Source organism: Paenisporosarcina sp. OV554 (assembly GCF_003058165.1).
Lineage (GTDB): Bacteria > Bacillota > Bacilli > Bacillales_A > Planococcaceae > Paenisporosarcina.
The window spans coordinates 1-215927 of record NZ_QBUC01000004.1; the positions used below are offsets into that span (position 1 = coordinate 1).

187 protein-coding genes, 1 tRNA gene, 4 pseudogenes, 4 riboswitches and 2 other annotated features are annotated in these 215927 nt (G+C 37.7%); of the genes and pseudogenes, 33 read left to right on the plus strand and 159 right to left on the minus strand.

The window, feature by feature from the left end; genetic code table 11:
- Positions 1 to 11: 11 nt before the first annotated feature.
- Positions 12 to 92, plus strand: a complete 81-nt coding sequence (locus C8K15_RS20680; protein ID WP_255421032.1) for an ATP-binding protein — start codon at positions 12 to 14, stop codon at positions 90 to 92.
- Between the two features lie 948 nt (positions 93 to 1040).
- Here the strand turns inward: C8K15_RS20680 and C8K15_RS04735 are convergent.
- From C8K15_RS04735 to C8K15_RS04790, 12 genes are all read right to left on the minus strand, one after another.
- Positions 1041 to 2006, minus strand: a complete 966-nt coding sequence (locus tag C8K15_RS04735) for a tyrosine-type recombinase/integrase (protein WP_108585288.1) — start codon at positions 2004 to 2006, stop codon at positions 1041 to 1043.
- 118 nt (positions 2007 to 2124) lie between these two features.
- Positions 2125 to 2198 (minus strand) — tRNA-Arg (locus tag C8K15_RS04740).
- Positions 2199 to 2270: 72 nt separating this feature from the next.
- On the minus strand, positions 2271 to 2780 hold the full coding sequence (locus C8K15_RS04745; protein ID WP_108585289.1) for a metallophosphoesterase family protein: 510 nt from the start codon (positions 2778 to 2780) through the stop codon (positions 2271 to 2273).
- A gap of 12 nt (positions 2781 to 2792) precedes the next feature.
- Positions 2793 to 3389, minus strand: a complete 597-nt coding sequence (locus tag C8K15_RS04750) for an XTP/dITP diphosphatase (RefSeq protein WP_108585290.1) — start codon at positions 3387 to 3389, stop codon at positions 2793 to 2795.
- On the minus strand, positions 3386 to 4144 hold the full coding sequence (gene rph, locus C8K15_RS04755; RefSeq protein WP_108585291.1) for a ribonuclease PH: 759 nt from the start codon (positions 4142 to 4144) through the stop codon (positions 3386 to 3388). Before rph ends, C8K15_RS04750 begins: the two co-directional genes overlap by 4 nt.
- Positions 4145 to 4246: 102 nt before the next feature.
- Entirely contained in the window at positions 4247 to 5044 is a 798-nt protein-coding gene (gene racE / locus C8K15_RS04760) for a glutamate racemase (protein ID WP_108585292.1), read from the minus strand.
- A gap of 10 nt (positions 5045 to 5054) precedes the next feature.
- Positions 5055 to 5510, minus strand: a complete 456-nt coding sequence (locus C8K15_RS04765; RefSeq protein WP_108585457.1) for a MarR family winged helix-turn-helix transcriptional regulator — start codon at positions 5508 to 5510, stop codon at positions 5055 to 5057.
- Positions 5511 to 5586: 76 nt separating this feature from the next.
- Positions 5587 to 5811: a helix-turn-helix domain-containing protein gene (locus tag C8K15_RS04770; RefSeq protein ID WP_024534303.1), complete on the minus strand. Its 225-nt coding sequence runs from the start codon at positions 5809 to 5811 to the stop codon at positions 5587 to 5589.
- 62 nt (positions 5812 to 5873) lie between these two features.
- Positions 5874 to 6320 (minus strand): acyl-CoA thioesterase, encoded by a 447-nt coding sequence (locus tag C8K15_RS04775; protein WP_108585293.1) that lies wholly within the window; start codon positions 6318 to 6320, stop codon positions 5874 to 5876.
- 538 nt (positions 6321 to 6858) lie between these two features.
- On the minus strand, positions 6859 to 7632 hold the full coding sequence (gene sdhB, locus C8K15_RS04780) for a succinate dehydrogenase iron-sulfur subunit (RefSeq protein WP_108585294.1): 774 nt from the start codon (positions 7630 to 7632) through the stop codon (positions 6859 to 6861).
- Between the two features lie 5 nt (positions 7633 to 7637).
- Complete coding sequence (sdhA, locus tag C8K15_RS04785) at positions 7638 to 9392, minus strand: succinate dehydrogenase flavoprotein subunit (RefSeq protein ID WP_108585295.1); 1755 nt, start codon at positions 9390 to 9392, stop codon at positions 7638 to 7640.
- 51 nt (positions 9393 to 9443) lie between these two features.
- A complete protein-coding gene (locus C8K15_RS04790) occupies positions 9444 to 10055 on the minus strand; it encodes a succinate dehydrogenase cytochrome b558 subunit (protein WP_108585296.1) in 612 nt (203 codons plus the stop codon).
- 275 nt (positions 10056 to 10330) lie between these two features.
- Here C8K15_RS04790 and C8K15_RS04795 point away from each other — a divergent pair, with 275 nt between their 5' ends.
- Positions 10331 to 10744, plus strand: a complete 414-nt coding sequence (locus C8K15_RS04795; RefSeq protein ID WP_108585297.1) for a YslB family protein — start codon at positions 10331 to 10333, stop codon at positions 10742 to 10744.
- A gap of 315 nt (positions 10745 to 11059) precedes the next feature.
- On the opposite strand, the gene C8K15_RS04800 is transcribed toward C8K15_RS04795, so the two are convergent.
- The 14 genes from C8K15_RS04800 to zapA all read right to left on the minus strand — a co-directional run bounded on the left by C8K15_RS04800 (position 11060) and on the right by zapA (position 26327).
- Positions 11060 to 11431: a DnaJ family domain-containing protein gene (locus C8K15_RS04800; protein WP_108585298.1), complete on the minus strand. Its 372-nt coding sequence runs from the start codon at positions 11429 to 11431 to the stop codon at positions 11060 to 11062.
- 56 nt (positions 11432 to 11487) lie between these two features.
- On the minus strand, positions 11488 to 12711 hold the full coding sequence (locus tag C8K15_RS04805) for an aspartate kinase (RefSeq protein WP_108585299.1): 1224 nt from the start codon (positions 12709 to 12711) through the stop codon (positions 11488 to 11490).
- A 103-nt stretch (positions 12712 to 12814) separates the two neighbouring features.
- Positions 12815 to 12995: riboswitch (Lysine riboswitch) on the minus strand.
- A gap of 75 nt (positions 12996 to 13070) precedes the next feature.
- The gene (uvrC, locus tag C8K15_RS04810; protein WP_108585300.1) at positions 13071 to 14861 is read right to left on the minus strand and encodes an excinuclease ABC subunit UvrC; all 1791 of its coding nucleotides are present in this window, start codon (positions 14859 to 14861) and stop codon (positions 13071 to 13073) included.
- A gap of 87 nt (positions 14862 to 14948) precedes the next feature.
- On the minus strand, positions 14949 to 15263 hold the full coding sequence (gene trxA, locus C8K15_RS04815; protein WP_108585301.1) for a thioredoxin: 315 nt from the start codon (positions 15261 to 15263) through the stop codon (positions 14949 to 14951).
- A 192-nt stretch (positions 15264 to 15455) separates the two neighbouring features.
- Positions 15456 to 16430 carry an electron transfer flavoprotein subunit alpha/FixB family protein gene (locus C8K15_RS04820; RefSeq protein WP_108585302.1) on the minus strand — a complete coding sequence of 325 codons (975 nt, stop codon included), beginning with the start codon at positions 16428 to 16430 and terminating at the stop codon, positions 15456 to 15458.
- Positions 16431 to 16467: 37 nt separating this feature from the next.
- Positions 16468 to 17241, minus strand: a complete 774-nt coding sequence (locus tag C8K15_RS04825; protein WP_108585303.1) for an electron transfer flavoprotein subunit beta/FixA family protein — start codon at positions 17239 to 17241, stop codon at positions 16468 to 16470.
- A 25-nt stretch (positions 17242 to 17266) separates the two neighbouring features.
- Complete coding sequence (locus C8K15_RS04830; RefSeq protein WP_108585304.1) at positions 17267 to 18040, minus strand: enoyl-CoA hydratase; 774 nt, start codon at positions 18038 to 18040, stop codon at positions 17267 to 17269.
- Positions 18041 to 18058: 18 nt separating this feature from the next.
- The gene (locus C8K15_RS04835) at positions 18059 to 18640 is read right to left on the minus strand and encodes a fatty acid metabolism transcriptional regulator FadR (protein WP_108585305.1); all 582 of its coding nucleotides are present in this window, start codon (positions 18638 to 18640) and stop codon (positions 18059 to 18061) included.
- Between the two features lie 88 nt (positions 18641 to 18728).
- On the minus strand, positions 18729 to 20426 hold the full coding sequence (locus tag C8K15_RS04840; RefSeq protein WP_108585306.1) for a long-chain-fatty-acid--CoA ligase: 1698 nt from the start codon (positions 20424 to 20426) through the stop codon (positions 18729 to 18731).
- A 217-nt stretch (positions 20427 to 20643) separates the two neighbouring features.
- Positions 20644 to 21057, minus strand: a complete 414-nt coding sequence (locus C8K15_RS04845) for a DUF350 domain-containing protein (protein ID WP_108585307.1) — start codon at positions 21055 to 21057, stop codon at positions 20644 to 20646.
- A 97-nt stretch (positions 21058 to 21154) separates the two neighbouring features.
- Positions 21155 to 23518 carry an endonuclease MutS2 gene (locus C8K15_RS04850; protein WP_108585308.1) on the minus strand — a complete coding sequence of 788 codons (2364 nt, stop codon included), beginning with the start codon at positions 23516 to 23518 and terminating at the stop codon, positions 21155 to 21157.
- Between the two features lie 32 nt (positions 23519 to 23550).
- The gene (polX, locus tag C8K15_RS04855; RefSeq protein WP_108585309.1) at positions 23551 to 25254 is read right to left on the minus strand and encodes a DNA polymerase/3'-5' exonuclease PolX; all 1704 of its coding nucleotides are present in this window, start codon (positions 25252 to 25254) and stop codon (positions 23551 to 23553) included.
- Positions 25255 to 25522: 268 nt separating this feature from the next.
- Positions 25523 to 26062: a CvpA family protein gene (locus tag C8K15_RS04860; protein WP_108585310.1), complete on the minus strand. Its 540-nt coding sequence runs from the start codon at positions 26060 to 26062 to the stop codon at positions 25523 to 25525.
- Between the two features lie 4 nt (positions 26063 to 26066).
- A complete protein-coding gene (gene zapA / locus C8K15_RS04865; RefSeq protein WP_108585311.1) occupies positions 26067 to 26327 on the minus strand; it encodes a cell division protein ZapA in 261 nt (86 codons plus the stop codon).
- A gap of 89 nt (positions 26328 to 26416) precedes the next feature.
- Between zapA and rnhC the strand changes: the two genes are divergently transcribed.
- Positions 26417 to 27352, plus strand: coding sequence for a ribonuclease HIII (gene rnhC / locus C8K15_RS04870; RefSeq protein WP_108585312.1), 936 nt, complete (start codon positions 26417 to 26419; stop codon positions 27350 to 27352).
- 444 nt (positions 27353 to 27796) lie between these two features.
- On the opposite strand, the gene pheT is transcribed toward rnhC, so the two are convergent.
- The 3 genes from pheT to C8K15_RS04885 all read right to left on the minus strand — a co-directional run bounded on the left by pheT (position 27797) and on the right by C8K15_RS04885 (position 32356).
- Positions 27797 to 30208, minus strand: coding sequence for a phenylalanine--tRNA ligase subunit beta (gene pheT, locus C8K15_RS04875; protein ID WP_108585313.1), 2412 nt, complete (start codon positions 30206 to 30208; stop codon positions 27797 to 27799).
- A gap of 12 nt (positions 30209 to 30220) precedes the next feature.
- Positions 30221 to 31258: a phenylalanine--tRNA ligase subunit alpha gene (gene pheS / locus C8K15_RS04880; RefSeq protein WP_108585314.1), complete on the minus strand. Its 1038-nt coding sequence runs from the start codon at positions 31256 to 31258 to the stop codon at positions 30221 to 30223.
- Between the two features lie 43 nt (positions 31259 to 31301).
- Positions 31302 to 31536: a binding site (T-box leader), on the minus strand.
- Positions 31537 to 31579: 43 nt separating this feature from the next.
- Entirely contained in the window at positions 31580 to 32356 is a 777-nt protein-coding gene (locus C8K15_RS04885; RefSeq protein ID WP_108585315.1) for a TrmH family RNA methyltransferase, read from the minus strand.
- Between the two features lie 94 nt (positions 32357 to 32450).
- Between C8K15_RS04885 and sspI the strand changes: the two genes are divergently transcribed.
- On the plus strand, positions 32451 to 32660 hold the full coding sequence (gene sspI, locus C8K15_RS04890) for a small acid-soluble spore protein SspI (RefSeq protein WP_024534275.1): 210 nt from the start codon (positions 32451 to 32453) through the stop codon (positions 32658 to 32660).
- A 35-nt stretch (positions 32661 to 32695) separates the two neighbouring features.
- Here sspI and C8K15_RS04895 read toward each other — a convergent pair whose 3' ends face one another.
- From C8K15_RS04895 to C8K15_RS04975, 17 genes and pseudogenes are all read right to left on the minus strand, one after another.
- Positions 32696 to 33139, minus strand: a complete 444-nt coding sequence (locus C8K15_RS04895; protein WP_108585316.1) for a small multi-drug export protein — start codon at positions 33137 to 33139, stop codon at positions 32696 to 32698.
- Positions 33139 to 33639 (minus strand): hypothetical protein, encoded by a 501-nt coding sequence (locus C8K15_RS04900; RefSeq protein WP_108585317.1) that lies wholly within the window; start codon positions 33637 to 33639, stop codon positions 33139 to 33141. The genes C8K15_RS04895 and C8K15_RS04900 overlap by 1 nt, the downstream gene beginning before the upstream one ends.
- A complete protein-coding gene (locus C8K15_RS04905; protein ID WP_108585318.1) occupies positions 33636 to 33845 on the minus strand; it encodes a helix-turn-helix transcriptional regulator in 210 nt (69 codons plus the stop codon). Before C8K15_RS04905 ends, C8K15_RS04900 begins: the two co-directional genes overlap by 4 nt.
- Positions 33846 to 34060: 215 nt before the next feature.
- A pseudogene (locus C8K15_RS04910) lies at positions 34061 to 34210 on the minus strand (IS5/IS1182 family transposase); the annotation flags it as partial.
- A 322-nt stretch (positions 34211 to 34532) separates the two neighbouring features.
- Complete coding sequence (locus C8K15_RS04915) at positions 34533 to 35096, minus strand: serine/threonine-protein kinase (protein ID WP_233260379.1); 564 nt, start codon at positions 35094 to 35096, stop codon at positions 34533 to 34535.
- A gap of 346 nt (positions 35097 to 35442) precedes the next feature.
- Positions 35443 to 36456 (minus strand): aminoglycoside phosphotransferase family protein, encoded by a 1014-nt coding sequence (locus tag C8K15_RS04920; RefSeq protein ID WP_158268255.1) that lies wholly within the window; start codon positions 36454 to 36456, stop codon positions 35443 to 35445.
- Positions 36457 to 36543: 87 nt separating this feature from the next.
- On the minus strand, positions 36544 to 37722 hold the full coding sequence (locus C8K15_RS04925) for a carboxylate--amine ligase (RefSeq protein WP_108585321.1): 1179 nt from the start codon (positions 37720 to 37722) through the stop codon (positions 36544 to 36546).
- Positions 37723 to 39060 carry a glycosyltransferase family 4 protein gene (locus C8K15_RS04930; protein WP_108585322.1) on the minus strand — a complete coding sequence of 446 codons (1338 nt, stop codon included), beginning with the start codon at positions 39058 to 39060 and terminating at the stop codon, positions 37723 to 37725.
- Positions 39057 to 39713 (minus strand): PIG-L deacetylase family protein, encoded by a 657-nt coding sequence (locus C8K15_RS04935; protein ID WP_108585323.1) that lies wholly within the window; start codon positions 39711 to 39713, stop codon positions 39057 to 39059. Before C8K15_RS04935 ends, C8K15_RS04930 begins: the two co-directional genes overlap by 4 nt.
- Positions 39714 to 40255: 542 nt before the next feature.
- Complete coding sequence (gene argF, locus C8K15_RS04940; protein ID WP_108585324.1) at positions 40256 to 41221, minus strand: ornithine carbamoyltransferase; 966 nt, start codon at positions 41219 to 41221, stop codon at positions 40256 to 40258.
- A 261-nt stretch (positions 41222 to 41482) separates the two neighbouring features.
- Complete coding sequence (locus C8K15_RS20205; RefSeq protein ID WP_158268256.1) at positions 41483 to 42202, minus strand: hypothetical protein; 720 nt, start codon at positions 42200 to 42202, stop codon at positions 41483 to 41485.
- A gap of 911 nt (positions 42203 to 43113) precedes the next feature.
- Entirely contained in the window at positions 43114 to 43851 is a 738-nt protein-coding gene (locus C8K15_RS04950; RefSeq protein ID WP_108585326.1) for a CsxC family protein, read from the minus strand.
- 1225 nt (positions 43852 to 45076) lie between these two features.
- The gene (locus C8K15_RS04955; RefSeq protein ID WP_108585327.1) at positions 45077 to 46774 is read right to left on the minus strand and encodes a BC_2427 family protein; all 1698 of its coding nucleotides are present in this window, start codon (positions 46772 to 46774) and stop codon (positions 45077 to 45079) included.
- Between the two features lie 902 nt (positions 46775 to 47676).
- Entirely contained in the window at positions 47677 to 48417 is a 741-nt protein-coding gene (locus tag C8K15_RS04960; RefSeq protein ID WP_108585328.1) for a CsxC family protein, read from the minus strand.
- 600 nt (positions 48418 to 49017) lie between these two features.
- On the minus strand, positions 49018 to 49755 hold the full coding sequence (locus tag C8K15_RS04965) for a CsxC family protein (RefSeq protein WP_108585329.1): 738 nt from the start codon (positions 49753 to 49755) through the stop codon (positions 49018 to 49020).
- Between the two features lie 299 nt (positions 49756 to 50054).
- Positions 50055 to 51143: a M42 family metallopeptidase gene (locus C8K15_RS04970; protein WP_108585330.1), complete on the minus strand. Its 1089-nt coding sequence runs from the start codon at positions 51141 to 51143 to the stop codon at positions 50055 to 50057.
- A gap of 71 nt (positions 51144 to 51214) precedes the next feature.
- Complete coding sequence (locus C8K15_RS04975; protein WP_108585331.1) at positions 51215 to 51700, minus strand: dUTP diphosphatase; 486 nt, start codon at positions 51698 to 51700, stop codon at positions 51215 to 51217.
- Positions 51701 to 51799: 99 nt separating this feature from the next.
- Here C8K15_RS04975 and C8K15_RS04980 point away from each other — a divergent pair, with 99 nt between their 5' ends.
- A complete protein-coding gene (locus C8K15_RS04980) occupies positions 51800 to 52183 on the plus strand; it encodes a sigma-w pathway protein ysdB (protein ID WP_199224062.1) in 384 nt (127 codons plus the stop codon).
- 481 nt (positions 52184 to 52664) lie between these two features.
- Here the strand turns inward: C8K15_RS04980 and C8K15_RS04985 are convergent, their stop codons facing one another.
- From C8K15_RS04985 to citZ, 22 genes are all read right to left on the minus strand, one after another.
- Complete coding sequence (locus tag C8K15_RS04985) at positions 52665 to 52946, minus strand: DUF1294 domain-containing protein (RefSeq protein ID WP_108585332.1); 282 nt, start codon at positions 52944 to 52946, stop codon at positions 52665 to 52667.
- A gap of 113 nt (positions 52947 to 53059) precedes the next feature.
- Entirely contained in the window at positions 53060 to 53419 is a 360-nt protein-coding gene (gene rplT, locus C8K15_RS04990; RefSeq protein WP_108585333.1) for a 50S ribosomal protein L20, read from the minus strand.
- A 45-nt stretch (positions 53420 to 53464) separates the two neighbouring features.
- Positions 53465 to 53665, minus strand: coding sequence for a 50S ribosomal protein L35 (rpmI, locus tag C8K15_RS04995; protein WP_108585334.1), 201 nt, complete (start codon positions 53663 to 53665; stop codon positions 53465 to 53467).
- A 29-nt stretch (positions 53666 to 53694) separates the two neighbouring features.
- Positions 53695 to 54201, minus strand: coding sequence for a translation initiation factor IF-3 (gene infC, locus C8K15_RS05000; protein WP_024534253.1), 507 nt, complete (start codon positions 54199 to 54201; stop codon positions 53695 to 53697).
- Between the two features lie 316 nt (positions 54202 to 54517).
- A complete protein-coding gene (thrS, locus tag C8K15_RS05005; RefSeq protein ID WP_108585335.1) occupies positions 54518 to 56440 on the minus strand; it encodes a threonine--tRNA ligase in 1923 nt (640 codons plus the stop codon).
- Positions 56441 to 56828: 388 nt separating this feature from the next.
- A complete protein-coding gene (locus C8K15_RS05010) occupies positions 56829 to 57572 on the minus strand; it encodes an ABC transporter ATP-binding protein (RefSeq protein WP_108585336.1) in 744 nt (247 codons plus the stop codon).
- 1 nt (position 57573) lies between these two features.
- Positions 57574 to 59205, minus strand: coding sequence for an ABC transporter permease (locus C8K15_RS05015; RefSeq protein WP_108585337.1), 1632 nt, complete (start codon positions 59203 to 59205; stop codon positions 57574 to 57576).
- 71 nt (positions 59206 to 59276) lie between these two features.
- Positions 59277 to 60365: a Fe(3+) ABC transporter substrate-binding protein gene (locus tag C8K15_RS05020; protein WP_108585338.1), complete on the minus strand. Its 1089-nt coding sequence runs from the start codon at positions 60363 to 60365 to the stop codon at positions 59277 to 59279.
- A gap of 370 nt (positions 60366 to 60735) precedes the next feature.
- Entirely contained in the window at positions 60736 to 61677 is a 942-nt protein-coding gene (gene dnaI, locus C8K15_RS05025) for a primosomal protein DnaI (RefSeq protein ID WP_108585339.1), read from the minus strand.
- Entirely contained in the window at positions 61661 to 63058 is a 1398-nt protein-coding gene (locus tag C8K15_RS05030) for a replication initiation and membrane attachment family protein (RefSeq protein WP_108585340.1), read from the minus strand. Before C8K15_RS05030 ends, dnaI begins: the two co-directional genes overlap by 17 nt.
- Before the next feature lie 18 nt (positions 63059 to 63076).
- Positions 63077 to 63544 carry a transcriptional regulator NrdR gene (gene nrdR / locus C8K15_RS05035; RefSeq protein ID WP_108585341.1) on the minus strand — a complete coding sequence of 156 codons (468 nt, stop codon included), beginning with the start codon at positions 63542 to 63544 and terminating at the stop codon, positions 63077 to 63079.
- A 118-nt stretch (positions 63545 to 63662) separates the two neighbouring features.
- Positions 63663 to 64046: an adenosylmethionine decarboxylase gene (gene speD / locus C8K15_RS05040; RefSeq protein ID WP_108585342.1), complete on the minus strand. Its 384-nt coding sequence runs from the start codon at positions 64044 to 64046 to the stop codon at positions 63663 to 63665.
- Between the two features lie 215 nt (positions 64047 to 64261).
- Entirely contained in the window at positions 64262 to 65284 is a 1023-nt protein-coding gene (locus tag C8K15_RS05045) for a glyceraldehyde-3-phosphate dehydrogenase (RefSeq protein WP_108585343.1), read from the minus strand.
- A 126-nt stretch (positions 65285 to 65410) separates the two neighbouring features.
- Complete coding sequence (gene coaE / locus C8K15_RS05050) at positions 65411 to 66001, minus strand: dephospho-CoA kinase (RefSeq protein ID WP_108585344.1); 591 nt, start codon at positions 65999 to 66001, stop codon at positions 65411 to 65413.
- Positions 66002 to 66016: 15 nt separating this feature from the next.
- Positions 66017 to 66889: a bifunctional DNA-formamidopyrimidine glycosylase/DNA-(apurinic or apyrimidinic site) lyase gene (gene mutM / locus C8K15_RS05055; RefSeq protein WP_108585345.1), complete on the minus strand. Its 873-nt coding sequence runs from the start codon at positions 66887 to 66889 to the stop codon at positions 66017 to 66019.
- A 12-nt stretch (positions 66890 to 66901) separates the two neighbouring features.
- The gene (gene polA / locus C8K15_RS05060) at positions 66902 to 69526 is read right to left on the minus strand and encodes a DNA polymerase I (protein WP_108585346.1); all 2625 of its coding nucleotides are present in this window, start codon (positions 69524 to 69526) and stop codon (positions 66902 to 66904) included.
- 641 nt (positions 69527 to 70167) lie between these two features.
- On the minus strand, positions 70168 to 71712 hold the full coding sequence (gene pnpS, locus C8K15_RS05065) for a two-component system histidine kinase PnpS (RefSeq protein WP_108585347.1): 1545 nt from the start codon (positions 71710 to 71712) through the stop codon (positions 70168 to 70170).
- Positions 71709 to 72419: a response regulator transcription factor gene (locus C8K15_RS05070; protein WP_108585348.1), complete on the minus strand. Its 711-nt coding sequence runs from the start codon at positions 72417 to 72419 to the stop codon at positions 71709 to 71711. Before C8K15_RS05070 ends, pnpS begins: the two co-directional genes overlap by 4 nt.
- Positions 72420 to 72472: 53 nt before the next feature.
- A complete protein-coding gene (locus C8K15_RS05075; protein WP_108585349.1) occupies positions 72473 to 72949 on the minus strand; it encodes a MaoC/PaaZ C-terminal domain-containing protein in 477 nt (158 codons plus the stop codon).
- Positions 72950 to 73257: 308 nt separating this feature from the next.
- Entirely contained in the window at positions 73258 to 74196 is a 939-nt protein-coding gene (mdh, locus tag C8K15_RS05080) for a malate dehydrogenase (RefSeq protein ID WP_108585350.1), read from the minus strand.
- Positions 74197 to 74273: 77 nt separating this feature from the next.
- The gene (gene icd, locus C8K15_RS05085; protein WP_108585351.1) at positions 74274 to 75542 is read right to left on the minus strand and encodes an NADP-dependent isocitrate dehydrogenase; all 1269 of its coding nucleotides are present in this window, start codon (positions 75540 to 75542) and stop codon (positions 74274 to 74276) included.
- 132 nt (positions 75543 to 75674) lie between these two features.
- Positions 75675 to 76790, minus strand: a complete 1116-nt coding sequence (citZ, locus tag C8K15_RS05090) for a citrate synthase (RefSeq protein WP_108585352.1) — start codon at positions 76788 to 76790, stop codon at positions 75675 to 75677.
- Between the two features lie 262 nt (positions 76791 to 77052).
- On the opposite strand from citZ, the gene C8K15_RS05095 reads away from it, so the two are divergent.
- On the plus strand, positions 77053 to 78012 hold the full coding sequence (locus C8K15_RS05095; protein ID WP_108585353.1) for an AI-2E family transporter: 960 nt from the start codon (positions 77053 to 77055) through the stop codon (positions 78010 to 78012).
- On the opposite strand, the gene C8K15_RS05100 is transcribed toward C8K15_RS05095, so the two are convergent.
- The 8 genes from C8K15_RS05100 to C8K15_RS05135 all read right to left on the minus strand — a co-directional run bounded on the left by C8K15_RS05100 (position 77999) and on the right by C8K15_RS05135 (position 87936).
- The gene (locus C8K15_RS05100; protein WP_108585354.1) at positions 77999 to 78382 is read right to left on the minus strand and encodes an FxsA family protein; all 384 of its coding nucleotides are present in this window, start codon (positions 78380 to 78382) and stop codon (positions 77999 to 78001) included. The genes C8K15_RS05095 and C8K15_RS05100 overlap by 14 nt on opposite strands.
- A gap of 96 nt (positions 78383 to 78478) precedes the next feature.
- Positions 78479 to 80239 (minus strand): pyruvate kinase, encoded by a 1761-nt coding sequence (pyk, locus tag C8K15_RS05105; protein ID WP_108585355.1) that lies wholly within the window; start codon positions 80237 to 80239, stop codon positions 78479 to 78481.
- Between the two features lie 19 nt (positions 80240 to 80258).
- Positions 80259 to 81218, minus strand: a complete 960-nt coding sequence (pfkA, locus tag C8K15_RS05110) for a 6-phosphofructokinase (RefSeq protein WP_108585356.1) — start codon at positions 81216 to 81218, stop codon at positions 80259 to 80261.
- 93 nt (positions 81219 to 81311) lie between these two features.
- Positions 81312 to 82265, minus strand: coding sequence for an acetyl-CoA carboxylase carboxyl transferase subunit alpha (gene accA, locus C8K15_RS05115; RefSeq protein WP_108585357.1), 954 nt, complete (start codon positions 82263 to 82265; stop codon positions 81312 to 81314).
- Positions 82258 to 83127: an acetyl-CoA carboxylase, carboxyltransferase subunit beta gene (accD, locus tag C8K15_RS05120; protein ID WP_108585358.1), complete on the minus strand. Its 870-nt coding sequence runs from the start codon at positions 83125 to 83127 to the stop codon at positions 82258 to 82260. The genes accA and accD overlap by 8 nt, the downstream gene beginning before the upstream one ends.
- On the minus strand, positions 83124 to 83771 hold the full coding sequence (locus C8K15_RS05125) for a FadR/GntR family transcriptional regulator (protein WP_108585359.1): 648 nt from the start codon (positions 83769 to 83771) through the stop codon (positions 83124 to 83126). Before C8K15_RS05125 ends, accD begins: the two co-directional genes overlap by 4 nt.
- Positions 83772 to 83884: 113 nt before the next feature.
- On the minus strand, positions 83885 to 86977 hold the full coding sequence (gene dnaE / locus C8K15_RS05130) for a DNA polymerase III subunit alpha (RefSeq protein WP_108585360.1): 3093 nt from the start codon (positions 86975 to 86977) through the stop codon (positions 83885 to 83887).
- Between the two features lie 23 nt (positions 86978 to 87000).
- Positions 87001 to 87936: a DHH family phosphoesterase gene (locus C8K15_RS05135; protein ID WP_108585361.1), complete on the minus strand. Its 936-nt coding sequence runs from the start codon at positions 87934 to 87936 to the stop codon at positions 87001 to 87003.
- Positions 87937 to 88031: 95 nt separating this feature from the next.
- Here C8K15_RS05135 and C8K15_RS05140 point away from each other — a divergent pair, with 95 nt between their 5' ends.
- On the plus strand, positions 88032 to 88340 hold the full coding sequence (locus C8K15_RS05140) for a YtpI family protein (protein WP_108585362.1): 309 nt from the start codon (positions 88032 to 88034) through the stop codon (positions 88338 to 88340).
- 25 nt (positions 88341 to 88365) lie between these two features.
- Here the strand turns inward: C8K15_RS05140 and C8K15_RS05145 are convergent, their stop codons facing one another.
- A complete protein-coding gene (locus C8K15_RS05145) occupies positions 88366 to 89673 on the minus strand; it encodes a DRTGG domain-containing protein (RefSeq protein ID WP_108585363.1) in 1308 nt (435 codons plus the stop codon).
- A 112-nt stretch (positions 89674 to 89785) separates the two neighbouring features.
- Positions 89786 to 90466, minus strand: coding sequence for a metal-dependent hydrolase (locus C8K15_RS05150; RefSeq protein WP_108585364.1), 681 nt, complete (start codon positions 90464 to 90466; stop codon positions 89786 to 89788).
- A gap of 105 nt (positions 90467 to 90571) precedes the next feature.
- Between C8K15_RS05150 and C8K15_RS05155 the strand changes: the two genes are divergently transcribed.
- On the plus strand, positions 90572 to 91672 hold the full coding sequence (locus tag C8K15_RS05155; RefSeq protein WP_108585365.1) for a M24 family metallopeptidase: 1101 nt from the start codon (positions 90572 to 90574) through the stop codon (positions 91670 to 91672).
- A gap of 468 nt (positions 91673 to 92140) precedes the next feature.
- Here C8K15_RS05155 and ald read toward each other — a convergent pair whose 3' ends face one another.
- Entirely contained in the window at positions 92141 to 93256 is a 1116-nt protein-coding gene (gene ald, locus C8K15_RS05160; RefSeq protein WP_108585366.1) for an alanine dehydrogenase, read from the minus strand.
- A 164-nt stretch (positions 93257 to 93420) separates the two neighbouring features.
- Here ald and C8K15_RS05165 point away from each other — a divergent pair, with 164 nt between their 5' ends.
- The 3 genes from C8K15_RS05165 to C8K15_RS05175 all read left to right on the plus strand — a co-directional run bounded on the left by C8K15_RS05165 (position 93421) and on the right by C8K15_RS05175 (position 95720).
- Complete coding sequence (locus C8K15_RS05165; RefSeq protein WP_108585367.1) at positions 93421 to 94728, plus strand: purine-cytosine permease family protein; 1308 nt, start codon at positions 93421 to 93423, stop codon at positions 94726 to 94728.
- 94 nt (positions 94729 to 94822) lie between these two features.
- Positions 94823 to 95272 carry a universal stress protein gene (locus tag C8K15_RS05170; RefSeq protein WP_108585368.1) on the plus strand — a complete coding sequence of 150 codons (450 nt, stop codon included), beginning with the start codon at positions 94823 to 94825 and terminating at the stop codon, positions 95270 to 95272.
- Positions 95273 to 95342: 70 nt separating this feature from the next.
- Complete coding sequence (locus C8K15_RS05175; RefSeq protein WP_108585369.1) at positions 95343 to 95720, plus strand: hypothetical protein; 378 nt, start codon at positions 95343 to 95345, stop codon at positions 95718 to 95720.
- Positions 95721 to 95799: 79 nt separating this feature from the next.
- On the opposite strand, the gene C8K15_RS05180 is transcribed toward C8K15_RS05175, so the two are convergent.
- The 17 genes from C8K15_RS05180 to sppA all read right to left on the minus strand — a co-directional run bounded on the left by C8K15_RS05180 (position 95800) and on the right by sppA (position 113329).
- Entirely contained in the window at positions 95800 to 96687 is an 888-nt protein-coding gene (locus tag C8K15_RS05180; protein ID WP_108585370.1) for an ROK family protein, read from the minus strand.
- A gap of 17 nt (positions 96688 to 96704) precedes the next feature.
- Positions 96705 to 97745, minus strand: coding sequence for an SIS domain-containing protein (locus tag C8K15_RS05185; protein ID WP_233260380.1), 1041 nt, complete (start codon positions 97743 to 97745; stop codon positions 96705 to 96707).
- On the minus strand, positions 97735 to 98673 hold the full coding sequence (locus C8K15_RS05190; RefSeq protein WP_108585371.1) for a 1-phosphofructokinase family hexose kinase: 939 nt from the start codon (positions 98671 to 98673) through the stop codon (positions 97735 to 97737). Before C8K15_RS05190 ends, C8K15_RS05185 begins: the two co-directional genes overlap by 11 nt.
- Positions 98670 to 99512: a class II fructose-bisphosphate aldolase gene (locus C8K15_RS05195; protein ID WP_108585372.1), complete on the minus strand. Its 843-nt coding sequence runs from the start codon at positions 99510 to 99512 to the stop codon at positions 98670 to 98672. Before C8K15_RS05195 ends, C8K15_RS05190 begins: the two co-directional genes overlap by 4 nt.
- 74 nt (positions 99513 to 99586) lie before the next feature.
- Positions 99587 to 100318: a GntR family transcriptional regulator gene (locus C8K15_RS05200; RefSeq protein WP_108585373.1), complete on the minus strand. Its 732-nt coding sequence runs from the start codon at positions 100316 to 100318 to the stop codon at positions 99587 to 99589.
- A 64-nt stretch (positions 100319 to 100382) separates the two neighbouring features.
- Positions 100383 to 101561, minus strand: coding sequence for an N-acetylglucosamine-6-phosphate deacetylase (nagA, locus tag C8K15_RS05205; protein ID WP_233260381.1), 1179 nt, complete (start codon positions 101559 to 101561; stop codon positions 100383 to 100385).
- 11 nt (positions 101562 to 101572) lie between these two features.
- The gene (locus C8K15_RS05210) at positions 101573 to 102256 is read right to left on the minus strand and encodes a YesL family protein (RefSeq protein WP_108585375.1); all 684 of its coding nucleotides are present in this window, start codon (positions 102254 to 102256) and stop codon (positions 101573 to 101575) included.
- A gap of 65 nt (positions 102257 to 102321) precedes the next feature.
- A complete protein-coding gene (locus C8K15_RS05215) occupies positions 102322 to 103938 on the minus strand; it encodes an extracellular solute-binding protein (protein ID WP_108585376.1) in 1617 nt (538 codons plus the stop codon).
- 17 nt (positions 103939 to 103955) lie between these two features.
- Positions 103956 to 104834 carry a carbohydrate ABC transporter permease gene (locus C8K15_RS05220; protein ID WP_108585377.1) on the minus strand — a complete coding sequence of 293 codons (879 nt, stop codon included), beginning with the start codon at positions 104832 to 104834 and terminating at the stop codon, positions 103956 to 103958.
- 13 nt (positions 104835 to 104847) lie between these two features.
- The gene (locus C8K15_RS05225; RefSeq protein WP_108585460.1) at positions 104848 to 105840 is read right to left on the minus strand and encodes an ABC transporter permease; all 993 of its coding nucleotides are present in this window, start codon (positions 105838 to 105840) and stop codon (positions 104848 to 104850) included.
- A 37-nt stretch (positions 105841 to 105877) separates the two neighbouring features.
- Positions 105878 to 107029 carry a Gfo/Idh/MocA family protein gene (locus tag C8K15_RS05230; RefSeq protein WP_108585461.1) on the minus strand — a complete coding sequence of 384 codons (1152 nt, stop codon included), beginning with the start codon at positions 107027 to 107029 and terminating at the stop codon, positions 105878 to 105880.
- Positions 107030 to 107133: 104 nt separating this feature from the next.
- Entirely contained in the window at positions 107134 to 108156 is a 1023-nt protein-coding gene (locus tag C8K15_RS05235; RefSeq protein WP_108585378.1) for a LacI family DNA-binding transcriptional regulator, read from the minus strand.
- Between the two features lie 618 nt (positions 108157 to 108774).
- Complete coding sequence (locus C8K15_RS05240) at positions 108775 to 109980, minus strand: acetate kinase (protein ID WP_108585379.1); 1206 nt, start codon at positions 109978 to 109980, stop codon at positions 108775 to 108777.
- 63 nt (positions 109981 to 110043) lie between these two features.
- Positions 110044 to 110973, minus strand: coding sequence for a class I SAM-dependent methyltransferase (locus C8K15_RS05245; protein WP_108585380.1), 930 nt, complete (start codon positions 110971 to 110973; stop codon positions 110044 to 110046).
- A 107-nt stretch (positions 110974 to 111080) separates the two neighbouring features.
- On the minus strand, positions 111081 to 111587 hold the full coding sequence (gene tpx, locus C8K15_RS05250) for a thiol peroxidase (RefSeq protein WP_108585381.1): 507 nt from the start codon (positions 111585 to 111587) through the stop codon (positions 111081 to 111083).
- Positions 111588 to 111732: 145 nt separating this feature from the next.
- Positions 111733 to 112302 (minus strand): RDD family protein, encoded by a 570-nt coding sequence (locus C8K15_RS05255; RefSeq protein ID WP_108585382.1) that lies wholly within the window; start codon positions 112300 to 112302, stop codon positions 111733 to 111735.
- A 13-nt stretch (positions 112303 to 112315) separates the two neighbouring features.
- Positions 112316 to 113329 (minus strand): signal peptide peptidase SppA, encoded by a 1014-nt coding sequence (gene sppA / locus C8K15_RS05260; protein ID WP_108585383.1) that lies wholly within the window; start codon positions 113327 to 113329, stop codon positions 112316 to 112318.
- Between the two features lie 107 nt (positions 113330 to 113436).
- On the opposite strand from sppA, the gene C8K15_RS05265 reads away from it, so the two are divergent.
- Positions 113437 to 114237: an NAD kinase gene (locus C8K15_RS05265; protein WP_108585384.1), complete on the plus strand. Its 801-nt coding sequence runs from the start codon at positions 113437 to 113439 to the stop codon at positions 114235 to 114237.
- 431 nt (positions 114238 to 114668) lie between these two features.
- Here the strand turns inward: C8K15_RS05265 and rarD are convergent, their stop codons facing one another.
- From rarD to ezrA, 6 genes are all read right to left on the minus strand, one after another.
- A complete protein-coding gene (gene rarD / locus C8K15_RS05270; RefSeq protein ID WP_108585385.1) occupies positions 114669 to 115583 on the minus strand; it encodes an EamA family transporter RarD in 915 nt (304 codons plus the stop codon).
- 124 nt (positions 115584 to 115707) lie between these two features.
- On the minus strand, positions 115708 to 117279 hold the full coding sequence (mbcS, locus tag C8K15_RS05275; RefSeq protein WP_108585386.1) for an acyl-CoA synthetase MbcS: 1572 nt from the start codon (positions 117277 to 117279) through the stop codon (positions 115708 to 115710).
- Positions 117280 to 117428: 149 nt separating this feature from the next.
- Entirely contained in the window at positions 117429 to 117632 is a 204-nt protein-coding gene (locus tag C8K15_RS05280) for an alpha/beta-type small acid-soluble spore protein (protein WP_108585387.1), read from the minus strand.
- An 86-nt stretch (positions 117633 to 117718) separates the two neighbouring features.
- A complete protein-coding gene (thiI, locus tag C8K15_RS05285; RefSeq protein ID WP_108585388.1) occupies positions 117719 to 118921 on the minus strand; it encodes a tRNA uracil 4-sulfurtransferase ThiI in 1203 nt (400 codons plus the stop codon).
- 6 nt (positions 118922 to 118927) lie between these two features.
- Positions 118928 to 120061 carry a cysteine desulfurase family protein gene (locus C8K15_RS05290; protein WP_108585389.1) on the minus strand — a complete coding sequence of 378 codons (1134 nt, stop codon included), beginning with the start codon at positions 120059 to 120061 and terminating at the stop codon, positions 118928 to 118930.
- 64 nt (positions 120062 to 120125) lie between these two features.
- On the minus strand, positions 120126 to 121826 hold the full coding sequence (gene ezrA / locus C8K15_RS05295; RefSeq protein ID WP_108585390.1) for a septation ring formation regulator EzrA: 1701 nt from the start codon (positions 121824 to 121826) through the stop codon (positions 120126 to 120128).
- 146 nt (positions 121827 to 121972) lie between these two features.
- Between ezrA and hisJ the strand changes: the two genes are divergently transcribed.
- Both hisJ and C8K15_RS05305 read left to right on the plus strand, forming a co-directional pair.
- Entirely contained in the window at positions 121973 to 122767 is a 795-nt protein-coding gene (hisJ, locus tag C8K15_RS05300; RefSeq protein ID WP_108585391.1) for a histidinol-phosphatase HisJ, read from the plus strand.
- A 69-nt stretch (positions 122768 to 122836) separates the two neighbouring features.
- Positions 122837 to 123316, plus strand: coding sequence for a GAF domain-containing protein (locus C8K15_RS05305; protein ID WP_108585392.1), 480 nt, complete (start codon positions 122837 to 122839; stop codon positions 123314 to 123316).
- Positions 123317 to 123357: 41 nt separating this feature from the next.
- On the opposite strand, the gene megL is transcribed toward C8K15_RS05305, so the two are convergent.
- Positions 123358 to 124569, minus strand: coding sequence for a methionine gamma-lyase (gene megL / locus C8K15_RS05310; protein ID WP_108585393.1), 1212 nt, complete (start codon positions 124567 to 124569; stop codon positions 123358 to 123360).
- Between the two features lie 344 nt (positions 124570 to 124913).
- Between megL and rpsD the strand changes: the two genes are divergently transcribed.
- Positions 124914 to 125516: a 30S ribosomal protein S4 gene (gene rpsD, locus C8K15_RS05315; protein ID WP_108585394.1), complete on the plus strand. Its 603-nt coding sequence runs from the start codon at positions 124914 to 124916 to the stop codon at positions 125514 to 125516.
- 405 nt (positions 125517 to 125921) lie between these two features.
- Here the strand turns inward: rpsD and C8K15_RS20685 are convergent, their stop codons facing one another.
- The 4 genes from C8K15_RS20685 to C8K15_RS05325 form a co-directional block, all read right to left on the minus strand.
- Complete coding sequence (locus C8K15_RS20685; RefSeq protein ID WP_233260384.1) at positions 125922 to 126209, minus strand: site-specific integrase; 288 nt, start codon at positions 126207 to 126209, stop codon at positions 125922 to 125924.
- Positions 126210 to 126307: 98 nt separating this feature from the next.
- A complete protein-coding gene (locus C8K15_RS20545; protein WP_199224063.1) occupies positions 126308 to 126475 on the minus strand; it encodes a hypothetical protein in 168 nt (55 codons plus the stop codon).
- Between the two features lie 185 nt (positions 126476 to 126660).
- The gene (locus C8K15_RS20215) at positions 126661 to 126834 is read right to left on the minus strand and encodes a hypothetical protein (RefSeq protein WP_158268258.1); all 174 of its coding nucleotides are present in this window, start codon (positions 126832 to 126834) and stop codon (positions 126661 to 126663) included.
- 159 nt (positions 126835 to 126993) lie between these two features.
- On the minus strand, positions 126994 to 128214 hold the full coding sequence (locus C8K15_RS05325; protein WP_108585395.1) for a helix-turn-helix domain-containing protein: 1221 nt from the start codon (positions 128212 to 128214) through the stop codon (positions 126994 to 126996).
- 343 nt (positions 128215 to 128557) lie between these two features.
- Here C8K15_RS05325 and C8K15_RS05330 point away from each other — a divergent pair, with 343 nt between their 5' ends.
- Entirely contained in the window at positions 128558 to 129472 is a 915-nt protein-coding gene (locus C8K15_RS05330; protein ID WP_108585396.1) for a LysR family transcriptional regulator, read from the plus strand.
- 377 nt (positions 129473 to 129849) lie between these two features.
- Here C8K15_RS05330 and C8K15_RS05335 read toward each other — a convergent pair whose 3' ends face one another.
- The 5 genes from C8K15_RS05335 to C8K15_RS05355 all read right to left on the minus strand — a co-directional run bounded on the left by C8K15_RS05335 (position 129850) and on the right by C8K15_RS05355 (position 146531).
- Positions 129850 to 130089 carry an S-layer homology domain-containing protein gene (locus tag C8K15_RS05335; protein WP_108585397.1) on the minus strand — a complete coding sequence of 80 codons (240 nt, stop codon included), beginning with the start codon at positions 130087 to 130089 and terminating at the stop codon, positions 129850 to 129852.
- Between the two features lie 30 nt (positions 130090 to 130119).
- Positions 130120 to 133500 carry a S8 family serine peptidase gene (locus C8K15_RS05340; protein WP_233260390.1) on the minus strand — a complete coding sequence of 1127 codons (3381 nt, stop codon included), beginning with the start codon at positions 133498 to 133500 and terminating at the stop codon, positions 130120 to 130122.
- 538 nt (positions 133501 to 134038) lie between these two features.
- Entirely contained in the window at positions 134039 to 142060 is an 8022-nt protein-coding gene (locus tag C8K15_RS05345) for a S8 family serine peptidase (protein WP_158268259.1), read from the minus strand.
- An 888-nt stretch (positions 142061 to 142948) separates the two neighbouring features.
- Positions 142949 to 145957, minus strand: coding sequence for a S8 family serine peptidase (locus C8K15_RS05350; protein ID WP_108585400.1), 3009 nt, complete (start codon positions 145955 to 145957; stop codon positions 142949 to 142951).
- On the minus strand, positions 145851 to 146531 hold the full coding sequence (locus C8K15_RS05355; protein WP_108585401.1) for a S8 family peptidase: 681 nt from the start codon (positions 146529 to 146531) through the stop codon (positions 145851 to 145853). Before C8K15_RS05355 ends, C8K15_RS05350 begins: the two co-directional genes overlap by 107 nt.
- Positions 146532 to 146883: 352 nt before the next feature.
- On the opposite strand from C8K15_RS05355, the pseudogene C8K15_RS21315 reads away from it, so the two are divergent.
- A pseudogene (locus tag C8K15_RS21315) lies at positions 146884 to 147182 on the plus strand (ATP-binding protein).
- A gap of 335 nt (positions 147183 to 147517) precedes the next feature.
- Here the strand turns inward: C8K15_RS21315 and C8K15_RS05365 are convergent.
- On the minus strand, positions 147518 to 147781 hold the full coding sequence (locus C8K15_RS05365) for a hypothetical protein (protein ID WP_108585402.1): 264 nt from the start codon (positions 147779 to 147781) through the stop codon (positions 147518 to 147520).
- A gap of 264 nt (positions 147782 to 148045) precedes the next feature.
- Here C8K15_RS05365 and C8K15_RS05370 point away from each other — a divergent pair, with 264 nt between their 5' ends.
- Positions 148046 to 148723, plus strand: coding sequence for a response regulator transcription factor (locus C8K15_RS05370; RefSeq protein WP_108585403.1), 678 nt, complete (start codon positions 148046 to 148048; stop codon positions 148721 to 148723).
- Complete coding sequence (locus C8K15_RS05375) at positions 148713 to 150185, plus strand: sensor histidine kinase (RefSeq protein ID WP_233260385.1); 1473 nt, start codon at positions 148713 to 148715, stop codon at positions 150183 to 150185. The genes C8K15_RS05370 and C8K15_RS05375 overlap by 11 nt, the downstream gene beginning before the upstream one ends.
- 912 nt (positions 150186 to 151097) lie before the next feature.
- On the opposite strand, the gene C8K15_RS05380 is transcribed toward C8K15_RS05375, so the two are convergent.
- The 14 genes from C8K15_RS05380 to C8K15_RS21320 all read right to left on the minus strand — a co-directional run bounded on the left by C8K15_RS05380 (position 151098) and on the right by C8K15_RS21320 (position 165553).
- Positions 151098 to 151820 carry an anti-sigma factor gene (locus C8K15_RS05380; RefSeq protein WP_108585404.1) on the minus strand — a complete coding sequence of 241 codons (723 nt, stop codon included), beginning with the start codon at positions 151818 to 151820 and terminating at the stop codon, positions 151098 to 151100.
- Positions 151821 to 152375, minus strand: a complete 555-nt coding sequence (locus C8K15_RS05385; RefSeq protein WP_108585405.1) for an RNA polymerase sigma factor — start codon at positions 152373 to 152375, stop codon at positions 151821 to 151823. It abuts the gene before it with no gap.
- Between the two features lie 81 nt (positions 152376 to 152456).
- The gene (locus C8K15_RS05390; protein ID WP_108585406.1) at positions 152457 to 152930 is read right to left on the minus strand and encodes a COG4315 family predicted lipoprotein; all 474 of its coding nucleotides are present in this window, start codon (positions 152928 to 152930) and stop codon (positions 152457 to 152459) included.
- Positions 152931 to 152952: 22 nt separating this feature from the next.
- On the minus strand, positions 152953 to 153729 hold the full coding sequence (locus tag C8K15_RS05395; protein WP_255421028.1) for an extracellular solute-binding protein: 777 nt from the start codon (positions 153727 to 153729) through the stop codon (positions 152953 to 152955).
- 721 nt (positions 153730 to 154450) lie between these two features.
- Positions 154451 to 155125, minus strand: coding sequence for an ABC transporter ATP-binding protein (locus C8K15_RS05405; RefSeq protein WP_108585409.1), 675 nt, complete (start codon positions 155123 to 155125; stop codon positions 154451 to 154453).
- 1 nt (position 155126) lies between these two features.
- Entirely contained in the window at positions 155127 to 156161 is a 1035-nt protein-coding gene (locus C8K15_RS05410; RefSeq protein WP_108585410.1) for an ABC transporter permease, read from the minus strand.
- Positions 156162 to 156836: 675 nt separating this feature from the next.
- Positions 156837 to 158708 carry a bifunctional homocysteine S-methyltransferase/methylenetetrahydrofolate reductase gene (locus C8K15_RS05415; RefSeq protein WP_108585411.1) on the minus strand — a complete coding sequence of 624 codons (1872 nt, stop codon included), beginning with the start codon at positions 158706 to 158708 and terminating at the stop codon, positions 156837 to 156839.
- The gene (gene metC, locus C8K15_RS05420; RefSeq protein WP_108585412.1) at positions 158705 to 159898 is read right to left on the minus strand and encodes a cystathionine beta-lyase; all 1194 of its coding nucleotides are present in this window, start codon (positions 159896 to 159898) and stop codon (positions 158705 to 158707) included. Before metC ends, C8K15_RS05415 begins: the two co-directional genes overlap by 4 nt.
- Positions 159898 to 161010, minus strand: a complete 1113-nt coding sequence (locus tag C8K15_RS05425) for a methionine biosynthesis PLP-dependent protein (protein ID WP_108585413.1) — start codon at positions 161008 to 161010, stop codon at positions 159898 to 159900. Before C8K15_RS05425 ends, metC begins: the two co-directional genes overlap by 1 nt.
- A 269-nt stretch (positions 161011 to 161279) precedes the next feature.
- Complete coding sequence (locus tag C8K15_RS05430; RefSeq protein WP_108585414.1) at positions 161280 to 161435, minus strand: YezD family protein; 156 nt, start codon at positions 161433 to 161435, stop codon at positions 161280 to 161282.
- A 232-nt stretch (positions 161436 to 161667) separates the two neighbouring features.
- Complete coding sequence (gene metE, locus C8K15_RS05435) at positions 161668 to 163968, minus strand: 5-methyltetrahydropteroyltriglutamate--homocysteine S-methyltransferase (protein WP_108585415.1); 2301 nt, start codon at positions 163966 to 163968, stop codon at positions 161668 to 161670.
- Between the two features lie 147 nt (positions 163969 to 164115).
- Positions 164116 to 164221: riboswitch (SAM riboswitch) on the minus strand.
- Between the two features lie 213 nt (positions 164222 to 164434).
- A riboswitch (SAM riboswitch) is annotated at positions 164435 to 164541 on the minus strand.
- A 385-nt stretch (positions 164542 to 164926) separates the two neighbouring features.
- Entirely contained in the window at positions 164927 to 165109 is a 183-nt protein-coding gene (locus C8K15_RS05440; RefSeq protein ID WP_108585416.1) for a recombinase family protein, read from the minus strand.
- Positions 165110 to 165178: 69 nt separating this feature from the next.
- Positions 165179 to 165325, minus strand: coding sequence for a hypothetical protein (locus tag C8K15_RS20220; RefSeq protein WP_158268261.1), 147 nt, complete (start codon positions 165323 to 165325; stop codon positions 165179 to 165181).
- Positions 165326 to 165394: 69 nt separating this feature from the next.
- Positions 165395 to 165553, minus strand: coding sequence for a hypothetical protein (locus tag C8K15_RS21320; protein WP_158268262.1), 159 nt, complete (start codon positions 165551 to 165553; stop codon positions 165395 to 165397).
- A 388-nt stretch (positions 165554 to 165941) separates the two neighbouring features.
- Between C8K15_RS21320 and C8K15_RS05455 the strand changes: the two genes are divergently transcribed.
- Positions 165942 to 166349, plus strand: coding sequence for a hypothetical protein (locus C8K15_RS05455; protein ID WP_108585417.1), 408 nt, complete (start codon positions 165942 to 165944; stop codon positions 166347 to 166349).
- A 146-nt stretch (positions 166350 to 166495) separates the two neighbouring features.
- A complete protein-coding gene (locus C8K15_RS05460) occupies positions 166496 to 166681 on the plus strand; it encodes a hypothetical protein (protein WP_108585418.1) in 186 nt (61 codons plus the stop codon).
- A gap of 324 nt (positions 166682 to 167005) precedes the next feature.
- Here C8K15_RS05460 and C8K15_RS05465 read toward each other — a convergent pair whose 3' ends face one another.
- The 5 genes from C8K15_RS05465 to C8K15_RS05485 all read right to left on the minus strand — a co-directional run bounded on the left by C8K15_RS05465 (position 167006) and on the right by C8K15_RS05485 (position 171985).
- Positions 167006 to 167167 carry an aspartyl-phosphate phosphatase Spo0E family protein gene (locus C8K15_RS05465; protein WP_108585463.1) on the minus strand — a complete coding sequence of 54 codons (162 nt, stop codon included), beginning with the start codon at positions 167165 to 167167 and terminating at the stop codon, positions 167006 to 167008.
- 499 nt (positions 167168 to 167666) lie between these two features.
- Complete coding sequence (locus tag C8K15_RS05470) at positions 167667 to 168749, minus strand: hypothetical protein (protein WP_108585419.1); 1083 nt, start codon at positions 168747 to 168749, stop codon at positions 167667 to 167669.
- 104 nt (positions 168750 to 168853) lie between these two features.
- Entirely contained in the window at positions 168854 to 169552 is a 699-nt protein-coding gene (locus C8K15_RS05475; RefSeq protein WP_108585420.1) for an ankyrin repeat domain-containing protein, read from the minus strand.
- Positions 169553 to 169853: 301 nt separating this feature from the next.
- Positions 169854 to 170540, minus strand: a complete 687-nt coding sequence (locus C8K15_RS05480) for a response regulator transcription factor (protein WP_108585421.1) — start codon at positions 170538 to 170540, stop codon at positions 169854 to 169856.
- Positions 170537 to 171985 (minus strand): sensor histidine kinase, encoded by a 1449-nt coding sequence (locus C8K15_RS05485; protein WP_108585422.1) that lies wholly within the window; start codon positions 171983 to 171985, stop codon positions 170537 to 170539. Before C8K15_RS05485 ends, C8K15_RS05480 begins: the two co-directional genes overlap by 4 nt.
- A gap of 1041 nt (positions 171986 to 173026) precedes the next feature.
- Between C8K15_RS05485 and C8K15_RS20560 the strand changes: the two genes are divergently transcribed.
- A complete protein-coding gene (locus C8K15_RS20560) occupies positions 173027 to 173194 on the plus strand; it encodes a hypothetical protein (RefSeq protein WP_199224065.1) in 168 nt (55 codons plus the stop codon).
- Between the two features lie 537 nt (positions 173195 to 173731).
- Here C8K15_RS20560 and C8K15_RS05490 read toward each other — a convergent pair.
- From C8K15_RS05490 to C8K15_RS20230, 4 genes and pseudogenes are all read right to left on the minus strand, one after another.
- Positions 173732 to 174907 carry an acyl-CoA dehydrogenase family protein gene (locus tag C8K15_RS05490; RefSeq protein WP_369973708.1) on the minus strand — a complete coding sequence of 392 codons (1176 nt, stop codon included), beginning with the start codon at positions 174905 to 174907 and terminating at the stop codon, positions 173732 to 173734.
- 112 nt (positions 174908 to 175019) lie between these two features.
- A riboswitch (SAM riboswitch) is annotated at positions 175020 to 175123 on the minus strand.
- Between the two features lie 120 nt (positions 175124 to 175243).
- A pseudogene (locus tag C8K15_RS20700) lies at positions 175244 to 175619 on the minus strand (DNA polymerase Y subunit UmuC family protein); the annotation flags it as partial.
- Positions 175620 to 175863: 244 nt separating this feature from the next.
- Positions 175864 to 176634, minus strand: a complete 771-nt coding sequence (locus C8K15_RS05495; protein WP_108585424.1) for a sugar phosphate isomerase/epimerase family protein — start codon at positions 176632 to 176634, stop codon at positions 175864 to 175866.
- Between the two features lie 452 nt (positions 176635 to 177086).
- Positions 177087 to 177260, minus strand: coding sequence for a hypothetical protein (locus C8K15_RS20230; RefSeq protein WP_158268263.1), 174 nt, complete (start codon positions 177258 to 177260; stop codon positions 177087 to 177089).
- Between the two features lie 594 nt (positions 177261 to 177854).
- Between C8K15_RS20230 and C8K15_RS05500 the strand changes: the two genes are divergently transcribed.
- The gene (locus C8K15_RS05500; RefSeq protein ID WP_108585425.1) at positions 177855 to 179525 is read left to right on the plus strand and encodes a M4 family metallopeptidase; all 1671 of its coding nucleotides are present in this window, start codon (positions 177855 to 177857) and stop codon (positions 179523 to 179525) included.
- A 546-nt stretch (positions 179526 to 180071) separates the two neighbouring features.
- On the opposite strand, the gene C8K15_RS05505 is transcribed toward C8K15_RS05500, so the two are convergent.
- On the minus strand, positions 180072 to 180575 hold the full coding sequence (locus C8K15_RS05505) for a DinB family protein (RefSeq protein ID WP_108585426.1): 504 nt from the start codon (positions 180573 to 180575) through the stop codon (positions 180072 to 180074).
- A gap of 530 nt (positions 180576 to 181105) precedes the next feature.
- Between C8K15_RS05505 and C8K15_RS05510 the strand changes: the two genes are divergently transcribed.
- On the plus strand, positions 181106 to 181921 hold the full coding sequence (locus tag C8K15_RS05510; RefSeq protein WP_108585427.1) for a cobalamin-binding protein: 816 nt from the start codon (positions 181106 to 181108) through the stop codon (positions 181919 to 181921).
- Positions 181922 to 181980: 59 nt separating this feature from the next.
- Here the strand turns inward: C8K15_RS05510 and tyrS are convergent, their stop codons facing one another.
- Positions 181981 to 183246, minus strand: coding sequence for a tyrosine--tRNA ligase (tyrS, locus tag C8K15_RS05515; protein WP_108585428.1), 1266 nt, complete (start codon positions 183244 to 183246; stop codon positions 181981 to 181983).
- A gap of 191 nt (positions 183247 to 183437) precedes the next feature.
- Positions 183438 to 183637: a binding site (T-box leader), on the minus strand.
- Between the two features lie 108 nt (positions 183638 to 183745).
- Here tyrS and C8K15_RS05520 point away from each other — a divergent pair.
- Complete coding sequence (locus C8K15_RS05520; protein ID WP_108585429.1) at positions 183746 to 186664, plus strand: transglycosylase domain-containing protein; 2919 nt, start codon at positions 183746 to 183748, stop codon at positions 186662 to 186664.
- 116 nt (positions 186665 to 186780) lie between these two features.
- Here the strand turns inward: C8K15_RS05520 and acsA are convergent, their stop codons facing one another.
- Entirely contained in the window at positions 186781 to 188499 is a 1719-nt protein-coding gene (acsA, locus tag C8K15_RS05525; protein ID WP_108585430.1) for an acetate--CoA ligase, read from the minus strand.
- Positions 188500 to 188671: 172 nt separating this feature from the next.
- Here acsA and C8K15_RS05530 point away from each other — a divergent pair, with 172 nt between their 5' ends.
- The 3 genes from C8K15_RS05530 to C8K15_RS05540 are packed head-to-tail and all read left to right on the plus strand — an operon-like array spanning position 188672 to position 191123.
- Entirely contained in the window at positions 188672 to 189304 is a 633-nt protein-coding gene (locus C8K15_RS05530; protein WP_108585431.1) for a GNAT family N-acetyltransferase, read from the plus strand.
- Positions 189305 to 189324: 20 nt separating this feature from the next.
- Positions 189325 to 189972, plus strand: a complete 648-nt coding sequence (locus tag C8K15_RS05535; RefSeq protein ID WP_108585432.1) for an acetoin utilization AcuB family protein — start codon at positions 189325 to 189327, stop codon at positions 189970 to 189972.
- A complete protein-coding gene (locus C8K15_RS05540; RefSeq protein ID WP_108585433.1) occupies positions 189942 to 191123 on the plus strand; it encodes an acetoin utilization protein AcuC in 1182 nt (393 codons plus the stop codon). The genes C8K15_RS05535 and C8K15_RS05540 overlap by 31 nt, the downstream gene beginning before the upstream one ends.
- A 566-nt stretch (positions 191124 to 191689) precedes the next feature.
- On the opposite strand, the gene ccpA is transcribed toward C8K15_RS05540, so the two are convergent.
- The 12 genes from ccpA to C8K15_RS05600 all read right to left on the minus strand — a co-directional run bounded on the left by ccpA (position 191690) and on the right by C8K15_RS05600 (position 203673).
- Entirely contained in the window at positions 191690 to 192688 is a 999-nt protein-coding gene (gene ccpA / locus C8K15_RS05545; RefSeq protein WP_108585434.1) for a catabolite control protein A, read from the minus strand.
- A 121-nt stretch (positions 192689 to 192809) separates the two neighbouring features.
- Positions 192810 to 193895: a bifunctional 3-deoxy-7-phosphoheptulonate synthase/chorismate mutase gene (locus tag C8K15_RS05550; protein WP_108585435.1), complete on the minus strand. Its 1086-nt coding sequence runs from the start codon at positions 193893 to 193895 to the stop codon at positions 192810 to 192812.
- Between the two features lie 268 nt (positions 193896 to 194163).
- Entirely contained in the window at positions 194164 to 194730 is a 567-nt protein-coding gene (locus tag C8K15_RS05555) for a YtxH domain-containing protein (protein ID WP_108585436.1), read from the minus strand.
- Positions 194731 to 194767: 37 nt separating this feature from the next.
- Entirely contained in the window at positions 194768 to 195229 is a 462-nt protein-coding gene (locus tag C8K15_RS05560) for a DUF948 domain-containing protein (protein WP_108585437.1), read from the minus strand.
- Between the two features lie 164 nt (positions 195230 to 195393).
- A complete protein-coding gene (murC, locus tag C8K15_RS05565; RefSeq protein WP_108585438.1) occupies positions 195394 to 196689 on the minus strand; it encodes a UDP-N-acetylmuramate--L-alanine ligase in 1296 nt (431 codons plus the stop codon).
- Positions 196690 to 196816: 127 nt separating this feature from the next.
- Positions 196817 to 199159, minus strand: coding sequence for a DNA translocase FtsK (locus C8K15_RS05570; protein ID WP_233260386.1), 2343 nt, complete (start codon positions 199157 to 199159; stop codon positions 196817 to 196819).
- A 127-nt stretch (positions 199160 to 199286) separates the two neighbouring features.
- Positions 199287 to 199892 carry a YtpR family tRNA-binding protein gene (gene ytpR / locus C8K15_RS05575; protein WP_108585439.1) on the minus strand — a complete coding sequence of 202 codons (606 nt, stop codon included), beginning with the start codon at positions 199890 to 199892 and terminating at the stop codon, positions 199287 to 199289.
- Positions 199892 to 200704, minus strand: a complete 813-nt coding sequence (locus C8K15_RS05580) for a DUF1444 family protein (RefSeq protein WP_233260387.1) — start codon at positions 200702 to 200704, stop codon at positions 199892 to 199894. The genes ytpR and C8K15_RS05580 overlap by 1 nt, the downstream gene beginning before the upstream one ends.
- A gap of 120 nt (positions 200705 to 200824) precedes the next feature.
- Positions 200825 to 201139, minus strand: coding sequence for a thioredoxin family protein (locus tag C8K15_RS05585; protein WP_108585441.1), 315 nt, complete (start codon positions 201137 to 201139; stop codon positions 200825 to 200827).
- Positions 201140 to 201152: 13 nt separating this feature from the next.
- Complete coding sequence (locus C8K15_RS05590) at positions 201153 to 201671, minus strand: hypothetical protein (RefSeq protein ID WP_108585442.1); 519 nt, start codon at positions 201669 to 201671, stop codon at positions 201153 to 201155.
- Between the two features lie 65 nt (positions 201672 to 201736).
- Positions 201737 to 202267 (minus strand): DUF84 family protein, encoded by a 531-nt coding sequence (locus tag C8K15_RS05595; RefSeq protein WP_108585443.1) that lies wholly within the window; start codon positions 202265 to 202267, stop codon positions 201737 to 201739.
- Between the two features lie 332 nt (positions 202268 to 202599).
- Entirely contained in the window at positions 202600 to 203673 is a 1074-nt protein-coding gene (locus tag C8K15_RS05600) for a M42 family metallopeptidase (protein WP_108585444.1), read from the minus strand.
- Between the two features lie 168 nt (positions 203674 to 203841).
- Here C8K15_RS05600 and C8K15_RS05605 point away from each other — a divergent pair, with 168 nt between their 5' ends.
- Positions 203842 to 204156 (plus strand): PepSY domain-containing protein, encoded by a 315-nt coding sequence (locus tag C8K15_RS05605; RefSeq protein WP_108585445.1) that lies wholly within the window; start codon positions 203842 to 203844, stop codon positions 204154 to 204156.
- A 566-nt stretch (positions 204157 to 204722) separates the two neighbouring features.
- Here the strand turns inward: C8K15_RS05605 and C8K15_RS05615 are convergent.
- The 6 genes from C8K15_RS05615 to C8K15_RS20100 form a co-directional block, all read right to left on the minus strand.
- Positions 204723 to 204896, minus strand: coding sequence for a carboxymuconolactone decarboxylase family protein (locus tag C8K15_RS05615; RefSeq protein ID WP_199224066.1), 174 nt, complete (start codon positions 204894 to 204896; stop codon positions 204723 to 204725).
- A gap of 65 nt (positions 204897 to 204961) precedes the next feature.
- The gene (locus C8K15_RS05620; protein ID WP_108585446.1) at positions 204962 to 205711 is read right to left on the minus strand and encodes an ABC transporter permease; all 750 of its coding nucleotides are present in this window, start codon (positions 205709 to 205711) and stop codon (positions 204962 to 204964) included.
- Positions 205712 to 206473, minus strand: coding sequence for an ABC transporter ATP-binding protein (locus C8K15_RS05625; RefSeq protein WP_108585447.1), 762 nt, complete (start codon positions 206471 to 206473; stop codon positions 205712 to 205714).
- A gap of 126 nt (positions 206474 to 206599) precedes the next feature.
- Positions 206600 to 206953, minus strand: coding sequence for a DUF1048 domain-containing protein (locus C8K15_RS05630; protein ID WP_108585448.1), 354 nt, complete (start codon positions 206951 to 206953; stop codon positions 206600 to 206602).
- Positions 206954 to 207025: 72 nt separating this feature from the next.
- Positions 207026 to 207346 carry a PadR family transcriptional regulator gene (locus C8K15_RS05635; RefSeq protein WP_108585449.1) on the minus strand — a complete coding sequence of 107 codons (321 nt, stop codon included), beginning with the start codon at positions 207344 to 207346 and terminating at the stop codon, positions 207026 to 207028.
- Between the two features lie 1776 nt (positions 207347 to 209122).
- On the minus strand, positions 209123 to 211954 hold the full coding sequence (locus C8K15_RS20100; protein ID WP_146173638.1) for an Ig-like domain-containing protein: 2832 nt from the start codon (positions 211952 to 211954) through the stop codon (positions 209123 to 209125).
- 701 nt (positions 211955 to 212655) lie between these two features.
- Between C8K15_RS20100 and C8K15_RS05660 the strand changes: the two genes are divergently transcribed.
- Both C8K15_RS05660 and C8K15_RS05665 read left to right on the plus strand, forming a co-directional pair.
- Positions 212656 to 212874 carry a hypothetical protein gene (locus C8K15_RS05660; protein ID WP_108585453.1) on the plus strand — a complete coding sequence of 73 codons (219 nt, stop codon included), beginning with the start codon at positions 212656 to 212658 and terminating at the stop codon, positions 212872 to 212874.
- Positions 212875 to 212907: 33 nt separating this feature from the next.
- Positions 212908 to 213420 (plus strand): annotated as a pseudogene (locus C8K15_RS05665) (VanZ family protein); the annotation flags it as partial.
- A gap of 401 nt (positions 213421 to 213821) precedes the next feature.
- Here the strand turns inward: C8K15_RS05665 and C8K15_RS20235 are convergent.
- Positions 213822 to 213968: a hypothetical protein gene (locus tag C8K15_RS20235; RefSeq protein ID WP_369973709.1), complete on the minus strand. Its 147-nt coding sequence runs from the start codon at positions 213966 to 213968 to the stop codon at positions 213822 to 213824.
- Positions 213969 to 214111: 143 nt separating this feature from the next.
- Here C8K15_RS20235 and C8K15_RS21325 point away from each other — a divergent pair, with 143 nt between their 5' ends.
- Positions 214112 to 214174 (plus strand): hypothetical protein, encoded by a 63-nt coding sequence (locus C8K15_RS21325; protein WP_369973710.1) that lies wholly within the window; start codon positions 214112 to 214114, stop codon positions 214172 to 214174.
- An 89-nt stretch (positions 214175 to 214263) separates the two neighbouring features.
- On the opposite strand, the gene C8K15_RS05670 is transcribed toward C8K15_RS21325, so the two are convergent.
- On the minus strand, positions 214264 to 214983 hold the full coding sequence (locus tag C8K15_RS05670; protein WP_108585455.1) for a spore coat protein: 720 nt from the start codon (positions 214981 to 214983) through the stop codon (positions 214264 to 214266).
- A gap of 219 nt (positions 214984 to 215202) precedes the next feature.
- Here C8K15_RS05670 and C8K15_RS05675 point away from each other — a divergent pair, with 219 nt between their 5' ends.
- On the plus strand, positions 215203 to 215694 hold the full coding sequence (locus C8K15_RS05675) for a hypothetical protein (protein ID WP_108585456.1): 492 nt from the start codon (positions 215203 to 215205) through the stop codon (positions 215692 to 215694).
- The last annotated feature ends 233 nt before the right edge of the window (positions 215695 to 215927 follow it).

Consider the following 215927-nt stretch of genomic DNA (forward strand, 5'->3'; position numbering starts at 1 on the left):
TGTTAGATCGAATAACACATAAGGCTAATATTATCGATATGAATGGCGAGAGCTATCGCCTCAAAGAGACCTTTGAATCTCAATCGATCTAAGTAAAGGGTGGTCAACTTTTACGTGAGCGACATGGTCAACTTTTGGGTTGACGTTTACAAATATGAATAAATGTATAAGTCGAACGTATTTTATTCAGCTATATTAATTACCTAATAAATGAAATTCCAGTTGATAGTATGGATAGAGTTGCTACAATTCATCTTTCAATTAATTAAATAACCAAAAAGGGAATCTACTAATAATTATTGTAGTTCCCTTTTTATTTATTTCTTCATATTTGCTTGCATTATTTCGGTACTTTTCTCAACATGAAGCCAGAATTGAGGACAACGGCTTGGTGCAAAAATGACTGCCTACATTTCAGATACAAAAAAGAATCTGAAACATAGACAGCCATTGCAATATGATTTGTTTACATGAATCCTTCATTTGAGGTATCCGTTATGTATGCCCTTGTTAAATGTGATTCTCTCAAATCAACACACCTACTACACTACTATTGCCCCCATGAGTTCATACAATTCGATTTAAAGCCTTTTGCGTTATATCGTTAATACATATCCATCTATAGTGGAACTCTGTAAAATCATACTCTGTGATGTGTTCTGCGTTGCCTTAACAACTCAATTCGTCCACTCCTAGCCTTTTATGGTCGCTAACACCATTCACACTCAAAGCGAAACAAGGAACGCTTATATAGAGTGCTAGACGTTTGTTTGCAAAGGGAACGTCATAACCGGTCAAGTTTAGTTTTAATTCGTGTTACTAGGTTTCCACGAACGAGTTTTTGCTAAAAAAGGCAATAGCAAACTAGACCTTTGACATTTCAGCTTTTTTTGAAGTAAAATGAAGGCTATCAAACTCATATTTAATTTGGTTTAAATTTTCTCAGGATTTAAACGGTATATATGTATGGGTACATTTTTCACAAAGTCACCTATTCAAGTAGGTGGCTTTTTCTTTTGTCACTTAATGCATTGCTAACACTAAAGATAATCTCTTAATTTATCCGCTATATCTGTTAATTCGGTATGTAGGTATTTAGTAGTCACAGATAAATCGTTATGTCCCAGTGCCTTTGAAACTAACAGCAAATCATTGGATTTTGCATATAAGTTTTTTGCAAATCCACGTCTCAACGCATGCGGATTTATATTATTGATTCCATACTTCAATGTGTATTTCCTAAGTTGCTTTTGAATCGAATTAGACGTAATGGAATTTGTTGTTGGCTTTCCTTTAATCGTAATAAATAAATTATTATTATCTTCTTTGTATTCACCTCTAATCAAACCGTTTTGTTTTATCATAATTTGTAATAGATAAGCCACTTGTTCATCTATCGGTAAAATTAAACCTTTATGATTTTTCATTACTTCTCCATCAAGTTGTAATCTTTGCTTAACAAAGTCAACGTGCTGTTCCTTCATACGTGCAATTGTTCCAATCCGTAATCCACTACGATACATCAATAAAATAGCTGTAGCATTTCTTAAATCAATGAACTTTGTATAGTCGAGAACAGATAATAGTAAATTCACATCATCATCTGTTGCCCCTACCTTTATTTCTGTATCTACTTTGATATTTACTGACCTCCAAAACCTATTAGCAAGCCATCCATTATCAAAACAACGTCCTAGAAATGCTTTAAAACACTTTAAACGAGTTAATTTAGTCATATTAGCAACGTTCATCTGTGCCAGCCACGAATATATAATGTCACTCGTTATATCTACCAAGTACTCAACTTTAGTATCTCTAGTAAAGTAGTGAACAATTGTACGGTAATCGTATAACGTTCTTTCACGACAACCACCGACTTCAAGTTGCTTTAAAACGACTGTCAATGCTTGTTCAATTTGTAAGTCATTACGTTTCTCTGGCTGTTTTCTTACTGCGAATAGCGGTTGTTCAATTTGGATATCAAATATCCCCTTCTTTTTGGACAAAGAAAAAAGCACCTCCACCTACAATTCTTTAGTACAGAAACTCGACTGACCGAGTACTGTAATATTGAATCATAAGCGAAAGTGCTTATTTCTCTAATTATAACGCCATAAAACTTTACGTCCCAGGAGGGATTCGAACCCCCGACCGACGCCTTAGAAGGGCGTTGCTCTATCCAGCTGAGCTACTGAGACTTGTGAAATTCAGTTCGTTTCAGAACTGAAGGACAATACTTATTATAGAAATGATACCACCTAATGTCAACATTATTTTTCAGTAAACGAAAACTTTTTTTGTTCGAGTTCTTTATGCTCATTTGAAAAGAACGTTACAACCCACTTTGCAGATAACTTTTCAATGATTGCATAGCTTTTTTCTTTGCGTCCTCTTGGCAATTCCAAGCTGCCTGGATTGACGAAAAGAATACCATCTATTAGTTCTGCCCCTAATAAATGAGAATGCCCGAAGAGAACCATATCGGCTCCGACTTCTTGGGCTCGGTAACTAAGTGGCATCATGGTGGATTTCACTTGCCATAAGTGACCGTGTGTCATTAAAACTTTTACTCCGTTAACTTCGGTGAAAACTTCAGCAGGAAAAGATGAATCCCAGTCACAATTGCCACCTACGACGAAAGCATCTTGTAGCGATTCATGTTGTTTGTCGAGTTCACTGTCTCCGCAATGAAAGACAGCATCTACAGTACTTACTGCATGCCTGACTTGATCAATTGAAACCGTTTCTCCATGTGTGTCACTCATCACTACAATACGCATCCACTCGCCACCTTATCTCAACAAGTTTGGTAATTCTTCTTCGATTTTCTTAATCGCGTTTCCACGATGAGAAATAGCCGCTTTTTCTTTAGGTTGTAACTCCGCCATCATTTTCCCTAGAGCTGGTACATAGAAAATCGGATCGTAGCCAAAGCCATTTATTCCTTTTCGATCATGTGCAATGACGCCTTCGCACGTACCAAAGGCAGTTTTAGTTTCCATGTTTGGTCCAGCTAAAGCAATGGCACAACAGAAACGAGCTGTACGTTTATTGTCATCTACATGTGCAAGTTCGGTCAACACTTTTTCTATATTGGCCTCATCACTTTTATCCAATCCTGCATACCTTGCAGAATAGACCCCTGGCGCGCCGTCTAAAGCGTCGATTTCAAGACCGCTATCATCTGCAATGACAAATGTTTGTAAGTGTTCTGCAAGCGCCTCCGCTTTTAAAATCGCGTTTTCTGCAAACGTCGTCCCTGTTTCTTCAACGTCCATATCTTGCGCCACATCATGAAGTGTCAAAACTTCAAAACCGTATGGATTGAAAATGGCTTCAAAGTCTTTTGCTTTGCCTTTATTCTTAGTTGCGATAATTACTTGTTTCATGATAATACACCTGAATTTCCACCGATTCTCTCAGCAATTTCGCCGAGCACTTCTTTTTGAATCGACACTAGTTGTTGAATTCCTTCATCACCTAGATCAAGGAGTTCGTTTAATTGTTTTCTTGTAAACGTAGCTTCTTCACCAGTACCTTGTAATTCAACAAATTGGCCAGAACCTGTTTGAATAATATTCATATCCACGTTAGCAGAAGAATCTTCTACGTAGTTTAAATCCAAGATAGCACCTAGATGCTCATCAATACCTACGCTCGTAGCAGCTAAGAAATCAGTGACAGGGAAAATCGGCAGTTGTTTTTCATCTTGCAATTTTGCAATAGCCATAGTCATAGCAACAAACGCTCCTGTAATAGAAGCTGTGCGTGTACCCCCATCTGCTTGGATGACATCACAATCAATCCACAATGTGCGTTCGCCCAAAGCTTCTAAATTTACTACCGCTCGCAATGCTCGTCCAATAAGGCGTTGAATTTCCATCGTACGCCCACCGATTTTGCCTTTTGATGCTTCACGTTGTGTTCGAGAACCAGTTGCTCGAGGTAACATAGAATACTCTGCTGTAATCCATCCTTTACCTTGCCCGCGTAAGAAATGTGGTACACGTTCTTCGATTGTTGCCGTACAAATTACTTTTGTTTGCCCGACTGTTATCAACACAGAACCTTCTGGGTGTACCAAGTAATCCTTCTCAATTGTTACTGGTCTTAGTTCTTTTATATTTCGTCCATCATGTCTCATATATATTAACTGCCTCCTCGTATACGTTCGCGCACTTATCGTATCACATTTTCTGTAAACGAATCAAAACCCGAAGATTCCTTTTTCAAGGAATTCCGGGTTTTATTTAAACGATATTTGTTCAATCATTGGATTCGATATTTCAAGCCATTTGCTAATTGTGCTTTTAAACATGGGAATAGAACCAGTTGTGAAGAAAATGTGAGAGTTCGTATTCTCATCTTTCCTTTGCAAATTAAAATAGTTTAGAATCTCTTCAACATCATCAGCCGTTTCTTCAGCAGACGATAAAACCGTAACATCCGGACCAACCGCTTGTTCTATATGATTTTGTAATAACGGGTAATGCGTACACCCTAAAATTAACGTATCAAAAGATTCTTTAAGCAATGGTTCGAGTGTTTTGTTTACTAAATCTTTTGCAAAGTCACCTTCATATTCGCCACTTTCAACAAGCGGAACAAATGAAGGACACGCTAGCGGTACGATATGACACGACGATGATAATGATTTCAAAGCTTGCTCGTAAGCTCCACTTTGAATCGTACCTGACGTGCCCAATATGCATACTTCTGACCGTTTTGTTGCTTTTATAGCTGCTCTCGCTCCCGGAAAAATAACGCCTACAACTGGGAACGGGCATTTTTTTTGTAATGATTCGAGTGCGACTGCTGTAGCAGTATTACATGCCACAACGAGCATTTTTATAGAATGAGCCTTTAATTCTTCTGCCATCTGCCAAGTAAATTTCCGCACTTCACTTGCTGAACGCGGGCCATATGGACATCTCGCTGTATCTCCAATGTAGAGAAATTGCTCATTGGGCAACCGTCGCATGAGTTCTTTGACAACTGTTAAGCCGCCAACACCCGAATCGATCACTCCGATAGGTGCATTCACGAGACTCGCCTCAATCCTCTTTCATTTCTACATGAAGTTTTTGTAATAACATCGATAATTGTTGTACTTCTGGCGCATCAAAATCAGACAAAATGTCTTGCAAATAATTTTGACGTTTTTGAATCACTTCTTCAATGACACGTTCGCCTTCTTTTAATAGATGAATGCGAACTACACGTCGATCTTGTTCATCACGAACACGCATAACAAGTTGATTTTTTTCCATACGATCTACTAAATCAGTTGTCGTACTGAATGCTAAATACATTTTGGTTGAAAGATCACCAATCGTCATATCACCATGTTCAAACAGCCATTGTAGTGCGATAAATTGAGGTGGTGTTACTGTATAATTGCTTAAAATTTTGCGTCCTTTTTGCTTGATGATACCTGCTATATATCTTAGTTCTTTTTCTAAAAAAGCTACTTGTTCTCGATCATGTTCTTTAGAAATTTGCTCCGTCATTTGCAACTTCCACTCCCTGAATACATTTACTTGTATATTCATTGTGACGTCTTTAGTGGAAATTGGCAAGACCTACTCAGTCGAGTGCTAGTTCGCCCAGTCGTAAAAGTTCTAAGATTGCTTGTGATCTACCTGATACGCCTAACTTTTGGATGGTATTCGAGATGTGATTTCTCACCGTTTTTTCACTGATCTTTAGTTGAATAGAAATATCTTTCGTTGAATAATCACGCACTAACAATTGAAAAATCTCTCGTTCTCGTCCTGTTAATAATGAACGATGATGTGCTCTTTCTGACAAAATACGCCCCTCCTATCCACTCTTCCTTGTAACGTATGTAAAAAGAGTAGTGGCGGTGACGGCTATTTGGGTAGGAATAATGATTTTTCTTCTTCTTTCCAGGGGGAACCTTTTCCAGTGGCTTTATAAATTTGCACAACAGAACCTCTACCTGTGAAAACTGTGTCTCCTTTTTCGTTAGTCGCATGGTAATGAATGTCGACCGACGAATTGCCAATAGATGCAGCCTTTACATGAATTTGAAGCTTTTCATCAAAGAAAACTTGCTTCACATAATCACATTGGAGATCTGCAACAACTGGGATAGTATGCCCTTTCGGATCAAGCCAATCGTTCATTAAACCGATGTGTTTAAAATACTCAATTCTCGCAAATTCAAAATAAGAAAAATTATATGTATTGTTCAAATGACCATACATATCCGTGTCACTAAAACGAACTTGAACAGGAACTGAAAAATGGAATCCGCTTGCCCATTGTTGTGGATCTTGAATATAATCTGCACGCATAATTGTGAGCCCCTTTGATTAAAATAATAAAATGAATGAAGATTCATTGTTATTGTAACAAAGTTTCTTTAGAAGTGAAAAGGATTTAGTGGAACGGAGTTAGAGTGCATGAAGTTGTAGTAGAAACATAACATTTGGATTTATTTCAAAAGAATACTAGAGGTTTTAAGTCAAATCCAGATCTTCTGTTGCGCTTTTATGTGGTATTGTCGCAACTTTTTAGATTATTGTCGCAACTTCTTGAGTTATCGTCGCAACTTTTCTTGTTTTCGTCGCAACTATCCAATTTTCTCCTAATTTCACATTTTTCTCGAAACAAAAAACAGCCTCCCGCAAGTGCGAGAGGCTGCCTAATTTCTCGTCGTAACTTTTTGTGTTATTGTCGCAACTTTTTAGATTATCGTCGCAAATTCTTGAGCTATCGTCTCAACTTTTCTTGTTATCGTCGCAACTATCCAATTTTCTCCTAATTCCACATTTTTCTCGAAACAAAAACAGCCTCCCGCAAGTGCGAGAGACTGCCTAATTAGAACTCTTCTTAGTCAACCATGTGGTCGCTTCCGAAGAAGTTTTTGAACATTTGAACAGATGTATCACGGTTTAGTGCTGCGATTGATGTTGTCAAAGGAATACCTTTTGGACATGCAACTACACAGTTTTGTGAGTTACCACAGTTAGCTAGTCCACCATCACCCATGATGGCATTTAGACGCTCGTCTCTATTCATGGCACCAGTTGGATGGGCATTCATAAGACGTACTTGTGATAACGGTGCTGGACCCATGAAATCTGAACCTGTGTTTACGTTTGGACAAGCTTCCAAACAAACACCACAAGTCATACATTTAGATAGTTCATATGCCCATTGACGTTTACGTTCAGGCATACGTGGTCCATCGCCTAGATCATAAGATCCATCAATTGGAACCCAAGCTTTAACTTTTTTCAATGAATCAAACATACGAGTACGATCAACGATTAAGTCGCGTACAACTGGGAATGTTTTCATTGGTTCTAAGCGAATAGGTTGCTCCAATTTGTCAACTAGAGCTGTACATGATTGACGTGGACGGCCATTGATGACCATCGAACATGCGCCACATACTTCTTCCAAACAGTTCATATCCCAGTTTACAGGTGTTGTGTGTTTACCATCTGTATTTACTGGATTACGACGAATTTCCATTAATCCAGAAATAACGTTCATATTTGGACGATATTCTAACTCGAATTTTTCCCAATAGGGTGTAGAATCCGTTGTATCTTGACGAAGGATCTCAAAAACGACGGTGTTAGTTGCTGTTGCGTTCATGATTATTAATCCCCTTTCGATGAATAGTCACGTTTACGTGGTGGAATTAATGAAACATCTATTTCTTCATAATGAATGACTGGCGCTCCAGTAGCTGGATCAAAATTCGCCATAGTTGTTTTCATAAATTGCTCATCATCTCGTTCTGGGAAATCCGGCTTGTAGTGAGCACCACGACTTTCATTACGTAACAATGCACCTTGAGTAATAACGCGAGCTAAGTATAGCATATTTTTCAATTGACGCGCGAAAGTAGCACCTTGATTGGACCACTTTTGAGTGTCATTAATGTTGATATTATTAAATCGCTCAAGAAGTTCTTGAATTTTTTCATCAGTTTTTTGTAAACGGTCGTTATAACGAACAACTGTTACGTTATCCGTCATCCATTCGCCAAGCTCTTTATGCAAGACGTATGCGTTCTCTGTACCGTCAAGAGACATGATTTCATCCCATTTTTGTTGCTCTGAAGCTGTATGTGCATCAAAAATTGTTGATGGCATATCTTCAGCGTGAGTTTTTAACCCACTCATATATTTAACTGCGTTCGGACCTGCGACCATTCCACCATAAATAGCAGAAAGTAATGAGTTTGCTCCAAGTCGGTTTGCTCCATGTTGAGAGTAATCACACTCACCTGCAGCAAATAAACCAGGAATAGTTGTCATTTGATCGTAGTCAACCCATAGTCCACCCATTGAGTAATGGACTGCTGGGAAGATTTTCATCGGAAGTTTACGAGGATCTTCACCAGTGAATTTCTCATAAATTTCAATGATTCCGCCAAGTTTAATATCCAACTCTTTCGGGTCTTTGTGAGAAAGATCCAAGAATACCATGTTTTCGCCGTTAACACCAAGCTTTTGGTTAACACACACATCAAAGATTTCGCGTGTTGCGATATCACGAGGTACCAAGTTCCCGTAACCAGGATATTTTTCTTCTAGGAAGTACCAAGGTTTACCGTCTTTATATGTCCAAATACGTCCACCTTCACCACGAGCTGATTCTGACATTAAACGAAGCTTGTCATCTCCAGGAATCGCTGTAGGGTGAATTTGAATGAATTCACCATTTGCGTATGATGCACCTTGTTGATAAACGATGGAAGCCGCAGAACCTGTATTGATTATAGAGTTCGTTGATTTTCCGAAAATAATACCAGGACCACCTGTTGCCATGATGACAGCGTCACCACGGAAAGGACGGATTTCCATAGTTTTCAAGTCTTGAGCCATGATTCCGCGACATACGCCGTCGTCATCTAATATCGCACCTAGGAATTCCCAGTTTTCGTATTTCGTTACAAGACCGTCAACTTCGTAGCGACGTACTTGTTCATCAAGTGCATAAAGCAATTGTTGACCAGTTGTAGCGCCCGCGAAAGCTGTACGATGGAACATTGTTCCCCCGAAACGACGGAAATCTAATAACCCTTCAGGTGTACGGTTGAACATAACACCCATGCGATCGAATAAGCGAATGATACCAGGTGCTGCTTCTGCCAATGCTTTTACTGGTGGTTGGTTTGCAAGGAAATCCCCACCGTATACTGTATCATCAAAGTGATTGTCAGTTGAATCGCCTTCACCTTTTGTATTTAATGCTCCGTTAATTCCGCCCTGTGCACACACTGAGTGTGAGCGTTTAACAGGAACTAATGAGAATAATTCTACTGTTGTTCCTTCTTCTGCTGCTTTCATTGTTGCCATTAAACCAGCTAGACCACCGCCGACAACAATCAATTTACTTTTTGCCATGATTCTTCTCACTCCTCTTTTTAATAGTAATCAAGCAATTTCAGAAACTTATTACACGAATGCAAGAAGTGCACGAACGCCGATTACTGTCAATGCTAAGAAGATACCCATCGTCACGTAAGTTGAAATTCGTTGTGACCTAGGTGATTGAGTGATACCCCAGCTTACCAAGAATGACCAAATACCGTTAGCTAAATGGAATGTTGCAGATACAACACCAACCACGTAGAATACAAACATTAATGGATTTGCTAAAATATCAGCCATCATGTCAAAGTTAACTTCATCAGCACCAATTGCTTTTTGGAATCTTGTCTCAAATATATGCCATGCAATAAACACGACAAGAATAACTCCTGTTACACGTTGTAAAAGAAACATCCAGTTACGGAACGTGCCATAACGCTGTGTGTTACTTTTTGCTGTAAAAGATATGTACACACCATAGAATGCATGGAACATTAAAGGAATGTAGATGACAAACCATTCCAAAAATAATACGAATGGTAAACTTTCCATAAAGTGCGAAGCTTTGTTAAATGCCTCAGGTCCCTGCGTAGCAAAATGGTTAATAACCAAATGCTGTGCCACGAACAAACCTATTGGAATAATTCCAAGTAGAGAATGCAACCGGCGTAAATAAAATTCATTATCTTTCGACAAGACTGTTACCCCCCTCATTACTTCAAAATAGACAGACAAATTTAGACCCTCGTATGAAACGAAAGCAACATTGACTGCATATCTCATCATGGTACAATATTATGACATGTTTATTGTACTCCCATCATAAGGGAGCGTCAAGACAAGGTAGCCTACTACATATGACATTAAAATGCAGGATAATTCTCGATTTCTCATCTTTTTCCTACCTTGTACATGAATAATTCTTAGATTAATAAAGTTAAACGTGAATTTAGTTAGAAAGCGGGATTTATATGACATTGACAGATACAAAAACAGTACCAGCTTTTGGATATGAATTAATTAGAGATCATGTACTTTCGACAATTTTAGGCAAGCATGAAGATGATATTTTATATTGGTCAGGAAAAGAATTAGCACGCAAGTTTCAGATGTTTTCAATGGAGGAAGTATCTTCCTTTTTTGAAGAAGCCGGCTGGGGTGTGTTAACTCTTGATAGTCTTTCAAAGGATGAAGCATTTTATACACTAACTGGCGAACCAGATGCACTTCAAATCGACAAGCGTTGTTTTCGCCTAGAAGCTGGCTTTTTGGCGCAACAGCAACAAAAGTTAGGTGGCTACTTGACAGAATGCTTCGAGGAAAAATTTATAAAGAAAAACATCATCCACTTTCATATAAAATCGGATTTAAAAGAAAAGATTTAGTAGAACCAGCCAGCATGCACCTTTTGGGTGCATGCTGGTTTTTTTGAGGGGGAATTGATGGATTCCTACGTCGATGCGATTTTTTCCTACGTGAACCCTCATTTTTCCTACGTCAATGCTCAAATCTCCTACGTCAACTCACTTTTTTCCTACGTCACGCCTCTTTTTTCAGACTTCAACGCCATTTTTTCAGACGTCACACTTCATTTTTCAGACGTCAACGCCAAAAAGTGCGACTGAGCAACCGCTCAGTTGCGCTTTTTGGTCGAAATACAAAAAAAGCTGGCGTCACTTCAGAAGTGACTACCAGCTTTTTTAATCCCATTTAAATCTATCGCTCATTTCAGATTGATATTGCTTAAAAGCACTACTATTTGTTTGAATCCCTTTTTTCGATAACATTCGGTTCATTTGTGTCAGTTTTTGATTGTATTGTTGTTCCAATTCGGTTTTTTCCTTACCTAAGGCTTTTTTCATTTGATGTTGCAAATCGCTCATTTCTTCTTTTATGAATTGAGCTTCTGCGTCATGTCCTGAATTTTTCAAGATGCGCATGACCATTCGAATATCTTCCGGGTAATGAGCAAATTCATCTGGTGGTAAAGGTTTTCCCGCTCCAGGCAAATTGTCAAACTGTCCCTCACGCTGTGCTTTTTTGATTAAATCCTCCACTAGATGCCAGTTCATTTCTCACACTACCTCTCATGATTATGAATATATTCCCATTATATCATGAAACTTCCTTACACTCGAACTGCAGTTAATTCATATTCATCATGCAATGCATTGGCCGCTTTTAGCATTTCACTTTCAGGGACAACAACCGAAACTTTAATTTCTGATGTACTTACCATTTTCACAGGAATTCCTTCAATGCGCAGACGATCGAACATTTGAGCAGCTACACCAGGATTAGATACCATGCCTGATCCAACGATTGAAACTTTGGCTAAACCTACTTCGTAATTCATAGATTGGTAACCAAGATCAGCTTTATTACTTTCCAAAACTTGTACCGCTTCAGCAAAATCTTCTTTTTTAATAGAAAATGACACACTTGGTTGTATGCCTTCCATGATACTTTGTACAATAATGTCAACGTTCACATGATGTTTAGCTAGTGTGGTGAAAATTTTTGCGAGAGAGCCGTTAAATGGCACTTTATATGCTACCGTCATACGAACAATCTCCGGTTCAAATGCAACACCGCGCACAATTAGGTTTTTCTCCAATGTGGGTTCCTCCAATAATATCGTCCCTGTTTCTTCGGTTAAGCTAGATCGAACACTAAGTGGCATGGAATAATTCTTGGCAAATTCGACTGCACGTGGATGTAATACACCCGCACCTAAATTGGCAAGCTCTAGCATTTCATCATATGCTAGTTCCTGTAATTTTCGAGCACCTTCCACGTAACGTGGATCTGATGTATAAATACCATCGACATCCGTGTAAATATCACATTGGTCCGCCTGAATGGCTGCGGCTATTGCAACAGCCGTTGTATCAGAACCTCCACGTCCGAGCGTTGTAATTTCACCGAATGCGTCCATGCCTTGAAACCCAGCAACCACTACCACCTGTCCAGAGGTCAAAGCTTGTTCAATGCGAATGGTATCAATGTGCTCGATTCGAGCATTACGATGAACCGATTCTGTTCCAATTCCTGCTTGCCAGCCAGTGAATGACACCGCATCTTGCCCCATATGTTGAAGTGCCATCGTAAGTAAGGAAATCGTCACTTGTTCTCCAGTTGATAGCAACATATCCATTTCACGTTTTGAAGGCTCTGCTGATAAATCTTGTGCTAAACGCATTAATTCATCAGTCGTTTTGCCCATTGCTGAGACGACCACAACAATTTCATGCCCTTTTGCAGTTTCACCTATGATGCGCTTTGCGACGTTTCGAATGCGTTCTGTGTTGCCAACTGATGTTCCTCCAAATTTCATGACCAAACGACTCAATGTAAACTCTCCCTTATTTCCAAAGAAGCTAAAAAAGACAGCCTATCCACGAGTGATCGTGAAAAGCTGTCTCCATGCATGACCGTTCTTAAAGAAACGTCCATGTGAAGATAGCCCTCCAGAATCCAATTAGATTCTGACAATCCTGCATTTATTCAATGCAAAACCAGTGCGACATTAGACAGTTAATATCGTACTTCGGCGAATTTCCCTTTCAAAAGCAGTCAACGGATCTGTTCATCCTCATGCAAGTTACTGATGATTTTCGCACCTCTATCACCACTTTTTCAATGATTGTTCAAACATACTTTGAACTTTCATTAGTGATTCAATTTCAGTGAGTCAACAATATCATAAGATTACTCTTTTGACAATGACTCATTTTTAAAGTATTCAGACATGGATTCAGCAATTTGCAAAGGCAACCCTGATCCTTTTAATTCATCAACTGATGCTTCTTTAATACGTTTTACAGAGCCAAAATGTTTAAGTAACATTTTTTTGCGTTTAGGACCTATTCCTTCAAATCCATCTAAAGCCGAAGCTATGGTTTGCTTGCCTCGTTGTTGTCGATGGAAAGTAATCGCAAATCGATGCACTTCATCTTGAATACGTTGCAGTAAATAAAAACCTTCGCTCGTTCGTTTTAAGGGGATGATTTGAGGTGGTTCTCCATATAACAAAGAAGATGTTTGGTGTTTCGCATCTTTCGCAAGGCCGGCAATCGGAATGGATAAACCTAGTTCATCTTCAATAATTTCTCGAGCGCTTTCCATTTGCCCTTTCCCTCCATCAATGACAATTAAATCTGGAAGAGGTAGATGGTCATTTAACACACGTGTATATCGACGTCGAATAACTTCTCGCATCGCCCCGTAGTCATCATGTCGTGCTGCAGTTTTTGTTTTGTATTTACGATAATCTTTTCTGTTCGGTTTGCCATCAATAAATGAAACCATTGCTGAAACTGCATCGGCTCCATAAATATGAGAGTTGTCAAATGCTTCAATTCGAAGCGGCGGTGCAATGTTCATGGCTATACCTAATTCTTCTACAGCGCCAATTGTTCGTTGTTCTTGGCGGTCAATAAGCTGGAATTTCTCGCGTATGGCAATTTCGGCATTTTTAGTCGCTAATTCAATCATTTGCTTTTTCTTTCCACGACTTGGAGAAGCCACTTTGATTTCAAGCAATTGCTTAGCTAATTCTAAATCAACTGAAAGCGGCAACAATACTTCCTTAGGTTTTATATGATGAGGTTGATCATAAAACTGACCTAAAAATGTTAAAAATTCATCATCAGGATCTTGGATTAACGGGAATACCGATACATCTCGTTCTATTAGTTTACCCTGTCGCACAAAGAAAACTTGAACACACATCCAACCTTTATCAATGGCAAAGCCAAAAATATCACGATCCGTAAAGTCGTTCGTCGTCATTTTTTGTTTTTCCATGACTGTTTCTATATGTGTGATTTGATCACGGTATTCTTTTGCTCTTTCAAATTCCAAATTCTCGGCCGCTGATGACATTTTTTCTGTTAGTTCTTGTTTGACTTGCTGATAACCACCATTTAAAAAACGTGTAATTTCATCAATAATCTCCCGATATGCATCTTGCTCAATAGGCTTTACACAAGGTGCTAAACACTGGCCTAAATGATAGTACAAACAAACCCGGTCTGGTAATGTCGGGCATTTTCGCAGTGGGTATAAACGATCAAGTAGTTTTTTGGTTTCACTAGCGGCATACGCATTAGGGTAAGGCCCAAAGTATTTTCCTTTGTCCTTTTTAACTTGTCGTGTCGTAATCAATTTCGGATGTTTTTCACCAGTTATTTTAATATATGGATACGTTTTATCATCTTTTAACATGATGTTATATTTCGGATCATGTTTTTTGATTAAATTTAACTCTAAAATGAGCGCTTCAATGTCTGATGATGTCACGATATATTCGAAGTCTACGATTTCATTGACGAGACGTTGTGTTTTCCCGTCATGACTACCCGTGAAATACGAGCGCACACGGTTTTTCAATACTTTTGCTTTACCAACATAAATAATCGTATCCTGTCTGTCTTTCATTAAATAAACACCAGGATGGTCTGGTAAAATTGCGCATTTCTGTTGTATTAATTCATTCATACTTGTCATCACCTGTTGAAAAAAACCGGGTGCCCATGGGTACCCGGTTTTTAATATTATTTTACTATTACTTATAATACTGTTTAATTAAGAGTGTTTGTTTACAAGTTCTACTAATGCTTCTTTCGGGTTAAATCCAACTACTTTATCAACTGGTTGCCCGTCTTTGAATAGTACTAATGTTGGAATCGACATAATGCCAAAGTTGCTAGCAGTTTCTTGGTTAACATCAACGTCTACTTTTACGATTTTTACTGTTTCGCTCATTTCAGCATCTAATTCTTCTAAAACTGGAGCGATCATTTTACATGGTCCACACCAAGGTGCCCAGAAATCAACTAATACTAAACCATCTGAAATTTCACTTGAAAAACTTTGATCCGTTCCGTGTACAATTGCCATAATAAATTTCCTCCTTCAAATACAAACTCTAAACGTAGTATAGCATCTTGAATTTAACGCTACTACTTTTTTGCTCATCATCAAAACATCTAATAGTACTAGTTTCATTTTCTTTATATTGATTTCCCAAATAAAGAAAATAAATCTTAAAAAACTCCGCAAGTTTTTCACTTCACGGAGTTTTATGTAAAATTAATTAGCTTTTAGTTTTTTGAATTCTTCCGTCAACATTGGAATGACTTCGAATAAGTCTCCAACGATTCCGTAATCAGCCACTTTGAAAATACTTGCTTCAGGATCTTTGTTGATCGCTACGATAATTTTCGAGTTCGACATACCCGCTAAATGTTGGATAGCACCAGAAATACCTGCTGCAATGTACAAGTCAGGTGTTACAACTTTACCTGTTTGTCCAATTTGAAGTGAATAATCACAGTAGTCAGCGTCACATGCACCACGAGATGCTCCAACTGCGCCGCCTAATACTCTGGCTAATTCTTTTAATGGTTCAAAACCATCTTCACTCTTCACGCCACGACCACCAGCAACAATGACTTTCGCTTCTGATAAATCGACGCCTTCAGTTGATTTACGAACAACTTCTTTAATAATGGTACGAAGGTTCGTAATTTCAACAGAGACAGCTGAAACGTCACCAGAACGGCTAGAATCGTGTGCTAATGGATCGATGTTGTTTGGACGAATTGTTACAAAATCAATACCTTCTTTGATTTTCACTTTTTCAAACGCTTTACCTGAGAAGATAGGACGAACGAAAACAACATCTGCCCCTTCACCTTCGATAGCAGTTACATCAGAAATAAGACCTGATTTTAATTTACTTGCTACTTTAGGTGATAAATCTTTCCCAAGAGCTGTGTGTCCGAAAACAAATGCGTCTGGTTGCTCACTTTGAACTACTGCCATAATTGCTTGGCTGAAGCCGTCAGAAGTATATGTTTTTAAATGTGGATGTTCAACAGTTACCACACGGTCTGCTCCATAATGAATCATTTCAGTTGCAAGAGATTGTACAGAGTCTCCTAAAAGAACAGCTACAATTTCTCCACCGCTTGAAATTTTCTTCGCTGCAGCGATTGCTTCAAAAGATACATTACGTAAAGCGCCTTCACGTGCTTCACCTAATACGATTACTTTTTTTGTCATGATGTGTTTCCCTCCAATTACAAATCTATAGATAAAATTAAATCACTTTTGCTTCTGTACGAAGTAATTGTACTAATTCTTGTACTTGGTTTGATAGATCGCCTTGTAACACTCGACCCGCTTCTTTTTTCGGAGGCATGTAAATTTCGATCGTCTCCGTTTTAGCTTCAACATCATCTTCATCGATATCTAAATCATCTAATTCAACTTCTTCTAACGGTTTCTTTTTCGCTTTCATAATCCCCGGTAATGAAGGATAACGTGGTTCATTCAAACCTTGTTGTGCAGTAACTAAAAGTGGTAATGAAGTTTCAATGACTTCAGAATCGCCTTCTACATCACGAACAATATGAACTTGAGTTCCGTTAATTTCTAATTTAGTAATAGTAGTTACATAGTTGATGTCTAGTAAGTCAGCAACACGTGGTCCAACTTGTCCAGATCCACCATCGATTGCAACGTTCCCAGCTAAAATCAAGTCTGCGTTTTTATCTTTAAGATAATCAGCTAAAATTTGAGCAGCTGTAAATTGATCCACTTCATCTAAATCATCTTCAGTATTAATAAGAACAGCTTTGTCAGCGCCCATTGCAAGTGCGGTACGAAGTTGCTTTTCAGCTTCTTCTCCACCCATTGTCAATACAGTCACTTCACCGCCGTGAGCTTCACGAACTCGGATTGCTTCTTCGATTGCATATTCATCGTAAGGATTAATGATGAATTCTGCGCCGTCTTCTTGGATCTTGCCACCTGAAACGACAATTTTTTCTTCTGTATCAAATGTACGTTTTACCAACACATAAATATTCATGTTGCAAACCTCCCAATACTAGTGATTATTTTCCTTTAAACAATGGTTCGCGTTTTTCAATAAAAGCAGAAATCCCTTCTTGCGCGTCTTCAGAAATGAAAACGGTTCCAAAAGATTGTGCTTCTGCTTTCACACCTTCATTATACGCATAAGTCTTCGCGTATTGTAGCATTTCAATCGCAGCTTTCATTGCAACTGGGCTCTTTTTAGCTATTTTAGTAGCAAGTTCCATTGTTTTCGCAAGTAATTCTTCTTCTGCATATGCACGGTTTGCTAGTCCCCATTTAACGGCTTCTAATCCGCTAATTGGTTCGCTAGTTAACAGCATTTCTGCTGCTTTAGGCATACCCACTAAACGAGGTAGACGCTGAGTTCCAGCAAAACCAGGAATCAAGCCAAGCTGTAATTCAGGCAATCCTAGTTTAGCATTTTCAGATACGATACGCATGTGACAACTCATGGCAAGTTCAAGACCACCGCCAAGAGCAGCACCATGAATCGAAGCGATGAAAGGTTTAGAGAATCGTTCTAGACGTTCAAAAATTTCTTGGCCGCTAGCAGCTAAAGCTGAAAATTCTTCTCCAGTTTTAATTTGAGTAAATTCTTTAATGTCTGCACCCGCTGAGAAGAAACGACCCTCACCGTGCAATACGATAACACGAACACTATCATCATTCTCAACAGCATCCATTAATTCATTAACTTCGACAATAAGAGCGCGTGATAATGCATTTGCTGGTGGTCGATTAATCGTTACTTTCGCAACGTGATCTTCTACAGTCCAACTTAAAAATTCCATAGACGTCCATCCTTTCACTTATGCTTTCATACCACCGAGTAATAATTTATGAACTTTAGGAGCTAATTTCATTAAATCATACTTCTGTTCATTCATTACCCAAGTAGTGATCGTCTCATCAATTGTACCAAAGACCATGTGTCTCGCAAGACGAATATCCAATTCTTCACTAAATTCACCATTTTCAATACCTTCAATCAAGATATCATCTAGTAACATAAGATACTCTTTTAACACTTCATTAATTTTTAAACGAATTTCTTTATTAGATTGGCGTAATTCTAACTGAGTAACGATAGCTAAATGGTGATCTGTCGCTAGCACACGAAAATGATTTTCCACCATTTTCAATAGTTTGTCTGACGAATTTGTACCATCCTTAATAATGGTTTGTAAATTATCAACGAATAGCCCCATTTTTTCTTGGAAGACAGATATTAAAATATCTTCTTTGTTTTTAAAATACAAATAAATGGTTCCGTCAGCGACGCCTGCCTGTTTTGCGATTTTGGAAACTTGTGCTTGGTGATACCCATTTTCCGCAATCACGACTACGGCTGCATCGATTATTTGTTTAAACTTCGGTTTGTCTCGTTTCAAAGATATCACCACCCAAAAAATGAAATTGTGAATGAATGTTCATTCACAATTTCATCTTAGACTGAAGAACTACTGTTGTCAAGAGATGTTACGACGTAGCACTGGCTTCTTTATTTTTTTCCTTTTCTTCTTCTACTAATGAACGACGCAGGATTTTCCCTACCGCTGTTTTTGGTAACTCTTTTCTAAATTCATAGATTCGTGGAACTTTAAAGGATGCTAAGTGTTCCCTGCAGAATGTGTTTAACTCTTCTTCAGTAATTTGTTCATTTTCTTTTAAAACAATATAAGCTTTTACGGTTTCTCCACGATAAGCATCTGGAACACCTACAGCTACACATTCTTGAATAGACGGATGTTCATACAATACTTCTTCGATTTCACGAGGATAAATATTGTATCCTCCCGCTATAATCATATCTTTCTTACGATCAACTACATAGAAATAACCTTTATCATCCATATACCCTAAGTCACCAGTCAATAACCAACCATCTCGCATTGTATGTGCAGTGTCTTCCGGACGATTCCAATAACCTTTCATAATTTGCGGACCACGAACACAAATCTCGCCAATTTCACCTACTGGCATTGGCTCTGTAGAATCTACTTGGAAAATAGCTGCATCAGTATCTGGCCATGGAACTCCAACTGATCCTTTAATTCGGTCATTCGCCCAAACAAAGTTAGCATGCGTAACAGGTGAAGACTCAGTTAATCCATAGCCTTCTACTAATTTACCACCTGTAACTTGTTCAAACTTTTCCTGAACTTCAACTGGTAATGGAGCGGAACCGCTTAAACAAGCTACAATTGATGATAAATCATACTTCGCAATATCTGGGTGATTCAATAATCCAATATAAATGGTTGGAGCACCTGGGAACAAAGTTGGTTTTTGTTTATCAATCGTTTTCAAAGCTGTTTCAACATCAAACTTAGGTAATAATACCATGCGGTTTCCAAGCATGACAGATAAAATTAACACGGTCGTCATACCGTAAACATGGAAGAATGGTAAAATCCCTAAAATTGTCCCCTCACCTTTTTTACTCTTATATAGCCAAGAATCACACATCGTTGCATTTGAAATTAAATTTTTATGTGACAACATGACACCTTTAGGGAATCCAGTGGTCCCCCCCGTATATTGTAAAATCGCCACATCTTCTTCGAAATCAAAAGGCACCTCAATTTTTTCAACTTTCCCTACCTTCATAACTTCTGGGAATAAGTGATTCATTCCACGATGTTCGACTTTAACCGTAAATCCATATTGTTTCTTTTGAACAAATGGATAAATTTTGTTTTTCGGGAACGGTAAGTAATCTTTAATGCCTGTAATAATAATGTTTTCTAACTCTGTTTCTTTTATTACCTTTGTTATTCGAGGGTACAAGATATCGAGTGATAAAATAGCTTTTGCACCAGAGTCTTTCATTTGGTAAGCAATTTCACGTTCCGTATACAGCGGGTTGGTTTGAACCACAATTGCCCCTGCATACAAAATCCCATAATAGCCTATTGCATTTTGAGGGCAGTTCGGCAACATAATCGCAACACGATCACCTTTTTGGATTCCTAGATTTTGTAAATAGCTAGCAAACTTTAGAGAAGATTCATAGAGTTCTCGATATGTGACATCCTTCCCAAGAAAATGAATGGCCACTTTTTCCGGATAATTTTGAAAAGCGCGTGTCAAATATTCCTGAACTGGAATTGCTTCATATGACAGTGTATGCGGAATTTCTGGTGGATATTGCGCCAACCATGGTTTTGTAGTCATTTTATGTTTCCCCCTTTTTATAATCGTTTGAATATTCCTATTCTTTATTATAGGGAATCATGTATCCGCTTTCAATTTTTATTAAAAAAAGCATGGGACATTTTACACACCCCATGCGACTTTAGTCATTTTCCATATAAAAAGATGATGCCTACAATGAAAAAACCGATACAAACCACAAGTAATACTTTTGCTAATTTTTCCACTACTACCACTCCTATGAAATACTTGCACCGATAACAAATGACAATCCAACAGAAATGGATAGAGAAATGAATCCGACAGAGCGATTATCATTTTCAATCTCACGATCAATATTGAATTTTGGTGTTAAAAATTCAAATAAGAAATACGCAACGATGAGTAAAGCGAAACCGTATAAACCCCACCCTATCATTTCAGAGAGTGAATTATGATTTTCGATGGAATAGCGAAAAATATTCGCTACACCGAAAATTTTACCACCAGTAGCCATTGCTACTGCAACATTTCCTTTTTGAATCTCTTGCCAGTTATTATACTTCGTAACGATTTCAAACAATATCATTGTTAAAATCAAACATAATACGACGACACTAAAATACCCAGCTGTTTCTACTAAGGGATGCTGCCAAAAATTCAGACTTAACATATGTTTACTCCTTCAAGCGTTTCTAGTTTTTACGGATGAAACGCGATTTGGTTTCAAATACCTGAAAGCCAAATATATTACGCTGGAACTGAGCCGATTATTTTAATTCAACGATGGTAACACCGTGTCCGCCTTCTCCTGCTTCACCAAATCGATAATTTTTTACACGCGAATGATTTTTCAAGAATTGTTGAATACCTTGTCTCAGTGCACCTGTTCCTTTGCCGTGAATAATCGATACTTGATGATAACTAGATAAAACGGCATCATCAATGTATTTCTCAGCTCTGAGAATGGCATCTTCAAATCGTTCTCCACGCAAATCCAGTTCTAATTTTACGTAAGTATCTCGACCTTTAACATGGGACATAGCAACTGTTTCTTTTTGTTTCTCTGGTTTGAGATACTCTAAGTCATTTTCCGCTACTTTCATTTTCAAAATCCCGATTTGAACGCTCCATTCGTTGTTTGAAACTTTATCAAGTAAGATTCCTTTTTGACCATAACTCAAGACTTTCACTTCATCACCCTTAGTTAGGGTCATTTGGCGTGCTTTGATTTGTTGTTGCTTCTTCAATACGGTATTTTCCGGTGTTGCTTTTTCTAAGCGTTTACGAACATCGATTAATTCGTGGTCTTTAATTACGTGTTGAGCATTTTTTTGCATCGCTCGAAGTTCTGCAATTATGCCTTCTGCTTCTCTTTTTGCTTCGTCCACAATTTTACGAGCTTTATCTTTAGCCTTTTGTTCGACCTTTTCTTTTTGATCTTCAAAGTGTTGTAATTGAGCAGACAAATCCGCTTTAATCTTCTCTGATTCAAGTCGTAATATACTCGATTGTTCCGCATCTTTTTCAGATTGTTTGCGACTGACTTCAAGCGAAGCAATCATTGATTCCACTTCGTGACGGTCTGTGCCTGTAAATGATTGAGCATGGGTAATAATATGTTTTGGCAATCCAAGTCGTTTTGAAATTTCAAAAGCATTACTACGTCCAGGGACACCAATTAATAATTTGTAGGTTGGACTTAATGTTTCAACATCGAACTCCACACTAGCATTCGCTACACCAGGTCGGTTATAGCCGTAAGCTTTTAATTCTGGATAGTGAGTCGTTGCCATGACAAGCGCACCTCGACCATGAACTTCATCCAACAATGAAATGGCAAGCGCTGCTCCTTCTTGGGGGTCTGTACCTGCTCCAAGTTCATCAAATAGCACAAGGCTGCGTTCATCGAACTTTGATAAAATATCAACAATATTGACCATATGAGACGAGAATGTACTTAAGCTTTGTTCAATAGATTGCTCATCTCCGATATCCGCGAAAATCTGATCAAATACCGCCACTTCAGAACCATCTAATACGGGAATAGGAATACCAGCTTGCGCCATTAATGTGCATAATCCAACCGTTTTAAGCGTAACTGTTTTACCGCCTGTATTTGGTCCTGTAATGACGATTGCTGTAATATCATCACCAAATTCAATGGTATTCGCAACTGCCTCTTCAATATTCAATAATGGATGGCGGGCTTTCACTAAACGTATGATACTTTTATCGTTGACTGTTGGTTTCGTACATTTATGTTCTTGACCATATTTTGCTTTGGCTAAAATAACATCTATTTCACCTAATATTTGAACGAGACCAAATAAATCATGTGCTACAGCTTGTACTTCCAGTGATAAGGCCAATAATATACGCTCGATCTCTTCTTGTTCTTTCATTTTGAGTCGTCGAATTTCATTGTTCGCTTGCACGACTGCGTCGGGTTCGATAAATAACGTTTGTCCAGAAGAGGACTGATCATGTACGATTCCGCCATAGTTTCCACGGTACTCTTGTTTTACTGGAATAACGAATCGATCATTTCGTATCGTAATAATGGAATCGGATAACATTTTCGATGCATTTTTCCCACGTGTATAGCTTTCTAATTTTTCACGTACACGGCTTTCTTGAGACCGTAATTGCTGACGAATCGTTCGTAGTTGGGTACTTGCACTATCTAAAACTGCACCATTATCATCAATACACGCAATGATTTCATGTTCAAGAGCCGTTAAGATGGGGAGTGCTTGTTTTCGTTCAATAAAGTAAGGGATTTTTATATCTTCCGATACTTCTACTGCTTCGAGAAATTGACGTAATATGCGACTAGCACGAATGGTACTCGCTATTTCCATTAGTTCAGTCGGACTTAACATCCCGCCTATTTGTGCGCGTTTTGCATGTCCTCGCACATCAAATATGCCGCCCATTGGCACATTGCCACGTACGCGTAAGAGATCTAGACCTTCATCCATTTCATCTAACAACCGCTTAACTTCCTCTAATACGATGGAAGGTTCAAGTAAATCTAATTGGGCTCGACCAAGTGAGGATGTACAAAAATTCGCAACTTGTTCTCTCACTTTATCAAATTCGAGTGTTTTCAATGCTCGTTTCGTTATCATTCAAAACACCTCCTTAATTTCTTTAGTGAATTTTAATCGTTTAAATACTTCTTCAATTTATCGTAAGACCATGTATTTACAATCAAGTCTTTTTTTAACCATGCTTTTTGTGCATATTTCACGCCGATATCCATAAATCTTAACTGGTCTATAGCATGCGCATCTGTATTGATAGCAATCGGTACTTGTAAGTTTTGAGCTTCAATTAAATATTCAGTAGCTAAATCTAGTCGATGCGGGTTGGCATTTAATTCTAAAATTTTGCCATATTCAGCAGCCCATTTGATTAATTGTGAAACGTCTGGATTATAGCCGTTACGTTTTCCAATTATACGTCCGGTTGGATGGGCAATCATATCGACATGTTTGTTTTTCATAGCCGTAAATAATCGTTCCATAATTTTTTCTTGTGGTTGGCTAAAACTTGAATGAATCGATGCAATAACAAAATCAAGTTCAGCAAGAAGGTCATCATCAAAATCTAGTGAGCCATCCGGTAATATATCCATTTCGGTACCCGCCAAAATGTGAATCGATGGATACTCCTTTTGAATTTTGCGAATTTCATTAATTTGTTCGCGTAAACGTTCTGCAGATAAACCATTTGCTACGCGCAAATAATGTGAGTGATCTGTAATGGCCATATGAGTGTACCCTTTTGCCAAACATGCTTCAACCATTTCACGCAAGGTATGAGCACCGTCTGAATGGGTGGTATGCATATGTAAATCGGCTTTTATAGATTCCCTATTGATAAGATCTTTTAATTCATCTTGACGGTTAAATTCTTTGGAATCTTCACGCACAGCGGGTGGAAAATAAGGAAGTCCAAAATGCGCGAAGAAATCATGTTCCGTCTCAAATGTTTGATTTGAGCCATCTTCTTGCTCCACTCCATACTCACTGATTTTCTTTCCTTCAGCTTTAGCTATCTGACGGAGCTTGACGTTATGATCTTTTGATCCAGTGAAATGATGAAGAGCTGTTACGTAAGCTGCAGGTTCAACTAGTCGAAAATCGACATCAATCATTTCTTCAAGATCAATCGTAACTGAAACTTTTGTGTCGCCAGCTGCAATAATTTCAGTAACGGGCAACTCTTTTAATAGAGCTTCTCTTACTGTAACAATATCTGTGGTTGCGATGATGAAATCAAGGTCTTTACTTGTTTCCTTCACTCGGCGAAAACTACCTGCCACTGAAAACTTGTCAATATGTGTGATTTTATTTAAGATAGCTTCGATAAATAACACTGCCGTCTCTAAGCGCCAAATAGGTAATCTATCTGGTCTTGATTCAAACTGGTCCAATTCTTTCAAGATTTTCACTTGTGTTTTTTCACCAAAACCTGCTAGTGACTGAATTTCCCCATCAACACAAGCTTGTTTTAAAGACTCTACTGAATCGACTCCGAGTTCTTGATATAACTTCGCTATTTTCTTTCCACCAAGACCTGGAAGTTTTAATAGTGGTAACAGTCCACTTGGCACAGATGCTTCTAATGCCTGTAATTCTGAAGACTTTCCCGTTTCTTTCAATTCATCAATAACAGCAGCAGTACCTTTTCCAATGCCTTTTAATTTCGTAACATCGTCGATTTCAGAAAAGCTTCTTGCATCAAGTTCGAGTGCTTGTGCCGCTTTACGGAAAGCAGAAACTTTAAATGGGTTTTCTCCTTTTAATTCCATATATAAAGCAATTTTCTCTAAAGTTCGGATAACCACTTTTTTATTCATATCTATTCCTCCAGTCTTTAAAACCCTGTTCAAAAAGGAGCATTAAAAGAGCCGAGTAGGTCGAGGCGGCGTAGCCTTCGAGCACCGCAGCGTATGGTTTTGATACGTGAGGAGCGGAGAAGCAAGCCAACGATTAAGGTATACAGCCTAAATTCGCCACTTTCCGTGGCAACGGCTGCATGACCTGCCTTCTGCAGGCCTCAGCTATTTTAAGCGGACTTTTTGAACATCCTCTTTAAAAAAACTCCTCTCGGGATGAGAGAAGTCATCATTCAGTATAGATGTACCACCAATTTTTAACCGTCTCTGATATAAAAGGAGTTTTTGTAAGCATAGACTCAGCTAAATTAGAGTTTTCGATTAAGCTCTGGAAAGGTTCGATTGGCAATAACGCCACTACATAAATTAATATGAATAAGAAAACATAAAATTCAATGAATCCTAAAATAGCTCCAGTGATTTTACTGATAAACCCTAAAATTGGCAAGTATGATAGGAAGTCGAACATGGATGCTACTAGTTGTAACGCGAATTTCACAACAAAAAAGATAAGTGCAAACGCGATTAATTGATAAAATGTTTGATCCAAATCAAGTTTATCGATTGCGAATGTAAGCCTTGAACTCGAGTCTACTGTAGGATATGGAATCCATAACACAAATTTCTCTGCGAGTGGTTTATAATACGTGTAGGCGACTACAAGCGCAATGATAAAACCAGTCATATGTATCAACTGAACGATTAATCCTCGTTTAGCACCTACGAATAATCCTATAAATAATACAAGTAAAATAATAATATCTAACATTTATTCAGCCCTTTAACCTTTTGATTTCTTCTTCTAGTTGCTCGACTTGTTCTATTAATTTAACATTTTCGTGAACGGTATTGATCGCAGTAAGAACTGCTAGTTTTGCACTATCTAATGAGGGATTGTGCGAATTAATTTCTCGCATTTTATCATCAACCATTGAGGCTACTAGACGCATATGACCGCTCGTTTCGGAACCGAGCATTTTATACGTTTGCCCATAAATGTCTACTGAAACTCGTATTTTATGTTGCTCTGACAAAGGGTACCCTCCTCATCAAAATCCTACTATATATCATACCATGAAATAGATAGACTTGGGAATACACACCATTAGAAAGGAAAGTGATTATGTCAAACGAAGTACTATTACTAACAACTACTCAAATAAAAAACGTGATGTCTTATTATGCAACAAGCAAAATTGAGCGCAATGCTCCAGGAGTTATATTTGCAGCAAAACTATCAGATACTTCAATTACTGCTTATAAATCGGGAAAAGTTTTGTTTCAAGGTGGAGGCGCTACAAGAGAAGCGATGCGCTGGGGTACGACTCAAGAAAAAACAGCTAAAAAAATCAGTTCAGCAAAAGGCGATACATTGCCTGAAGGCTTTGCGTTGAAATCAGTGCTTGGTTCGGACGAAACTGGAACTGGTGACTTTTTTGGTCCCATGACCGTCGCAGCTTGTTATGTTCCTGCCGATAAAGTAGAGCTTATTCAATTTTTAGGTGTAAAGGACTCGAAAATGCTAACCGACGATTTGATGCGCAAAATTGCTCCTGATTTAAAAAAATCCTTAACCTATAGCATTTTAATTCTTGGCAATGAAAAATATAACACTGTGCAAGCAAAGGGTTGGTCACAAGGGAAAATAAAAGCCTTGTTGCATAATCAAGCATTGAAACATGTGCTCACTAAAATAGCTCCTGAAAAACCAGAGTTCATTTTAATCGACCAATTTGCCGAACGTGGTATTTACTACAACCATGTGAAAGCAGAAAAGGAAATCATTCGTGAAAATGTCTTGTTTTCAACTAAAGCTGAGCAACTTCATGTCTCGGTTGCTGCGGCTTCGATTTTAGCTCGCGTCGCATTTTTGGAAGAGATGGATAAGCTTAGCCTAAAAACAGGATTTACGATCCCAAAAGGAGCAAGCTCTAAAGTAGACGAAATTGCTGCGAAAATATTATTAGATAAAGGTGAAGAAGAGTTAAAATCCATAACGAAATGGCATTTTGCAAATAGCCAAAAAGCGATGGCTTTAGCCCAAAAGAAAAAAAGATAGCTGGTTGTATGGGGGGTATCAAGTTGTTTAAAAAACTTTTTATCATACTGATCCTTATTTCATTCATCACTTTTCTTCTTGTTGGAAAATATAATAAGTCCGATAATAACCACCTGATTAATCTCAAATAAATAAACAAAAAGAGCTATTTCTAATCACAATCACGTGAAAAGAATCAGCTCTTTTTTATCCTCGAAGTTTGACGTCACCCTATCAAAAACTTCCATATATATACTTTTACAACGTGAATGCTCATAATTACAACGAGACCATCCATTTTTACAACGTCAGCCTCAATAATTACAACGTGAACCCTGTTTATTACAACTGAGCCATCGCTCAATTTAGTCATTCTTCTTTATCATCATTAAAAAAGAAGAGATTGGACGTAAAAAGTGCCAGGCACTTTTTTCACGTCCACCTCTTCATTTTATTTTCTTTCAGTTATCCTCGAAGTTGTACGTTTCCTTGCTCTTCTAGTGCTTTTAACACTTTCGAATGAGCTTTCACGACTTCTTCATCAGTTAATGTACGTTCTGGATCTTCGTAAGTTAAAGAGAATGCGACCGATTTTTGACCTGGCTCCATTTTCTCACCTTCGTATAAATCAAAGACACGTACATCTTTCAATAACTTACCACCCGCACTGCGAATGATTTTTTCTAGTTCTCCAGCCGCTTTCGCTCGTTCCGCAACTAACGCAATATCGCGTGAGATAGATGGGAAACGTGGTACTGGTGTGTACAATAATGGTTCTAAAGTGAAAGTTAGTAATTTCGCCAAGTTCAGTTCCATCACATATGTTTCTTTTAAATCACGTTTCTTCTGTTCGGTTGGATGCAATTGCCCCACTATACCAATCATTTTGTCGGCTAATTTAATTGTAGCTGTTCTACCAGGATGTAAACCGTCCATTTGCGCTTGCTCAAATGACATATGTTTATCTAATCCTATTTTCGCAAACAAGCCTTCAATGATTCCTTTTAACACAAAGAAATCTACTGTTTTGCGTTCACCTTGCCAACTATGATCAAGCCATTTCCCTGTCATTACTGCAGCAACATGTTCTTCTTCATGAGGAAGTCCTTCTGAAGTTTCACCTAAGAATACTGAACCCGTTTCGAACATCGTTACAGCATCCGCTTTACGTGCAATGTTATATGTCGCAGCTTCAAGTAAATGTGGAATTAACGATTGACGTAATGTACTACGGTCTTCACTCATAGGCATTAATAATTGTGTCACCGGTGCAGCTTCTAGTGCAAAGCTCTGCGCAAGTTCTTTAGATGTTAATGAATACGTAATAGCTTGTTGCAATCCAGCACCTTCCAAGTAGTTTCGAACAATTCGTCGTTGTGCTTGGTAAGGAGTTAAGCCACCCGGAGTCGATTCCCCTTTAGGCAGTGTTATTGGAATTTCGTCATATCCATATATACGAGCAATTTCTTCTACAATGTCTTCTTCAATTTGAATATCTTGACGACGTGTAGGTGCTTTAATGTAAAGCAAACCATTTGCTGCTTCGAATTCGAATTTCAAACGACTTAATATAGACGTCATATCTTCTAAGGAAATTTTCATGCCTAAACGATTATTAATGAAATCTGGAGATACAACCACTTCTTTTTGTGATTTATCCAGTTCGTCTACTACTACACTTCCTTGTAGGATTTCTCCTCCAGCAAGTTCAGCAATTAGTTGAGCAGCACGTTCTGCAGCTGCTTCCACACGGTTTGGATCCACGCCTTTTTCAAAACGCGAACTCGCATCACTGCGTAAATTGTGATCTTTAGACGTTTGGCGAACAGAAGCGGGCTTGAAGTATGCTGACTCAATAACGATAGTTGTCGTGCCTTCATGAACTTCAGAATTTGCTCCACCCATCACTCCAGCAATCGCAACCGCTTCTTGACCATTAGTAATGACTAATTGATGTGATGCTAATTCACGTTCTTGCGTATCTAATGTAGTAATTTTCTCACCTTGACGAGCAGCTCGCACAACGATTTCTCCTGTTTGCAAACGATCATAATCAAAGGCATGAAGCGGTTGACCATATTCCATTAATACATAGTTCGTTACATCCACTACATTATTATGAGGACGTACTCCAGCAGCCATTAAACGTTGCTGTAACCATAATGGAGATTCACCAATTTTTACATTTTTCACGACTTTAGCGATATATAGTGGGTTTGCATCCATGTCTTCCACACGAAGTTTCAAGACATTTTCAGCAGATTCTGATGATGTTGAATACGTAATTTCAGGATACTTCATATCTTCCGAAAGAATTGCACCTACTTCATATGCTACGCCTAACATACTCATCGCATCTGCTCTATTAGGTGTTAAACCAAGTTCGAGCACTGTGTCATGTAAACCAAGAACTTCAAGTGCATCAGCACCCGCTTGTGTATCCACTGGTAATACGTAAATTCCTTCTGCATAAGCTTTAGGTACAAGTTTCCCTTCAATTGCTAGTTCTTGAAGTGAACAGATCATACCGTTTGATTCTTCTCCGCGAAGCTTCGCTTTTTTAATTTTCATTCCACCAGGTAAAACAGCACCTGGACGGGCAACGATCACTTTTTGACCTTTTGCAATGTTTGGAGCACCACAAATAATTTGAGTTACTTCTTCCCCAACATCGACTTGGCAAATAGATAACTTGTCTGCTTCAGGATGTTTTTCGCATTCTAAAACATGACCCACTACAACATTTGTCATTCCATGTGAACGATCGATAACTGCGTCCACTTCAATCCCAGAACGAGTAATTTTTTCAGCGAGTTCCGCAGGATCTAACCCTTTTGTATCTATATAATCAGCTAACCATTTAGTTGAAACTAACATGTGATCTCCTCCTTACACTTCAGTCCGGTGAAATTGCGAAACGAATCGCACGTCATTCGTATAGAAATGACGAATGTCTTCCACTCCGTATTTCAACATCGCAATGCGCTCTGGTCCCATACCGAATGCAAATCCAGACAGACGTTTTGAATCGTACCCTGCCATTTCTAAGACATTTGGATGCACCATACCGGCACCTAAAATTTCAAGCCAACCTGTTTTTTTACAAACGTTACAGCCGCTACCGCCACATTTGAAACATGAAATATCCATTTCAACAGAAGGCTCTGTGAATGGGAAGAAACTTGGACGCAAACGTATTTCACGATCATCGCCAAACATTTTCTTCGCAAATACAGACAATGTTCCTTTTAAGTCACTCATATTAATGTTCTCGCCAATTACTAGACCTTCGATTTGAGTGAATTGGTGTGAATGTGTCGCATCATCGCTATCACGTCGATACACTTTACCTGGACAAATAATCTTGATTGGCTCTCCACCTTTTGCTTCCATTGTGCGAGCTTGAACTGGAGATGTGTGTGTACGAAGTAAAATATCTTCAGAAATATAGAATGAATCTTGCATATCTCTTGCTGGATGACCTTTCGGCAAGTTCAATGCTTCAAAGTTATAGTAATCTTTTTCAACTTCAGGACCTTCAGCAATTTCGTATCCCATGCTGATAAACAAGTCTTCAATTTCTTCTACCACACGTGTTAATGGATGGTGATTTCCAGTTTTTGCTGGACGACCTGGTAATGTTACATCGATTGATTCATTTTCAAGTTGTTGTTGAATTGCCGCGTCTTCTAGTAAAACTAAACGCTCATCCAAAACTGACGTTACTTCTTCACGAACTACGTTTACAAGTGCACCCATTTTAGGACGTTCTTCAGCAGGTAGTTTACCCATTCCTTTTAACAGATCCGTAATCGGTCCTTTTTTACCTAAATAGGCAACTCGAACATCTTGTAGTTCTTTCACGTTTGAAGCGGCTTCTATTTTGCCGATTGCTTCTTGTTTTAATTGTTGTAATTGTTCTTGCATGTGTATATCCTCCCTCTAAAAAAATAAAAAACCCCGCCCCTGAAAAAGGGACGAGGAACTATTTCGCGGTACCACCCTGATTACTACGCTGACTTTCCAGACGTAATCACTTCATTGAATTAACGGCTCTTCACCGGCACATCTTTACAGCAATCGCTGGTCCTGATGGCAACTAACGGGGTGAACTTCGATGAATCTTCTATATTTGCACTTTCAGTCTGGGTGCAAACTTCCTAGATAAAAGGGTTTCATGTACTCTTCCCGGTCACAGTTTTTAACGTATCAAATTACTATCTAGTATACGCGGAATTCAAATTTTCATCAAGATTCATTTTCTATAGGGATTAATGTATACAGAAGAATCCCAGTAGCGACTGCTACATTTAAAGATTCGGCTTGTCCGTGTAATGGGATTTTCAAATTCATATCAGTTTGAACGAGAAGTTCTGGTGACAATCCACTTCCTTCATTACCCATAATTAAAGCAAATTGCGACTGTGGCTCCACATGCTTATATGTAACCGCATCGTCTAATGAAGTACCATAGACAGGTATTCCTTTCCCTCTGAACGTTTGTAGCCATTCCGATAAATCACCTTTTACGATTGGGATATGAAAATGAGACCCTTGACCAGAACGCACTGTTTTCGGATTATAAGCATCTGCTGAACCTTTCCCTAAAATAACTGCATCAAGTCCAGCCGCATCCGCAGTACGAATCATGGTTCCGACATTGCCTGGATCTTGGACTGCATCTATCATCAAGACATTCGTCCAATTTTGCTGCTCATTTTGAGTAGATTTAGGTTGAATACAATGTGCATAAATGCCTTGTGAATATTCAGTTTCAGCAATTTCTTTTGCAATTTCCATCGTTACTTCTACCATACTAACATCTTCAAGATTCCAGTCTGAAGGAATCTTCATCCCTTCTCTAACAATAAGTGTCAGAACCCAAGAAGGATCTTTCAAAGCTTCTTCTACTAAATGGAAACCTTCTACTAAAAATTCTCCTGATTTGTCTCGGTCTTTTCGAACAGTAACAAGTTTTTTCCAATGTTTCACTTGAGCGTTTTGTGAGGATTCAATGCGTTTCATTTGTATTTGTACCACCTTTTTCTTTAAGTGTAACAAATTCATGTATAAGTGGCGAGGACAGCGGACAAAATGAGAGGTGTGAGGAGGCGAGATTATGAACTTTCAAATTCGAGATGCTATTACGGCCAACATGATTGGTAACGATGCTTCACAAATTCGTGACGTAGTAGAGGATGCAATTAAACGTGGAGAAGAACACTTACTCCCAGGACTTGGTGTGTTTTTTGAAAAATGGTGGCAGACCGCTCCAGAACCTGAAAAAGAATCAGTACTAAAACACTTAGAACAGTCATTTCAAGGATAAAAAAAGTCTCCGTATCATTCGGAGACTTTTTCCTTTTATATATCTTGCAAAAAGAAATCAAACCCAAGAGCCGTTAAAACACCGAACACTAAAGTCCATAAAGCGATACTAATGGTTAACCAAATTGTTGTCCATTTTTTTTTAGCCCCTAAAGTCATGCCAATAAATGCCGCAATATGGGTGCCGATTAAGATTGGTCCGAGCAAAGCAAGTCCCGGTAAACCATATTTACTCCAAATTTTCTTCGCACGTTCAGAACGTTTAGATGCCGACTTTCTTTTTACTTCTCGACGTTTCAGCCACCACACTTTAAATTTATCAAACCCAATGATAAGAAGTAGAACGGTCAATAAATTTCCTGTGAACGCCATAACCATCACCCAAAATGGGGATAATCCCGCAACAATCCCTATAGGTATGACCGCTAGTTCAAGCCAAGGAATGGCAGACCCTAAAAAAATTAAAAAGTATTCCCACATCACTCTTCTTCCTCCCCTAGATGTTTCCTTATTTCTAAGTAGTAAATTAAGTACTGCATTAAGGCTAGAAACAGAATTCCTAAAATCATCCAAAATCTAGGTAAGTCAAAAACCATGTACATCACTGCGAGTAATGGGAGAGCCCACACGAAAAATGTATACACTTTTTGCGCTGCTCTTCTTGTGATGTGCGTCATACCCTCATCTTGTTCTAAATATTCTAAAGGTCTAATTTGCCACATCGATATTTTTTGATCTGGGTTTTGTTTATTATGGTTAGAGATTTTTCTTGTGAATATAAGGATTGAAATAAATGAAATGAAAAGTGCTCCAAATAAGAAAATTGACTCTATCGGATTAAACTCTAAAGAATAACTAAATCCTTGTGAATTTTGGTTGAGCTCTGTTGAGACTCCAGTGATACTAAATGCCATAAAACCAAACAATACGATAAACGCCATTTGCCATAATGGGTATTGCACTCGAAAATCTTTCTTCATATTGATTTCTCCCCCTCTAGCCAAAATAATTCATCCACTGTTATTTCAAACTCTCTTGCAATTTTCAAAGACAAAGTAATCGATGGAGAAAATTCGCCTTTTTCGATAAAACCAATAGTTTGCCTTGTTACCCCAACTCGTTCAGCTAACTGACCTTGCGAAAATCCAAATCGTGCACGTAGTTCTTTTACTCGATTTTGGAGCATTTCACTCTTCACTCCTTCATGTTAAGTATTATATTCTTATTGTATACTATTATTAACATAATGTGAATAATACTATACATTTTAATGGAAAATTTTTTCAAAAAAGCGAGGCCACTGAAAAACTTGCTTTAAAAAACTCTTAAGTAGGTCAGATTAGAAAAAAAGGCGAGATTTCGTTCGATTTGAACGAAATCTCGCCTTTTTCTTGTGTATTTTTATTTTGATTCCTTTATAAATGTCATAAATCTTTTGAGATTCACTGCAAATATGGCCATGGCTCCTTGCATTTGCATACCAAATAGCCCCCCGTATGAGGCAACATCATATCCGTGTCTGTGTTTCAATTCACTGACCTTTGTTTCAATTTATTATACAAAAGAATAGCCACCCTTTCTCGATAAATCGAGAAAGGGTGGCTTAGTTAATATAAGAGTACTTTTTCAGAGACCTCAAAAAACAGACCAGTCTAACTTGAAAAGAATCTGTATTGAAACACTTGGAACAATCCTTCCAAGCATAAGAATAGAGGCTGACCAAAAAGTTCTAGAAAATTAACTGAGGGTTGCCTCTTTTTCGTGCTGAAAAAATCTCTTGAGAATTCATATTAATACAATCTTAATACACAAGGTTTTGTGAAAATATATGGCTTTGTTTTTATTACAAGCTCATAAAGTCGTTGCGCTGAAGTCAATCAATAATGTTTTTCCATTCGTTATAAAGGGTTGGACTAAGATTCTTTACATGTAGCATGAACTCTTCTAAATAACCTTTCTTTTCTATTCCTTCTAAAAATTTAGTAGGGTTGGATCTAACCGAGCCGAATGCCCTCTTAAGGTCGATCACTCTTATTTCCATATCTTCATTAAATAAAATATGACGAACCTCTGTATCGCATCTCTCAAATCCTACTTTTTTCAATTCATCCAGCATAGCAAGAATTTTTTCCACTATTGGTTCAGGCAATTGCTTCTCTTTTTTTAAATACTGTGGGAGAGAAAGTCCTTTTACATACTCCATGATTATATAGTTTGTTCCATCCTCATAAAGTCGGGGAATAACTGGGGAAGATTGTCCCACTTGCAGTGCCTTAAGTTCCAATGCTTTTGTTTGTACCTTTTCAAAAATTTTAATGCAACGCTCAGATGTCAATTGAAAGACCGATCCATCTGCTCCCTTCCCAATCAACTTGTATTCTTTTAAATCTTTAATACTGATAGTCCCTTTAGCTATTATTGCATTATATTCATTCAATACGATAACACTCCCCTTATTTGCGCTTTTTTCATTTTCGATGTTTTCCCTAAAATATCTCTATTTACTTTCTTTAATTGTTTTATCATAATTAAAAAATTACACTTAACCCGTTAAGCAATTCATGAGATGGTTACCAATGGACTTGAGGAAGAACAGCATCTTTTTTTTTGCAAAAAAATGATCAATGATGACTGTCTCATGTCCGCATTAGATGTATAACTCATGCATGGTAACGAATAAATCTGGCTCTCCAGTAACAAGTATTTTGATGGTAACTTACCACCCTTTTGAATTCTTATTTAAAATCTCCTCTTACACTTGATTTCTATTCTTTTCGGATGTATTAATATAATCCGAGTTCTATCCCCCAAGTCATAGTTTTCTCCAAATATCTTTCTAGAAGTATACTTTTTTCTCCCCTTAACACTCTGCGCAAGTGATTAAGCAGCCTTTTCTCTAAGGTTCTCTGTAAATAAGTCATTTTCAAAAGCTGTAGTGTATCCGTCTGAAATGTAATACCATGCTTTTTCATTTCCTGGGTATATAAATGTGTACAATGCTTTCGTATGTCCTCTGCATCTTTTTGCCAATCTTTGCGAAAATCGATTAATATTTCTACAAGGACTACAAGATCAAACCATCCAGGAGCATATTTTGCAGACTCCCAATCAACAAATCGAATCCTCCAGTCTTGATTCTCACTTGCATTTTGACAACTAATATTATGAAAATGGAGATCTCCGTGTATGAGGCTCTGCCCGCTTTCCAACATTTCAGGGAAGAATATGGGGCCTTTTTGTAAAATATGTTGAATGACTTTATAGCTAGGTTCCACCAATCCCCTTAAACTAGGGTCCTTCATTGCCAGATCGAGGTATTCCTTTGTTTTTTCAATATGGCTACTTCTTTCTAAAGCCATCGACCTTGAATCATAATAGGGGAGCCAAGCATCGAAAATGTCACCATGCTGCATTATGCGATTATCGAATGTTGTAGCATGAAATTTCGCCAAGGTTGGAATGATGTTATCAAAGTGTTTTGGGGCAAGTTTAATTTGTCCGCGTAATGGTTTTACATACTCAATAAACATCCAGATTTCTACGGCGTTTACATTCGGCTCAATCCAATATACTTGCGGCATAAATTCAAACAAAGCTTTATTGGCTTTTTGATACATATTCATTTCCACTGTATGATTTTCTTTCAATGGTGGTTTGTAAATTTTTAGTACAATCGGAATGGATTCCATTCCATCAGTGACCACCAATTTCCATATACTTGTTTTTTCACGTGAATTTTTGAGGCACTCTACTTGCGTTTCTACTAATTCAACGTTTTTACCGAGTACCTTTTTCAACTCATCATTCCAACTAAAATGCCTCCATTGTCGTATAATCTCGTCTTTACTGCTCAAAGGAAAGTTCACTCCTTTTCAAATAGATTTTTAACGTCTTACCCATAAATTCCGTAGGTGGGAAACAAAACTTCGTATAAACGGAAGTGGATCATCCCAAGAAAAAAGAGCTTCTACTTTTTTTCCTGATAGGCCCTTGATCCATTTGCCGATTGTCATCTCTCCATTTCTTCGTTTTTGAAGAAATGAAATAAAATCACGGACGAGATAAACCCATTTGATTCCTTCTCGTTGACTTGTGACTGGTAAAGGATTTTGACCAGTTAGTGACAAATAGTACAAGTAGGCTAAATCAACACCGCATGCGATTGATAACCTTTGCGTCAGTCCAATTCTTGAGTTAATTTCAATAAACTTTAACTGTCCATCCCTTTGATCCCGTTTGAATTCTGTAATAGCTAACCCTTTAAAGTGTAGTTCTGAGAGGAAAGATACAGCCTTTTGGATCACTTCTTCATCTCTTATACTTAGGACCATAGCAGAGGAGCCAAAGTCAGGGGGAAATTGATGGATTTTTTGGTTCATATATATCCCAATCAAATTCATCTGTTCATCAAAAAACGTTTTGACCGAATAAATGCATGTCTCGTCTCCGGGAATGATTTCTTGTAGCATCAGTTCGCCGTATGGCAGATAAAAGAGGTACTTTTCCCGCAATTGGGATGCTTCCTCTACCAAGATCGCTTTTTTATACAGCCGGTGACTGATCCGTTTACGGAAGTCGGAAGAATAGACAGGTTTTAAAATACAGGGGAAGGTAACTTCATTGATGATTTGTTCAAGCTGCTGCGCATCGTGTATAGCGAAGATTTTGGGACATGGTACGTTATGTTTAACCGCCAATTCATATGTTAATTTTTTATCTAATACTGCTTCAACTAGTGAGTGTTCTGGTAATAAGAACTGATAATATCGATATAATATGGTTCTATGTTTGGATATAAAATGAACAAAGTCATCAGACCCTGCATAGAGTACCGGTTTCTCGCCAAACTTTTTCCCCAAATCGGTAAGAAAATGAAACAATTCCTTTTCTTCAGAAACGGGATTAGGACAAATACCACAAGTGGCATGGCGGGTTTTACCGATTTCATATTTCCCTTTTATATCGTATGCATAAACGGTAATTCCTTTTTTTCTCAAACTTCGAACGATACCGATCCCTGTTGCACTTAAATCAAGGACAACAGCTGGAATTTCATGTTGCATCTATTCCTCCTCCTTGGTATTAAGGGATTGATATATTTCTTCTATTTTCTTTATCATGCTCGTACTGGTCAAATGCATTTCCGCGAAAGTCCCTGCATTTTTGGCCAAGGCTTCTCTTAATGCCGAATCGCTTAGTAGAAGTGATAATTTTTCTGCTAGCTGTTGCGAGTTCCCTGGTTCAGCAATTAAGCCTGAATGGTAATCCTGAATGATTTCTGGAATACCACCTTGATTCGTTGTAATAATAGCCTTGTTCGCAAACATCGCCTCGATGATCGCGATCGGTAACGTGTCGCTCGTGGTTGGCAGAACAAAAATATCAGACTGACTTAACAATTCAGATATATCGTTTCTTACCCCTAAAAAAGAGACGTTGCTTAATTGTAACGCTTGAACTTGATCCTCAAGCTCTTCTCTCATCTCTCCATCACCAACAATCCAAACATCAACATTATTTAATTTACTTTTTATTAAAGCAAGAGCTTCTAACAAGTATTTGTGACCTTTACGAGGGCGAAGACGTGAAATACACGTAATGACAGTTTTATTTTCTGTCGTTGTTAATGTTCTTTGTTTGTTTATCGATTTAAAATCAATACCAGTATAAACAGTCGTCATTTTGTTATCCTTAGCTCCTAATTTTTTTAGCATGGGACGAAAGGCTTCACACAGGGTAATTATGTGATCTGAACTTTCAACGGCTTTTTGATCCAATGCTAAAAAGTAAGCCTCTTCTACAGATTCTTGTTCAATCAAATTAAAATCAAGTTTTCGTTGAGTCATAAACCCATGAGGAGTAAAGAGTAGCGGCTTTTGATAAGATTGGTTTATTCTACCTAATATATTGGCTGTAAATCGATCCTGTGCGTGGAAAATATCATATTTCTCTAAATTCATGTTCCTTAACTTCATTTCGTAATGAGATAGACGTTTGTTTTCCTTTACTATTTTGTCACTGTAATAACCATATCGATTAATATAAAATTGTTTAGTTTCCTTTACTATTTTCTTTTGATAATCCTTACCTATATCCTTTGGAAATAGGTTGGGAGCAATAATATCAACAATATGCCCCAACTCCTCCAATCCAACTTTTAGTGCAGTTATATAATTTTGAAGTCCCCCTACAGCAGGATAATTCCAATATGTCGTAATTAAAATCCGTAGATTTCTCCGTTCTGAGCTATCAATGGACTGTTTCTTGATATTGCACTTGTTCTTTTTCTCTTTCCTCTTTTTTTCTTTTGAGGATTGAGTCATACCATAGTATTGGTCTGTTGCAGAGACCAAATAAGGATATGGAACTGGCAAAGAGGAATGATCGTACTTATCTGTCATTTCCATACCCTCCTTATGATTTCAAAGGCTTCTGCGTATTCAACTCCAACGGTCATGCCGCGTACTTGGGCTAAATGCTCCACTCCTTTATATGATCGCGGATGAGGAAATGGTTTCATCTCTACATCATAGAACTGAAGTGACTCGAGTTTTATCTCGATTGTCTCTGTAATATCGACATAATAATTAGGTTTAAAGGCCTTATCATTCGTATGTTGGCTCCACTCACTGGAAGAAACTGTTTCGAAACAAAGGAGTTCAATTGGCTTTTTTCCTGGTAGCGGGCGGGCTGCAGTTAACACGGCTTGAAACAGAATTTGATGGTCCATGTTAATGTCGCCATAGTGATGGGTAAAAATCATATAAGGTTCATACTTTGCTATTAAAGCTTCAATCTCTTTATTGATAACATGTAATGGAAATGTCTCCAATAATAGATTCGGGTATTCCAAAAAAATAACTTCTTCTATACCTAAGTGTTTATTTGCCATTAAGATGGCCTGCTTCATGTGTCCCTCCTCTTCCTTCCGTCCTTTAGCGAAAATAACGGTGATAACTTTATTTCCATTATTAATTAATTTCTTTAACGTTCCACCGCTACCAAGGAGCTCATCGTCGGGATGTGCTGCAATTACTAACACATTTTTTTTCAAATTTTTCACCTCTTAACTTTTTAATAATTTACTAGACTCTTGTTATGTATATGAAGTTTAATGCTTTTAAGGATAGACAAAAGCGGAGAATGGTGAAAATGAAGAGGAATGAGTGAATAAAATAGAGTAAGAGATAATAAAAACGATATAAATTGGTTAGCCCAAGACAGAATACGGTTTTTTAGGATGCGGTCAGCGGGAAAGTCATAAAAGCATGATCCATGTGGGATTATGCTTTTTACTTTTGTACATACATAAAATTGTGAAAGTTCCGATCTTTGAAGGCAGAAGTAACAGTTAGCTTTACGCCAGCGTGTCTTCGACGAAGTGGAATATGCGAACGAGTGTTATAGCTTCAATTCACATAATTAAAAAGGTCAAGTGTGAGTTGTACACGTATGGAAAAGTATGATGAAGTTTTTTTGGAAGTGATTGTTATCATATGAGGGCTTGTCTTTCTCTATTGAATTCATGAATGGAAATAAAACAAAGCCATCAAACACAAAAAAAGTTCCTGAAAGGTTAATCAGGAACTTTCTCTGTTAGGCAAGGATAGAAGCAAGGATGGCTTTTTGTGCATGTAAGCGATTTTCAGCTTGTTGAAATACGGCTGAATGTTGGCCATCGATGATTGATGTTGCCACTTCCTCTTCACGATGCGCAGGTAGACAGTGTAGAAATAAATAGTTCGACTTTGCATGTTGAACGAGTTCTTCATTTATTTGATACCTTTCGAACGCTTGAAGTCTCGCAGCGGTTTCTTCTTCTTGACCCATGCTTGTCCACACATCTGTGTAAATGACATCAGCGTTTTTAACCGCTTCTATTGGATTGGTAGTCGTCATTATTGTCGATCCATTCGAAGCTGCTAGTTGTTGAGCTTTCGCTAAAATGTTGCTGTCTATTTCAAACCCTGTTGGTGAGGCGATAGATACGTCTACTCCGAGATGAGCACAGGCTATGATAAGAGAATGTGCTACATTGTTGCCATCGCCTACGTATGCTAACTTTTGACCTGGTAAATTGCCTTTGACTTCATGAATAGTTAATAAATCGGCTAATGCTTGGCATGGATGATAAAGATCTGTTAAACCATTGATAACGGGAATAGTTGCTGAATAAGCCAACTCTTCGACCATTTTGTGTGAATTAGCACGAATCATTATGCCATCTAAATAACCTGATAATACTTTTCCTGTATCTGAAATAGGTTCACCACGACCAATCTGCAAATCTCTTGCATGCATATACATTGCATGGCCGCCTAATTGATTCATCCCTACTTCAAATGAAATACGTGTACGAGTGGAATGTTTTTCGAAAATGAGACCAACCGTTTTACCTAAGAGCAATGGTGGATGCACGCCATTTTTGGCTAAACTCTTCAATTGAACTGCTAAATCTAGCAGACCTTTTACTTCTTCGGACGAATAATCAAACCAAGTTAATAAGTCTTTTCCTCTCACACTCTTAACTACTTCAAGATTCACGTATTCTAATAACTTCATAAATATTCACCCCTATTTATAATTATGTATTCCTTATTATAAATATGCATAGTTATAAATGCAAGTGAATTTTTATTAATTTAATTAATAAAGTAAAGCGTCCTATATTTGATAAGACGCTTTTTCTCTTTTTCTTGAAATAGTAATGATTACACCCTTCATAAAGCTATTAACGTAATTAGCCTCCATAACAATCATTCATTATATAAAGCTTTACTTCAACTGTATAAGTTACATCACAAATATCATTCATCGCCACTTCTATGTGTACCAGCATGAATCTTTACCAAATCCAACAATATCGTCTAACCTAATACAGTATTTTTGAAATTCTTCGAGTAAAATGTCACTTGAATTACTGAATACCTTTACTGGTTCGAATATTATATAATTTATCTTTGGAACCAATATTACACAATCCTTTTTCACATCTTGAATTGTTCCTTCAGTATACGTTGCATCGTTTGTAAAGATGACCACACGTCTACCGATGAAGTCATCTAACTTTTCGCGAATCCAACAATTGCAATCATTCTCTTTACATTTCTTTTCATGACAGTCATCTTTCCATTTCTCGTCGTGACATTTACATTTCTTTTCATGACAGTCATCTTTCCATTTCTCGTCGTGACATTTACATTTCTTTTCGTGACAGTCATCTTTCCATTTCTTTTCATGACAATCATCTTTCCATTTCACTTCATTACAGTTCCATTTCTTTTTATGAGAATCATCTTTCCATTTCTCGTCGTAACAATTCCATTTCTTTTTGCGGCAGTCATCTTTCCACTTCTCGTCGTGACAGTTCCATTTCTTTTTGTGGCAGTCGTCTTTCCATTCTGTTTTAATCTCTACTTCAGAACACTTGGAACATTTACATCCTTCTCTTTTTTCCCATTTTTTATCTGGACATTCTTTTTTACAACACTTGGAGCATTTACATCCTTCTCTTTTCCCACAATTTTTTGGGTAAAATCGCATTTTTGATTGCACCTCCTTTCGCTCGGATTTTAGTAAACTCAACTTTTTTGATCCACTCAATCCGTAATTTCCCTTATATCTATAGCATATTAAGTGATAGAAAAAGACTCTAGGCAGACTGAAGTTTAATAGCTTTTTTATACTATTAATTTTTTCCTTTATTTATAGAAGCATATTCTTCTTGCCAAGCTTTAAATTTGCATTTTTTAGGGAATTTCTTACCACTTCTTATTTGATAAATGTATTTTTGGGTCATTTTCTTAATTGTTTAAACTCGATGGATTTCCACTTCATGGATCCAGTCATAGTCATATCCATTATCAATAAAAAAAGCAGGCTTATTTGCCTGCATTCCCTGTTTCTTATTCACTTGATTTACCGAGTTTGCCCCACACACAGCACGAGAGATGTAACTGGAAAATTCAAATTCTAGAATAACCATACAATCATTTGCCCGCTTTTATTACTTAAGTTATTGTGAACCTTCTCCTCACCATATTGTTCAGCATATAGCTTATAGATTTCTTGAAAAAACATTTTTGCTCCTCTGGATGCTTTAAAACGATTTGTCTAAAGTCACAAGTAATTCATTGATCACGAAAGCATTTTCCCGGCTTTTCCTTGTGTTTTCTTTGGGTATCAATAATTTTCATCCACGGATGAGCATATGTATCATTATTTTTACAAACAACATTTATGTAACTTAATGAAATTCCAATTCTTTAATGGTATTTCAAAAGATACTTCATTTTTCCGCAAAATAGTAAACCCCTATCGTGGACTAGATAGGGGTTTATAAAGTGGGACTATAATTATAATTCCTCATTGCGAGGTGATATTTGTAGCATTTCTCGTTAATGTTTGCTTAGCATTTTTTAAAAAGATTTGCTTGTGGTAAACCTAGTGGGTTTTTAACAATCGCCTAAAGATTGAATTCGTACTTGTCGCGTTTGTAATACTTTTAGTTTAAGTTCAAGTACAATTTTTTCACGTAGAGTATCAAACGTGTTACCCGCATTTACAGCATGTGGAGAAAAATCAAGTTCAAAGAAATTTGCACTAATTAACTCACAATATGGTTGCTCATTATAAAAAACACTATTTTCAAAGAAGTATTTATCTTGGCGTGGCGAGTCACCGGTTTTCGGATCTAAAAATCGAGATCTACTTCCTGAAGATCCACCTAAAATTGGGTAAATAAGAAAATCGTTACCCTTAAGGTCTGCGAATCCAGAAAATGGAACAGTTGCAATTCGATCCCGAATTACTCCATTACAATCATCAGTAGAATATTCAATATCTTTGCGAATAAATCCTTCTACAAATAATTTAGCTCTTTTTACTGTAAAGACGCCTGGACATACTTCTTTCCCAAATTCACAAGGTACTAATTTACATTGTGTTAGAAATACATCTTTTGACACTCGTTTAATTTCAACTGCTGGTGGATTAAGCGGAATATTTGCTTCCACAACAATTGAAAGTGTGGTCTCAGCTAATACAGCTGGAACTTTAATAACCGGTTGAGTATCCTTGCGAAGGACGCAAGGTTTTGCTTTTTCATCATGTAAAGGTACTTGATTTATTCCCTCTACTGGACAAGGCATCATAATGGGATCCGAAGAATTTGTATTGTTATTTTGATTCATCCTTTTCACCTCCTATCATTCTTTAAAAATTTTTTCACATTACCTTCTGTAAATTGTCAATTTAAGTCGAACATTTAGATGGTTCATGAATACTCTAAAGGCATAGTTATAGTTACGCAGAATGAATTTCAAAAGAACCTTCTTCAACATGCCTTCACTACTTTGTAACCTATTGAGCAGCACTTTTAATTATCTATTGTTCGATTTAATATAATAATCTACATTTTCAATATATGTTTCAGATGACATTAGTGTATATGCATATATAATAGGTATTTCAATATTTTTTTGTTTTGATGCAGAAAGATTTCTTAAGAGATGTGGAATGTTAGGTCTTAATCAAATAAACGATCCAGTTATTTACCATCTAAATAAAACAGATTTAAGGTAAAGTACCTTAAATCTGCTATTTTTGGTTCAAAAGGTCCACACTACATTTTTTATTTATAAAATGAAGTTTTCAGTCAACAACCTTGCCTACAGACGCAGCTCTCACCTGTTTATTATCTAAAAATAAACATTAAAAGAGCTAATAAAAAACTACCCTTGAGTTCTGATTAGCTAGGGTGGATTAACGTCACATCCAGCAGATTACCTTTTTAGCAATCTCCAAATTAATAAACCCGTTGGCTTTGTTGCGCCAACGGGTTTTTTAGTCTACTGATTAATTTTCACAATCATCAAGGCGTTAATTAGCAGTCCTAAAAGTTGTTTTATTTCTCCAAAAGCACCTCATTACCTTCGATGGGATTGACGTGATGAAACATTTGATGCCTTCCTATAATGAATGTGCATTAGAAAAAATGCAAGTAGAGAAAGGTACCGTTGTAACGAACGATTTACAGTGCTTTGAGCGAGCGTGAAGGAGAGAATAATACGATGGAGCCATAACGCTTATAACGCTATCTGTTGGAGTGCTAAAGGGTGTGTCTGTAACTTGTTACATCTAAGTATTGATACACTTAATGGTTTTTTGATAGCAAAGAAACGCAACAAATTAGTAAAATCGAAAGATGGTTACCCTTATTTCTTATAGGTCTCAATTTCTGTGAAAACAGGATAGTCCAAGGAATGGTGTTAACATGCTAGTATACTTTATTATCGTAAAGATATGCTCACAAGACCGCGGGCAATCGTCCAAATCTGGCCAATGGCAGTCCGTTGAATCATAATAAAAACATCACACGTCCCACCCCTCCTTGAGGTGCCCCTATATATCATTTTGTCACATTGTAACTTTTTGTACTTGAAGCAATTGAACCATTAAATCTACAACAATTTTTTGATGGAGTGGATGAAATAAAGTTTTCAACTCCTTTGGCTTGGTTTTTTCATCTTCATTACGAACGGCAAAATATTCAATGTTTTGATAGATATATCCTTCTATAAATAGTTTTCCGTTTAATGCCTTAGATGCCTCATCAGCTGTCGAATGAGTGAAACCAGCAGGTACAAACTTGCAATTTGTCAATACCACTTCTTTAGAAATTTCTTTTACTTTATAGATTTTTTCTTCAAATAAAACATCTTTCTCCAAACAGATTTCAATGTTATATTCTCCTAATACTACTGGAACTCTGATATTTAAGGACTCATGAGAAGGACATGTTTTATTTTCCCTTGTTTTCTTAGAACGTGAATCATGAATCGGAAACACAGCTGATTGATAATAATCATTTTTCTTTTTCGTATTCGTCCGATAAACATGATCAGGGTCAGTTAAAAATATGATTTCATGTGATTTAAAGCCAATCAATAGACAATATGGTTGTTCATGATAATAAGTTATAGTATCAATTAGTTTTGTATCTAATTTTGGAATTTGTTTGTTGTTAGGGTCAAGAAATTTAAATGTATCTTGAATCGTACTGCCAAAGATAGGAAGATGAAGGAAATTATCAATTTCTGCAAAAGTAGAAATTGGGATTTTTATAGTCATTGAGCGTACTCCTGCATATCTGTGACACTCATTAGCATCATTTTTATTAAGTTTAATTACATTATCTTCAGAAGCATCCCTTCTAGCAATATCTTCCACTGGCAGATGTTTCTCAAGCCGAGATGCTATCTCGCTTTTAAAAGCAGCATCCAATTGGTGATCAGACTCAAACTCAGATGATGCCTCCTGTTCTGACATTTGTTTCATTTGGACATCAAAATTAGATGCTACCTCGAGTTTTAACACATCATTTATTTGGAGGTTATGCTCAGGGGAAGTAGCAGAAATTGTACTACTGAAAATTGGGGGATAAAGGAAATTATGAATTTTTTCGAAAGTTGAAAATGGAATTTTTATAGTCCTTGAACGTACTCCACCATGTTTATTAAGCTCATCAGCATAAGCGTTTTCATATCTATCATCATGTCCATCATATGTGATATCTGTGTGGTCTTCGCTGATACTGTTTGCTTCGAATAAAATATTCTTTCTAGAGAGATTACATTTTTTGCGGAATTTGGACCTTTTTTTCCTTTTGGATATTTCCCCCATATTTTCTTTTTCGACTGTGTCAACAGAGCATGACTTAATATCTGATTCGTAGATATCATTTCTGTATTCTCTACTTCTTCTACGAAGACGACATTTTTTTCGTAATTTGGGCCTTTTTTTCCTTTTATGAGTTTTACTTAAATCATTTATTTCGAATATGTCAAAAGAGCCTGGTTTAGTACTTGATTCGCAAATATCTTCTCTGTTTTCTGCACTCTCTTCAAGTATATGCGGAAAATCAGAAGTAACAGAAAACGTATATACGTCTTTTTCTTTATAATTCATTTTCTGCATATCTTTATAATTAATCCATGGAATTGTGTCTTTCTGGTTTTTATGTTGATAATCGGGAGCAACAGAAAATGTAAATACGTCTTTTTGTTTGAAATTTACTCCCTGCATATCTTCATAGTTGATCCGTGGTGTTGTCATTATACCCTCCTTACCTACACGAATTGTTCCTTTATTTTTATTTAATGAGTTTTCTCAGCTTTTGTTACTCCGACTTTCGACTGTTTTTTGAAAATAACCCATCAAAAGCTTCTTTTTCATGCACGAAGACGTTGATTTAACAATGTTTGTATTTCTGGAATTCAAATGTATTGCCCAAAAACAAACTTATATATTTTTTATTAAAGACGTCTAACCCGAAAAAGAGATGAAATATGTATTTGTTGAATCCAATCGATAAAAAGATTCTAGACAACTGATCCTAATGCAATAAAGAGCACTCACATTTCTAAAACCCGAATGGAAAAAATTGGCTGCCGTAATGGAAGAGCGATTAGTGATTCAAATTACTCTGTTTGAAGATGAAAAAGAATCACTGTGGCTACCGAACATGTCATGACTCAATCTTCTTATAAGCAAAAAGAGTTCTTGTGATTTTACACCTACTTAACAAGCTCTTGGCGGGAGCAGGGGTTGTTAAGTGTCTCATGACATTTGAAAAATCCTTCCAAGCCGCCTATATGTAAACTAAATGGAACATCTCTTCTTCACTCGTAATTCCAATAGATACTTCGTTTTTTCACAATATAGATAACCCCTATCGGCTAGATAGGGGTTTTTATTGAATGAAAATAATGATAATTAAAACGTATGAGAGGTATCACTAATATTTTGAAAAATACCCCCATTAGGGGATTGGGATATTAGGACTTACAATTGTGTTGTATGTGAAAAAGGTATATTCCAATGAATTGTATTAAATAAGCAAATAATTCATTTACTTTTCCTTTTTTAAAAGGAAAACAGATACAATTCAAAGCATTCACATTGATGTTTGCTTAGCGGTTTTTTAAAGATTTGCTGGAGGTAAACCTATGAGGATTTTAACAGTCGCCTAGAGAATCAACCCGAACTTGTTGTAATTGCAATAGTTTTAGAGTAAGGTCAAGTACAATTTTTTCGCGTAGAGTATCAAACGTGTTACCCGCACTTACAGCTTGTGGAGAAAAATCAAGTTCAAAGAAATTTGCACTAATTAACTCACAATATGGTTGCTCATTATAAAAAACACTATTTTCAAAGAAGTATTTATCTTGGCGTGGCGAGTCACCGGTTTTCGGATCAATAAATCGAGATCTACTTCCTGAAGATTCTCCTAAAATAGGATAAAGGAGAAAATCATCACCCTTGAGGTCTACAAAACCAGAGAATGGAACAGTAGCAATTCGATCACGAATTACTCCATTACAATCCGCTACAGCATATTCAATATCTTTGCGAATAAATCCTTCAATAAATAATTTGGCTCTTTTTACGGTAAAGACACCTGGGCATATTTCCTTACCAAAGTCACTAGGTACAAGTTCACATTGCGTTAAAAATACATCTTTTGATACTCTTTTAATTTCGACTGCTGGTGGATCAAGCGGAATATTTGCTTCTACCACGATTTGCATGGTGGTCTCTGCTAACACAGTTGGAACTTTAATAACTGGTTTAGAATCCTTGTGTAGGACACATGGTTTTACTTTTTCATCTTTTAAAGGTACATTTGTCGTTGCCTCTACCGGACAAGGAATAACAACTGGAGCATCCGTATATCTTGTTTTGTTATTTTGAGTCATCAAATTCGTCTCCTTTCATTCTTTCAATTTTTTTCATTACATTCTTCAAATTGTTAACTCAAATCGAACGGTTAATGGGAACACTCCTTTAGTTTATAAGCTTTAACTACTGTGTAACCTATTGAGCTCTTTTTAATATCTATTGTTTGACTTAATATAATAATCTACATTGTTAAAGTATGTTGCAAAAGGTATTCATGTATATGCGTATATAATAGGTATATTACTAATATTTGGTTCTGATGCAGAAAGCAATCTTAAGGGAAATTCTTAGGTCATATTAATAGGCGAAAGTTCCATTTTTTTGCTATGGATTATCTTCCTATCCTACTACTGCCTTTTGTGGTAACCTCCTATTTATTAATCCGTTGGCGTTATTGTGCCGATGATTCATTAATTTAGTCTCCCTGTATGTATATTAATTAGAATTACTCTTATTCACTCGTAGTACCCTAAGATACTTCATTTTTCCACAATATAGAAAACCCCTATCGGTTGGTTAGATAGGGGTTTATAGAGGACCATTCTTGTTGAAGTTAACTTAGCGTATTGTTTTTCCAATTAGCTAACAGTACTCTTATTAGGAATTTAAACTTTAGCCTAGTGTCCTAAAGAATCAACTTTCACTTGTCGTATTTGTAAAACTTTTAGAGTAAGGTCTACTACAATTTTTTCTTGTAGGCTTCTAAACGTTTCACCCGCACGAACTGGATGTGGAGAAAAATCGAGTTCAAAGAAATTAGCACTAATTAACTCGCAATATGGTTGCTCATTATAAAAAACGCTATTTTCAAAGAAGTATTTATCCTGGCGGGGAATATCACCATTTTTCGGATCAATAAATCGAGATCTACTGCTATCTGAGGATCCACCTAAAATTGGGAAAATCAGAAAATCATCACCCTTGAGGTCTGCGAAACCAGAAAATGGAACAGTAGCAATTCGATCACGAATAACTCCATTACAATCCGCAGTAGCATATTCAATATCTTTGCGAATAAATCCTTCAATAAATAATTTCGCTCTTGTTACTTTTCGGACACCTGGGCATTTATCATCGCTAAATTTTACAGGTACAAGTTTACATTGCGTTAGAAATACATCTTTTAACACTCTTTTAATTTCTACTGCTGGTGGATCAAGTGGAATATTTGCTTCTACCACGATTTGAATGGTGGTCTCTGCTAATACAACTGGAATTTTAATTATCGGCTTAGAATCTTTGTGAAGGACACAAGGTTTTGCTTTTTCATCTTTTAATGGTATTAGTGTCGTTGCCTCTACCGGACAAGGAATAATTGGACAATCCCCATTATCTGTACCATCTTGTTGACTCATAAAAATCTCCTCCATTTATTCTTTCTCATTACTTTTTTAAAATATGTTGTCTAAGACATAAATGTCTGAGCGTATATAATAGGCATATCAATATTTATTTTTTTAATACAGAAAACTTTTTCTATAAAAGTTGTTGTATTAGGTCTTTAACATGCATGGAGATCCGTGCAAAAATTATTTCAGGGGTATTGTTATTTGTGAATTTGCCATCGTCCTTAACCAGTTGGAGTACGATTCTGAGTATTAAAGAAAAAACAAATTAAAAAAAGCACCGCCAAAGCGATGCTTTACTGAAGCATTTATTCAAAAATAATTTGGTTAACCGTGTCTCGATCTAGTTTTTTGATCACTGCAACAATTAATTTCACAGCATTTTCGTAATCATCACGATGTAAAATTCCTGCATGAGAGTGAATATAGCGTGTGGCAATACCGATTGCTAAAGAAGGAACTCCATTCGCTGTTAAATGAATTGCACCAGCATCTGTTCCACCGCCAGGAATTGATTCAAACTGGAAAGGAATATCGTTTTCTTTTGCTGTGTCGACGACTAAATCACGAAGTCCTTTATGAGAAACCATAGATGCATCAAACAAAACGATTTGAGGACCCGCACCCATTTTACTTGTTGATTCCTTTGCCGTGATTCCTGGAGTATCTCCAGCAATACCGACATCAACTGCGAAACCGATGTCTGGTTTGATTTTTGTAGCAGCGGTACGTGCACCACGTAATCCAACTTCTTCTTGAGCTGCTCCAACACCATAAACGATATTTGGATGCTTCTCATCTTTTAACGCTTTTAATACATCAATTGCAATAGCACAGCCAATGCGGTTATCCCATGCTTTTGCAAGAAGTAATTTGTCATTGTTCATGACAGTAAATTCGAAATATGGAGTTACCATATCTCCTGGTGAAACGCCCCACTCCATTGCTTCTTCTTTTGTAGAAGCACCGATATCAATAAACATATCTTTAATGTCCACTGGCTTTTTACGCGCTTCTGGTGAAAGAATATGAGGTGGTTTAGACCCAATGACACCTATAATTGATTCACCCTTACGTGTAACGATGGTAACTCGTTGTGCTAGCATTACTTGTGACCACCAGCCTCCAACTGTTTGGAACTTTAGGAACCCTTTAGAGTCAATTTGTGTAATCATGAAGCCAACTTCATCTAGATGTCCAGCAACCATAATTTTCGGTCCATTAGCATCTCCGACTTTTTCAGCGATTAAGCTTCCTAAGTTGTCCGTATCCATACGGTCAGCAAATGGCTCTATGTATTTTCGCATTACATCGCGAGCTTCACGTTCATTACCAGGTATCGCCTTCGCATCTGTCAATTCTTTTAGCATAGTTAATGTAGAATCAAGCTTTGTCATTATTTCGTCCTCCTAAATATAAACTACAAAGTTTATTATAATGTAAACGTCTTCAATATTCAAAATATTCTTCAATAACCAGAACGTTGACGCTCATAATTTTTTTCATTTTTATCAAGATATGCTTTAATAATTTGTTCATGTGTAAAGCCAAGATTTGATGCCACTGCTCCATATCTTCTCCATACTTCTTCGTAATTAGCCATCGTTGGATTTTGCAAAAATTGATTTATCGACGCCTGGGTATGTATAAATAACAACGTAAGTGACTCATCCTCAAAATGTAGTGGCCAATTTTGCAAGCCGTCTAACTCCTTTTCAATACCAAGAGATAATAAAAAGTGAATCGAATCGACATACTCTTCTAAAATGACTTCTTTCTCAGATGGCCCTTTTGAGCTCCAAAATTTAAAGCAACGTGTTTCATTTGCTAACTCCGCTAGTTCAACAAGTAGTGCAAGACCTTTTTCAAGAAACACATCATGTGAAATGTTTTTTTCAGTTTGAATATATGTATCAAGAGATTTTTGCATATCAAAAAGGGATTGTAATTTCATATTAAATTGCCTCCAGTATAAAAATTTCATAATTCTTGAAACCAATGAACACGGTTATCCGTATACTATAATAACATGTCTGCCCGAGGGGGGTTCATAATGATAGTTATATTAATTCGATTTTTGATTCTCGCTCTTCTTGTTTACATATTTTATCGCGGATTCGCTTATTTACTGGATCCCAAACGAAAATTGGATGATGCATACGGGAAGGGTTCATACTATTTTTATGATGATGTGAAAAACGCACGGAAGAATTTTTTCATTTCTTATAAAGGAGCATTATTCGAGGGAGAGAAATATTTAGGTACAACTGATAATGCTTTTGAAGTTGTCTCAATCTTTGTGTGGGCTAAAGACACCATGAAATTACAAGGCTTCACACGGGATGATTTCTTATTTCTTGAAAAAGAAATTTTGATGAACTACCCTGTCGCAGACATTGGCTGGAAAAACCCAATTGAACAATTGATGAAAAAATAAATAATCCCCTTACCCGACATAGAAACTGTGTCGGGTTTTTCTATTTTGTCTATGAGCGGATTCGTGTCGACTATGCGCGCAAAAGACATGGCTATGCGCGGTTCTCTGCCGGCTATGAGCGGTTTAACCACACAGGGACATCCAACAACGGTGGATGTCCTTAACAAATTAGCTTTTTTAGTTTTCGATATCTATGTGATGAATTTTTCTATGAGCGGATTCGTGTCGACTATGCGCGCAAAAGACATAGCTACGCGCGAATCTTTGTCGACTATGAGCGGTTCTCTGTCGACTATAAGCGGTTTAACCACACAGGGACATCCAACAACGGTGGATGTCCTTAACAAATTAGCTTTTCTAGTTTTCGATATCTATGCGTGGTTCTCTCAATTCAACACGCGAATCGAAAAAAGCCTGGCTCATCAAAGGAACTGGACATTTTTAAATCCACTTCACGTTAAGACTCCAGGCATTCATATCATTACATATCTTTTAATAAGGGTGTTGCCCAAATCAATAACGCAACATGTGCGATGGCTAATAAGGTAAATCCGATGCGAAATGACATATGTTTTGTTTTATGACGGAAGGTAATCATCCCGAGGTAAGCACCCACGCCTCCTCCAAGAATTGCGAGTTTCCATAATGTACGTTCTGGTACTCTGCGATTGTTTGCTTTAGCTGCAGATTTGTCATGTCCCATTGTAAAGAATGCGACGATTGACATGACAACAAAAAAGCCAATGAAAATGATATGTATCATATAAACTTCCTCCTAAGAAAATCATAATATGATTATACTATTAAACGTCTATCCCTAAAAAGATCCGTAAAAAAAGGCTGATGGATTATCCATCAGCCTTTAAGTGTTCGAAATTAGTTGTTCATTGATTTTTTAGCAGCATCTGCTAATTGAGTGAATGATGCTGGATCTGTAACAGCTAATTCAGCTAACATTTTACGGTTAACTTCGATATTAGCTAATTTCAATCCGTGCATTAAACGGCTGTAAGAAAGACCATTCATACGTGCTGCCGCGTTGATACGAGTAATCCATAATCTACGGAAGTTACGTTTTTTGTTACGACGGTCACGGTATGCATACATACCTGATTTCATAACTGCTTGGTTTGCTACTTTATATAATAATTTCTTAGCGCCATAATAACCTTTTGCTAATTTTAAGACTTTATTACGACGTCTTTTAGTGACTGGTGTGCTTTTTACGCGTGGCATAATAATTACCTCCTGCTATTATTTCGAACAATTAAATTTCGAGTATTATTTCATGTAAGCGATTAGTGATTTGATACGTTTGTAATCTCCAGATGAAACAAGTCCACCTTTACGTAGTTTACGTTTAGCTTTAGTTGACTTGTTTGCGAATAAGTGACTGCGATATGCACTTGCACGTCTTAGTTTTCCAGAGCCAGTCTTTTTAAAACGCTTCGCTGCTCCGCGGTGAGTTTTCATTTTTGGCATGTCGAATTCCTCCTAAACTGTCGTCAATCTTACTTTTTCTCGTTCTTCGGTTGAAGAATCAAGAACATGCTGCGGCCTTCCATTTTCGGTTTTTGTTCAACCGTGGCTACCTCAGTACAAGCTTCTGCAAAGCGATCTAATACGCGTTGGCCGATTTCTTTGTGCGTAATTGCACGACCTTTAAAACGAATAGAAGCTTTGACTTTGTCGCCTTTTTCAAGGAACTTGATCGCATTACGAAGTTTCGTTTGGAAATCATGTTCATCGATTGTTGGGCTCAAACGAACCTCTTTTAATACGATAATCTTTTGATTTTTACGAGTTTCGCGATCTTTCTTTTGATTCTCAAACTTGAATTTACCATAGTCCATGATACGAGCAACTGGTGGCTTGGCTTGAGGGGCCACAAGGACAAGATCCAAATTAACGTTAGCGGCAATTTCAAGCGCTTCGAAACGTGTTTTAACTCCTAATTGTTCACCGTTTTGGTCGATAATTCGAAGTTCACGTGCGCGAATACCATCATTTACATACATGTCTTTGCTAATAGTAATCCACCTCCAGATAGTGTCGCGAATACATGGTTTGGGCATATTGCTTATTGAAGACTTTCAATAAATCAGTTACGCCGTTCCGACCAATAAAAAAACGAGCGGGCATTTACAAAAGTAAATGTCCGCCCGCCGATATATGCAAGTACATTACAGTACGTTACGTTTAATCGTGTGTCGACCTGTCAACTACTTCTAGTGTCAATCAGGTGAGAAGCGGGCAGCCTCTACTTATACCACAAACTTTGTATTCATTAACCTTAATAACTTTATCATGTCCATATTAAACTGTCAACCACTATTAGTTAATTTCTTGTTGAATGCGTGATAGGAATTCGTCAAATGAAATACTTTCAGAGTTTTGTTCTCCGTATTTACGAACGTTGACAAAACCACTTTCCATTTCTTTGTCGCCGATTACAAGCATGTACGGGATTTTTTGCATTTGGGCTTCTCGAATTTTATACCCCAGTTTTTCTTCTCGATCATCCATTTCGATACGCAAACCACCAGCTTGTAGTTTTCCGATGATATCTTTTGCATAATCAAAATGTACTTCGTTTGAAACCGGAATAACCTGAACTTGAACAGGCGCTAACCACGTTGGGAAAGCTCCTTTGTATTCTTCAATTAGGAAGGCTACAAAACGTTCCATAGTTGATACGACTCCACGATGGATTACGACTGGGCGATGTTGTTTTCCATCTTCTCCGATGTACGACAGATCAAATTTTTCAGGCAATAAAAAGTCGAGTTGTACAGTTGATAATGTTTCTTCTTTACCAATTGCAGTTTTGACCATAACATCCAATTTAGGACCATAGAACGCCGCTTCACCTTCAGCTTCGAAGTAATCTAGACCAAGTTCATCCATTGCTTCTTTAAGCATACTTTGTGCTTTGTTCCACATATTTTCATCATCATAATACTTTTCTTTATCTTCTGGATCACGATAAGACAAACGGTATGAATACTCATTAATGTCAAAGTCTTTATAAACATCAATAACTAATTGAACGACACGTTTAAACTCGTCTTTAATTTGATCCGGACGAACGAAAATGTGTGCATCATTTAATGTCATCCCACGAACTCGTTGAAGTCCAGATAATGCCCCGGACATTTCATAACGGTGCATTGTACCAAGCTCAGCAATACGCATAGGTAAGTTACGGTATGAATGGATGCCATTTTTGAAAATCATCATATGATGCGGGCAGTTCATTGGTCGTAAAACTAGATCTTCATTATCCATACTCATGACCGGGAACATATCGTCTTGGTAGTGATCCCAGTGACCGCTAGTTTTGTACAATTCCACGCTACCCATTATTGGAGTATAGACATGGTCATAACCAAGTTTCACTTCTTTATCGACGATATATCGTTCGATGATACGACGAATTGTTGCGCCTTTTGGTAACCACATTGGAAGGCCTTGCCCAACTTTTTGTGAGTTCATGAATAAATTGAGTTCCTTACCGATTTTACGGTGGTCACGTTCCTTTGCTTCTTCAAGCATTTGTAAATGTGCTGCTAGGTCTTCTTTAGTGAAGAATGCAGTTCCGTAAATACGTTGCAACATTTTATTGTCGCTGTTCCCGCGCCAGTATGCACCAGCGATACTCAATAATTTAAATTCTTTTAACTTACCTGTCGAAGGCACGTGTACTCCACGGCATAAGTCGAAAAAGTCACCTTGTTCATAAATAGATACTTGATCATCTTCAGCAATAGCTTCCAATAACTCAACTTTATATTCATCTTCTTTAAACTTATCAAATGCTTCAGAACGAGACACATTATGACGAACTATATCTATATTTTCATTAATGATTTTTTTCATTTCTTTTTCAATAACTAACAAATCTTCTTTTGTGATTGGTTCTGGTGAATCGATGTCGTAGTAGAATCCATTTTCAATAACTGGACCAACCCCTAATTTAACATCTTTAAATATGCGTTTAACAGCTTGGGCTAATAAATGAGCTGTACTATGACGTAACACTTCTAATGCTTCGTCTGATCCAGGCATAACAATGGCAATTTCTCCATCTTGTTCAAGTGGAGCTTTTAAGTCGACAAGTTGGTTATCTAATTTACCAGCCAATGCTTTTTTACGAAGTCCTGGACTAATTGATGCTGCTACGTCTTCAGTTGTTGTGCCTTTTGGAAACTCCTTTATCGCACCATCTGGAAACTTCAGTTGAATTGTCTCTGACATGTTGAACACTCCCTTTTTAGATGTAGTTCAAAAAATATTGAACCCTCAGTTTTACCATTTATTAAAAAAATGAACACAAAAAACCCCGTCCTATGAAAGGGACGAGGTTTGAGTTCGTGGTTCCACCCTTCTTCCTTCTCTTCAGTCCAGGACTAAAAAGATGAAGCTTTGAGCCGGCTAACGGGCCGTTACCGTCAACAGTTACATTAATTCGTTCACTGTTGCTGCTCCGAGGTGGTAAAAAGACTATCGTACTTAAGAAGCTTCCAGCCATGGCTTCTCTCTCTAAAAAGTCGTACAGACTATCGTTGTCCTCTTCTTGGCATTTCATTATTCTTATGTTGACATTCTACTCTTGCATGAAATTAAATGCAACAGAAAATTGAAATTAAACAGACATTAATTCACGTTCTTCGATCATAGGTGTTACTTGTGGGACCGGATGTGGATGAATACCAATCAAGTCACAAGGTCGTCCGATTAAGTCAATGCACCCATCCTTCAATTTAACAATACGATCGGCTAAAGCATGAGCATCATTTTCATCATGGGTAACGAAGATAGAAGTAATGTTTGCTTTCTTCAGGATTTCACGTAAGTCTTTGCGGATTTTCACTTGTAGTTCGGCATCCAGATTACTGAAAGGTTCATCAAGTAAAATTAAATGTGGATTCGGCGCAATTGCACGTGCTATAGCGACACGTTGCTGTTGACCACCACTTAGCTGGTGGGGATAGCGTTTTTCATAATCTTGAAGTTCAACTAATTCCAAAACTTCTTGGAGTCGTTTTTTCTTGTCTGATTTTTTCAATTGAAATAACCCAAACAGAATATTTTCTCCAACCGTCATGTGTGGAAATAATGCATAGTCCTGAAATACCATGCCAATTCCTCGTTTTTCTGGTTGTAAAAATGTATTGCCATCAAATAACACTTCATCTTGTATCGTTAAGGAACCTTCTGTTGGTTTTTCAAGCCCAGCAAGAAGGCGTAAAATTGTACTTTTCCCGCTACCACTTCTGCCTAATATTGAAATCACTTCCCCTTTTTCAATATTCATTGAAAACTGGTCAAGTGCTGGTTTTCCTGTATTTGGATATGAGAAACAAACATTTTGAATGGAAATAAACATGTCAATCCGGCTCCTTTTCAAGAAACTTATAGAAAACAACAATGGCAAGGGCACTAATACCGACAATTAATAACGAAGCTTGTGAAGCTTCCATAATTTTTTCATCACTTGCATATTGGAATGCTTTTGTAGAAAGAGTATCAAAATTAAACGGACGTAATATTAATGTTAACGGTATTTCTTTTAAGATATCAATGAAGACTAATATAAATCCGCTAATAATGGCACCTTTTAACATCGGAACATCAACTTTGAAAAATGTTTTCGTCACGCCTACACCTAAAAGTCTTGAAGCGTCACGGAAGTCAGTTCCTATTTTATCGTATCCAGATTCAATGGAATTATAACCTATCGCAAAGAATCTTATTATGTATGCAGAAATTAACATAATTAAACTTACACTTAATACCAGTGTTGTTGTAATACCTATCATTTGATACAAGGGTACTAAAAAGCGATCCAATGCGATGAATGCAGTGACAACGGCCACAGCTATTACCGCTCCTGGTATAGAATAACCAAGTATTGAAAGCTTGGGCAATAATTTCGCCACTTTCCCTTGTACCAAACGACTAAAGTTACCAACGATTAACGCGAAAATGATTATTGCTGTTGCACTTATTCCAGCAACTAAAACTGAATTTTTCACATAGGTTAAAAATTCATCCATCGGAATTGTTCCAAACGTTAAAATCATCCAATCAATCAATTGAGCGATTGGAATAAAGAAACCTAAGCTCAAAATCATCAATCCATAAGTAGTTACGAGTCCTGCTTTCCATCCTTTTAGCTGAATAAGTGGTAGAGGTCGCACTTTTGTTGTGGAGTAGCTGTATTGACGTCTTCCACGTAATACTTTTTCAATAACTAAAATGAAGATGACAAACCCCATTAGGGATGCGGCAAGCTTAATTGATGATTCAATATCACCTAGTCCAAACCAAGTTTGAAAAATCGCCGTCGTAAATGTTTGAATGCCGAAATATTTGACGACACCATAATCATTTAAGACTTCAAGCACAACTAAACTTGCACCACCAATAATGGATACTCTTGAAATCGGAATAACGACCTGGAAAAATGTACGCCAAGGACCTTTCCCTAACATACGAGCACTTTCAATGAGAGAAGCTGATTGTTGTGACAAGAAAACACGTGTAATTGTATAAACATACGGATATAAAAACATCGTATAAATAAATATTGCACCAGGCAAATTCATGATATCAAAATGGGCTGGATTCAGGACCATATCAAATTGATCTCTCAGTGTTGTTTGAATAACACCCGTGTAGTTAACAATTCCATGATATGTATAAGCTCCGATAAACGGTGGAATTGATAAAGGCAAAATCAATGCCCATTTTAAGAAGCCGCGTAAAGGAAATTGATACTGAGTGATAAGCCACGCTAAACTTAATCCAATAGAGATTGTTAATATAGCAGTTGCACTAATTAGAATGAGAGACGTTCGTATAAAAGACCCTAGAACAAATTCTTTCATATGTACCCAGTTTTCATTGGATGGCGAAAAAATTCCCGTAACTATCGTTATGTTCGGCAAAAACAATAGAATCATAATGATTGCAGCTGATACTGTCCACCCATTTACATTTGCCAGTCTTCTTTGCACGTTTCAAACACCTCTTCTAATCCCAAGAAATCCCTTGTCACGAGTACTCGTAACAAGGGCATTTATATTATTTATTTCCAACCAACTTCATTAAAGATTAATATTGATTTTGCATTGTTATCTCCAAGAACAGATAATGAAATATCTTGTTCTTTAAATTCGCCCCATGATTTAAGTAATTCAGTTGCTTCAACTGATTCATTTACTGGGTACTCATAGTTTGCTTCTGCAAATGTACCTTGAGCTTCTGGAGCTGATAAGAACTCAAGAAGTTTAATTGCATTGTCTTTGTTCTTAGATGTTTTCACTACTCCAGCACCACTTACGTTCACATGTGTACCAGTTGTGTCTTGGTTCGGGAAGAAAATGCCTAAGCCTTCAGCCACTTTTACTTCTTCTGGATCTTCAGAATTTAACATTTGACCAAAGTAGTACGTATTCATGATTGCTACGTCACCAACACCCGCGGCAATTGCTTTTGCTTGGTCTCTGTCTCCACCTTCTGGATCACGTGCAAAGTTTGATACAAGACCTGCAGCCCACTCTTTAGCTTTGTCTTCTCCGTTAATTTCGATGAAAGATGCTAACAAAGATTGATTATACACGTTTTCAGACCCACGAATCAAGACGCGACCTTTCCACTGGTCTTCTGTTAGTGCTTCATACGTTGATAACTCTTCAGGTTTTACTGTTTCTTTATTGTAGATAATGACACGAGCACGTTTTGTTAAACCGTACCACATTTGATCTTTATCTTGGAAGTTAGCTGGAACTTGTTCGTCTAATTTGTCACTTGAGACAGCTTGCAATAACCCGTCATCTTTAGCACGGTATAAACGCCCTGCATCAGCAGTAAGGAATAAATCTGCTTCAGTAGCATCGCCTTCACGTTTAATACGTTCAAGTAATTCATCTGCTTCACCTTTAATGACGTTAACTTTAATGCCTGTTTCTTCTTCGAATTTTGCATAAAGCTCATCGTCTACATCATAATGACGTGCCGTATATAGGTTTACTTCTTTGCTTTCGTTTGTTTCTGTTGTTTCTTTTGTTTCTTTTGACTCCTTGTTCGATGTGGTCTTATTGGTTGTTGTATCGTTGCCACAAGCTGATAAAACAAGTAGGGCAAAAGCTAAAACTAGAAATAATGCCTTTTTCACTGGATGTCTCTCCCTTTGATATGTATTAAATCGTAACTGAAAACGATTCTCAATCTCAATTATAAATGTGTTGTCGATATTGTCAATGATTCTTTGTTCCATTGTTTATATTCGTACTATTCGGAATAATTAAAGTGCATACTATACTTAGTTTCATATTTGAATCTAGTGATGTGAAGAGCTCTTTAAGTTTATTGTTGCTCAATTTGATTTAATCCTATTCAAGATGCATTTATTCCCGCTAACAGAGGTTTTGTTCCCGTTCACAACCCTTTATTCCTTTTCAACAGAGTTTTATTCCCTTTCGCCCATTTTCTCCCACAAAAAAACAACCAGACTGCAATCGTCTGGTTGTTTTTTATGTTACCTCTTATCCATCTCTTCTGTTTTTCCCACTTAAACGCATTGGTATGGTTATCGAACGGATTCTTTCCATAATACGAGCGGCTTTAACAAGCTCCCGCTCCCCTTTTCCGGAATAAGCTAAGTGTTCTTCTAATCCATCATAATCAAAATTCGAAGTGATAAACGTAGGTAAATTCTCAGCCATTCGATAATGCAGTACCGTACCCAAAATTTCATCTCGAGTCCAAGTTGATAATGTTTCTGCTCCCAAATCATCAAGCATAAGAACAGGAGCTTTTTTAACATAATCGACTTTCTCTTGAAGTGATTGATCTTGGATAGCGTGTTTCATCTCGCGTAAAAATTCCGGGACATAAACGAGAACAGTTTTAATTTTTTGTTCAGCGAGCTCATTAGCTAGCGCACCTAATACATAGGATTTGCCGACTCCAAACTCTCCATAAATATAAAATCCTTTTGAAGGCAATTGTCCTGTTGTTTTAAGTTCTTCCATAAATGTGCTGGCAGCTGTTCCTAGATTAACTCGAGTATTGTGATCATAAGTAACAGTAGCAAGTCTTGCTTTCAACACATCTTTTGGCATGTGCATACTTGAAATCATTGCAGACACTTCACGACGCTCGTCCTCAACAATTTTTTGTCGACATCTGGCATAGTCAAGATCAATTAATCCACGAATAATTGTTAATTGAGGAACATAGCCCTTCATGATGTTTTCGCAGTTAGCTACGTTTTCGCATGTTTCACAATCATGATTTTGTGTTGTATACTCATATAATTTCCCGAGACCACGGTCAACCATCCCTTTGTTCACAACTTCTGCATTTTCTGCTAGAAATGCTTGAACTCCACGATTTTCTAGAATCTCTGATTTCATTTTTTCATATCGCTCTGTAAATGCATCTGCATTAACGACACGCTTTAAAGTATCACTTATTGGTTCCACTAGTTTTCGCCTGCCCCTCTTTTACACCGAGTTTCTCAAGCAACTGTTGTTTTTTTGTTTCCCAATCTTCGGTTACTTCATTCTCAACTGATTGTTTAGTTGAGCGAGTTTCTTTCGCTTTGTAAAACCACTCAGGCACTTTCTCATCACGCACATTTTTGCGTTTGTAAGGTGTTGCTGTCTTCGCTGAATTTTGCCAATCCAGATATTGATCATGTTCTTTCCTAGATATCTCTATGGCCTGTTCAGCCGTTTGAATGTTTTCACGTTGCCAATGAGCTGCGATTTTGTGCACGTAATTCTTATTTAGTTTCATCTTGGCGCGAATTAATACGAATTGCAATAACACGTTGACGACTGCAGGTGGAAAACTATATTTAAAAATAAGCTCGTTGGCTAAGTCAACTTCCACTGGCATCGGTTCTTTACCATTAGATAAGTCACGCAACACTTCTAGAGGTGGTGTATCTTCTAAATATTTTATTAAGGATTGGTCTTTTGATAGCACTAAATTTTGTGTTTCGACTTTATTTTGTTGAGGTAGCTTTTGAGTAAGTCTAGGTGGCTTTGAAGAAATCGAAAGCTTGTAATAATCAGCTGCTGTTTTTTTCAATCGTTCTTCTGTAACACGGTTTTGATCATCTATAGCCATCATTAATACTTTTTGCATATCAATAGCATTTAATGAATACAAAAAAGCCACTTTCGCAATTAACTCTTTTACCGATAAAGTAAGAACACTTGAAGGAATCATTACCTCAGATAATCCAGATTTTAATAAATCGAAATCAAAATCCATTGAATAAAATGGTAATTTATTCGGTCGACTTGGTTGTTCCATTTGGTCTGGATCAAACACATGTCCTAGTTTTGTATAATCATGATTACTTTTAAAGACGTCTTGTAAATCTCTTGAGACGTTTTCAAAGCCGCTTTGTTGAGCTTGTTTTTTCACAAATCTTTCTCTGACACGTATATACGCTTTTTCATGTATTACGCTATATAAGGAAGTTGCCAAAATCGGCTCGCTGAAAAACGAAGCGGCATCCAGCGGAGCAACTACTTCATATATAAACATGCGTTTGTCATGATCATCTTTTTTCCATGTTTTCATTAAACCAATCGCTTCGAGAGCTACACGTGCATCAAATATTTTTTTTAATGACATGTTTAAGACATCCATTAAATAATAATGTGATAATTGTTCCGAAATATGGCTCTCGGATTCTGCCCACAAAGTGCAGTATAGACTCATAGCATCAGAGCCAATGATTGGTTTGTACAACATTGTGACGAGTTGACGATCTGTATCAGCAAGTGGATAAGGCATTTGGATGATGAAGCTATCTACTGGTTGAAGTTCTTTAAATAAAAGTTGCATACAACATCCTGTTCCTTTCTACTTGTTTTCTGGATTTCTCTTTAATAAGTCTTTTAGTTCGTCAATAAACACATTGATGTCTTTAAATTGACGGTAAACTGACGCAAAACGTACATAAGCCACTTCATCAATTTTCGCTAACCGGTCCATGACCATTTCGCCTACATCTTCTGACTTCACTTCTGAGTTTCCTATGCGACGCAACTCTTTTTCAATTGAGAATACGACTCCCTCAAGCATATCAAGAGATACAGGACGCTTTTCACATGCACGAATAAGACCACGTATTACTTTCTCATGGCTAAACTCTTCTCGTGATCCATCTTTTTTAACTAGAATTAATGGCATTTCTTCTACTTTTTCAAATGTTGTAAAGCGAAATCCACAATCCTCACATTCTCTTCTTCTGCGTATTGCTTTATTGTCGTCAACTGGTCTAGAATCCACGACTCGTGTTCCGTTATATTGGCAAGCTGGACATCTCATATTTTAATCTCCTGGGTTAAGGCTTTCGTTAATGTTCTTATTATAACAAATATTATTCATAAAAATCGAAAAAGCAGAGGAATATCGTCCTCTGCTTACTCATTTAACAGTTTATGTGTTATGCATGTGCTGTTACGAGAGGTTTGCTCGCTGTAACAGGACCCATACCGCGTGGAATTTCTGTCATTTCACGAGTCTGTGATCCAAGTGCATCAGCAATATATTTAGCAGCAATTGTTGGATCTAAATCGCCACATGTATATACATCAATACTTGCGTAACCGTGTTCTGGGAAGCTGTGAATCGTTAAGTGTGATTCAGAAATAATCACGACTCCACTTACACCTTGTGGTGCAAATTTGTGGAATGCTACTTCACGTACTTCTGCTCCTGATTTAAGTGCTGCTTCAACAAATGTTCGTTCGATGAAATTCACATCGTTTAATTTGTCAAATTCGCACTCCCAAAGTTCTGCGATAACATGACGCCCCATTGTTTCCATGGTTCGTTTCCCCCTTTGATAAGTTATTATTTTTTGATGAATCATCAAAGTAGACTACCACGGGGGAAAGTTAGTCCAGAGAGGTCCTAACCCTTTAAGCAGTCAGTGTATATTTTAAAAGTACACGATTCACATTATATGATGTATTCAACAACATTGCAATAGATTACGAAAAAAATCCTTCCTGCTGTTAAAATAGCAGGAAGGATTCTTATTTATACGATTACTCTATCCTTTAGAGCTGCTCCAACTTTTTTCGTTAAATCAATTACACGAGCTGAATAACCCCATTCATTGTCATACCAAGCAAGGACTTTAACTTTACGTGATCCGATGACCATTGTCGTTAATCCATCCACAATTGCAGAGTGTGGATCAGAATTGAAATCAATAGATACAAGCGGTTCAGTTGTAAATCCAAGAATCCCTTTCATAGCACCTTTAGAAGCTTCAATAAATGCAGCGTTTACTTCTTCAACTGTTACATCTGTTTGAAGATCCACTACAAGATCAACTAGTGAAACATTAGGTGTTGGCACACGGAGTGAAAGACCGTGAAGTTTACCTTTTAACTCAGGTAACACTAATGACAGCGCTTTCGCAGCACCCGTAGATGTTGGAATTATTGATTGTGCACAAGCTCGTGCACGTCGTAAATCTTTATGTGGGTTATCAAGATTCTTTTGATCATTCGTATACGCATGTACAGTTGTCATAAGACCATTTTCAATACCAAATGTATCATTCAATACTTTTGCTACTGGAGCTAGACAATTCGTCGTACAACTTGCATTAGATATGACGTCATGTTTTTCAATATTCAATTGATCTTCATTTACACCCATTACAATTGTTATGTCTTCATTTTTTCCAGGTGCACTCAAAATTACTTTTTTAGCCCCTGCTTGTAAATGCAATGCTGCTTTTTCACGTTCATTAAATTTCCCAGTTGCTTCAATAACAATATCAATGTTCATTTCTTTCCAAGGCAACTTCAATGGATCGCGGTCACTTACCAATTGCACTCGTTTACCATTTACGATTAATGCATTTTTTTCAACTATAACATCAGCGGAAAACGTCCCGTGATTTGTGTCATACTTAATCAAATGTGCTAATGTTTCTGGTGGATATGTAGCATTAATTGCCACTACATTTATATCATTTTGAAGAATAGCTTGACGAAAAACCATACGACCTATGCGGCCAAAACCATTAATAGCGATAGAAGCTGGCATTAAAAATCCTCCTACAAGTATGTTCTACTTTTAGTCTTTATTCTTAAATTAGTATAACACATTTTAAATTAAGATAAACCTAAAGTTGGCAATATAGAAATGTTCTATTTTTCAGAAAGCGGGACATTATATGTCCCACTCAGTCAATATTCGTTCTAATTGTTCCTTTGATTGTTCAATAGTGCCGTTATTATAAATGACCGCATCGGCACCTTTTTCTTTTTCGGAAATTGGTAATTGAGACTGAATTCTTGCAGTTGCTTCGTCTTTAGAAAGAGAATTCCGATTCATTAATCGTTGCAATTGCATTTCTTCGGTTACAGATACTACTAGTATTTTATCAACGAAATGTTGCAGTCTACTCTCAAAAAGGAGAGGGATATCCATAATCAAGGTTTTCTGACCGCTTTTCAAATGTTCATCACGCTGGCGAAACATTTCGCTTCGAATTGCTGGATGCATCAAGTCGTTTAATTGTTTTCTTTTTGCTGGATCGTTAAAAATCAGTTTACCCAGAGCTTCCCGATTTAATGTGCCATCTTTATTTATTACGGAAGATCCAAATTCACGCTCAATTTCTTGTAAATTTGATGTGCCTGGTTCTACGACTAATCGAGCTACTAAGTCAGCATCGATTATCGGATATCCTTTATCTTTTAACATGGCTGAAATCGTGCTTTTACCACTCGCAATACTTCCCGTTAATCCTATAATCATTGTATGTTCACCCTCTTATCGTTGACATGAAGGACAGTACCAAGAGTTTCGTCCTCCTAGCACTCGTTGTTTTGTAGGGACTAAGCAATGTGGACATTGTTTCTTGCCGTACATTTGTAATCTATGTTGCATACTGCCCGCTTCACCATTGATGTTGCGATAATCTGATATTGAGCTCCCACCAACCAAAATACTTTCATTTAATACAACGACTACTGTTTCAAAAAGTTCAGAAAGTCTTTTTTGACTTATACGATTTACTTTTCTCGCTGGATGAATATGCATTCGAAATAATGCTTCGGTAGCATAAATATTGCCACATCCAGAAATAACTTGCCCGTCCATAATCACTTCTTTTATAGACTTGTTTTGGTATTTAACAAGCTTAGTCAAGTCTAGAAAATGGTCTATTGCCGAGTAATCGAACGGTTCGGGAGCCATTAGTAATAATGGAGGGAATTGTTCTTCTGATTCAAGTAAACGCATTTCGCCGAACCTGCGAATATCTGCATATACCAACAACATGCCGTCATTTAGTTTAAATATCACATGAATATGTTTTCTGAATTTCTCTTCTGAAATTTCATGCGTTTCGTGAACATAGAACCACGCCCCAGACATTCCTAGATGATTCACTAATAACTTACTCTGGTGATTTTTCTCTAAATGAAAATAGATATACTTTGATCTTCTTACTATTTGAATAATTTTTGCATCTGCTAGTTCTTGCTGAAAATCAGCAAGCTCGGTTCCTTTGATGATTGCTTGTTTCCCCGCCTTACGGGACACTTCTAAGACTTGTGAAAGAGTGACTTCTTCAATGGTTTTTCCAGTCACTACAGGTTTAAGAGCATTTACGACTCCCTCGACTTCTGGTAATTCAGGCATTTTTTTGCCCCCTTACTTCGTATCGTACCAAGTTAGACCATACGCATAATCCACTTTGAGTGGAACTTTTAATTCAATCGCATGTTCCATCACTTCAGGTACGATTTTTTCTAATATCGCAATTTCTTCTGGAGGTGCTTCAAAAATCAATTCATCATGTACTTGAAGTAGCATAGTTGCTTGTAAATTTTCCTTCTCTAAACGAGCAGCCATATCAATCATGGCTTTCTTTATAATATCCGCGGCACTCCCTTGAATAGGTGTATTCATTGCCGTCCGTTCAGCGAAACCTCGCAAATTAAAGTTTGAACTTGTAATATCAGGCAAGTATCTTCTTCTATTTAAAATCGTCGTAACAAATCCTGATTTCTTAGCATCATGAACGATATCATCCATGTATTGTTTAACACCTGGGAAGCTCTTTAAATAACGATCGATAAATTCAGCAGCTTCCTTACGTGTAATAGATAAGTTTTGTGACAATCCATAATCACTGATTCCATAAACAATTCCGAAGTTTACTGCTTTAGCTGCACGACGCATGTCAGACGTTACAGCATCAGCTTCCACGTGGAAAACATCCATTGCCGTTTTTGTATGAATATCTAAGTCGTTTCGGAAAGCGTCGATTAATTCTTCATCATCTGACATATGTGCTAAAACACGCAGCTCGATTTGAGAATAATCTGCAGCAAATAAAACCCAACCTGGTTGTGAAGGAACAAACGCTTTACGAATTTTGCGTCCTTCTTCTAGTCTCACAGGAATGTTTTGTAAATTTGGATTGGTTGAACTTAAACGTCCTGTTTGTGTGAGAGCTTGTTGATATCTCGTGTGAATCTTACCATCATCTTTATGAATTTCTTTCAATAATCCTTCGATGTACGTAGACTGTAACTTCCCTAATTGACGGAACAACAGAATATGTGAAATCACTTCATGTTTGCCTTCTAATTTTTCTAAAACGTCTGCGGCAGTTGAATAACCTGTCTTCGTTTTTTTCAATGCAGGAAGTCCTAGTTTTTCAAATAAAATGACACCTAGTTGTTTAGGTGAATTAATATTAAAAGTCTCTCCAGCTGCATGATAAATCGTTTGTTCAATCTCCGTTAACTTTCCAGCTAAATCTTCACCAATATCAACAAGAGTTTGACGGTCCACTTTCACACCATCAGACTCCATTTTCCCTAGAATGGTTGCCAATGGTAACTCAAGTTCTTGATAAAGTTCGTATTGTTCATTGTCTTTTAATTTTTGATCCATTACTGCTCTCAAATTCCAAACTGCCATTGCTTTTCTAACAATATGTTCACCTAACTCTGCATCAGATGGAACCGATTTTTTTGCTCCTTTTCCGTATACTTGTTCATTGGTAAATACATCACCGTAACCGAATTCGCGAGATAATACCGCGACATCGTCAGACGTTATTGCTGGATTAACGATATATGCAGCTAGGACAAAATCGAATTCAACTCCATCGAGCAATACATCGTTTCGGTGAAACGCTGCAAGTGATGCTTTTGAATCAACTAATCTTTTCTTCTTACTATCATCGGCTAGCCACGTACGGAATGATTCTGATGCAAATGCATCTTCGACCTTGATGAAATAAGCATGTTTGTCATCAACAAGTGCAATACCTAACATATCAGCAGTATGATATTGTTCATCATATAACTCTAAATGAACAGCCATTTCATCAGACAAATTCTCGTCCGTTATTTCGGTCAACTGAGTAAATGTTATTTCAGACTTTACTTCTTCTACTTGTGCATACGTCGTTTTTTCAAGTAGCGACTTGAAGGCCAACTCTTGCCAAATTTTAATGACTTCTTCCATGTCAGGTCCTTTGTACGATAAATCATCGAGGCCAATTGTAATGGGTGCCTCTGTTTCGATTGTTGCCAGTATTTTACTCATCTTCGCTTGTTCTTCATTGGCTTCTAGTTTCTCTTTCAGTTTTCCTTTTAGCTGATCGATGCCTTCATAAACACCATCAACAGAATGATGTTCCATTAATAGTTTAATCGCTGTTTTTTCTCCGACGCCAGGAACACCTGGAATATTATCTGAAGAATCACCCATCAAGCCTTTCATATCAATAATTTGATTAGGTGTTATCCCATATTTCTCTAGAATATGAGCTGGTGTATATTTCTCCATATCAGTGATGCCTTTACGAGTAATATAAACAGTTGTTGTATCTGAAGAAAGTTGAGTTAAATCCTTATCACCAGAGACAATAATTACTTCTTCTCCCTTTGCTTCAGCCTGTTTACTCAGCGTTCCGATAATATCATCCGCTTCGTACATCGAGAGCTCGTATTGAGGGATCTGATACGCTGTAAGAAGCTTACGTAAGTAAGGAAACTGCTCAGAAAGCTCGGACGGAGTTTTTTGACGTCCACCTTTATACTCCCCAAACGTTGTGTGTCTGAATGTAGTTTTTCCTGCATCAAATGCAACTAGCATATGAGTTGGTTGTTCTTCGTCTATTATTTTTTGTAACATCATAGTAAACCCATAAACAGAATTTGTATGTATTCCGTGTTCATTTGTCAGTAATGGAAGCGCGAAAAATGCTCGATACGCTAAGCTATTCCCATCTAGTAATAAAACTTTGTTTTTGCTCAAAACTTTTCCACTCCTCTATTCGTAAAAAACGTCATCTTCCTTCATATTACCATGTAAGGTAGATGAAAAGAAAATGACGTCCCTTGCTATGACTAACTTCATTAAGATTTGAACGGATGAGCTAGAGACCACTTGCAGAAATCTTCAGCATAAAGCTCGAATTTGCGGTGAGCGATCGCTCAGTTGGAATTTTCGGGGTCCAAGTTGGAAAAATTGCGCTGCAAGTTGGAATCGATACATCATTGCCTTAAGAAAAAGCCTGAACCATAGAGCTGGTCAATTGCTTGGTGTATTCCTGTTGCACATTGGTTTAAATAATAGGGTCTGTTAAACGATTCTTTCGTTTATCGTACATTTGCGCTTGCAGCACGTTCCGTATGAGCCAACACGAATGAAAACCACATACTTCTGTGGCTCATTCTTCACGCTCTTGCGGGATGTATATCCCCTTTTTTGTTCTTTGACTGTTGATATGTATATTAAAGCGAATTAGTTTTAACAACTTTGATTTCACAGAATTCTTCATGAAAAAAGAGTCCTCAATGAGAACTCTTTTTTCTACTAAATGCGGTTTTAGGGGGTTTCATAAATAGCTTAACAAAGCACTATGAACTTATTATGAAGTACTTGTAAAGAACATGTTAAGATGGTTGTTTTTTAGGAATAAGTATTTTAAATTGAGTCCCGAAACCAGGCTCACTTTCAACAAAAATCCGCCCATGATGCGCATCAATTAAATGTTTGACTATCGCAAGACCCAGACCAGTCCCGCCTGAATTGCGACTTCTCGCACGGTCAATACGGTAAAACCGTTCAAATATTCGTGGAATCTCTTTTTTATCCATACCGATTCCTTCATCACGAATAATGATGATGCCATGAGTATCGCTTTCATGAAGGGACAAATGGACAGACGTGTTTTCTGTAGAATAGGTGATCGCATTTGTTAACAAATTCATGACCACTTGAATGAGACGATTCATGTCTCCGTCAACGATTACATTTCGTTCCATATTCTCGACAAATGTCATATTTTTCTCGTCTAAACTTGGGCTTGTCATTTCTGCTGCACGTACCATGACTTCGCGTAAATTAGTTTCAGAGAACTCTACAGAAAAACCATGTTGCTCGATTTTTGAGAGTTCAAGTAAATCTTCTATTAACATCTGTAATCGATTGCTTTCTTTATTGATTATTTCCAAAAAGCTTAGCAATGTTTTCTCATCATTCATAGCTCCATCAATTAGCGTTTCAGAGAAACCTTTTATCGAAGTAACCGGAGTGCGTAGTTCATGGGATACGTTAGCTACAAAATCTTTTCGAATTTGTTCGAGTCGTATTAAATCTGAAATATCATGCATGACAATCACAATACCTAGCCAGCGACCGTGTTCCCCAATGACTGGTGCTCCGTATACTTCCATATGATGAAGTTCTTGTTGAATGACTAGAGTCAATTGTTTACGAGAAGAAGATTCCATTAAAAACACATAATCAATAAACTTCTTCAGCTCTTCAGGTAACCCCACGCTTTTAAATAATTGGTTTTGCACCTCTTGCAAACTGAAATCAAATTGATCTACAAAAGGTTTATTAACAATGCTAATTTGTCCATCACGGTCAATCATCATTAGTGCACTACCCATGTTTTCAATGAGTGTTTTTAATCGTTCCTTTTCCATTTCACGGACTTTAAACAAATCTTGTAAATTCCGAGCAAGTATATTGATTGAAGTACTAAGTTGTGCGGTACTCAGTGAATCATCTTCATACGCTCGAGCTCTGTAATTACCTTTAGCAAGTTCTATTGCGACCTCTGTAACATTATCAATAGGTTGTGCATAGCGCTTAGTCAGTCGATACGTAAAAACGATGGTAATGACAAATGCAATTAGTAAAACAATCAATAATACTTTCCACAGCTGTAGGCGAACATCATTAAAATCGCTACCCAAATGGTCATTTGAAAGAATGTTCGTAATTTCATCTTTTTGGTCATCGGTTAAGCTGATATTAGATTGCTGGAAAACCAATGAAATTTCATCTGCTTTTTTAACAGCATTTGATCGGACCGATTCTTCCACATATACAGGAAAAAGCTGACTTAATATAATACCTAAGCCAGCTAATATGGAACCCACAACTATTGTAAAGGTCATGACTATTTTTCCTTGAAGCGATTTCATACCACTTTTGGCTCCTCAAATTTGTACCCTATACCTCGAATTGTTTTTATAAAAATCGGTTTCCGACTATTTTCTTCGATTTTTTCCCTGAGATGGCTAATGTGAACATCGACAATTCGTGTATCTCCGGCGAAATCATAGTTCCAAACAGCACTTAGTAGCTGATCACGAGTGAGCACACGGTTTTTATTTTCCATCAAGTACACAAGCAATTCAAATTCTTTCGGAGTAAATTCTAATGATTGATCTCGTAAGAAAACTTCAAAACTATCTGGATATACTCGTAGTGAACCATATTCAAAAGACGAATCTGCATTTAGAGGTACTTCTTCAATTGTGGCTGTAGATCTTCTTAGAACTGCTTTAACACGAGCTGTTACTTCTCTAGGACTAAATGGCTTAGTCATATAATCGTCCGCACCTAATTCGAGTCCTAATACTTTATCAAATTCATCGTCTTTAGCGGTCAACATAATAATAGGTGTATTGATTTTCTGCAGACGCAATGCTTTACAAACTTCCATGCCGTCCATTTTAGGAAGCATCAGGTCAAGGACAATGAGATTAGGTTTACTTTCAAGTACCGCGTTATAGCCTTCCATCCCATCGCTCGCCGTTAGTACAGTGTATCCCGCTTGTTCCAAGTTATATTGAAGCAATGTTACGATTGAACTTTCATCATCTACTACTAGAATTTTCTTTGTCATGTTTTTGCCTCCACAATCGATTTAAAACCCCCATCTTAAACCGAATGATCTATTTAGAAATTATCCATTGATTGAGATGTTAAGTGATTTTCTAAGCGCGGTGGAGTTGAAGTGATTTTCCCTTCGATTACGGTATCTCCAGCTTCGTTGGTTGCATGTACTTCAATTTCTACCAAGTTTTTCTCGACATCAACAGAAATAACTTGTAGCAGGAAATCTATCGTTGCGTAGTGGTACACAGGTTTTGGGAAGGTTAAATGTTGTTCAACAATATGCGAACCCGGTCCTGGTAAATATTTCGAGACGGCTGAGGTCACGATTCCTGTAAGCATGATAGCAGGAACAATTGGTTTTTCATATACAGTTTGAGAGGCAAAATCATGTTGAATATACAATGGGTTGCCATCGTTGGTTAATCCTAAATATAAAAGTAAATCTTTGTCTTCAATTTTCTCTGTTAGTTTCAGCTTTTCTCCCACTGACATATCTTCGACTTTTCGGCCTAGTTTACGTTTCTTTCCGAGTAGCATCAGATGTCCCCCCTTTGTTCATGTTCTACCTTCATAGTATCAATAAGTACAAAAAAAATCGAGCAGGGATTTCCTACTCGATCTCAATTATGTCTGCTTCAAGCACTAAGTGGCAATTTCCGCTTTACTTTTTGTCTAGCTACAAGCGCCAACTCGCACCTCCGCTTCAGAAACTCATTCGAAAACAAGTTTGCGATTCGTTTCTTCCACCGTCGGAGTCGAGCTAAATTGGTACTTTCCGCTTGGGCACACAGAACGTAGGTCATGAAGGCGTTGCGACAGGACGTCGCATCTTTAGCCTTAGAACATTATGCTAGAATGTCCATTACGTTACGTACTGATGCTGCTGACTTGTCTAGCTCAGCTTTTTCAGACTCAGTTAAATCAAGTTCAAAGATTTTTTCAATCCCACCAGCACCTAAAATTGTAGGTACGCCAAGATAAATTCCGTCTAATCCATATTCACCTTCAAGATAAGCGATTGATGGTAATACACGACGTTGATCTTTTAGAATGGCTTCAGCCATTTCAACTAAAGAAGCTGCTGGTGCATAGTAAGCTGATCCGTTACCAAGAAGGTTTACGATTTCAGCTCCACCTTTACGTGTACGATCAACAATTTCAGCTAAGTGTTCTTTTGAAATCAATGTATCCAAAGGAATACCACCTGCGTATGAATAACGTACTAAAGGAACCATGTCGTCACCGTGGCCACCAAGAACAAAACCAGTGATGTCTTTAACAGACAAGTTTAGTTCTTGTGCGACAAATGTACAGAAACGTGCTGAATCAAGAACTCCAGATTGGCCAATTACGCGCTCTTTCGGGAAACCAGATTCTTTGTATACTGTGTAAGACATTGCATCTACTGGATTTGTTAATACAATAATGATTGTATTTGGAGAATGTTTAATGATTTCACCTGTAACGATTTTCATAACTTTTTGGTTTGTTTGAACCAAATCGTCACGGCTCATACCAGGTTTACGTGCAATACCAGCTGTGATGATAACGATGTCCGAGTCTTTCGTATCTTCATAGTTAGAAGTACCAGTAATGTTTGCATCAAATCCTTGTACAGGACCTGCTTCTAACATATCTAGCGCTTTCCCTTTAGTTGGATTTTCCATTTGTGGGATATCAACTAAAACAACGTCCCCTAATTCTTTTTGAGCAAGAAGGAATGCTGTTGTTGCACCTGTAAAACCAGAACCGATTACTGAAATCTTTTTACGTTTCAATGTCATCAGAAAACTCTCCCTTTGTTCATAAGTGAAGAGGGCATAAGCCCTCTTTCTAAACATAGTGTTTTACTTAATGTCGATTAAAGATTTTTGATAAGTTCATCAGCGAACTCAGAACATTTCACTTCAGTAGCGCCATCCATTAAACGAGCGAAATCATAAGTTACAACTTTAGAAGAAATTGTTTTCTCCATAGAGTCCATTACTAATTTAGCTGCTTCGTTCCAGCCAAGGTGTTCAAGCATTAATACACCTGAAAGGATAACAGATGATGGGTTCACTTTATCTAAACCAGCGTATTTAGGAGCTGTACCGTGAGTAGCTTCAAAAATAGCATGTCCAGTTAAATAGTTAATATTTGCTCCTGGTGCAATACCAATACCGCCAACTTGTGCAGCAAGTGCATCAGAAATATAGTCACCGTTCAAGTTCATTGTTGCAACAACATCAAATTCGCTTGGACGAGTTAAAATTTGTTGTAAGAAGATATCAGCAATCGAATCTTTCACTAAAATTTTGCCAGCTGCTAAAGCATCTGCTTGCGCTTTATCTGCAGCTTCTGCACCTTGGTCAGCTTTAATTTGATCATATTGGTTCCATGTGAATGTTTGTTCAGCGAATTCTTGTTCCGCAACTTCATAACCCCAAGTTTTGAAAGCTCCTTCAGTGAACTTCATGATGTTCCCTTTATGAACAAGTGTTAATGACTCGCGACCTTCTTTAATGATGTAAGTAAGTGCAGCACGTACTAAGCGTTTAGTACCTTCTTCTGAGATGGGTTTAATCCCGATACCAGAAGTCTCAGGGAAACGAATGTTTTTAGTACCCATTTCGTTTTGTAAGAATGCGATGATTTTTTTAACTTCGTCACTTCCTGCAGCAAACTCGATTCCAGCATAAATATCTTCAGTGTTTTCACGGAAAATAACCATGTCAGTATCTTCAGGGCGTTTTACTGGTGAAGGAACACCGTCAAAGTAACGTACAGGACGTAAACAAGTGTATAAATCTAATTCTTGACGTAACGCAACGTTTAATGAACGAATACCGCCACCAACTGGTGTAGTAAGAGGGCCTTTAATTGCTATTAAATATTCACGAATTACATCTAAAGTTTCTGTTGGTAACCATTCGCCAGTTTGATCGAATGCTTTTTGACCTGCTAAAACTTCTTTCCAAACGATAGATTTCTCACCGTTGTAAGCTTTGTTAACTGAAGCTTCTAATACACGTGCAGATGCAGCCCAGATATCAGGACCGATACCGTCTCCTTCGATGAAAGGAATGATTGGATTATTTGGTACGTTTAGTGCACCATTTTCAACTGTAATTTTGCCACCGTTTGTCATGAATAATTTCCTCCTATAGGCATAATCATAGGGCATGTACTTTTAACAATGACGTTCAATCAGAATACTATTTCTAGTTTCTTTGAATAAACACTGCTGAAAGTCCAGCCCTACTTATGTTTATTTAAAATTTTAACGCTCGTTTACTGGTACATATTTTTGCATACCAGGTCCGATATATTCTGCACGTGGACGGATTAGACGGTTATTAGAATATTGTTCTAAAATGTGAGCTAACCAGCCTGATACACGTGAAACAGCAAAGATTGGTGTAAATAAATCATGATCGATATTTAGAGAATGGTAGACAGATGCTGAGTAAAAATCAACATTTGGTGGAAGATTTTTCTGTCCTGTTACGATTTCTTCAATTTTAATTGACATTTCGTACCATTTCTCTTCTCCGCGAAGTTTTGTTAATTTTTGAGACATTTCACGAAGGTGTTTTGCACGTGGATCCCCTTTACGGTATACACGGTGACCGAAGCCCATAATTTTTTCTTTGTTTGCTAGTTTTTCGTTGATGTAAGAATCAACATTATCAACTGAACCAATTTCCGTTAACATTTTCATAACTTGCTCGTTTGCTCCGCCGTGAAGGGGACCTTTAAGAGCACCTAGTGCCGCAACTACACCAGAATAAACATCTGATAATGTTGCTACACATACGCGCGCTGTAAATGTTGACGCATTTAATTCATGGTCAGCGTGTAAAACTAATGCTTTGTTGAACGCCTCTTCTTCAATAGCCGCTGGAATTTCACCACTTAACATATATAAGAAGTTCGCTGCATAGCTTAAATCTTTTTTCGGTGCGATAGGTTCTTGTCCTTTACGAACACGAGCAAATGCTGTTACTAAAGTCGACATTTTTGCTTGAAGTTGAATGGCTTTCAAGTAGTTAGCTTCTACAGACATATCTTCTGCATTTTCATCATACAATCCTAGCATAGAAACAGATGTACGAAGAGCTGTCATTGGGTGAACTTTTTCAATTGGATACGTTTTGAAGTGGTTTAATACTTCTTGTGGTACAGCCATGTTATCTGCCAATTGTTGTTTAAGTTCAGCTAATTCTGCTGCCTTTGGAAGGCGTTGATGCCAAAGCAAGTAGATTACTTCTTCAAAACTTGCATGATCTGCTAAGTCATCAATATCATAGCCAACATATGTAAGTGTGTCATCAATGATCGAACTGATTGCTGATTGAGTAGCTACTACTCCTTCTAGACCTTTAGTTGATGTCATGTATATCGCTCCTTCTTCTGTTTGAAATTCATCATGCCACACAAAAAAACGCAGAATGATGGCTCATCTGCTCATATGAACCTTTTATTTATATCGCTTACAATGACATTATAATCAATTTTGACTTAATTGTGAATGAAAACGCTCGAAATTCGAATTTATTTGTAAAAAACATGATATTTTGTCACAAAGCAGAAATATTCTGTCTAAACGACATAAAAAAGATATAGCCCATAAATCACACCTTAATGGAGGTAGAAAAGTGCATGAAAACGTAGCGATTTTTTTAAAGAAATGGATACCAGTAGCTATTATTCTTATTTTAACATGGCTGATTTATCCGGTTACTATCGCCATACTAATTGCATATTTTTTGCATCCCATTGTGTATTGGATACATAAAACTACCCGATTACCTAGATGGTTATCCGTTTTGGTCTTTGAAATCGCCTTATTAGCATCCATCATTTTTGGTGCCACATTGGTTGTAAAAGAACTTTTTGAATTAATATATCCATTGCGTTTTCATTTAGAAGAATTGCAAGTACTTCTTCAAACAAATAGGGTGAATTGGCAATCCGTTATTGAAGCTTTATCGATGGTTAGTGAAAGCGTTCTTAAAAAAATCACTTTATTTATCCAACACCTTCCAGCACAATTCGTCGAGACCTTCGTATTTTTAGTTGCCCTTTTTTTCGCATTGCAAGAGTCATTGAAGTCCCGTACCTGGTTCTTCATCTATTTACCGAGTACTACGCGCAAAACCATAAAGCCATTATTTTTGAAAGCAATGGATCTTTTTGAGAAGTTTACAAAAGTAGAAGTTTTGTTGTTTTTGATGACATTCTTGCAACTTTGCATAGGGTTCAAAGCTCTTCACTTTTCTTCTCCTTTGGGACTTGCGTTTTTGATATCTTTTGCTGATGCCTTGCCGTTTTTAGGGACAGGCATCGTTTTAATCCCGATGGCAGCTTTTTTCGTGTTAACGAAGCAAACAACCCTCGGGATTATTATTATTCTTCTGTATGCATTTATATTATTAACTAGACAATTATTAGAGTCATTTTTATGGGCGAATACTATGCATATTCGTGCGGTTCATGTATTTTTCATTAGCGCATGTTCTTTACTACTGTTTGGTGTTCCAGGCATATTACTTAGTCCATTTTTATTACTGGCAGCAGTCCACTTTAGTCAACATAAATGGTTTACATCACAATGATTTGACCATTTTTCATTTTTGAACGAATCCACTTATAGACCAGGGGCTTAAACAGTTGTCTTGTAGGTGAAAACAAAAATAAGAAACCAAATAAATCTGTAATAAAACCGGGTGATAGCAACAACAAGCCACCAGCAAATATAAATACTGCGTTGACCATGGCATCCCCTGGAGCTTGGAAATTTTTCATCTGAATTTGGACATCACGTATCGCTTTTAACCCTTGTTTTTTTGCTAAATAAGCGCCTAATATTCCTGTTCCAAGGATGATAATGATGGTCGGTAGTAAGCCAAATGTATTTCCAGACCATAGTAAGATACCTATTTCGAGCACAGGAACAACGATAAAGATCAATGCTAACCATTTCATTTCCGACATCTCCTATAAAAATGGCCTCAACAATACTGCGTTGAGGCATTTTGTATTTAACCGTATTTAAAAGTGGAGCATAATTAGAAAAGTTTTTTATAATACGCTTGCATGTCCTTGATAAATTACTCCAGATTCAGCATCCATTGTTACATCTTGACCATTTTTTATTAATATTGTCGCATTTTTCACACCTACTATTACTGGTATACCAAGACTTAATCCTACTACAGCAGCGTGACTAGTTAGCCCGCCTTCTTCAGTGATAAGTCCAGCACATTTTTCAATGGCAGGCATCATTTCACGGTCAGAACCAATCGTTACGATAATTGATCCGGTTGTATCGATATTTTTTAATTGTTCCGCATTGTTTGCGACAACAGTTTGTCCAAAAGCAACCATTTTACCGATACCTTGCCCTTTAGCTGCAATATCACCAATCATGTGAACTTTCATTAAGTTTGTTGTACCTGCTTCACCTACTGGCACACCCGCAGTAATAATAACTAAATCACCATGTTTGACATAGTTATGTTTTAAGCTTTCTTCAACTGAAAGCTCTAATATTTCGTCAGTTGAACCTACTTTAGTGCCAACAATCGGGTACACACCCCAAACTAATGTTAGTTTGCGAGATGGTCTTTCAGTAGATGTGACAGCAATGATTGGAGAACCTTGTCGATATTTCGAAATCATTTTAGCTGTGTGACCACTTTCAGTTGGTGCAATAATTGCTTTAGCTTTTAGATTTATAGACGTATGTGCGACTGCTTGTCCGATCGCATCTGTCATCGTTACTTCTTTAATCTTACTCTTTGCGGAAACAATAGCTCGATAGTCAAGTGCATCTTCTGTACGAATTGCAATTTTAACCATCGTTGTTACAGATTCAACTGGATACATGCCTGCTGCAGTTTCACCAGATAACATAATAGCATCTGTTCCATCAAAGATTGCATTCGCAACATCACTCGCTTCCGCACGTGTAGGACGTGGATTGCGTTGCATAGAATCTAACATTTGTGTCGCAGTAATCACTGGTTTCCCAGCGTCATTACATTTACTAATTAAACTTTTTTGAACTAATGGTACTTCTTCAGCTGGAATTTCTACCCCTAAGTCTCCTCGTGCTACCATTAAACCGTCGGACACCATAATAATAGAATCTATGTTATCGACACCTTCTTGGTTCTCGATTTTCGGGATAATTTGAATATGTCCGCCATTATTATTTTCAAGTAATTCACGAATTTCCATTACATCTTTTGCACGACGAACAAATGACGCGGCTACAAAATCAACATCTTGCTCAATGCCAAATAAAATATCTTGTGCATCTTTTTCAGTAATACCTGGGAGTTGTACAGAAACACCTGGTACATTAACCCCTTTTTTATTTTTTAATGTGCCAGCATTGTAGACAACAGTATGAATTAAACCTGCTTCATGATCTACACTAGAAACACGAAGTTCAATTAATCCATCATCTAATAAAATGACAGACCCTTCTTGAACGTCTTCAATTAATTGACCGTATGAAATAGAGAACATCTCATTGGTCCCCAAAACTTCCGTCATAGAAATAGCTAAAGATTGTCCAGATTCTAACTCTATAGCATCATTTTCCATTTGGTGAGTACGAATTTCTGGACCTTTAGTATCTAAAAGAATACCGACGATTTTTCCGGTTTTTTTAGAAGCTTCACGTATCCGTTTAATTCGTTCCCCATGTTCTTCATGGTTTCCGTGGGAAAAGTTTAAGCGCGCAACATTCATTCCTGATTCGATTAATTGTTCTAGCATTTCTGGTGATTCACTTGCTGGGCCAATTGTACATACGATTTTTGTTTTTCTCATTTTTATATCCTCTCCAACATTAGATGGCTAATTCTTTTGATAGTTTATACATAGTTAAATCCGCTTTATGCTTCCCTTCGAAAGCCTCTGTCATTGAATAGTCTACCACTTGATGATTACGCATGCCAATCGCAAGTCCTCCATGACCTTCCATTAACATCTCAACTGCTCGAGCACCAAATAGGCTAGCCAATACACGGTCGCGGCCTGTTGGCGAACCACCGCGTTGGACATGTCCCAGTACGGAAACTATAGAATCTATATTAGCATGTTCTTTTAATAGTTTTGAGAATTCATTAGCATTCATCACGCCTTCAGACACGATAATAATGCTATGTTTCTTCCCACGCTCATGTCCACTGCGAAGTCGGGTTAATATATCTGGCAAATCGTACGGTTCTTCAGGAATGACAATTGTTTCTGCTCCACCTGCTAAACCTGCCCACAAAGCCAAATCGCCAGCATCGCGTCCCATTACTTCGATGATAAATGTTCGTTCATGAGAAGTAGCTGTGTCCCGAATTTTATCTATTGCATCAATAACCGTATTAAGTGCTGTGTCAAACCCAATTGTGAAATCAGTTCCTGGAATATCATTATCAATTGTTCCTGGTACACCAATGCATGGAAAACCTTTTGCCGTTAAAGCCATAGCCCCACGGTAAGATCCATCTCCACCAATCACTACTAAACCTTCAATCCCATGCTTTTTCATTTGAGCAATGGCTTTTAGTTGACCTTCTTCCGTCTTAAACTCAAGACATCTAGCTGAATGCAACTTGGTACCACCTCGTTGAATAATATCTCCTACAGAACCTAAATCGAGCGGTTCAATTTTTCCATCTATCAGACCTTGGTAGCCATTATAAACACCCATAACTTCTAGGTCGTGATAAATCGCTTTTCTGACTACTGCACGCAAGGCTGCATTCATACCTGGTGCATCTCCACCACTCGTTAAAACACCTATTTTTTTCAATTGAGTGTCCCTCCTTAACCTAATCCTATATTCACATTAACACTTTTGAATACTCATTGTTAGTAAAAAAAAAAGGATGCGACTATCGCATCCTCATTCTGTGAATTCACCGATTGCTCTAAATTTTTCATATCGATCATCCACTAATTCATCTTCACTTAGTTTGCTAAGAGTTGCAATTGAGCGCTCCAATGCTTCTTTTAAATAGATTGCTTGTTGTTTAGAATCTCGATGAGCTCCACCAATTGCTTCTTGTATGACTTCATCGACGATGCCCATTTGTTTTAAATCAGGTGCTGTGATTTTCATGGCTTCAGCTGCTTGTTTAGCAAGTGCTGGATTTTTCCATAATATCGATGCAGCCCCTTCAGGTGAAATTACAGAGTACGTGGAGTTCTCTAACATATGGATATGATTAGCCACACCAAGTGCCAATGCTCCACCACTTCCACCTTCTCCAATAACCACACTAATAACAGGTACTTTTAGTCCAGCCATCTCAAAAAGATTACGGGCAATTGCTTCACTTTGTCCGCGCTCTTCTGCAGCTTTACCAGGATATGCACCTTTCGTATCGATAAAACAAATAATAGGGCGACCAAATTTTTCGGCTTGTTTCATCAATCTTAGTGCTTTTCGATATCCTTCAGGATGGGGCATACCGAAATTGCGTCGAATGTTTTCTTTCGTATCTTTTCCTCGTTGATGACCGATAATCGTAATCGGTAATCCATTAAATGCTGCGATTCCACCAACAATTGCTTCGTCATCCCCATAAGATCGATCCCCGTGAAGTTCAATGAAATCAGTGAACATTTCACGAATGTAGTCAAGTGTAGTGGGACGTTCTGGATGTCTCGCCACTTGAACACGATCCCAAGGTTGCATATTGATATATATATCATTTTCTAGTTTTTCAAGTCGATTTTCTAGATGTTGAATTTCAGTCGATAAATCAACCTCTGCGTTTGAAGTGAAATCTCTTAACTCACTAATTTTATCGCGTAGTTGAACGACTGGCTCTTCAAAAGGAAGTGTTTTAACCATTGATATGAACCCCTTTCGAATGAAGTTTCACAAGAGTCGAGAGTGATTCTTTCATTTTAGAACGATGAACGACTGCATCAAGTTGACCATGAGCTAACAAAAACTCAGCCGTTTGAAAATCTTCTGGAAGTTTTTCACGAACAGTCTGTTCAATGACCCGACGACCAGCAAAGCCAATTAATGCTTTAGGTTCAGCTAAGTTGATATCGCCTAAAGAAGCAAAACTTGCAGACACTCCACCAGTTGTCGGATGCGTCAATATAGAAATAAACAGATTCCCTTTTTCACTATGACGCTTAAGTGCCACACTCGTTTTCGCCATCTGCATTAACGATAGAACACCTTCCTGCATTCGAGCTCCACCACTAGCTGTGAAGATAATAAAAGGTACACCTTGTTTCGTTGCTTCTTCAACAGCACGTGTAATCTTTTCACCAACAACCGAACCCATAGACCCCATGCGAAAGTGGGAATCCATGATTGCCACTACAACTTTACGTCCATTAAGTAATCCACTGCCAGTTAGTACCGCTTCGTTTAACCCTGTTTTTTCACTATCTAATTTAATTTTATCTGTGTACCCAGGAAAATTAAGTGGATTAACGGTCTGCAAATGATCGTCCAAAGAAGCAAACGTACCTTCATCTAAGAATATCGCCACTCGCTCATTAGCTGTCATTTTAAAATGATGATCGCAACCTGGACAAACTTTTTTATTTTCCTTTAAATCTTTTGTTAAACCGATATGTTTACACTCTGGACATTTTGTCATGATGCCTTCAGGAACATCCGTTTTCGATAAATTGTTAGGTATCGTCACATATTTGCTTTTACGGTTTCTTGAAAATATATCTCGAATCATATAATCTCTCTCCCTTGTGATAACCAAGTTATCCACCCCCTATATGAGTGAATTGCGTGTTCAATTTCTCCTGAGATAATAGCATTTAAGAGTTGTTGAATATGTTGGTTTTCGTCTTTTTCTGAATGACCTTGAAAAGGCTCATCTCCGTATTGCTTCAATAAAAACCACATTTTTAATGATAATCGATTATTGGTAGAGATGAGGATTTCGCGAATCAGATCTTCTCTCACTATGCTCTCATCCTCTTGCAATTGCATTAGTAAACTACTCCATACAGGTAGTTGATTTAATGTTGGTGTTCCTGCCACAATTCGGATGGCTTCTTTTTCGTGTATTTCACGTGTTACATGAATATCTCCAACTGTTTTCGTGTCTTGTAAGATAAATGTCGATAAAACTTCAACTAATTTATGGTTACGAAAATCCGTTAAAAACGTTCCTTCGCCACGTTTCGTTTCAATTAAGCCTAACAGCTCTAAACTGCGTAGTGCTTCTCTAACGGTCGATCTTCCTACTTGGAGTCGCTCCGCTAATTCACGTTCAGATGGTATTTTGCCACCCGGTCGAATATTTTCTTTTTCAATAAGAAGACGAAGTTCACGAACGATCTGTAAATACATTTTTGTCGTTTGTTTGGTCATTTCCGTTCCTCAGACTTCCATTTTTTTCAAAGTGGTCTGACCACTCAATGAACCTATCATACAAAAAAATCGTTTGTCATGCAATGGAAAATTAAAAAACAACCCAACAAAGATTAGTTGGGTTGTTTTTTCGACATTGCACGCATATTTTTGACAATGATTTGTGGCTTACCTTGTCTCCACTCAACTATGCCTTCAACTGAGATTACATTTTGTTCTTTAATTAATAGATTGTGATGAGCATAGTCCTTTGGAAACAATGTACACGAAACATCAGAAGTTTCATCCTGGACAGTAACAAATGCCATCGCCTCTCCTTTTTTCGTCCGAATTCTTCGAATCTCTTCAATCATGCCAATAATGACAACTGACCGTCCATTTTGTTCAGCTTTAACATCTTGAATAGCTGTACCTTGGAAATGCAATTCCTTTTTCAGACGCTCTACGGGATGATTTGACATATACAACCCTAAAATTTCTCGTTCAAATTGGAGCTTTATCATCTCAGGCATCTCGGTATTTTTCACATACTTCGGCTTGCCAAAAGATATAACATCTCCATCGAATAAGTCGTTCTCTACATTGGGACGGACGAGTTCTGCGTACTTTACTGCTGCATCAAGAGTTGCTAGTAAAGTGGATCTATGTTGTCCAAAACCATCGAGTGCCCCGGCTTTTATTAAAGGTTCAATTTGCTTTCGAGAAAATTGCTCCGCAGATAAACTCGCTGCTAACTCAAAAATATCTTGCCATATTGGTTTTTGGTATTTACGATTTTCCATTAAGGTTCTTAAAAACACATTAGAAACACCTTTAATAGCCGATAACCCAAAGCGGATCGCGCCGTTTTCTACACGAAATGATAAACCACTTTTGTGTATTGAAGGGGGCAAAAGGGCAATATTATGATGTTTAACTTCTTGTATTAAGCGCATGATTTTTTCCTGATTACCTGTTGCAGAAGTTAGCAACGATGCATAAAAATAGGCAGGGTACTGAACTTTTAAGTATGCCATTTGATATGTAATTAAGCTGTATGCAACTGCATGACTTTTCGGAAAACCATAATCAGCAAATCTAACAATTAAATCGTATACTTCATTTGCTTCCTGCTTCGTAAATTGATTTTGTTGAGCACTTTCAACAAAGTGTTGGCGCTGCTCATCGAGAACTTGTCGATTTTTTTTACTAACCGCGCGTCTTAAAATATCGGACTCACCAAAAGAAAAACCAGCCATTTTCGATGAAATTTGCATGATTTGTTCTTGGTAAACAATTACGCCGTACGTCTCTTTTAAGATAGGTTCAAGCATCGGATGAACATATACCGTTTTTTCTTCACGATGTTTTCGGCGTTTATATGTTGGTATATTGTCCATCGGGCCTGGTCGATACAAAGCATTCACTGCCACGATATCCAGAAAATGAGATGGTTTAATATCACGTAATGCTTGTCTCATACCGTCTGATTCTAATTGGAAGACTCCTGTAGTGTCGCCTTGTTGAAGAAGTTTGAATGTCTCTTCATTATGTAAAGGAATTTTCTCGAACTCTAACCACTTATTTTGATCAAACCAAATCATCGTGCGAATTCTTTCAAGAATAGTTAAGTTTCGCAATCCTAGAAAATCCATTTTCAGCAAACCGCTCTGCTCAACTTCTTTCATTGGCCACTGGGTTAAATACATACCGTCTTGTCCTTCTTCGATTGGTAATAAGTCCACTAATGGAACAGGTGATAAAACGACCCCTGCGGCATGTGTCGAGGCATTCCTAGGTAATCCTTCAAGCTCTTTTACTATGTCAAACCATTTTTGGTGTGTTTTGTCTAGTTCCATCCATTTTTTTATGTGGTGGGAACTATTAACAGCTTCATCAAATGAAATACCCGGTTTATTAGGTAGTTGTTTTGATATCATGTCAAGAACTGAACTATCAAATCCGAATACGCGTGCCACATCTCTCGCTGCTGCTTTAGCGGATAGTGTGCCGAACGTTACGATTTGTGCGACGTGTGAATTTCCATATTTCTTAGCCACGTACTGTATAACTTCATGTCTTCTGTAATCCGCAAAATCGATATCAATATCGGGCATCGAAATACGTTCTGGATTTAAAAAACGTTCAAACAATAACCCGTATTCAAGTGGATCTACATGTGTAATAAATAATGAATACGCGACGAGTGAGCTTGCAGAAGAGCCACGACCAGGGCCAGTTAAAATTTGTTTATTTTTTGCATATTCCATAAAGTCCGCCACTATCAAAAAATAATCTGCATAGCCCATTTGATTAATGACCTTGAGCTCCATTTCCAGACGTTCTTTATACTTGTCAGTCAGTTTTTCTAAGCGTGTATTAAGACCTTCGAGACATTTTTCACGTAAGACGTCCTCTGTAAGGACATTTTCTGGTACTGGGAATTTCGGCATATGTAGTTGGTTCGAAACAAGTTCAACGTGACAGCTCTCGAGACTTCGCTCTGTCTGTTCAAGCCATTCGGGATGATCAGCAAACCATTCAATCCATTGTTCACGCGTAGGTAAATAATGATGTTCATGAAGAGGCTTTTGTCGATTTATGTCGTTTAACTTCACACCATTCGCAATCGCTTGCGCCACTTCATAAGCAAACGCATCTTTAGCAGATACATATTTTGCTTGATGAGTTGCCATCAGTTGGATTTGTCTTTCTTCACAGAGAGTAATGAATTCATTTTCATGACTATCAACTATTCCACCAGGTCGTTCAATTCCACCTAAAATATGTGGACCAAGACTATTTTTCAACGCATCAAGTATAGATTCCTTAGCGTCCAGTGATGATTGTTTTGGCATGCTAACCACAACTAAACAATCTTGTTTATAGGCTTGTAACCACTTTAAGGGAAGTGCCGATAGTGCTTTTACTTCGAGTGCACTACTAATTTTCAATAAGTTTTGATAACCAATATTTGATTTTGCATATATTTGTACGTCCGCACTGTTTTCTTCACTAATTTCAATTCGACAGGCTAGTCCAATAACGGGATGAAGTCCTGCTTTTTTAACTTCCTGATAAAAAGGCAAAACACCATACAAACGTTTATTTGTAATGGCTACAGTTTTCGCTTGTTGATGTTGAAGGAAAGGAATCAATGATTCCAAGCGAATCGTACTATTCAGTAGGTCTGCTGATGTACCTACTTGCGGATAAACTGGATTCATCGTTCCTTCACCCCTTCTTCAACTTACAGACATAATTTTTTCAACTTAGTGATCACTTCATCTGCAGTATCCCACGAATAGATTGATGCTCCGGATGCAAGTGGATGACCTCCACCTCCATATTCCTTAGCCAATTCATTAATAATAGGCCCTTTAGAGCGAAGTCGAACACGAATTTGGTCCTCTTCTTCTATAAACATAATCCATGCTTTAATTCCTTTGACATTGCCAAGAGAGCCAACTAAAAGAGAAGTTTCACTTGCTGTCACTCCGAATTCTTCTAGTGTTTTGAGTGGCAATTTGATATATGCCGCCCCATTATCATCAATAATAAAATGTTGATAAATATGTCCTTGTAGATGCAATAAATTTCTGTCTACTTCATACATGCCGTTAAAAAGTTCTGTGCGATCGAAGTCATATGTAATCAAATCTGCAACAGTTTCGAATGTTTTCTTGCTGGTACTTTGAAACATAAAGCGCCCTGTATCCCCTACGATGCCTGCGAACAAAATCCGCGCAGCTCCATCAGACATTTTCCAGTTTGCACTCGCTTTTCCTTCTTCGAATAATTCATATATCATTTCACTTGCCGAACTTGCTTGTGTGTTCACCCATAATAAGTCCCCGTAAGCATCGTCATTCGGATGATGGTCTATCTTAATGAGGTATGCACCAGTTTTATAACGTTGATCATCAATGCGCTCTGTATTGGCAGTATCCGTAACAATAATGAGCGCCCCTTCGAATTGTTCATCGGTCACTTGATCTGGCTGATCCAGAAAACTGAGCGTTTCCTCATGCTCTCCTGTAACAAAAATTTGTTTATCCGGATAGCTCGCTTGTAAAATCCCTTTTAAGCCAATTGAGGAACCATATGCGTCTGGATCAGGTCGAACATGTCGATGAATGATAATGGTTTCGTATGTAGATATTGTGTCTATGATTTGACGCTTCATGTATTTTTCCTTCCACCTTTCATAATTACGATTCGCAATTCCATGCAAATGTCGATACAATAATGACAGTTTCATTTAATAACAGGAGGTCTACAATGATAAATGCACTATTTGTAGTTTTAATAGTTTTGTCGTTTGTGTTTTATTTTTACTTTAAAACAAAACAATTTCGGAGTGAATTACCTATCGCTAAAAAATGGTATGCGAATCGTTCGTTAATTGCACTTGGAAGTTTATTGTTTTTCTTTGGTATTAACCAATTAACTTTATTCCCATCGACTATAACTTATGTCATTTCAGGTGTGTTAATTCTCATTGGCTTGTACGCGATGGTTTACTACTTCCGTGTCGCAAAACACTATGGCCAATTTGTAGAAGAAGAATTTCGTTTAAACCAAAAGTGATGCTACCTAGCATCACTTTTTTATTTTACCTCTCTAACAATTGGAACATCATCATCGCTTTACCAACCAAAACTTGCCCATTTAACACATCGAATTCCATTTTCACAAACTTCCGGCTCATATCAAGAATATTTGGCCGTACTGTCAATACGCTATCCATCTGCACAGGTTTGATAAAGTAGATGGTCATGTTTTCAGCCACACTGTCTCCACGCTTTTTGTTTTTCAACGCATAATTGCCCACTTCAGCTAAGAGTGTGGTGAATGCGCCATAAGAAATGGCACCAAACTGGTTGGTCATTTGCGGAGTTACTGTGAATTCTATCGTGAGTTCATCTTCCTGCGAAACTTTCATTTGATTTTTGACAATATCATCGATTGTTTCGCCTTGTTGCGGTTGTCGTTGTGCTAATTGAAGAGCCTTCAATACATCTTGACGACTAATGACTCCTTCTAAAATTCCGTTATCATTGACAACAGGCATTAAATCGATGCCTTCCCAAATCATTCGGTGTCCTGCAGTAGCCACACTCGTTTTCATAGTCAATGTAATCGGATTTTTCGTCATTACTTTTTCTATTGAATCACGATGCTCTTTTCCAATCACATCTCTTGCTGTAACGATACCCACCACTTTTTGGTTTCCATCAATGACTGGGAAACCAGCATGCAATGTTTGAACATTTTTTTCATGATAAGCTGAAACGGTTTCGTTGGCACGCAAAAAATCGGTTTCTTGGAAAGGTACATAGATATCTTCAATGAACAATATCTCTTTTTTAATTAACTGATCATAAATTGCACGGTTAATCATTGTCGCAACTGTGAACGTGTCGTAACTTGTCGAAATAATTGGAAGTTCCAACTCATCAGCTACTTTTTTCAAAGATTCTGATGCTTCAAATCCACCAGTTATTAAAACTGCAGCTCCTGCTTTAAGAGCAGTAAAATGGGCTTTCACTCGATTCCCAACGATGAGAAGACTCCCTGCATCTGTATAACGCATCATGTCTTCTAATTGCATAGCTCCGATAACAAATTTGGTTAACGTTTTATGTAAACCACTTTTCCCACCTAGCACCTGACCATCCACAATATTTACAACTTCAGCAAACGTTAGACGTTCGATATTTTCTTTCTTTTTCTTTTCGATTCGAATAGTTCCAACTCGTTCGATTGTGCTCACATATCGTTGAGTTTCAGCCTCTTTAATTGCACGATAGGCTGTCCCTTCACTAACCTGAAGTTCTTTTGCGATTCGTCTAACAGAGATTTTATCTCCAACGGGCAAAGACTCAATATATTGCAATATTTGTTCGTGTTTTGTAACCATTTAATCACCTATTTTCCAAACAATCGTTGTAATGTTAGTGTATCACAAACCATTGGTTTTTATTTACACAAAAATGCACGGAAAGTCTGTAGCTTTCCGTGCATTTCTCTTTTTACAATTCGATTCCAGCACCAGAGCTAAGGAGGTGTACTGTCGCACCTTTAACTAAATCTTTAAAGTCCTGTGGGTTTTGTTTTATTGGAGGGAAAGTATCGTAATGAATTGGCACAACCGCTTGTGGATTCAATAATTCCACTGCGTAAGCTGCATCTTCAATTCCCATTGTAAAGTTATCACCAATTGGCAAGAACGCTAAATCAATTGGATGTCTTTCACCAATTAACTTCATATCACCAAATAACGAAGTATCCCCAGCATGGTAAATGGTTTTGCCCTCTGCCGTAAATAATATTCCTGCAGGCATACCCGTATAGATCATTTCCTTGTCTTCGGTTACATAAGCTGATCCATGAAATGCTTGTGTTAATTTCACTTTTCCAAACTCAAATTCTCTTGCACCACCAATATGCAACGGATGTGTTCTTACTCCTTGCCAAGACAAATACTCTGCAAGCTCAAATGGAGCAACAACCAACGTGTCATTCGCTTTTGCGATTGCTACCGTGTCCCCTACATGATCGTTATGACCATGTGTTAATAAAATCACATCGGGCTTCTCATTGTCAGCTACTAAATCTGTTAATTCATTCCCTGTAATGAATGGATCAATTAATATCGTATACTCTCCCGTTTTTATTTTGACCACGGAATGTCCATGAAAAGTTACATACATTTAGTTCAACCTCCTTTATTTCATACTAATATTTATTCGATATGAATGTCGAATCTCCTGTTTTTTGATATGCTTAAGGGAGAAAGTTGAAAAAGGAGTGTTATTATGACTAAAATCAATCAAATCTCTACATATTTATCCGAAAACAATCTCGACGCAGCGTTTATCACAACTCCAGACAACGTGTTTTACGTATCTGGATTCCGAAGTAATCCCCATGAGCGTTTATTTGGTGTTGTAATTTTTAAAGATGCTGAACCACTTATGATTTGCCCGAAAATGGAAATACCAGATGCTAAAGAAGCTGGATGGTCATTCGATGTTGTTGGTCACCAAGATACAGATCAACCTTGGCAGTTATTAAAAGAAGCTATTGAAAGTAAAGGGGTTAACATTGCTCAACTTGCAATTGAAAAATCACATATGACTGTTGAACGTTTGGAAGCTCTTCAAGAGTTATTCCCACAAGCTTCATTTGCTCGATTAGACGATCAACTGAATTCTATGCGCGTTGTGAAGGATGAAAGTGAATTAGTCATTCTTCGTAAAGCTGCTGAATATGCAGATTATGCGATTGAAGTCGGTGTAAGTGAGATTGCTGAAGGTAAGACTGAACTAGAAATTCTAACAGCTATCGAACTTGCTTTAAAGAAAAAAGGAATCGCTCACATGTCATTTGATACGATGGTGTTGAGTGGACCAAAAACGGCATCCCCTCACGGGAAACCAGGTGACCGCAAAATTCAAAAAGGCGATTTCATTTTATTTGATTTAGGTGTTATCTACAAAGGATATTGTTCTGATATTACGCGTACCGTTTCTTTCGGAGAACCTTCAGATGCTCAAAAAGAAGTATATGAAGCAGTAAGAAAAGCAGAACAAGATGCAGTTGATGCCGTCAAACCTGGAGTACGTGCAATGGATTTAGATAAAATCGCACGTGATGTGATTACACAAGCTGGATACGGTGAATTCTTTACACATCGCTTAGGCCACGGACTTGGTATTTCGGTTCATGAGTTCCCTTCAGTTACAGGTAATAATGAAATGGAATTAATCGAAGGCATGGTCTTTACGATTGAACCAGGAATTTATGATCCAAACATAACGGGTGTTCGCATTGAAGACGACGTGGTTGTTACAAAAAATGGCGTCGAGGTCTTAACGAAGTACCCTAAAGAATTAGTCATCATTCCAAGCGTATAATCCAAAGACCTGATTCACAGAAAATGCGAATCAGGTCTTTCTTTCATTTGTACAATGCGCATGAGAATCAGGAGGGAATTGGATAGTTGCGACGATAATCCGTGAAGTTGAGACAATAACTAGGAAGTTACGACGATAATCCAAGAGGTTACGACGATAACATGAATAGTTGCGACTATAATCCAAAAAGTTACGATGAAACCCCCTCACCATTACTTCTTATTAAATCACAAATCCAAAGACCTGATTCGCAGAAAATGCGAATCAGGTCTTTCTTTCATTTGTGCAATTCTCATGAGAATTAGGAGGAAATTGGATAGTTGCGACGATAATCCAAAAAGTTGAGACAATAACATGAATAGTTGAGCCGAAGATCCAAGAAGTTGCGACGAATCCCCGCCCCATCACTTCGCATTAAAATCACACAAAAAACCCCTTTTCACCAATTGGCGAAAAGGGGTTTTCAAATTAAGCTAAAAGACCTTCAACAGCTACATACGGAAGTCCTTGTGCATCAGCTACCGCTTGATATGTCACGTGTCCTTCTAATGTGTTAATTCCTTTAAGAAGTGCGCTGTTATCTAAGCAAGCTTGTACATATCCTTTGTTTGCAATTTGTACTGCATAAGGAACAGTTACGTTTGTTAAAGCCATAGTAGATGTACGTGGAACAGCTCCAGGCATGTTAGCTACTGCGTAATGAACCACACCATGTTTTTCATATGTTGGGTTATCGTGAGTTGTGATACGATCAGAACTTTCGAAAATACCACCTTGGTCTATAGCAATATCAACTACTACCGATCCAGGTTTCATTGACTTGATCATTTCTTCTGTAATAAGTTTAGGTGCTTTCGCTCCTGGAATTAAGACAGCGCCAATAACAAGATCCGAATCTTTTACAGATTCAGCGATGTTAAATGGATTTGAAATTAATGTTTGCACATCGCGACCAAACAAGTCTTCTAATTGACGAAGACGATCTGGACTTAGATCGATGATTGTAACATCTGCTCCCATTCCAACTGCAACACGAGCAGCGTTTGTTCCTGCAATTCCGCCACCAATAATAGTAACTTTACCGCGAGAAACTCCTGGTACTCCACCAAGTAAAATTCCCATCCCACCGTGGATTTTCTCTAAGAACTGTGCACCAATTTGAGTAGACATACGTCCAGCTACTTCACTCATAGGTGTTAATAACGGCAATGAATTGTTTGGAAGTTGAACGGTTTCGTAAGCAATTCCAACCACTTTATTATCCATTAAAGCTTTTGTTAATTCAGGTTCTGGAGCTAAATGTAAATATGTGAACAAGATTAGACCTTCATGGAAATAACCATATTCAGAAGCAATCGGTTCTTTTACTTTCATGACCATATCAGTTGCCCATGCTTCTTTAGCTGTTGCCACAATTTGTGCACCTGCTGTTTCATATGCTTCATCTGTGAAACCTGAACCTAGTCCTGCTCCTGTTTCGATATAAACATCATGTCCGAAAACTGCTAAGTTAACAACTCCTGCTGGTGTCATAGCAACACGGTTTTCATTGTTTTTAATTTCTTTAGGTACTCCAATTTTCATTTTGAAACCCTCCTGTGTTTTATGTAAGTAAGTCAATTGAGCCGACATAATTAAATTATTGAAAGCAAATCAATTCTATCAGATATAATTGAAAATGGCTTTAAAAATCTTTTTATACAATAATTTTAGATAACTCTGTTAATTGAAAGCTGGGTGAATTACAAATGGCAGGAATGAATAACCGAAATTTCGAGCAATTTGGATTGGAAGCAGTCCCTTCTTCTCTTCAACAATCTACTTGGAAAGAGTATGCAATCATTGCTTTTGCTTTTTCCGTAAATGCTGGAAACTTTCTAGTTCCATCTTTAGCAGTTACTCAAGGACACCTTCCATGGTTACCTGCTTTTACCGCGGTTTGGCTAGGTGCTATATTAGCATTTTTATGTGTATCCGCACTTTCTATCCCTGGTGCTCTTTATGGTCTTCCTGGTCAATACATTTTGCGTGCTTTTGTTGGGTCTTGGCTTGCCACAAAAATCGCATCACCTATCCGTGTGTTAACTTCATTATATTGGTTTAGTGTACAAACAATTGGTGGGACATATATTCTACAATCTGTTGTTTCTAACTTCTTGAACATTCATATTCCGTTTACGCTTTTAGCGGTGTTTACGGCTAGTCTGATGGCTTATTTGGCTCTCGTTGGATACGATGCTGTAAAAAAAGTAACGAGATTATTTTTACCCATATTAATTATTGGACAAAGTCTTATGCTATTTGTCATTTTCACAGAAGTCTCAGTATCGTCAGAAAATTCCTTTCCTAATACAACTTTTGACTGGGGCATATTTTTCTTTTATATGAGTTTAGCATTCGTTCAATTTGTTTCGGGTGTTAGTGCTTCTAGTGATATGACCCGTTATGCTAAATCTGCACGTCAAGGATTCTCTGGTATGTTCCTTGGAAATTCCGCAGGTTATTTAATGACCGCTTTAATAGGAACATTAGTGGCGGCATTTTTCCAATCCACGAATCCTTTCGTTGTGCTTAGTGAAGCGACTACAAATACTTTTATTGGACTTTTCATTACCTTAAGCGGTTTACTTGCCATGATTTCTATCAACATTGGAAATGCATATACTGGAGGATTTAGTTTACTTAATACGTGGCCTTCTCTTGGAAGATTAAGAAGCGCTTTATTATTCGGGATAGTCGGCGTAATCCTAAGTTGTTTTCCAAGCCTTTCTACTGAAGCGGCCTATATTATCTCGATTTTAGGAGCGGGCATTGTTCCATTATCAGCAATCATAGTCGTAGATTACTTATGGAATAAAAAAATGTCTATCTCAGAAGAACTCATGATGAATGTGGTCCTTGGTTCTTATAAAATAAATCTTGCAGCCATTCTTACATTTACCTTTATGAGTATTGCTTACTTAATCATCCCAAAGGAGTTTTCACCGGGAATGCTAATATTTATTGGTAGTTCGATAGTTTATTTTTCGCTTCACAAGTATATAGTCACAAAATAGACCCTAATTGACGGAAATCCTATTGAAAAAGCAGGATTTCCAGCTTGCTTACCGAAATCTATATATATAGAAAAATTTTGAAGGAGGAATTTATATGACACTTTCATACAAACATATTTTAGTTGCGGTAGACGGGTCTAAAGAAGCAGCATGGGCTTTTAAAAAATCCATTGGCGTAGCACAACGTAATGATGCGACATTAAATCTAGTAAACGTGATTGATACACGTTCATTTGCAGCCATTGAAGCTTATGATCGATCAATCGCAGACCGTGCACAAGCGTTTGCTGAAGAATTACTAGGTAATTATAAAAAAGAAGCTGAGGCGGCTGGAGTTACAAAAGTAAATGTGATTGTTGATTATGGTTCTCCTAAAACAATGATTGCTAGAGAAGTTGCTAAGAAAGTAGAAGCTGATCTTATAATTTGTGGTGCTACAGGTTTAAGCACCGTTGAACGTTTTTTAATCGGAAGTGTATCTGGACATATTGTACGTGCGGCTAAATGTGATGTGCTTGTTGTCCGGACAGAAGAACACATTTAACTAAGAAAAGCGTAAGACGCCACTCTAGCACGCCTACGGTTCTAGAAAAAATGAATCGGACTGTTTGCGAATGAGTCACTTAGCAGTACTTATTAAATTTAGCGTAAGACCTGAATATATTTCTGATGATCCTGAAGCTTTAGCTTTATTGTCCGAATCTACAGTAGAAGCAAATGTAAACGTGTCAGAATTAACCGGTTCTGAACTGATGGTTTACTCAACTCCCGATGGTCAACAACATGTAGCGCGCGTTAGTTCCAACGCGCATATCCAAACCGTCAAAAAATTAAACTTGCATTTGACTTGGCTAGGGCTCATTTCTTCGATAATGAAACTGAAAGTCGTAACAGATAGAAAATCCTCGTCCAGTATTTTATCTGGAAGAGGATTTTTTATACTTTCTTTACCGAATCCAAAACATGTTGCACCGTTGCTTTTAGCCGCCTGACAACACCTTCTCGCATTTAATCCACCATTATCAATATCTTGGGTTTCAAATGTGCTCTATTCTTCCGTTTCATTCGTAATCAGTTTGCCATTATTCTTGAAGCTGCTCCGTGCAATCCCGCGCTTTCTTTATATGCACTTGCTTCAATTCGTTCTTCTTTACCTTTTAACAATGGATGATTCAAATACTGTCTAACCTCTTTTCGCACTAGTTCGATGAGTCCCGGATGATTATTGAACACACCCCCCCCAAGGACGATACAATGTGGATCCTCTAAGACGATAATATGATAGATTGCTTTCGCTAATGTACATATAGCTTCGTTGACAATTGGTAAAATGCAATCGTTGCCTTCATAATAAAACTCCATCATTTCTTTTAGTGTCAGGTTTGTGTTCTTCAACAATTTCTTCCCTTGAGCTTCCAGCGAAGGACCAGAAACAAGGGACTCAAGAGAAGTTCGTGGAGTATCTGTCAAATTAAACCCAATTTCTCCTGCCATGCCTGCACCTCTCAAAAACATTCCCTTATATATCGAACAACAGGAAATACCCGTACTGAGTGTTACATAAACAAAAGCCTCCTGAGAGAATTCACGGTTTGTATATTCTCCCCACGCCGCCATATACACGTCATTGTCCACAATAATATTCGATTTAGGAAACTCATTGGCAAGCCTTTCGGTTAATAGGAAATTTCTCCAGGGCAAATTGTTTTGGAAGATTGCAATCCCGTTTTCACTGTCAACAATCCCTGGAATTCCTACTGCGATCCCGTTTATTTCATCAATATGAACAAGCGTATTCATACATAGAGACTTGAATGAATCAATCAGTGACTGGAAGAGTTTCTCTCCGTCATTTTTTTCGCTTCGTATTTCGGCGGCTTGCAATACAGTCCCGTTTGCGCTTAACAGGGCTGTCGCGAGTTTTGTACCACCGACATCAGCAGCCAGAATGTATCCCATTTACACCCCACCTCCGATTATGACAATTTAACAACTTGTGTAAGATTTCGTGGCTTATCTGGATTAAACCCAAGATTCACAGCACGATGATACGCAATTAATTGAAGATATGGAACATATATGGCATGCCGGTTCAGATCACTTATATCATTCGTCAATTCAATTATTTCATCTGCTTTAAATCCTACAGGAACCGGACCGATTGCTAGTACATATCCGCCAAGCCTTTGAATATCTAAAACGAGTTGCTGGTCATAGTTTGCTGTCTCGAGTTGAATGAGCAAAACGACAACTGTCGAACCGTCTACAATTGAAATTGGACCATGCCTAAACTCCAAGCTCGAATAGCTCTCACATTCTGTTTGCGTCATTTCTTTTAATTTTAAAGTCGCTTCTTTCGCTAATCCGTTATATGAACCTGACCCAAGGAAGATAAACCGTTTCTTCGAATAATCTTCAGCTACCTTTTTTGTTAAACCTTCGGATGATAACGCGTTCCTTACCAATTTTGGAACTTTCTTTAGTTCATCCAAGTTTTGACTGGATTCCGCTTGTTTTGCAGCGAACACTTGGAGAGCAAATAGCATATTTGAAAACGATTGAGTCATTACAACACTATTCTCCGAGATATGATCAAGTGCGATCACTTGATCTACCGCTGCTGCCATCGGGGTATCCCCATTACATGTAACCGCTAATGTACGAATATCAGCGTTCCCCTTAAAATGATCGAGGGCAATGAGAATCTCTGAAGTTGTTCCCGATCTTGAAATTCCAACGACAAGGTACTTTTTCCACGGTACAATAGCTGTAGATGTATGAAGGAATAACTCCGATGCAGGCAGTGCTGATGCAAACTGTCCTGTCACCGTTTGATAGTACTTTGCAGCTGAAGCAGCTAGATAAAATGAAGTTCCACAACCCATGAATAACACTTGATCTACAGCTTCGTGTTCAATTTCTAACTCCTTCACAAGCTCATAAGTTTTTTGTAATTGTTCCGCTTGTCCCATGATTTCATTATACGTATGCATACTATTAATACCTCTATCTGTCATTTATTTTTCGAATCGTAATTTGTTCCATGAAAGCTTCCACTTGTTCGAGATCAATAAAACCGATTGCGCTGTACATTGCATTTACTGAACCGCATGCAATAGCCCGCTTATAGGCAACGCTATATACTTCATTGTGAGATAACCCATACAGCAAGCCACCGACGAAGGCATCTCCGCTACCGACCGTATTGACAATATCAATCTGAGGGGCATCTGCTCTGAAACACCCAGATTTATTGACAAAAATCGCTCCTTCTCCAGCCAATGTGAAACAGACATGCTCGATACCGGCATCGACGAAACACCTTCCTACTTTAAACAATTCACTTTCAGTTACAATCGATTTCCCTAGTAGAGCGGCAATTTCATGCTCATTCGGTTTTATCGCAAACGGCTTTGCCTTTATTCCATTTTGTAGCGCATCACCACTTGAATCAAGGATCACCTTCGCACCGTTGTCATTTATAATTCGTATGAGGTCAGCATATGCGGTTTGGGGTACCCCTTTCGGTAAACTACCAGATAACGCAAACCATTTTACGCTTTCTGATTTCTGTCTAGCCCAGTCAAGCATGGAATGCCACTCCGCTTCAGATATGTCCGGACCTCCTTCGAGCAATTCAGTTCCTCCACTTTTGTTCTTATCAAGCACTGTTAAGCAAACGCGACTTTCGCCCTTAACGGAAATGAGATCACTTGCAATCTTGTGTTTCTCCAACAGACTGCGAATTCTAACGCCGTTCAAACCGCCTGCAAAACCACCAACATCAACGTTAGCACCGGAATAGTGGAGAACTTTTGCGACGTTCATACCTTTTCCACCTACGTCTTGTGTAATAGAAGAAACTCGATTTGTCCCCCCGATTTCCATTGATTCAACTTCATAAACTTGGTCGATTGCAGCGTTCAGCGTAATGGATGTAATCATTTTTGCAACATTGCAATCTTCGTTTTAACTAGCTCAATAAGTGCCTCTCTTGCTGGAATGAAATATTTTCTCGGATCACTTTCTTTTGGATTCGCAATTAAATACGCCCTTAATTCCTCTGCGAATAAATCTTTTAGTTCGGTCGAGAAGTTCACTTTTGCTACACCGTAATCCAAAGATTTACGTACACTTTCTTTAGGTACTCCTGAAGCTCCGTGCATTACGAGCGGGAGATTCGACACTGCCTGAATTTTTCCCAGTAAATCGAATTGCAATTTTGGTTCTTTTTTATAATTACCGTGTGCAGTTCCGAATGCAGGAGCAAACGAATCGATGCCGGTCTCCCTTATGAATCGCTCCGCCATCAGCGGATCTGTGAATAGAGCTTGATCCTCCATAGAAACTAAATCATCTTCCACACTTCCAATCGTGCCAAGCTCCGCTTCAACTGGTACACCCAATGAACTGGCGGCATCAGTCACTTTTCGGACCAGTGCAATATTGTCTTCCAATGAAAGCTTAGAACCATCAATCATTACAGACGTATATCCCGCGCTCAAACATTCCGTCACGACTTGAAATGATTCACCATGATCGAGATGCAAAGCGACGGGTATTTTCGCTTGTTCTGCGGCCGCTTTTGCCAACGCAATCATATACGGCATCTCAACATATCTGTATGTACTGGAAGTTGTTTGTAGGATGACCGGCGACCCAATTGCTTCTGCACCAGCGATTATTGCTTTAATAATTTCCAAATTGTGAGCACCAAATGCTCCAATTGCATAGTGGTTCTGGTGTGCATCTTTTAACATTTCTTTCGTTGTGACGAGTGTCATAAAATGACCCCTTTCATTAATGGGTTGTTGGTACAACTTCACTTATTTTAAAACTCATAGAAAAATCTATGAGTTTATACGAGATCTGTGTAAAATCTGCAACGATCTCCACGTACGATTGAAATACAATACTCAACTGGTTGATCGTTCGTGTCATATGCTGTTCGTTCTAAAAGCAAAGCGGGTTTTCCTATTTCCGTTTCGAGAAGCACGCTTTCCCCTTCCCTAATTAAAACCGGTTCGAAAGCTTCTTTTGCCCGAACAACAATCACGTTATAACGTTCATCCAACAAGTCATAAAGGGATGATTTACCTACTTCATACAAAACAGACATGTCTTGAATAACTGACTTCGGCATAAATGACGATTCAAGAATAATCGGTTCATCATTCGCACAACGTAACCTTTTCATCTCAATGACATTTTCACCAGGAGCAAGTTGTAGCCCGATTCTAACGGATTCAGATGGAGTTACTTCTTTTACTTCAAGTACACGGTCAGTGGGATGAAGTCCTTTTTCCCGTAAAACGCGACTAAAACTATAAAATCCGCTTAGTGATTGTTCAAACTTCGGTCTCGAAACGAAAGTACCTTTCCCTTGAACGCGATATAGTGATCCTTCTTGGACCAATTCTTCAATAGCTTTCTTCGCTGTATTTCTACTAACATGAAATATGTCCATCAAACGGTTTTCCGAATCGATTTTATCGCCTGGCTTCCAATCTCCTATTCGGATACGCGCATCCAATCTTTGCTTTAATTGATGATATAACGGAATGACACTTCCTTGATCTAATGGTTTCATAACATTCCATCCTTTATCCTAATTCTCATACTTTCAATATATCACCATTTCAACAAGATTTACACTAATTGAATGCGCCATTACGTTGATAAGCAACAGCTCCTCTGCAAATCGTCAATTCGGGTTGTCCATTCTGAGCGAGGACAACGATATCGGCATCTTTCCCTGCCTCAATCGATCCTTTTCGATTGTATAAACCTAAACGTTTAGCCTGGTTCGTAGAGGTAATTTTTATTTGATCATATATCGAAAGTCCAAGCCACTTCGCAATATTCAATCTTGCATCATTCATCGTCACGATACTTCCCGCCAAAGATCCATTCGAAGATAATGTACATTTCCCCTCAAGAACGTTCACTCGTTGACCGCCTAAATTGTAATCCCCATCAGGCATCCCTTTCGCGCGAATCCCATCAGTAATGACCACAATTCGTTCGGGCCCTTTCATCTTCAAAATAAGTTTCAACAAATCGAGATGAAAATGAATACCATCCGGAATGATTTCTACATAAACTTCGTCATGTAAAAGGGCTGCACCTACAACGCCAGGGTCACGATGGTGTAAGCCTTTCATTCCATTAAACAAATGAGTTGCGTGTGTTACTCCATGACTAATTGCACTGACAGCTACATCATATGAGGCATTCGTATGACCCATCGATGGGAGAACACCTATCTCCTTAAGTTCTGTTAACAACTCAAAATTGTTGTCTAACTCAGGTGCAAACGTAATAATTTTAATCGTTTCTCTGGCCAATTCCTGCCATTCTTTAAACAAAGTAACATTCGGAGGAATGATTTCTTTTTCCGGTTGGGCCCCTTTTTGTTCTTTATTAATAAAAGGTCCTTCCAAATGAACGCCTACCATTTCCGCGACTCCTGCTCCATTACTGTTTCCCATATATTTCGAAAGATTTAATAGCGCTTTACTGATGTGCTTTACCGGATTTGTCATCGTCGTCGCAAGATAAGAAGTTGTCCCTTCCTTTGCAAGCGCTTGTGCAATTCCTTCAAAAGCTTTATGACTCGAGTCCATAAAGTCAAATCCCGCTGCACCATGAACATGAATGTCAATCATTCCCGGGATTACGTATTGTTTCCCAGTACAATCGAATACACTATCTACCTCTCTAAAAGATGGACAATTGGCCATATCTCCAACAGATTCGATTTTTTCTTCTTTAATATGAACATATCCATCGTGCAAGATTGACTTTTCAAGAACGATTGTTGCATTAGTCAAATATAGATTTCTCATGAAGTGCTTCCCTCTCTTATGGATTGAGTCATGATCCCAACTTCCTCTGACTTAAACGTACCATCAGATTCGCCTTTCAGTCTGAAAGTTTGTGAGGACATCCATGTAAGAAAGAAGATTGTTAAGCTTATACCAAAAAACGGAAGAAGCCCTGGTATGAATAAGAAAATTCGGTACAGTCCATAAAGCCCCAAAGCAGAACCAAACACTTGAACTGGGAACGAAATGCTAAGTAGAAGTGATGCTGAAAAATAACGGGACAACGGGAGGTCGTAATGAGCAAACACTTGGAATATATTCATCACCATTACAGCATACAAAATCGTAATCATGACCATAAACGACAACAAAAAGAAGCCGAAAGTTCCGTTCATCGTCAATACAATTCTTAAATTGAGAATGAGAAAATAGCCAATGAAAATCAAAATGACACCAATCTTATTCGAGTTGATAAACTCCGCTTTATACGTCGTCCAATAGTTTCGGATAAGTAATCTTAAATCATCTTGACCATGAAATCTTTTTCGCATGACGACGAATAGCCCTACAGTAGCTGGCGAAATTCCTAAAATAACTAAACCAAGAATTGTAAGACCTATCCACATCAGTTGTAATAACGCTAGCATGGTAACAAATTCAACAAACCAATAAAGCTTTCCTTTCCAGCCATGTAAGTACAATCAAATTACCTCCCTGAAAGGGTAAAACTCATACAAAGAAGTTGTCTTTGTATGAGTTTTTTATTTTACTTCGCTTCTTTCGAGCGATCATATGCCCCTTGAGAAACTTCAAGATACTCTTGTATTCCCATTTTTTCAAGTGTCTCCTTGTAGTCATCCCACTTACTGAAGTCTTGTTTACCTGTAATAAAACCTGCAGTCATTTCATCTATATATGTTTGAACATCTGTCATAATAGCACTGACCTTGTCGGTTTCATCAAGCGTATAGTTCAGCCCTGGAAGAATGTTATCGTCTTTTATGCGATATGGACGAACTTTCTCAGCATTTACAGCAGAATTTTCTTTTCCTTCAGCACCTTGGAAGAATTTTTGTCTAACCATTCCAGGATAATATCCTCCTGGCCAAGTCAAGTATTCACTAATCGCCTGGTCCATATTTAAACCATTCGGATTGTCTGTGATCGTATCTAAATACTTGAAGTTTCCATCTTTATCTTCTTCGTACGTGACATCTTCGAAGCCCATGAAGAACATTTTAGAGCCTTCTTCCCCATAAAAATAATCCATCCAGCGAACCATAGCTTCTGGATTTTTTGCCTTATCTGTCAACACGAACATCCCAAGATTTCCAAGCCCATTCGAAACTGTATTATAAGCACGTTCCCCAGTTGGACCTTCAAGAACCGGTACACCAACATAACCGTCAAGATTCAGTAATTCTGCCGGGTCAATTTCGTTCAGTAAACCAAAATTCCCTTTAGAGGCTTCTGCTGAAAACTCCTGCGGTTGTACCGTGAAAACATCTTTGTTAATTAAATCTTCTGTATAAAGCTTGTTTAAGAATGTAAGTAATTCCTTATATTCATCCGTAGCCGGAACAAATCTAAATTCTTCAGTACCCTCTTTAAAGTCGAGGTTTTTGTTCATTGACCCTTGCTTATTCAAACCATACGTACCGCGCAAATAATCAACGAATTCAACTATGCCGTATCCTCCGCCCCATCCAAGCTCATCTGCTTTTCCATTACCATTCGGATCTTGTTCTTTGAAAGCTTTTAAAACTTCATACAATTCTTCTGGAGTCTCAGGCTCCTTTAGTCCCAATTTTTCCAGCCAGTCTTGTTTAATCCATGGCGTCATTCCTCGGAGTGCTTCAAAGTTCGGGTCATAAAATGTTGGGAAACCATAAATATTCCCATCCGCCATCGTGACTCCTTCTTTCACCGAAGGATAATCTTCTAGAATCTTTTTAAAGTTTGGTGCATATTCATCGATATAGTCATTTAATGGTAGAAAAACACCCTGCTGTCCGTACTTGATTAAATCTGTTTTCGGAAAAGCCGAAGCAAAAAATAGTTCAGGGTAATCTCCAGATGCAAGCATTAAGTTTCTTTTCTCTACTAATCCCTCAATTTGCGTTGTTTTCCAGTTCACTTCAACGTTTGTCAATTTCTCGTACTCTTCCCAGAGCATAAGTTTATTCCAATCTTGTGAGGCGAAGAATTTCGCAGCAAAACCATCCACTTGAATATTTTCTTCAACAATTGGCATGCCGGTTGCTTTTACATTACCGGCATTAACACTTTTTTTAACGGCCCCTTCCTCTTCAGAACAAGCTCCCAAAATACTTGCCGTTAGCAATAGACTTGCTGCAACACCTGAAAAATTCCTTTTCTTCAATACATTCTCCCCCTTGACTATCCTTTTAATGATCCTATCATGACGCCTTTCACGAAAAACCTTTGTAAAAATGGATAGAGCATTAGCATCGGCAAGTTTGCAACAATTAGCACCGCGTATTTCAAACCTTCCACACTAAGTTGTTGCGCTAAAAAGCTTTCCGAAGTTGTTTGAATCATGTCGTCGGTTTGGCCTTTAATAAGAATTTGCCGAAGTATTAACTGTAGCGGAAACTTATCTTGATCCTGCAAATAAATCAATGCCTGGAAGTATGAATTCCAATGGCCAACCGAATAGAAAAGAACCATTACAGCAATGACTGGGAACGATAAAGGAAGGACGATATTCCATAAAATCCTGAAATTTCCACATCCATCAATCATCGCGGATTCCTGCAATTCATGCGGGATGGACTGGAAGAAAGTTCTCATTATAATAATGTTCCAAACCGCAACTGCATTTGGTATCACCATAACCCAGAACGTATTCAGCATCCCAAGATCCCGTATGAGTAAGTACGTTGGGATAAGTCCCCCACTAAAGAAAATTGTAAAGATAATAAATGCCATAATAACTCCGCGACCCTTTAAATCTCTACGGGACAGTGGATATGCTGCTAATATTGTCATGACGACGTTCAACACGGTTCCAAATACCGTATATTTCAACGTGTTCATAAATCCATTGATAATATCCTGATTTTTAAAAACCTTGTCATAAGCATCCAAAGTAAACTCTTTCGGCCATAACCACATCTCACCTGATACAACATATTGCGGGTTACTGAGTGATGCACTGATTACAAATAACAATGGATATATCACCAGCAAGGCAACAATGGTCAGGAACACATAGTTGAATATATTAAACGTTCGATCTGTATTGGAATCTCGCAACTAACCCCACCCCTTACCATAGACTTGTCTCATTCACTTTTTTCGCAATGTGATTGACCATTATTAGCATAAAGAAATTAATTAACGAGTTGAACAGCCCCACTGCAGCAGAGAAACTATATTGCGCTTCCAAAATCCCACTTCTATAAACAAATGTCGAAATTACATCAGACGACGACATATTCAAGGCATTTTGCATAAGATATACTTTTTCAAATCCGACAGCCATTACAGATCCTGCATTCAAAATGAAGAGAATGACAATCGTTGGCATAATCGCAGGAATGTTAATATGAATGATTCGCTGAAACCTTGATGCACCGTCTATCATTGCCGCTTCATGTTGTGAGGGATCCACTGCTGCTAGTGCAGCGATATAAATGATAGAACTCCATCCCATCGTTTGCCACACGTCTGAAAATACATACAAACTTTTAAACAAAGCTGGCTCAGTTATAAAATCAATCGGTGCCCCACCGAAAAGTCGAATCACCTGATTGATTAACCCGTCCGTTTTCAAGAAAAGGAGTAGCATTCCAACAACTACAACAGTTGAAAGGAAATGCGGTGCGTATACAACCGTTTGTACAAATTTTTTGAAACGTAAGCTTTTCACTTCATTTAGCATGAGTGCTAATACAATCGGAATTGGGAATGAGACAGCTAGAGTGAATACGCCTATCCCGACAGTATTTTTAATAAGCCTCCAGAAATAGTAACTATCAAAAAACCGTTCAAAGTGTTTAAATCCTACCCATGGACTACCCAAAATGCCTTTTGTCGCAATAAAATCTTTAAATGCGATTTGCAAACCATAGAGAGGGAAGTAATGGAATATGAGAAAGTATAGAATTACTGGTGTAAGTAACAAATAGAGTTCCCAGTTTTTCCGGACGGACTTTCTCCATTCAACCCATGTTTTTTTCTTCGCATTCTGACGATTTTTGAACAACTTCTTTTTTCTATATGTCTCAAATTTTTCAACTGGCGCCACACTTTCACTCATGTTTGTCACGATTAGACCCCTTTTCCTACGAATACATTCAGTTGTGTACGATGCTAGATTCTTGAGATATCATGACTACTTTACCACCTGCACGTATAGATTCTGTTGCCGCACATCCAACTGCCACACTCATTCTACCTGCAAAAGGCGTTGTGAGAGGTTGTTTATCGTAGAGGACCAGATCAACAAAATCTTGCGTTATTTTAGGATCAGCCCCACCATGACTACCAGTCTCTTTTTTCATTTCGTATGTGACGTCGCTGAACTCTTTCCAGGTATTAGTTTTACGAGTTTTCAAGTATACTTTTCCGTTCACATCGTCGTTCTCAATTCGACCTTCTGTACCGATGAACGTATAATTTCGGGAATAGTCTGGTGTGAAATGACATTGGAGATACGATGCCTTAATACCACCCTCAAGTTCCATAATAAGCATATTATTATCTTCAACATCGATTTCTTCCCTGAATGCACATTCTGTAAATGTTTTTGGATTATATTCTGGACACGTATTTTTCAAATCACACTTTGGACATGTTAAGTCGTTTGGCATCTCCCCTCCAAAGTAATCAAGCCCGCCGAATGCCGCAACTTTCGTCGTGTACTTACCTGCAATCCAATGAATAACGTCAAGATCGTGTGAGCCTTTCTGTAATAGGAGAGAGGTCGTATTTTCTGATTTCCCATGCCAATCGTGGTAGTAGAAATAACCACCCAATCCGACGAAGTGTCGAACCCAAATTGCTTTTAATTCTCCAATAGCGCCTGAATCAACCAATTCTTTCATCGTTTGGTACATGCTCATATAACGCATATTGAAACCAACCATTAAATGCTTTCCTGATCTCTGCCATGTGTCGATGATACGATCACATCCTTCGACCGTAATCGCAAGCGGTTTTTCAGAATAGACATGTTTCCCTGCCTCAAGTGCTGCTATGACATGCTCCTCATGCAGATAATCCGGTGACAATACCGCAACTGCATCAACATCTTTACGATTCAGAAGTTCTTTGTAATCTTGTGTCATGAAAACCGGTGATTCGATTTTCTCCTGAAACTTCAACAAGCGTTCTTCTGAGATATCCGCAACTGCAACTACTTCAGAACTACCTTCAGGCTTGTGCCAATATTCAGCAATTCCACTTCGAAGACCTGCCCCGATTATCCCCATTCTGACTTTCTTCATTTCTCCACCCCATCTTTTCTTGTTATCATTTTCTTCTAGGAAACATTTTCCTACTTTCGGGAAAACGTTTTCCTGAAAGTGATAATTAAATAAACTTGTAATAATCATGTCGATTGACGTTCCAGCAATTCGAATGGCAATAAAGTTTTTAAATCAATATTCGATCTATCTTCAATTTGGTTTAGTAGAATCTTTGCCGCGACTACGCCCATCTCATATTGAGGAATAGATATTGTCGACAATGATGGAACTACGTATTGAGCCATTTCGTTGTTATCAATACCAATGAATGCAATTTCGTCAGGTATGTTAAGTCCTAGTTCATGAGCAGCCCTCATTGCGGCTATCGCCAGTAAGTCTCCTGCGCATAAAATGGCAGTTGGGCGACTGTTTTGTGGCCTACTTAGTAATTCCATCGAAGACATATAGCTTTTTTCCAGGCACCAACCTGAATCAATTATCCAAGTTTCTTCAATAGTCAATCCGAACTCGTGCATAGCCTTTTTGTACCCTTTGAAACGTTTTTCGCTTGCCATATTAACGTCATTCCCACCGCCGATGAAACCGATTCGACGATGTTTTTTTGATACAAGATGTTCCACAGCTTTATATGCAGCTTCTTCCCTGTCATAATCCACGGTGGAAATTGCATGATCACTATAGTTATAATCAACTCCCACAACCGGAATTAACTCCTTACAATCAATAAGGATTTTCTCATCGATTTTATCGATCAGCAACATCCCCTCAACTTCCTTTTCTCGTATCATCTGATGGAATAATGCCTCGTCTTCTAAATCCTCTCTGCTTAACAACAATAATGTGTATCCTGCATTATTCAATGTTTCGCTAATTCCCGAATAGATTTTCGAGAAATACGGGTTCGATTCAGCAAGACGCGGACTTGCAAGCCATGCGATTCTCTTCGTACTCTTTTTTTCTTGGTGTGTAGATGCTACAAGATGTCGTGCGTATTCGTTTGGTGTATAGCCTAACTCTTTTACAGCCATCCAAACTTTTTTCTTTGTTTCAGGATTTACATTCCGTGAAGAACTATTTTTTATGACGCGGGAAACCGTAGAAACTGAAACACCAACTTGCTCTGCAATATCTTTTAATCTCACCATTTTTTTACCTCTTCCCTTTTGTAACCGTTTTCGGTTATCAATGTTGTACCTTATTCTCCATTGTATCTAGCAAAATATTAATTTCAAGATAACTAGTCAACGGGTTGTAGGTACAACTTTGGGTAAAAAAAGAAGAATGTTTTTATATAGTCAGAAAATTGATATTACAAATAATATATAGTTAGATTTCTATAGTGTCAATATATTTTTTAATAATCTGATTAACAGACTATTATTATCTTACTCAAGCAGTACTCTTTATGTTTATGTTTCAAATATACAGTGGAAACCCATATTTCCAGTGGTACTATCAGGAGTATTCCATTAACTAGCGCAACACGATACTGTTGCAATAAGAGTCTAGACAAAAGTATGATCCACACACCGTTCCTAAACGTTCACACAAAAATAGTACGGGCCTAGCCCGTACCGCTTCTGTTGGCAACAGTCCCTCTGCCCACGCTGCAAATACCGAAGCATGGACAACTGGTTGATACCACTATCAAGATTCCCTATTCCATTTTTAGTTGAAAAGAAAAGACGGTTGACAATCAAGTGAACTAAAAATCGGTTATGGTTTAACTTTGAAGTATTAATATAACTTTACTGATTCATGTATCAAGAACCCTTGATATTCGCTAATCTCACCGTATCTCTAGCTATCATGACTTCCTCATTTGTCGGAATCACAAGTACTTTCACTGGAGAATGTGGGTAACTGATGAACGCTTCTTTGCCACGAATTTTATTTAAGTCTGGGTCCATGTAGACCCCCATGAATTGAAGACCAGCTAATACTTTTTCACGAATCACATCGCTATTCTCTCCAATTCCTGCTGTGAAAATAATAGCGTCGACTCCGTTCATGCGAGCAGCATAAGATCCAATATACTTATGAATTCGACTGGCAAAAACATCAAGCGCAAGTTGTGCACGTGCATTTCCTTTCAACGCTTCTATTTCAATATCACGTAAATCACTTGAAAATCCGGATACACCTAACATTCCTGATTTCTTATTTAAGACATCCAGTACTTCTTCAGCACTTTTATCGGTCTTTTCCATTAAAAATGGAATTAGTGCGGGATCCAAGTTACCCGAACGTGTACCCATTGTAACGCCTGCTAAAGGCGTGAACCCCATAGAAGTATCAATCGAACGTCCCCCGTCAATCGCTGCTATGCTAGCGCCATTTCCAAGATGACATGATATTAAACGAATCTTGTCGACTGGACGATTTAATAAATCAGCTGCTCTTCCCATTACATACTTGTGAGAAGTGCCATGAAAGCCATATTTCCGAATGCCATATTTTTTATAGTAATCATAAGGTATGGAATATAAAAATGAACTTTCTGGCATTGTTTGATGAAATGCTGTATCAAAAACGGCTACAGCAGGTACAACTGGTAAAGCTTTTTGGAATTCTTTGATTCCAGTAATATTTGCAGGATTATGTAATGGTGCCAAATCAGATAGTCTATCGAATACTACAATTGCATCCTCATCGATTAATACGGAATCACTGTATTCTTCACCTCCGTGAACAAGTCGATGACCGATACCATCGATGTCGTGTAGAGAAGAAACAGCATTTTGTTCCACTAGTTGCTGAAGTAAAAGTTGAACCGCTTCTGAATGATTTGTGACTTTTTCTATATCTGTTCGTTCTAGTTTTGTCCCATTTGTTGTTATAGAAAAGATGGGTTCTTTAAGTCCAATACGCTCGATTATCCCCTTAGCAACTACATATTCTTCGGGCATTCGAAGTAATTGGAATTTCAAGGAAGAACTTCCTGCATTGACTGCTAATATATTGACCATAAAAAAACGCCCCTCTTCCACTTATACAGTTATTGTACAGCGGAATAAAGAGGCGGACAACTATCAGTGTGTATTTTCTTGTCGCCACATTTTGACCTTTTCAAAAAATAAAGTCATGGCTTCTTTGTTTGACATATTCGGAGCTTTTGCAAGTAACACTTCTTTTGGTTGTTTTAAGTCACTTGATTTCTTTTGAAGGACGAGTAAGCTCTTAGCATGTGACTCATTTTTAAATAAGTTTACAGGCAACTGAACAACTGCTTGAATCCATGCATGCTTAGCAAAGTAAGAATGTAAATCTTTTGCTTGTGGCGACTCGAAAATTCCTTGTGGGACTAAAAATACTAAGTATCCACCGTCGACTGTGTGGCGAATCGATTGTTCGATCATTAAATGGTGAGCAAAGGACATTCCTTCCTTAGCCTTTAACTCAAATCCAGAAGCCGTTTTCTCATCCGGATAAAAACCAACTGGTAAATCACTAATGACAACATCTACTGGATCGATTAATAATGGTTGTAATGCATCCTGGCGATAAAGAGTTACAGGTTGTTGCAATAAATCACCTGTTGAAGCAGCAAGTCTAATTAGCATGTCATCAATTTCAACAGCCGTAGACGAAGCTTTGTCTTGTAAAAAGTTTAATACCGTGAACAATAAATTTCCGGTACCAACCGCCGGGTCTAGTATAGAAACTTGTTCTTTATCCTGTGTCAATTGGTCAACAAAATAGCCGACAAGCAGCCCCAGAGAATCAGGCGTCATTTGATGATGTGCTTGAACATGTTCTTTCATGCCTTTAAGAATGGTAAGTTGAATGGCTTTTCGAATATCTTCTTTTTGTATGTTTTGAATGTTTGGTTTGATATCACCGTCTAGCCACATCTCCGTTGTTTCCAACACGCCTTCAATATACGTTAATTCTTCAGAAGTTTGAAGTTTTTTAGCATGTCCATCGATAAATGTGAATAATTGTTCCACTGAACTGTTCATAATGTGCTCCTTTAAATGGCCTTCAAGACGTAAGGATTGTATATCCTCTTTTTTGAAAGCTAATGAAAATGGCAAACCCACTCAAATAACGAGTGGGTTTGTGTTACTTAATTTTTTACAGCTTTTACAGCTTCAATTGCTTTTTCGTAATTTGGATGCTCTGTTGCTTCCGGAACATATTCAACATATGTAACTTTATCATTGCTATCCACAACAAAAATTGAACGCGTAAGCAAACGTAGTTCTTCAATTGCAACACCATATGCTTTACCAAAAGATAAATCACGGTGATCAGAAAGTGTTTGTACTGAATCAATTCCAGCAGCTGCACACCAACGTTTTTGGGCAAATGGTAAATCGTTTGAAACGGTTAAGATGACAACATCTTCCCCAAGTTCTGCTGCACTTTCGTTAAATTTACGTGTTTGAGAATCACAAGTTCCAGTGTCTAATGAAGGAACAACACTTATTAATCTTGTTTTACCTTTTGAATTTTGTAATGTAACCGGGCTAAGGTCGTTCGCTAATACTGTGAAATCTGGCGCCGTGTCACCTACTTTAACTTCATTACCCATTAATGTCATCGGATTTTGCTTGAATGTAATTTGTGCCATTATAACGCCTCCCTTTTATTAATTAAAAGTATACCATTTCCATAAGAAAACTTTCGAATGATAAGCCTATGGTCAGCTAGCAGATTCATCAATAGCTAGAGTACCATTTTACGAAACCTTATTAAAAAGCTTTCGGATGTAGCAACTAGCTCACTTCAGAAACATGGTTGTACGAAGTGTCTACTTTCTTTTCATACACTTTTTCATGAATAACCATGGTATCTGCAATAAAGTCATGTAACCCTTGTTTTTTAGGGGTAAAGCCTATTACCCAATATAAAGGCAAGATCGTTGCCGAGAAAAAACGACCAATCCATTCACGAAATAAAATCGTCACAAAAGTGATGGATTCATCTTTTAAAGATATCACCCGTAGACCAAAAACCATTTTACCCACTGTTTGTTTAAAGAATTTAGTCATGACAACGAAATAAGCATAAAAAATGACCCCTGTTAAAAAGCCGATTGGTGCATACCACGTTGTACCTTGTACATCCCATCCAAAGATACGAAATAGTGGATAGATGATAATTGAAGAAATGGATGAAATGACGAGTAAATCCATTAAATACGCCCAGAAACGCACCCAAAATCCTGCAGGCTTATGAGAATAACTCTCGCGTTTTTTAGTTGTGTAAGTAGGCTTTTGTGGAACGCTTTGGACTTCTGTTTCTACATTAGTTTCTTGCTCAAATGAATCATGTCGATCAGTCATCTAAGGTTCCTCCTCACTTCTCACCGTATAAGTACATCATACGGGGTGCATTATAGTCGGAAAGTAAACGTCCAATCAATTGTGTTTCAACATCTCCGCCAAACAGTGACTGTGCTTTCATTGAAAACAGACTAGTCAATCCTTGGTTGTATCCATATTCCATCACTTCAGCATCTTCTAATTTAAAGTCTTTGCGGACTGCTTTAATAACATCTTCTAAGTAACCATAATCATCTGCAAGTCCTGCTTCGATTGCTTGACGTCCATTCATAATACGCCCATCAGCTACCGCTTTCACTTCAGCCTCTGTCATGCCACGCCCTTGCTCAATAATATCTACGAATGATTCATACGATTCATTAATCATATCTTGCAACATCGCTCGCTCATCTTTTGTCATATCACGCGTTGGACTCATAATGTCTTTATATGGCCCAGTTTTAATGGTTACGAAGTCTACGCCATATTTTTCAGCAAGCTTGCCGTAGTTTACGCTTTCCATGATTACGCCTATTGAGCCTGTTAAAGTTTCTTTATTTAGGAAGATTTTATTTGCAGGAGCCGCAATATAGTATCCGCCTGAAGCAGCCATACTTCCCATTGATACATAAAACGGAATTTTAGATTCTTCTTGAACTTCTTTAATTTTATCGTAAATTTGTGCGGATTCTACAACTCCACCACCTGGTGAATTCACTTGTAAAACGACTGCTTTAATTGTTTTGTCTTCTTTAATCATTTCTAATTGATTCATAAAAAATTGATGATCGTAACCTTGAGCACCAAAAAGAGAAGTAGCACCACCAGTGTCTTGAATCACTCCATCCACGGTTAACACAGCTATTCTTTTTGAAACATCTCCTACTTCTAATACTGTTTCGCTATAATCACTCTCGGTTACAGCTAACATGTCTTCAAAATTTGATGTCCAATCATTACTAAACGCAAAAGATGCGATATTAACAATAATAGACAAACCAAATAATAGTGCAGCAGCACCTAAAGCTATCCAACGTTTTGTATTCATTTAAACGTTCCCCCTTTTCTACTCTTAACGTATTACGTAAACAATTCAAAAATGTTTCAGAACATGCTAAAATAGCCACAAGCATGTAATGAAAGGTCGTGACAGTATTGTCCGAACGCACACATATTTTTATTTATTCCAAACATGATGAAGACTCTATGCAGAAAAAATTGCTCCTTTCAGAAATGATCACGAACTATGGGTTCACTCCAGTTGACGATGCGAAACATGCAAACATTATTGTTAGCTTAGGAGGAGATGGTGCATTCCTTCAAGCCGTTCGCAAAACGGGTTTCCGTCAAGACTGTTTATACGCAGGCATTTCTACAACAGGTACACTCAGTATGTATTGTGATTTCCATTTTCATGAGATGGAGACAATGATTAATGCAGTTCAACACTCGGAAATTGAAGTACGTCGTTATCCTATTTTACAAGTTATTGTAGATGACAATCCACCTTTTTATTGTTTGAATGAATTTAGTATACGCTCAAACATTATTAAGACTTTCGTACTCGATGTGATAATAGATGGTTTGCAGTTTGAAACTTTCCGTGGAGATGGAATGATCATTGCGACTCCTACTGGAAGTACGGCTTATAATAAATCTGTGAATGGGGCAGTAGTTGATCCATTGCTACCTTGTTTCCAAGTTTCAGAACTAGCTTCTGTTAACAGCAATAAATACCGAACACTTGGCTCTTCATTCATATTAAGTGGTCAACGCCAATTAACTTTACGCTTACAAGAAAACGGAAATGACTTTCCAACAATGGGCATGGACAATGAGTCATTAAGTATTCAACATGTAGATTCTGTGAATATTGAATTAAGCGATCGCGTTGTGAAAACTGTGAAATTAAAAAATAATTCGTTTTGGGAAAAAGTGAAACGAACGTATCTTTAAAAGAAGGCTTTGTTAAACTACACTGTTGTTAACGTACCTTTGCGCTAGCCGCACGTCCGCATGAGCCATTAAGTTTGAAAATCACATACTTGCGGGACTCATTCTTCACGCTCTTGCGGCATGCTTCCGCAAATGTACTCTTTCGTTTTTAATTCATTATCGACAGCATTCTTAGGAAAGCCTAACAATAAAGAAAGCAAGAATCAGCCGAAATTTTATAAAGGATTTTTTTAACATACTGTTGCTTATCGCACATTTGCGCTTGCCGCACGTTCCGCATGAGCCAACAAGTATGAAAACCATATACTTGTGGGTCTCATTCTTCACGCTCTTGCGGCATGCTAGGCGCAACAGCATTCTTTAACATAGCCTAAAAGAACAACAGAGTTAAAACAAGAAAAGCAGACGAGAATCTTCCTCTCGTCTGCTTTTTATAGTTTCGCTAATTTGAGTTTTCTTGTTCTAGCTTCCATCACTTTTGAAACAGTAAATAGGATGAGTGCAAGCCAAATTAATGAGAATGATAATAAGTCAATTGCATTAAAAGTTTCATCATAAATCATAACACCTAAAAACAACATACATGTTGGGGCAATATATTGTAAAAATCCAACCATGTATAATGGCATTCTTTGCGCTCCTTTTGCAAAAAGAACTAGTGGAATGGCCGTTGCAGCACCTGTAAATACTAATAATATATCCGTCTGAAGATTATTATGAAACATGATAGCTTGGTCCGAGACAAATAGATAGATATAATAAATCAGCGCAAATGGAAGAATAAATAATGTTTCGATTGCTAAACCACGAACTGCATCTAGAGGAATGGTTTTTTTCATTAGACCATATATCGCAAAACTAATAGCAAGTGCCATAGCCAGCCATGGGAACCGACCATACGAAATAGTTAAAATAATGACTCCAATTAAAGCAATCACAACAGCTAACTTTTGTGCACTTGTCAGACGTTCTTTTAAAAAGAAAATACCAAGCATGACAGAAATCAACGGGTTAATGTAATACCCTAAACTTGTTTCTACTAAATGATTGTTATTTACAGCCCAAATGTATAAAAACCAGTTGCCTGATATTAATGCTGAAGCAAAAAACAGACTCCAAAATGCTTTTTGATTTTGCCATAATGTCCGAATATCTACTAGTAACAGTTTGCTATTCCTCATGATCACGACAAAAAGCATGGTAAACACAAATGCCCAAATGACACGACTTGTTATTATTTCACTACTCGGTACGTGACCTAACCATTTCCAATAAATTGGGAGAACACCCCAAACTACATACGCTCCAAGAGCCCAAATGACACCTTGACGTTCGTTTTCTAACACATTTTCACCTCATTAGTTTGACTCTCGAAATATATCTCATTATAGAACCCAATTGAGGGAAAGTAAACGAAAAAAACTATTCTTAAAAACCTTTTTGAAAGGTTTTAAGAATAGTTGATTGGCATTATTTCGTTTGTACTTGATTACGAAGCTCAATACGTCGTATTTTACCCGAAGCGGTTTTTGGTAAATCTTCAATAAACGTAACTTCTCGTGGGTACTTATACGGTGCTGTTAACTGTTTAACATGGTCTTGGAGTTCTTTAACAAGTTCATCTGAAGCTTTTGCTGAATCGATTAAAACAACGTATGCTTTTACAATACTTCCACGAATTTCATCTGGACTTCCGATCACAGCACACTCTTTTACAGAAGGATGTTTTACTAAAGCGTCTTCCACTTCAAACGGTCCGATGGTGTATCCTGCACTGATGATAATATCGTCTCCACGGCCTTCAAACCAGAAGTAGCCATCCGCGTCTCGAGAAGCTTTATCACCAGTAATGTAATACTTTCCTCTAAATTGCATATTTGTACGTTCTGGATCTTTTAAGTACGATTTAAACAAAGCGGGTGTATCAATATGAACTGCAATATCCCCCACTTCTCCAGTTGCACTAACCTCTCCGAATTCATTGATGATTTCTACTTGGTTTCCAGGTGTAGGTTTTCCCATTGAACCTGGTCTCGCTTCCATACCTTTCATCGTTCCTACTAATAAAGTATTTTCCGTTTGACCATAACCATCTCGGACCTCTAAATCAAACTCTCTTCTAAAGGTATCAATAACTTCACGGTTTAAAGGTTCCCCTGCTGACACAGCACTATGAAGGGATGATATATTATACTCCGATAATCCTTCTACTTTTGCCATAATACGATACTCAGTAGGTGTACAACATAATACATTTACTTGGTACTGATTAAGTAAATTTAAATAGACTTTTGGTTCAAATTTGCCATGATAGACAAAACCAGTGGCACCACTGCCAAGAGTTGTGAGGAAAGGACTCCAAATCCACTTTTGCCAACCTGGGCTAGCTGTTGCCCAAACGACGTCTCCTTCATTAATACCAAGCCAATGTTCGGCTGAAGTTCTTAAATGTGCGTAAGCCCAGCCATGAGTGTGTACGACACCTTTTGGATTTCCAGTCGTACCACTCGTGTACGATAAAAATGCCATGTCGGAATTTTTTGTTTCAACTGCAATAAATTCAGTTGATGCTTTTGTCATTTCAGATGTTAATGAGACCCATGCATTACTTCCTTGACCAATAACGAATTGAGTTAGTCCATCCAAATTTTCCACTTGTTCAAATTGATTGATGAATGGCTCATATGCGACGATTGCTTTTGCTTCACTATGTACTAATCGGTAATCAATATCTTTTGCTCTAAGCATTTCTGAGCTTGGAATTACAACAAGACCTGCTTTAAGTGCACCAATATAGGTCACATAAGCTTCAATTAAACGAGGCACCATGATTAAAACAACATCACCTTGTATTAATCCACTCTGAGTAAAAACATTGGCTGCTTGATTTGCTAGGCTCATTAATTCTTTGTATGTAATTTCTTTTGAATCACCATTTTCACTTTTCCAAATTAACGCTAAACGTTTTTCTTCTGATGCATATTTTTCGAACTCTTCGACCAAGTTATACGTTAATGGTGCGATTAAATGTTCATGATTCATTTTGTTTCCCCCTTGATGTTTTTTCTCCTCCTTCATTATACGATATATAATACTGATTTTTCAAAAAAAACATTTTTTTCAGATAACATAAATCATTTTATTACAATAATAAAACCGGCAGCTTTCGCTACCGGTTTATGAAAAATTTATTATTTTTGGTAACCGCCATTTAATTGTTGCTCTGCCATTTGTACTAGACGCTTAGTAATTTCTCCGCCAACGGATCCGTTAGCACGCGCTGTAGCATCTGGTCCAAGCTGTACACCAAACTCTGATGCGATTTCGTATTTCATTTGATCTAATGCTTGTTTTACGCCAGGAACGGCTAGTTGATTTGAACTTTGATTTGCCATGTCTGTGTCACCTCCTTGTGACTATAGAATGTGCCGGATTGGCGAATTCATGCATTCACAAGAAGTAGTAATTCATGGTAAATCTATTATAGCAAGTCAGAGAATTTATCTTGTTTCTTTTTAGGGAACATCATAACTTCACGTTCGCCCACAGCTTCTGCAATAAGGTCGTCGAAAGATTTGAAGCTCTCATAAAATTCAACTTTTTCAAGTTTCGGCTTTGTTTTTGGACTTGAAGGTGTAAATATCGTGCAGCAATCTTCGTATGGACGGATTGATACTTCGTAAGTATCAATTTCTTGAGCAATTTTAATAATGTCTAGCTTATCAAATGCAATAAGTGGACGCAAAACCGGTGTAGTTGAAACAGCATTAATAGCTGTTAAGCTTTCTAATGTTTGACTAGCTACTTGTCCTAGACTTTCACCTGTAATGATTGCTAAAGCTCCTGTTTCTTCTCTAACAAGATCTGTAATTCTTAACATCATTCTCCGAGTAGTCGTCATTGATACATTACTTGGAATTTGTTTTTGAATTTCTTGTTGGATTGCTGTAAAAGGAATGATATGAAGTTTAACGGATGCACCAAATCGACTTAATTTATCAGCTAATTCCATCACTTTTTCTTTCGAAAGTTCACTCGTATATGGTGGACTATAAAAATGAATAGCATCCAAACGAACACCACGTTTTAACATTTGGTATCCTGCAACAGGACTGTCAATTCCACCTGATAACATAAGAATAGATTTACCATTTGATCCAATCGGTAAACCTCCAGCACCCGGAATAACTTGAGCCATCATATATACAGCATCTCTTCTAACTTCTACTACTAAATCAATATCTGGTTTTTTCATTTGAACTTTTATGTCTGGGAAATTACGCAAAACATGTGAGCCCACAAATTGTTGTAATTCATTTGTTTCCATCTCAAATGGTTTATAAGAACGCTTTACCGTAACTTTAAATGTTTTATCTACACGGTCTAATGATTCTACAACTTTTACTGCAGTTTGTTTAATATCTTCTAAATCCAAGCTACATGAAGCAACTGGGCTAAAAGACTGAATGCCGAAAATTTTTGGCAACCGCTCGATTAATTGATCCATCGTTTCTTGTTCATTTGGTCGAATAAACATCCGATCCCGCTCGGTAATAATTTGAAACTTTGGCAAATCAGCAAAAGCATAACGGATATTATCCCGTAAGCGACCTGTAAATGCATTGCGATTTCTTCCTTTTGTAGACAATTCACCATAACGTATTAATAGTTCTTTCCATTCCATTTTGAATTATTCTCCTTTAACTTGCTTCATAATTGTTGAAAAATTTTCGGTAAAATAATCTATTTGTTGATCCGTATTACTTGTGCCTAAACTTATGCGAATGACTCCACGGATATAGTCATCTGGTAATCCGATTGATTCAATAACATGACTAGTTTTTGTTTGTTTTGACGAACAAGCACTCGAAGTTGAAACGATGATTTCTTTAGCTTGCAAAGCATTTACTAGTACTTCTCCTTTTAAGTGACGGACACTAATTGTTAAAATATGAGCAGCTGCTTCATCAGCAGAAAGTATTCGAACATTTCGATATCCTCGGAAAGAACTTCTTAGTTTTTCGTTCCATTGTATATATTTTGAAAGCATATGAGATTGATTTTCAAAAGCAAGTCTCATGGCTTTTGCAAACGACACCGCTTGTGCCACTGGAACCGTGCCACTTCGTAATCCAAACTCTTGTCCACCGCCAACAATGACTGGTTCGAAGGATACATGACCTTTCCATGCAACAATTCCTGATCCTTTTAAGCCATTGAATTTATGTGCGGACAAGGTTAAAACATCAACACCAAGTTTATCAAATGACACAGGATATTTCCCGAAACTTTGAATGGCATCTACATGAAATACTGCGCGGCTATATTGATGAATCATATTTGCTAATTCCTTTATTGGTTGTATGCTGCCAAGTTCATTATTTATATGCATAATACTGACCAAAATCGTATCTTTTCGTAAACAAGCTTTTACTTCATCAACTGAAATCAACCCTTTTTCATTAACAGGTAAAATTTCCACTTCAAAACCTTGGCGCTCTAATTGCTTCATCGCTTCTAAAACTGACGGATGTTCAATACTTGAAGTAATAATATGTTTGCCACGAGAATTTAAATTTTTAGCTACTCCTTGAATGGCAAAGTGATTAGACTCGGTTCCACCTGAAGTGAAAATAACTCTTGTTTCATCAGTTCCGAGCATATCTGCAACTTGTTTTCTTGCCCGCGATAAAAGAGTGTTCACTTCCACTCCAAGTTCATGTATCGAGGCAGGATTTGCATAAAATTCTTCATTCACTTTAATAAATGTTTCCAAAACTTCTTTATGTGGTTTTGTCGTTGCACTATGATCAAAATAATACACGGCTATACTCCTTTTCAATAGAAAACCACCAACACGTGTTGTGTGGTGGTTTCAACTGACTTTATTATGAACGCCATGCGTCCTCTTTGACAAGCACTTCGATTCGTTTCATTGCTCCAGGTTCAACTTCTTCAACAGCTGTTGCTGCTTCTTCAAGAGCCTTTGTGTATCGAAGTTGGCGGAATGCAGCTTCAGCTTCTAACAAGCGCTGATTCATACGTGGATGACTTGCTCGGTAACGGTTACCATATTGGATGATACGTTCAATCAATAAGACGTTCTCAAGCATTTCTTTCGCTTTTCCATGCACTTCATGAATACACTTATCTGCTTTAGCTAAATAACTATCCACTAATTTCATATTCAATGGCACTTCTTGAAGGCTCTGCATAACTAAGTAAATGTGTTCTTCTGCTTCTTCTAAGCGAACATCCATTTCTTCAGGTATACCTGGCATATTCGCTTTATGTACCATTCGATCTGTTTCATGGAGCAATTGCTTCAGTTCATCTAAGTTCTTACGCGCTCGATTTTCATCGATACGTAAACTCTTTAAACTATTTGAAAAACGATCCTGTTCTTCGTATAAGTTCTCCAAGTCAGCCGCAATAAGTGTTAGTTCATCTTGTAAGCTTGAATATGCTAATTGGTCTTCACTTGCACGTTGTTCGACTAAATCATAACGTTTTTGCAAAGTTTCAATTTGCTTTAAACAAACAAGAGGAATTTCTGCTTGATTTTCAGGTAAACGATAACTTTGTTGTACATAAGCTGCTTCATCGCTTGTTTGACGAGTAATACTCGTGACCTCTGCCAATCTCATTTCAGTAGGCTGACGATACTGATCAACATAACGTTTAGCCATAACTTCTTTTTCAAGCATGTCATAGAAAGCTTCGATTTCATCTTTCATTTGTTCGACACGTACCATAACGTCTTTAATATCGAGTTGAATAATGGATTCCTTCATAATGATTAATTCTTCATCTAACTTATTTAGTTGTTCCGTTAATTCTAGATGTTCTAAATAATACGAGTGTGCTTCCATTTCACGTTGTCCATTGCGAAGGTCGTGAATACTAGCTGGAATCTTATTTTGCACGTCTGTTAATAATGAAGGAATATCATGCAATAAATTAAAAACAAATTGAGCTTCTTGATTTAATCCAATAACGATTTCACGTGCCAATAAATAATTACCACTTTCTGTCAGACGGTCGTATTCATCAAATTGAGGTCCGAATTGTTCCAGTTTTTTCTCAAGTGGAACAGCTGCTGCACCAAATGAATGTTGATGAGCGAGCAATGTCTTTCGAGCTGCACGATATTGTTCTTTCAATTGGTCCATTTCAACACGATTTTTTTCTTCGCTGCCAATCAATTGTTCCAGTTCCACCAAGATTAGTGACATTTGTTCATCACTTTGTTGAATCCGCTCTTCGATTTCTTTTTCCAATGAAGTGGCACGTTTAAAGTTGAACCTATCTATGCTTTCCTCAGCATCGAATAATAGTGAATCAATTTTCGGCATGTGAACATCCATAACTTGAGTCCAGCTATTACGCCAGTTTTCAAACATATCTTCCGTCTGTCCATTCATATTAAGTTGTTTGACTTTAGTCATTTCTTCTAATATCGGCTTATTTTGAATTTGATGTTTGTCATGTTCCAATCTAACAATCTCGTTATTATGTTTGCGACGCATCATAAATAAGAGAATAAGTAATGCAATTAGTACGATGATTGCAATGATGATATAATTCATCGTAAGCCCCCTGTTCCAAAAATCACGGTCTATGCCAGTTATATATGTAATCTTACCATGAAACAAATGAATATGTTGACGAAAATAGAAGAATTTTGCCGAATTTATGTAAAAAGTGACATTTATACGTGGGAGGTATTCATTTAATGAAGCGAGATGCTCACATTCACAGTCCATTTTGTCCCCACGGAACAAAAGACTCGTTTGAATTATACATAGAAAAAGCTATTTTGAATGGGTTTACGGATATCTCATTCACAGAGCACGCCCCAGCACCTCAGGGATTTATTGACACTGTTCCTACTCGAGATAGTTTCCTTAATCCAAACATGCTCGAACCATATATAGGAGAATTACAACAACTAAAAAAACAATATGCTAATGATATTTCAATTAAAATCGGATTAGAAGTCGACTTTATAGAAGGCTTTGAAAAAGAGACTACTCAATTATTAAATGAAATAGGTCATACCTTAGATGATTCTATTTTATCTGTTCATTTCCTGCTAAAAGATAAAAAATATTCATGTATTGATTTTTCACCACTGTCTTTTAATTCTTTTGTACAACAGTTCGACTCTCTTGAAAACGTTTATTCTCTGTATTATAGGACTGTACAAAATTCGATTTCTAGTGACCTTGGACCATACAAACCAAAGCGAATTGGACATCCAACATTAATTCACAAATTTCAACATCACCACAATGTGATCGTTGATGATCATGAAATGATTATGAAAACATTAGAATTAATGAAACATAACGAATATGAACTGGATGTAAATAGTGCAGGCTTAGCCAAACAGTTTTGTTTGGAACCCTATCCCCCACATCGATACATTCAGTTGGCAAAGGACCTAGGTATTCCACTCGTTTTTGGATCAGACGCTCACAGGGCAGAAGACTTGCATCAATTTTATAAAGACGTATATACTCAATAAATGTTTCGAGCTAGAAGTAAAAACCCGAAAGAACACTATTTCCAAATATTATAATTAAGAGGTGATTTCATGTTTGAACAATCAACATATGTTGGAGATACACCACAACAATATGAAATGTTAGCAAAACAACTGGACGCATTATTAAACGGTGAGAAAAATGTCATGGCTAATTTAAGTAATGCTTCTGCCTTATTAAATCAATTCTTCGATCGTATTAACTGGGTAGGTTTTTATATGATGGATGGTAATGAACTTGTCCTCGGACCTTTTCAAGGATTACCTGCTTGTATTAGAATTCCAATAGGTAGAGGGGTTTGTGGAACCACTGTTGCAAAAAAAGAAACGATAATCGTTCCTGACGTGCATGCTTTTCCTGGACATATCGCATGTGATGCTGCTTCACAATCAGAAATCGTTGTACCTTTACTAAAAAATGGCGAGGTTATCGGCGTGCTTGATATCGACAGTCCTGAAAAGGATCGTTTCCAAGAAGAAGATCAACAAGGTCTTGAACATTTTGTTTCTATATTAATGAAACATATTTAAAAGGATGAAGTGGTTTGATAGCCACTTCATCCTTTTTTGTTTTATTTAGTCATTGCAAAATGTGTTTCAACTTTTGCAAATGCTTGTTTTAAATCTGCCATTATGTCTTCCACGTGCTCAAGTCCTACTGACAGACGAAGTAATGAATGGCTAACTCCCATCTTTTCTCGTTCTACTTCTGGAATGACTGAGTGGGTCATTGTAGCTGGATGCTGAATGAGCGTTTCCGCATCCCCTAAACTAACGGCAATTTTAATTAGTTGCAGTTCATTCATAAAAAACTGTGCAGCTTTTTTGCCGCCTTTTATATTAAATGAAATGAGCCCACCTCCAGCTTTCATTTGTTTTTTGGCAATTTCATATTGCGGATGTGAAGGATCAAACGGATAGAGGATCTCAGATACGACTGATGCTGATTGTAAAAACGACACCAATTGTTGAGCATTTTCTGAGTGTCGATCCATTCTAACGTGAAGTGTTTTTAATCCTCTAATGATTAACCAGGCATCAAATGGTGAGATAATTCCTCCAACGTCTTTTTGAACGGTCATTCGAATATTCATCATATCATCCACATCATTACCTATTAATAATCCTGCAATGACATCTCCATGACCATTAATATATTTTGTAGCACTATGCAACACATAGTCAGCGCCGAAATCAAGTGGGTTTTGTAAGTATGGAGAAGAGAATGTATTATCAACAATTACTTTTAGTCCATGTTTTTTTGCAACTTTATTAACTAATTCTAAATCCACAAGTTCCATGGTTGGATTTATTGGTGTTTCTATATATACACAGACAGTCTCCGGTCGTATTGACGCTTCGATTTCTTGTTCTGTCGATAAGGCACTAAAACTATGTGAAATATTATATTTTTCATCCATCATTTCGAGTAAGCCAAATGTACAACCGTAAATTCCTCGCGAACAAAGAATGTGATCACCTGTTTTCGTTACATGAATAAGTACTGCACTAACTGCGGCCATCCCCGACCCAAACGCTAATGCACTTTGTCCATTTTCAAGTTCTGCTATTCTTTCTTCTAAAATCCGAACGGTAGGATTCCCTAAACGTGAATAGATATTCCCAGATTCCTCTCCCGCAAAACGTCGTTCCCCTTGTTCAGCTGAGGAAAATGTATAAGTGGATGTTTGATATAAAGGAACGGATAAACTATCATGATGATGTTCAGACGAATACCCTTTGTGAATAATAGTTGTTTCTTTTCGAATAAATTCATTTTTCATAATAAGCACCCCTAATTTTATGTAAACGCTTTCATACCTATCATTTCCATCTTACTCGATTCCAAGATTTTTGAAAAGGTCAACTTCCCTAATCGTTTCATTTAATTGTCAAGGTCTCATCTTGACACTACACTATTAAATAGATACAATAGAGGATGTGTAAAATAAAAGCAGCAGTTGTATGGTCTTATTCGTTTCATTTTATTCCTCCAAGGTTATTGGATGGGGTATCTCGTAACCCTTGGCTGCGAGGGCGAAGGTACATGAAAATAAAATGACAGTTTGATTGATACATCTGGTCTTATTTTACAACAAAATAAAACCACTAAAAGGAGGAGTCTCTCATGGCTCGTTATACAGGTCCAGCTTGGAAATTATCTCGTCGTCTTGGTCTATCACTAAGCGGTACAGGTAAAGAATTAGAAAAACGCCCTTACGCACCAGGACAACACGGTCCTAACCAACGTAAAAAAATCTCGGAATACGGTTTACAATTACAAGAGAAGCAAAAGCTTCGTCACATGTATGGTGTAAACGAACGTCAATTCCGTACACTTTTCGATAAAGCGGCTAAAATGCCTGGTAAATCTGGTGAGAACTTCATGATTCTTCTTGATACTCGCCTTGACAACATCGTTTACCGTTTAGGTCTTTCACGCACTCGTCGTGGAGCTCGTCAATTAGTAAACCACGGTCACGTTATGGTTGATGGAAAACGCGTTGATATTCCTTCATACCGTCTAAAAGCAGGTCAAGAAATTTCTCTTCGTGAAAAATCTCAAAACCTTGATATCGTTAATGAGTCTATGGAAGTAAACAACTTTGTTCCTGAATACTTATCTTTCGATGCAGACAAAAAAGTTGGTACATTCATTCGTCGTCCAGAACGTAGCGAATTATCTGCTGAAATCAATGAATCATTAATCGTTGAGTACTACTCACGTTAATAGCTATACTTTGCAAAGTGTAGTATTAAAAGCCCTAGAATCCTTGTTAAATCAAGATTTTAGGGCTTTTTCTTTTTTACTAAAATGTAAAATAAAGCAAAGATAAGCAGGTTATTGGGGCTAATCAAAAATATTAATGGCGGCGTATGTACAGGAAATGTGCATGTAAGTTAAAGCTACTCTCAAAAAGCATTTCTTTAAGGTGCTTTCTTTGTTAAGTGTTTTCTATTTTTCTTTTGGCTTTACTTAGCCACGGTAGGATACAGGACTGACTAAGACCATTAACTTGACAGGGTGAAGGACGGGTGAAGGACGCTGGTTCGATCCCAGTCGGGATCATTATTATTGAAAAGCCTGTAAACGTTGATACATCAATTTTTTACAGGTTTTTTATAAATTGATTTCTCACTTCAAATACCTTGCAAAGTTCCTATAATTCATTAAATGTCCGCCATTTATTTGATGATTATTATTAACTCTGCCTTGAATCGCATTGTAAAATATATCTGCTACGTCATTATCTGAGTTTGGTAAGAGATGGGCATAATATTCAAACGTGATTTTAGGATTTGCATGTCTCAGTCGATTCGAAATTTTAACGATGTCCACGCCTTCAGAAATAAGGTTACACGCCCCAGCCATAATTAGTGGTCGGTGGCCCACTAACTTTCTTAAGTCCATAATATAGCCCATATATTGCCTCCACAAATAAAATCTAAAAAATATCGCATTTTAAAGATATTTTTTCTCCCATTTTTAATTATCCTGTTGCGTTAGCTGAACAAGAAATCTTATTTGTTTTCCGTTTCTATTTCCGATACCAACTTACAAAGATAGCCAACAATGTATTCTCTTTTGATCATTTCTTCAATGTCATCATTTTCTACAAGGTCATCTACACCTTTATTTATAACTCCCCATAACGGCGTGTTTTCAAACTTTTTATAAGGATGCTCCATAGAAAAGGTTACCTCCCGATTTAATTATTTAATTCCTTCTTCACCTTTTCTTATTAAAGTAAACTGCCCCGTTAGTTCAATAAGTTCAACAAAAAAAGCGTTAATCCTTCTTGAAACAACGCACCCGTGAATTCAAAAAGACATTATAAATTATTACTTCAATCTTCTTCTTTTGCTACCAGTAACTACTCTTTTATTCCTTTAATATAGTATTTAGATTTAAATACTACATAAGAAATTACATTGTAAGTTAATGAACATAGAATAATGGTCAGAGTTTTGTTATATGTAATCGTTCCAAACTGATACATTTGAACACCTGTTTTATCGTGTTCAATAATGGACGAGTTTTGTTTCATAGTGGATTAAAATTCAACGATTCATAATCTTAGTATGTTTTTCTTATTGAACTAACGGATAGATCCAACTATCTTTTTATCTCTCGGCTGGGTACCAGTTTTTTATGCACTTTGTCTACACACTGAAACAAGAATACAATAAGTATTCTTGTTTTTTTATTAAGTAACGAGTATTAATTTTGCCATTTCTAATGCTTTATCAGGTAAGTTTATTTTAGAATAATAGTTAAAAAGTTCTTTTTCAGACCGTTGAATTAAATAAGTGTAACCAAATTTAGTAAACATCGGTAATGCTTTATTATCTAAATATTTAAAGTATTCTTTTTCTTTAGACTTAATTAAATAAAGGTTAAGTCTAAATAGATGAATATACAATAATTGATTAATTCGAATCGCAATAATTAATCCATCCTCAGCAAGTCGTATTAATTCATCATTTGGGATAAGTTCTCCTTCAAACGAGCTACGAATATATCCTTCTAAAGTAAGTAAGTAAAAAGGAGATTCTGAATTTTTGAGCGACATTGATTGTTTATAATAAAAAATAGCTTGTTCATAATTTTTTCTTCGGTAGTACTCATACGCTAAGTTATGGAATAATTTTGCCTTTCGATCAGGAGCATTAAATAACTCACAACTTTTGATTAAACTCTTAAAACGACTAATAATTTCATCATAATCACTGTTTTCAGTAACTTGAATAATCATAATCATTTCAGCGTCAATAACTCTAAGATAGTTATTAATATCCTTAAAATATTTATGCGACTTTTCTGCACAATAATATGCCGCAACTGGTGATTGATTTGTATGATAAGCCATTGCTAAGTGATAATAATATTCTGGATTCTTATAACCCTCAATTTGTATTTGTTTTAGAGTTTGGATTGCTTTGATATGGTCTTCACATTTTAAATAATAAATACCCAAAACATGTTTTAATAAATTGGATTCATATTCTGTTAATTCGTTCTCTAATTTTTGTATTTTCTTTATGATTTTCTTTGCTTCACGGGTATTATTATGAATTAAAAAATATCTTACTCGAAGTAAATGATATAAGTGTATATAATCTGAAATCGCGATTAATTCATCATGTTCTAATTCACTATTAATTTGTTCGATTTCTTCTTCTAATTCCATGATGATTGCATCATGCCATTGTGTTAAGCGGTGTTTAATATTGAGTGATTTTTTTAATTCTACATCCATCTCTATTCCTAGTCTCTCTGATAATAAAGATATGATTTCATTATTATAGGTTGTTCGGTTACACTCAATTTTACTAATATGTGTGATCGAACAGATATCCTTTCCTAGTTGTTCTTGAGTTAGTTTGTATTTTTCTCGATAAAACTTTATGATTTTCCCCTCATACATAACCCAATTTCACCTCTTCTATGTTGGCTGAATTTTAGTAAACCAAATTATGTTTCAAACTATATTCTCTTTGACGAAATATACATATTGGCATTTGGTAAGAATAGAAAATTAATTAGAAAGAGATATTTATTAAAATTTTACAATTTTCGATAAATTAAGTACATTTACAAAAATGGTATACGTTATGAAGGAATGCTTAACAAGAAGTTATATTTTCAAAAACGAAGAATGGTTGTTTCTGTTCCGATAATACTAACATTGGATTGTATTTTAATTTTTTCATAACTAATATTAGGAGTATTAGTATAATATGATTATGTGTTAAAGCTGAGGTGAAAAGATGAATTTTGAACAAATGGAGTATATTCTAACTGTCGCTAATGAAAAGTCAATAACAAAGGCAGCTGAAAAATTATTTATATCACCTTCTGGAATGAGTCAGTCAATTACAAAATTAGAAAATGAGCTCGGTATTAAAATATTTAATCGTTCGAAACAAGGAGTAACTCCAACGTTTGAAGGGAAAATAGTTATTTCTAAAGCAATTACATTACGAGACACCATAAAAGATTTAAAAAAAGAGATTGAGATATATAAAAATAATAATAAAGTACAATTGAAAATACTAACCGCCCCTGCTTTTTCTTATATCATTCAAGATCTATTGGTAAAGTTTAATTCGGATCATAAGGAATTGTCTTTCGACATAGTCGAGCAAAATCCAGCAAATATTATTCGAAATTTTAATAAACATAATTATGACATTGCATTTATTTCAGCAACAATAGAGGAACTAAAAAGAGAAAGTAATATTAGTTTCGAACATTTACGCAGAGGTCAAATATGTATTGCTGTTGGTAAAAAATCTCCCTTTTATTCAATAGAATATGTAACTCCAAAAGATTTAGAAAATGCCAAAATAGTGATGTATAAAGATGCTGACTATAAAAGGTTGTTAAAAATTACCAAAATTAATTCAAAAAATATAGTATTGAAATCAAATAGAAGTAGCCTTCTATTTGAATTGGTAAAAGAGAGCCAAGCTATTTTATATCTTCATGATTTTACGATTAAAAATCGCCCAATGGTATTGAATGGAGACATTAGGATCATTCCTTTAAAGGAAGAAAACTTCTTCGAAATAGATTTCTGGCTTATATATTTAGAAATGAAAGGTTTAACACCGGTGGTAAGGGAATTTATTAAAGAATTAAAAAATCAATTTAAAAAGATAGGGATACAATCAATAAATTAAAAATATTAGGGAAAAAAGCCGTCAACTGAACGCCTTTTACCTAATAGTAGTTATCGTCCGTGTAAAGCTAAGATTATTTAAGTCAAAACTATTTCTTGATGAATAGTATGTATATTATTACGAATATTGACACCCTACCTCTTAGAAACTTTACTTTTTCATTGCACAAAACTTGCACAGACACACTAGAAACAATAGAAATAAAAGATTATCAATGCATAAAATTTCAACGACCTATTGATTTAATGGACTTAATCGAACTAAAATATTCAGTAATACTGAATGATCCTCGTACACTGTAATTGACAGGGGAGGGGTCGCTGGTTCAGAAGTGCATTAAAAAAAGAGCCGAAATTACTCGGCTCTTCTTTTCCAAATCAGTTTATTAATTTAAGTGTGTCCAATCTACCGTAGAGCATAACTGCTGCTTCAGCACGTGTTGCATTGTTTTTAGGATTGAACTGACCTTCGTTCCCTTTAATAACACCTAGTGCAGTTGCTTTATAGACTGAATCAATTGCATATGTACCAATTAATTGATGGTCTTTAAAGTTAGCTGGTTTTTCTAGGTTGTCTAGTTTTATTTTATCTTTATACTCAACTGCTCTTACAACCATTGCCACGATTTCTTCACGTTTAATCGGAGCCTATGGATTAAATTTACCATCCTTCATTCCGTTCACAATGCCTGCATTGGCAGCTGCTTCAATACCTGCAAATGCCCACTTTTTGCTTGTGTTCACATCCTCAAACTTGCCCTCGTACGTCTTCAACGGAAGGTTTAGCGCGCGAGCAAGTAATACGGTGAATTCTGCACGCGTAATTTGTGCGTTTGGTGCAAAGGAAGTTTCCGTTTTCCCTTGGATAATTCCCTTCGCTGCAAGCTTATTAATTTCATCTTTTGCGAAAGTATTTGTAATATCCGTGAATGCTGGTGGTGTTTCTGGTTTAGGATCAACCGGGCCAGGACCAGGACCAACATCCTGCTTAATCGTTAGTTTCCCTTGTGCTTTCTGTTTAACTCTTTTTCCAGTGGCATCTGTTAGTTCAACTTTAATAATAGCATTTTGAATTTTTACATCTGGAACGGTCCAAACGCCCTTATAAACTCCTGGCTCAACCTCTTCCATTATATTTTTAGCAGAGGATTGCGTCTTCTTTTGCGCAGGGAGTTTCACTTCAAAGTTTGCTTCTCCACCGATTACATTACTTCGGAAGGAGATTTCTAGCTCCTCACCAGGGAACATAGATTGGTCAATTGCCGGTTTAAGATCTTGAATGACAGGTTTATCGGATAGTAGTGAAACAATAACAGGATCCGATTTTCCCGTCATTTTCCCATTCAACATGGAGACTGCTATTAAACTATTTTCACCGTCATTAATTTTCATTGGGATTGAAAATTTGCCTTCATCGCCAACTTTTGCAGTACCTACTTCTTCATTATTATTCATCAGCTTAATCGTTGTTGTCGGTGAGGCAGTTCCTTCTACCGTGATGTTTTCGTCTTTGAATACTTCATCCTGTTTTGGCGAAGTAATTGAAGGCTTGTCTACTTCATAACTAACACGTGCACGGATCATATAATTACCGTCTTCAACAAATGCTGGATAAAATTCGCCGTCAAGATATTGATAGCTTCTCTCCATATAAGGATTACCGTTATCGGTTGCCAAACCAAGCGCCTCCGGATAATTCAGTGTTTGGACATACACCATATAAAAATCTCCATCAACCTTGATATTGTAATCGGTTAAATCAACTACTGTCCAGTCATCCAATACAGCTTCAGCGGCTATCGGGCCACCAAGTTTCTTACCCGGTAACCCATCGCGTCCAGAGGCATCCCATACTTCCACATTAAATTCCGTTCCATGTGTTTCTGAGTATTTTTTATCCTTTAAGTGAAACACACCATCTGTGACAATCGCTGATTTCTTATTCTCTGGCAATGACATTTTTACTGCCCAGCCAGCTCCACCGCCAAAATACATACTGCCACTATCAACTTTTCCATTATCGTAGCCAATTTCGCCGCCAGGATACGTGTAAAAAGGATCAAGAACAATATCAACCTCTTGCCGATTTCCTTTTATTGTAATAGCAACATCTTGACTGTGATAGCCGCTTCTCATGGCTTTCAACGTATAAGTTCCTTCATTAGCTGTAATTTCATATTTACCGTCCTTATTCGTCGCCACAGGTGTAATATTGGCATCTTCCATAAGGAGTAATGTTACACCTTCAACAGCTTCCCCCGAGATTTTATCGGTAATCACACCACTTATAGTTCCTTTGGGGATTTCATTCAATGTGAAATCTGCGTGTATAGCTTTATCTTTTTCAAACGTTACTGATTGCTGTTTAGATTGATATCCATATGCTTCGGCTTGAACTGTATATTTGCCAGCAGCATGCGGGAGTTTATAAGAGCCGTTTTCAGGATTTGTGTTGACGTACTGTCTACTTTCAAGCACGCTAACTTTACCGCTTATCGGCAAATCAAAATTCTTAATCGTTTGGACCACTTTTCCTTCCAAAGTCCCCAGACCATCTCTAATAGAAGATACCGCATTGTATGCATTGACTAATCCATAGCCGTACCCGTTATTTGGTGATTCTGGATATTCCTTATCCGTTAAAGGCTTTGCTGTTTCTATTAAAATTTTTTCTATTTCATCAACCGATAAACTTGCATCTACTTCATATAATAATGCTACAACTGCCGATACAGCGGGGGCCGCCATCGATGATCCATTCCAACCGCCTTCGTAATCACTGCGAGGTATCGATGAACGAATATTCGCTCCAGGCGCTGAAATATCAGGCTTTATTTCACCATATGGTGAAGGGCCGCGTAATGAAAAGTCTCCAACTATATCATTACTATCCGTTGCTCCCACTGCAAATGATTCGGGATAGTTTGCTGGATTGGCGACTGATCCAGGCCCGCCATCATTAGTCATGCCCGTGTTTCCAACTGCGAATGTAGGAAATATCCCGGCATTTCTCCATTCTCTTACTACATCTCGATACCATTCATCAAGACCTGGTCCGCCACCCCATGAGTTGTTAACAATATCAGGTGCCATGTCAACGCGGGTATTCCCATTTGCATCTGTTGGTGCTAAAATCCACTCTGCAGCAGCCAATAGATTGGCATCACTTCCGCTAGTCTCCGAGAATGCCTTAACAGCAATCCATTTTGCGCCCGGTGCTACTCCTATTTTGTTAGATCCATCTGGTTCACTGCCGACCATTGTCCCAGTCACATGTGTTCCATGTCCTAAATCATCATATGGAATCGATTGTCCGGCAGTGGCATCAAACCAATTAAAGTCGTGATCAACTTCTCCGGTTGCTGCATTATAGCCGCGATACTTTTCCTTTAATGCGGGGTGATCCAATTGAACACCGGTATCAATACTCGCTATTACAACACCTGTACCGTCGATTCCCTTTTCCCATAAAGCCGGAGCTCCAACTCTCTCAACGTTCCACTCTACATTCGCTAGATTTGAATTAGGGCTTTCTTCTTTAGTTGTTGAAGCAAATAATTGTCTTGTTTCGTTTGGCAGTACTTTTTCAACTTCGGAAAAGGTTGCTATCTTTTCTGCAACCTCTTTCGTCGCTGTAACAGCCATACCATTGACGATAAAATAGGAATTAAAAGATTCGACATTCCCTTTATGTACTTCTTGTTTAAGATATTTTAATACGTTTTGCTGCTCTACATGTGCAGTAGCTTTTAATTCAGATACTAATTCAGAGCGTTGGATAAACTTTTCTTTATTCGCCGTTAGTTTTTCTTGCTTCGCAATCGCTTTCGCCCGCTTTATAGCATTTGCTGTATCTGCTTTTTCTTTAAATTTGATTAAAAAAGTTACTTTATCATCTTTTTTAAACTTATCCAGTAAACGATTGCTTACCTTTACCTTTGCAGCAGTTTGGTGATCATTTACATAACGGTTTGATGCCTTAATTGATTCAGCATACGCGGGTCCTGGTGATAGTAATGAAAATACCATAAGTAATGTTGCTACAATACTAAATATTCGCTTGTGACAGTGTTTCCTTTTCTTCAATTCGTTCCCTCCCCTTCGATTTTCAAATTGATACTTGTCATTTGAAGTTGCCGTCTTTGTTTGCGACATCAATCGTTCAAAAATCCATCAGTATTTTTCACCTCCTCAACTCTCAATCTCAATCGTTACTATTATAGGATAAAATACAATATATTTCTATAAATTTAGTTTGAATAGTTTGAATATATATCTGACAGAAAACATTTAGAATTGCATAGCCGATTCATAGTAGCTTCTGGCGTTTCATTGATATGACAAATAAAACCTTGATTTAAACAGAAGCTTTTAATAGATTTGGAATAATCAAAAGTAGTAGTCGAACCTGTTAAAATGACTTTCCCTAAGTATCTTAAACGTAGTGCGAAAAAAAAATAGACTGTCGAGAAAGTCTCGACAGTCTATCTGACTCAAGTAGAGTCTGTTTATTATAACTTGATTAATTCATCATTCGAAATAACTACTGTTTCATTATTATCTGAACTTATTTTCGTTTAAACGTTACATAAATCAAATGATTCCTTGTTACGTTCGTAAATGTATATGCATTGTTTTTAGGCTTTACATTCACTCCGTCAACCTTCAACGTAGCAATCTTATAACCTTTTTTCGGTGTGATTTTGAACGTTTTATTTGTTCCGTCAACCACTGTAACATTTCTGCTCGGGCTAATTGTACCATTGCTTCCTGCTGTTGCTGTGATCGTATGAACGATTTGCTTGAACGTTACATTGATCGTATGATTTTTCGTTACGTTAGTAATTTTGTAGGCATTATTTTTAGGCATAACATTCACTCCGTCAACCTTCAACGTAGCAATCTTATAACCTTTTTTCGGTGTGATTTTGAACGTTCGATCAGTTCCATCATTCACTGTAACATTTCCGCTCGGGCTAATTTTACCATGATCACCTGCAGTTGCTGTGATCGTATGAACGATTTGCTTGAACGTTACATTGATCGTATGATTTTTCGTTACGTTAGTAATTTTGTAGGCATTATTTTTAGGCATAACATTCACTCCGTCAACCTTCAACGTAGCAATCTTACAACCTTTTTTCGGTGTGATTTTGAACGTTTGATCTGTTCCATCATTCACTGTAACATTTCCGCTCGGGCTAATTTTACCATGATCACCTGCAGTTGCTGTGATCGTGTGAACGATTTGTTTGAATTTTACATTGATTGTATGATTGCTCGTTATGTTAGTAAATGTGTAGGTGTTGTTTGTTGCCTTTGAATCCACACCATCAATTTCCAACTTAGCAATCTCAAATCCCCTGTTTGGTGTGATCGTGAACGTTTGGTCTTTTCCGTGATTCACAAAAACGCCGCCGGTCGGGTTAATTGTTCCAAAATCACTCGCAGTTGCGATGATCAAATGCGCCAACTCGTCACTTACGAAAATATCAAATGTGGCATCGATATAACCAGGCGCGGAAACTGTAAACTTATAATCACCTAATGCGTCGAACAATGATCTATCAACAAATGTCAACTCAGTTGCTGAAAGCTTGTATTTACTCGGATCAACTAGTGTGCCATTCATCGAAACAACTGGTTCTTTTTCTAACCATGCTGAATCCGATGTGTAGCTTATAGTAATTGGTTTAACTTCTTGAATATAAGCAATTTTTGAAGCAAACTCTGGCGGGTTGCTCTTAACTACTTGAGTTACTGTCGTATCTGGATAGGAATACGCTTTAAACTTAATCTCAATATTTCCTGTCTCTGGAAACGCCTTACTTGGGAGGTAAAGTGTGATATTTTTTGCATCTGACGATATAGTTGTATCCGCTTTAAATGATACTCCTCCTACCGTAATATCACCTAAAACTGCCTTTGCAGCTGTTGCCCATTTCATGTTTTCAGCATTGTTCGGTACAGTGATAATTACCGACTTGCCAATACCACTTGGTGTCAAAGTAGGCGTTGGTGCAGTTCTTTGAGCAAATGGTTGAGCAATTGTAATAGGTGCAAAGTATGGCGATTTGAACTTAATGTTCTTATTACCTGCAGCAGTATTCGACTGGGTTGCATTTCCGTCAATCGTTACTGCCCCGGTACCATTTGTTACTAATGTTGTTACAAAAGGTTTTACCGATGTATCTGATGTGAATCGTATTGTAACATCGCCATTGTCAATTGTTTGATCTGACGTTGACGCAAGTAAAATTGAACTTCTCCACAATGGATTATCGTCACCGTTAATTGTGTACGTAATGGTGTCGCCAAACTGCGGTGTTCCTGCAGGCGTGGAAAGCGTAATTGCTGGCGCAGTTTGCGGTGTAACAGTTGCATTTACAGTATTGTCAGCATAACCCGGAGCTGTAACAATTAAACTCCTTGAAACTGCAGCACCACCATCTGTTCTTACCAAATCATATGGAATCGTTAATGTTCCTGCTGTTTCATCAATAACAACTCTAGTTTTGATTGTATTTCCACCAAATTTAATATTGCCACTAGTCTTTACTGCTGATATCCAATCCTTTGCTGCTGTATCAGGACTAAATGTCATTACTAGCTCTTGTCCAGCATATATTGTACCTGCCGGTTTTGTAAGTGTTATACCTTGTTTGTAGAAAGGCTGTTCAACTTTCACAGATTGGTAATTTGTTGCGATCACGTTGATCGTTATGATTCCTGGTGCTGTAATCAGTGATTTATCAATCTGTATAGGCGTTCCAGGTGCACCTATAGTAATGTTTTTAGTTGCAAAGTCCGCTCTCGGAATCGTAGTACTGCCAACTTGCACGGCTGTAATCGCATCTCTCCACGCTTGTGTATCGTTTGTAGCTCCAACTCCCATAGAAATCGGGTTTGAGTTACTATCATTAAAGTATCGATTCGATTCGGCAGTTAACGTTGGAGGCGCGAAAGCATTAATTCTTTGCGAAAATGTATACGTTGAGTAATTGTCCGCTGCTATAGTAATATTCCAATCATACATATATCGTCCGATCTGTTTCGAAGGTGTCGAGAAAACCCCTGCCGGAATTGTAAAGTTAAATGTTGTTGCGTTTGCCGGTGTCACTTGGTTAAAGAGCGCTGCAAGTTCAGTTCCCTTATAGGTTGCAACAACGTTATTGTCTGGATCTGTTACAGTTATTGAAGTAATATTCGGTTGCCAAATATCGCGATAGTGCGCGGCTGTGGAGCCTGTACCATCTTCACGGCTAAACGTTAACGCTTTTCCAGTTGTTGGACTATTATTCGGCGTAAGTAGGTTAAAGTTATTACCGATACCATCTTGCATTTTAAATTTCAAGGTGCGATTCATATAGCCCGGAGCTTTAAACACAATCGTGTGGGCTCCTGATTTTGCGAACAACGATGGATCAAATTCGTATTGTCCTTTGCCAGAAACAATTCTTTCAAAAATCGAATTTGTTGTAACGCCATTATACACATTTGTAGCTGTTTTACGGTCGACTCCATCAATAAGGATTTGTCCTCCAGCGCCGTCTATAGCGGCTCTCCACGCAGCATCCTCTATTGGCGTAACTGTTGAAGCACCCGTTGCAGCATCTGGAGTTTTATAAACTACAGAAAACAATTGAAACGGATTTACTTTGCCGTAATTTACGAAAGCATTTGGATCGCTTGTTTTGATATAAGGTACTGGTTTTACTACAGTGTTAAACGCAGTTAGATCCGAACCGCTTGGTACCGTATTAAATCCAGTTAACTGAATCTCTGCACTCGTAGTTAATACCATACTTCGTTCTAATGCTCCTGCATTAGAAGCAGTTGTATTGTATTTTCCGAAGTTTTTGACAATGTAACTAAAATCATTATAATCAATTACTTCGTCAAAGTTTAAATCAGCTGCTCTTGTGTAAGTTGACGGTGTCGCAACATAGGCATTGTATGCAGCACTTTCCGCCTCGATGTCTCTCATATCGATCACATCATCGCCATTCACATCACCCGCAAGCATAATACCATTAGGAACTTTAAAGTTTCCTCCTGCTGCATAACCATATTGTCCCGAACTGCTCACGGCTAAAGTTCCATAGTAAGTTAAATGTCCCGGCATTTTCATTGTAAAATTGTATGGCATAGTCCCCGCTTGCGTAGGAAGATCCGTTGTAAATAGTCCAACCCGATTTATGCCTGGGTCTTCACTTGAAGGGGCGCTTCCAGGGTCTTTCATTTTTTGCAATACAGAAGTAATACCGCCTGTATTAGGATCTTCAAATTTAACCTCGAAGCCTGATCCATTATCAGTTATTGGCGATGTTCCTCCGTATACATTAGATGTCGGATAAGATTGGAATCCTTCCGGTTTAATACTGCCGCTGATATAGGCTCCGCCTTTAATGTAAAGATTTTTATTAAGGAAGGTTGGAATTTGATGAAATCCGGTGGTACCACCGTTGTACGTTGTGATTTCCGGTAAAGCACCCGATCCGATAAGCCACATCGTATCGTATCCGGCATCGTTTGTAACTTTGTAAGTAATATCAAGGATAGGCATTTCCTGTGCAATGCCGTCGCTCATTGTATCTGCTGAATTCAATACACCTTGGGCTTGAACACTTGCAGGGAGATTGAAACTGAAAATAAAATTTTCATTTATATCCAGGTCTTGATGAATCCAACTTTTATCCGTTGTAATACCTTTGGATGCTAAAAATGCTTTGTATTTTTCACTAAAGTCAATATTCTTAATATCTGCAAACGGAAGCTCGTCGATATAGAACTTTGCGCCAACAACATTTTTAGGATATTTAATAGACAACGTTGATTTAAAGTTATCGCCTTTAGAGATTAATGTTTTGTCAACAAGGAAAGCAGGGTCAATCCCATTTAACGTGGTCGATCCTGGTGAATCCAAACGTTCCGTTCTGTTAACGACATACTCGTTACCTTTTTTAACAAAGTAATAATATCTTCCTTGAGTTTCAAGATTTCCTGCATAGGAATAATCTTCAGGGTAAATTCTGAACTGTGTCCCCCACATTTCTTTATAAGGGTCTTTATCCGTATTCACGAGGTCATCTTTGGATATACCAAATTTAAATTTTCCGTCTGCGTCTAAGTCCAGGAAGTAATTTACATACGGCGCAGAATTTGAGTCGCCTAGCATACCGTCTATTCTACCCAAAGATTGGCTCACGTTCGTATCGGTGTCATAGACCGGTGGTTTAGGAACTGCTGTTTCCTTACCAACATTCTTCATATAATCAACGTTTGAGTCGTAAGCTTTTCCTGAGAACCATTTTAACCCGCCGTCTGTCGTAGGACCGTTAGGGTCAATCTCATAAATGCCCGGTTCGCTACCTGCATCCATTTGCATTGTCGGAGCAGTGTTATCGACATAAACTGAGCTGTTTAATTCATAAAGCTTGCCGGTAGAAGCGTCAATTGCACGAGCCTGTATGACGTATCCGCCTTCGTCAGTTACTTTTGTCTGTGACAATTGCTGTGTAAGCTTCACAGAAAGATTAGGATCATCCTTGGAAATAGGAGCAGGATAAGGATTGTAAACCCCGTTTAGCATAAAAGATACATGCTTTAAATCCCCTAGCGTAAAGTTAGAAGCGCTAAATGCATTGATAAAACCTATATAATTACTGCCTGTTATATCCATGACATAAAGCTTAAGGCCAAAAGTAGGGTCAATCGGACTTTTCACTCTAACTCCTGCAAAAGCTGCCGGTAGAACGGCGAACGTATTAGGATTAAAATTTTTCTTACCGCCAAGTGTAAATGCTTTTCTTTCAACCTTGAATTCTATACCTCTACTTTGAATGTTAATAGCAAGAGGAATACGATAGGTTTCAGTAGAGCTGGCTGCATTAACAAAATTAATATATGCCTCGTAGTATCCACTTGCAGCCGAAGCAGGCATAGTGAACTTTGCTATAAGATGAATCGTGCCACCTGCGGGAACAGTAATCGAAGTTAATTCCGTTGCAGGCGATGTCTCATCACTTAAACTAATTTTAGCGCCTTCCTTTGCACCATCTTGTCCGTCTCTCACAAACGTATCCTTAAAGAAAACGCTCGTAGTGTCGAAAGTTTTAGCCGCAGCACCGTTATTGGTGATATACAAGTCGCCTGTTTTCGAAACAGAACCGTCTTCTTCACGCGGTGTATAGCCAAACGAAAATGAAGATGTTGTATTTTCTACACTAATAATATTGGAACTGGATGACTCATCGGTTGACGAGCGTGATTGAACAAAGTCCTTTACCTTAAATAGCATATCTGTATGCACAGCTTGATAAGGATCCGTTTTACCAGAACCGATTTGAAATAGACTTTTTTGAGTGTCAATAGGGTCTGAAGTTTGCATCAATGCTACTTTAACATCCTCAGGCTTATAGTTCGGATGAGCTGCCAAAATTAATGCAGCCATACCGGCAACATGAGGAGTTGCCATCGATGTACCTGACATCGTTTGGTAAGCATTCGAATAGTCTGTGTTAGTTGGTTCCCAAATATCATAAGGCGCGGTCGAGAAAACATCGACACCTGGCGCAACAACGTCAGGCTTGATTGCCAACGAACCTGTAACTGGACCAGTCGAGCTAAAAGGCGCAAGCGTATTTCCGCCCATCAAGTAGTTTTTTGCATTCGTAACGGAGATCGTCTTAATCGTACCGTTTTTAAAAGCATTATAGAAGTTTGTTCCGTCATTCTTGCTTAATTGCAATGTGTAGACTGCACCGCCTAACGGGCCCAGATAAAATGGATAAAACCCTTGCTCATCAACGATAAGACTAGGATTGTCGCTCGGAGTCCACAAAATCATGGCTTTAGCATGTTGTGCAGCTGCATACATCATAAGCTGGTTAACAGGCCCAGCACCACGCTTTACAAGTACAACTTTATCTGCAACGCTGATATTTTCATTTCGAAGATCATCATACGAAGCAAGAGTACCGTATCCAGCATCAACAATATCGTACTGAGTCGAACCGCTAAGTTTGGTATTTGATTCATTAAAATCATTTCCAATCAAACGAGTATTAGTAATGGCAAATGATTCTTGTTCATTTACACCATAGGAATGAATATCAAATGTTGGAACTTGTTTCGGGTAAGTAATAGCTCCGACCGTAATCGCCTTAGCAGCAGCACCTGGGGTTCCCAATGTGCCAGCGCCTGGACCGGCGTTGCCCGCAGCGATAACAGCAGTTACGCCAAGGTCAGTAATGTTATTGATTGCAACAGAATTAGATGATAACGAATCGTTATAATTCGCACCAAGTGATAAGTTAATTACTTTAACCCCATCCTTGTAGGATTGTTCGATTCCAGCCATAACAGACTCATCAGAACCTCCGTAAGGACCTAATACACGATAAGCATATAACTGTACTTCAGGCGCAACACCTCTAAGAGCATATAGAGAGTTGTTACGTGATTGACCTGCAATTGTACCGGCAACGTGAGTTCCGTGTGAAGTAATATATTGACGGTAATCTGTCGGGAAGTTTGGATCTCTCTGTTCTGGCGGAAGAGCATCATTCGTATTCTTCGCAGCCAACCAGTCAGAATATACCGTTTCCATCGGGTCGTCATCATTGTCTATAAAATCTTTACCACCTTGATATTCACCAGCGAGGTCTGGGTGGTTATAGTCGAGTCCTGTGTCAAGAACGCCGACTTTTACGCCCTTGCCTGTAATGCCTTCATTTTGAAGATCGTGGATTTTCAACCAATCGAGAACTGCTGTTTCACCCGATTGTGGGCCTTCTGGACCTGGAGCAGTAACAGGCACAGTCATCGGGTTAGATGAATTTTTTGATATAGCAGGGCTATCATTAGTCCCGCTAGTTGATTGTACTTTATTACGATTCGAACGTATAACGGGCAAAAAATTTGAGTTCGTTTGTTGTGCGGAAACCTTTCCGTCACCTGTAATGCTCGTAGGAACGTCTATCACCTGTGTAGAAGGAATTGGCGCATACTTAACGTTGAGATAAACGCTCTTTACGTACGGCAGTGCCAACATATCATTAATGGCGCTACTAGGCATTTTTACAGCCATGCCGTTAAATACTTGAGTATACTCACTTCCTATTTTAATAGGGTTAGATACGCCAGCGGCTCTCAAAGTTCTAGATTCACTGGTTACGAAACTCTTAAAATTGCTATGAGTTTGATTGACAGCTTCCTCAGCGCTTTTAAGTGTTTGTTTATTAACAGAGAATGTTTTAACACCAGCTGAAGAACTATTTTTTTGTTGATTCATCATTTGAACTGGCGCTGGATCAACATCAAATTGAACAATTAAATCTAGTGAATTTGACTTTTCTAGCAGCTTCGGGTCAAACTGAAGCTTTTGCAAATATAAGTTCTGCAATTGTCCCGCTTGATTCTGGTCAAAGTTGCTATTACTACCTAATTGGGCAGAAGTACTAGTGTTTACAGTTTTAGCAGAATGATCAGTGCTGCCAGCTGTTCCGCCTGTCATGGCAAATGTCGAAACTGTGTTGCCTAACAGAGTAAAACATGCAAGCAAGGTTGAAATGATCATCCTGTTCATTTTACGATGCCTCATACATTATTCAATCCTTTCATAATTTAAATAGATAGAACAAATACTTCATTTCCCTTAGTTACTTCTCCCCCCTAAAATATTTTGACAATTTTCTCGCCATTTCAAATTATACTTTGGCGTTATATAGACAGTAAATTGGGGGAATTTCGTGTAAAATGATAATAAATTTTGATTTTTTTAATAAAAAAGTTAGAATTTGTAGAATATTCTATCTTTTCTCTTTGTTTCACTTGGATTTTTAATTTGGGTGAATTCCGTGAAAAATGATAAAAAATGTTGATATTTATTAAAAAAATTTAAAATATATAGAATATTCTACTTTTCTGCTTTGTTTCAATCGGATTTATCTAAAATAGAATTTGAGGGAATTCATGTTTTGGTATAATACTATTTTTACAGAATACAACAAGAAAATTATGAGTTGAGTAGGGCCCGTGTTCCTCGGCAACGAGGTTTGCCGCTCGCTGTCGATGAACTATGGTGCCGTAGAGCCCAACCGTTAGTCTGACTCCAACAACCACGGTGTATCACAGAATGTCGCGCCCTTAATGGGTAGCTCATGGGAGATTAATCCTACTCACGCTGTTGCACTTGCCAATCATCCTATACTTTTTACTAGAGGAAGGATTTTTGTTCAGATAAGCAAACAGCTTAAAAATATATCTTCCAATGCTTAGCTTTTCTTAAAAAAAGTTTTTACTGGGTCTGTTTAAATTTGCTCATTTTTGATTTTAATTTTCATGGGAGTTCAATAAGAAAAGGAGTTGCCAAAGCAACTCCACAATCTTTAACTAAAGCAATCGGTATTTACTTGGTAGCTTTATATATTTAGCCACTGCACTTTATGAAAATCTATTGTATCTGCCGCGAGTGTTAGCGCACAGCGTAGGTCTTAATTATAGTCTGTTCGATCTGGCTACCGTTTGCGTCCCATGCCTTGATGCGAAGCGAAACGTAGCCAGTGTCTGGGTTTTTCACCCACACTTTGTAGTTGCCATCTTTCCTGTTATCCACTTTTGTTTTGCTCCATGTGTTGCCGTCGTCCGTAGATACTTCGACCTCTACCCCTTGAATGTCTGGAGTAGAACCTGATTGAGTGACGAATGACAGGTCAAAGTGGTCGGTAATGCCACCCTTTGCCTGGTTCTCATTATCTAGGCCAATGTTATACCTCGGCCACAGTAGCGCAAGGTTTTCTTGCCCATCTGTTGGTCGCTGGGACTTGAACGTCCACGCTGTGCTGGTTGTTGTAGCCAGAGAGAACCCGAACCATTCTGGGTGAGATGTGTCCGCTGTGATCTTATAAGTTGCCGGTTCAGTGCTGACAGGGTACTTTCTTTGGTAAGTAGTGTCCGGTCCCTTAGCGAGAAGCTTCCCGTCTTGATACAACCCCCAAGTGGACAAGTCTTTCCCATTTCCAAACCAGCTCCAGTGCCCCGGCTCGCTATCACCGTTATCATTAGTGATGTTAAGGTTTAAGGTGTCTCCCTCGCGATACGCCCAGGTATTCTCCGGTCCAGTTGGAGCGTTCGCCGCGCCCATCCAAGTCTCTTCTTTCTTATCGCCCGGCGAGTAGATGCGATATGTGTCCTTCATGTTACGTGTAATATCAGTAACGTCCGGATAGTACTGATGGGCCCATCTCATAATCTTCATATCCGTCTTGTTGCCTGTGGAGTACCACTCTTCCCGGTCCGGTGTTTTTTCCTCGAATTTATCCAAGAGCGCAAAGTAGCCACCTTCGTCCTTACGTAATGCCACAGCCCAGTCGCCAGATTTCAACCAGCCATTTGGCCTGCGGTAGTGGGCATTCACTACGGCAGAGTTTTCTTCTGTCACCGCGTCTACAGGGTTATCCGGAATTTCACCATTAATCATCGACGCATAATTGTACACGTACGGACTGTTAGCGATTCCATGCAGCTTGATCCAGGTAGGACCATTGGCGATTCTGTTGAAGAGCACTTCTCCGTCGCTTTGGCCAAGAGTATAGGCCGGGATGACGACATTGTCAATTGTAAATACACCTAGATTGACCCTCTCCCCGTTGTTATTGACGACGATCACTCCTGCGGCGCCAGCACCCATCACTGCTTTTATTTGGTCTCTCGGATTCTGTTTCGAATCGCGGGTGATGACCGCTAGCTTTCCATGGATGTCTATGCCGCTGAGATCCGCAGGCAGTGCCTCGCCGACGTTGACCTCTTGGAGTGTCTTATCCCCGTCCAACTTAGGCGCAAAGTGCACTGGCAGAAGCGGAATCGACTCGTTCTTATTGTCATCATAGGATGCCTCGATTGCAGGGGCATAGTTGCGAGAATGGAAGTTGAACTCGAACAAGCCAACATTATTTGGCGCCTTGACTGGCAACACGTAGGCGGGAGTTTCGCCATTAAAATTCCTCATGTAGTCAACTCCGAAGTGGTTTGTGTCCAACCGCTCGCGAACTCCCATTTTCCAAGAGTGCTTTTCGGACTCCTTAGGCGTTGTAACTTTTACCTCCTTGGCTAATCGGGCATCAAACGTGATTTCTTGATTCTCCTTACTCTTTAGCTCTATCAAAGGCACTGAGACTAGGGTATAGTTCTGAGGTATTCCGGCCTCGTCATTTGTGTTTAGTGTACTAATTACCGCGTAACGTCCCGGCTGCAAGGATAATCTGGTCTTCCCGCTGCTATTAGGATATACCTGTTTACCAACCCCCGTGTCATGGTTGAACCACAACATATCGCCTCCAGCCGGTTTTCCGTTGCGATCGATCTCATTAATAACTAAATCAACTAATGGTTCTGTTTTTGTTCCACCAATAGTCGTGTTAATGATTTTACCGTCACTTGAAGTAGCTTTTACCACTGCTTGATAATCGGCAATAGTGCCAAGCGATGTATCAAATGTTACCTTCATCTCACTGTTGCCATGTGCTGGGACAGTGACCACTGACTTGCTGAGTGTGAACATTCCAGCCGGTGCCGCTGTTTGATTCTCATTCTTGGCTGTCATGACGAGATTCAATGTCATATCACTGTCGGTTGGGTTGACATAATTATATGTCTTTTCTATTGGTTTAGTATCAACAAACCCGGCTCCCATACTGACAACTGCAGGACTGCTATACACGTTAGCCTCTAAGGCTTTCGTGATATCTACACGTCCGCCACCTTGTTGATTAGCTGAGTAGCGGGTATTTGCTACTGCAGTACCAGTTAATACCTGCTTAATATGGTCTCCTGACCAATCAGGGTGTCTTTGTTTCAGAATGGCTGCAGCACCGGAAACATGTGGTGTAGCCATTGATATACCATTGGCACTAGTGTAGTAGTTATCAACGGCCGTACCCATAGTGGTTCCTGCTGCACGAGCAGCTACGATTGCTACTCCTGGTGCCGTAATCTCAGGTTTAGCTCTGAAATTATTGATGACAGGACCGCGACTTGAGAAATTAGCCAAAAATTCGTTTGCGCTTTTGTCAACTGCCCCAACGGTCAATGCTTTTTCGGCTGCCCCTGGTGCTGCAATGGTTCTCTTATCTGGACCCGCATTACCTGCAGCAATAACAAATAGTGTGTTGCTTGTATCACTCAAATTGTTGACCGCTTGACTCAGTGGATCTGTTCCGTCGCTTGGTTCATCCGAACCAAGGCTCATACTGACAACATCGGCCTTTTCCTGAACTGCCCATTGCATTGCTTCGATGATACTGGATGTAGAACCTGATCCTGCGTTGCTAAGCACCTTCCCAATTAGAAGTTTTGCACCTGGAGCTACGCCCTTATATTTACCTCCAGAAGCAGCGCCTGATCCCGCGACAGTCGAAGCAACATGCGTACCGTGCCCGTGGTGATCTACATAATCCTTCAGCGATAGCATTTTTAACATCAGCATGATTCGGATCGATCCCAGTATCTAAGATAGCCACTTTCACGCCTGTGCCATCATACCCTGCTGCCCATGCTGTAGGTGCTCCAATTTGTGGAACACTCTTGTCCAACATCACTTGCACCGGTTTGTCAAGCCACAACTTGTTTATGCCATCGGCAAGTTGCGGTGCGGTCGCAGCTTTGGCGCTGTCATCGTCAACCGCTTCCCAGAACTTCGCCGACATCGACTTGCTCGCCTTTAGCGCCACACCATTAGCGCTATCTAATACCTTGTCCTTTTTTGAACCTGCCGGAGCAGCCTGTTCTAACGCTTCGTCCGTATGACTTTCTGTGCCTGAGTAAGTCGCGATCAACGGGATATCGGAGACGTGAGCGTCGTCGTAGCCGTACTCGACCAACTTGGTGATATTAAACAACTCGCGGTCAAGCTCATTTGCTGCTAGGTACGGTTGTGCCTTATCCGGGATGAGGTAGAAATCGTCTCCCAAACTCAACGTGGTTACACCCACTTCGGTTCCATCAGGGTTTGGAGTAAGCGTTACTGATTGCAAGCCGTCGGCGTTTTTTTCCAGCGTCACAACTTCGCCCGTGACAAGGGTAACTGTGTGAGTGCCGACAACCGCTTCAATAGTTTTAGAAGCTACAGGGCATTATCAAACTCATGTCTCCTAACTTAGAAGAACGAGGATATTTGAGAGTAAGTGAAGAAATAATTACAGACAAGATATTTGGATTATGTAAAAGTCGATCAATTAGGTAGGCAAAAGAAAAGCTATTCACCTTAAAGCTGCAGCGCATTTGCGTAAAGGATATTGTTGAGGATATTATTTCTGAGCTTTCTCATATCACTAAAGATAAGAATGTTACAATGACCTTAGATTGTGATAATAGCGTTGTTTTTGGTATTTGTATCGTGCTTTTTACAACCTTGTGGAAAACGGAATTAAGTACAATATTGACGGCTGTACAGTTGAGGTTTTTGTAAACAGATTAAGTAAGGAACAGGTTTCAATCAAAATTATAGATACAGGCATCGGCATTGCTGACAAATACAAACAGAACTTTTTTATCGTGTTGACAAATCACGCTCCCGTCAACTGGATGGTACAGGCTTAGGTCTTTCAACTGTTGACAGCATAATCAAAAAGCATAACGGTACGATCACTGTTACTGACGATGAAAGTAACGGAACTTGCTTTCATGTCATCATAACAGTGGGTCGTGATTAAAACATGTACATGACTAAGAGCCGTAGTGAATCATTACTTCGTAAACGTCAAATGGCGCCCACGTTTTTACATGGGCGCTTTGCTCTATACTTTAATTAGTTTTCTTTAGGACCTGGCAATCAGTTGGAATTGTCTTCAACTAATGTAAGAGTTGATAAAGTACCATCTAATCCGTTACTTCTACTTCGTTAAACAGATAAAGAGCGAGCTGATCCGGATTAGTTTCTAACTAGATGCACTGAATTTCTTTTGTTGGTTGAGGTGAAATTGTACTTGCAACCATGTTTAGGATACTCTTTAAAGCTCAGATCACTAAAATTTTTCGATTTGGATTGCTACTTTGTTACAGTTTCTTTTTTTGTCGCTTCAAATGCTGGTGTCACTACTGCTGCTGGTGTGGATTCAACTGTTGGTGTCGATTCTACTGTTGGTGTCGTTCCCTCTTTTGTTGTCTTTTCTTCTTTTGGTGTCACTTTTACTGCTGGTGTCGATTCTACTGCTGGTGTCGATTCCTCTTCAAAAAGTGGAGAAGCTAAAGCTGATCCTGCAATTAGTGAAACTGCTAATGTCGTTGCGCCTACTAATAGAATTTTTTTCATTCCAAATTCCTCCTTATTTTTAATCACTCTGCGATAAAGTATGGGATGTTGTTTCCCACACTTCTAATTTATCTAATTAATGTGACAACAATATGACGATGTGAAAAATGTAGTGTATCACCCTGACATACGGGTAGTAACCTACAGTTTAATCACTTGCTTAGATAGGAAATAATGAGGCGTTGTCATTTTATCGACATATTCCAGCTATACACTACCGACTTAGCCTTATTTTTCAAAGTATTGTAGAAAGGATGTTTTGTAGTGAAGCGCATCTTACTTATTGAGGATGAATTACCAATTGTTCAGATATTAAAAGTATATTTGGAAAGAAAGGATTTTTCGGTGGCTTCCCATTCAGGCGAAGGTAATGTAGTTCAATTTTTTAAAAATTATAAACCTTCATTGGTACTTTTGGATTTGATGTTGCCTCAAAATGATGGGCTCGAGATTCTAAAACAAATCCGTCAATATGGTAGTTGTCCTGTCATTATCCTAACAGCTAGAAGTAGTGTGCCCGAAAGACTAGCAGGGCTTGGACAAGGGGCTGATGATTATATCACAAAACCATTCGATCCTGAGGAAGTTGTGGCTCGAGTTCAAGCTGTATTACGCCGTTCCTCACATTTAGAAGATAATGAAATAATTAGATTAGGCCATCTAGTAATAAATCTTACAACTCATACAGCCTCTTTTTATGATGAATTAATTCCTTTGTCACCACGTGATTGGGGACTGCTTGCTTTCCTAGGAAAACACCCCAATCAATGCTTTACTCGTGATCAACTATTGGATTATGTTTGGGGTATGAATTATAACGGTGCAGATAGAGCTGTAGATGCTTCAATTAAAAGAATTCGTCAACACTTGTGTGATTGGTCATCAGATGAGGGCGAAATTAAAACGGTACGTGGAACGGGGTATATGATACGTGTTAACTAGCTTACAGTCTGATAAAAGTATCCCTTTACTTCGTTTTTGGACTCGAAGATATGCGGGTGTACTAATAGCCATTCTTATCATTTTAGGGATTATCGCTGGTGTATTGCTAAAAGTAAATCAAAATCAACAAAGTTTTCAAATACTACAGGCGAGAGCTGAACAACTTAGTGATTCATATATACGCGCTATAGATATAATACAATCACAACCAAATTTTCAGCAAGATCAATTACCTATCACACCTGCTGCACCTTCTACACCCGCAATAGCAACGGAAGTAGCACGTCCGGTTGCTCAAGATTTTATGCAAGTTTTTAATGAAGAGGGTCATAATCTTGTTAACTTTTCGAGTCTAGATATATCAATATCCGAGTCTCTTGCTAAAACACCACCTACTATAGAAAGTGTTCTAAGCGGTAAAAAGACTAAAGAAAAAATTGAATATAAAGATGCTACATGGCTGCGTGTTGGCATGCCTCTAAGTAAAGATGGGAATGTTATTGGTGCTTTATATTTAAGTACCCCTTCACCAGAATTGTTTTCGGAAAATATAGAAACCTATGGACTTCTTGTGCTCATTATTTTAGGTATCGCATTTGGAGGTTGGCTTGTAATATACCATCTTTCTAGAAAATTAATACTTCCCTTACATCAATTAACTGAAGCTGCAAGAAAAGTTTCAGAAGGAGATTACTCACCGAATCTTCCTTCAGCAACCAAAGTAAAAGAGGCTGAATTACAACAACTATTTTCTTCTTTTAAGATAATGACAAAGCGTTTGCAACAACTTGAACAAATGAGAACTGATTTACTTGCAGGCGTTTCTCATGAATTAAGAACCCCTGTTACTTCGATTCGTGGGATGATTCAAGCCGTCCAGGGAGGTATTGTCACAGGGGAAACAGCGGATCAATTTTTAGTAACAACGTTAGAAGAAGCTAAGAGAATGCAAAAAATGGTAGAAGATTTATTAGATTTTGCGTCATTAGAATCCAGCACTGTTCATGGAGAGTTTGTATTATTCCCTCTCTGGGAGGTAATAGAAGAGGTAATGCAACAGGTTCATTCCATAGAAGGTTTTAAAGATATAGAATTTGATGCCTCTCCTTTAATCAAACCACTGAAAATAGTAGCAGATAGAGGTCAAATTAAGCAAATTCTACTTAACCTCTTAATGAATAGTGCAGGAGCAGAAACTACTAAAATCACCTTAAGCATGACTATTGAAGACAAAAAGCTATACCTTGATATATTAGATAATGGTAAAGGGATTGCAGAACCCGAAATTCCTTATATTTTTGAAAGATATTATCGAGGAGACAGTAAAAGAAAGAAGCAGCAGGGATTAGGACTTGGATTACCATTAAGCCGATTACTTGCTGAAGCTAATAATTGTGAATTGTTCTTAGTATCAACCTCACCGCATGAAACTATATTTCGTCTCATGTTACCTATTGAATGAACAATTAAGTCAGTGTTGGATCAGATGGAGGAAAGAGCCATTTAATAGTTTTGTTGTTTCCATGCATTTCCTCCGGCAACTAATAAAGCTTTAATAATGGCGGAATTACTAATCAATCCTAAAAAAAGGAATGTCACTTATCATAAGAGACATTCCTTTTTTTACCCTTTTAAATCATTAAGTTCACTCAGTAGCCTTTTCAAATAAACAAAGAGCTGCTTAAAGAGCTAATGAATCTTCAAATAAAGCACTTGTTTTTTGAATAAGAGCTGTCCTCTTCCGATTGGAAAAGCTGATTAGTTTTAAAAAAGCCATAAATTAAGAGGGCACTGCAAAACAGGGAAAAGCGCTAGATTTGCTTTTCCCTTTTTCGTTATGTAGATTATCATATTAAGTCGAACGGTTAAAAATAAAAAATAGATCATTAGGGTACACAGTAGTTAAGGCGTATTAATCGAAGCGTACACACTGAATGGAAAATCACTTTCCTATATAGCTAGGCAGTTGCACCATCAATTATGAGCTTGCACGTGTTTCGCCTTACACTACCATTCAGGCACAGATGATTATGAAACCAAGAGAGAAAATTACGGCTGTAAGCGTGCGGTGTATCTTGAGCTGATTGATCATATCCTCATTCATCTCAAGATGGGTTGGTCACCTGAAAGCATTGTCAATCGCTACCGGAAAATGCATGGAAACCCCTTCCAAATCAGTGTTTCGAGCATCTATCGCTATGCGGTTCTTGGTCTGTTTCGCTTAATTCGCGTCCCTGGGATAGAAGCAAATCAAATTATTCACTACAAATGCATAAACAAATAGACACGAGCCTGATGCATGGTAACTTATTTAAAAAATTCCGGTATTGGAATAGTCATAATTGATTCGTTCCCAGGGACGCGAAATTAATTATCATGAAGATCCAACTATCTTTTTACCTCTCGGCTGGGTACCATTTGGGTCAGGTTCTTTCGTGATGCCAATTTGATCGAAATAATCATTTGGTGTAAGTCTGTAAGTCAACAGTCCTGTACCAGCTTCATCAGGCTTGAAAGTTCCTGCATTTGTCCGTTCGCCATCATTCAGCAGCCATACTTGGTAAGCCTCGGATTCTTGCAGCGCAGGCAAATTCCGAATCTGTACGACTAAGCTTCTTTCTTCTCCTTGCTGCAATATGTATGCAGCTCCGCCTGTATTCATATTTCCAACCGTCTTATCAGCAGGCTGTAAAAAAAGTGTCGTTTCAACCTCTACCGGGAGATCAATAGCTACGGTTTCTTTTTTTAGTTGGATATTGGAATACAACAGGACAATCACTAAAACCATAGTGGCCAGCAAGAGTCCTGAAGTTACAGGAGTAAACTGCCTACGGAAAAGGCTGTTCCATTTATTCACCTTTCGCACAGGAATTTCATTATTACGCTCAAAAACAAAATTCATCACTTCCGCTTTTAGGGAAGCAGGGGGTTCAATTTCTTCAAAATCCCACTTTAATGATTTCCAGGCTTCTGTCATTTGATCATACTCCCTGGTGCATTCTGGGCAATAGGTTAAATGTTCCGCGAATGCCTTTTTTTCTTTTTCCTTCAGTTCATCCGATATAAATAAAAGCAGGTTATCGCATTCTATACTCATTTACAAATCACCTACCTCCAAATACTTCTTCAACTGTTTGAGAGACTGATGAAGTCTGCTCTTGATCGTTCCAATCGGTTCGTTTTCAATTTTGGCAATTTCCGTTAGCGAATAGCCTTTCCAATATAGTAAATCAATTACTCTTTTTTGCGGCTTACTTAACTTATTTTTTGCTTTGGCAATTTCACTGTAAATAAGTCTATTTTCTATCCCATTATTCGGGTCTTCTATATCAATTGGCTGACTCATATCCATTTGCTTGTTATTCCGAATATGAATACTGTCTTTACGAACGTAATCCACGCACGCATTCCGTGTAACAGTCAAAAGCCAATTCACAAAAACTCCTTTTTGGGAGTTATAACTGCTTTTTGTCGTCCAAAGCTTTAAAAAAACCAACTGCACAATCTCTTTCGTTTTTTCTTCATTTCCATTTGTGAATTTAAAAACAAAGCCATAGATTAATTTAATATACCGGTCATAAAGCTCTTCCATAGCAGGATGATGCTTTTTCATTACCAATGCCATTAATTCTTTATCAAGTTTTCTTTTCAATGGCACCTGCACTCCTCACCAAGCAATTTTGGGAAATGAACAACAGGAACGATCACGAGTTTGATCGTTCCTGTTGTTTACTTATTGTGGAAAAACCGTTTCATTATTTACAATATACCAAACATCTTTCACACCTTCACCATTGACATGGCCCTCTTGCTTATCATTTGCAAAATAGTAGAGCGGAAATCCTTTGTAAGCAACCTGCTCTGCCCCAGTGTCTTCTCGTTTAATTGTTCCAAAGTCTTTTTTGTCAAAGCCCTCCGGCACATCAAAATCTTTTTCCGTGAACGGCGGCCAATTTTCTAAACATTCACCAGCACAATTGCTTTTTCCGGGTTCATCCTTTTTAAAATAATACAGTGTCATTCCTTTGGAATCAGCTAGGTACTTGCCCGTTTTCTCATTTTCCAATAACTTCAGGCTCTCGGCGGTTTCCTCGGCTGCGCCATTAACCACTTGATCCTCCTTGGCAGAATCTTGAGCATTATTTCCACATGCCGTTAAAAACATCACCATTGCAAAATTCGTTAAAATAAACATCCGCTTTTTCATTTAATCCCACTCCTTCTCCAATTTATTTCCAGCCCCATTTTTGAAACACTTGATGGGAGACATCTGATTTTAAATAATCGATAAATTGTTTTGGTTCTTTCTTATTGTTAGTATTGCTAGTTATACTTATGGGAGTTCCTCTATAGAGCTTGTCTTCATCAGGGAGCTGAACCAGTTCTGTCACATCTGACAGACGGTAATGCCAGGATTCATATGTAATCCAGGCGTCGTATTTAGAATTTGTCTTCCATAAATCGATAGCTTCTGCGCTGGATTTTACTGAAATAACAATATTGCTACTAATTCCAGAAATAAGCCCTTTTCTTCCTGCTAAATCCTCCCATAATCCCAGTTGTCCAGCCCCATTAACATCTACAATATTTACGCCATTCTTCGTTAAATCCTCCAAAGACTGTATCTTTTTAGGATTTCCTTTTCTGACTAAAATTCCCGCTGCCCGCGGATACAATTCTGTACGGGTTTTTTCATTAATGATTCCCGGATGTCTAAGCATAAAATCAGTCAGCATATACTCGGATCCTCCATAAATAATGTCGGCATCCTGTTTGGCTTGATCAATCCATTTTGCTTCGGGGCCCGCTGTTACTTCGACCTTTATCCCCGTTTCGTTAGTAAACTGCTCCGCCAGTTCCTTGATTGGTCCAAGAGGTCCACCTGGGCCGTAAATTTTCACAACATCATCGGCAGCTTGCCCCCGGTTAGAATCCATTGCTGCTGAAAACCCTAACAAGACAAGCATGAATGATATTAATCCAACAAAAATAACCGTTTTCTTCATGTCTTGCTTCTCTCCTTTCATGAAAAATCTGTTTGTACTATAGGTAACGAGACAAACCATCAAACGGTTTGAAAAAAAAATTATTATTTTTTGTTTTTTCAATCTACTATTGCAAGCTGAACAAATTAGCAAACAAACGTTATTGTTATTTTTTGTGAAGTAGATCAAAAAAGATACTTGCGGGATTAAAGATGAATGGAGTGTGATGAAGCTGCAATCAACACCTTATTTCACATTTGATGGCAACGCAAGGGAGGCATTAGAGTATTACGAAGAAGTATGCGATGGAGAAGTTCTGGGGATCCAAACGTTTGGTGAAGCCGATTTCCAACTCCGCCTGAAGTTGAAGATAGAGTCATACATGCACAATTTAAAAAGGTAGGCTATTCATAATGAAGTCTGATACTTTTTCTGGCATAGGAAAATGAGGATTTACAACGTTAAGGATACCTCAATATTTAAAAAAGCCGAATTTCTCAGTATTATAAGTGAGAAATTCGGCTTTCGTTACTTCACAATCGCGCCCGTTTGTTGAAAATATGCAGTTTTACGAACTGTATAAAAGACTAAATAAGATCAATTTTGAATCGTTCGTAAAAGTGTGCTTTTACGAACGATTTTGAAAGTCACTTAAAAGTGATATGTTTCTATCATAGTTTAATTCTTCTATTCATTTACAAAAGATATTGTATGCTCTCGGCCTATTTTATAAATATTCACTTTACAATATCAGCCCATCTTTCATTGTAATGACATGATCAGCATACGAAAGCATTTCTTCATCATGGGTTACCATCAACGTTGTAATACTCAACGTTTTAGTCAATTCTCGTATTAACGTCATTACGTCCTTCGATCTTTTTGAGTCTAAACTTGCAGTGGGTTCATCCGCAAAAAGCATTTTGGGTTTGTGGATGATTGCACGTGCAATCGCCACACGCTGTTTTTCTCCTCCCGATAATGAAGCAGGGTAGGCATCCCTACGATGATCCATGTCAATCAATTTGAGTATTTTTGCAACTTCAACTTTTTGTTCCTTTTTTTTCATCTTTGTTCCCGAAACATCTAGCATCAGCATCAGTTGTTCTTCTACAGTGAGAAAAGGGACGAGATGAGAGGATTGAAAGACGAATCCGAACTCACTTGCCCGGATTTTCCGGATTTGCTCCTGACTCATGTCAGTCATGTTTTTTTTATTGAAAAGAACTTGCCCGTCCGTTGCGCGTTGAAGACCCGCAGCTATCGTAAGAATCGTACTTTTACCGGAACCTGAGGCACCAACTAACGCTGTTATTTCACCTTGATGTAGGGAAAGATTGATCCCTTTTAATACTTGTTCTTTCACTTCGCCATTTATAAAAGTTTTTTTGACTTCATCAATTGTGAAGATTGTCATCTTAAACCTCTCCTTGTTGAATTGCTTGTAGTGGTTCGACTTTTTTAATTTGGATGCCTGAAAGCGTAGCGCCTACAAATCCAATGATCACGAATATTATCGATAATTGGACAGTCGTTTGAAGGGTTAAACTGAAAGGCATTCCTTCGGGCGCAATCATGGTGAAACCTTGGCTCAATGCAACTGACAAAGTAAGTGCGATTACGGTGATGAAAAGCATTTGTGACCACATCATTCCGAATAATCGACTTGTTTTAACACCGAGTGCTTTCAAAATCCCATATAATCCGATTTTTTGAACGTTCATCATATAGAAAAAGATTGCAAACAACATCCCACTGATGACGACTAAAAACCATACGATCATATTAAGAGACATCTGTTCCGCGCTATAACTTGGAATCGTATTGAAAAATTCTTTACTTGAAAATGATTGTAATCCCGCAATGTCTGGTCCTTTTTCTTGCCCAGCTACGAATACCAATTGCATTTCGTCCACTCCGTAAATTTCTTTGTAGTTTTCCATATTGATATAAGCGACAGGTGCGTGGCTATATTTCTTTTGATCAACAAAACCTTTCACTGTGAATTCACCGCTGAACTGATTGTTCGTTATTGTATCGCCTACTTTTATACCGTCTTCTTCCAATGAACGATCTAATACGATTTCTCCTTCACCGACTTTTTCGAATAACCTCGAATCAGTCGAAGTAACAAAAGCAACACTATGTTGTTTGTCTTCTGCATCGTTCACAAAGCCCATCTGAATTGAAAATGCTGCTGCATCCTTCTGGTCATTTAATACTTTATCTTGTGTGCTTTCATCTATTTTCGAAAGATTATAGGTTTCATTCGCATCGTCATTCATATAAAATTGACCATCCGGTAAATCTTTTATTAAAGCTGCATTATCTTGGGATAACCCATTCGCTAATCCAGAAATGATAAACGTTAAAAAACTAACCAGAAATATGATTGATCCTAAAATAATAAATTTTGCTTTACTCTTTTTAATTTCTTTCCATGCAATATTCATCTTTTACGCCTCCGTTTTACTTGATATCTTCAGTTTATACATCTTAGGTGAACGGAAGATGAACAGGTGGTTACATTTCAATCAACGCTGAGAGAAATTTTGCTCCCTATTTAGAGTAACCGCATTTTAAAGATAGGGTTGTTATAAAAAAATTAGATGTAAGGACTCAGTTTAGATTATTAAATTTTAGTAAATATCGTAGGAATAGAATTTGGACAAAGATAATAACCGTCTGTACAGGTGTATATTTTTGTGTGTGGTAGGGATGGTCAATGTTGGATGAGGAACAATGAGGTATCTAGCATTAAATAATGGTTTTGATGAGTATATAAATACCTTCACCGTTTTTTATAGCAATTAATTATACGGTTAGTCCAGCGATGGTTATAACAGTTGACATAATACGTAGTAGAAAAAAGGAACTTTAGAGATGATTAGAAATCATCAACTTGAGATTGCATTTTATATACTTGAATCAATTTCAAAAATCTGAGCCCTCACAGCTCTATGGGTGTAAGACAAGGGAAAAGAGGACCGTCCCAAACATGGAACCCATCCTTCTATTGTGGCAAGGTTGGTCAAATCGTACGTTGCTTACGTAATTAATCCAAAGAAGCCACCTGCGAAAAGAGCAGGTGTCCAGCTGCCCTCCTCCATCTAATAAGAGGATGCATTTCAGTTGAATGAATGAATGGTGCTTACGGCAATTCTGTTCCTCTGCAACTCGCTTGCACGCTGACGGGCATATAGAGCTAACTCAACGGTTAGTTCATATCGTAAAAATGGTGTAATTAAATAAATCCCATTGAATAAGTCTAATGCTGTATCAATTAATGACTTCGTAATTTCAAGTCCTTCTTGTACCGCCTGAACCGGGTTATCATTAAATTTTGCCATCCGATCACGAATCGTTTTCGAGATTTTGATTCCAGGTACTTCATTATGAAGAAACTCAGCGTTTTTACTGCTTAGTAAGGGCATTAAACCAATATATATAGGCGCATTAAGATGTTTGGTAGATTCGTAAACTTCCAGTAATTTTTCCTCTGAAAATACAGGCTGTGAGATAAAATAATCTGCGCCAAGCTGAACTTTCTTTTCAAGACGCTGCACCGCTTTATCTAGATAACGGACATTTGGATTAAAAGCAGCCGCAATGCTAAAAGCAGTTTTTTGGCCAAGATCTTTTCCTGAAAAAGATAAACCTTCATTAAGTTGTTTGATCATTTGAATCAGCTCAAAGGATGACACATCATAAACAGAAGATGCTCCTGGGAAATCGCCGACTCTAGCAGGATCGCCCGTTATCGCCAGTACATCATTCATCCCTAAAGTGTGCAGGCCCATCAAATGGGATTGCAGACCGATGAGGTTGCGGTCCCTGCAAGCTATATGGATGAGTGGCCGCATCGCCAGTTGAGTTTTAACCAGGTAACCCAATGACTCATTTGAAATACGAACAGAGGCAAGCGAGTTATCCGCCAGTGTAATCGCATCGATTCCCACTTCTTTTAAAGCTTTTGCTCCCTTGAAAAATTTTGTTGTATCTAATTTCCGAGGAGGATCTAACTCAACAATAATCGATGGTTTCTCCTTTACAATTTTCTCAAGAGGCGGGAATTCCCTTTTTATTGAAATTGCTTCCACAACTCGTTTAGCTGGTTTTATTTTTACAACCTTTTGTGTAATTGGAACCACATTTTTTAATTCGGAAGCAAAGGCTCTAATATGATCAGGTGTAGTACCGCAACATCCTCCAAGGAGACCAACTCCTTCATTGCGAAATGCCAGTGCTGACTTTCGAAAGTACTCCGCATCACCTTCATAATGAAATTTACCATCCGTATATGCGGGCAGGCTGGCATTTGGATAGGCAGAAAGATAAGAATGTGCTGGAATCTCAATCTGTTCAAGTGATAACAACGTATGATGTGGTCCGAGGCGACAATTGAGACCAATGACATCAGCACCAAGGCTTTCGAGCTGTAAAAATGCTTCATTGACAGGTGTTTGATCTTGCAAAATTCCTGGCTCTTGAAGTGCTAGTTGTGCAATGATTGGAAGATTTGTTTCCTTACGAGCGATTGGAAGAACGGCTTCAAGCTCTTGAAGGTCATAGAAAGTTTCGAGGAGAATCCCATCAACCCCTTCTAATAAAAGGCAATATAACTGTTCCCGAAAGCTTCGCTTTAGGTCTTCTAATGAAATAGAATTGGGCTTTACTCCCCGATTACCACCAATCGTCCCAAAAACATAAGCCTCGTTCCTAGCTGCTATTTTGGCATTATGGACAGCGGCACTATTGATTTCTTTTACCGAATCTTCCAGTCCATACCTTTGCAGCTTTATATAATTAGCTGCATACGTGTTCGTCTGAATCACATCTGCACCTGCACCTATATACGCTTTATGGATGTTTTGAATTTGTTCCGGATGGGATAGGTTTAGTTCCTCAAAGCAACAATCTGTCCCGTACGAGTATAGGAGAGTACCCATAGCGCCATCTCCTATTAAAATTTGGTTTTTTAATTTCCCCAAAAAACTCATTGGCGCTCTCCTCCATGATAGATAAATTGTCTATCTTGAACATGCTGAAAGGCTCGTGAAAAATCCTTGATAAGATCATTCGGGTTTTCAAGGCCGACTGATAAGCGCAGAAGGCTATTTTTGATGCCACTTTTTTCTCTTTCCTCTTTTGGCATCGCCGCATGGGACATTTTAGTCGGATACGACAAAATCGACTCTACAGACCCAAGGCTTACTCCAAATACAGGGATTTTCACATTCGAAACAAATGAACGAAGCGCATCCTCATTGGCAAGTTCAAATGATAAAACCGCACCTGGTCCGTCTGCCTGATTTTTTTGAAGCAGATGCTGTGGATGACTTTCAAGAGCTGGGTAATAAACCTTATCGATAAGCGGGTGACCTTGTAAAAATTCGGCAAGTAATATTGCAGATTTTTGTGATTGTTCGAGTCGGACATGAAGCGTTTTAAGACCTCTTAGCACAAGCCATGCATCCTGAACACCCAGAATAGCCCCAAACGAATTTTGTAAAAAGCCCAGCCTTTTCGCTAATTTTTCATCCTTGACAACTGCCAATCCAGCAACTACATCGCTATGTCCTGATAGAAATTTGGTTGCACTATGTAGTACAACATCAGCCCCTAGTTCAAGTGGTTTTTGCAAGGCAGGAGTGAGAAAAGTGTTATCGACGAATGTTAAGGCATTATTTTCTTTTGCTAACTTGCTAACCGCTTTGATGTCTGTCACCTTCAATAAAGGATTTGATGGTGTTTCAACATAAAGCACTTCTGTATTTGGCTTAATAGCTTGTTTTACTTGGATTAGATTCGTCATATCGACAAAGGTATATTCAATTCCGTATCGTGACAGGACTTCGGTGATCAATCGATAGGTTCCTCCATAAACATCCTCTGAAATCACGACATGATCTCCTGAAGAGAGAAGCAGAAATGCCGTTGAAATCGCTGCTATCCCGGAAGAAAAGGCGAATCCATTTGTTCCACCTTCTAGTTCCGCAATAACTTCTTCTAGCGCATTCCTTGTCGGATTAGAGCTGCGACTGTAATCATATTTCCCAAAATGATCGATATCAAATTGATGAAAAGTTGACGCATGTTGGATCGCTACACTCACAGCGCCAGTATTCGAATCAATCTTATGACGATTGTGTAACAGCCTTGTTTCAAAGGAATATTCTCTGTTCTCCATTAAATAATCATCTCCTCTCTTATGTGGACAAAAGCTTGTTCAAGGTCTGAAAGCAAATCTTCTGCATCTTCAATTCCAACTGAAAAACGCAATAATCGATTGCAAACACCTGCTTGAATCCTAGTCTCTTCAGGGATATCAGCATGTGTTTGAGTGGCAGGGTAGGTGATGAAACTTTCTGTTCCTCCAAGGCTTTCGGCAAATGTAATAAGGGATAAACCTTGTAAAAATGGATTAATCCATGACTCTTCTTTTAGGCGAAAAGAGATCATTCCACCTCTTCCTGGATAAAAAACGTCGGTTACAGTTTGAAGATTGGAAAGGTAACGGACGACTTCCTTGGCATTTTTCTCATGCCGATTCATTCGGAGCGATAAAGTTTTCATACCGCGCATCAATAGCCAAGAGTCAAATGGACTAAGCACAGCTCCCGTACTGTTATGGTAATGCGCCAGGTCCTCACATAGTTTTTTTCCTTTAGCAACAATAAGGCCAGCAAGAACATCATTATGACCGCCTAAATATTTGGTTGCGCTGTGGATAACAATGTCAGCACCAAGAGTGATTGGCTGTTGCAAGAGAGGCGTATAGAAAGTGTTATCGACAATCAGCATAATTCCGTGTTTTTTGGCAATTTCAGAAACAGCGGAAATATCTGTTTTCTTCATTAAGGGGTTTGTAGGTGTTTCCAGAAAGATGGCTTTTGTTTGAGGGGTAATCTTTCTTTCGATCTCTTCCGGACAACATGTGTTTACATATTGACACTTCAACCCCCATTTTTTATATCCTTGTTCTAATAAACGATAGGTTCCTCCATATAAATCTTCACTAACTAACCATTCATCACCTGATTGAAAAAGGGACAAAACGGTCATAATTGCCGCCATCCCAGAACTACAGGCGAAGCCTTGATCCCCATATTCCAAATCTGATATTGTATTTTCAAGGAGCTGACGTGTTGGGTTTCCAGTACGACTATAATCAAACTCCGTCGATTGCCCAAGCCCTTCATGACGATAGGCAGTAGAAAAATAAACAGGGGGATTCACAGTCCCTGTAACCGTATCACTGCGATTTCCAATTTGAGCAAGTTGTGTATCGATTTTATACATCCCTATCACTCCTCTAATACAAATGTCGGTGCACATTAAAACGGCTTTCTCCATTGTGGATCTTCAGTTAGTGATAATCTCGCTTCAGATTCGTACAACGAGTAAAATAATCTCTAACTTATTAACATGATCCTTCCATTCCAATCTATTTTCTTTGCCTAGGATATAAAAAAGACCTCTTGTATTCCATAAAATTGTCAATAAACAATCCTACGGAATACAAGAGGCCTCCAGTTATCCGGTCAGCTTCTTTTTCATATTTCCATTTTTCAAACAGAAAACCGTTGCTTTTCTATGCGATTTATTTGAACAATTTTTCCTTCATGAACCGTAATTTGTAGCTCTCCAAAATGCAAACCTTCAAGTGCTTCTGCGATAATTTCAAACTTTTCCTTTTCCTTACCTTCTTTCACCAAATCTCCCATTCAATATCAACTCCCATATGCTTACATTAACTCAATATACACGACCTCTTTTTTAGAAGATTTGAAAAGCTCTGCTTGAATTGGCACCGTTAGAATTCGATTCTGTGGTTGCCGAGTTATCCAAGACTCTTTAAAGGTAAGACTTATATAGAAGGAACAGCCTATGCTTGTGCGAAAGGCTCCCAAGATTTTCTATTTCACTTTCATTTTTCGGATATTCCACTCTGGAAGTTTATGACCCTATATTCACGAGCAGCTTTTCTCTCGTTTGTTTTGCTGCTTCAACCATTATCTTAAGTGTTGCAACCGTTTCATCAAGACCTCGTGTTTTCAAACCGCAATCAGGATTAATCCAGAACTGCTTTGGATCAAGTACTTGTAGGGCACGATCAATGTTTCTACTCAGCTCTTCAAGCTTTGGTACACGTGGACTATGAATGTCGTATACACCAAGACCGATGCCTTTGTCATACGTGTTTTCTTCAAACGATTGGATTAATTCACCATGACTTCTAGATGTTTCAATCGAAATAACATCAGCATCGAGTGCTTTAATCGCATCGATAATATCTTTAAAATCCGAATAACACATATGGGTATGAATTTGTGTATCGTTTTGTACTGACGTTGTTGCAAGTTTAAACGCATAAACTGCAGCGTCAAGATACCCTTCCCATTTTTCACGTTTTAACGGTAGCCCTTCACGAATTGCCGGCTCATCCACTTGAATCATCCGAATTCCATTTTCCTCAAGCGTTTCAACTTCTTTTCGAAGCGCAAGTGCAATTTGATTAGCAACAACATAGCGTGAAATATCATCTCGTACAAACGACCAGTTTAAAATTGTAATTGGACCTGTCAGCATTCCTTTTACAGGTTTGTCAGTTATTGATTGGGCATATAAGGTTTCTTTAACTGTCATTGGTTCTATAAATGACACGTCACCGTAAATAAGTGGTGGTTTCACACATCGCGAGCCATATGACTGGACCCAGCCAAATTTCGTGAATTGGAAGCCATCTAATTTTTCACCAAAATACTCAACCATGTCTGTACGTTCAAATTCTCCATGTACAAACACATCTAGACCAAGTTCTTCTTGAATTTCAATCCATTTTTTAATTTCTGCTTTTATATATGTTTCATATTCTGTATTCGTTAACTCGCCTTTCCGCCATTTTAAACGGTTCTTTCTTACTTCTTGTGTTTGCGGGAAGCTTCCGATTGTTGTTGTTGGAAGCAGTGGTAATTGAAAAGCCTCTTTTTGTAACTCTTGACGGACTTTAAATATTGCTTTTCGTTCTGCTTTATACGTATGCAAGTTTTGAATGGCTTCTTGAACTTGTATGTTATTTCGGAATGATGATTTATTTAACGCTTGAATGGCTTCTGTACTTGCACTGATTTCTTTTTGTATCACTTCTTTTCCAACGTTTAAGCCTTTTGTCAGTACAACAATTTCATGTAATTTTTCATCCGCAAACGATAATGCTCCTTTTAGGACCTCATCAAGCGTTTCTTCACTTTTAACTGTCACAGGTACATGCAATAAGCTTGATGAAGATTGTACAATAAGACGATCTTTTGAAACAACATCCGCAATCTCTGCAAGAATTGCAGAATGATCATCTAGATTCGCACGCCATATATTTCGCCCGTCAATTACTCCAGCAGCAAGAACCTTATCTTTTGGGAAACCATACTTTTTCAAAGCAGCAAGGTTTTGACCGTTATCATAAACAAAATCAAGTCCAATTCCTTGAACAGGAAGTGAGATTACATCTTCGTAATGTTCAATGCTTTCAAAATATGTTTGTAATATCAGCTTTATGTTTGGTGCTGCTTCATGCAATGTTTGATAGATATCCTTAAATAACGCAACATCTTCTTTTGAAATCGTTGTAGATAAAATCGGTTCATCGATTTGTACCCAATCGACTCCTTCTTTTTCTAATTCACGTAAAATGTCAGCGTATAGTGGCACAAATTTTTCAACAACTGCTTTAAACTCACTTTCTTTATAACCTTTTGACAGTTTTACAAATGTGATAGGTCCTAAGATAACAGGCTTTCCGTCGATATTAAGTTTCTGTTTAGCCTCTTTATAAAATTGAAGTGGACGGTTTTCGACAAGAGTAGGTACTGTTTCATTAAGCTCTGGAACAATATAGTGATAGTTTGTGTTAAACCATTTTGTCATTTCAGATGCAACCGCACCTTTATTGCCTCGTGCTATATCAAAATACGTTTCTAGCGATACTTTACCTCCACTGTATTCAAAACGTTTCGGTACTAATCCGAACATAACAGCTGTATCAAGCACATGATCATACAAGCTAAAGTCTCCAACTGGTATCAAGTCAATTCCTAGATCTTTTTGTTTCTTAAGATTGTTTAGACGAATCTCCTCAATTTGTTTTAAGAATGCTTCTTTTTCTAGTTTCCCAGCCCATAACTGTTCCAACGATTTTTTCCATTCGCGTCTTACACCAATTCTTGGATAACCTAAATTCGAACTTTTTACTTTACTCATAATATTTTCTACACTCCTTCTATTTTTGTATTTTCATGCCCATTTCTATTTGAAGCTGTTGCTAATAAACCCATATTTTAAAAAACAAAAAAGCCTCTTCTTGGAAACAAGAAGAGGCTTATCATTAAACATACGTGACAAGATCTCAACTCATCTTCCAAGCACAATCGCTTGAAGGAATTGGCACAGTGCTCATAATGAGTCTGTTGCCGAGGTTTCAAAGGGCCATTCCCTCCACCTCTCTTGATAAGTAGAAATTAACTATTTAGTTTTATTAATGGTTTAAATGGTATCAGTTTTACTCATTTTGAAATCAACGAATTTCACTTAGTTGTTATATTAATACATAAATTCAATAAAGTAAACAATTTTCTAAAATTTGTTTTTTCTCATTTTTATTATTTAAAAAACAAAAAAGTCTCTTCTTGGGAACAAGAAGAGACTCGTCATTAGTAGACAAGATCTCAACTTATCTTCCAAGCATAATCGCTTGAAGGAATTGGCACAGTGCTCAATAATGAGTCTGTTGCCGAGGTTTCAAAGGGCCTTTCCCTCCACCTCTCTTGATAAGTAGAAATTAACTATTTTATTAATGGTTTAGATGGTTTAGGGTTTAGTCGTTTTACAATCGACGAATTTAAGTTAATTGTTATATTAATACATAAAATTAATAAAGTAAACAATTTTCTGGAGATTTGTTTTTCCCCTTTTCTATAATTTGAAAATTTTCATCCCCTAAAGTCTTTAATGCGAGGGCATACAAACCTTATTTATTGACGGTTATGTTATCCAAGCAACCGCAAACAATAAGTGGAAGTGTAGTCCTGCCGAAGTGTTAAAACTCACACAGGGGCTATACGAGAAGAAATTATCTCCTTTTATGTTTACAGTAAGCTTTGGTTTTTTTAAACACCTCTTGTTGGTTTATCTAGCTCATCAGTGTTAACGGTCAATGAGTTCATCCAATGTCGTTTTGAAGTATTTCGCAAGAAGCTATATCGCCTTCTAGTATTTCAGATAGCATTCTCTGCAATTCTGGGCGATCGTAAAACAACTCACAGCCCGCTTCTTTAAGCGCTTTCCGTTGCCGTGCTGTGTTTTGTTTTTCAGATGAAACTCTTATGTATGCTATCTTACTCATACGACATCCTATTTATTCGCCTAAATGTACAGGCATTGGTGAAGAAGGGCATGAAATGCATGTGCCCGGCTAATCGAGGCGACCTTGCGAATCTTTTACACTATTTAACTCAATTTTAAATTGTACTTTAATAAGTACAGGAGGTAAATAATTATCCAGCTCTAATCGATCTGAAATAAACCCATATCTTCTACCATCATCATTTTCTGCCCTCATTTTATCAATAACATCTTTATATGAGTAAAAATTATATTAATATTTACAGAAGATAAGTTAATAGTTTATTTATAGATTTAAGACAAGTAAAAGGAGAGAAACATCAAGTGTTTCCCCCCTCCTTACCGTTCTGTTCTTCTTTTTGCCACTTGTGGCAATCGGCATCATCAGCTCTTTATCAATGCGAATACGGATTGATAAAGAACGATTATATGAACTTTTTTCCATAACCAAAGAATTAAGTCAGGGGTTATCCTCAGGAAGTTACTAGGATAAAAACTTGGTCAAATCATGCAGACTTTGTATTTTCTGTTTCAAATAGTTTACATTAAATTGGTGTAACCTCTAGCAAGTTTTTGTATTGACGCCGAAATGTTTTCACGTCGAGAATTCTTGCGATTAGCGTATTAAATCCTTCGATTCGTAAATAGTCGCCTCCATCACTTTCCCTTTTTTATTTTTAAATAATATACGTTTGTCTCTACCATTATTAGTAAAATTTCGTATCTTACAATATGGGAAAGAACTGTGCATCAGCACGAGTTTTAAGAGATATTAATCTCCCTTCTTTCTCTAATAAAGTTGAAAGGAGGTTTGAATATGTCATGTTTTACTTTTGACGGTATACAAAATGCAGTCGAACTGTCTAACAACAGAGGGTTATGTAACTTCATGTTCCAGGATCCTTTTTGTAGCAAACGATGCACGAGCAGGAGACGCCGGACTTCGCGGAACGAACGGTGTACGAGTAGAAATCGTTGCACTTCGAGGAACCAACGTCGCACAAGCAGAAATCTGTTCACTTCGCGGAACCGACGCCGCACGAACAGAAATCGTTGCACATCACGGAACCGACGATGCACGAGCAGAAAACGTTGCACATCGCGGAACCAAAGACGCACGAGTAGAAATTGCTGCCGCTGCACTTCAAGGAACCGACGATGCACGTGTAGAAATCGCTGCCGCTGCAGATCCCGGAACATACTATGCAACTTCTTTAATTGGTAATGACTTCTTATTTTAAAAAGACTTCGGGGCGATTTTTCGCTATCTGAAGAGTATCTCACTCAATAGTTCTTTAAAGAACTATTGTGTGTGTCAGTATCTAAAGTTAACTAGTTCTTACTAGTTCACTCGATCATATAATGTACTGAGAGGAGGCGTAACAGAATGGATCGATTTATTCTATTAATGTTAGCTAGTATTTTAGCTGGTTTTGCATTATTAAATGTTCCCTTAACAGGTACTTTCTTATCAGGTTTAGAGCCAACAACTACCTTAATCGGTATTTTAGCTATTGTGATTTTCTCTCTTTTCCTAATATTTAAAGGCTTAATGGGACTACTGGGGAAGTAAAAAGAAGTTAAGACTCAGACTTATTCTGAGTCTTTTGATTTTCTTCCTACAAATACATTATTATCTACCATGATCTAGCTACTTCTCTAACTGATTAAAAAGAAGGCTTACTTAAATAATAACCTTGCCCATTACCGCAACTATTTTTTCGTAATAAGTATGCTTGGTTCGAACCTTCAGCCGTGATTATATCAATTACAATAATGTTTACACCTAATTTCCAACAATAAGAAAAATCGCAATCACACTACCTGGTGATTGCGATTTGACTTTACAATAGGTAAACAAAAGAGTTTTCAAAACCAGGATAAAAACTTGGCCAAATCAATAAGATCCTTGGATTTCTTGATATTGATTAAGTAGCACATCGAGTTCTTGACTGCATGCTACTACACTAGAGTGAGTAAAACCATAATGCTTCGCTCTATGATACATAACTTTCTTTTTTAATATTATTTGCCCTAATAAGAACATTTTACTTTGCATATTTTTCTTCATTCCTCTTTCTCAAAATGACTAGTGTTAGACCCAGAGAACATCTTGTAAAAAAATGTCGCATTGTGTAAAAATGAAAAATATTTTTAATAGGTTTTTTTGAAATCACCGACTGATTGTTGACCTCATTGCGGTTCGAAAACAGGGTACTACAATAAAACACAAGTCTCGGGTTCGGTAAGGTACAACATTCATTTTGATGATAGTGAACCGAAAATGGGGTAATGTAAGATTTCTAAAATCACAAAAATGGTAAGTAGCTTACCGCATGGTTTCCTTACTTCCCTTTATGCGTCCAAAGCGACATAAATCATTCATTCTCTTATTCAACTAACCCGCCCCTGTAGTTCAATAAGAAAAAGTCATACCCGTTAATTCAACAAGAGAAACGTTTATCCTTTGCTAATTACTTGAGTATTATTCGCCAATAAAAGATTCTCTAATTCTAGTCTAAAACGATGAATTGTCTCTCTTCCTTTTACTTCCGATTTTACTTAGCTATTAAAGATACATGATCAGCAGTTGCCCAATTGTTCATCGGCACTATTAAATATTTTACACCAGGCTTCAATGTGTTGTTTGTAACATCGAAGATCCCCACTGCGCCTTTACGAGAAGAGAAGCGATATTGTGCTTGTACCATGCTTCCGTCTTCACCTTGTAATTGTACGGTTCGACCAGCAAATAACTCCATGCCTGGGTCTTTATCTAATATAATTTGGAATGTTTTGTTGTCAATGGCTTCTGCCGATTGAAGTGTAAGTGGTGCAATGTATTGTGCCGTAAATTTTCTATTTCCAAGATCAGCCCACTTTGATGTAACTTTATATGTTAGACCTTGTTTTAATGTTTGTCCTATTGGTAACCGGAATTTTGGTGCTTGTCTTCCATCAGCTGCCTGCGTAAATGGAACGTAATTCGCCACGAACTGTTCGCCGTTGCTTCCTGTAATCGTTACAACTCGATCACGTAAAGACGAGATAATATCAAAACGTTTTCCATTTTCATCTCTGTTTCTGTTATTTAATCCAAACGCTAAATCACCACGACCTGCCCGGTAGGCTTCAATAATATTTGCGTAGTCTGTTACACCATCTTCCAAAAATGATTCCAATTCAAATGTGTCATTTGTTACTTGTTTGGTGTTTCGAATTTCAATTTTCTCATCTGTTCCTTCAAAGGATTTTACTCGTTGCCCATTGTAGCTTAATCTGTATTTGGTGTCATCCTCTTGAATTGTAACTGGTACGATGTATGTGCTTTTTGCTCCTGTTTTTAAACGAGGTACATTGACGATGCTCATACCATGATTAAATTTGAATTGTTTCTTAATATTTTTCAAGTTATTTGGATCCACATCTTCTGCCGCTAATGGTTTATTGAAGGTGACCTGTAGCGTCATTGTATTCAATACGTTTATGTTCGTAATCCTTTCTTCTTGTTGTTTCTTCTCTTGTGCTACTACGTGGTTACTTGCTGCTTCTACGTTTAATGTTGGGTTATATGTTGCTATTCCAAAGGATAATACAGATACGGCTAATACAGCTGGTACTATACGTTTTTTAAAATTCATTTATCTCTTTCTCCTTTATTTCCTTTTATTTTTGGTTAGAAAAACTATAGTATAAGCATCATGTAAACTGGCTATAAAAAAGGGGACCTCAGGACCAATGACGGTTATCTTGCTCCTGCTTTTATCAAAATTTCCTCAATTTCTTTGTAGCCTTTTTTTCGTGCATGTTGTAATGGGGTCACATCATTTTTATCTGAAATCTTCACATCCGCCCCATAATCTACCAGCAATTGTACTGTTTGCTGCTGTTTTTCATTTCCATCATTCAAAATAATGGCTTCCAATAAAGCCGTCCAACCTAGGTTATTGATGTGATTAACATCAGTATCAGTATGGATAAGAAGTTCTTTGACCACATTCACATATCCGTGTTCCGAAGCAGGGATCAAAGCTGTTCCTCCATACCGGTTAGTAATTGTGGGGTCCGCACCTGCATCAATCGTAAGTTTAAGGATATCAAAGTATCCTTCCGCACCCGCATATAAGAAGGGATTATTTTGCAAGCCGTCCTGGATATTGACGTCCGCACCCGCTTCAATCAAAATTTTTGCGGTTGCGATATCATTGTTATAAGTTGCAATCATGGTGGCAGTTCGTCCCTTTGAATCCTGTGCATTGATATTGACACCTTCTTTAATTAACCTGCTTATGGTGTCTGTCTCTTTACGATCCGCTGCTTGAATTAGGTGTTCGTTCAATATTTCTGCCTCCTTTTCCTGTTTTTTAGGTACTCTCTTGTCATTTGAGACGCACCCTTGAAGTAAGAGAATGCATACTATGACAACTGCTAGCCACTTCCTCATAAAATACACGTCCCCATTATTATTTGATATTGTCACTGCTCTTGAACCATCTCGATGAAAAGAAAGGGGACATCTCTATTAATTCCTATAGATACGATATTGGATTCTGCAGCTTTTTCTCTTAGGGAAGCCTCCTTTAAAAATTTTAGTTAAACTTTATTATTCCGTCTTAATTTATATTAGTACTTAATCATAAACTCCCTCTAAATAAATTCTTAAAAAAAGATAAACTTATTAATAAAATTTCTTAATATGTATAAAAAATCCCGCTACCTTTGTAACGGGTCATAAAACACACTATTTAAACATTAAAGCGATATCCGGCCCCCCAAACTGTTTCCAAGTATTTCGGATGAGAAGGCTCTCTTTCAATTTTCCCACGTAATTTTCTGATATGGACGGTCACAGTTGAAACATCTGCAAATGACTCCAAACCCCAAATACTTTCATAAAGCTGTTCTTTGCTAAATACTTGGTTCGGGTGCATAACAAGAAACACTAACAAATCCAATTCCTTAGTTGTAAACGGAATTATCTCTCCGTCAATATGAACTTTACGAGATGACCTATCAATAGAAATTCCATGAACGTGAATTATATTTTTTTTGCCTTGACTTCCTGCTAGACGTTCATATCGCGATAGGTGAGCTTTAACTCTAGCGACCAGTTCACTTGGACTAAAAGGCTTGGTAATATAATCGTCTGCCCCTAAACCGAGACCTCGAATTTTATCGATATCTTCCTTTTTGGCAGACACAATCAATATGGGGATGTCTTTGACAGCACGTATTTGTTTACATATCTCAAACCCATTTAACCCTGGAAGCATGATGTCTAGAATAATTAAATCATAATTTACTTGAAAGGCCTGTTGGAGCCCAGCATCACCAGTAAGTTGAATATCGACGCAAAAGTCATTTATTTCTAAATAGTCTCTTTGCAATTCTGCAATGCTTACTTCGTCTTCAATAAGTAATATTTTTTTCACGCTCTATCACCTTTCTTTAAGGAAAAGTAGACACTTGTACCTTTTTCTATCTCGCTAGTAACCCAAATATCCCCATCATGCTCTTGAATAATTTGTTTTGCGATCGCAAGTCCTAACCCACTTCCACCAGTCTGGGAATTTCTGGATTTCTCAGCGCGGTAAAAGCGATTGAAAATGTAAGGCAAAGCAGAAGGTTCAATACCGTACCCATTATCTGTCACTTGTACAGTTACATCATAAATTTCTTCGTAGAGAGAAATGGCAATGTGCTTTTCATCTTTATTCATATACTTCACACAATTGCTGATTAGGTTGGCCAACACGCGTTTTAATTTCTCTCTATCCGCAGTCACATACATCGGTTTATTCTTAAGATGAAGTTCAATCTGGATCCCTTGATGAAGTAAATCTAGATGAAGCTCTTCTACGAAGTCTTTCATATATTGAACCAACTCGACATTTTCAAAAGAGAATGGTACTGTCTGCAAATCTAGCTTGGAAAATAAAAAAAGCTCATCAATTAAAGCATCCAAATCTTTTGCTTTTGTGTAAACAGTTGTTAAATACTTGTCCATTTTCTCCGGAGTATTTGCTACACCGTCTTGTATTCCTTCTACGTACCCAATAATTGAGGTAATGGGTGTCTTTAAATCATGTGAAATATTGGACAGAAGTTCTTTTCGATTTTCCTCGTATTGAAGCTGGAGATTTACGGACTCTTTTAATTTTATTCTCATTTCTTCAAACGTTTGATTCAATTGTCCGATTTCGTCATTCGAAATAGCTTTGATTTCAAAGTTTAAATCTCCTGATTTAATTCGTTTGGCACCTTCTTTAAGAATTGAGATGGGCCTAATTATGCTTCGTGAAACTAAATAGTTCAAAAGACCAATAATCATTATAAACAGAAAAAGCAACAGGCCGAATAAAGTTGGAAACAACTCTCGTGTCAACTCGGCATAGGAACTTACCTTTCTCAATACAAAAATGCTTCCTTCGCTTCTATCTGAAAAATAAAAGTCAAACTTCACATACGTGAAAAAGAAGTCTTCAATTTTTATCGTATCACGCGTATTAATGTTCGTCTCTTCAAAGCCAGGGAGAGACTTAAGCAATGACTGCTTGTCAAGAGTTGGAGAAGCGTACACGACGTTCGTATCTTTTCTAACGACAATTCCGATATCATTCTGTTCAATCTTCTTCAGTTGCTCTTCGTTTAGAAGCTGCTTAGGATTATTTTTAGCCAATAGTTTTAAATCGAGAAACGAACTTTCTTCTACTGTAGTTAATGGTTTTTGGACATAAGACTTTTTGTAAAAATGCTCTATAGATTTTATATCACCTGTAATCGTAAAAATAATTAAAAACCCAGCTACCAACAGTAAAGCGATAGAGATAAGTATCACTCCAACGTAAGACAAAAGAAATCTCGTTTTAATCGACATGATTAATCACTTCCTTATCCACCTCTCACTCTGCAAGAAAATTGTTATTCACAATTGGCTTGTACTTAAAGTGCGGAAATCTCGTCTGCGAACCACTAGCACATTTAGAGTTAATTCACTAATAAACTAAAAGAACCATATCACACAAGTCTTAAAAATTTCTAAAAAATTCATGAAATATCCCTAAACACCTTAAAGAAATTTGTTGAATCTATAATCAAATTGAACGTGAGTTATTTCAGATAGGATAATACCAGTCATACTAAATTGACTGAATTCCGTCTTCTTTAGTATTGTTTTTTCAAGAAGTTGCAAAAAGATATTTTTATGGGAGTTTAAGAAGAATGAATTATGAAAAATGTCTGTTCCCTATAACGAACGTCTTAGGGAACACAAAAAGAACGTCCAGTACGGGCTTTTTCACATTATATTGATCACCGCTTGAAAAGTAATAAGGAAAAACGTTTTACTCCTTCTTGAAGGAAAGCGATAATTGTCTATCTATATTTTTCAAAGGAAAAGTCCCAATCTCATGGCGGTGTGATTGGGACTTTGAATACACTTTCAAGAGTCTTTAATAACGATTATCATTTTTGATTACCAGCTCTTTCATAGAACGCGATTTCTTCTTTTCATTGTTCGTGAAAAGCAACCGAGGGTTATCAAGCTTTGGTTACTTGTTCTAAGGTCAAGTCTAACTTTTCAAAATTCGAGCCTGCCTTTGTTGGTAGGCTTTTATTTTGCATCGAATTAGGTAGAAAGAAAACAAAGATCCTGTTTTTTACGTTTGTTTATCTTTGTATATTTGTTTCGTGGTCACTGCATGGTCTAACACTCAACCAACCTAATCAACTCCATTTTAATCAAACTTCTTTCAATATGGAGTTAATGTGTTTGCTACTAATAATGGATTAACTATTCCTATTTTTTATTGCCTTTCCTTGTGAAAAGGCTAGTTAATTAACACCTAAAAAGAAGAAATGTCCATTAAGAATAAAACCTTCTAAACAGAGCACATTAGACTCTAGGAGGTGAACATCCATGAGTAAAAACAACAAAAAGACATTGAATGAAAGAACGCATAACAGCCTTGGAATCTACAAAAACCCCAACAATCACAAAGAAGAATTTGCTGCCGACTTTGATTCTAAACCTAAAAACATTGTTAACAACAAAAACAAGAATCAACAATCCAACAAAAATAAATAATACTATTGAAAGGTGAGAGCTATATGGACTCGCCTTTCTCAATCTAATTAAAAATACTGTCCATAAATTGAAGTGAACTAAAGTAGTGTTTGCTACAGTAATCTCACCCTCATTACACTGATTATCTATAGTTAATTGAACAATTAACTAATTTCTTTTTCTCTTCAAATTATTCTATCTCGTTTCACTTTCAGCAGTGAATGATAAATGCTTTTTTAAAGAAAATGTTCCAATTGAAAATGACAAGAAAGAATGGATGAATTTGAAGAACAATCATATCCTTGCGGTTTCTCATTTCTTCCTTTTTACACCGATCAATTCCATATTCATCGAATATTCATAGTCGAGTTGACGGGCTTTTGGCGGTTTCGCTTTCCAGTCCAGTGAATAAATATCCATTCTGTCTTGGGACAATAGACAAACAAAAAAGATTGTCTATGACAATCTCCTGTTCTTCAACTAAAGCACCCGTTAGTTGACCAAGACAAGGCAAACACTCTCATTCGATGAAATAAAAAAACCGCTGAACCAGATTACTTATTTATCTTTATTATTTATGTTTTTATCTTCTTCCAATGCAGTTAGTGCCAGTTTTTTTATCGTCATATCATCCATCGGAGGGTTATGTAATCCTGCGCGAACGTCACGATAGTAACGTTGTAATGGATTAGTTCTTTGTAGACTTTTCGCTCCAACCAATCGCATCGCTTTATCAACAATTGTTATAGCAGAGTTTGTCACAATATGTTTTGCAACACTTACTTCATTTGTCAGTAAATGTCTTGTTGCTTCGTTATCATAAGAAGAAGCCGCTCCATAGATGACGAATCGTGCTTTCATAAGCTCTAAATCTATTTCGCCAATTAGCTGTTGAACATTTGGTAACTGTGCAATTGGTCCATTCAAACTGTTTGGAGTATGCGTATTAGCAAAATGAACTGAGTAATCGCGTGCCGCTTGTGCTACTCCAAGATAAGTAGCTGGAATATGGAGTAACCAACCATTTATTTTCCCGCCACTTACAAACTCCGGAAGTTCGACTAAATCAGAGTTTTGGACAACTACATTATTTAATATTAAATCGTTGCTACTCGTTCCGCGCATGGATACGACATCCCACGTTTCTTCGATTGATACCCCATCTAAATCTCTGTTGATAAGGAAGAAACCTACTTTTTCTTTTTCTTCAATCCAAGCAGAGGTTAGAAAATAAGAGAGTATCGGAGAAGCCGTTGTGAAAATTTTCCGACCATTTATTACCCACGTATTTCCTTTTTTTATAGCGGTTGTACCTGGACGGCCCCCGCGCGTGGGACTACCTGTTTGTGCCTCACTAACAGAACGGTTTACTAGTGCCCCATTTAGAACTTCAGTCGCGAAAAAGTCTAGTTTTTCCTTTGTCCAAAGCTTTTTTTCGAATAACTCACCAACCACACCTAAACTCCAGCCAATGGATAATGCAGTACTAGCATCATAACTTGCAAGCGTTTCTTGCATAAGGACCATGTCGTAAACAGAGAATCCTTCTCCACCTAGTTCAGTTGGTAATGTAAGACTTGCATAACCAAGACCGACTAAATCCTTCATATTCTCTATTGGAAAAACGGAAAGCTCATCAATTTCCGCAGACCTACTTTTAAATCTTTCTTCAAATTGTTGCAATTTATCGAGCCACTTTTTTTGTTTTTTCGTTTTTATATATAAATTACTCAACAGTGTTCGTCTCCTTTAATATATGTAACCTACTATTCATATTGATTAAGTACGAATTAAACGAAAATAAAAAAATCTTTCAAAACAAAAAGAGTGTCATGTACATTAAGTACACTTATCTCTCAATACGGTTCTTTCTGGCTGGAGACCATACCATAGATCAAAGCGGTTGCTGAAGCATCATTCGGCCAGTCCCTCTGCTTCTCTTGATAAGAAATATGAAGTTATTGAGATGAGTTTAATGCTGGAATTGAATGAAGTCAATTTTAAACATTACAAAACCAATAGGAATTAAATTATATTTAGAACTAATTATTCTCTTTAGGTCACGTGCGGTCTCTTCACGTCTTCGCACATTTTAACCGTAAAGATATCTTCCGTTTTCACATAATCTCGAAATAGGATTTGTCCCTTTCCATAACTAACTGCCCCTCTAATCAAGGTGCTTGAGTTCCGATAAATCAATTCCCCAAGCATGATGATAGAGTTGATTTCCCATTACACCAAAGCGCACTTCAAGTGTTTATTAATCGCTATTCGCGTCATCACCAACCATAAAAATCCACATCCCATGAAGGTTTGGTTACATACGTCGCCCAATTCCCCTCATCTCGCTTAACGGAATCACTGGCCACAATTTTAAGGGTATGTCCTCAAATGTCCATTTCGCCAAACCGGTCTTCTTCTCTTCCAAATCAAACGCCAATTTCGCTTATGTGGGCATATACCTACTGCTAAAGGCAAATGGAATAGTTTCAAAAAGTTATCGTTACGTACATTTTCCGAAAACCATAAGCAAAGTATGAGCTTTAACATTGCTTATGGACGTCCGGCGACAATATCACATACTGCAACAATTTCTACTTTTATATTATTCTGATAGGCAGATGACGAAATATAGAGATTGTTCCACAACCGATTACGCCTCGTTTAATGTACTCATTTTCATTCTCATTCTATTTCTTTGCAAGTTGCGGTAGTTTTGTTTTTAAAAAATTAATGCTCATTCCAATGCTCTCAAATGGAGTCCGGCGAGTGAAATCCTGCTCAACGACCCACCACTGAACTCCCGCTTCTTCTCCTATATTCAATACTGCTTCAATATCAACTCCGCCTGTTCCAAGCTCCGCGAAAAATTGTTCCTCATCAGTCGTCATGTCCTTCAAATGGATAATCGGTGTTCTATTTTTATATTTATTAATCCACTCAACTGGATTTTCTCCTGCCTTTTTCAGCCAATACACATCAAACTCTGCTTTCACATTGTCTTCCTTTGTATCTTCTAAAATGGATTCAAGCGCCATTCTGCCATCTGAGAGAAGGTCTAGTTCAAAATCATGGTTATGATAAAGTAGTGTAATGCCTTCATGGCGGCACTTTTCCCCTGCTTGATCCAATATAGAAATAAGGTTACGATAATGTTCTTCTGAACGGCGGTCAGGCAATAAATAAGGGCAAACTACATAATTACTTCCTAACGTTTTCTGGTCTTCAATAACCCCGGCTAGGTTGTTTTCCAATTCTTCTAAAGGAACATGACTGGACGCTGCCTGAAGGCCAAGTTCATCCAATAGCACTTTTACTTCTTTCGCAGTCATTCCACCGTATCCGGCAAATTCCACTCCATCGAAGCCAAGTTCTGCAACCTTTTTCAAGGTACCGGAAAAATCTTGCTCGCTTTCCTCTCGCAATGTATACATTTGTACAGCTACTGGAATTTTCGTCATCTCTTATATCCTCATTTCTATTAGTTAAGAACATCACTTATGTGATTTTATCTTTCATCCATGCTCTTCACTCATATGTTTCTTCATTAATAATTTTATTTAGAAAAACTTCGAAGGAAGCCAGCCATTTTCAACACTTTGCCTAAAATTCCAACCTGGCATGATACCTTCTTCCTGCTTTTAACTCCTGCTTCCTTGTTCAAAAAATGCTAATAACTGTACGGACGCATATGCCTTAAACGCTAGATTTTTTTGAAGCTCATCCAGACCGTCTAATGAATTAGGTGGAATGCCTAAAGACCATTCTCTTACAATAACAGGTACTTCAGCCTGTAAACGCTTGACGGCCGCTTGGTCACCGTCAAATGAATATGCAAAAACATATCGTTATTGCTATCTTCCTCAGTAAAACAATGATAGATAACTAATTCAACAATTGAACAACATTCATTTCATGGAACATTAATTATATATTCATTTTCCGTAACTATGAATTGTCCTCCATTTATGTATTGAGGTTCTGTCAACTTAACATTAGTATCTGTTTCAAATTGCATGTCCAATCCGTTTTTAAACGATAAGTGAACTGGATATTTTTTCACTGAACTCCCCCGATAAATAATCAATTCGACTCCACATCTGGAATTTCCTTCAACTTACTCCAAAACATTAATCAGGACAACAGGGGCTCATAAGACCTTCTTTAGAGTGGAATGGACCCATAAATGGTCGCAATCAACTTATATTACGAGTATCGGATGAACACCACGTAGAAATTCTAATATCTTGAAATCAGGCTTTCTTCCAACCCGTCCATAGTCAGAACGCTAACAATTTCTTTCGGCAATTCCATCCATTTCTTTTCTTCTCACGGGAAAACAAAAAAACGCCCTTGTGGTTACTTCTAAAGATTATTTCATTTGCTAATTTGCTAAAAGTCTCAAATCAATATCCCCTTTGAATGTAATACCTTCGGCTAACCCTTTCCTTATCAAGGTTTATCAAAAAAATAAAATCATTCATATCAGATTCTTCATCTATTCCACAACGAAGAGTCTATTCTTCAAATAAATTTATTAATTGGTAAATTATACCTACACCAAGGCGTAGTTAGGCATAATTTTAATTATTTATAAAATTAAAATAATTCAATTTATTCATTCGAATTATTTTATACTAATTTATAATTAAAATTATCCAATTTTAGGAGGTATAAAATATTGAAGAAAAAGCTAATTGTACCCGTATTTCTGTCGTCAGCATTGTTGGTAGGTTCTATCCCAGTTAGTAGTGTATTTGCGCAGTCGGTTGTTTCGAGTGAGGTTAATAGGGTACAAGCTTCTAAGGAGTGGAATGAGAAAGCAAGCGTTCCTTTATTTGTGACGGAGCGATTTGAACAGAAATTCTCTACTAGCACCCCTTCCAATGCATTAAATTATTTGAAGAAAAACCAAGTTAAAACCGGAATTACAAATCCGGATAAAAACCTAAAAGTGAAAAGTGTACAAAAAGATGAACTGGGTATGACTCACGTCCGTTTTAAACAGGCAATAAATGGAGTTAACGTAGAAGGATCCGAAGTTATTGTTCATTTTAATGAGAATAATGAAATAGTATCCGTGAACGGAAGAATAAATCAGACTATTGCCGATGATGGAGTGGACACGACTGCCTCCTTAAGTAGTGATGCTGCACTACAGGTGGCGTTATCCTCTGTCACTGCCCCTGAAGAGCTGACATATGAGCCAACTACTGAGCTTGTTGTCTATCCTTTTGAAAAGGAAAATCATACAGCTTTTAAAGTGAATGTTAACTTCATGGGTGATGAACCTGGAAACTGGTTTGTGTTTGTGGATGCAAATACGGGAGAAGTAATCGATAAGTATAATGGCTTAATGCATGCTGAAGAAAATAAAACACAAAAAGGTGCTGGAAAAGGTGTTCATGGCGATCACAGGGAATTACATATCACCCAAGTGAAGGAACCGAAATCCGGGACTAAGTTTGCGTTAGCAGATTACTCTCATGAGAATCTTGAAGGCATTTTTACCTATGATGCTAACAATGATGGGAGTTCAAAGAATGATACTCTATATGTTGGGAATTCTGCTGCATTAATAGGCGACTATGATCGAGCTGCTGTCGATGCACACTATAATTCCGAGAAGGTATATGAGTATTTTCTAAATGAACATGGCCGTAATTCCCTGGATGGGGAAGGAATGGCAATCGTTTCTAAAGTTCACTATGGCAATAATTATAACAACGCATTTTGGAATGGCAGTTATATGACATATGGAGATGGTGACGGTGAGTTCTTTATTTCACTATCAGCCGGTCTTGACGTTGCTGCCCACGAAATGACTCATGGTGTCATTTCTAAGTCTGCAAATTTAGTATACCGCCATCAATCTGGAGCCCTAAACGAATCATTCGCTGATGTTTTTGGTGTACTCGTTGACGATGAAGATTGGGAAATGGGTGAGAATATTATGGCACCAGCTGCAAAAGCTGAAGGTGTAACGAGATTGCGCAGCCTAAGTGATCCAAACAGTGTTGTAGTTAGTAATGCGCAAAGAGCAGCATATGGCAGCGGGGTCTATCCGAATCATATGGATGAATATTATGATATGCCAACTAATGTAGATAATGGCGGTGTCCATGTTAACTCCTCCATTACCAATCATGCTGCATACTTGATTGGTCAAGAAATTGGAAGGGAAAAATTAGGGCGAATTTACTATCGTGCTTTAACTGTTTATTTAAACCCTAATTCAAACTTTAGCGACGCACGTCAAGCTATCGTTCAGTCTTCAATCGATATTTATGGTGAAAGTAGCGAAGAAGAGGTAGCAGTTCATTCTGGATTTGATGCGGTGGGAATTTACTAAGTAGTTAAATGGAACGTATGCAGAAATAAAATAAAGGTGCCAGTCCCCAGCTGCATTATAGCGGTAGTGAATAGGGGGACAGGCACCCTTTTTAGATACTTTAGTTTGATACAGATTACATAAAAAAAATGCATTCACAGCTTGTTCTGTTTCGCTCATTTACGCTTCTAATTACCACCAGCCATAAATTATTCTATTATTTTATTAACTTCACCCATTTGGATGAACTCGAATGGCTACCATATGAACCTTTCTTTCACCACTCATTACGTTTTCCGAGTTGTTACCATCCTCTTCCTTTGAGCTAGCAGAAAGATCAGAAATGTTGGCCAGTAAAGGTCAGAATAGTGAAATCTGGATTCCAATTAAGAAAAAAAAATAAAAGAGGCTGTAATTATTTAAAAACAGATGAAAAAAATGTGAAAAAACAGGCATCTGTGAATAAAAAAAGTGTCGAAATAGGAGTTCTGTAGCAAATTTTCATGTTAACTCGAACATAATCCAGTTAGTCATTGGATATCTCACAATTGGAAGATTATTTAACCTTTATACCGAGTAGTGTGATTTAATTTCTTCTATTTGCTCTATATGTCGCTGTTCATGTAAGTATAATATTTCGATCCATTGATAAAGAGGCAAATCACCAAAGACTGGATGTTTTAGGGATTTATCAACTAACATGGATGTGTCTTCCACAGTATTCAATACACTATTTAATAAATTTCTTGAATGATTTAATTGGTCAACTATTTGATGAGTTTCGGATGAGTCCAGTTGTGGCTTAACTACTTCTGGTGCTTCCAATTTATTTGATCTGTCTAAGATAAAGTCAATTTTTTTAGGTTCCGAACAGGCATTGGATTTTTTTAGCCCATAAGCAATCGCCCTTGCAAAAGTTTCTTCAGTTAAAGCTAAGTGTTGACAAACTTGAGCAATACTCCAGCTATTAACTTCAGGAATATAATTAAATTCTTCATAACTTACGTTATTTATTTCGTTAAGCAGATTATTCCTCGTTATTAACAGATTATTATCTTCTGATTTATTCAAAATATCTCAACCTTCCCAATCAATTTATTTAACACGTAACATACTATGCACTATGTTTTAAAATAATCCATTTCTATTATTCATAAACACATAAAAATCATGCTGTAGCGTGTAAAGATTTTATAAAGAATTAAAGAAATTGGTTTCGGAAGACCGAACAAATATATAGAACCCCCGTTAAAAAAGCTAAAAGAACTTGATACACTAGTTTGGAAAGAGGTTGAGTACTCTATATGTCGCTCATTAAGAGGAACAGACTTAAAGGACAGCTTTCTGTTTATACACGTAATGACATGGATAGTTTAAAATTAGGAGGAAGTACATCGAGAATTATAAATTAGAAGATATTGACCTTTGGGTAACCCCTGTTTTGATTCTGTCTCAAAAACAGGGTCAGTCCCTAGCGCAAATACGATAAACAACAGGATTAACAGAACCTAAAATTAATATGAAATCAAAAATTTGAAATTCTATTTGGGTTTCTTTTATGTGCATATGGTACACTGTTGGAAAAAATAAAGGAGTCAATGATGCGACTAATATCGATTTGCCCAAGCAATACAGAACTACTTGCCTACTTAGGATTAACAGAAAATCTCGTTGGACTTGATGACTTTTCAGATTGGCCTTTATCTGTTCAGCATTTACCGAAGCTTGGTCCAGATTTATCCATCGATATCGATGCACTTGAAGCATTAAATCCCGATTTGGTTCTTGCTTCGCTGAGTGTTCCTGGCATGGAGAAAAATGTGAACGAATTAGTGGCTCGCGGTATTCCTCATCTTGTTTTGGATCCACAAAGTTTAAACGACATTGCTGAGGATTTATTGACAGTAGGAAATGCATGTGGAATAAGTCCGCATGCAGAAGTTGTTGCGACTGCATATGAATCTTTCGTAAGAGAAATGAACAAACGAGCTGCCACGGTTGAAAAGACACCTGAACTATACTGGGAGTGGTGGCCAAAACCAATATTCACTCCAGGGAAAATTAATTGGTTAACAGAAGTGAGCGAGATTTCTGGAGGTCGCAATATTTTTCGAGATGTAGAATTAGCCAGTATTCAAACAGACTGGGATGACGTCATGCGTCGAAATCCAGATTATATCTTCTTGGCATGGGTAGGTGTAAGATTAGACAAAGTAAACACAAAAGTGGTTGAAAAACGACCTGGATTCGATGGACTAACAGATGAACAGAAAAGTCATCTATATATAATGGAAGAAGAATTATATTGTCGTCCTTCCCCTCGTTTACTTGAAGGCGCTCTTAAACTCTCTAATATATTACATCCAGACATTTATGGAGATTTAGAGTTGCCACTTTGGATCAAGCATAACAAGTGATTATTAGGAATATATAAAAGCTGCTAGACGAATTCAAAATCGTCTAGCAGCTTTTGTTTTTATACGAATTTCACCATATGGTATTTCTTCTTCCCTCTTCGAACAATTGAGAATGAATCATCTAAACGATTTGCTTCACTTACGATATGATCAACAGCAGTTATTTTTTCGCCATTTATTGAAATAGCACCATTTGTTACATCTTCGCGCGCTTGTCTTTTTGATGGTGATACGCCAGCATCTACTAACAAGTCGACGATATTTTTGTCTACTTTCGCCATTTCAATAGAAGGAACGTCTTTAAATGCTTCCTTCATTTCACTTGCTGAAAGGGCTTTTAAATCTCCGCTAAATAATGCGTGCGTAACGCGAATGGCATTTTCCAATGCATCTTGACCATGAATCATACGCGTCATTTCTTCAGCAAGTACTTTTTGAGCTTTACGTAAATGAGGTTCTTCAATGACAGTCACTTCAAAAGCCTCGATTTCTTCCCGAGTTAAGAAAGTGAAAATCTTCATGTATTTAATGACGTCTGCATCTGCAGCATTCATCCAAAACTGGTAAAACTCATATGGTGTTGTTTTTTCGGCATCTAACCATACAGATCCTGAGGCAGACTTACCAAATTTTGATCCATCAGCTTTAGTAACAAGTGGGATAGTCATACCAAATGCCTTTGATTCATCGGTATGAGTTTTACGAATAATTTCTAGGCCGGTAGTAATATTCCCCCATTGGTCTGATCCACCCACTTGAATACGGCAATTATGAGAATCGTATAAGTGATTGTAATCGATTGCTTGAATCAACATGTAAGAGAACTCAGTGAAGGATATTCCACCTTCTAATCGAGAAGCGACAGTATCTTTAGCTAACATGTAATTGACACCGATATATTTTCCGTAGTCACGTAAGAATTCAATCACATTCATCGAGCCAATCCAGTCACGATTGTTGACCATAACTGCTCCATTTTTAGAGCTGAAATCAAAAATCCGTTCCATTTGAGCTTTTAGTCCTTTAACATTCTGATCAATTTGTTCAGTAGTTTGTAATTGGCGTTCTTCACTGCGACCTGATGGGTCCCCAATCATTCCTGTTGCCCCACCAATTAATAAAATCGGTTGATGCCCGTGAAGTTGAAAACGGCGTAATGTTAATAAGGGTACGATATGTCCTATATGCATACTATCTGCGGTTGGATCAACCCCACAATATAAAGATATTGATTCGTTATTTAAAAGGTTCACCATTCCTTCTTCGTCTGTTAACTGGTAAGCAAGTCCTCGCCATTTTAAGTCTTCCATCAATGAGTTTGTCATTTTAAATTCCTCCTTTAAATATTGGCTCTTTTAAATAATATTGTTGTTTGTCGTACATTTGCGTTAGCCCCAAATGTACTATTTCGTTTGTTTCAACAGCAATCTGATAGCCCAACTTTTAATACAAAAAACGTCCCTCTCATAATCTGAGCTAGACAATAAAAAAGTCCCTGCACGATTAATTAAAATCATGCAGGGACGCTAATATTATTTGCGCGGTACCACCCAGCTTGAAGGAACTTGCCCTTCCGCTCTTCAGACACAGTATCGTTGTGTAAACGTTTAAGCTCCCAGCCTGTAATTCATGTATGCACACTGACCAACTTTCACCAACCGCTGGCTCTCTAAACAGCACTTGCATTCATTACTTCGGACTTTTCATCACTTAAAGCACTATATATTTTTTCATTGTACGCCTAAAATTTTCGTTGTCAATAAAATTAATAAAAAAGGAAGTTTTTATGATATAATAGGACAAGATTTTAGGGGGTCGATTCCATTGAATGATCAAGTGAAAAATAGACTAAAACAAATAAGTGAAACATGGGATAAATGGACAAAAGCACGATGGGCAAAAGGCCTACGTATAACGTCTGGTGTCTTTTGGAATCTTGCTATACTAGTGTTAATTGTTTTTCTAGTTGGTGGAGCATTTGTAGGATCTGTTGGAGCGGGTTACTTTGCTTCATTGGTAGATCAAGAACCGCTAAGAAAAGAAAAAGAAATGCGTAGTTCTATACTAAGTTATGAAGAAACCTCGGAACTTTACTTTTCCGATAATGTTTATTTAGGGAAAGTAAGAGCAGATTTACAGCGTCGAGAAACGAAACTATCTGAAGTGTCACCATTTGTTTTAGATGCAGTATATGCAACTGAAGATGAATACTTCGAAGTTCATAACGGGGTCGTTCCAAAAGCCATTTTCCGTGGACTATTTCAAGATGTGACGAACTCGGATAGTCAAACTGGTGGATCAACATTAACTCAACAGTTAATTAAAAACCAAATTTTAACAAACGAAGTTTCTTATGAGCGTAAAGCCAAAGAAATTCTTCTCGCATTACGACTTGAGAAATTTATGGAAAAAGATGAACTTTTAGAAGCCTACTTAAATATTATTCCTTATGGCCGTAATGCTGCAGGAGAAAATATTGCCGGAATTGAAACTGCCTCAGAAGGTATTTTTAATGTAAAAGCAAAAGATTTAAATCTTCCTCAAGCTGCTTTTATTGCAGGCATACCACAAGCACCTTTTGCACACACACCATTTACTAAAGAAGGTTTAAAAGATGCTGATGGGTTAAAACCTGGGATAGACCGAATGTTGACCGTTCTTTATCGAATGAAAGAAACTAATTACATTACGGAAAAAGAGTACAATGCAGCAATTGCATATGATATTAAAAAAGATTTTCGTTCTGCAGAAAAATCAACAAGTGAACGATATCCTGATTTAAATGCTGAACTGGAGCGCCAAGCAATTGCAATCATTTCAGTGTTGTTGGCTGAAAAAGATGGAATTGACCCCGAACGTTTAGAGGAAGAAAATAAATTAAAAGTGAAATATGAGATGCTGGCTGAACAAAAGATGCGTGTAAATGGATATCGTATTCACTCTACTATTGACAAAAAATTATACGATACACATCAAAAAGTAAAAAATGAGTTTGAAAGCTATGGTTTTACAACTAAAGAAGAACGTACGAACAAAGATGGTGAAACTAAACTAGTGGATGTTCCTGTTCAAGTCGGAAGTATTTTAATGGAAAACAGCACTGGTCGTATTTTAAGCTTTATTGCAGGACGTGATTACAATACCGAGAAGTTAAACCATGCTACTCAAGGATTCCGTCCAAATGGTTCCACAATGAAACCACTTGTCGGTTATGGACCTGCAATTGAATATGGGGTTATTGGTGCAGGTAGTCCTGTAGTTGATGTGAAATTAGATGGTTTTATGGCAGGACCTATACTATACAAACCTGGAAATTTCCTTGCTAACCAAGAGCTTGGAATTATTCCAGCTCGACAGGCTCTTGCTACTTCTCAAAACTTAGCTGCAGTTCGCCTGTATGATTCAATTAAAGATCGTAAACCTACAACTTTTTTAGAAAAGATGAATTTCTCTAAAGTTACAGATGGAACTTATGCTAACCCATCAACCGTACTTGGTACAGTAGATGTGTCAGTTCAAGAAAACACCAATGCTTATGCTACTATAGCAAATGCTGGACAGTATGTTCCCTCGTATATGATTGAGAAAATTGAAGATGCCGATGGTAATGTCGTATTTCAACATAAGTCAAAAGCTGTTCCTGTCTATTCACCTCAAACTGCATATATTTTAACTGATATGTTAAGAGATGTTTTGAGCGTCGGAACTGGAACAAAAGCGAAAAGCATGTTGAAATTCAGTTCGGATTTTGCAGCAAAAACTGGCACAACAAACGAAGCACATGATGTTTGGTTTATGGGATATAATCCATCTATCACACTAGGCGTATGGTTAGGTTATGATAAACAAAAAACTTTAATTGACCATACTGGTAGATATCCTCAACCAGGAGCACGTGTAAATATGTTATGGGCAAAATTAATGAACGCTTCTTATGATGTGAATCCTAAAATGATTGATCCAAACATAGAATTTAAAGCGCCAAAAGGTGTAGTGTCACGTTCCTTCTGTGCTATTTCAGGGATGGCACCTTCAGCTGAATGTTCTCGTGCTGGTCTTGTGACATCAGATTTATTTAATGGAAACACTTTTGTCCCAACTAGAGTAGATGATAGTTTCGTTTCTTCTTCATACGTAATGATTAAGGACAAGCGTTATCGGGCTCTTCCTACTACACCAAGCGAATTTGTTACAGCTGGTGGGGTTGGTGTTAACGAAGATTTTATTAAGCGCATGTTCGGTAGAATGAATGGCGATCCTAGTAAATTGTTCCCGAATAACTCTAGATTCGCAAATCGTGTTGTTTCCGAAGATACTTTTAAAGCAGATGGAGCAGCACCACAACCTGTTACTGCTACATTATCAGGACAGAAACTAACTTGGACGAATTCCGCTTCGTATGATGTTGTTGGATACCGAGTGTTCAGTCGTACTGGAGGAAACAATGTTCTTCTTACTTCGATTAAAGAAGCAGGTGGAAATTCGTATCAAGTTAGTGGACCAGGTGAATATTTCGTTGTAGCTGTTGATATTACAGGGGTTCAATCCTCTGGATCTAACGTAGCTAAAATTGAGACTCCTGAACCTGAGCCTACTCCGGAACCAAAGCCAGAACCGAAACCAGAGCCAAAACCGGAACCAAAACCTGAAAAACCAAAACCACCAGTTGTAACACCCCCAGTGGTGACTCCACCAGTGGGGACACCGCCTCCAGTTGTGACTCCACCTGGAGATGGAGAATAAACATACTAAAAAGCTGTGGACCTTATCGATAAGATAAGGACCACAGCTTTTTTCATTCTTATGAGAATTTCTATTTAGGTCAACAGAACACCAAACCATCATCTCAAATTTATCCATTAATCTTCCATTGTTGATAAATCACCTGTTGGCAAATCTAATTCCCAGGCTTTTAAGACACGTCGCATGATTTTTCCGCTACGAGTTTTTGGAAGTTTATCTTTAAATTCAATTTCACGAGGAGCCGCGTGTGCAGCTAACCCTTTTTTCACAAATTGTTGAATATCAGCAATTAATTCATCCGAAGGTTCCACACCTTCTTTTAATGCCACGAATGCTTTAATAATCTCTCCACGTACTGGATCCGGTTTTCCGATAACACCAGCTTCTACAATCGCCGGATGTTCAAGTAGTTTACTTTCCACTTCGAACGGTCCAACACGTTCTCCAGAAGTCATGATAACATCATCAACTCTTCCTTGGAACCAGAAGTAGCCATCTTCATCCATGTATGCAGAATCTCCTGATACATACCATTCATCGTTTAAGAAATAAGATTGGTACTTTTCAGGGTTGTTCCAAACTTGACGCATCATTGATGGCCATCCCTTTTTCAATGCCAAGTTCCCCATTTGATTCGGAGGTAATACTACTCCCCGATCATCTACTATTGCTGCCGTAACACCCGGTATTGGTTTACCCATTGATCCAGGACGAATTGGTAAGCAAGCATAGTTACAAATCATTTGAGCACCCGTTTCCGTCATCCACCAAGTGTCATGAATACGGTGGTGGAATACTTCAGCACCCCATCGAATAACCTCAGGATTTAATGGTTCCCCGACAGATAAAACGTGACGTAATGAAGATAAGTCATAGTCTTTCACCAAGGCATCACCAGCTCCCATTAGCATACGGAAAGCGGTAGGTGCGCTGTACCAAATTGTGACTCCAAACTCTTCAATTGCTGAATACCAAGCTCCAGGAGAAAAACGTCCGCCCATGACAACCATCGTTGTCCCAGTTAACCACGGCCCAAAAATACCGTAAGATGTTCCAGTAACCCATCCTGGATCGGCTGTACACCAATAAATATCTTGTTCATTCAAATCTAGTACCCATTTTGCTGTTTGATAATGTTGAACCATTGCTTCTTGAACATGTAGTACCCCTTTAGGCTTGCCCGTCGAACCCGACGTATAATGGAGAACTAAACCATCTTCTTTATCTAGCCATTCAACTTTGAAATAAGGCGATGCCGTTTTCAAATGCTTCATGAAATCAATCGTTTTATTATTTTCCTTAACACTGTCTCCAACTAGTAAAATAGTTTCTAAGTGAGGTAATTTATCTACGGGAATACGTCCTAAAAGTTCAGGTGTAGTGACTATGGCTTTCGCTTCACTATCTGCTAAGCGATCATAAACGGCACCTTCCATAAACGCTTCAAAAAGCGGTCCAACAATTACACCCATTTTAAGAGCGCCTACTAAAGCAAAATATAATTCAGGAGAACGTGGCATGAAGATAAACAAACGGTCTCCTTTTTCTAGATTTGTATGAGTTTGCAATACATTTGCAGCTTTGTTTGACCATTTTTTCATTTCATTAAAGGTATAAGATTCTTTGCGATTAGCATCTTTATAATAAAGTGCAATTTTGTTTTTTCTATCAGAATTTGCATGTCGATCAATGGCTTCATGTCCCATATTTATTCGACCAGTTTCATGCCAACTAAACGCTTTTTCTGCATCTTGCCAATCAAAATTAGCTGCAGTTTCGTCGTAGTTTTGGAGTAAATAATCTCCTTGAACGACCGGAAGTACTTCAAGTTTCATTTCTACCACCCTCTCAGTTACGATACAAATACTAGTTTACCTTAAATTAAATGTAAATGGCGAATAATTTTACTTTTTCGACTATACGGAAATGAAAAATATTGAAAACATTTTCCTTCTGTTCTTTTCATGTATAATAGGGGTAATTGTAATTATTTTCAGGGGTGAACTCATGGAACATAAAAAAATCTATAATGCCATGGAATTAAAAACGAAACACGGCAATTTAATTATTGAAGGACCCATTTCGGCAGAGGATATTGCCCGTTATGATTTCCATGAAGATTTGGTTGCATTTCGTCCTCCTACTCAACAACATAAAGCCATTGTTGGCATTGCTAAATTACCAGAAGGTCGTATTTTAATTGCACGGGACAATATGACCATTGTTGGTTATGTTACTTATTTGTATCCTGACCCTCTTGAGCGCTGGTCAAAGGGACAAATGACGAATTTAATCGAGCTAGGAGCGATTGAAGTAATTCCAAAATATCGAGGAACAGGTGTTGGAAAAACATTGCTTCGTGTTTCCATGATGGATGATGCAATGGAAGATTATATCACCATCACAACCGAATATTATTGGCACTGGGATTTAAAAGGAACTGGTTTGAATGTATGGGAATATCGAAAAATTATGGAGAAAATGATGAACGCCGGTGGCTTAGAATATTTTGCAACAGATGAACCAGAGATAAGTTCACATCCAGCAAACTGTTTAATGGCGAAGATTGGATCACGAATTGATACCGAATCTATCCAACGTTTCGATCAACTTCGTTTTATGAATCGTTTTATGTATTAATTCGTAAAGGAGCCTTTCCTATGATTGTGGAACAAATGATGAATACAAATATTTTAACTCTTCAACCGACTCATTCAATTAAAGACGCAATCAATTTGCTTCTGGAAAATAAAATTCGGCACTTACCTATCACAAATAAAAAAGGTCACGTTGTTGGTGTATTATCGGATAGAGATATTAAAGATGCTACTCCCTCCAATTTAATCGATAATCAACAGCATGATATATATGCAACACCAATTGAAGAAATTATGACCAAAAATCCACTTATCGGTCACCCACTGGACTTCGTTGAAGAAGTGGCTACTATTTTTTATGATCAAAAAATCGGCTGTTTACCCATAGTTAGTAGTGGCAAATTAGTTGGAATCATTACTGAAACTGACTTATTATATAAATATATTGAATTAACTGGTGCACACCAACCTGGTTCACAAATAGAAGTACGTGTACCAAATAAACCTGGGATATTATTTGAAGTGTCTAAGGTTTTTCACGATCATCAATCAAATGTATTGAGTGTCCTTGTCTATCCAGATTTACAAAATGACGAAAACAAAATCTTAGTATTCCGTGTGAAGACAATGAATCCTCTTGGGATTATTGAAGATATACGTAAAGAAGGTTTCGATGTGCTATGGCCAAACATGCCGGGAATGACAACTTAAAAAAACATGCTGTTTATATTTATTCTGAGGATCAATTAGGCTACAAATTTTCTAAAAATCATCCGTTCGACCAAAAAAGACTGGTACTTACTACTGACTTATTAAGAAAAATGAATGCGCTTACAGACTCAGATATTGTTACGCCCCGTATAGCAACTGATGACGAATTATTACTTGCGCATGATGCGAGATATATTGATATTGTTAAAAAAGCGGGTCAGGGACTTGTCACTTCCTCTCAAACCGAAAGTTTTGGGATCGGGACAGACGATACACCGATTTTCCCAAACATGCATGAGGCTAGTGCAAGATTGGTAGGTGGGACGTTAACTGCAGTAGATTATGTAATGGAGAATAAAGCTTCACATGCACTTAATTTAGGTGGAGGACTTCACCACGGCTTTCATGGCCGTGCATCTGGCTTTTGTGTATACAACGATAGTTCAGTAGCAATCAAATACATACAACAAAAATATAAAGCTCGTGTTCTCTATATTGATACTGATGCTCATCATGGAGATGGTGTTCAGTGGAGTTTCTATGAGGACCCTGACGTGTGTACAATCTCGATTCATGAGACAGGCCGCTATTTGTTCCCAGGAACCGGAAACGTTACTGAGAGAGGCTCTGGTCAAGGATACGGCACATCATTTAATTTGCCTATCGATGCATTTACAGAAGACGAATCTTTTTTAGAACTTTACATGACAGCTTTTCGCGAAATAGCTGAACATTTCAAACCAGACGTTATCATTAGCCAAAATGGTGCAGATGCTCATTACCTCGACCCCCTCACCCATCTTTATGGGACTATGAAAATCTATCATGAGATTCCAAAACTAGCCCATAAGTTAGCTCATGAATATTGTGATGGGAAATGGATTGCAGTTGGTGGTGGTGGATATGACATTTGGCGAGTTGTTCCTAGAGCTTGGTCACTATTATGGATGGAAATGAATGAAATTCCGCTCCCACAAGGTAACTTGCCCAAAGAATGGCTAGATCAATGGCAAGTAGAATCACCAGTGACTTTGATTCCAACATGGTTAGATCCAGATAACTTATACGAACCCATTCCACGTAAAGAAGAGATAACGGAAAAAAATAAACAAGTTTTAGGTAAAGCTCTTTATTCTATACGTTCTCATTAGGCTATGTTAAAGAATGCTCGCGATATTGAAGAACAAAAGAAAGAGTACATTTGCGGCTAGCACTCAAAGGAACGAAGGTTAAAAACGCCACGTCCTGCTCCTGCGGTTACTCGTCGCAAAATGCAATGCAAGAAATTGCTCCTGCGGTTACTCGTCGCAAAATGCAATGCGAGAAATTTTGTGGCAACACCTTCATGACCCACTTCCTGTGGGCCCAAGAATGAGTCCCACAAGTTATGTGTTTTTTATACTTGTTGGCTCATGCGGAACGTGCGGTTAGCGTAAAGGTACGATAAAAAAAGAATAGTTTAATAGAGCTGTTATAAAAAGAGGGAATCGGCTCCCTCTCAGCGGACGAACAGTTGATATTGAAGAACAAACCAAAGAGTATATTTGCGCCTAGCATGCCGCATGAGCGTGAAGAATGAGACCCACAAGTATGTGGTTTTCATACTTGTTGGCTCATGCGGAACGTGCGGCTAGCGCAAAGGTACGATAAACAACAATGTAAGAGCGTCTCATTAAAAAAGGAGGAAACTACCAAAACTGTAGTTTCCTCCTTTCAATTATTTCACCGAATCTCTTTCTTCAATACGATGAGGTAAAATAACCGTTTTTTCTTCAATCTGTTCTTTGTTCATGTATTTAGTTAACAAGCGCATCGAAACTGCTCCAATATCATATAAAGGCAATACGATACTTGTTAATTCTGGACGTACCATACGTGCTAACTTTGAGTTTTCAAAACTGATTACTTCAACATCATTTGGAACTTGTAATCCTGCATCTTGAGCACCGTGAATTAATCCAATTGCTAACTCATCATTACCCGCAAAGTAAGCAGTTGGTGAATCTTGAATACTTTTTAGTTTATTAAACGTTGAATATCCGTCATCATAAGTTGCTTCACTTTCCACGACTAATTCTTCATCAAGTTTAAGACCTGCATCTTCTAAAGCTTTTTCATAGCCCGTAAATTTATATGCTCGGTTGATTGTTGACGATAATGAGCCTGAAACGTAAGCAACTCGCTTGTGATTATTTGTAAGCAATCGATTTACAGCTTCATATGCTGCTTGATGATAATCAATGTTAACTGAAGGCATTTTCCCAGATGCATCAACTGTACCTGCTAAAACTATTGGGACAGGAGAACGCTCCATCATCGTTAATAATTCAATAGATACATGTTCACTCATGAACACAATTCCGTCTACTTGTTTTCCAAGCATAGTTTCAAGAAGCTGTAATTCTTTATCTTCACGTTGATCGGAATTGGATAAAATAATATTATATCGATACATTGTTGCGATATCTTCTATTCCACGAACTAATTCAGCATAAAAAATATTAGAGATATCAGGAATAATAACTCCCACAGTCGTTGTTTTTTTACTCGCTAAACCTCTAGCAACTGCGTTTGGACGATATTCTAATCGTTCGATTACATCCAGAACTTTTTTGCGAGTCGCAGGCTTTACATTTGGATTGCCGTTGACGACACGAGATACTGTAGCCATCGAGACATTTGCTTCACGTGCTACGTCATAAATTGTTATTGTCATATGTATTTCACTCCCTGATCAATCCTTATCTTCTATCATCATATAACAGTTTTCAGTCGTTTTCCAATGTTACCTCAAACCAAAGAAAAATACCGGTTCAGTATTTGAACCGGCATGAAAATTATGCGTGAATTTCATATGCTTTCATGAACTTCTGAAGTGAATCATAAAACTCATCAAATTGTTGTAAATTCATTTGTTGTGCAGCATCCGATAAAGCAACTGCTGGATCAGGATGTACTTCAGCCATTACACCATCTGCTCCTATTGCAATTGCTGCTTTAGCTGCAGGAAGTAATAGATCACGACGTCCAGTAGAGTGCGTAACATCAACAAACACTGGTAAATGTGTTTCTTGTTTTAGAATTGGCACCGCTGAAATATCAAGTGTGTTACGTGTCGCTTTTTCATAAGTTCGAATTCCGCGTTCACATAAAATGATTTGATCATTCCCTTGAGAAATAATGTACTCTGCAGCATGAATAAATTCTTCAATAGTTGCAGACATTCCTCGTTTTAATAGGACAGGCTTGTTAATTTGTCCCGCTGCTTTCAACAACTCGAAATTTTGCATGTTGCGAGCACCAATTTGAACAACATCAATATAGTCTAAAGCATCTTCAAGATGGTGAGGTGTCACAATTTCAGAGACAACAGCAAGATTGTATTGCTGAGAAACACGCTTAAGAATTTTCAATCCTTCAAGACCAAGACCTTGGAAATCATAAGGTGATGTACGAGGTTTGTATGCTCCTCCTCGAATCATTCTCAATCCTTTTTGTTGGATTGCATTCGCTACTGCTGCAACTTGATCAAATGACTCTACTGCACATGGTCCGAATACGAATGAAGGTTTACCTTCACCGATGCGTTCCCCATTAATGACAACTACTGTATCTTCAGCTTTCTTTTTACGAGAAACAAGTAATGCTTTGCGATGATCATTTTCTTGTAATTCTAAAGCCGTTTTAAAGATTTCTTTAAAAATGTGGTCTGCTGTTGATTGTGGTAGTGGACCAGCATTATTTTCTTTAATTAAGTTCAACATATGACGTTCGCGAAGAGGATCATATCGGTTGACACCTTGTTTTTCTTTTACTTTCCCGATTTCTTTTACAACAGATGCACGTTCATTGATTAAACGAAGAATTTCTAAGTTTAATTCGTCTACATTTTTACGTAAGCTATCTAATTCTGGATGGCTCATACCTTCGATCTCCCCTCATATTCATATCATATTTACAAAGAGTTAACGTAAACTGTATGATGTGTTTTTTGATATAAGACTTATTATAGTACTTGAAATTCAGAAAGTCACGTATTATCTTTAACGCTTCAACGCGCTAAAGTATTTTAATAGCTTATTGTTCCTCTATTATGCACTTAAATCCCCATTGTATCCTGACCAGACACTGTTCTAATGTTTCAAATAAAAAAACGCCCACGTAATTTAAATGTGGGCGTTTTCTACATTTTTATACTGTTTTTTTATCTGCAACAGCCTCTTTTAAAGCTTTTGCAGTAGATGTTGTACTTTTGTCTTCATTGACTACTTCATCAATCGTGTTAGTTACCGTCTCCATGAAATCAATTGGTTCTTCACCTTCAGAAGATGCCGTACCGTCATCCATTGGTGTAGACGTTTTTGATTTAATAGATTTAACTTTATCAACTAAAGGACCAGATTTTTCTTTCAATTGAGAAGAAAGTTGAGATGTTTTTTCTTTAGCTGTAGATGAAAAGTCTACAGTTTTTTCTTTTAAATGAGTTGCTTGCGTAGTAACATCACCACGAAGTTCTGCTCCTGATTTTGGGGCAAGGAATAATGCAGTTGCAGCTCCGATGATTCCTCCTACTAAAGCTCCTATTAGAAAGTCTTTTGAATTAACGTCATCGTTTGAGTTGTAAATAGGATCATACTGTTGTTGACCATTAGAAAAGTTCACTTGTTCTGGAAGGTAAGATTCCGTTTGGTTAGATTTATTCGTATAGAATTCACGGTTATACTTCGCTTCGTTATAATTAGGTTTGCATTGTGTCATGTTATTTCCTCCTTATTTTTTAAAATCTCTTTATGGGTTACTTTTGTTCACTTTGATAAATTGTATAACCTTCACGTGCTTCTTCAATTGCTTTACGTTCTTTCCATTTGTCACGAATGCCAAATGCTATATTACTCCATTGCACAACTTGTGCAATTTTATCTTCATTTCTTTCAACTTCTGTTGAAATTGAAGAAGTGATACGACGAACTGACGTATTTAAGCCATTTACTGACTCTCCTACATTTTTCACAGCATCTACCACGCTGTTTAGTTTTTCAGATTTATGTTGAATATCTGAAACCAAACTGTTTGTTTTATGCAATAATTCCGTTGTTTCTCGTGTTACACCTTGTAATTGACCTTCTAATCCGGACATTGTTCCAGATACTTCATTTAGCGTTTTCTTTAGGGAAGTCAAGGTCATTGCAAGACTTACGCAAAGAACGAGAAATCCTATAGCTGCAACTAAAGCTGCTATGTATAATATTATTTCCATTATACAATCTCCTCCTTTAAAGTGTTCATAATACCTATGTTCCCTCAGACAAAGATAAATAAACGTCTCAAGTTAATTTTATTCTACAAAAACAAGTTATCTCCTGCTAAAATAAAAAAAAAACTCTAGTTTATATTTAACTAGAGTTATTTTTCTTTAGTTTTTTAAATTTTAGCTTCGAAAGCTGCTTGGAATTTTTGTACATCTCCAGCACCCATGAATAAATAAACAGCATTTTCATGTTTAAGTAATACGTCAATTTCTTCAGTCTTAAGAATGACACAATCATTAATTAAATCACACAAATCCTGAATCGTTAATTCTCCAACATTTTCTCGGGCTGAACCAAAAATATCACATAAATAGACGGAATCGGCACCCTCTAAACTCTCAGCAAATTCACTTAAAAAAGTTCGAGTGCGGGAAAATGTGTGCGGTTGGAAAATCGCAATTATCTCACGATCCGGATATTTCTGACGAGTTGATTGGATTGTTGCTTTAATTTCAGTTGGGTGATGAGCATAGTCATCTATTAATATTCTATTGCCTTTTCTACTCTCAGTAAAACGACGTTTAACACCACCGAATGAAAGTAATTGCTGCTGAATCACCTCAACTGGGATACCTTCGTAATTACATAACGAAATAACCGCAAGTGCATTTAAAACAGCATGATCTCCGAAAAATGGAATTTCAAATTTAAGATAAAACTCGTTGCGAACAAATACATCAAACGTTGAACCTGACGTAGTTTTCGTCACATTTCGAGCTTCAAAATCATTGTTAGAACCAAATCCGTAAAACACTACAGGTACATTTGCTTGAATTTTTTGAAGATGCTCATCATCACCGCAAGCAATAATCGCTTTGTTCACTTGTAAAGCCATAGATTGGAATGCACTTACCACATCTTCAATACCTGAGAAATAATCTGGATGATCAAAATCGATATTGGTCATTATCATATAATCAGGGTGGTACGCTAAAAAGTGACGACGATATTCACAAGCCTCGAATGCAAAAAATTCAGCTTGTGATTCACCATGACCAGTACCATCTCCAATTAAATAAGAAGTAGGTGCATATCCGCTTAAGACATGTGACATTAAACCAGTGGTTGATGTTTTACCGTGTGAACCTGTAATCCCGATAGAGGTATACTGATTCATCAAATTGCCTAAAAAGATATGATAACGAATTACTTCGACTCCTATTTCATTAGCACGAATCAACTCTTCATGATCGTCTTTAAACGCATTACCTGCTATAACTGTCATGCCTTCTTGAATGTTATCTGCATTAAATGGCAAAATTTTGATATCACGTTTTCGTAATGGCTCTTCTGTAAAGAAATGCTTATCTATATCAGAACCTTGAACTTGATTTCCTGCATCGTGCAAAATCTGTGCAAGTGAACTCATGCCAGACCCTTTTATTCCTGTAAAATGAAACACTGTCATTTGATTAAACCTCCTGGGAAAGGTGCCCATACTTTATTTCCACTATTCTCTTACCCTATTATATCATCATTTAATCTTGTCTCGAATTGAACAATTGTTCCCACAATTATTAAGTTAGTCAAATCCTTTAATCTTTAAATAGGAGTTCCAAGTCATTTTCTGTAATAAATACTTCTCGTGCTTTGCTTCCTCTTGACTCCGAAACATAGCCATGTTTCTCCATTAAGTCTACCAACCTAGCTGCACGGTTGTAACCAATATGGAATTTGCGTTGTAATAACGAAGTCGAAGCAGAGCCTTGGTCTAAAATAAAGCGACAAGCTTCTTCAAATAACTCGTCTTTATCCTCAGCCACTTCTAATCGACGAACTAGTTCCTCTTGCTCAAATAAATAAGATGGCTCTCCTTGGCTACGTGCATGTTCAATAATTTCGTCCATCTCTTCGTCTGTTACATAAGTTCCTTGTAACCGAATCGGTGCAGACATCCCATTACCTAAATACAACATATCCCCACGTCCAAGTAATCGTTCTGCCCCTTGGACATCAAGAATGGTACGAGAATCAATCTGAGATGATACAGAGAAAGCAATACGTGTCGGAATATTAGCCTTAATAAGGCCGGTTATGACATCAACTGATGGACGTTGTGTAGCGACAACTAAATGAATTCCGCATGCACGAGCTTTTTGAGCAATTCTACAAATAGATTCCTCTACTTCTGTTGGTGCCATCATCATTAAGTCAGCTAATTCATCTATAACAATTAATAAATAAGGCAGTTTTTGCGCAAATTGTCTCTTTTCGTCTGCCATCGCATTGTATCGAGTAATATCACGAACACCTGTATGTGCGAAAAGCTGGTACCTACGTTCCATCTCCTCAACTGCCCATTTCAATGCAGCAGTAGCAGCTTTAACGTCCGTTATTACTGGACTAACGAGGTGAGGAATATGATTAAATGGAGCTAATTCGACCATTTTAGGATCAATCAGTAATAAATTTAATTCTTTTGGAGTTGCTTTATATAATAAGCTGATGAGTATCGAATTAATACATACTGATTTACCTGACCCTGTAGCACCTGCGATTAAACCATGTGGCATTTTTCGTAAATCAATGGTTACCGGTTTTCCAGTTAAGTCTAAACCAAGTGCCGCTTCAAGAGGCGAATCCGAATCTATAAAATTAGAGCTTCCAACAACTTCAGACAATCGGACAGGTCTTGACGTTTGATTTGGTATCTCAATACCAATCGAACTCTTTCCAGGAATCGGCGCTTGAATACGTATATCTTTCGCTGCAAGGGCCAATTTTAAATCGTCTGCTAAATTACGAATTTTGCTCACTTTCGTACCTTGTCCAACAGTTATTTCAAATTGAGTAACAGCAGGTCCTTGGACCATTTGGATAATTTCCGCTGTTACTTGGAAATAAGATAGGGCTTCTATTAAGCGATCTGCCTGCATTTGCATCCAATCGAAATCTTGAGTCTTTTGCTCAGGTGATACTAAAAAGTGTTCCTTTGGAAAGGTATACCCAACTACAAGTTCTTCCTCTTCCGTAACAGATTCAATGGTTACAGTCTGCTCAATTATCGACTTCTTGACAGCTGGAACAACTGTAGATTTAATGACCGGTTTATCCGGAAGTACTTGCTTAATAGAAGGGGCTGAATTTGTTGGAACTTTCTTTTTTTCATATTTTTCTTTATCTGAATTTAACATCATGACATTAAACGGAAGTGATTTCTTGACCTTTTCAGTTGTTGGTTTTTCAACCTCAACCGAAGAAACAGGTACAACTTCTTCGACAGTTTGAATCGTTCCGACTGGCACTTCGACCTTAACAGGTGTCTCTTGAACCGGTTTTGTTTCTACTATGGTATGTTGTTCTATTATTACTGGTTCACTCGGAGCGATAATGACAGATTCGCTTGGAGTAACATTAACTGGCTCAGTGGTTTTAATCGGTATATGTTTTTTTGGCTGTAAGATTGTAACCGCAGTTTCAGCCAGCACTTCCTCAGCATTCTTTTTGGTCAATAATTCACCAATGGGTGTTATTTTTGGTCGATTAAAACCGTGAATCGGAGACGGAACTTCAGTTGGTTTGAAAGTCTTCGTCTGAACTGGTACTTTTGTTATCCTCGGCTTTACTTCCTGGCTAATATCTCGTTTAATTGGCTGGCTTACATACTCAAGACTCGGTTTAGTTGCTTGATGAACTACTGTATTTTGTCGCTGTTGCTGCCATTGTTTATGCATATACAATGGTCTATGTTCTTCTTGTGAATTATCTACGTACTCTTCCTCACCAAAACGACCTTTTTCATCATCACTTATTAGTGGGAATCGAAAAGGTGTTTTAGACTCTCTATATGTAGGTGCTTCATTTTCATCAATATACTCTTCAAGATCCTGCTCTTCATCAGAAAATACTTTTTTAAATGCTTTGGTAAACCAATTCAATTGCAAACCCTCTTTTCGTGTCAATGTCTCTATTTTAACAGGTTTGCTACTAGATTTGATAGTAATATTGATACGACAAAAAAACCCTGCGTATTCAATTTAATGAATACACAGAGTTTTACCTAGATCATACTTGAAAAGCTGATCCTATTTCATTATGATCTTCTACTACTAAAATCCCTTTTTCCTCTGGTGCATTTGGTATAGCTAACTCTTTTGCCGAACAAATCATTCCACTTGATGCAACTCCACGGAGTTCAGCTGGTCGAATAACTAATCCAGATGGCATAACCGCTCCGATCTTAGCTACAACTACTTTTTGACCAACTTCTACATTAGGTGCTCCACAAACAATTTGAAGAGTTTCTTCCCCAACTTCGACTTGACAAACATTCAATTTATCCGCATTTGGATGTTTTTCTTTAGATGCAACGTAACCAATAACAAATTTAGGTGTAAAGTCTACCTCTAATTCTAATTCCAAATCATTTTTAGTAAGCAATTGTTGTAAAGTTTCTACGATTTCTTTTGTCACTTCAACAGATCCTGACTCTGTTAATTCTAGATATTTACTAGCATTGAAGACATTAAACGCGCCAACTTTAGCCGTTTTTGCATCTTTAATAAGTGTGATGTCACCTTTTGATTCAGTTTGTAATTCTTCAAAATTAGTTGTTGTAAGTTGAACTAAAAGTACATCCCCTACACCTTTTGTGTTGTAAAATATGTTCATTATTCTTTGTTCTCCTTTTGTACACGATTTTTGGCCATAATAAATATTGGTTCAAGTTCTCCATCTTCATAGATAAACGATAAAGATGTAATAGGCACTTTACCTACTGTAAAGAAGTGCATCGTTAATTGGGCAAGAACATCATAGCCTGCTTCATTTCGAATATCTCCGATAATTAACACATCTTGATGGGGAACAGATAATGTCATATCCCCTTCTACTTTAACTCGCATCTCTTTCAAAAATTGTTCATTTAAGATACGACTTGCATCATAACCATCGTTTGCATTAAGGAAATAGAAAATATTTCCAGTTACATGATCTTCTTTTAACTCAGTTGAAAGTTTTCTCACTTGGAATCTAGCTGCTTCTTTAACTTCTAAGTCAGTTATATTCAATTGAACTAACATGTCTACATCCAATAATCGATATGTATTCCCCAAATCCAAAGCATAGAATATACGCGTTTCAGCTGTATGGTCTGTTACAACAAAATCATGTCCTTCATTTGATTTCACAGGGAAAGACGTAGAACGGATAACAGGAAAAATATGTGAAGTTGATTTTGCTAGACCTAAGGACTCTTGTTCCATTGCTTCAAACGTTTGGCTGATGGTATAAACAACCGAGTGAATCGCTTTATCTTTACTTACTTCATATTTTGCTAATATTTCAGGAAGTGAAATCTCCATCCCTTTATTAAGTTTCGTATGATGCAATCTTACACGATCAGTCTTTTGATCATGTTGCCAAGTAAAAGAAGGATTCGGTAATTCTTGTTTTAATCGTTCAACCAATTGTTGTGGTTTCAACATGTCACGTCCTTTTCAAAATGAAACGGTTCTCACCTTTTAGGCGGAACCGCTCTATTTTTATTTTTTAAAAGTGTAGAAGCCCGTTCGAAGTAGCTGACGGATTTCTTGGACATATTTTTATAAAAGTTGAGTTAAGAAAGTTTCTACTTCTTCTTTTGTTTTGCGGTCTTTACTGACGAATCGTCCAGCTTCAATGCCATTTTTAAAGACTAGAAAACTTGGAATTCCGTAAATATCATGTTCAGCACAGATATCAATAAATTGATCACGATTAACAGAAATGAACGTGAACGATTTGTATTCCTCTTCTATTTCAGGCATAAATGGATCGATAAAATGACAATCTGGACACCAGCCGGCAGTAAATAAAAACACTACGTCTTCTGTTGCTTTTAATGCTTGAAATTCTTCAACAGATTGTAAGTCTCTCAATCAAAATCCCCCTTTAACTTTCTATTTTTACTGATCGAACAATCTTCATCATTTTCTCTATATTCGAAAGAATATTATCTTCATCAGAGATTGTCGTTAACTTTACACCGCCGATACTTGTAATGATTTCGAATTGCTCCTCACCTGATGGTAAAACAGCAATGAAACCAAAGCGATTATTTTGCTCATAAGTTTCTAACGCATAAATGTTATTTTTTTTCTCAGCTTGAACTAAATCATAAAACAAACGACTATTTTGTTTTTCGTTTGGATTAATAAATAAAACGTAAGGATTGCTATTCTTTGTTAACACGATGTTCGTGTCATCGGAATTCTCTTGTATAGAAAAACCGACTGGAACAAATAATTTTACACTTTCTACTTGCTCATTAGGTTTAGTTGGTTCATCTTGGAAAATTTCTTTTGCGGCTTTAATTCCTTCTCCTGTTTGATCCTCAGCAGAAGGTGAACAAGCAGCCAATGCCACTATTAGAAAGGGTGCGATTACAATTCGCAACCAGTTTCTTCGCATGATTTTTCCTCCATTCAATTAACACACTGTATTCTATTTTAATATGCTTCCCATATCGTTGCAACTTAAGTCATTTTATGGCTAGGATAGTCTTTGAAGTATTGACCTAATAAGAGTTTAACAATGTGTTCAAACATATCTGCTCGCTTAACGATATTGCTCGTAAAAACTCCGACAGCGCCTTCATTATGTCGTATGCCAACTTGCTCCGTATAGCGTTCCATTACGGGACCAAGTTCTTCTCCATTTCGAATAGCAAGTGCCACTTCTTGTGGTAAAGGAAGTTGTGCACCACCAGCTATATATTGTTTTCCTTTCTCTGTTTGAAGAACTCCCCAGTTACAGATGAAAAGTTGACCATCTAAGTCTTTGACTCCACCCTCAAGTCCAAAAGCCATAGTAACTTGCGCCTCGGTGTATGCTTGCCTAGCTCTATTTTTTGCACCTTGTAAAGTTTCTTCGTCCCCAAAAGGTTGTTCAGATACATTTGAAGGAACATCAAAGGAGATGAAGTCGGGATCGTGAATAAGTTGTAAACATATACTTTGCACTGCTTTATTTTTAGCTTGATTTTTTGTTCCAATGGCTATTTTAATATTGAGAACCCCCTATGCTTTGGCATTAAAAAAGCGGAGAGTGCCTTAAAGTTCGACACCATGAAATGTGGACCTGGCCTCTCAAATCTGGAAACTTCTGTCTTTCTCCAGAGGAATGGTGTCCTCCTCCACGCGAATAGTCGGAAACGTTACGTGAGTGGTCGAAAACCTAAGTTGAATGGTCGGAAACCTCCATTGAGTGGTTGAAAAATCACGTTGAGTGGTCGAAAATCCGCAGTGAGTGGGCGGAAACCAATCCCTAAGTTCGAAGGAGTAGCTTAACTATACTTACTATCTTATTTCACAAAAAAAGCGCCTTTTCAGGCACTTTTTTAAACGTTTTGACGAATGGTATCAAGTGTTGTTTTATCCGCTGATCTTACAAGTTTTACAATTAATTCTTTTGCAGCTGCATAATCATCTGTATGGATGATAGAGCCCGCTGTGTGAATGTATCTTGAACAAATTCCTACAACTGCACTTGGCACACCTTCATTTGTCATATGAACACGGCCAGCGTCAGTTCCACCTTGTGAAATGAAATATTGATATGGAATATTATGAGTTTCAGCAGTATCTAAAACAAATTCACGCATCCCACGATGAGTAATCATTGATCGATCATAAATGCGTAATAATGTTCCTTTTCCAAGTTGACCAAATTCTGTTTTAGATCCTGACATATCATTTGCAGGGCTAGCATCTAAAGCAAAGAACAAATCTGGTTTTATTAAAGTTGCAGCTGTTTGAGCTCCTCTTAATCCTACTTCTTCCATTACATTGGCACCTGAATATAACGTATTCGGTAATATCTCGTCCTTAAGCTCTTTCAGTAACTCGATTGCAAGTCCACATCCATAGCGATTATCCCAAGCTTTAGCTAATATTTTTTTATTATTTGCCATTGGGGTAAAAGGACAAATCGGAACAATTTGTTGTCCTGGTTGAATGCCGATTTTCAAAGCATCGTCTAAATCATCTGCACCTATATCAATTAACATATTTTTAATATCCATTGGTTTGTTGCGCACTTCATCACTTAATAAATGAGGTGGAATTGAACCAATAACCCCAATTACAGGACCATTTTCAGTAATAATTTCCACACGTTGTGCAAGTAACACTTGGCTCCACCAACCACCTAAAGGTTGGAATCGTATCATTCCATTTTCCGTGATTTGTGTCACCATAAAACCTACTTCATCCATATGACCCGCAACCATGATGCGAGGACCATAATCGTCCCCTTTTTTTAATCCAAAAATTCCACCTAAGTGGTCTTGAACGATTTCATCAGAGTATTTTTCTAGTTCACTTCTCATAAACTTTCTCATAGCATGTTCATTACCAGGAGCTCCAGGAAGTTCAGTTAGCGTTTTAAATAATTGTAGTGTTTCTGAGTTCAAAGTTATATCCCCCTAAGTACTTGCATTCTTTCATATTGTAGTTGATTTTTCTGAACATTTCCACCTGTTATTTCGCAATTCGAATTAATTAATTCTGAAAAGTAAACTCTGTTTGTACATGCAACTTATGATAAACTGAAAAAAACCGATGCATTAGGAGGTATGTTAATGAAGAAGAGAGATTTACTGATTGGGTTTTCTACGGGTGTGGCAGCAGGTTTTTTAATCCGGGAAGTTGCTCATAGAATCGAACCAACAAAACCAGCAGAACTTGTTTTACATGGTATAAAACAATCGTTTAAAGCAGAAGGTCCGATTGATGGATCTTGGATTTACATGAAGACAGAACCTTTTAATCGTCAAGCCGTTTCCACAGATGTTTACCGTGGTGGTATATCACGCGTTCGTGAAGGTGAAATCGAACAATTTGAATTTTTTGCCGATGCACGAACCGGTACAGTTGTAGATTTAATTAAATTATAAATGAAAGCGATCCCTGGTGAAAAAGAGATCGCTTTTTTTGTTATATCAAGTTTGGGCAATTATGGGGCAGAAATTCCTCGTCTGCATTAGACTACACCCTACTGTACCATTGACCGGAGAACGAAGGAGCTTTCCTAAGTCTGGTTTCCGTCCTTAGCTACCTGGAAATCTGAGTACCTTTTTTTGTTACCATTTGGAAACGACAGAATCGACACCTTGAATCTATAAAGTAACCTGCCAAAGATGCAATTTTGGCAGGTCCGTTCATTTTTCATGATTTAGTGCGAAGCTTATTTTCTTTGATACTCATCATCTAAAAGCTTTGTTAAATAATATTGTGGATATATAAAAGGACCACTTTAAGGCTGTTTTTATTGTGTTCTTATTGAACTAAAGCCCCCGTTAGTTATATAGGATTTAGTAGGATTTATTATTAAAACAACATCACAAATGAACTTACCTTCGTTTCTTAAATATACTTTTGTTTCAGTAAAACCTTTTCGCTTTGGTTAACGCATTTTCACAAAAACAACGTCATCTTATACTGTCAATTATATCTATGGGCTTTATTCTTTTGATTTCTCCTCCTGCGAAAGAGCACTACCCGCTGTAAATTCTTCTAAAGTATGCATGGCAATCCTCGCGTTGGGATAAGTGATCGAGCTGCCACTAATCACACCAATTTTGAGGGGTTCCATGATTTCATCGATGGTTGCCCCGGCATTTAAGCAGCCTTCCATGTGATAGCAAATGCATTCATCTTCAGTGGCTGACTATTGATATGGCTAATCCCATAATGGTGTACTTACCCTAACTGGCGTTTAAATTGTTTATTGGCGAAGAAGTAAGCGACGACCATGATGCCAACGCACCAGGCAAGCGCGATCCAGATACCGTTGCCAACAGACCCTTCATACAAGAGGGCACGAATCGCATTCACGATTGAAGTCACGGGCTGGTTCTCAGCGAACGCACGAACAATTTTAGGCATGGTTTCGGTGGGGACAAAGGCCGAACTGATAAACGGCAGGAAAATCAGCGGGTACGAGTAGGCTGTCGCCCCTTCCATAGACCCCGCTGTCAATCCGGGAATGACCGCCAGCCATGTCAGCGCCAGCGTAAACAGCCCGAGTATCCCAGCTACCGCGAGCCAATCCAGGATACCAGCGCTGGAACGGAAGCCCATCAAGAGCGCGACGAGGATAACCACCACGATAGTAAGCGCATTGGAAACAAGCGAGGTCAACACGTGAGCCCACAATACCGACGAGCGCTTGATGGGCATGGTAATGAAACGCGCCATCAGCCCGCTCTTTACATCCGTAAACAGCCGCACGGAAGTGTAAGCGACGCCGGATGCGATAGCCATCAGCAAGATTCCCGGCAATAAATAATTGACGTAGTTGTCCGTGCCTGTCTCTATGGCGCCGCCAAATACGTAGACAAACAGCAGCAGCATCATAATCGGCGTAATCGCCACCGTGATAATCGTATCCGGGCTGCGCATGATGTTGCGCATTAAACGCCCTAGTAATACCCCTGTTTTGCTTTTCATTTACATCTCCTCCTTTTTGCCGATGATCGCGAGGTAAATTTCTTCCAATGTCGGCTGCTTCTCGATGTACTCCACTTTCGCTGGCGGGAACATCTCCTTGAGTTCGGTAAGGGTACCGGTCGTGATGATTTTTCCGCCATGCAGGATGGCGATACGGTCCGCCAGTTGTTCGGCTTCCTCCAGGTACTGGGTCGTCAGCAAGATGGTCGTGCCGCCGCCGGCAAGCTCCTTGACGGTTTCCCAGACTTCAATCCGCGCTTCAGGGTCAAGACCTGTCGTCGGTTCGTCGAGAAAAATGACTGCTGGCGTCCCGATCAGGCTCATGGCGATGTCAAGCCGGCGCTTCATCCCGCCGGAATATTTGTCTGCCCGGCGGTTGGCCGCATCGGTCAGGCTGAATCTTGCAAGCAAATTGTCGGCGACTTGAGCGGGATTGGAAACTCCCCGCAACTTGGCGATCATCATCAGGTTTTCCCGCCCGGTGAGCATGCCGTCTAAAGCTGCGAACTGCCCTGTCAGGCTGATGCTCTGGCGAACATGATCCGGTTGACGCTGGACGTCAAAGCCGCAAATACCTACTTCGCCGCCATCGGCCTTCATCAGCGTCGAGAGGATGTTGACCGTCGTCGTCTTGCCCGCTCCATTTGAGCCCAGCAGTGCGAAAATTTCGCCACGCCGCACCTCAAAATCCACCCCCTTTAAGACTTCCTTGTCTTTAAAGGATTTTTTTAACCCTTTTACAGAAATCGCTGCATTGCTCATACTTTTTTCCTCCTATACTCTTCTACTTAGTCTGACTGATAATCTGTATAACTTATTACCAGGTTAAAAATATAACTGAATAGCGAAGGTGGCAATTCACATTTGTAACCAGCTATTCAGTCGGTATTATCTATTGAATTTATTTTTTCCCAATCGCTTCATGATACTCTGATTCAAATCTTCATGATACTTGGCGACATAGGTTTTAGCGTTTGCCACTAGTTCGTCGGCAAAGGACGCCACGTCGGCCCCAGTGATTTCCAGCACTTGTCTGCCTTCCGCCGCACCGGCTTCGAACAACTCGATTAATTCATACTGAATGTGTAGCATATCCATCCCGTTGCCCGCTGAGAAATTCCACATGTAGTTTTGAATTTTCTTAAATACAAACTGGTAGTCCTCTGGCAGGACTTCAACCCGTGCCATCATCATCTTGTATTCTTTTTTATCACCAATCATTTTTTTGAACATTTCCATCATGTTATTTTTCCTCCTTTTTTAATAAAGCTGAACAAGACACTCCAAAAATATCGTACGGAATATCTTATGAAGCTAGATTGACTTTAAGACGTTGATTTTTGATGATACAAAATCCCATTTTTTCCAAAACAATTCAAGTTCCTGGCGGCCAGCCTCATTAAGTGAGTAAAACTTGCGGGGTGGCCCCATATCTGACGGTTTCTTTTCTATGTTCACCAGTTTTTTCTTTTCTAATCGCACGAGGATGGTGTAGACCGTCCCTTCCACGACTTCAGTAAACCCAAGCTCGTTCAGGCGGCGGGTTATCTCATAGCCATAGGTTTCACGGCGGCTGATGATTTCCAGCACGCAGCCTTCCAGCGAACCCTTCAGCATTTCAGTTAAATTTTCCATGTTCAGAGCCTCCTCTACTTTGTCTGACTTATATTCAGCATAACTTAGTACTAAGGGAAATTTTTACTGAATAGCTTTTGGGAAATCATGCTATTCAGTATTGCTTATTACACGTACATTGTAACACTGAGTAGCGGAGGTGTCAACTATTTTTCTTAAAAATATTTTTGCAACCTCACTATTCAGTGGTGAAGATATCCAGTGTGACTTACTACAGGTATATCGTAACACGTAGTAGTCGGACTGTCAACTGGATTTTCTAAATATTTTTAAAACCAGCTATCTCTATTGGATACAGCCGATTTTCTTTATGGAGCTTTTACTTCCTCCTATGCTTCTTTCAAAATGATTACACCGCGGATCATTCCCATCCAACAGCTGTACATGTAGGTTCCCGGTTTCTCTGGTGTGAAAACGATGAGGTTTTCTCCTACTTCCAGTGACCAATTCCTTCCGAAGAAATGTTAAAGAGTATTCCCAAAATGAAAGAAGAACTTCGTAGACTAATGTTCTTAATAATCTCAGCAGAAAAGTAAACGTTTATTATGCGTTCCTGCAAGATGTGGGGACGTTTTTCTTTTTGGGTTCACGGGAGCTTTAGTAAAATAACTGAGGATTATTAATGTAACTCCTTCGCGTTCTTCACTTTTCCACTATCGGGTGCGATTATGAAATAACTCTTAGATTTAAACGACTTTATTGTTATATTTTTAAGTGCGGTGAAGTAATCTACATCAAAAATTAAATAACTTTATTGTCACTCTACAAATAAAAAACCTTGATTTTTTTACACTAAGCAGAAAATCAAGGTTTTTACTTCCAAAAATATCTTAGCCTATAAAATTCGTGTTTCTTTAATTTTTTTGTATATCGTAGATATGGAAATAAAAGTAAGCCTATGACCCATTTTTACACGTATCTCGGCTGAACCCCGATCACTTATACATCATATATTGACAAAACTCACGGATTAGGAAGTGATCGCCTTCGTCCGAATCAGAAGAGGAAATGAAAAAAGTCCTCCTTGTCAAGAAGGACAAAAAATGATAAAAGTTCTGGACACAGTGGAACCAGAACTTAATCCAGTTTCGTAAAGTGTTATAAACTCACCAAAGTGACATCAATATAAATAAACCAATAGCTCCGGCAAACAAATAGGAATATCCAAGTATAGAACCATTTCTATTTTTAATTTTCTTGAAAAGTAAAAAATAAAGCCCTAACCCAATAATAATTATTGTTAATACGAGACCCATAATATTAAATAGCATCATTTAAAACCATAGAACAGTGCTTTTGCCCATTCCCTAATTTTACTTTTTCCTTCTTTTGTCATCTTGTGGCCTCCTGGCTTCTTTCAAAATAGTATTCTTCAATATAGCCGATAATTCCTTCTTCAACTAACCTGCCCCGTTAGTCGAACAAGAACCTGGATGTTCACTCTGCAAATTATCGATTCGACCAACTGAACCTACTGTCAATGTAACAAAACTTAGGAGTTAATGAACACCCCATATTTACAGTGTTTTCTGAGGGTTAACTCTTTCATTAATGTTCAAAAACTCGTTCAACAATCTAAGTTCAGTAACCGATACGATACTAAATTTAGGTGCGCGACTGAATGTCTTAAAGACTTTATGTAAGTGTTTTTATTTGTCCTTTCATTTTCAACTTTATTTATTGACTACTTCCCAAACTGAAAAAACCAAAGGCGCGAAAACGCCAATGGTTTTAATCTACGCAAAAAAGGAAAGGAGTTTCTGCTCCTTTCCCATTTTAATAAACCTTTACTGTTCTTGTTGCACTAATTAAACCTTTTGCATCCTTTGCCGATACATATAAATAGGTTCCAGCTTTTTGCTTTGGTATGGTTACTTTAAAGTTCCCATAGATATTTGCTTTCGACGTATAAACTTTCGTACCGATTTTTACTGCGACAACTGCATACTTTTCAGTTTTTCCGGTAACGGAGGTTGAGTAATATCTTACAGGATTCACAACCGGTATATTCGGTGCGACTCGAGTAACCGTTAAGGATCGTGTATTACTAACCTTTCCAGCTGCGGTTGAAGTTACCTTGATTGAATTCCCGCTGTTTTGAATCGGGATGGCCACTTTGAAATTGCCAACACTATCTGCTTTAGCGCTGTAAGACTTTGTGCCAATCAGAACGGTTACAACAGCATACTTTTCGGTTATTCCGGTAACCGCGGCCAATTTATTGTTGACTACGTTAACAACCGGGACATTCGGAGCAACCCTAGTAACAAGCATTTTCTTCGATAAGCTGATGTTTCCTGCTGCATCCTTCGCCGTGATGCTCAATTCAACGCCGCTGTTTTGAGTAGGTATCTTGACCGTGAACTTTCCATAAGAGTCAGCAATGCTGCTATATGATGAAGTCCCAGCTTTCACGATAACCGTGGCTGCTTTTTCGCTTACCCCTGTTACTGTGGTCGATTTGTTTGTTACCGTATTAACCACCGGAATATTTGGAGCAATTCTTGTAACGGCCACCTTTTTGGACAGACTTTGGTTCTGTGCGAGATCGGTTGAAGTAACGAAAATCGCTGTTCCACTATTTTGAACAGGGATTATTATTTTAAAAATGCCATTTACATCAGCAGTGGTGCTGTAATTTTTACTACCTATAACAGAGTTAACGGTTGCTCCAGCTTCCGTTTTCCCCGTGATTTCGGCTGCTTTATTGGTAACCGGATTAACTGATGGTTCTGACGGTGGAGTTTTATCGATTACCGTTGTAGTAACGATTGGACTCACATTATTTTCAGCATCGCTTGCAATCACATTTAAGACTGTACCTGCTTTTTGCAGTGCGATCGGTATTGTAAAACTTCCATCCTCTTTCGCGTAGCCTTCAGCGACAAAGTCCTCACCCTTCGTAATGGTAATCTTTGCTCCGGCTTCCGTGTTGCCGATGACTTCCTTCGATGCATCTGATACATGATAAACATCCGAAAGCAGCAACCATGGCGCTGTAGCATCCTTCACTGTTAATTGAACTGATTCACTTCTATTGTTGACCAGGTCTTCAGCAAAAACTTCAATCACCGTTCCGGCTGCTTGTGGCTGAAAATTAATTGAAAACGTACCATCTACCGTATAGTAAGATCCAATGACCGTTTCTTTTGCGACAAGTTTAATAATCGACCCTTTATCCGTAACACCACTAATATTGGTCGTTTGGTCCGTTATTTCATTGGTTAAAAGCTGAGGTACTGATGGAGGCGTTCGATCCACCACTGTTACATACGTTGCCTCGCTAATATTGTCTGACGCATCTGTTGCAGTCACAGATACTTGTGTATTTGCCTTTAATTTTCCAATCGCAATCGAAAAATTACCATTTTCATCTGAAACATCCGTACCAATAGATACATCTGCGACCATTGCCTTAACGGTGGATAATGGCTCCGCTGTACCTGTAATTTCTACTGTGTTATCAGTCACTTCATTTACGACAGTGGCTTCTGGTGGTGTTTCATCTAAAACAGTCACTGTGAAGCTTGAGCTGGTTCTGTTGTAACTATCTCTTGCCTTAATCGTTAATTCTGTTCCTCCCCTTTGGAGTTCGATTGGAATTTGGAAGCTTCCATCTATAAGTGAATACCCCTCGCCGATCTTCACATCAGCATGGTAAATTTCTACAAGGCTGTCCGCATCGGTCATGCCGCTCACCGATTGATCACGATCACTAACATTTGCTACAAACGGTGCTTCCAAATTTCCTAAAGGGTAGCTGTTATCAAACGGTTTATAAGAAACCGTAATAATGTCTAACTTGTCACGATAGTTAATATTATCATTTACATCGGCAATCCCTTGATTAATCCGTTTATTATCTGTCACGCCCCAATAATTATTTTTTCCATCAAAAAGGATCCCTTTATATCCAGAGATGTCCACCTTCAGTCGAGGGTAACCGAAGAAATTGTTTTCGTTAATAAAAATGTTAGCATTTCCACCGTCAGGTTCTCTACTGGTCAGCTTTATATCTGGAGTACGATAGTCTAGTGGATTGATGAAAGTGTTATTTTGAATAATAATTTTCCCAGGTCCATTGTTAACATTTAGAGTTGCTTTTTGGCTAAAAAAGTTATGTTCAATGATTGAATCCAAAATCGATGACGAAAGGGAGATGGAACCATTTCGATACTGGTTATGACGAAGGGTAACATTATTCTTAATTGTGGTAATCAGAAAGCCGCCATTGTATTTTGATTGATGAAAATGATCCGCATATTCAATTTGAATCGTGCTGTTATTAAAAGCACTGCCCTGTACATAGACATCCTGTAATAGGATCCGCTCTTGTTCGGTGCCGACAGCGTGCAATTTGCCTTTAACCGATATCCATGACCCATTTTGCCCTATCAACTGCACCCCAGGCTCAATCGTCAGCGTGACTCCAGGATAGATATCTATAATACCTGTTTGATAATAAGGCGATCCCTCTTTCGTTAAGACTCGGTCTTCGTTGATTACACCGAAAATGGTGCTGCCTGTTGTCGTTTCAGCTTGATTTTTTGCTGGGAAAAACGAAAATAGTAAAAGAAAAGCTAGCAAAAGTTGAAGGTGTTTTTTCATTGGTTTTCTCCTTGATTTTTTTTATTTATTATCTTTATTTTCACTACTATCCTGCTATTTCACAAGATTATTTTCCTTTTTTTACCACAGAAAAATTATACAACATCATTTTAGTTCTTTGAGTAACAAAGTTTTATTTCACTTTGACATTAATAATATCAAAAAAGATCACTTAGTAAATAATTTGGTCCGACAAAAAACCCTTGCCACAAACCAACAAGGGATTAATTATTCACTATCTAAGATTAGCCTATTTTATTTAACTAATGTGTTCAGTTAGTAAAAGAAGAAAATAGATTTAGCTACAAGAGATCATCCGTTTCACATTTATGCTATGGCTGAACCAGGTTGTATAGCGCATACATCCTAGGTTGACATAACACCACGACTCGGAAGTTAGCCCCACCGAACCAACCCTTAAGGTTTCTCATTTCTTCCTCTTTTCACCGAACTATCCGGTATTCACGAAATATACATCGTTGAGTTGACGGGTTTTTGGCGGTTTCGCTTTTCCTTTCCTATGAATAAATATTCAATATATTTTTATGAGAATATTTCATATTATGACAAAAAAAGATAATTTTTGTAAATGTATTGTTTTCTAATTATTATATCATTATACTAAAATTACCATCAAAAATGGAGTTGATTGAGAAAAGGTAATTATTTTTACAAGGGAAAAAATTACAAAGATTTTCGGCATGCATATTATAACTGCTATTATGATGATGCCAATAGCTGTACAAGCTGCTACAAAAAGTTTTACATTCGATATGACACACCAATTATATATTGGAACATACACATCTACTAAAGGTAGTGTAACTGGTACTGTTAATATGACTAGTTGGGGTGGAGATAATTACTTCCCAATTCATGTTTATGAAAAACAAGCTGGTTCAGGTAGTTTGGATTACTAATCGTAAAAGTTTTAGAAGGGCTGGATTTATAATATGTTCAATGCTTTATATCCTAGTATAATTATTATTTCTTTCTTTCTTTTGTTCTTTGGTTATAGATTTATCAGGGGTTATATTTCTGTTCTTCATTTTCTATATTGGATAATTTTTTCTGTCTATACTGCTAGTCTAGTAGTGTATACATTGTTTCCATTCCCATACCAAAAAGAGTTAATTGAAATTATGATAGAGGATAATTTGGGGATGAAGAATAATTTCATTCCATTTAAAGCATTTGTAGATGCAATGAATTATGGTTCTCTTACAATTGCTATAAAACAAATTGGGGGTAATATTTTATTGTTCATGCCCCTAGGCTTTGCCCTACCAATTCTTTTTCCAGTAATAAAAAAGGGTAAAGTTATTGTAATTGGTTTCACAGTAAGTTTAATTATTGAATCAACACAAGCTATAGCTAGTCTTTTTCTTGGTTATAATTATAGAAGTTTCGATATTGATGATTTAATTATGAATACTTTAGGAACAGTAATTGGTTTGCTAATATTTAATCTACTTTCTAACTTTTTAAAACAATCAGGATTACTAATAAGTAGAGAAACTAAAATTTAAATTCACACTCAGAAGAACTTGTTCTTTTTAGGTACTCCTAAAAAAAATGGTAGTGCAGACCATAGCATTGGTTTGCACTACTATTTTTTATATAGAAAAGACGAAAAATAGGCCGATGTCTTTTTAGTGTTTCGAACCCATCTATAAAACCGACCTACTTCACTGTCCTTATTTGAATCGAAGCACCTCAGTCCAATGCAACGCATTATTTACGACTGGAAGTCGCCCAAAAACACCCGATTTTTTCAGGGTGTGTAGATGGGCACTCGTCAAAACTTCGATGAATCTATACTCAAAGAAAATAGAATCTTATACGAATAAAAAAAGAGCAGCAAAAGCTACTCCGTTTTCATCAACTCTTCAATTTCTTCAGGGGACTTACCAAGACTTTCGAGCAATGTACGCTTCCTCTCCTGATCTTCTTCAGTTTCTACTGTCGCCACTATCTCGTCTTTTGATTTCTTTCTTTCGTTAAACAAATGCACGAAAAAAGGAAACGCTATTTAGAGGGGGGTAAATACATCGTCACTTGGACATTTAGTGACACTTGCAGACCCAGAAAGCTACAATGTGAAATATAAACAATGGAATTGGAAAGACAACGGAACTTACAAGTCGTATCGGTTTTTTGATTCAATCATGTGGCACTCCATCGAAAATCCTTTTAGTGACTTTCACGAAATTTTGTTAAGCTGTTTCCATTCGAATTAAAAAACCTTATTTTCTTATGGTACGGTTCCCCGTGATGTATCTAAATGAGGTTTTTATAAATTTGATATCCTAATATCCCAAAATAGCAACATACTGATTTTGCAAAACAAACCTATTATCCAACCATGCTAAAGTATTCAAAACAAACCCTAAAGAATCAGCATTATATCTCCCAGCAATTTTCTGATAGGCCAATAGCTCATACCGTTTATTTAAATCAAAATCTACAGGATATAAACCACTAAGAGGATTTACAAATCCAGTAATAGGACTCTTCAGTTTGCCATTTTCATCATATATTTCATTTAAATACTCGATGTCTTTTGTTGAGATGTCTATAATGTACTTTTTATTATTTATCATGCTAACAACTTCCACTTTGTAATAATCTTGATAAGTAACCTCATATTGGTACTGCTCATTATATACATTAAAATCAAATAATAATTGTGCTGTATTATCCACAAAGGAATAAATATAATGGTACATAATTCCACCACTACCACCTGTAGCAATACTTATGAAAATATCATCTACTCCATTCCCAGTAAAATCCCCCAAGAATACAGTAGGATTGTAGCCTGCATTTTCACGAAGTGGGACACTTGTTAACTCGCCAGATCTTCCATCTTGAACGAGCAGGGTGATATTTTGAATAAATGGACTAGCTGGAGTCATTATACCGGTTAAATAGACATTATCAGGTACTCTATCCCCAGTTACATCTCCACGTGCAAACGAAACTACATTCGGAGGATTTATATTCGTCCTAGCGTAATAATTATACATAACATGCTCCTTTACATAATACCTATAATCATCATTTTCCTACGTTCTAAAAGAATTCCAGCTACTGTTTGTTACTATTTATTAAGTAATATCTATTCGTTAGAAACATAAAATTTGTAAGGCTAACAGAAATTTCTTTCAAGACATTGCATAACTCCTCAGCTCCAGTTTCTAAAGAATTCAATTTCGTTAATTATTCACCAAAATGGAGGGAATTAAATGAAAAAATTCAGTTCTATTTATGGTACGGTTACCATGATTCAAGAGTATTCAGTAGGTTCAGATGAGGAATTAAATGGGTGTTTTAAATTAATGTCCTTATTAAGAGGAGATGGTTCGATAGTAAATTTCGTTATTAGTCCAACAACCTATTTTCTTGGCCATGTGATGGTTTCAATCGGAGACCGTGTAACTGGTTTTTATGATGTCAATGTACCTGTTATTCTTATTTACCCACCACAATATCAAGCTCTCATTATCGAAAAGGATAATGCCTATCAAAATGTAAAGGTAGACTATTTTGACAGTCAACTGGTGAGTAGCGATGGTCACTTGCAATTAAATATTTCCAATTATACCCCGATATTATTACCGAACGATCAAACCTTCACCTTAAATCCTGCAAACCGAAATTTACTTGTTGTATATGGTCCTACCACAATGAGCATACCAGCCCAAACCACTCCCTATAAAATTATTGTTATGTGTTGAAAAAAAAGTTAGGCACCATAAATGTATGATACGGTTCCATAACTCATTGATGATGGGACAATTTCGACGTTGACACTCAGCATCATACTAGAGGGCTCTTTTTCTTTCAAGATGGCACAAATCCTTCTAACAGGAATGCTGCCCCGTTAGTTGAACAAGATATATTCAGATTTTTTTATAAACAGATTCTCGATAACCCATGAATCCTTGTTTTTTGTAAAAGTTTTTTGCTC

What these genes read in the sequence shown, in the direction of transcription:
- C8K15_RS04745 (WP_108585289.1), bottom strand. Translation starts at nt 2,780, where the DNA reads ATGCGTATTGTAGTGATGAGTGACACACATGGAGAAACGGTTTCAATT.
- C8K15_RS04750 (WP_108585290.1), bottom strand. Translation starts at nt 3,389, where the DNA reads ATGAAACAAGTAATTATCGCAACTAAGAATAAAGGCAAAGCAAAAGAC.
- rph (WP_108585291.1), bottom strand. Translation starts at nt 4,144, where the DNA reads ATGAGACATGATGGACGAAATATAAAAGAACTAAGACCAGTAACAATT.
- C8K15_RS04765 (WP_108585457.1), bottom strand. Translation starts at nt 5,510, where the DNA reads ATGACGGAGCAAATTTCTAAAGAACATGATCGAGAACAAGTAGCTTTT.
- C8K15_RS04775 (WP_108585293.1), bottom strand. Translation starts at nt 6,320, where the DNA reads ATGCGTGCAGATTATATTCAAGATCCACAACAATGGGCAAGCGGATTC.
- sdhB (WP_108585294.1), bottom strand. Translation starts at nt 7,632, where the DNA reads ATGAACGCAACAGCAACTAACACCGTCGTTTTTGAGATCCTTCGTCAA.
- sdhA (WP_108585295.1), bottom strand. Translation starts at nt 9,392, where the DNA reads ATGGCAAAAAGTAAATTGATTGTTGTCGGCGGTGGTCTAGCTGGTTTA.
- C8K15_RS04795 (WP_108585297.1), top strand. Translation starts at nt 10,331, where the DNA reads ATGACATTGACAGATACAAAAACAGTACCAGCTTTTGGATATGAATTA.
- C8K15_RS04800 (WP_108585298.1), bottom strand. Translation starts at nt 11,431, where the DNA reads ATGAACTGGCATCTAGTGGAGGATTTAATCAAAAAAGCACAGCGTGAG.
- uvrC (WP_108585300.1), bottom strand. Translation starts at nt 14,861, where the DNA reads ATGAATGAATTAATACAACAGAAATGCGCAATTTTACCAGACCATCCT.
- trxA (WP_108585301.1), bottom strand. Translation starts at nt 15,263, where the DNA reads ATGGCAATTGTACACGGAACGGATCAAAGTTTTTCAAGTGAAATTTCA.
- C8K15_RS04820 (WP_108585302.1), bottom strand. Translation starts at nt 16,430, where the DNA reads ATGACAAAAAAAGTAATCGTATTAGGTGAAGCACGTGAAGGCGCTTTA.
- C8K15_RS04825 (WP_108585303.1), bottom strand. Translation starts at nt 17,241, where the DNA reads ATGAATATTTATGTGTTGGTAAAACGTACATTTGATACAGAAGAAAAA.
- C8K15_RS04830 (WP_108585304.1), bottom strand. Translation starts at nt 18,040, where the DNA reads ATGGAATTTTTAAGTTGGACTGTAGAAGATCACGTTGCGAAAGTAACG.
- C8K15_RS04840 (WP_108585306.1), bottom strand. Translation starts at nt 20,426, where the DNA reads ATGACTACAAAACCATGGTTGGCGCAATATCCACCAGAAATTCCGCAT.
- C8K15_RS04845 (WP_108585307.1), bottom strand. Translation starts at nt 21,057, where the DNA reads ATGTTAAGTCTGAATTTTTGGCAGCATCCCTTAGTAGAAACAGCTGGG.
- C8K15_RS04850 (WP_108585308.1), bottom strand. Translation starts at nt 23,518, where the DNA reads ATGATAACGAAACGAGCATTGAAAACACTCGAATTTGATAAAGTGAGA.
- polX (WP_108585309.1), bottom strand. Translation starts at nt 25,254, where the DNA reads ATGAATAAAAAAGTGGTTATCCGAACTTTAGAGAAAATTGCTTTATAT.
- C8K15_RS04860 (WP_108585310.1), bottom strand. Translation starts at nt 26,062, where the DNA reads ATGTTAGATATTATTATTTTACTTGTATTATTTATAGGATTATTCGTA.
- rnhC (WP_108585312.1), top strand. Translation starts at nt 26,417, where the DNA reads ATGTCAAACGAAGTACTATTACTAACAACTACTCAAATAAAAAACGTG.
- pheT (WP_108585313.1), bottom strand. Translation starts at nt 30,208, where the DNA reads ATGTTAGTTTCAACTAAATGGTTAGCTGATTATATAGATACAAAAGGG.
- pheS (WP_108585314.1), bottom strand. Translation starts at nt 31,258, where the DNA reads ATGCAAGAACAATTACAACAATTAAAACAAGAAGCAATCGGCAAAATA.
- C8K15_RS04885 (WP_108585315.1), bottom strand. Translation starts at nt 32,356, where the DNA reads ATGAAACGCATTGAATCCTCACAAAACGCTCAAGTGAAACATTGGAAA.
- sspI (WP_024534275.1), top strand. Translation starts at nt 32,451, where the DNA reads ATGAACTTTCAAATTCGAGATGCTATTACGGCCAACATGATTGGTAAC.
- C8K15_RS04895 (WP_108585316.1), bottom strand. Translation starts at nt 33,139, where the DNA reads ATGTGGGAATACTTTTTAATTTTTTTAGGGTCTGCCATTCCTTGGCTT.
- C8K15_RS04900 (WP_108585317.1), bottom strand. Translation starts at nt 33,639, where the DNA reads ATGAAGAAAGATTTTCGAGTGCAATACCCATTATGGCAAATGGCGTTT.
- C8K15_RS04905 (WP_108585318.1), bottom strand. Translation starts at nt 33,845, where the DNA reads ATGCTCCAAAATCGAGTAAAAGAACTACGTGCACGATTTGGATTTTCG.
- C8K15_RS04925 (WP_108585321.1), bottom strand. Translation starts at nt 37,722, where the DNA reads ATGCAACATGAAATTCCAGCTGTTGTCCTTGATTTAAGTGCAACAGGG.
- C8K15_RS04930 (WP_108585322.1), bottom strand. Translation starts at nt 39,060, where the DNA reads ATGACAGATAAGTACGATCATTCCTCTTTGCCAGTTCCATATCCTTAT.
- argF (WP_108585324.1), bottom strand. Translation starts at nt 41,221, where the DNA reads ATGAAGTTATTAGAATACGTGAATCTTGAAGTAGTTAAGAGTGTGAGA.
- C8K15_RS20205 (WP_158268256.1), bottom strand. Translation starts at nt 42,202, where the DNA reads ATGCGATTTTACCCAAAAAATTGTGGGAAAAGAGAAGGATGTAAATGC.
- C8K15_RS04950 (WP_108585326.1), bottom strand. Translation starts at nt 43,851, where the DNA reads ATGAATCAAAATAACAATACAAATTCTTCGGATCCCATTATGATGCCT.
- C8K15_RS04955 (WP_108585327.1), bottom strand. Translation starts at nt 46,774, where the DNA reads ATGACAACACCACGGATCAACTATGAAGATATGCAGGGAGTAAATTTC.
- C8K15_RS04960 (WP_108585328.1), bottom strand. Translation starts at nt 48,417, where the DNA reads ATGACTCAAAATAACAAAACAAGATATACGGATGCTCCAGTTGTTATT.
- C8K15_RS04965 (WP_108585329.1), bottom strand. Translation starts at nt 49,755, where the DNA reads ATGAGTCAACAAGATGGTACAGATAATGGGGATTGTCCAATTATTCCT.
- C8K15_RS04970 (WP_108585330.1), bottom strand. Translation starts at nt 51,143, where the DNA reads ATGACAAAGCTTGATTCTACATTAACTATGCTAAAAGAATTGACAGAT.
- C8K15_RS04975 (WP_108585331.1), bottom strand. Translation starts at nt 51,700, where the DNA reads ATGAAATTACAATCCCTTTTTGATATGCAAAAATCTCTTGATACATAT.
- C8K15_RS04980 (WP_199224062.1), top strand. Translation starts at nt 51,800, where the DNA reads ATGATAGTTATATTAATTCGATTTTTGATTCTCGCTCTTCTTGTTTAC.
- C8K15_RS04985 (WP_108585332.1), bottom strand. Translation starts at nt 52,946, where the DNA reads ATGATACATATCATTTTCATTGGCTTTTTTGTTGTCATGTCAATCGTC.
- rplT (WP_108585333.1), bottom strand. Translation starts at nt 53,419, where the DNA reads ATGCCACGCGTAAAAAGCACACCAGTCACTAAAAGACGTCGTAATAAA.
- rpmI (WP_108585334.1), bottom strand. Translation starts at nt 53,665, where the DNA reads ATGCCAAAAATGAAAACTCACCGCGGAGCAGCGAAGCGTTTTAAAAAG.
- infC (WP_024534253.1), bottom strand. Translation starts at nt 54,201, where the DNA reads ATGTATGTAAATGATGGTATTCGCGCACGTGAACTTCGAATTATCGAC.
- thrS (WP_108585335.1), bottom strand. Translation starts at nt 56,440, where the DNA reads ATGTCAGAGACAATTCAACTGAAGTTTCCAGATGGTGCGATAAAGGAG.
- C8K15_RS05010 (WP_108585336.1), bottom strand. Translation starts at nt 57,572, where the DNA reads ATGTTTATTTCCATTCAAAATGTTTGTTTCTCATATCCAAATACAGGA.
- C8K15_RS05030 (WP_108585340.1), bottom strand. Translation starts at nt 63,058, where the DNA reads ATGCAACTTTTATTTAAAGAACTTCAACCAGTAGATAGCTTCATCATC.
- nrdR (WP_108585341.1), bottom strand. Translation starts at nt 63,544, where the DNA reads ATGAGATGTCCAGCTTGCCAATATAACGGAACACGAGTCGTGGATTCT.
- speD (WP_108585342.1), bottom strand. Translation starts at nt 64,046, where the DNA reads ATGGAAACAATGGGGCGTCATGTTATCGCAGAACTTTGGGAGTGCGAA.
- C8K15_RS05045 (WP_108585343.1), bottom strand. Translation starts at nt 65,284, where the DNA reads ATGCCAGCTTCTATCGCTATTAATGGTTTTGGCCGCATAGGTCGTATG.
- coaE (WP_108585344.1), bottom strand. Translation starts at nt 66,001, where the DNA reads ATGATTATAGGATTAACGGGAAGTATTGCGAGTGGTAAAAGCACGATT.
- mutM (WP_108585345.1), bottom strand. Translation starts at nt 66,889, where the DNA reads ATGCCTGAATTACCAGAAGTCGAGGGAGTCGTAAATGCTCTTAAACCT.
- pnpS (WP_108585347.1), bottom strand. Translation starts at nt 71,712, where the DNA reads ATGAAATCGCTTCAAGGAAAAATAGTCATGACCTTTACAATAGTTGTG.
- C8K15_RS05070 (WP_108585348.1), bottom strand. Translation starts at nt 72,419, where the DNA reads ATGACAAAGAAAATTCTAGTAGTAGATGATGAAAGTTCAATCGTAACA.
- C8K15_RS05075 (WP_108585349.1), bottom strand. Translation starts at nt 72,949, where the DNA reads ATGCTACTCGGAAAGAAACGTAAACTAGGCCGAAAAGTCGAAGATATG.
- mdh (WP_108585350.1), bottom strand. Translation starts at nt 74,196, where the DNA reads ATGACATTGAAACGTAAAAAGATTTCAGTAATCGGTTCTGGTTTTACA.
- icd (WP_108585351.1), bottom strand. Translation starts at nt 75,542, where the DNA reads ATGACAAACGGTGGCAAAATTACAGTTGAAAATGGTGCACTAAACGTA.
- citZ (WP_108585352.1), bottom strand. Translation starts at nt 76,790, where the DNA reads ATGACATCAACTAAAGGTCTAGAAGGAGTAGTAGCTACTCAATCAGCA.
- C8K15_RS05100 (WP_108585354.1), bottom strand. Translation starts at nt 78,382, where the DNA reads ATGAAATGGTTAGCATTGATCTTTATCGTTGTTCCTGTGCTCGAAATA.
- pyk (WP_108585355.1), bottom strand. Translation starts at nt 80,239, where the DNA reads ATGAGAAAAACAAAAATCGTATGTACAATTGGCCCAGCAAGTGAATCA.
- accA (WP_108585357.1), bottom strand. Translation starts at nt 82,265, where the DNA reads ATGGTTAAAACACTTCCTTTTGAAGAGCCAGTCGTTCAACTACGCGAT.
- accD (WP_108585358.1), bottom strand. Translation starts at nt 83,127, where the DNA reads ATGATTCGAGATATATTTTCAAGAAACCGTAAAAGCAAATATGTGACG.
- C8K15_RS05125 (WP_108585359.1), bottom strand. Translation starts at nt 83,771, where the DNA reads ATGACCAAACAAACGACAAAAATGTATTTACAGATCGTTCGTGAACTT.
- dnaE (WP_108585360.1), bottom strand. Translation starts at nt 86,977, where the DNA reads ATGAATCCAGTTTATCCGCAAGTAGGTACATCAGCAGACCTACTGAAT.
- C8K15_RS05135 (WP_108585361.1), bottom strand. Translation starts at nt 87,936, where the DNA reads ATGAAGCGTCAAATCATAGACACAATATCTACATACGAAACCATTATC.
- C8K15_RS05140 (WP_108585362.1), top strand. Translation starts at nt 88,032, where the DNA reads ATGATAAATGCACTATTTGTAGTTTTAATAGTTTTGTCGTTTGTGTTT.
- C8K15_RS05145 (WP_108585363.1), bottom strand. Translation starts at nt 89,673, where the DNA reads ATGGTTACAAAACACGAACAAATATTGCAATATATTGAGTCTTTGCCC.
- C8K15_RS05150 (WP_108585364.1), bottom strand. Translation starts at nt 90,466, where the DNA reads ATGTATGTAACTTTTCATGGACATTCCGTGGTCAAAATAAAAACGGGA.
- C8K15_RS05155 (WP_108585365.1), top strand. Translation starts at nt 90,572, where the DNA reads ATGACTAAAATCAATCAAATCTCTACATATTTATCCGAAAACAATCTC.
- ald (WP_108585366.1), bottom strand. Translation starts at nt 93,256, where the DNA reads ATGAAAATTGGAGTACCTAAAGAAATTAAAAACAATGAAAACCGTGTT.
- C8K15_RS05165 (WP_108585367.1), top strand. Translation starts at nt 93,421, where the DNA reads ATGGCAGGAATGAATAACCGAAATTTCGAGCAATTTGGATTGGAAGCA.
- C8K15_RS05170 (WP_108585368.1), top strand. Translation starts at nt 94,823, where the DNA reads ATGACACTTTCATACAAACATATTTTAGTTGCGGTAGACGGGTCTAAA.
- C8K15_RS05175 (WP_108585369.1), top strand. Translation starts at nt 95,343, where the DNA reads ATGAGTCACTTAGCAGTACTTATTAAATTTAGCGTAAGACCTGAATAT.
- C8K15_RS05180 (WP_108585370.1), bottom strand. Translation starts at nt 96,687, where the DNA reads ATGGGATACATTCTGGCTGCTGATGTCGGTGGTACAAAACTCGCGACA.
- C8K15_RS05185 (WP_233260380.1), bottom strand. Translation starts at nt 97,745, where the DNA reads ATGACAGATAGAGGTATTAATAGTATGCATACGTATAATGAAATCATG.
- C8K15_RS05190 (WP_108585371.1), bottom strand. Translation starts at nt 98,673, where the DNA reads ATGATTACATCCATTACGCTGAACGCTGCAATCGACCAAGTTTATGAA.
- C8K15_RS05195 (WP_108585372.1), bottom strand. Translation starts at nt 99,512, where the DNA reads ATGACACTCGTCACAACGAAAGAAATGTTAAAAGATGCACACCAGAAC.
- C8K15_RS05200 (WP_108585373.1), bottom strand. Translation starts at nt 100,318, where the DNA reads ATGAAACCATTAGATCAAGGAAGTGTCATTCCGTTATATCATCAATTA.
- C8K15_RS05225 (WP_108585460.1), bottom strand. Translation starts at nt 105,840, where the DNA reads ATGAGTGAAAGTGTGGCGCCAGTTGAAAAATTTGAGACATATAGAAAA.
- C8K15_RS05230 (WP_108585461.1), bottom strand. Translation starts at nt 107,029, where the DNA reads ATGAAGAAAGTCAGAATGGGGATAATCGGGGCAGGTCTTCGAAGTGGA.
- C8K15_RS05235 (WP_108585378.1), bottom strand. Translation starts at nt 108,156, where the DNA reads ATGGTGAGATTAAAAGATATTGCAGAGCAAGTTGGTGTTTCAGTTTCT.
- C8K15_RS05240 (WP_108585379.1), bottom strand. Translation starts at nt 109,980, where the DNA reads ATGGTCAATATATTAGCAGTCAATGCAGGAAGTTCTTCCTTGAAATTC.
- C8K15_RS05245 (WP_108585380.1), bottom strand. Translation starts at nt 110,973, where the DNA reads ATGAACAGTTCAGTGGAACAATTATTCACATTTATCGATGGACATGCT.
- tpx (WP_108585381.1), bottom strand. Translation starts at nt 111,587, where the DNA reads ATGGCACAAATTACATTCAAGCAAAATCCGATGACATTAATGGGTAAT.
- C8K15_RS05255 (WP_108585382.1), bottom strand. Translation starts at nt 112,302, where the DNA reads ATGACTGATCGACATGATTCATTTGAGCAAGAAACTAATGTAGAAACA.
- sppA (WP_108585383.1), bottom strand. Translation starts at nt 113,329, where the DNA reads ATGAATACAAAACGTTGGATAGCTTTAGGTGCTGCTGCACTATTATTT.
- mbcS (WP_108585386.1), bottom strand. Translation starts at nt 117,279, where the DNA reads ATGAATCATGAACATTTAATCGCACCATTAACGTATAACTTGGTCGAA.
- C8K15_RS05280 (WP_108585387.1), bottom strand. Translation starts at nt 117,632, where the DNA reads ATGGCAAATCAAAGTTCAAATCAACTAGCCGTTCCTGGCGTAAAACAA.
- thiI (WP_108585388.1), bottom strand. Translation starts at nt 118,921, where the DNA reads ATGGAATGGAAAGAACTATTAATACGTTATGGTGAATTGTCTACAAAA.
- ezrA (WP_108585390.1), bottom strand. Translation starts at nt 121,826, where the DNA reads ATGAATTATATCATCATTGCAATCATCGTACTAATTGCATTACTTATT.
- hisJ (WP_108585391.1), top strand. Translation starts at nt 121,973, where the DNA reads ATGAAGCGAGATGCTCACATTCACAGTCCATTTTGTCCCCACGGAACA.
- C8K15_RS05305 (WP_108585392.1), top strand. Translation starts at nt 122,837, where the DNA reads ATGTTTGAACAATCAACATATGTTGGAGATACACCACAACAATATGAA.
- megL (WP_108585393.1), bottom strand. Translation starts at nt 124,569, where the DNA reads ATGAAAAATGAATTTATTCGAAAAGAAACAACTATTATTCACAAAGGG.
- rpsD (WP_108585394.1), top strand. Translation starts at nt 124,914, where the DNA reads ATGGCTCGTTATACAGGTCCAGCTTGGAAATTATCTCGTCGTCTTGGT.
- C8K15_RS20685 (WP_233260384.1), bottom strand. Translation starts at nt 126,209, where the DNA reads ATGGGCTATATTATGGACTTAAGAAAGTTAGTGGGCCACCGACCACTA.
- C8K15_RS20545 (WP_199224063.1), bottom strand. Translation starts at nt 126,475, where the DNA reads ATGGAGCATCCTTATAAAAAGTTTGAAAACACGCCGTTATGGGGAGTT.
- C8K15_RS20215 (WP_158268258.1), bottom strand. Translation starts at nt 126,834, where the DNA reads ATGAAACAAAACTCGTCCATTATTGAACACGATAAAACAGGTGTTCAA.
- C8K15_RS05325 (WP_108585395.1), bottom strand. Translation starts at nt 128,214, where the DNA reads ATGTATGAGGGGAAAATCATAAAGTTTTATCGAGAAAAATACAAACTA.
- C8K15_RS05330 (WP_108585396.1), top strand. Translation starts at nt 128,558, where the DNA reads ATGAATTTTGAACAAATGGAGTATATTCTAACTGTCGCTAATGAAAAG.
- C8K15_RS05335 (WP_108585397.1), bottom strand. Translation starts at nt 130,089, where the DNA reads ATGGTTGTAAGAGCAGTTGAGTATAAAGATAAAATAAAACTAGACAAC.
- C8K15_RS05340 (WP_233260390.1), bottom strand. Translation starts at nt 133,500, where the DNA reads ATGGTATTTTCATTACTATCACCAGGACCCGCGTATGCTGAATCAATT.
- C8K15_RS05345 (WP_158268259.1), bottom strand. Translation starts at nt 142,060, where the DNA reads ATGAACAGGATGATCATTTCAACCTTGCTTGCATGTTTTACTCTGTTA.
- C8K15_RS05350 (WP_108585400.1), bottom strand. Translation starts at nt 145,957, where the DNA reads ATGCTGATGTTAAAAATGCTATCGCTGAAGGATTATGTAGATCACCAC.
- C8K15_RS05365 (WP_108585402.1), bottom strand. Translation starts at nt 147,781, where the DNA reads ATGAAAAAAATTCTATTAGTAGGCGCAACGACATTAGCAGTTTCACTA.
- C8K15_RS05380 (WP_108585404.1), bottom strand. Translation starts at nt 151,820, where the DNA reads ATGAGTATAGAATGCGATAACCTGCTTTTATTTATATCGGATGAACTG.
- C8K15_RS05390 (WP_108585406.1), bottom strand. Translation starts at nt 152,930, where the DNA reads ATGAAAAAGCGGATGTTTATTTTAACGAATTTTGCAATGGTGATGTTT.
- C8K15_RS05395 (WP_255421028.1), bottom strand. Translation starts at nt 153,729, where the DNA reads ATGAAGAAAACGGTTATTTTTGTTGGATTAATATCATTCATGCTTGTC.
- C8K15_RS05405 (WP_108585409.1), bottom strand. Translation starts at nt 155,125, where the DNA reads ATGACAATCTTCACAATTGATGAAGTCAAAAAAACTTTTATAAATGGC.
- C8K15_RS05410 (WP_108585410.1), bottom strand. Translation starts at nt 156,161, where the DNA reads ATGAATATTGCATGGAAAGAAATTAAAAAGAGTAAAGCAAAATTTATT.
- C8K15_RS05415 (WP_108585411.1), bottom strand. Translation starts at nt 158,708, where the DNA reads ATGAGTTTTTTGGGGAAATTAAAAAACCAAATTTTAATAGGAGATGGC.
- metC (WP_108585412.1), bottom strand. Translation starts at nt 159,898, where the DNA reads ATGGAGAACAGAGAATATTCCTTTGAAACAAGGCTGTTACACAATCGT.
- C8K15_RS05425 (WP_108585413.1), bottom strand. Translation starts at nt 161,010, where the DNA reads ATGTATAAAATCGATACACAACTTGCTCAAATTGGAAATCGCAGTGAT.
- C8K15_RS05430 (WP_108585414.1), bottom strand. Translation starts at nt 161,435, where the DNA reads ATGGGAGATTTGGTGAAAGAAGGTAAGGAAAAGGAAAAGTTTGAAATT.
- metE (WP_108585415.1), bottom strand. Translation starts at nt 163,968, where the DNA reads ATGAGTAAAGTAAAAAGTTCGAATTTAGGTTATCCAAGAATTGGTGTA.
- C8K15_RS05440 (WP_108585416.1), bottom strand. Translation starts at nt 165,109, where the DNA reads ATGAGTAAGATAGCATACATAAGAGTTTCATCTGAAAAACAAAACACA.
- C8K15_RS20220 (WP_158268261.1), bottom strand. Translation starts at nt 165,325, where the DNA reads ATGAGGGCAGAAAATGATGATGGTAGAAGATATGGGTTTATTTCAGAT.
- C8K15_RS21320 (WP_158268262.1), bottom strand. Translation starts at nt 165,553, where the DNA reads ATGGAAAAAAGTTCATATAATCGTTCTTTATCAATCCGTATTCGCATT.
- C8K15_RS05460 (WP_108585418.1), top strand. Translation starts at nt 166,496, where the DNA reads ATGGATCGATTTATTCTATTAATGTTAGCTAGTATTTTAGCTGGTTTT.
- C8K15_RS05465 (WP_108585463.1), bottom strand. Translation starts at nt 167,167, where the DNA reads ATGCAAAGTAAAATGTTCTTATTAGGGCAAATAATATTAAAAAAGAAA.
- C8K15_RS05470 (WP_108585419.1), bottom strand. Translation starts at nt 168,749, where the DNA reads ATGAATTTTAAAAAACGTATAGTACCAGCTGTATTAGCCGTATCTGTA.
- C8K15_RS05475 (WP_108585420.1), bottom strand. Translation starts at nt 169,552, where the DNA reads ATGAGGAAGTGGCTAGCAGTTGTCATAGTATGCATTCTCTTACTTCAA.
- C8K15_RS05485 (WP_108585422.1), bottom strand. Translation starts at nt 171,985, where the DNA reads ATGTCGATTAAAACGAGATTTCTTTTGTCTTACGTTGGAGTGATACTT.
- C8K15_RS20560 (WP_199224065.1), top strand. Translation starts at nt 173,027, where the DNA reads ATGAGTAAAAACAACAAAAAGACATTGAATGAAAGAACGCATAACAGC.
- C8K15_RS05495 (WP_108585424.1), bottom strand. Translation starts at nt 176,634, where the DNA reads ATGACGAAAATTCCAGTAGCTGTACAAATGTATACATTGCGAGAGGAA.
- C8K15_RS05510 (WP_108585427.1), top strand. Translation starts at nt 181,106, where the DNA reads ATGCGACTAATATCGATTTGCCCAAGCAATACAGAACTACTTGCCTAC.
- tyrS (WP_108585428.1), bottom strand. Translation starts at nt 183,246, where the DNA reads ATGACAAACTCATTGATGGAAGACTTAAAATGGCGAGGACTTGCTTAC.
- acsA (WP_108585430.1), bottom strand. Translation starts at nt 188,499, where the DNA reads ATGAAACTTGAAGTACTTCCGGTCGTTCAAGGAGATTATTTACTCCAA.
- C8K15_RS05530 (WP_108585431.1), top strand. Translation starts at nt 188,672, where the DNA reads ATGGAACATAAAAAAATCTATAATGCCATGGAATTAAAAACGAAACAC.
- C8K15_RS05535 (WP_108585432.1), top strand. Translation starts at nt 189,325, where the DNA reads ATGATTGTGGAACAAATGATGAATACAAATATTTTAACTCTTCAACCG.
- C8K15_RS05540 (WP_108585433.1), top strand. Translation starts at nt 189,942, where the DNA reads ATGGCCAAACATGCCGGGAATGACAACTTAAAAAAACATGCTGTTTAT.
- ccpA (WP_108585434.1), bottom strand. Translation starts at nt 192,688, where the DNA reads ATGACAATAACAATTTATGACGTAGCACGTGAAGCAAATGTCTCGATG.
- C8K15_RS05550 (WP_108585435.1), bottom strand. Translation starts at nt 193,895, where the DNA reads ATGAGCCATCCAGAATTAGATAGCTTACGTAAAAATGTAGACGAATTA.
- C8K15_RS05555 (WP_108585436.1), bottom strand. Translation starts at nt 194,730, where the DNA reads ATGACACAATGCAAACCTAATTATAACGAAGCGAAGTATAACCGTGAA.
- C8K15_RS05560 (WP_108585437.1), bottom strand. Translation starts at nt 195,229, where the DNA reads ATGGAAATAATATTATACATAGCAGCTTTAGTTGCAGCTATAGGATTT.
- murC (WP_108585438.1), bottom strand. Translation starts at nt 196,689, where the DNA reads ATGACAGTGTTTCATTTTACAGGAATAAAAGGGTCTGGCATGAGTTCA.
- ytpR (WP_108585439.1), bottom strand. Translation starts at nt 199,892, where the DNA reads ATGAACATATTTTACAACACAAAAGGTGTAGGGGATGTACTTTTAGTT.
- C8K15_RS05590 (WP_108585442.1), bottom strand. Translation starts at nt 201,671, where the DNA reads ATGCGAAGAAACTGGTTGCGAATTGTAATCGCACCCTTTCTAATAGTG.
- C8K15_RS05605 (WP_108585445.1), top strand. Translation starts at nt 203,842, where the DNA reads ATGAAGAAGAGAGATTTACTGATTGGGTTTTCTACGGGTGTGGCAGCA.
- C8K15_RS05615 (WP_199224066.1), bottom strand. Translation starts at nt 204,896, where the DNA reads ATGGAAGGCTGCTTAAATGCCGGGGCAACCATCGATGAAATCATGGAA.
- C8K15_RS05620 (WP_108585446.1), bottom strand. Translation starts at nt 205,711, where the DNA reads ATGAAAAGCAAAACAGGGGTATTACTAGGGCGTTTAATGCGCAACATC.
- C8K15_RS05625 (WP_108585447.1), bottom strand. Translation starts at nt 206,473, where the DNA reads ATGAGCAATGCAGCGATTTCTGTAAAAGGGTTAAAAAAATCCTTTAAA.
- C8K15_RS05630 (WP_108585448.1), bottom strand. Translation starts at nt 206,953, where the DNA reads ATGATGGAAATGTTCAAAAAAATGATTGGTGATAAAAAAGAATACAAG.
- C8K15_RS05635 (WP_108585449.1), bottom strand. Translation starts at nt 207,346, where the DNA reads ATGGAAAATTTAACTGAAATGCTGAAGGGTTCGCTGGAAGGCTGCGTG.
- C8K15_RS20100 (WP_146173638.1), bottom strand. Translation starts at nt 211,954, where the DNA reads ATGAAAAAACACCTTCAACTTTTGCTAGCTTTTCTTTTACTATTTTCG.
- C8K15_RS05660 (WP_108585453.1), top strand. Translation starts at nt 212,656, where the DNA reads ATGCATATTATAACTGCTATTATGATGATGCCAATAGCTGTACAAGCT.
- C8K15_RS05670 (WP_108585455.1), bottom strand. Translation starts at nt 214,983, where the DNA reads ATGTATAATTATTACGCTAGGACGAATATAAATCCTCCGAATGTAGTT.
- C8K15_RS05675 (WP_108585456.1), top strand. Translation starts at nt 215,203, where the DNA reads ATGAAAAAATTCAGTTCTATTTATGGTACGGTTACCATGATTCAAGAG.